The sequence below is a fragment of the Nocardioides humi genome, assembly GCF_006494775.1.
GTDB lineage: Bacteria > Actinomycetota > Actinomycetes > Propionibacteriales > Nocardioidaceae > Nocardioides > Nocardioides humi.
The window spans coordinates 5,568,963-5,799,648 of sequence record NZ_CP041146.1 but is presented as its reverse complement, the minus strand read 5'-3'; the positions used below and the strand labels follow the sequence as shown (position 1 = coordinate 5,799,648).

Annotated in this window: 185 protein-coding genes, 1 other RNA gene, 11 pseudogenes and 4 riboswitches (2 of these 201 only partly in view); of the genes and pseudogenes, 101 read left to right on the top strand and 96 right to left on the bottom strand. The window is 72.7% G+C overall.

Annotated features, from left to right (window positions below; genetic code table 11):
• Both hutU and hutH read right to left on the bottom strand, forming a co-directional pair.
• Nucleotides 1-1,429, bottom strand: the 5' portion of a protein-coding gene (gene hutU / locus FIV44_RS27880; protein ID WP_141007288.1) for a urocanate hydratase. The gene continues 236 nt to the left of window position 1, outside the view; 1,429 of the gene's 1,665 nt are visible here — the first part of the coding sequence; it begins with the start codon at nt 1,427-1,429; the stop codon falls past the left edge of the window.
• Nucleotides 1,426-2,970: a histidine ammonia-lyase gene (gene hutH / locus FIV44_RS27875; protein WP_141007287.1), complete on the bottom strand. Its 1,545-nt coding sequence runs from the start codon at nt 2,968-2,970 to the stop codon at nt 1,426-1,428. Before hutH ends, hutU begins: the two co-directional genes overlap by 4 nt.
• Nucleotides 2,971-3,053: 83 nt before the next feature.
• Between hutH and FIV44_RS27870 the strand changes: the two genes are divergently transcribed.
• Both FIV44_RS27870 and FIV44_RS27865 read left to right on the top strand, forming a co-directional pair.
• Nucleotides 3,054-3,812, top strand: coding sequence for an IclR family transcriptional regulator (locus FIV44_RS27870; RefSeq protein ID WP_141007286.1), 759 nt, complete (start codon nt 3,054-3,056; stop codon nt 3,810-3,812).
• Between the two features lie 108 nt (nt 3,813-3,920).
• Nucleotides 3,921-4,727, top strand: a complete 807-nt coding sequence (locus tag FIV44_RS27865; protein ID WP_141007285.1) for a hypothetical protein — start codon at nt 3,921-3,923, stop codon at nt 4,725-4,727.
• A gap of 4 nt (nt 4,728-4,731) precedes the next feature.
• Here FIV44_RS27865 and FIV44_RS27860 read toward each other — a convergent pair whose 3' ends face one another.
• Together FIV44_RS27860 and FIV44_RS27855 are read right to left on the bottom strand one after the other, a co-directional pair.
• Complete coding sequence (locus FIV44_RS27860; RefSeq protein WP_141007284.1) at nt 4,732-5,109, bottom strand: VOC family protein; 378 nt, start codon at nt 5,107-5,109, stop codon at nt 4,732-4,734.
• Entirely contained in the window at nt 5,106-6,596 is a 1,491-nt protein-coding gene (locus FIV44_RS27855; RefSeq protein ID WP_141007283.1) for an N-6 DNA methylase, read from the bottom strand. Before FIV44_RS27855 ends, FIV44_RS27860 begins: the two co-directional genes overlap by 4 nt.
• Before the next feature lie 60 nt (nt 6,597-6,656).
• Here FIV44_RS27855 and FIV44_RS27850 point away from each other — a divergent pair.
• From FIV44_RS27850 to FIV44_RS27825, 8 genes and pseudogenes are all read left to right on the top strand, one after another.
• Nucleotides 6,657-7,961, top strand: a pseudogene (locus FIV44_RS27850) (nicotinate phosphoribosyltransferase); the annotation flags it as partial.
• 6 nt (nt 7,962-7,967) lie between these two features.
• Nucleotides 7,968-8,558 (top strand): isochorismatase family protein, encoded by a 591-nt coding sequence (locus FIV44_RS34250; protein ID WP_181411263.1) that lies wholly within the window; start codon nt 7,968-7,970, stop codon nt 8,556-8,558.
• Nucleotides 8,555-9,343 carry an NUDIX hydrolase gene (locus tag FIV44_RS27845; RefSeq protein WP_141007281.1) on the top strand — a complete coding sequence of 263 codons (789 nt, stop codon included), beginning with the start codon at nt 8,555-8,557 and terminating at the stop codon, nt 9,341-9,343. The genes FIV44_RS34250 and FIV44_RS27845 overlap by 4 nt, the downstream gene beginning before the upstream one ends.
• Before the next feature lie 56 nt (nt 9,344-9,399).
• On the top strand, nt 9,400-9,774 hold the full coding sequence (locus FIV44_RS27840) for an ArsR/SmtB family transcription factor (RefSeq protein ID WP_141007280.1): 375 nt from the start codon (nt 9,400-9,402) through the stop codon (nt 9,772-9,774).
• Entirely contained in the window at nt 9,771-10,283 is a 513-nt protein-coding gene (locus FIV44_RS27835; RefSeq protein ID WP_141007279.1) for an SRPBCC family protein, read from the top strand. Before FIV44_RS27840 ends, FIV44_RS27835 begins: the two co-directional genes overlap by 4 nt.
• Before the next feature lie 253 nt (nt 10,284-10,536).
• Nucleotides 10,537-10,761, top strand: coding sequence for a TfoX/Sxy family protein (locus FIV44_RS31600; protein ID WP_219996203.1), 225 nt, complete (start codon nt 10,537-10,539; stop codon nt 10,759-10,761).
• A complete protein-coding gene (locus FIV44_RS33420) occupies nt 10,761-10,883 on the top strand; it encodes a hypothetical protein (protein ID WP_281285777.1) in 123 nt (40 codons plus the stop codon). Before FIV44_RS31600 ends, FIV44_RS33420 begins: the two co-directional genes overlap by 1 nt.
• Nucleotides 10,880-12,148 (top strand): MFS transporter, encoded by a 1,269-nt coding sequence (locus tag FIV44_RS27825; RefSeq protein ID WP_219996202.1) that lies wholly within the window; start codon nt 10,880-10,882, stop codon nt 12,146-12,148. The genes FIV44_RS33420 and FIV44_RS27825 overlap by 4 nt, the downstream gene beginning before the upstream one ends.
• A gap of 6 nt (nt 12,149-12,154) precedes the next feature.
• Here the strand turns inward: FIV44_RS27825 and FIV44_RS27820 are convergent, their stop codons facing one another.
• A complete protein-coding gene (locus tag FIV44_RS27820) occupies nt 12,155-12,835 on the bottom strand; it encodes a class F sortase (RefSeq protein WP_141007277.1) in 681 nt (226 codons plus the stop codon).
• Nucleotides 12,836-12,882: 47 nt separating this feature from the next.
• Here FIV44_RS27820 and FIV44_RS27815 point away from each other — a divergent pair.
• The 3 genes and pseudogenes from FIV44_RS27815 to htpX all read left to right on the top strand — a co-directional run bounded on the left by FIV44_RS27815 (nt 12,883) and on the right by htpX (nt 19,269).
• A pseudogene (locus tag FIV44_RS27815) lies at nt 12,883-17,450 on the top strand (ATP-dependent helicase).
• Nucleotides 17,443-18,243 (top strand): DNA-formamidopyrimidine glycosylase family protein, encoded by an 801-nt coding sequence (locus FIV44_RS27810; RefSeq protein ID WP_141007276.1) that lies wholly within the window; start codon nt 17,443-17,445, stop codon nt 18,241-18,243. Before FIV44_RS27815 ends, FIV44_RS27810 begins: the two are co-directional and overlap by 8 nt.
• Nucleotides 18,244-18,396: 153 nt before the next feature.
• Nucleotides 18,397-19,269 (top strand): zinc metalloprotease HtpX, encoded by an 873-nt coding sequence (htpX, locus tag FIV44_RS27805; protein WP_141007275.1) that lies wholly within the window; start codon nt 18,397-18,399, stop codon nt 19,267-19,269.
• Nucleotides 19,270-19,281: 12 nt separating this feature from the next.
• Here htpX and FIV44_RS27800 read toward each other — a convergent pair whose 3' ends face one another.
• From FIV44_RS27800 to FIV44_RS27765, 8 genes and pseudogenes are all read right to left on the bottom strand, one after another.
• Nucleotides 19,282-19,599 (bottom strand): helix-turn-helix domain-containing protein, encoded by a 318-nt coding sequence (locus tag FIV44_RS27800; protein WP_425465184.1) that lies wholly within the window; start codon nt 19,597-19,599, stop codon nt 19,282-19,284.
• Nucleotides 19,600-19,641: 42 nt separating this feature from the next.
• Nucleotides 19,642-20,151 (bottom strand): CinA family protein, encoded by a 510-nt coding sequence (locus FIV44_RS27795; protein WP_141007273.1) that lies wholly within the window; start codon nt 20,149-20,151, stop codon nt 19,642-19,644.
• A 59-nt stretch (nt 20,152-20,210) separates the two neighbouring features.
• Nucleotides 20,211-22,613 (bottom strand): bifunctional metallophosphatase/5'-nucleotidase, encoded by a 2,403-nt coding sequence (locus FIV44_RS27790; protein WP_141007272.1) that lies wholly within the window; start codon nt 22,611-22,613, stop codon nt 20,211-20,213.
• Between the two features lie 83 nt (nt 22,614-22,696).
• Nucleotides 22,697-28,096, bottom strand: coding sequence for an ExeM/NucH family extracellular endonuclease (locus FIV44_RS27785; protein WP_141007271.1), 5,400 nt, complete (start codon nt 28,094-28,096; stop codon nt 22,697-22,699).
• Between the two features lie 202 nt (nt 28,097-28,298).
• Nucleotides 28,299-28,949, bottom strand: a complete 651-nt coding sequence (pgsA, locus tag FIV44_RS27780) for a CDP-diacylglycerol--glycerol-3-phosphate 3-phosphatidyltransferase (RefSeq protein WP_141007270.1) — start codon at nt 28,947-28,949, stop codon at nt 28,299-28,301.
• Nucleotides 28,946-30,385, bottom strand: a complete 1,440-nt coding sequence (gene rimO / locus FIV44_RS27775) for a 30S ribosomal protein S12 methylthiotransferase RimO (RefSeq protein ID WP_141007269.1) — start codon at nt 30,383-30,385, stop codon at nt 28,946-28,948. Before rimO ends, pgsA begins: the two co-directional genes overlap by 4 nt.
• A gap of 43 nt (nt 30,386-30,428) precedes the next feature.
• Complete coding sequence (locus tag FIV44_RS27770) at nt 30,429-32,027, bottom strand: helix-turn-helix domain-containing protein (protein WP_141007268.1); 1,599 nt, start codon at nt 32,025-32,027, stop codon at nt 30,429-30,431.
• Nucleotides 32,024-34,641, bottom strand: a pseudogene (locus FIV44_RS27765) (FtsK/SpoIIIE family DNA translocase). The gene FIV44_RS27770 and the pseudogene FIV44_RS27765 overlap by 4 nt, the downstream one beginning before the upstream one ends.
• 316 nt (nt 34,642-34,957) lie before the next feature.
• Here FIV44_RS27765 and FIV44_RS27760 point away from each other — a divergent pair.
• Nucleotides 34,958-37,444 carry a M4 family metallopeptidase gene (locus tag FIV44_RS27760; protein ID WP_141007267.1) on the top strand — a complete coding sequence of 829 codons (2,487 nt, stop codon included), beginning with the start codon at nt 34,958-34,960 and terminating at the stop codon, nt 37,442-37,444.
• 44 nt (nt 37,445-37,488) lie between these two features.
• Nucleotides 37,489-38,142, top strand: coding sequence for a hypothetical protein (locus FIV44_RS30930; RefSeq protein ID WP_181410872.1), 654 nt, complete (start codon nt 37,489-37,491; stop codon nt 38,140-38,142).
• A gap of 119 nt (nt 38,143-38,261) precedes the next feature.
• On the opposite strand, the pseudogene FIV44_RS27755 reads toward FIV44_RS30930, so the two are convergent.
• Both FIV44_RS27755 and dapA read right to left on the bottom strand, forming a co-directional pair.
• Nucleotides 38,262-39,946: pseudogene (locus FIV44_RS27755) on the bottom strand (ribonuclease J).
• The gene (gene dapA / locus FIV44_RS27750; RefSeq protein WP_141007266.1) at nt 39,946-40,833 is read right to left on the bottom strand and encodes a 4-hydroxy-tetrahydrodipicolinate synthase; all 888 of its coding nucleotides are present in this window, start codon (nt 40,831-40,833) and stop codon (nt 39,946-39,948) included. The pseudogene FIV44_RS27755 and the gene dapA overlap by 1 nt, the downstream one beginning before the upstream one ends.
• A gap of 87 nt (nt 40,834-40,920) precedes the next feature.
• Here dapA and FIV44_RS27745 point away from each other — a divergent pair, with 87 nt between their 5' ends.
• The gene (locus FIV44_RS27745; RefSeq protein ID WP_141007265.1) at nt 40,921-41,601 is read left to right on the top strand and encodes an alpha/beta fold hydrolase; all 681 of its coding nucleotides are present in this window, start codon (nt 40,921-40,923) and stop codon (nt 41,599-41,601) included.
• Here the strand turns inward: FIV44_RS27745 and FIV44_RS27740 are convergent.
• From FIV44_RS27740 to gcvT (FIV44_RS27715), 6 genes are read right to left on the bottom strand one after another with little or no spacing between them, the layout of a single operon-like run.
• Nucleotides 41,585-42,523: an LLM class F420-dependent oxidoreductase gene (locus tag FIV44_RS27740; RefSeq protein WP_141007264.1), complete on the bottom strand. Its 939-nt coding sequence runs from the start codon at nt 42,521-42,523 to the stop codon at nt 41,585-41,587. The two genes, FIV44_RS27745 and FIV44_RS27740, sit on opposite strands and share 17 nt — an antisense overlap.
• A gap of 25 nt (nt 42,524-42,548) precedes the next feature.
• The gene (locus FIV44_RS27735; RefSeq protein WP_141007263.1) at nt 42,549-43,070 is read right to left on the bottom strand and encodes a dihydrofolate reductase; all 522 of its coding nucleotides are present in this window, start codon (nt 43,068-43,070) and stop codon (nt 42,549-42,551) included.
• Complete coding sequence (locus FIV44_RS27730; protein WP_141007262.1) at nt 43,067-43,861, bottom strand: thymidylate synthase; 795 nt, start codon at nt 43,859-43,861, stop codon at nt 43,067-43,069. Before FIV44_RS27730 ends, FIV44_RS27735 begins: the two co-directional genes overlap by 4 nt.
• 9 nt (nt 43,862-43,870) lie before the next feature.
• Entirely contained in the window at nt 43,871-44,722 is an 852-nt protein-coding gene (locus tag FIV44_RS27725) for a PhzF family phenazine biosynthesis protein (RefSeq protein WP_141007261.1), read from the bottom strand.
• Nucleotides 44,723-44,741: 19 nt separating this feature from the next.
• On the bottom strand, nt 44,742-45,011 hold the full coding sequence (locus FIV44_RS27720; protein ID WP_141007260.1) for a hypothetical protein: 270 nt from the start codon (nt 45,009-45,011) through the stop codon (nt 44,742-44,744).
• Nucleotides 45,012-45,013: 2 nt separating this feature from the next.
• The gene (gene gcvT, locus FIV44_RS27715; protein WP_141007259.1) at nt 45,014-46,123 is read right to left on the bottom strand and encodes a glycine cleavage system aminomethyltransferase GcvT; all 1,110 of its coding nucleotides are present in this window, start codon (nt 46,121-46,123) and stop codon (nt 45,014-45,016) included.
• A 43-nt stretch (nt 46,124-46,166) separates the two neighbouring features.
• Between gcvT (FIV44_RS27715) and FIV44_RS27710 the strand changes: the two genes are divergently transcribed.
• On the top strand, nt 46,167-47,666 hold the full coding sequence (locus FIV44_RS27710; RefSeq protein ID WP_246086658.1) for a leucyl aminopeptidase: 1,500 nt from the start codon (nt 46,167-46,169) through the stop codon (nt 47,664-47,666).
• A 140-nt stretch (nt 47,667-47,806) separates the two neighbouring features.
• Here FIV44_RS27710 and FIV44_RS27705 read toward each other — a convergent pair whose 3' ends face one another.
• Complete coding sequence (locus tag FIV44_RS27705) at nt 47,807-48,157, bottom strand: hypothetical protein (protein WP_181410871.1); 351 nt, start codon at nt 48,155-48,157, stop codon at nt 47,807-47,809.
• Between the two features lie 112 nt (nt 48,158-48,269).
• Between FIV44_RS27705 and sucB the strand changes: the two genes are divergently transcribed.
• Together sucB and FIV44_RS27695 are read left to right on the top strand one after the other, a co-directional pair.
• Nucleotides 48,270-50,081, top strand: a complete 1,812-nt coding sequence (sucB, locus tag FIV44_RS27700) for a 2-oxoglutarate dehydrogenase, E2 component, dihydrolipoamide succinyltransferase (protein ID WP_141007256.1) — start codon at nt 48,270-48,272, stop codon at nt 50,079-50,081.
• Between the two features lie 11 nt (nt 50,082-50,092).
• Nucleotides 50,093-50,992, top strand: a complete 900-nt coding sequence (locus FIV44_RS27695) for a TIGR01777 family oxidoreductase (protein WP_141007255.1) — start codon at nt 50,093-50,095, stop codon at nt 50,990-50,992.
• Here the strand turns inward: FIV44_RS27695 and FIV44_RS27690 are convergent.
• On the bottom strand, nt 50,926-51,549 hold the full coding sequence (locus tag FIV44_RS27690; RefSeq protein WP_141007254.1) for a hypothetical protein: 624 nt from the start codon (nt 51,547-51,549) through the stop codon (nt 50,926-50,928). The genes FIV44_RS27695 and FIV44_RS27690 overlap by 67 nt on opposite strands.
• Before the next feature lie 72 nt (nt 51,550-51,621).
• On the opposite strand from FIV44_RS27690, the gene lipB reads away from it, so the two are divergent.
• The 6 genes from lipB (at nt 51,622) to FIV44_RS27660 (ending at nt 56,810) form a co-directional block, all read left to right on the top strand.
• Nucleotides 51,622-52,362: a lipoyl(octanoyl) transferase LipB gene (lipB, locus tag FIV44_RS27685; protein ID WP_246086657.1), complete on the top strand. Its 741-nt coding sequence runs from the start codon at nt 51,622-51,624 to the stop codon at nt 52,360-52,362.
• 61 nt (nt 52,363-52,423) lie between these two features.
• Nucleotides 52,424-53,368 (top strand): lipoyl synthase, encoded by a 945-nt coding sequence (gene lipA / locus FIV44_RS27680; RefSeq protein ID WP_141007252.1) that lies wholly within the window; start codon nt 52,424-52,426, stop codon nt 53,366-53,368.
• Between the two features lie 40 nt (nt 53,369-53,408).
• Entirely contained in the window at nt 53,409-54,125 is a 717-nt protein-coding gene (locus FIV44_RS27675) for a DUF4191 domain-containing protein (RefSeq protein ID WP_141007251.1), read from the top strand.
• Between the two features lie 120 nt (nt 54,126-54,245).
• Nucleotides 54,246-54,821 (top strand): DUF6318 family protein, encoded by a 576-nt coding sequence (locus FIV44_RS27670; RefSeq protein WP_141007250.1) that lies wholly within the window; start codon nt 54,246-54,248, stop codon nt 54,819-54,821.
• Complete coding sequence (locus tag FIV44_RS27665; protein WP_141007249.1) at nt 54,818-55,384, top strand: hypothetical protein; 567 nt, start codon at nt 54,818-54,820, stop codon at nt 55,382-55,384. Before FIV44_RS27670 ends, FIV44_RS27665 begins: the two co-directional genes overlap by 4 nt.
• A 94-nt stretch (nt 55,385-55,478) precedes the next feature.
• Nucleotides 55,479-56,810 carry an ISL3 family transposase gene (locus FIV44_RS27660; RefSeq protein ID WP_141002875.1) on the top strand — a complete coding sequence of 444 codons (1,332 nt, stop codon included), beginning with the start codon at nt 55,479-55,481 and terminating at the stop codon, nt 56,808-56,810.
• A gap of 169 nt (nt 56,811-56,979) precedes the next feature.
• Here FIV44_RS27660 and FIV44_RS27655 read toward each other — a convergent pair whose 3' ends face one another.
• Nucleotides 56,980-57,381 (bottom strand): RDD family protein, encoded by a 402-nt coding sequence (locus tag FIV44_RS27655; RefSeq protein WP_246086656.1) that lies wholly within the window; start codon nt 57,379-57,381, stop codon nt 56,980-56,982.
• Nucleotides 57,382-57,622: 241 nt separating this feature from the next.
• Here FIV44_RS27655 and glnA point away from each other — a divergent pair, with 241 nt between their 5' ends.
• Entirely contained in the window at nt 57,623-59,044 is a 1,422-nt protein-coding gene (gene glnA / locus FIV44_RS27650; RefSeq protein ID WP_141007247.1) for a type I glutamate--ammonia ligase, read from the top strand.
• A gap of 214 nt (nt 59,045-59,258) precedes the next feature.
• Here the strand turns inward: glnA and FIV44_RS27645 are convergent.
• A protein-coding gene (locus FIV44_RS27645) for an IS3 family transposase (RefSeq protein WP_141003217.1) occupies nt 59,259-60,538 on the bottom strand; the annotation gives its coding sequence in 2 pieces (ribosomal slippage) (nt 59,259-60,235 and nt 60,235-60,538; 1,281 coding nt in all).
• Nucleotides 60,539-60,614: 76 nt separating this feature from the next.
• Here FIV44_RS27645 and FIV44_RS27640 point away from each other — a divergent pair.
• Together FIV44_RS27640 and FIV44_RS27635 are read left to right on the top strand one after the other, a co-directional pair.
• Entirely contained in the window at nt 60,615-63,740 is a 3,126-nt protein-coding gene (locus FIV44_RS27640) for an NACHT domain-containing protein (protein ID WP_141007246.1), read from the top strand.
• Nucleotides 63,737-64,939, top strand: a complete 1,203-nt coding sequence (locus tag FIV44_RS27635) for an ADP-ribosylglycohydrolase family protein (RefSeq protein ID WP_141007245.1) — start codon at nt 63,737-63,739, stop codon at nt 64,937-64,939. The genes FIV44_RS27640 and FIV44_RS27635 overlap by 4 nt, the downstream gene beginning before the upstream one ends.
• A 107-nt stretch (nt 64,940-65,046) precedes the next feature.
• On the opposite strand, the gene FIV44_RS27630 is transcribed toward FIV44_RS27635, so the two are convergent.
• On the bottom strand, nt 65,047-66,471 hold the full coding sequence (locus FIV44_RS27630) for a hypothetical protein (protein WP_141007244.1): 1,425 nt from the start codon (nt 66,469-66,471) through the stop codon (nt 65,047-65,049).
• A gap of 502 nt (nt 66,472-66,973) precedes the next feature.
• Here FIV44_RS27630 and FIV44_RS27625 point away from each other — a divergent pair.
• Both FIV44_RS27625 and FIV44_RS27620 read left to right on the top strand, forming a co-directional pair.
• Nucleotides 66,974-67,201 carry a hypothetical protein gene (locus FIV44_RS27625; protein ID WP_141007243.1) on the top strand — a complete coding sequence of 76 codons (228 nt, stop codon included), beginning with the start codon at nt 66,974-66,976 and terminating at the stop codon, nt 67,199-67,201.
• Nucleotides 67,198-67,626 carry a type II toxin-antitoxin system VapC family toxin gene (locus FIV44_RS27620; protein WP_141007242.1) on the top strand — a complete coding sequence of 143 codons (429 nt, stop codon included), beginning with the start codon at nt 67,198-67,200 and terminating at the stop codon, nt 67,624-67,626. Before FIV44_RS27625 ends, FIV44_RS27620 begins: the two co-directional genes overlap by 4 nt.
• Nucleotides 67,627-68,550: 924 nt before the next feature.
• Here FIV44_RS27620 and soxR read toward each other — a convergent pair.
• Nucleotides 68,551-69,018 (bottom strand): redox-sensitive transcriptional activator SoxR, encoded by a 468-nt coding sequence (gene soxR / locus FIV44_RS27610; protein WP_141007241.1) that lies wholly within the window; start codon nt 69,016-69,018, stop codon nt 68,551-68,553.
• A gap of 39 nt (nt 69,019-69,057) precedes the next feature.
• On the opposite strand from soxR, the gene FIV44_RS27605 reads away from it, so the two are divergent.
• Nucleotides 69,058-70,485 (top strand): MFS transporter, encoded by a 1,428-nt coding sequence (locus FIV44_RS27605; RefSeq protein WP_141007240.1) that lies wholly within the window; start codon nt 69,058-69,060, stop codon nt 70,483-70,485.
• Between the two features lie 122 nt (nt 70,486-70,607).
• Here FIV44_RS27605 and FIV44_RS27600 read toward each other — a convergent pair whose 3' ends face one another.
• Together FIV44_RS27600 and FIV44_RS27595 are read right to left on the bottom strand one after the other, a co-directional pair.
• The gene (locus tag FIV44_RS27600; RefSeq protein WP_141007239.1) at nt 70,608-75,695 is read right to left on the bottom strand and encodes an AAA domain-containing protein; all 5,088 of its coding nucleotides are present in this window, start codon (nt 75,693-75,695) and stop codon (nt 70,608-70,610) included.
• Nucleotides 75,695-76,876: a M48 family metalloprotease gene (locus FIV44_RS27595; protein ID WP_141007238.1), complete on the bottom strand. Its 1,182-nt coding sequence runs from the start codon at nt 76,874-76,876 to the stop codon at nt 75,695-75,697. The genes FIV44_RS27600 and FIV44_RS27595 overlap by 1 nt, the downstream gene beginning before the upstream one ends.
• A 70-nt stretch (nt 76,877-76,946) precedes the next feature.
• On the opposite strand from FIV44_RS27595, the gene FIV44_RS27590 reads away from it, so the two are divergent.
• The 3 genes from FIV44_RS27590 to FIV44_RS27580 are packed head-to-tail and all read left to right on the top strand — an operon-like array spanning nt 76,947 to nt 78,265.
• Nucleotides 76,947-77,207: a hypothetical protein gene (locus FIV44_RS27590; RefSeq protein ID WP_141007237.1), complete on the top strand. Its 261-nt coding sequence runs from the start codon at nt 76,947-76,949 to the stop codon at nt 77,205-77,207.
• 9 nt (nt 77,208-77,216) lie between these two features.
• Nucleotides 77,217-77,885: a lysophospholipid acyltransferase family protein gene (locus FIV44_RS27585; protein ID WP_141007236.1), complete on the top strand. Its 669-nt coding sequence runs from the start codon at nt 77,217-77,219 to the stop codon at nt 77,883-77,885.
• 17 nt (nt 77,886-77,902) lie between these two features.
• Nucleotides 77,903-78,265 (top strand): DUF488 domain-containing protein, encoded by a 363-nt coding sequence (locus FIV44_RS27580; protein WP_141007235.1) that lies wholly within the window; start codon nt 77,903-77,905, stop codon nt 78,263-78,265.
• A 6-nt stretch (nt 78,266-78,271) separates the two neighbouring features.
• Here FIV44_RS27580 and FIV44_RS27575 read toward each other — a convergent pair whose 3' ends face one another.
• Nucleotides 78,272-80,053, bottom strand: coding sequence for a DUF429 domain-containing protein (locus tag FIV44_RS27575; RefSeq protein WP_141007234.1), 1,782 nt, complete (start codon nt 80,051-80,053; stop codon nt 78,272-78,274).
• A 10-nt stretch (nt 80,054-80,063) separates the two neighbouring features.
• A complete protein-coding gene (locus tag FIV44_RS27570; protein ID WP_141007233.1) occupies nt 80,064-80,405 on the bottom strand; it encodes a DUF1801 domain-containing protein in 342 nt (113 codons plus the stop codon).
• A gap of 73 nt (nt 80,406-80,478) precedes the next feature.
• Between FIV44_RS27570 and FIV44_RS27565 the strand changes: the two genes are divergently transcribed.
• Nucleotides 80,479-81,021 carry a hypothetical protein gene (locus FIV44_RS27565; RefSeq protein ID WP_141007232.1) on the top strand — a complete coding sequence of 181 codons (543 nt, stop codon included), beginning with the start codon at nt 80,479-80,481 and terminating at the stop codon, nt 81,019-81,021.
• Here FIV44_RS27565 and FIV44_RS27560 read toward each other — a convergent pair.
• The gene (locus tag FIV44_RS27560; RefSeq protein WP_246086655.1) at nt 81,000-81,464 is read right to left on the bottom strand and encodes an Lrp/AsnC family transcriptional regulator; all 465 of its coding nucleotides are present in this window, start codon (nt 81,462-81,464) and stop codon (nt 81,000-81,002) included. The genes FIV44_RS27565 and FIV44_RS27560 overlap by 22 nt on opposite strands.
• Before the next feature lie 148 nt (nt 81,465-81,612).
• Here FIV44_RS27560 and FIV44_RS27555 point away from each other — a divergent pair, with 148 nt between their 5' ends.
• The 4 genes from FIV44_RS27555 (at nt 81,613) to FIV44_RS27540 (ending at nt 85,657) form a co-directional block, all read left to right on the top strand.
• Nucleotides 81,613-82,779, top strand: a complete 1,167-nt coding sequence (locus FIV44_RS27555; protein WP_141007230.1) for a polyamine ABC transporter substrate-binding protein — start codon at nt 81,613-81,615, stop codon at nt 82,777-82,779.
• A 94-nt stretch (nt 82,780-82,873) separates the two neighbouring features.
• Nucleotides 82,874-83,926: an ABC transporter ATP-binding protein gene (locus FIV44_RS27550; protein ID WP_246086654.1), complete on the top strand. Its 1,053-nt coding sequence runs from the start codon at nt 82,874-82,876 to the stop codon at nt 83,924-83,926.
• Between the two features lie 5 nt (nt 83,927-83,931).
• On the top strand, nt 83,932-84,780 hold the full coding sequence (locus FIV44_RS27545; protein ID WP_141007228.1) for an ABC transporter permease: 849 nt from the start codon (nt 83,932-83,934) through the stop codon (nt 84,778-84,780).
• Nucleotides 84,781-84,841: 61 nt separating this feature from the next.
• Nucleotides 84,842-85,657: an ABC transporter permease gene (locus FIV44_RS27540; protein ID WP_141007227.1), complete on the top strand. Its 816-nt coding sequence runs from the start codon at nt 84,842-84,844 to the stop codon at nt 85,655-85,657.
• 132 nt (nt 85,658-85,789) lie between these two features.
• On the opposite strand, the gene FIV44_RS27535 is transcribed toward FIV44_RS27540, so the two are convergent.
• Nucleotides 85,790-87,184 carry an aspartate aminotransferase family protein gene (locus FIV44_RS27535; RefSeq protein ID WP_281285776.1) on the bottom strand — a complete coding sequence of 465 codons (1,395 nt, stop codon included), beginning with the start codon at nt 87,182-87,184 and terminating at the stop codon, nt 85,790-85,792.
• A gap of 124 nt (nt 87,185-87,308) precedes the next feature.
• Between FIV44_RS27535 and FIV44_RS27530 the strand changes: the two genes are divergently transcribed.
• Genes FIV44_RS27530 through FIV44_RS27510 form a run of 5 tightly spaced genes read left to right on the top strand, consistent with a single transcriptional unit; the run spans nt 87,309 to nt 92,214 of the window.
• Complete coding sequence (locus FIV44_RS27530; protein ID WP_141007225.1) at nt 87,309-88,748, top strand: aminobutyraldehyde dehydrogenase; 1,440 nt, start codon at nt 87,309-87,311, stop codon at nt 88,746-88,748.
• 5 nt (nt 88,749-88,753) lie between these two features.
• Entirely contained in the window at nt 88,754-89,965 is a 1,212-nt protein-coding gene (locus FIV44_RS27525) for a saccharopine dehydrogenase family protein (RefSeq protein ID WP_141007224.1), read from the top strand.
• Nucleotides 89,962-91,338 (top strand): NAD(P)/FAD-dependent oxidoreductase, encoded by a 1,377-nt coding sequence (locus FIV44_RS27520; protein WP_141007223.1) that lies wholly within the window; start codon nt 89,962-89,964, stop codon nt 91,336-91,338. The genes FIV44_RS27525 and FIV44_RS27520 overlap by 4 nt, the downstream gene beginning before the upstream one ends.
• A 30-nt stretch (nt 91,339-91,368) precedes the next feature.
• The gene (locus tag FIV44_RS27515; protein ID WP_141007222.1) at nt 91,369-91,578 is read left to right on the top strand and encodes a TOBE domain-containing protein; all 210 of its coding nucleotides are present in this window, start codon (nt 91,369-91,371) and stop codon (nt 91,576-91,578) included.
• Nucleotides 91,579-91,584: 6 nt separating this feature from the next.
• Nucleotides 91,585-92,214 (top strand): hypothetical protein, encoded by a 630-nt coding sequence (locus tag FIV44_RS27510; RefSeq protein WP_141007221.1) that lies wholly within the window; start codon nt 91,585-91,587, stop codon nt 92,212-92,214.
• Between the two features lie 64 nt (nt 92,215-92,278).
• Here FIV44_RS27510 and FIV44_RS27505 read toward each other — a convergent pair whose 3' ends face one another.
• From FIV44_RS27505 to FIV44_RS27490, 4 genes are all read right to left on the bottom strand, one after another.
• Nucleotides 92,279-95,779, bottom strand: a complete 3,501-nt coding sequence (locus FIV44_RS27505; RefSeq protein ID WP_141007220.1) for an ATP-binding protein — start codon at nt 95,777-95,779, stop codon at nt 92,279-92,281.
• On the bottom strand, nt 95,776-96,489 hold the full coding sequence (locus FIV44_RS27500; RefSeq protein ID WP_141007219.1) for a DUF4194 domain-containing protein: 714 nt from the start codon (nt 96,487-96,489) through the stop codon (nt 95,776-95,778). Before FIV44_RS27500 ends, FIV44_RS27505 begins: the two co-directional genes overlap by 4 nt.
• The gene (locus tag FIV44_RS27495) at nt 96,486-97,985 is read right to left on the bottom strand and encodes a DUF3375 domain-containing protein (protein WP_141007218.1); all 1,500 of its coding nucleotides are present in this window, start codon (nt 97,983-97,985) and stop codon (nt 96,486-96,488) included. The genes FIV44_RS27500 and FIV44_RS27495 overlap by 4 nt, the downstream gene beginning before the upstream one ends.
• Before the next feature lie 105 nt (nt 97,986-98,090).
• Entirely contained in the window at nt 98,091-99,782 is a 1,692-nt protein-coding gene (locus tag FIV44_RS27490) for a 3-keto-alpha-glucoside-1,2-lyase-like domain-containing protein (RefSeq protein WP_141007217.1), read from the bottom strand.
• A gap of 199 nt (nt 99,783-99,981) precedes the next feature.
• Between FIV44_RS27490 and FIV44_RS27485 the strand changes: the two genes are divergently transcribed.
• Complete coding sequence (locus tag FIV44_RS27485) at nt 99,982-100,917, top strand: glutathione S-transferase family protein (RefSeq protein ID WP_141008104.1); 936 nt, start codon at nt 99,982-99,984, stop codon at nt 100,915-100,917.
• Nucleotides 100,918-101,365: 448 nt separating this feature from the next.
• On the opposite strand, the gene FIV44_RS27475 is transcribed toward FIV44_RS27485, so the two are convergent.
• Genes FIV44_RS27475 through FIV44_RS27460 form a run of 4 tightly spaced genes read right to left on the bottom strand, consistent with a single transcriptional unit; the run spans nt 101,366 to nt 105,638 of the window.
• On the bottom strand, nt 101,366-103,168 hold the full coding sequence (locus tag FIV44_RS27475) for an acyl-CoA dehydrogenase (RefSeq protein WP_141007215.1): 1,803 nt from the start codon (nt 103,166-103,168) through the stop codon (nt 101,366-101,368).
• Nucleotides 103,169-103,182: 14 nt separating this feature from the next.
• Nucleotides 103,183-103,614: a hypothetical protein gene (locus tag FIV44_RS27470; RefSeq protein ID WP_141007214.1), complete on the bottom strand. Its 432-nt coding sequence runs from the start codon at nt 103,612-103,614 to the stop codon at nt 103,183-103,185.
• Between the two features lie 24 nt (nt 103,615-103,638).
• Nucleotides 103,639-104,694: a GtrA family protein gene (locus FIV44_RS27465; RefSeq protein WP_181410869.1), complete on the bottom strand. Its 1,056-nt coding sequence runs from the start codon at nt 104,692-104,694 to the stop codon at nt 103,639-103,641.
• 11 nt (nt 104,695-104,705) lie between these two features.
• A complete protein-coding gene (locus FIV44_RS27460; protein WP_141007212.1) occupies nt 104,706-105,638 on the bottom strand; it encodes a phosphodiester glycosidase family protein in 933 nt (310 codons plus the stop codon).
• Nucleotides 105,639-105,744: 106 nt separating this feature from the next.
• Here FIV44_RS27460 and FIV44_RS27455 point away from each other — a divergent pair, with 106 nt between their 5' ends.
• From FIV44_RS27455 to FIV44_RS27445, 3 genes are read left to right on the top strand one after another with little or no spacing between them, the layout of a single operon-like run.
• The gene (locus FIV44_RS27455) at nt 105,745-106,104 is read left to right on the top strand and encodes an ArsR/SmtB family transcription factor (protein WP_141007211.1); all 360 of its coding nucleotides are present in this window, start codon (nt 105,745-105,747) and stop codon (nt 106,102-106,104) included.
• A complete protein-coding gene (locus tag FIV44_RS27450) occupies nt 106,101-106,625 on the top strand; it encodes an SRPBCC family protein (RefSeq protein ID WP_141007210.1) in 525 nt (174 codons plus the stop codon). The genes FIV44_RS27455 and FIV44_RS27450 overlap by 4 nt, the downstream gene beginning before the upstream one ends.
• 23 nt (nt 106,626-106,648) lie before the next feature.
• Nucleotides 106,649-107,653 (top strand): 5'-3' exonuclease, encoded by a 1,005-nt coding sequence (locus FIV44_RS27445; RefSeq protein WP_141007209.1) that lies wholly within the window; start codon nt 106,649-106,651, stop codon nt 107,651-107,653.
• Here FIV44_RS27445 and FIV44_RS27440 read toward each other — a convergent pair.
• From FIV44_RS27440 to ppdK, 3 genes are read right to left on the bottom strand one after another with little or no spacing between them, the layout of a single operon-like run.
• A complete protein-coding gene (locus tag FIV44_RS27440) occupies nt 107,619-108,086 on the bottom strand; it encodes a pyridoxamine 5'-phosphate oxidase family protein (protein ID WP_141007208.1) in 468 nt (155 codons plus the stop codon). The genes FIV44_RS27445 and FIV44_RS27440 overlap by 35 nt on opposite strands.
• A 6-nt stretch (nt 108,087-108,092) precedes the next feature.
• On the bottom strand, nt 108,093-108,620 hold the full coding sequence (locus FIV44_RS27435; RefSeq protein ID WP_141007207.1) for a CBS domain-containing protein: 528 nt from the start codon (nt 108,618-108,620) through the stop codon (nt 108,093-108,095).
• A 23-nt stretch (nt 108,621-108,643) separates the two neighbouring features.
• A complete protein-coding gene (gene ppdK / locus FIV44_RS27430) occupies nt 108,644-111,361 on the bottom strand; it encodes a pyruvate, phosphate dikinase (RefSeq protein WP_246086652.1) in 2,718 nt (905 codons plus the stop codon).
• A 133-nt stretch (nt 111,362-111,494) separates the two neighbouring features.
• Between ppdK and adhP the strand changes: the two genes are divergently transcribed.
• Both adhP and FIV44_RS27420 read left to right on the top strand, forming a co-directional pair.
• Nucleotides 111,495-112,511, top strand: coding sequence for an alcohol dehydrogenase AdhP (gene adhP, locus FIV44_RS27425; RefSeq protein WP_141007205.1), 1,017 nt, complete (start codon nt 111,495-111,497; stop codon nt 112,509-112,511).
• 20 nt (nt 112,512-112,531) lie between these two features.
• Entirely contained in the window at nt 112,532-114,031 is a 1,500-nt protein-coding gene (locus FIV44_RS27420) for an acyl-CoA carboxylase subunit beta (protein ID WP_141007204.1), read from the top strand.
• Between the two features lies 1 nt (nt 114,032).
• On the opposite strand, the gene FIV44_RS27415 is transcribed toward FIV44_RS27420, so the two are convergent.
• The gene (locus FIV44_RS27415) at nt 114,033-115,556 is read right to left on the bottom strand and encodes a GAF domain-containing sensor histidine kinase (protein WP_246086651.1); all 1,524 of its coding nucleotides are present in this window, start codon (nt 115,554-115,556) and stop codon (nt 114,033-114,035) included.
• Nucleotides 115,557-115,682: 126 nt separating this feature from the next.
• Here FIV44_RS27415 and FIV44_RS30925 point away from each other — a divergent pair, with 126 nt between their 5' ends.
• Nucleotides 115,683-116,096: a pyridoxamine 5'-phosphate oxidase family protein gene (locus FIV44_RS30925; protein WP_181410868.1), complete on the top strand. Its 414-nt coding sequence runs from the start codon at nt 115,683-115,685 to the stop codon at nt 116,094-116,096.
• On the opposite strand, the gene FIV44_RS27405 is transcribed toward FIV44_RS30925, so the two are convergent.
• Nucleotides 116,071-116,751, bottom strand: coding sequence for a response regulator (locus tag FIV44_RS27405; RefSeq protein WP_141007201.1), 681 nt, complete (start codon nt 116,749-116,751; stop codon nt 116,071-116,073). The two genes, FIV44_RS30925 and FIV44_RS27405, sit on opposite strands and share 26 nt — an antisense overlap.
• A 131-nt stretch (nt 116,752-116,882) precedes the next feature.
• Here FIV44_RS27405 and FIV44_RS27400 point away from each other — a divergent pair, with 131 nt between their 5' ends.
• The 4 genes and pseudogenes from FIV44_RS27400 (at nt 116,883) to cydD (ending at nt 123,850) form a co-directional block, all read left to right on the top strand.
• On the top strand, nt 116,883-117,881 hold the full coding sequence (locus FIV44_RS27400; protein WP_141007200.1) for an Acg family FMN-binding oxidoreductase: 999 nt from the start codon (nt 116,883-116,885) through the stop codon (nt 117,879-117,881).
• A 123-nt stretch (nt 117,882-118,004) separates the two neighbouring features.
• Nucleotides 118,005-119,446, top strand: a pseudogene (locus tag FIV44_RS27395) (cytochrome ubiquinol oxidase subunit I).
• Between the two features lie 16 nt (nt 119,447-119,462).
• Entirely contained in the window at nt 119,463-120,491 is a 1,029-nt protein-coding gene (cydB, locus tag FIV44_RS27390) for a cytochrome d ubiquinol oxidase subunit II (RefSeq protein WP_141007199.1), read from the top strand.
• 5 nt (nt 120,492-120,496) lie between these two features.
• Complete coding sequence (gene cydD, locus FIV44_RS27385) at nt 120,497-123,850, top strand: thiol reductant ABC exporter subunit CydD (protein ID WP_141007198.1); 3,354 nt, start codon at nt 120,497-120,499, stop codon at nt 123,848-123,850.
• 701 nt (nt 123,851-124,551) lie between these two features.
• On the opposite strand, the gene FIV44_RS27380 is transcribed toward cydD, so the two are convergent.
• Nucleotides 124,552-125,343 (bottom strand): hypothetical protein, encoded by a 792-nt coding sequence (locus tag FIV44_RS27380; RefSeq protein ID WP_141007197.1) that lies wholly within the window; start codon nt 125,341-125,343, stop codon nt 124,552-124,554.
• Between the two features lie 281 nt (nt 125,344-125,624).
• Here FIV44_RS27380 and FIV44_RS27375 point away from each other — a divergent pair, with 281 nt between their 5' ends.
• From FIV44_RS27375 to FIV44_RS27365, 3 genes are read left to right on the top strand one after another with little or no spacing between them, the layout of a single operon-like run.
• A complete protein-coding gene (locus tag FIV44_RS27375) occupies nt 125,625-126,572 on the top strand; it encodes a universal stress protein (protein ID WP_141007196.1) in 948 nt (315 codons plus the stop codon).
• Nucleotides 126,573-126,584: 12 nt separating this feature from the next.
• Nucleotides 126,585-127,427, top strand: a complete 843-nt coding sequence (locus FIV44_RS27370) for a universal stress protein (protein ID WP_141007195.1) — start codon at nt 126,585-126,587, stop codon at nt 127,425-127,427.
• Between the two features lie 53 nt (nt 127,428-127,480).
• On the top strand, nt 127,481-128,614 hold the full coding sequence (locus FIV44_RS27365; RefSeq protein ID WP_141007194.1) for an acetate/propionate family kinase: 1,134 nt from the start codon (nt 127,481-127,483) through the stop codon (nt 128,612-128,614).
• A 75-nt stretch (nt 128,615-128,689) separates the two neighbouring features.
• On the opposite strand, the gene FIV44_RS27360 is transcribed toward FIV44_RS27365, so the two are convergent.
• The 7 genes from FIV44_RS27360 to FIV44_RS27330 form a co-directional block, all read right to left on the bottom strand.
• Nucleotides 128,690-131,044 (bottom strand): phosphoketolase family protein, encoded by a 2,355-nt coding sequence (locus FIV44_RS27360; protein WP_141007193.1) that lies wholly within the window; start codon nt 131,042-131,044, stop codon nt 128,690-128,692.
• Nucleotides 131,045-131,081: 37 nt separating this feature from the next.
• Nucleotides 131,082-131,834, bottom strand: coding sequence for an endo alpha-1,4 polygalactosaminidase (locus tag FIV44_RS27355; protein WP_141007192.1), 753 nt, complete (start codon nt 131,832-131,834; stop codon nt 131,082-131,084).
• Complete coding sequence (locus tag FIV44_RS27350) at nt 131,834-132,184, bottom strand: UBP-type zinc finger domain-containing protein (RefSeq protein ID WP_141007191.1); 351 nt, start codon at nt 132,182-132,184, stop codon at nt 131,834-131,836. Before FIV44_RS27350 ends, FIV44_RS27355 begins: the two co-directional genes overlap by 1 nt.
• 21 nt (nt 132,185-132,205) lie before the next feature.
• Nucleotides 132,206-133,456 (bottom strand): endonuclease/exonuclease/phosphatase family protein, encoded by a 1,251-nt coding sequence (locus tag FIV44_RS27345; RefSeq protein ID WP_141007190.1) that lies wholly within the window; start codon nt 133,454-133,456, stop codon nt 132,206-132,208.
• An 83-nt stretch (nt 133,457-133,539) separates the two neighbouring features.
• Nucleotides 133,540-135,069 (bottom strand): SDR family NAD(P)-dependent oxidoreductase, encoded by a 1,530-nt coding sequence (locus tag FIV44_RS27340; protein WP_141007189.1) that lies wholly within the window; start codon nt 135,067-135,069, stop codon nt 133,540-133,542.
• Between the two features lie 160 nt (nt 135,070-135,229).
• On the bottom strand, nt 135,230-135,601 hold the full coding sequence (locus FIV44_RS27335) for a hypothetical protein (protein WP_141007188.1): 372 nt from the start codon (nt 135,599-135,601) through the stop codon (nt 135,230-135,232).
• Nucleotides 135,598-135,954: a helix-turn-helix transcriptional regulator gene (locus FIV44_RS27330; protein WP_141007187.1), complete on the bottom strand. Its 357-nt coding sequence runs from the start codon at nt 135,952-135,954 to the stop codon at nt 135,598-135,600. The genes FIV44_RS27335 and FIV44_RS27330 overlap by 4 nt, the downstream gene beginning before the upstream one ends.
• A 75-nt stretch (nt 135,955-136,029) precedes the next feature.
• Nucleotides 136,030-136,127: riboswitch (glycine riboswitch) on the top strand.
• A riboswitch (glycine riboswitch) is annotated at nt 136,128-136,230 on the top strand.
• Between the two features lie 54 nt (nt 136,231-136,284).
• Between FIV44_RS27330 and gcvT (FIV44_RS27325) the strand changes: the two genes are divergently transcribed.
• The 5 genes from gcvT (FIV44_RS27325) to FIV44_RS33415 all read left to right on the top strand — a co-directional run bounded on the left by gcvT (FIV44_RS27325) (nt 136,285) and on the right by FIV44_RS33415 (nt 142,055).
• Nucleotides 136,285-137,418: a glycine cleavage system aminomethyltransferase GcvT gene (gcvT, locus tag FIV44_RS27325; RefSeq protein WP_141007186.1), complete on the top strand. Its 1,134-nt coding sequence runs from the start codon at nt 136,285-136,287 to the stop codon at nt 137,416-137,418.
• A 26-nt stretch (nt 137,419-137,444) separates the two neighbouring features.
• On the top strand, nt 137,445-137,816 hold the full coding sequence (gcvH, locus tag FIV44_RS27320; RefSeq protein ID WP_141007185.1) for a glycine cleavage system protein GcvH: 372 nt from the start codon (nt 137,445-137,447) through the stop codon (nt 137,814-137,816).
• A 1-nt stretch (nt 137,817) separates the two neighbouring features.
• The gene (locus FIV44_RS27315) at nt 137,818-139,095 is read left to right on the top strand and encodes a serine hydroxymethyltransferase (RefSeq protein WP_181410867.1); all 1,278 of its coding nucleotides are present in this window, start codon (nt 137,818-137,820) and stop codon (nt 139,093-139,095) included.
• Nucleotides 139,096-139,144: 49 nt separating this feature from the next.
• Nucleotides 139,145-140,533: an L-serine ammonia-lyase gene (locus FIV44_RS27310; protein ID WP_141007184.1), complete on the top strand. Its 1,389-nt coding sequence runs from the start codon at nt 139,145-139,147 to the stop codon at nt 140,531-140,533.
• A 94-nt stretch (nt 140,534-140,627) separates the two neighbouring features.
• On the top strand, nt 140,628-142,055 hold the full coding sequence (locus FIV44_RS33415; RefSeq protein WP_141007183.1) for a diguanylate cyclase domain-containing protein: 1,428 nt from the start codon (nt 140,628-140,630) through the stop codon (nt 142,053-142,055).
• On the opposite strand, the gene FIV44_RS27300 is transcribed toward FIV44_RS33415, so the two are convergent.
• A complete protein-coding gene (locus FIV44_RS27300) occupies nt 141,979-142,575 on the bottom strand; it encodes a TetR/AcrR family transcriptional regulator (protein ID WP_219996200.1) in 597 nt (198 codons plus the stop codon). The genes FIV44_RS33415 and FIV44_RS27300 overlap by 77 nt on opposite strands.
• A gap of 52 nt (nt 142,576-142,627) precedes the next feature.
• Here FIV44_RS27300 and FIV44_RS27295 point away from each other — a divergent pair, with 52 nt between their 5' ends.
• Together FIV44_RS27295 and FIV44_RS27290 are read left to right on the top strand one after the other, a co-directional pair.
• Nucleotides 142,628-143,497, top strand: a complete 870-nt coding sequence (locus FIV44_RS27295; RefSeq protein ID WP_219996199.1) for an oxygenase MpaB family protein — start codon at nt 142,628-142,630, stop codon at nt 143,495-143,497.
• Between the two features lie 19 nt (nt 143,498-143,516).
• Nucleotides 143,517-144,707 carry an acyl-CoA dehydrogenase family protein gene (locus FIV44_RS27290; protein ID WP_141007181.1) on the top strand — a complete coding sequence of 397 codons (1,191 nt, stop codon included), beginning with the start codon at nt 143,517-143,519 and terminating at the stop codon, nt 144,705-144,707.
• Here the strand turns inward: FIV44_RS27290 and FIV44_RS27285 are convergent.
• The 9 genes from FIV44_RS27285 to FIV44_RS27245 form a co-directional block, all read right to left on the bottom strand.
• The gene (locus FIV44_RS27285; protein WP_181410866.1) at nt 144,701-146,794 is read right to left on the bottom strand and encodes a putative bifunctional diguanylate cyclase/phosphodiesterase; all 2,094 of its coding nucleotides are present in this window, start codon (nt 146,792-146,794) and stop codon (nt 144,701-144,703) included. The genes FIV44_RS27290 and FIV44_RS27285 overlap by 7 nt on opposite strands.
• 157 nt (nt 146,795-146,951) lie before the next feature.
• The gene (locus FIV44_RS27280) at nt 146,952-147,986 is read right to left on the bottom strand and encodes an iron-siderophore ABC transporter substrate-binding protein (protein ID WP_246087075.1); all 1,035 of its coding nucleotides are present in this window, start codon (nt 147,984-147,986) and stop codon (nt 146,952-146,954) included.
• Nucleotides 147,987-148,032: 46 nt separating this feature from the next.
• Complete coding sequence (locus tag FIV44_RS27275) at nt 148,033-148,845, bottom strand: ABC transporter ATP-binding protein (RefSeq protein WP_141007178.1); 813 nt, start codon at nt 148,843-148,845, stop codon at nt 148,033-148,035.
• Nucleotides 148,842-149,873, bottom strand: coding sequence for a FecCD family ABC transporter permease (locus FIV44_RS27270; RefSeq protein ID WP_219996198.1), 1,032 nt, complete (start codon nt 149,871-149,873; stop codon nt 148,842-148,844). The genes FIV44_RS27275 and FIV44_RS27270 overlap by 4 nt, the downstream gene beginning before the upstream one ends.
• On the bottom strand, nt 149,870-150,907 hold the full coding sequence (locus tag FIV44_RS27265) for a FecCD family ABC transporter permease (RefSeq protein WP_141007177.1): 1,038 nt from the start codon (nt 150,905-150,907) through the stop codon (nt 149,870-149,872). The genes FIV44_RS27270 and FIV44_RS27265 overlap by 4 nt, the downstream gene beginning before the upstream one ends.
• A gap of 119 nt (nt 150,908-151,026) precedes the next feature.
• Nucleotides 151,027-153,060 (bottom strand): ABC transporter permease, encoded by a 2,034-nt coding sequence (locus FIV44_RS27260; protein ID WP_141007176.1) that lies wholly within the window; start codon nt 153,058-153,060, stop codon nt 151,027-151,029.
• A 490-nt stretch (nt 153,061-153,550) separates the two neighbouring features.
• The gene (locus FIV44_RS27255) at nt 153,551-156,514 is read right to left on the bottom strand and encodes a bifunctional [glutamine synthetase] adenylyltransferase/[glutamine synthetase]-adenylyl-L-tyrosine phosphorylase (protein WP_141007175.1); all 2,964 of its coding nucleotides are present in this window, start codon (nt 156,512-156,514) and stop codon (nt 153,551-153,553) included.
• 13 nt (nt 156,515-156,527) lie between these two features.
• Complete coding sequence (locus FIV44_RS27250; protein WP_141007174.1) at nt 156,528-157,868, bottom strand: glutamine synthetase family protein; 1,341 nt, start codon at nt 157,866-157,868, stop codon at nt 156,528-156,530.
• Nucleotides 157,869-157,878: 10 nt separating this feature from the next.
• On the bottom strand, nt 157,879-158,544 hold the full coding sequence (locus FIV44_RS27245) for a helix-turn-helix transcriptional regulator (protein ID WP_141007173.1): 666 nt from the start codon (nt 158,542-158,544) through the stop codon (nt 157,879-157,881).
• Between the two features lie 153 nt (nt 158,545-158,697).
• Here FIV44_RS27245 and FIV44_RS27240 point away from each other — a divergent pair, with 153 nt between their 5' ends.
• Both FIV44_RS27240 and FIV44_RS27235 read left to right on the top strand, forming a co-directional pair.
• Nucleotides 158,698-158,952 (top strand): hypothetical protein, encoded by a 255-nt coding sequence (locus tag FIV44_RS27240; protein ID WP_141007172.1) that lies wholly within the window; start codon nt 158,698-158,700, stop codon nt 158,950-158,952.
• 18 nt (nt 158,953-158,970) lie between these two features.
• The gene (locus tag FIV44_RS27235) at nt 158,971-159,162 is read left to right on the top strand and encodes a hypothetical protein (protein WP_141007171.1); all 192 of its coding nucleotides are present in this window, start codon (nt 158,971-158,973) and stop codon (nt 159,160-159,162) included.
• A 15-nt stretch (nt 159,163-159,177) separates the two neighbouring features.
• On the opposite strand, the gene FIV44_RS27230 is transcribed toward FIV44_RS27235, so the two are convergent.
• The gene (locus FIV44_RS27230; RefSeq protein ID WP_141007170.1) at nt 159,178-161,235 is read right to left on the bottom strand and encodes an NAD(+) synthase; all 2,058 of its coding nucleotides are present in this window, start codon (nt 161,233-161,235) and stop codon (nt 159,178-159,180) included.
• A 54-nt stretch (nt 161,236-161,289) separates the two neighbouring features.
• On the opposite strand from FIV44_RS27230, the gene FIV44_RS27225 reads away from it, so the two are divergent.
• Entirely contained in the window at nt 161,290-161,772 is a 483-nt protein-coding gene (locus tag FIV44_RS27225; RefSeq protein ID WP_141007169.1) for a VOC family protein, read from the top strand.
• A 108-nt stretch (nt 161,773-161,880) separates the two neighbouring features.
• Nucleotides 161,881-162,749: pseudogene (gene panB, locus FIV44_RS27220) on the top strand (3-methyl-2-oxobutanoate hydroxymethyltransferase).
• A 70-nt stretch (nt 162,750-162,819) separates the two neighbouring features.
• Here panB and FIV44_RS27215 read toward each other — a convergent pair.
• Nucleotides 162,820-164,847, bottom strand: coding sequence for a M3 family metallopeptidase (locus FIV44_RS27215; RefSeq protein WP_219996197.1), 2,028 nt, complete (start codon nt 164,845-164,847; stop codon nt 162,820-162,822).
• A 10-nt stretch (nt 164,848-164,857) separates the two neighbouring features.
• Complete coding sequence (locus FIV44_RS27210) at nt 164,858-165,910, bottom strand: lysozyme family protein (RefSeq protein ID WP_141007168.1); 1,053 nt, start codon at nt 165,908-165,910, stop codon at nt 164,858-164,860.
• A gap of 159 nt (nt 165,911-166,069) precedes the next feature.
• On the opposite strand from FIV44_RS27210, the gene FIV44_RS27205 reads away from it, so the two are divergent.
• Nucleotides 166,070-166,738: a thymidine kinase gene (locus FIV44_RS27205; protein ID WP_141007167.1), complete on the top strand. Its 669-nt coding sequence runs from the start codon at nt 166,070-166,072 to the stop codon at nt 166,736-166,738.
• Between the two features lie 14 nt (nt 166,739-166,752).
• Here FIV44_RS27205 and FIV44_RS27200 read toward each other — a convergent pair whose 3' ends face one another.
• From FIV44_RS27200 to FIV44_RS27190, 3 genes and pseudogenes are all read right to left on the bottom strand, one after another.
• Nucleotides 166,753-167,901 (bottom strand): alkaline phosphatase family protein, encoded by a 1,149-nt coding sequence (locus tag FIV44_RS27200; RefSeq protein WP_141007166.1) that lies wholly within the window; start codon nt 167,899-167,901, stop codon nt 166,753-166,755.
• Nucleotides 167,902-167,916: 15 nt separating this feature from the next.
• Nucleotides 167,917-168,486, bottom strand: a complete 570-nt coding sequence (locus tag FIV44_RS27195) for a DUF5998 family protein (protein WP_141007165.1) — start codon at nt 168,484-168,486, stop codon at nt 167,917-167,919.
• Nucleotides 168,487-168,550: 64 nt separating this feature from the next.
• Nucleotides 168,551-171,084 (bottom strand): annotated as a pseudogene (locus FIV44_RS27190) (bifunctional acetate--CoA ligase family protein/GNAT family N-acetyltransferase).
• A 499-nt stretch (nt 171,085-171,583) separates the two neighbouring features.
• Here FIV44_RS27190 and FIV44_RS27185 point away from each other — a divergent pair.
• Genes FIV44_RS27185 through FIV44_RS27170 form a run of 4 tightly spaced genes read left to right on the top strand, consistent with a single transcriptional unit; the run spans nt 171,584 to nt 177,837 of the window.
• On the top strand, nt 171,584-174,106 hold the full coding sequence (locus tag FIV44_RS27185; protein ID WP_141007164.1) for a DNA gyrase/topoisomerase IV subunit A: 2,523 nt from the start codon (nt 171,584-171,586) through the stop codon (nt 174,104-174,106).
• Nucleotides 174,107-174,110: 4 nt separating this feature from the next.
• Nucleotides 174,111-176,567, top strand: a complete 2,457-nt coding sequence (locus tag FIV44_RS27180) for an MFS transporter (protein ID WP_181410865.1) — start codon at nt 174,111-174,113, stop codon at nt 176,565-176,567.
• A gap of 10 nt (nt 176,568-176,577) precedes the next feature.
• On the top strand, nt 176,578-177,072 hold the full coding sequence (locus tag FIV44_RS27175; protein WP_141007162.1) for a beta-class carbonic anhydrase: 495 nt from the start codon (nt 176,578-176,580) through the stop codon (nt 177,070-177,072).
• Between the two features lie 30 nt (nt 177,073-177,102).
• On the top strand, nt 177,103-177,837 hold the full coding sequence (locus tag FIV44_RS27170; protein ID WP_141007161.1) for a DJ-1/PfpI family protein: 735 nt from the start codon (nt 177,103-177,105) through the stop codon (nt 177,835-177,837).
• Here the strand turns inward: FIV44_RS27170 and FIV44_RS27165 are convergent.
• From FIV44_RS27165 to FIV44_RS27155, 3 genes and pseudogenes are all read right to left on the bottom strand, one after another.
• Nucleotides 177,823-178,200: a hypothetical protein gene (locus FIV44_RS27165; protein ID WP_141007160.1), complete on the bottom strand. Its 378-nt coding sequence runs from the start codon at nt 178,198-178,200 to the stop codon at nt 177,823-177,825. The two genes, FIV44_RS27170 and FIV44_RS27165, sit on opposite strands and share 15 nt — an antisense overlap.
• Nucleotides 178,197-179,018, bottom strand: coding sequence for a GNAT family N-acetyltransferase (locus FIV44_RS27160; RefSeq protein WP_219996196.1), 822 nt, complete (start codon nt 179,016-179,018; stop codon nt 178,197-178,199). Before FIV44_RS27160 ends, FIV44_RS27165 begins: the two co-directional genes overlap by 4 nt.
• A pseudogene (locus FIV44_RS27155) lies at nt 179,015-181,086 on the bottom strand (DNA gyrase/topoisomerase IV subunit B). Before FIV44_RS27155 ends, FIV44_RS27160 begins: the two are co-directional and overlap by 4 nt.
• A gap of 283 nt (nt 181,087-181,369) precedes the next feature.
• On the opposite strand from FIV44_RS27155, the gene FIV44_RS27150 reads away from it, so the two are divergent.
• The 6 genes from FIV44_RS27150 (at nt 181,370) to FIV44_RS27125 (ending at nt 186,959) form a co-directional block, all read left to right on the top strand.
• Complete coding sequence (locus tag FIV44_RS27150) at nt 181,370-181,591, top strand: DUF7455 domain-containing protein (protein WP_141007159.1); 222 nt, start codon at nt 181,370-181,372, stop codon at nt 181,589-181,591.
• A gap of 98 nt (nt 181,592-181,689) precedes the next feature.
• Entirely contained in the window at nt 181,690-182,712 is a 1,023-nt protein-coding gene (locus tag FIV44_RS27145; protein ID WP_141007158.1) for an ABC transporter substrate-binding protein, read from the top strand.
• The gene (locus tag FIV44_RS27140; RefSeq protein WP_141007157.1) at nt 182,705-183,697 is read left to right on the top strand and encodes a FecCD family ABC transporter permease; all 993 of its coding nucleotides are present in this window, start codon (nt 182,705-182,707) and stop codon (nt 183,695-183,697) included. The genes FIV44_RS27145 and FIV44_RS27140 overlap by 8 nt, the downstream gene beginning before the upstream one ends.
• The gene (locus FIV44_RS27135; RefSeq protein ID WP_141007156.1) at nt 183,694-184,746 is read left to right on the top strand and encodes a FecCD family ABC transporter permease; all 1,053 of its coding nucleotides are present in this window, start codon (nt 183,694-183,696) and stop codon (nt 184,744-184,746) included. The genes FIV44_RS27140 and FIV44_RS27135 overlap by 4 nt, the downstream gene beginning before the upstream one ends.
• Entirely contained in the window at nt 184,743-185,540 is a 798-nt protein-coding gene (locus FIV44_RS27130) for an ABC transporter ATP-binding protein (protein ID WP_141007155.1), read from the top strand. Before FIV44_RS27135 ends, FIV44_RS27130 begins: the two co-directional genes overlap by 4 nt.
• Before the next feature lie 33 nt (nt 185,541-185,573).
• The gene (locus FIV44_RS27125) at nt 185,574-186,959 is read left to right on the top strand and encodes a CapA family protein (RefSeq protein ID WP_141007154.1); all 1,386 of its coding nucleotides are present in this window, start codon (nt 185,574-185,576) and stop codon (nt 186,957-186,959) included.
• Here FIV44_RS27125 and FIV44_RS27120 read toward each other — a convergent pair.
• The 6 genes from FIV44_RS27120 to FIV44_RS27095 all read right to left on the bottom strand — a co-directional run bounded on the left by FIV44_RS27120 (nt 186,949) and on the right by FIV44_RS27095 (nt 191,217).
• On the bottom strand, nt 186,949-187,890 hold the full coding sequence (locus FIV44_RS27120; RefSeq protein ID WP_141007153.1) for a M28 family metallopeptidase: 942 nt from the start codon (nt 187,888-187,890) through the stop codon (nt 186,949-186,951). The genes FIV44_RS27125 and FIV44_RS27120 overlap by 11 nt on opposite strands.
• Nucleotides 187,891-187,894: 4 nt before the next feature.
• A complete protein-coding gene (locus tag FIV44_RS27115) occupies nt 187,895-189,193 on the bottom strand; it encodes an RNA polymerase sigma factor (RefSeq protein ID WP_425465183.1) in 1,299 nt (432 codons plus the stop codon).
• Between the two features lie 373 nt (nt 189,194-189,566).
• Entirely contained in the window at nt 189,567-190,160 is a 594-nt protein-coding gene (locus FIV44_RS27110) for an HhH-GPD-type base excision DNA repair protein (RefSeq protein WP_141007151.1), read from the bottom strand.
• 99 nt (nt 190,161-190,259) lie between these two features.
• The gene (locus tag FIV44_RS27105) at nt 190,260-190,538 is read right to left on the bottom strand and encodes a hypothetical protein (RefSeq protein ID WP_141007150.1); all 279 of its coding nucleotides are present in this window, start codon (nt 190,536-190,538) and stop codon (nt 190,260-190,262) included.
• Nucleotides 190,539-190,575: 37 nt separating this feature from the next.
• A complete protein-coding gene (locus FIV44_RS27100) occupies nt 190,576-190,776 on the bottom strand; it encodes a hypothetical protein (RefSeq protein ID WP_141007149.1) in 201 nt (66 codons plus the stop codon).
• 9 nt (nt 190,777-190,785) lie between these two features.
• Nucleotides 190,786-191,217 (bottom strand): tetratricopeptide repeat protein, encoded by a 432-nt coding sequence (locus tag FIV44_RS27095; protein ID WP_141007148.1) that lies wholly within the window; start codon nt 191,215-191,217, stop codon nt 190,786-190,788.
• Between the two features lie 52 nt (nt 191,218-191,269).
• On the opposite strand from FIV44_RS27095, the gene rnpB reads away from it, so the two are divergent.
• Nucleotides 191,270-191,667: RNase P RNA component class A (rnpB, locus tag FIV44_RS27090), an RNA gene on the top strand.
• Nucleotides 191,668-191,693: 26 nt separating this feature from the next.
• Here the strand turns inward: rnpB and FIV44_RS27085 are convergent.
• The 6 genes from FIV44_RS27085 to FIV44_RS27065 are packed head-to-tail and all read right to left on the bottom strand — an operon-like array spanning nt 191,694 to nt 197,248.
• Complete coding sequence (locus tag FIV44_RS27085; RefSeq protein WP_141007147.1) at nt 191,694-192,431, bottom strand: 1-acyl-sn-glycerol-3-phosphate acyltransferase; 738 nt, start codon at nt 192,429-192,431, stop codon at nt 191,694-191,696.
• On the bottom strand, nt 192,428-192,598 hold the full coding sequence (locus FIV44_RS30920; RefSeq protein WP_181410864.1) for a hypothetical protein: 171 nt from the start codon (nt 192,596-192,598) through the stop codon (nt 192,428-192,430). Before FIV44_RS30920 ends, FIV44_RS27085 begins: the two co-directional genes overlap by 4 nt.
• A gap of 48 nt (nt 192,599-192,646) precedes the next feature.
• Entirely contained in the window at nt 192,647-193,630 is a 984-nt protein-coding gene (locus tag FIV44_RS27080; RefSeq protein ID WP_141007146.1) for an amidohydrolase family protein, read from the bottom strand.
• Nucleotides 193,630-195,348: a bifunctional 3-(3-hydroxy-phenyl)propionate/3-hydroxycinnamic acid hydroxylase MhpA gene (gene mhpA, locus FIV44_RS27075; RefSeq protein ID WP_141007145.1), complete on the bottom strand. Its 1,719-nt coding sequence runs from the start codon at nt 195,346-195,348 to the stop codon at nt 193,630-193,632. Before mhpA ends, FIV44_RS27080 begins: the two co-directional genes overlap by 1 nt.
• Nucleotides 195,345-196,382, bottom strand: coding sequence for a VOC family protein (locus FIV44_RS27070; RefSeq protein ID WP_219996195.1), 1,038 nt, complete (start codon nt 196,380-196,382; stop codon nt 195,345-195,347). Before FIV44_RS27070 ends, mhpA begins: the two co-directional genes overlap by 4 nt.
• Nucleotides 196,379-197,248, bottom strand: a complete 870-nt coding sequence (locus FIV44_RS27065) for an alpha/beta fold hydrolase (protein WP_246086650.1) — start codon at nt 197,246-197,248, stop codon at nt 196,379-196,381. Before FIV44_RS27065 ends, FIV44_RS27070 begins: the two co-directional genes overlap by 4 nt.
• On the opposite strand from FIV44_RS27065, the gene FIV44_RS27060 reads away from it, so the two are divergent.
• Nucleotides 197,247-198,005 (top strand): TetR/AcrR family transcriptional regulator, encoded by a 759-nt coding sequence (locus tag FIV44_RS27060; RefSeq protein ID WP_246086649.1) that lies wholly within the window; start codon nt 197,247-197,249, stop codon nt 198,003-198,005. The two genes, FIV44_RS27065 and FIV44_RS27060, sit on opposite strands and share 2 nt — an antisense overlap.
• Nucleotides 198,006-198,284: 279 nt before the next feature.
• Here the strand turns inward: FIV44_RS27060 and arr are convergent, their stop codons facing one another.
• Nucleotides 198,285-198,695 carry an NAD(+)--rifampin ADP-ribosyltransferase gene (gene arr, locus FIV44_RS27055; RefSeq protein WP_141007144.1) on the bottom strand — a complete coding sequence of 137 codons (411 nt, stop codon included), beginning with the start codon at nt 198,693-198,695 and terminating at the stop codon, nt 198,285-198,287.
• Nucleotides 198,696-198,843: 148 nt separating this feature from the next.
• Here arr and FIV44_RS27050 point away from each other — a divergent pair, with 148 nt between their 5' ends.
• Together FIV44_RS27050 and FIV44_RS27045 are read left to right on the top strand one after the other, a co-directional pair.
• On the top strand, nt 198,844-199,731 hold the full coding sequence (locus tag FIV44_RS27050) for a PASTA domain-containing protein (RefSeq protein WP_141007143.1): 888 nt from the start codon (nt 198,844-198,846) through the stop codon (nt 199,729-199,731).
• Between the two features lie 62 nt (nt 199,732-199,793).
• On the top strand, nt 199,794-200,870 hold the full coding sequence (locus tag FIV44_RS27045) for a class I SAM-dependent methyltransferase (RefSeq protein ID WP_141007142.1): 1,077 nt from the start codon (nt 199,794-199,796) through the stop codon (nt 200,868-200,870).
• Between the two features lie 13 nt (nt 200,871-200,883).
• Here FIV44_RS27045 and FIV44_RS27040 read toward each other — a convergent pair whose 3' ends face one another.
• Both FIV44_RS27040 and FIV44_RS27035 read right to left on the bottom strand, forming a co-directional pair.
• Complete coding sequence (locus FIV44_RS27040) at nt 200,884-201,252, bottom strand: hypothetical protein (protein ID WP_141007141.1); 369 nt, start codon at nt 201,250-201,252, stop codon at nt 200,884-200,886.
• A gap of 81 nt (nt 201,253-201,333) precedes the next feature.
• Complete coding sequence (locus FIV44_RS27035; RefSeq protein WP_141007140.1) at nt 201,334-201,537, bottom strand: cold-shock protein; 204 nt, start codon at nt 201,535-201,537, stop codon at nt 201,334-201,336.
• A 203-nt stretch (nt 201,538-201,740) separates the two neighbouring features.
• Nucleotides 201,741-201,803: riboswitch (guanidine-III (ykkC-III) riboswitch) on the top strand.
• Nucleotides 201,804-201,817: 14 nt separating this feature from the next.
• On the opposite strand from FIV44_RS27035, the gene FIV44_RS27030 reads away from it, so the two are divergent.
• Together FIV44_RS27030 and FIV44_RS27025 are read left to right on the top strand one after the other, a co-directional pair.
• Nucleotides 201,818-202,132, top strand: a complete 315-nt coding sequence (locus tag FIV44_RS27030) for a DMT family transporter (protein ID WP_141007139.1) — start codon at nt 201,818-201,820, stop codon at nt 202,130-202,132.
• Between the two features lie 52 nt (nt 202,133-202,184).
• A complete protein-coding gene (locus FIV44_RS27025) occupies nt 202,185-202,448 on the top strand; it encodes a hypothetical protein (protein ID WP_141007138.1) in 264 nt (87 codons plus the stop codon).
• Here the strand turns inward: FIV44_RS27025 and FIV44_RS27020 are convergent.
• Nucleotides 202,384-202,986 carry a 2'-5' RNA ligase family protein gene (locus FIV44_RS27020; RefSeq protein ID WP_141007137.1) on the bottom strand — a complete coding sequence of 201 codons (603 nt, stop codon included), beginning with the start codon at nt 202,984-202,986 and terminating at the stop codon, nt 202,384-202,386. The two genes, FIV44_RS27025 and FIV44_RS27020, sit on opposite strands and share 65 nt — an antisense overlap.
• 23 nt (nt 202,987-203,009) lie before the next feature.
• Between FIV44_RS27020 and cobT the strand changes: the two are divergent.
• The 3 genes and pseudogenes from cobT (at nt 203,010) to FIV44_RS30915 (ending at nt 205,743) form a co-directional block, all read left to right on the top strand.
• Nucleotides 203,010-204,058 (top strand): annotated as a pseudogene (gene cobT, locus FIV44_RS27015) (nicotinate-nucleotide--dimethylbenzimidazole phosphoribosyltransferase).
• 61 nt (nt 204,059-204,119) lie between these two features.
• The gene (locus FIV44_RS27010) at nt 204,120-204,887 is read left to right on the top strand and encodes an adenosylcobinamide-GDP ribazoletransferase (RefSeq protein ID WP_141007136.1); all 768 of its coding nucleotides are present in this window, start codon (nt 204,120-204,122) and stop codon (nt 204,885-204,887) included.
• On the top strand, nt 204,880-205,743 hold the full coding sequence (locus FIV44_RS30915; RefSeq protein WP_181410863.1) for a DUF1707 domain-containing protein: 864 nt from the start codon (nt 204,880-204,882) through the stop codon (nt 205,741-205,743). Before FIV44_RS27010 ends, FIV44_RS30915 begins: the two co-directional genes overlap by 8 nt.
• Before the next feature lie 16 nt (nt 205,744-205,759).
• Here the strand turns inward: FIV44_RS30915 and cobU are convergent, their stop codons facing one another.
• On the bottom strand, nt 205,760-206,281 hold the full coding sequence (gene cobU / locus FIV44_RS27000; protein ID WP_141007135.1) for a bifunctional adenosylcobinamide kinase/adenosylcobinamide-phosphate guanylyltransferase: 522 nt from the start codon (nt 206,279-206,281) through the stop codon (nt 205,760-205,762).
• The gene (locus FIV44_RS26995) at nt 206,278-207,720 is read right to left on the bottom strand and encodes an RNB domain-containing ribonuclease (RefSeq protein ID WP_141007134.1); all 1,443 of its coding nucleotides are present in this window, start codon (nt 207,718-207,720) and stop codon (nt 206,278-206,280) included. The genes cobU and FIV44_RS26995 overlap by 4 nt, the downstream gene beginning before the upstream one ends.
• Nucleotides 207,721-207,744: 24 nt before the next feature.
• Between FIV44_RS26995 and yaaA the strand changes: the two genes are divergently transcribed.
• Nucleotides 207,745-208,524, top strand: coding sequence for a peroxide stress protein YaaA (yaaA, locus tag FIV44_RS26990; RefSeq protein WP_141007133.1), 780 nt, complete (start codon nt 207,745-207,747; stop codon nt 208,522-208,524).
• 4 nt (nt 208,525-208,528) lie between these two features.
• Here yaaA and FIV44_RS26985 read toward each other — a convergent pair whose 3' ends face one another.
• From FIV44_RS26985 to FIV44_RS26975, 3 genes are read right to left on the bottom strand one after another with little or no spacing between them, the layout of a single operon-like run.
• Nucleotides 208,529-209,695, bottom strand: a complete 1,167-nt coding sequence (locus FIV44_RS26985; protein WP_141007132.1) for a bifunctional RNase H/acid phosphatase — start codon at nt 209,693-209,695, stop codon at nt 208,529-208,531.
• Nucleotides 209,692-210,435: a zinc ribbon domain-containing protein gene (locus tag FIV44_RS26980; protein WP_246086647.1), complete on the bottom strand. Its 744-nt coding sequence runs from the start codon at nt 210,433-210,435 to the stop codon at nt 209,692-209,694. The genes FIV44_RS26985 and FIV44_RS26980 overlap by 4 nt, the downstream gene beginning before the upstream one ends.
• 10 nt (nt 210,436-210,445) lie before the next feature.
• Complete coding sequence (locus FIV44_RS26975; protein WP_141007131.1) at nt 210,446-211,567, bottom strand: Nif3-like dinuclear metal center hexameric protein; 1,122 nt, start codon at nt 211,565-211,567, stop codon at nt 210,446-210,448.
• 37 nt (nt 211,568-211,604) lie between these two features.
• Nucleotides 211,605-211,777: riboswitch (cobalamin riboswitch) on the top strand.
• 55 nt (nt 211,778-211,832) lie between these two features.
• Between FIV44_RS26975 and FIV44_RS26970 the strand changes: the two genes are divergently transcribed.
• The 11 genes and pseudogenes from FIV44_RS26970 to cobBC all read left to right on the top strand — a co-directional run bounded on the left by FIV44_RS26970 (nt 211,833) and on the right by cobBC (nt 222,444).
• Nucleotides 211,833-212,675, top strand: coding sequence for a nitrite reductase (locus FIV44_RS26970; protein WP_141007130.1), 843 nt, complete (start codon nt 211,833-211,835; stop codon nt 212,673-212,675).
• Nucleotides 212,668-213,333 (top strand): precorrin-8X methylmutase, encoded by a 666-nt coding sequence (locus FIV44_RS26965; RefSeq protein ID WP_141007129.1) that lies wholly within the window; start codon nt 212,668-212,670, stop codon nt 213,331-213,333. Before FIV44_RS26970 ends, FIV44_RS26965 begins: the two co-directional genes overlap by 8 nt.
• 2 nt (nt 213,334-213,335) lie before the next feature.
• Nucleotides 213,336-214,898 carry a precorrin-3B C(17)-methyltransferase gene (gene cobJ, locus FIV44_RS26960; protein ID WP_141007128.1) on the top strand — a complete coding sequence of 521 codons (1,563 nt, stop codon included), beginning with the start codon at nt 213,336-213,338 and terminating at the stop codon, nt 214,896-214,898.
• On the top strand, nt 214,895-215,149 hold the full coding sequence (locus FIV44_RS32800) for a hypothetical protein (protein ID WP_246086646.1): 255 nt from the start codon (nt 214,895-214,897) through the stop codon (nt 215,147-215,149). Before cobJ ends, FIV44_RS32800 begins: the two co-directional genes overlap by 4 nt.
• Complete coding sequence (locus FIV44_RS32795; protein ID WP_246086645.1) at nt 215,125-215,694, top strand: SAM-dependent methyltransferase; 570 nt, start codon at nt 215,125-215,127, stop codon at nt 215,692-215,694. The genes FIV44_RS32800 and FIV44_RS32795 overlap by 25 nt, the downstream gene beginning before the upstream one ends.
• Entirely contained in the window at nt 215,667-216,092 is a 426-nt protein-coding gene (locus FIV44_RS32790; protein WP_246087074.1) for a bifunctional cobalt-precorrin-7 (C(5))-methyltransferase/cobalt-precorrin-6B (C(15))-methyltransferase, read from the top strand. The genes FIV44_RS32795 and FIV44_RS32790 overlap by 28 nt, the downstream gene beginning before the upstream one ends.
• On the top strand, nt 216,089-216,847 hold the full coding sequence (cobM, locus tag FIV44_RS26950) for a precorrin-4 C(11)-methyltransferase (RefSeq protein WP_141007127.1): 759 nt from the start codon (nt 216,089-216,091) through the stop codon (nt 216,845-216,847). The genes FIV44_RS32790 and cobM overlap by 4 nt, the downstream gene beginning before the upstream one ends.
• Entirely contained in the window at nt 216,844-218,808 is a 1,965-nt protein-coding gene (locus FIV44_RS26945; RefSeq protein ID WP_246086644.1) for a VWA domain-containing protein, read from the top strand. Before cobM ends, FIV44_RS26945 begins: the two co-directional genes overlap by 4 nt.
• Before the next feature lie 10 nt (nt 218,809-218,818).
• Nucleotides 218,819-219,472: a 5,6-dimethylbenzimidazole synthase gene (gene bluB, locus FIV44_RS26940; protein WP_141007126.1), complete on the top strand. Its 654-nt coding sequence runs from the start codon at nt 218,819-218,821 to the stop codon at nt 219,470-219,472.
• Nucleotides 219,465-220,060: pseudogene (cobO, locus tag FIV44_RS26935) on the top strand (cob(I)yrinic acid a,c-diamide adenosyltransferase). Before bluB ends, cobO begins: the two are co-directional and overlap by 8 nt.
• Nucleotides 220,061-220,067: 7 nt before the next feature.
• A pseudogene (cobBC, locus tag FIV44_RS34245) lies at nt 220,068-222,444 on the top strand (bifunctional hydrogenobyrinic acid a,c-diamide synthase/histidinol phosphate aminotransferase CobBC).
• On the opposite strand, the gene FIV44_RS26925 reads toward cobBC, so the two are convergent.
• Both FIV44_RS26925 and FIV44_RS26920 read right to left on the bottom strand, forming a co-directional pair.
• Entirely contained in the window at nt 222,437-227,413 is a 4,977-nt protein-coding gene (locus FIV44_RS26925; protein ID WP_181410862.1) for a PKD domain-containing protein, read from the bottom strand. The pseudogene cobBC and the gene FIV44_RS26925 sit on opposite strands and share 8 nt — an antisense overlap.
• Nucleotides 227,410-230,686, bottom strand: partial view of a carboxypeptidase regulatory-like domain-containing protein gene (locus tag FIV44_RS26920; protein WP_141007124.1) — the 3' portion only. The gene runs 2,921 nt beyond the window's last position; 3,277 of the gene's 6,198 nt are visible here — the last part of the coding sequence; its start codon lies beyond the right edge, outside the window; its stop codon occupies nt 227,410-227,412. The genes FIV44_RS26925 and FIV44_RS26920 overlap by 4 nt, the downstream gene beginning before the upstream one ends.

Here is a 230,686-nt window from a genome sequence, read left to right as displayed (position 1 = left end):
TGTTGACCAGCGCGTTGAGCAGCGCCCAGTCGGCGATCGCGTCGGAGCCGTCGAGCATCGCCTCCGTCTCGCGGTACGGCGACGCGACCGAGCCGCAGTCGAGATGGTCGCGCCCGATCACGATCGGCGCCTTGAGCTCACCGGTGCGCACCATCTCGTTGAACTTGAGGCCCGCGAGGTGGCGCTCGCCGTACCCGAGCCAGCAGATCCGGGCCGGCAGGCCCTGGTAGTGCACCCGCTCCTGAGCCATGGTGATCCACTTGCGGAGCCGCTCGTTCTCGGGGAACAGCTCGAGGATCGCCTTGTCGGTGGCGGCGATGTCGGCCGGGTCGCCGCTCAGCGCCGCCCACCGGAACGGCCCGCGACCCTCGCAGAACAGCGGCCGGATGTACGCGGGCACGAAGCCCGGGAACGCGAACGCCCGGTCGTAGCCGCCCTTGCGGGCCTCGTCGCGGATCGAGTTGCCGTAGTCGAACACCTCGGCGCCGCCGTCCTGGAACTCCACCATCGCCCGCACGTGTGCCGCCATCGAGGCCTGCGCCTCCTTGGTGAACGCCTCCGGGTCGCGAGCAGCGCGGTCGTGCCACTCGGAGAAGGGGATGCCGAGCGGCAGGTACGACAGCGGGTCGTGCGCGGATGTCTGGTCGGTGACGACGTCGATCGGCGCCTTCAGCTCCAGCAGCCGCGGGAACACCTCGGCGGCGTTGCCGAGCAGGCCGATGGAGAGGGCGCGGCGCTCGTCGCGGGCGGCGACCGCCAGCTCCAGCGCGTGCTCGAGCGAGTCGGCCCGTACGTCGAGGTAGCGGTGCTCGATCCGGCGCTGGATGCGGGACTCGTCGACGTCGACGCAGATCGCGACGCCGTCGTTCATGGTGACGGCCAGCGGCTGGGCGCCGCCCATGCCGCCGAGGCCCGCGGTGAGCGTGATCGTGCCGGCCAGCGTGCCGCCGAAGCGCTTGTCGGCGACCGCGGCGAAGGTCTCGAAGGTGCCCTGGAGGATGCCCTGGGTGCCGATGTAGATCCACGACCCGGCCGTCATCTGGCCGTACATGGTCAGCCCGAGCTCCTCGAGGCGCCGGAACTCCTCCCAGTTCGCCCAGTCGCCCACGAGGTTGGAGTTGGCGATGAGCACGCGCGGCGCCCACTCGTGGGTGCGCATGACGCCGACCGGCTTGCCGCTCTGGACCAGCATGGTCTCGTCGGGCTCGAGGTCGCGCAGGGTGCGCACCAGCGCGTCGTACGCCTCCCAGCTGCGCGCGGCCCGGCCGGTGCCGCCGTACACGACGAGGTCCTCGGGGCGCTCGGCGTTCTCGGGGTCGAGGTTGTTCATCAGCATCCGCAGCGGCGCCTCGGTCTGCCAGCACTTCGCGGTCAGCTCGGTGCCGGTGGCGGCGTGGATGGGCAGGCGCGGGTTGGTGGAGTCGGTCATGCGAGTTCTCCGATCACGTTCGCGACGGCCGCGGTCACGGAGCGGTCGGCGACGAGCTGGTAGGCGATGTCGATCTCGGGGGCGAGGAAGCGGTCGGTGCCGGGTCCGCCGACACCGCTGTCGCGGAGCAGGCGGACGACGGCGCCGGTGGCGGGGCTGGGCTCCAGCGGCGCGCGCAGGTCGAGGGCGCGGGCGGCGGTCATCAGCTCGACGGCGAGCACCCGGGTGAGGCCGTCGACGGAGCGGCGCAGCTTGCGAGCGGCGGACCAGCCCATCGAGACGTGGTCCTCCTGCATCGCGCTGGAGGGGATCGAGTCGACCGACGCCGGCGCCGCGAGCCGCTTGAGCTCGGAGACGATCGCGGCCTGGGTGTACTGCGCGATCATCAGCCCCGAGTCGACGCCCGGGTCGTCGGCGAGGAAGGGCGGCAGGCCGTGGTTGCGGGCCTTGTCGAGGAAGCGGTCGGTACGGCGCTCCGCGATCGAGGCGACGTCGGCGGCGACGATCGCGAGGAAGTCGAGCACATAGGCGACCGGCGCGCCGTGGAAGTTGCCGTTGGACTCCACCCGCCCCTCATCGGCCAGGACGACCGGGTTGTCGACGGCGGCCGCCAGCTCGCGCGCGGCCACGCTCGCCGCGTGCGCGACGGTGTCGCGCGCGGCGCCGTGCACCTGCGGCGAGCAGCGCAGCGAGTAGGCGTCCTGGACCCGGTTGCAGTCGGGGCCGCGGTGGGAGGCGACGACACCGGAGTCGCGCAGCAGCGCGGTGAGGTTGGCGGCGGACGCGGCCTGGCCGGGATGCGGGCGGATCGCCTGCAGCTCGGGGGCGAACACGCGGTCGGTGCCGAGCTGGCCCTCGACCGACATCGCGGCGGAGATGTCCGCGACGCGCAGCAGGTCGGTGAGGTCGTGGATCGCCAGCACCAGCATGCCGAGCATGCCGTCGGTGCCGTTGATCAGCGCCAGGCCCTCCTTCTCCTGCAGCTCGACCGGCGTCAGTCCGGCCGCGGCGAGCGCGGTCGCGGCGTCGGTGAGCTCGCCGTCGGCGGTGCGGACCGGTCCCTCCCCCATCAGCGCCAGCGCGCAGTGTGCGAGCGGCGCGAGGTCGCCGGAGCAGCCGAGCGAGCCGTACTCGTGGACGACCGGCGTGATCTCGTGCGTGAGGAGCGCGGCGAGCAGCTCGGCCGTCTCGCGTCGTACGCCGGTGTGGCCGGTCGCGAGCGTCGAGAGCCGCAGCAGCATCAGGCCGCGGACGACCTCGCGCTCGACCTCGGGGCCGCTGCCGGCGGCGTGCGAGCGGACCAGCGATCGCTGCAGCTGGGCCCGGAGCTCGGGTGCGATATGCCGGTTGGCCAGGGCGCCGAACCCGGTCGAGACGCCGTAGTGGGGGGTCGGGGACGCGGCGAGGTCGTCGACGACCGCTCGCGCCTTGTCGATGGCTGCCAGGGCCTCGTCGCCGATCACCACTCCGGCACCGTTGCGCGCGACCGCCACCACGTCGTCGAACGAGACCGGCCCCGTTCCCACCGTCACTGTCTCCATACTCCGATTCCAGCGCCTCCGGGGTGGCGGACACCAGAGCGGAGCGGCATGATGAGTCTCGGATCCGAGACATGGAGGCGGCGATGACGCAGGTTCCGGCGGCGACCCGGGCGCTGCGGGTGCTGCGCTTCCTCGCCGGCCAGCCCGAGCCGGTCGCCGTCGAGCGGATCGCCCGCGAGCTGGGGATCCCGCGGTCCACGACGTACCACCTGCTCCAGGCGATGGCGGACGAGGGCTTCGTCGTCCACCTGGCCGACGAGCGGCGCTACGGCCTGGGTGTGGCGGCCTTCGAGGTGGGCTCGGGGTACGCCCGCCAGGCACCCCTGCAGCGCCTCGCCCGCCGGCCGCTGGCGGCCCTGGTCGACCGGACCGGCCACAGCGCCCACCTCGCCGTCCCGCACGGGCGCGACGTCCTCTACGTCGTCGAGGAGCGCGCACCCGGCCGCCCCCCGCTGGTGACCGATGTCGGGGTCCGGCTGCCGTCGCACCTCACCGCGAGCGGCCGGGCGATCCTGGCCCACCTGCCGGCCAGCCAGGTCCGCGCGCTCTACCCCGACCGAGCGGCGTTCGTCGACCGCACCGGCATCGGCCCCGGCTCTCCCACGGCACTGCGATCGGTGCTGTCCGAGACCCGGCAGCGCGGCTACGCCGTCGAGGACAGCGAGGTCACCGCCGGGATGGCCAGCGTCGCGGCCGCGGTGCTCGACCACAACGGGATGCCGGTCGCGGGCGTCGCCCTCACCTATCCGACCGAGGAGGCCGATCCACGCCGGCGGGAGCGGCTGGCCGGCGCGGTCGTCTCGACCGCGGCCGCGCTCGGTCGCCGGCTGCGGGGACGGTAGGGCCGAGGCGCCGGCCGTGGTTTCAGTCACAGTCCCGCGGGGCATCGGTCGTTGTCAGCGACGACGTCCATCGCCGCGCCCGGCACCGACGAACTGACTGGAGACCCCATGCGGCTGCTCACCTCGGGCCCCTCGGCCCTGCTGCTCATCGCATCACTCACCCTCGCCACCCCCGCGCACGCCGCCTCTCCGGAGCCTGCGACCAGGGCGGCGGCCGCGCAGGCGATCACCATCGCCGTCAAGAGCGACGTCGTCCTGCGCGGCAAGAAGGTCGTCATCACCGGTGCGGTGAAGGGCAAGAAGATCAGCCGGGTCTCGCTGCAGCAGAAGCGGCCCGGGTCGAAGTGGAAGACCCAGGCCACCGCCAAGGTGAAGGCCAACGGCACGTACAAGCTCAAGGACAAGACCACCAAGGCCGTCACCCGCAAGTACCGCGTCGTCAGTGTGACCGGGCCGAAGACGAAGTCGGCCAAGGTCAAGGTCGGGGTCTACGAGTGGCGCGATCTCACCAAGCAGGGCGTTCGCCACCGCGACGGCTGGGGAACGTCGAAGAGCGCCACCATCAACGGTGTCCCGTACTCGCCGGCGTTCATCGGGTACCAGTGGAACGGAACCACCACGGGCCTGATCGACTTCAATGTCGCCCGCGAGTGCATCCAGCTGCGAGCGCGCTTCGGCATCGGCGACAACTCGGACCTGGCCGGCCGGGCGACCATCTCCGTCCTCAGCGACGACGCGCCGGTCTACTCGGGCTCGTTCGGCCTGACGCAGTCGGAGTACACGACGATCGCCCTGGGCAGCCCCTTCCGGGTCGGCATCTCCTACACCGTGGAGAACACCGGGGGCAGCGAGACGCCGCCGGGCGCCATCGCCGTGGCGGCCCAGCCCGAGATCCTCTGCACCTCGGCCAAGTAGGGCGTCACTCGGCAGGGGGATCGGCGAGCGGGTTGCCCCCGAAGCCGATCTCGTTGCCGTCGGCGTCGCGGTAGACCACCTTGCGGACGCCGTCGCCGTACGTCTCGCGGTCGGCCGGGTCGACACCGCGTGCCGAGGCGGCGGCGACCCGGGCGTCGAGGTCGTCGACGAACACGGTCTGCGCGGCGTACCCGGCCCGCTCCGGGCGTTGCTCGACGACCAGCCAGCGGTGCGGCGCCAGCTCCCAGACCGCCTCGGTGTCGTGGGCGAGGAAGGACGGCGGGCCGCCCAGCAGCGCCTCGTACCACGGCCGGGCCTGCGCGTAGTCGCGCACGCAGACTCCCGCGAACAGCTCGACCCCGTCGGCAAGGAACTCGCTCATGCCGGGGTGGACCAGCCGGGGTCGCCGGACTCATCGGGCCGTCGCCGGACCCGCCCCCACCACCAGTCGTACGACGCCGGGTCGGCCCGGTAGGCGTCGGTCATGATCCGCCCGGTGGCCGCCAGCAGCGCGGCGCGCTCGTCGCCGGAGGCGGCGGCCTGGGCGACCCGGGCCAGCCGGGCGCCCTCGGCCCAGGCGTGCTCGTCGGCGGGAAGGGGCAGCGCGGCGACCTGGCGCGCGCTGACCTTGACCGAGCCGGGCGTCAGGCCGGTGCCGAGGTAGCGGGCGGCGGCGTGGGCGACGACGGGCGGGGCGAGCAGGACGGCCAGCAGCCGCCACAGGTCCGCACGGACGCCGGGGACGACGCTGACGACAGGCACCGACGGCAGCCAGGCGCCGTGCTCGTCGGCGACGGCCTCGATCACCCGGCCCTGCCCGGCCACCAGCAGCTTGGGCACCAGCCGGGCGTCGGCCCACCGGGCCAGTCCCCCGCCGGCGCGGAGGGCGGCGAGATCGACCGACGGGGCGTCGTACCGCCGGCGGGCGAAGCGGGTCGGCGCCCGGCCCCAGCGCGACTCGGCGGGATCGATCAGGCCGGTGGTGACGAGCGGGACGCCGCCGGGCAGGCGGTCGTGGACGAACGGCGCGAGGCCGTAGTACTGGTCGCGGAAGTCGGCGGTGCAGTCCGCCAGATCGCCGACCGTCCCGGTCCCCGGCGGCAGCGTGACGGCGGGGATCCCGAACGCCGGGGCCGCCAGCGCGCCCCACCCGTCCGGGTCGGTGGACGGGGCCGCGCCGACCCGGACGACCGGCACGCAGGTCAGCACCGGCGTGCCGGCGAAGACCGGCCCGTCGGCGCACCAGAAGTCCGTCACCGCCCCGCGCGACGCCACCGCCGCCCGGACGGCGCCCGCGTCGCGGGCGGCCAGCACGGACAGCGGCTGCACCAGGGCGACGACGCCGCCCTGACCGACGAGGTCGAGCGATCGGCGCAGGAACACCGCACTGGTGTCGGTGTAGGCGCCGAGGCCGCGCCGGTGCTCCTCGCTCCGTCCGGCGGAGTGGCGTCGGAGCTGACCGAGGAAGGGCGGGTTGCCGACAACGGCGGCGAAGGTCCGGCCCGCCCAGGCGGTCAGCCCGTCGGCGACCACCACCTGACGCTCGATCTCCTCCGCCGGGACGGTGGGGTCCTCCGCGTGCAGCCGCTCGCGGGCGATCCGGATCGCCTCCGGGTCGAGGTCGGAGCCGTGCACCGCGCGTACGCCGAGCCGCCGGGCCGCGGCGACCAGGAAGTGCCCGGTGCCGCACGCGGGATCGAGGACCGTCACGGCCGTGCCGTCGGCCGGCAGCGCGTGGTCGAGCACCCACGCCACCAGCTCGGGCGGGGTGTAGAACGCCCCCTGGGCACGGCGCCGGTCGCGGTCGTGCTCGGCGAGATGCCGCTCGTAGGCGTCGGCGGCCTCGTCCGCCCCTGTCCGCCGCGCCATGCTGGGGACACTAGAGCACGCCTGTTATAGTCAACTTGACTACAACATCGAGGAGCCGCGATGGACCGCCCCGGACGCACCGGACTGCTCACCGACCGCTACGAGCTCACCATGCTCGACTCCTTCGTGCGCGACGGCAGCGCCGGCCGGCCGGCGGTCTTCGAGGCCTTCGCGCGCCGCCTGCCGGAGGGCCGGCGCTACGGCATGCTCGCCGGGCTCGGCCGGCTGCTGGAGGCGATCGAGCGGTTCACCTACGACGCCGACGAGCTCGCCTGGCTGCAGGAGGAGGGCGTGATCGGGGCCGAGACCGCGCAGTGGCTCACGGACTTCCGGTTCTCCGGCGACGTCGACGGCTACCGCGAGGGCGACCTGTACTTCCCCGGCAGCCCGGTCCTCACCGTCAGCGGGAGCCTCGGGGAGTGCCTGCTGCTGGAGACGCTGGTGCTGAGCGTCCTCAACCACGACACGGCCATCGCGAGCGCGGCGGCCCGGATGGTCGACGCCGCACGGGACCGGCCGATCATCGAGATGGGCGGCCGACGTACCCACGAGGAGGCGGCGGTCGCGACCGCGCGGGCGGCCTACCTCGCCGGCTTCGCGACGACGAGCAATCTCGCCGCCGGGCGGAGGTACGACGTCCCGACCGCCGGCACCGCCGCGCACGCGTTCACGCTGGCCCACGACACCGAGGCCGACGCCTTCCGCAGCCAGGTCGAGGCGCTCGGCGTCGGGACCACGCTGCTGGTCGACACCTACGACATCGCCGAGGGCATCCGCACCGCGGTCGAGGTCGCGGGGACCGACCTGGGTGCGGTCCGGATCGACTCCGGCGATCTCGCCGAGGAGTCGCACAGGGCGCGGGTGCTGCTCGACTCGCTCGGTGCCACGAGGACGCGGATCGTGGTGACCAGCGACCTCGACGAGTTCGTGATCACCGCGCTCGCCGACGCTCCCATCGACGGGTACGGCGTCGGCACCCGCGTCGCCACGGGCTCCGGCCACCCGACCGCGAGCATGGTCTACAAGCTGGTCGCCATCGCCGACGCACCCGGCGATCCGCTGCGGTCGGTGGCGAAGAAGTCCCAGGACAAGGCGTCGGTGGGCGGGCGCAAGCAGACCTTCCGGGAGTACGACGACGCCGGGATCCTGCGCGCCGAGTGGTTCACCGGCCAAGACGCCCCGGTGCCCGAGGACCGGCCTGCGCGGACGGTCCAGGTCCCCCTCATCCGGGTCGGCGAGGTCGTGCACCGCCCGAGCCTCGCCGAGGTCCGCGACTTCGCCGCCGCGAGCCTCGCCACCCTCCCGGCCGACGCACGCACCGTGGCCGCCGGGCCGCCGTACCTGACCACCACCCTTCGAGAGGAGAGCACGATGAACGAGGAGAGCAAGCGGGCCCTGATCGTCGTCGACGTCCAGAACGACTTCGTCGAGGGCGGCTCGCTCGGCGTCGCCGGCGGCCGCGAGGTCGCCGGCCGGATCAGCGCGCACCTCGGCGCCCACGCGGGCGACTACGCGCTCGTGGCCGCGTCCCGCGACTGGCACCGCGCGGGCGAGACCAACGGCGGGCACTTCCACGAGCCCGGCGAGGATCCGGACTTCGTGACCACCTGGCCGGTGCACTGCGTGCAGGGCGAGGCGGGATCGGAGTACGCCCCCGAGCTGGCGACCGACGCCGTGACGCACCACGTCGTGAAGGGCATGGGCGAGCCGGCGTACTCCGCCTTCGAGGGCGTCACCGACGCCGGCGAGCGGCTGCTCGACGTCCTGCGGGCGGCGGGCGTGAGCGACGTCGACGTCACCGGCATCGCGACCGACTACTGCGTCCGCGCGACCGCCCTCGACGCGGTGAAGGCGGGCTTCCGGGTACGCCTGCTCGACGGCCTGCACGCCGGCGTCGCTCCCGAGTCGTCGCAGGCGGCGCTTACGGAGATGGCCGCGGCCGGCGTGGAGGTGGCCCGATGACCTCGGCATCGGAGCGCGGCAGCGCGGCGGGAGGCGCGCGACGGCAGCTTGCTGCCCCTCATCAACGCGCCGGAGACGCGCTCGCGCCATGGGAACGGTCGCCGTTCGCCGTCGCGGTCGACCTGGCGGTCTTCACCATCCGCGACGGCGCCCTCGCCGTGCTGCTGGTCGAGCGCGGCGAGGAGCCCTTCGCGGGATCCTGGGCGCTGCCCGGCGGGTTCGTCGAGCCGGACGAGGACGCCGAGCAGGCGGCCTGGCGCGAGCTGCGCGAGGAGACGGGCGTCGACCGCTTCCCCGGCCACCTCGAACAACTGAGGACGTACTCCGCCCCCGACCGCGACCCGCGCCAGCGGGTCGTGTCCATCGCGCACGTCGCGCTCGCGCCCGACCTGCCCGAGCCGCGGGCCGGCACCGACGCGGCCGACGCGCGCTGGTGGGTGGTCGACGACCTGCTGGAGGGCCCGGACGCGCCGACGCTCGCCTTCGACCACCGCCAGATCCTGCTCGACGCCCGGGAGCGGGTGCGGGCGAAGCTGGAGTACACCACGCTGGCGACCGAGTTCGTCGCCGAGCCGTTCACGCTCCCCGAGCTGCGCCGGGTCTATGCCGCGGTCTGGGGCACTCCCCCGGACCTCGGCAACTTCCGCCGCAAGGTGCTCGGCACCGACGGCTTCGTCGTCCCCACCGACGCCCGGGGCGAGCCGACCGAGGCCGGCGGCCGCCGGGCCCTGCTCTACCGCCGCGGCCCCGCGACCGCGGTCTCGCCGCCGATGGCGCGCGGCTGACTCTTTCTCAACCAGACGGTTGACAATGGGCCGTGCACGGATGTTTGCTCAACCTCATGGTTGAGTACGACGACCGGCTGTCCCGGGTCTTCGGCGCTCTCGCCGACCCGACCCGGCGGGACATGGTGGCCCGCCTGGCGGCGGGCGACGCGACGGTGAGCGAGCTGGCGGCGCCGTACGACGTCTCGCTCCAGGCCGTCTCCAAGCACCTCAAGGTGCTCGAGGAGGCGGGCCTGGTCCGGCGCAGCCGCGACGCGCAGCGCCGGCCGGTCCACCTGGACGCGGAGGTGTTCGACCTGATGACGAAGTGGATCGAGAGATACCGGCAGCAGGCCGAGGAGCGCTACCAGCGCCTCGACCGGGTCCTGGCCCGGATGCAGGGCGAGGACGCGTCCACCGAGCACGACCGAGCAGAAGGAGCAGCAGGATGACCACCACCGACGCCCACCCCACCACCACGATCGAGGCGGATCCCGACGTCCCCACCGTGCGGATGGTCCGCGAGTTCGATGCCCCGCGCGAGCTCGTCTACCGCGCCCACGTCGACCCCGAGCTGGTCCGGCAGTGGATGGGTCCCCACTCGATCGCGATGGACATCGAGGTCTGGGACATGCGCACCGGCGGCGAGTACCGCTACACCGCCACCCGCGACGGCGAGGAGATCGCCCACTTCTACGGCGCGGTCCACCGCGTGGACGAGAACGAGAGGATCGTGCAGACCTTCGGGTTCGAGGAGATGCCCGACGCGGTCAGCCTCGACACGCTGACCTTCCACGAGCTGCCCGGCGGCCGCACCCGGCTCGAGGCGCTCTCGGTGGTCTACGACTTCGAGGCCCGCGCCGGCATGCTCGCCAGCGGCATGGAGGTCGGCGTCGACGAGGGGTACGCCGCCCTCGACGACGTCCTCGCGCGGCTGGGCGGAGCCGCGGAGCGAGCGTGAGCCAGCCGGGAACCTCTTGGAGGTTCCGCGTAAGAGGTTCCGCCAGTAGGTGGGGTCGTCGCGAGCGTCGCGAGGCGCGTGCGATGGCAAAGGCCACTTCGTTCAGACCTGGACGCGAAGGCAGGCTGGATCGCCTTTCGAGCGGCCGCAACGCCGCCAGCGTGCGTGCGTCGCGGCGCGCAGCAGGCGTCACCTACTGGCGGAACCTCTAAACCGGTCGATCACTGTCGGTGACGCGTCCTAGCCTCGTCCCATGGCGTACGACGAAGAGCTGGCCGGGCGGCTCCGTGACCTCCTCGCGGAGGAGCCGGGTGCGGCCGGGCACGAGCTGAGCGAGAAGAGGATGTTCGGCGGGCTGGCGTTCCTGGTCGGCGGCCACATGGCCGTCGCCGTCAGCGGCCAGGGCGGGCTGATGGTCCGGATCGACCCGGCGGAGGGGCGCAGCTGCTGGCGAGCACGCCCGCCTTCCCCATGGTGATGCGCGGGCGGGAGCTCGGCGGCTGGCTGCGCGTCGACGCGGCGGACCTCGCCACCGACGAGGCCCTGGGCGCCTGGGTGCACCGCGGGGCCTCGTACGCCGCGACCCTGCCCGCCAGGTGAGGAGCTTCTGGGCCGCCCTGCCCACCGAGGGGCGGTGGCTGCTGTCGACGGTCGCGATCCAGACCCTGGGGCGCGGCCTGACCCTGCCGTTCACGCTGATCTACCTCCACGAGGTGCGCGGCTTCGAGCTCGGCCTGTCCGGGACCCTGATGGCGCTGATCGCCATCGTCGGGCTGCTGGTGACCGGTCCCGGCGGCACGATGACCGACCGGCACGGCGCCCGCGCGGTGCTGCTCGTCGGGATCTCCGCGATGGCCGTCGGCAACGTGGTGCTGGCCTTCGCCACCACCCCGCTCGTCGCCGCGCTGGCGCTGGTCCTGATCGGCTTCAACTTCGGGGCGTCCTGGCCGGCGTTCAACGCGCTGATCGCGGCGGTGGTCACCGGCGAGCTGCGCCAGCAGTACTTCGGCATCAACTTCGCGCTGGTCAACCTCGGCATCGGCGTCGGCGGCATCGTCGGCGGCGTGTTCGCCGACGTCCACCGGCCCGGCACCTTCACGGCCATCTTCGTCGCGAACGCGCTGACCGGCCTGGTCCCGCTCGTCCTGCTCCTCGGCCCGCTGCGCCACGTCCACGGCCGGGCCACCGCCCCGGAGGACGGTACGACGCCGGCCACGGTCGGCTATCTCGCGATCCTGCGACAGCCCGCCGTGCGCTGGCTGACGCTGCTCACCTTCGTCGGCACGTTCATCGGCTACGGCCAGCACGAGGCCGGCTTCCCCGGGTTCGCCCGGCAGGCCGCGGAGGTCTCCACCCGCACGATCGGGCTGGCGTTCGCGGTCAACACCGTGGTCATCGTCGTCCTCCAGTTCTCGGTGCTCAACCGGATCAAGCGCCACCTCCGCACCCGCGTGATGATCGCGATGGCCGGGATCTGGGCGGCCGCCTGGGGCCTGCTCGGCCTGGCCGGCGTCGTCCCCGGCGGCGGCGTCGCGATCGCGGGGGTGCTCGCCTACATGGGCGTGTTCGCGCTCGGCGAGACCCTGCTGCAGCCGACCGTGCCGGCGATGGCCAACGACCTCGCGAGCGACCACAACCGGGGCCGCTACAACGCGATCACCGCCGCGGCCTTCCAGGGCGGCGCGATCGCCGGGCCGGTCGTGGCCGGCTTCCTGCTCCAGCACCACCTCGCGGCGGCGTACATCGCCGTGATGGTCGCGGGGTGCGCGGCGATCGCGGCGATGGCCCTGGTGCTCGAGCGACACGTGCCGGCGAGCGCCAACGGCGGCGCCGCGGTGGCGTCCACCACCTCGGGCGCCGTCTGACCCCGGTCAGGCCGCCGCCGGCACCGGCGTGGCGACCCACAGCGTCCGATGGGTCCAGCTCCCCGGGCCGAGCCGCTTGCCGGAGCAGACGACGATGACGACGGCCGGCGGGCCGTCGACCGCGTCCCAGCGGGCCGGACGGGCGGTGGCGGGCACCTCGGTCCGCTCCGCCACGGTGTAGCAGGCCACCTGCCTCCCTGCCCGCAGCACGATCCGGCCGCCCACCTCGAGGCCGTCGAGCAGCCGGTTGCCGGTCGCGGTGCCGTCGGGCCAGGTGTGGGCGTTGAGGAGGACGTGGCCCTCCGTCGAGCCGGGCTCGACGCCGCCGCGGTCCCACGCGAAGGACGCCTTGTCGGAGACGGGAGGCACGCCGGGCACGCCGGCCGCGTCGCGGGGCAGGGCCAGGACGCGCGTCCTGCGCACCACGCCGTCGATACTGATCGAGGTGGGCGCGAACCCGGTCCTCGCCGGCCGCGCGCACGGGTCGGTCGGGACGGGCTCCGGCGCCGGCGCGGGTGCCGGCGTGGGCGTCGGCGTCGCCGTGCGGGCCGGTACGACGGCGGGCGCGGCCGGCTCCGGCCCGTCGCGCAGCAGCAGCCAGGCGAGCACGACGGCGAGGACGAGCGCGCCCACGCCCGTCGCCAGCGCGAGATCGCGCCGCCGGCTCCTCCGCTCGTCCACAGCCACCCCGCCATTGTGGCGGCGCTGTCGGTGGCATGCGGGAGGATGGCGGAATGGTGGACGTGGATCCGCCGGCCGACCCCCTGGCCGGATTCAGCGAGGCGACCCGCACGTGGTTCCGTGCGGCCTTCGCCGAGCCCACCGCCGCCCAGGCCGGCGCGTGGGACGCGATCGGTCGGGGCCACCACACCCTCGTCGTGGCCCCGACCGGGTCCGGCAAGACGTTGAGCGCCTTCCTCGCCGGGCTCGACCGGCTGCTGACCACCCCGGCCCCCGACGACCGGCTGCACCGCACCCGGGTCCTCTACGTCTCGCCGCTCAAGGCGCTGGCCGTCGACGTCGAGCGCAACCTGCGGGCTCCCCTGACCGGGATCCGCCAGACCGCGGAGCGGCTCGGAGCGGGCCACACGCTGCCCGACGTCACCGTCGGCATCCGCTCCGGCGACACGCCCGCCAACGAGCGCCGCCGGCTCGCGACCCGGCCGCCCGACGTGCTCATCACGACGCCGGAGTCGCTCTTCCTGATCCTCACCAGCCAGGCCCGCGAGACCCTGCGCGGCGTCGAGACCGTCATCGTCGACGAGGTGCACGCCGTCGCCGGCACCAAGCGCGGCGCCCACCTCGCGCTCAGCCTCGAGCGCCTCGACGCCCTGCTCCCCGGCCGGCCCAGCGGGTCGGGCTCTCCGCCACCGTCCGGCCCACCGAGGAGGTCGCCCGCTTCCTCGGCGGCACCGCGCCGGTCGAGATCGTCGCCCCGCCGGCCCACAAGGAGTGGGACCTGCGCGTCGAGGTGCCGGTCGAGGACATGACCGAGCTCGGGCAGGTGATCGAGGACGACGACCCCACCGCCCCACCCGCGCGGGCGAGCATCTGGCCCCATGTCGAGCAGCGGGTCGCCGACCTGATCGGCGCGCACCACTCGACGATCGTGTTCACCAACGGCCGGCGCACGGCCGAGCGGCTCACCGCCCGCCTCAACGAGATCGCGGCCGGGGTGAGCGCCGACGGCGTCGAGCCGCCCGCGCAGATCATGGCCCAGTCCGGCGCCGCGGCCGGCGCCACGCCCGTGCTGGCGCGCACCCACCACGGCTCGGTGTCCAAGGAGCAGCGCGCGCTGGTCGAGGACGACCTCAAGTCCGGCCGGCTGCCCGCCGTGGTCGCCACGAGCAGCCTCGAGCTCGGCATCGACATGGGCGCGGTGGACCTGGTGCTCCAGATCGCCTCCCCGCCGAGCGTCGCCAGCGCGCTGCAGCGCGTGGGGCGCGCGGGTCACCAGGTCGGCGAGACGTCCGCCGGCGTCTTCTTCCCGCAGCACCGCGGCGACCTCGCGCCCGCCGCCGTCGCCGTCGCCCGGATGCGGACGGGCGGGATCGAGGCGCTCCGGGTGCCCGCCAACCCGCTCGACGTGCTCGCCCAGCAGGTCGTCGCGGCCACCGCTGCCGACGAGTGGGACGTCGACGAGCTGTTCGCCCTGGTCCGCCGGAGCGCCCCCTACGCCCAGCTCCCGCGCTCGGCGTACGACGCCGTGCTCGACCTGCTGGCGGGCCGGTACCCCTCCGACGAGTTCGCCGAGCTGCGCCCGCGGATCACCTGGGACCGGGTCACCGGTGTCGTCAGCGGGCGCCCCGGCGCGCAGCGGCTGGCGGTGACCAGCGGCGGCACCATCCCCGACCGTGGGCTGTACGGCGTGTTCCTCGCCGGAGAAGGCACCAACCGCCGAGTCGGCGAGCTCGACGAGGAGATGGTCTACGAGAGCCGGGTCGGCGACGTCTTCGCCCTCGGCGCGACCAGCTGGCGGATCGAGGACATCACCCACGACCGGGTGATCGTCACCCCGGCGCCGGGCGTGCCCGGCCGGCTGCCGTTCTGGAAGGGCGACACCGCCGGGCGCCCTACCGAGCTCGGCGAGGCGATCGGCGTGTTCACCCGCGAGCTGGCCGCGCTGCCCGGCGCCGACGCCGAGGCCCGGGCGCGAGAGGTCGGCCTCGACGACAACGCCGCCGCCAACCTGGTCGCCTACCTCCGCGAGCAGGTCGAGGCGACGCGGGTGCTGCCCAGCGACACGACGGTGCTGGTGGAGCGCTTCCGCGACGAGCTCGGCGACTGGCGGCTGGCCGTCCACTCCCCCTACGGCACGGCCGTGCACGCGCCGTGGGCGCTCGCGATCAACGCGCGGCTGCGCGAGCGGTTCGGCGTCGACGGGCAGGCACTGGCCTCCGACGACGGCATCGTGATCCGGATCCCCGACACCGACGCGGAGCCCCCGGGGGCGGAGCTGATCGCGTTCGAGCCCGACGAGATCGAGGAGATCGTCACCCGCGAGGTCGGCGGCTCGGCGCTCTTCGCCGCCCGGTTCCGCGAGTGCGCCGCCCGTGCGCTGCTGCTCCCCCGCCGCGACCCCGGCCGCCGCTCGCCGCTGTGGCAGCAGCGGCAGCGGGCCGCGGCGCTGCTCGAGGTGGCGGCGCGCTACCCGTCGTTCCCGATCGTGCTCGAGACCGTGCGCGAGGTGCTCAACGACGTCTACGACCTCCCCGGCCTGACCACGCTCCTGCGCCGCGTCGAGCAGCGCGAGGTCACGGTCACCGAGGTCGAGACGACCCAGCCGTCGCCGTACTCCCGGACGCTGATGTTCGGCTACGTCGCCCAGTTCGTCTACGAGGGCGACTCTCCCCTCGCCGAGCGCCGGGCCGCGGCGCTCACCCTCGACCAGGGACTGCTCGCCGAGCTGCTGGGCCGCGCCGAGCTGCGCGAGCTGCTCGACCCCGACGTGCTCGCCGAGGTCGAGGCCGAGCTCCAGCGCACCGTCCCCGAGCGGCGGGCCCGCGATGCCGAGGGCGTGGTCGACCTGCTCCGCCTCCTCGGGCCGCTGACCACCGCCGAGGTGGCGGCCCGCGCCCGCGACGACGCGCCCGTCGCCGAATGGCTCGGCGACCTGGTGGCCGGGCGGCGGGTGGTCGAGGTCCGGATGCCGTACGGCGACGCGTGGGCCGTGGTCGAGGACGTCGCCCGGCTGCGCGACGGTCTCGGCGTGCCCGCGCCGCCGGGGACGCCCGCCGCGTTCACCGAGCCGGTCGAGGACCCCCTGGCCGACCTGGTCGGCCGCTACGCCCGCACCCACGGGCCGTTCACGCCTGCGCAGGTCGCGACCCGGCTCGGGCTGGGCGTCGCGGTCGTGCGGCACACCCTGCAGCGGCTGGAGGCGCAGGGCCGCGTGCTGTCCGGCGAGTTCCGGCCCGTCGGGGCGGGTGAGGAGTGGTGCGACGTCGAGGTGCTGCGCCGGCTGCGGCGGCGCTCGCTGGCCCGGCTGCGCCACGAGATCGAGCCGGTCGAGCCGACCACGCTGGCGCGGTTCTCGACCGCCTGGCACCAGATCACACCGAGTTCGACGAGAGGGGCGAAGGGACCGCGCGGCGCCGACGGACTGCTGCGCACCATCGAGCAGCTCGCGGGTGCGCCGATGCCGGCCAGCGCGCTGGAGTCGCTGGTGCTGCCCGCGCGGGTCCGCGACTACGAGCCGGCCCTGCTCGACGAGCTCACCGCCACCGGCGAGGTCGTCTGGTCCGGGCACGGCGCGCTGCCCGGCAGCGACGGCTGGGTGTCGCTCCACCTCGCCGAGCGTGCCCCGCTCACGCTGCCCGAGCCCGGGCCGGTCGAGGACCCGCTCCATCAGCGGGTGCTCGACGTGCTGGCGCCGGGCGGGGCGTGGTTCTTCCGCCAAGTGGCCGACCAGGTGGCTCGTGCGTGCCTCGACGCCGGCGAGGACCCGCCCCTCGACGACGCGGTCAGCGCCGCCCTGTGGGCGCTGGTCTGGAGCGGGCACCTCACCAACGACACGCTCACCCCGCTGCGGGCGCTGACCCGCTCCGGCCGCGCCGCCCATCGCACCCGCCGGGCCCCCGCCCGCCCCGGACGGGTCGCCCGCACCGGACCGCCCGAGACGGCCGGCCGCTGGGCCCTGCTCCCCGCGGTCGACCGCGACCCGACCCGGCGCGCCCACGCCGCGGCCGAGCAGCTGCTCGAGCGACACGGCGTCGTCACCCGCGGCGCCGTGGTCAACGAGCGGGTGCCCGGTGGGTTCGCGGCGGTCTACAAGGTGCTCAGCGCCTTCGAGGAGGCCGGCCGCTGCCGGCGCGGGTACTTCGTCGAGGGCCTCGGCGCCGCGCAGTTCGGCACCGCCGGCGCCGTCGACCGGCTCCGCTCGTTCGCCTCGCCGGCCGGCGGGGACGCGCCCGACGCCAAGCCGGTCGCCGTGGCGCTCGCCGCGACCGACCCGGCCAACCCCTACGGCGCCGCCCTGCCGTGGCCGAGTGCCGAGCGGGAGCAGGAGGGCGGGCACCGGCCCGGGCGCAAGGCGGGCGCGCTCGTCGTCCTCGTCGACGGGGCGCTGGTGCTCTACGTCGAGCGCGGCGGCCGCACCCTGCTCACCTGGACCGAGGACCCCGAGCTGCTCACGCCCGCGGCCGAGGCGCTGTCGACAGCCGTACGCCGCGGCACGCTCGGCCAGCTCACCGTCGAGAAGGCCGACGGCGCCGCCCTGCTCGGCAGCGGCGGACCGCTGCGCGACGCGCTCGCGGCGGCCGGGTTCGTCGCCACACCACGAGGGCTGAGGGTCCGTGCCTGAGGGCGACGCGGTCCGTCGTACGGCCGACCGGCTGGACCGGGCGCTCGCCGGGCAGCTGCTGACCGGATCCGACCTGCGGGTGCCCCAGCTCGCCACCACCGACCTCGCCGGCGGCACCGTGGAGCGCACCGCCACCCACGGCAAGCACCTGCTCACCCGCCTGGTCATGCCCGACGGCGCCCCGCTGACCCTGCACACCCACCTCAAGATGGAGGGCAGCTGGCGGGTGGTGGCGCCCGGCGCCCGCTGGCCCGGCCCCGCGCAGGACGCCCGGGTGGTGCTCCGGACCGAGCGGGCCGACGCGATCGGGTTCCTGCTCGGCCTGGTCGAGCTGCTGCCGACCGCCGAGGAGCACACCATCGTCGGCCACCTCGGGCCCGACCTGCTCGGCGCCTGGACGCCCGACGACGAGGCGACCGCCCTCGCCCGGCTCACCGCGACGCCCGACCGGATGCTCGGCACCGCCCTGCTCGACCAGACCGTGGTCGCCGGGATCGGGACCATCTGGCTGTCCGAGGTCTGCTTCGTGCAGGGCGTCCACCCGCAGGCTCCGGTGGCCGCGGTCGGCGACCCGCTCCGGCTGCTGCGCCGGGCGCGCCAGATGCTGCGTGCCGCGCTCGAGCACGGCCAGCCGCTGACGACCGGCGACCGGCGCAACCCGGTCTGGGTCTACCGCCGTCAGCGCCAGCCCTGCCTGCGCTGCCGCACCACCGTCGAGGCGGGGCTGGTCGGCGAGCCGGGCCGGCGGCGGACGACCTACAGGTGCCCCCGCTGCCAGCCGGCTTCCGCCTGACAGCCCGGCCGACCGCTCAGTCGCCGTCGGCGCCTCGCGCCGAGAACGGTACGGATCGCACCGGCCGAGCGCACCCGGCTTTCGCGGCGCCGCGTGATCCGGGTCTCCTTCCGAGCGCGGAACGCGGCACCCACCGCCGTTCGTTGACCAGGCATGCACCGCCACTTCAACGGCCTCAAGACCGCCGGCCTGTTCGGCGCCATCTTCGCGCTGCTGCTCGTGGTCGGCGGCCTGATCGCGGCCGCGACCGGGAACTCGGCGTTCATCTGGATCTTCGCGCTGATCGGCGTCGGCACGACGGCGTACGGCTACTGGAACTCCGACAAGCTCGCGATCAAGGCGATGCACGCCTATCCGGTCTCGGAGTCGCAGCAGCCGGCGATGTACCGGATCGTGCGGGACCTCTCCCAGAAGGCCGGCCAGCCGATGCCGGCGCTGTACCTCTCCCCCACCCAGGCGCCGAACGCGTTCGCGACCGGCCGCAACCCGCAGCACGCGGCGGTGTGCTGCACCGAGGGCATCCTCGGCCTGCTCGACGAGCGCGAGCTGCGCGGCGTCCTGGGCCACGAGCTGATGCACGTCTACAACCGCGACATCCTGACCAGCTCGGTCGCCGCTGCGGTGGCCGGCGTGATCAGCTCGGTCGCGCAGTTCCTGGCGTTCTCCTCGATCTTCGGCGGCGGCAACAACGGCAACCGGGCCAACCCGCTGGTCATGATCGGCACCGCGCTGCTCGCGCCCTTCGCGGCCGGCATCATCCAGATGGCGATCAGCCGGACCCGGGAGTACGACGCCGACGAGGACGGCGCCCGGCTCACCGACGACCCGCTCGCGCTCGCCTCCGCGCTGCGCAAGCTGGAGTCCGGCACCGCCCGTGCGCCCCTGGCTCCCACGCCGCAGCTGCAGAACGCCAGCCACATGATGATCGCCAACCCGTTCCGGGCGGCGGACGTCCAGCGGATGTTCTCGACCCACCCGCCGATGGCCGACCGGATCGCCCGGCTGGAGGCGATGGCCGGCCGCTGAGCCTCGCGCGGATCAGGCGGCGGAGGCGACGACCTCGCCCGCGCGACGCGGCGTGATCGGCGTGGGGGCGGCGGCCACCAGGGCGGCGGCCTCCTCGAGCGCGACCGCGTCGGCGACCTCGCGGAGCACGTCGGACAGCGGCATCTCGAGCGCGTCGCACAGCGACGCGAGCAGCTCGGAGGACGCCTCCTTCTGGCCACGCTCGATCTCGGAGATGTAGCCCAGGCTCACCCGCGCGGCACCGGAGACCTCGCGGAGGGTCAGACCGAGGTCGGTACGGCGACTCCGCAGGATGTCACCGAGCGATCGGCGAAAGAGCACCATCGCGATCTCCTCTCCGTGGGTGGGTGGACGGGGGTCCTGGGCACAACGCTACCCGAGCGCCGAATCTTCCGCTGGCTGCCCGCCTGTTGAGCGCGCCAGCGCCTCCGCCAGCGCGGCCACCGCGGCGTCCACGGTCGCGTCCTGGATCGTGGAGCGGTCCCCCGACAGCCCGAGGGCGAGCGTCCGGGTCCCGGCGGGGCCGGCCAGGCCCACGAACACGGTGCCGGCCGGCTTGCCCTCCTGCTCGTCGGGCCCGGCGACGCCGGTCGTGCTGAGCGCGTACGTCGTCCCGAGCAGCCGCCGCGCACCCTCGGCCATCTCCCGCGCGCACTCCGCGGACACCACGCCGTGCCGGTCGACGACGGCCCGGGGGACGCCGAGCACCTCGATCTTGATGTGGGTCTGGTAGCTCACCACGCCCCCGGCGTACACCGCCGACGAGCCCGGCACGTCGGTCAGCCGCGCCGCGAGCCGCCCACCGGTGAGGGACTCGGCCGTCGCGACCCCGGCATCGGCGTCGCGCAGGGCATGGACGAGGGCCTCGGCCGGTGACTCCATGAGCGCATCGTGCCATGGGGTACCGACCGAGGCCCTCGGTCAGGTCAGGGTGTCCCGCGTCAGCGGCGGACCACCTTGATCTTCTTCTTCGCCTTCGCGGGCAGCGTCGTGTCGCTGCCCTGGTAGGTGACGGTGACCTTCTTCTTGCCCGCCTTGGCGAACTTCTTGGCCTTCAGCTTGGCCTTGCCGTCGACGACCGTCACCGTCTTGGCCTTCTGGCCCTTGACCTTGATCTTGACGGTGCCGTTGACCGGCGCGCCTGCCGCGTCGCGGACCTGGACGACGACCTTGGCCCGCGTCTTGCCGGCCACGACCCGCTTCGGCTTGATCTTGATCTTCATCGTCACCGCGGACGCCACCGTGATCGGCACCTGGACCTGGGTGCCGGTCTGCGCGCCGACCAGGGTCAGCGCCTGGGCTCCGCCCGGCGTGCCGGCCGGCAGCGTCACGCTCACGCCGGCCTTGCCGTACTGGTCGTAGACGTCGGTCCCGATCGTGTTGTCGAGCGGGAACGAGCCCAGCACCGTGGCGCCGAGCCTGACCTGGACCTCGGTGTCCTTGGTGTCGTCGGCGGTCGCCATGGTCCACGAGCTCACGTCGAAGGCCACCGTCGCGCCCGGCGCGTAGGCGCTCGGCGCACCGGCCGGGAAGCTCACGCCGACGGCGCGCTGGCTGTAGTCGACCGGCAGCGGGTCCGTGGCGGCCTTCTCCGCGAGGTAGTCGACCATCGCCTGCAGGTCGACCTTGCCCGTGTCGGCCTTGCTCGCGCCGTTGGCCAGCTCGAAGAAGTTGTCGCCACCGGAGGCCAGGAACGAGTTCACCGTCACCGAGTACGTCGCCGTGGGGCTGATCGGCACGCCGTTGAGCCACATCCCGGTGACCTCGCCCGCGAACGTCGGTGTGCCCTCGACCGTCACCGGCTTCTCGGAGTAGGTGTAGGTGAAGCCCTTCGACACGCCGAGCCGCAGGAACGGCCGCGAGGGCACCGTCCCGTTGGCCGCACGCTGCCACTGCTGCTCGAGCACCTTCTTGATCTGGGCGCCCGTGAGCCTCATGTTGACCAGCGTGTTGGCGAACGGCTGGACCACCGCGGCCTGCTTGTACGTCAGGATGCGGTCACCGATCTGGGCCGTCGAGTCGGGGTGCTCATCGAGATAGTCCTGATCGACGACCGTACCGACCATGTCCTGCCTGAGACCGCCCGGGTTCATGAACGCGATCTGTGCGCTGCCCGACTCCGACCTCTCCGTCGCCCAGCGCTGTACCTCCGCGACCAGGTTGCCCAGCGTCGACTCGCCACCGCGGTTCTCGGTGGTGCCGTTCTCGAGCTTAGCGCGGTTGAGGGGCGCCGCGATCTGCCCGAGCTCCTCTGCGCCGAGCACCTCGGCCTGGTCCTCCGCGTCCTGCACGATGTCAGTGACCGCCGGGTCGGCGGGGTAGAGCGGCTCCGGCAGGAGGGGGCCGGAGGGGCCGTCCGGGTCCTCGGTCATCAGCGGCACGAGCGCCGTGTCGACGCCGGTCACGCCGTCGTCGTCGATCGTGAACACCAGTCGGTTGAGGTTCATGCCGTACTGGCCCGCGGACACCACCGGACGCTCCGTGACCGGGCGGTCGGCCCACTCGGCGACCGGGAAGGAGCAGTCGTAGGCGAGGTGCGTGTGACCGGAGATGATCGCGTCCACGGCGGCGGAGGTGTTCTGGACGATATTGCCCCAGGTCGTCGTCGGATCGGTGAACTGCGGAGAGTCGCAGTCCACCGACGCCGAGCCCTCGTGGACGAGCATGACGACGAGGTCCACGCCGTCCTCGTCCTTCAGCTCGGCCGCCGCGGCGTTCACGGAGTCGACGATGTCGTCGACCCGGATGTCGGCGATCCCGGCGGGCGACACTAGGGAGGGGAGATCCTCGGTGACCGCTCCGACGAAGCCGATCTCCTTGCCGCCGACCGTCTGGATGTAGGTCGCGTCGACCGCGGGGTCATCGGAGTCCTTCATCCTCAGGTTGGCTGCGATGTACTGCCACTCGGCGCCGCCCTCGGGATTCGTGGTGGGGTCGTAGGGCGCCGTCACCCGGTTGATCAGGTCGTCGTAGCCCTGGTCGAGTTCGTGGTTGCCCACCGCGGAGACATCGAGGCCCGCCGCGTTGAGCGCGTCGATGGTCGGCTTGTCCCTCTGGATGAAGGACTCGAACGTCGATGCACCGATCAGGTCTCCGGCCGCCGCGAAGACCGTGTTCGGGTTCTCCGTCCGAAACTGGTTCACCGCGCCGGCAAGCACGGCGGCACCGGCCTCCCTGCTGCCAGCGTTCTGCAGCAGCCGACCGTGGAAGTCGTTGGTGCCGAGGATCTGAACCTCGACTTCAGGACCGGCTGCCTGGACCGGCGCCGGACTCAGGGAGGCCAGGCCCGAGAGCGCGAGCGTCGCGCCGAGGGATCCGGCGAGGATCTGTTTCAGTGAACGCATGTACTTCCTCCGAGGGGTCGTCGAGAAGGTTGGCGGGAAGGGAACACACGTGACCGCAACGGCCCGCGGGTTCGGACGAGCGGTCAGCGGCGCACCACCCAGACCGTCGTCTTGGTCTTGACCGGCGAGAGCGCGTCGCTGCCGAGGTAGGTGACCTTGAGCTTCTTGGCACCGGTGGAGGTGAACCTCTTCAGCCTCACCTTCGCCTTGCCGTCGACCACGGTGACCTTCTTGGCCTTCTGGCCCTTCACCTTGATCTTGACCCGACCGGTCACCGGCACTCCGTCGACGTTGACGAGGGTCACCTTCACCTTCGTCCTGGTCTTGCGGAGCTTGATCTTGCCCGGCTTGGTCTTGACGCTCATCTGCACCGCGCCCTTGACGACCGGCCCGACCTGCGCCGAGACCGCGGTGGCGTCGACGAAGCCCGCCGCGTGAGCGGTCACCGCGACCGTGATGGCGGCGCCGGACTGGGCTCCGGTCAGCCGCAGCGTGGCGCTGGTCCCTCCCGTGATCGGCACGCCGTTCGCGTACCACTGGAAGCCGACCGAGTCGGGCGTGGGGGTCCAGGTTCCCGCCGTCGCGGTCAGGGTCTGTCCCACCCGCGGGTCGCCGGAGACCGTGGGGACGGAGTTGCTGACGACCGGCGTCTCCGGGGCTTCAGGAACCTCGATCCGCACCGGAACCGCGGTCTCGGTGACCGGGCCATAGAGCGTCAACTCGTGGGCACCGCCCGGAACGTCCTGCGGCAGGGTCACTGACACCGATGCGCTGCCGATGTTGTCGTAGGCGGTGGTGCTGGCGTCGTTGTTGACCGTGAAGGTACCCAGCACCTCCTCGCCCAGCTTCACCTGGACCTCACCGTCCTGCCGGTCGCCGGTCGCCGACATCGACCACGAGGCGATGTCGAAGTCGACCGTGTCGCCTGCCTCGTACGAGGTCGGAGCATCGCTCGGGAAGGTGACCTTCACGGCGCGCTGACCGTAGTCGACCGCCAGCGGAGCGTGCTGGTCGTACTGCGCCATGTAGTCGACGACGCCTTCCAGATCGACCTTGCCGGTGTCGACCTTGTCCCCGCCGTCGGCGAAGGTCCAGAAGTTGTCGCCGCCCCCGCCAAGGAAGGAGTTGACGGTGACCGAGTAGACCTGCTCGGCGTCGACGGGCTCGCCGTCGAGCCACATTGCGGTGACCTCGCCCTGGAAGGTGTTCACCGGAGCCGAGTTCGGCGCCGACACCGTCACCGGGGTCTCGGTGTAGGTGTAGGTGAAGCCCGACGAGACGCCCAGCCGCAGGAACGGTCGCGAGGGAACGCCGCCCTGGGCGTTGCGCTGCCACTGTTCCTCGAGGACCTCCTCTATCTGCGCACCGGTCAGCTTCATGTTGACCAGCGTGTTCGCGAAGGGCTGGACGTCGGCCGCCTGCCGGTAGCTCACGTCGCGCAGCGCAGCGTCATCCGGGTTCGCCGTGCCCTCCATGTCCTTGCGGAGGCCACCGGGGTTCATGAACGCGATGTCGGTCTCGATGCCTGCCTGCTCGGTGGTCCAGCGCTGCATCTCGGCGACCTGGTTGTTCAGCGTCGACTCGCCGCCACGGTTCTCCGTGGCTCCCGCGGAGGAGGTGTAGGTCGCCCGCCTGAACGGACCGTCCATCGTGCCGAGCACCACGCTGCCGGCGTCCTCGGCGTGGTCGACCGCGTCGTCGACGATCTGCTGCACGTCCGGGTCGGCCTCGTAGCCGACGCCGGCGGTGGCGATCACCTCCTGCGAGAGCGCCTTCAGCTCGCCGGTGTCCTCGTCGAACTTGAAGACGAGCTGGTTGAGGTTCGTGCCGTACTGGCCGGCCGAGACGACCGGTCGCTTGGTGACGTCACGTCCCTGGGTGACCCAGTCCGCCACGGTGTACTTGCAGTTGTACGCCAGGTGGGTGTGGCCGGAGATGATCGCGTCCACGTCGGCGGAGGTGTTCTGGACGATATTGCCGAAGGTCGTGTCCCCGTCGGTGAAGGTCGGGGACGAGCAGTCGGTCGAGGACGCGCCCTCGTGCACCAGCAGGATCACCAGCTCGGCGCCGGCCTGCTTCAGGCCCTCCGCGGCGGCGTTGGTCGCATCGACGATGTCGGTGACCGTGATGCCGTCGATGCCTTGCGGGTTGACCAGGGTCGGCAGGTCCTCGGTGACCGCGCCGACGAAGCCGACCTGGACCCCGTCGAGGGTGGTGGTCCAGGTCTTCGCGAGCTGGTCCTCGGTCGCGATGGAGTCGTCGTAGGCGAGGTTGGCGGCGATGTACTCCCAGTCGGCGAGCTCCTGGACCCGCCCCACCAGATCCGCGTAGCTGCGGTCGAACTCGTGGTTGCCCGCCGCGGAGACCTCGAGCCCCATGGCGTTGAGCGCCTCGATCGTCGGCTCGTCCTGCTGGATGAACGACTCGAAGGTCGACGCGCCGATCAGGTCGCCGGCGGCCACGAAGACCGTGCCGGCCGGGTTCTGGCTCCGCAACTCCTCCACCGCGGTGGCGAACGGCGCCGCGCCGGCGGCGTTGCCGCCGTCGGGCAGGAGTCTCCCGTGGAAGTCGTTGGTGCCGAGAATCTGGACCTCCTTGTACGTCACGGGGGTGAAGGCGGGCACGTCGAGGCCGACGACCTCCGGGTTGTGGTCGGAGGTCGCCCACGGCCGGTTCGGCAGCCAGAAGTCGGTGACGTTGTAGTTGTGGCGGCTGTACTGGAAGGACGCCGCCTCGTTGGCGTTGATCTGCCAGATGTCGGCCCCGGTCACCATCTCCATCGCCGCCTCGTTGGCAAGGACATGGTCCAACGAACCCGAGAGGCCGTCGTAGGAATAGGTCTCCTCACCCGGCGTGTCGGACTCGACAATCTCGTAGTCGGCGTCGGTGAGGACGCCGATCGGCTCCTCCATCGTGTAGGAGTTGAAGTCACCGACGAGGAACACCGGCTCCACACCGCGTGCGGCGGCGAAGTCGTCGGCGTACTGCACGAGACGCGTGGCCTGGCGGATCCGGTCGCCGTTGAACGCCCCGACCTCCGCGTGGTTGGCGTTGTCCCCGGTGGCAGGAGGCGCCGGACTGCGGTTGTCGCCCTTGGACTTGAAGTGGTTGGCGATCACCGCGAAGCCGTGGCTGTCGGGTGCGCCCTTCGCCTTGAAGACCTGTGCCAGTGGCTCACGGGCGTTGGCGAACTCGGTGGTGCCGAAGAGCATGTCGGACTGGCCGACGGGCTCGGCGACCGCGGCGCGGTAGATGAAGGCGGAGCGGATGGTGTCCTGCTCGGCAACCGCGGTCGCGTTGAGGGCACTGCCCGGGCTCTTCACGTAGGCCCACGTGCCGGCACCGGCGGCGTCGTTGAGGATCCTGACCAGGTTGGCGAGGGCGTCGTCCCGGTTGCTCTCGCCCGGCAGCTTGATGGAATTCTCGATCTCCTCCAGGGCGATGATGTCGGCCCCGAGCGCGTTGATCGTGTGGACCAGCTTCGCCTCCTGTCGCGCCAGGCTGACCGCGGTGGCGGCGCCACGGGGACCGCGGCCGTCGTTGGTGCCGGACTCGTCGGTCGGAGTGTCCGGGTCGTCGAGCAGTCGCACGCCGCAGGAGTTGTTGCCGATCCGATTGCTCTGCCGGTCGGTGTAGTAGGTGCAGAAGGTGTCCAGGGGCGGGTCCTGCGCCGGCCCCGCCGCAGCGTAGGCCTCACCTGTGGTGTTGAAGTAGTTGAGGACGTTGAACGTCGCGAGCTTGAGGTCGCCGCCCACGTCCTGCGGTGTCCCGTCGCCGGCGCGGGCGTCCTCGAAGGTCGCCACGGCGGCGCCGTCGGTCGTGACCGGCAACTGCGGCTGGAACTTCCAGGTGTCGTTGCGGTAGTCGAGGACGACCGGCGCTTGGAAGGTCACGTCGGCACCCACGCGCGGCGGCGCCGGGTTGGCTCCCGCTCCCTGGGTCAGCCACGGCACCGGCTGCGCCTTGGTGGTCTGGTTCTGCAGGTAGTTGACCCCGGTACCGTCATCGAGGGTCACAGCACGCTCCGCGTTCTCGTCCCGGATCGCCTGCACCGCGGCCTCGTCGGTGGCGTCGGCGAACTCGGTGGGCTGCTTCAGCGGCTCGTCGCCCGCCGCGAGCCCCACCTCGGCGTACTGGTTGGTGGCGTAGGCGTTGGTGACCGTGAAGTCGCCAAGCGGCTCGATCAGCATGCTCTCCAGCGCCTCGCGCTCCGCGTCGGTCGTCGGGAACGTCGTCGCGAGCGGCGTGACCGCTGGGAGCGGCGTGCCGAGCTCGACCACGCCCGCGCTGGTCACGTTGATCTCGGTGAGTCCGTAGAACTCGCTGATCCGGCCGGTGACCTGGACGGAGTCCCCGATCTCGATGCCGGCCGGGATGGTGTTGTTCCCGTAGTAGACGAAGATGCCGTTCGAGCCGCCGCTCGGGACCTCGCCGCCGGTGCCACCGGTCTGGATGGTGAATCCGTCGAAGCCGCTGTTGACGAACGCCGGGTCCTGGTACATGCCGGTGACCACACCGGTCGTGGTCACCGTGTCCGGCCCCTGCCCGATCCCCGTCTCCGGGGCGTACGGCGACCGGCCCTCGGTGCCCTGCAGCTCGGCGATCGGCTTGATCTCCGGAGCGTCGTCGACGGTGACGGTGAAGGTCGTACTCGCCGTGGCGGCCTCGTCATCGGTCACCGTCACCGTGATCTCGGCCGGTGAGCTGGTCGCGGCCGTCGGCGTACCGGAGATCTGGGCGCCGGAGAGGCTGAGGCCATCGGGCAGCGTGCCGGCGGTGATCTCCCAGGTGTAGGGCGGCGTCCCGCCGGTCGCTGCGAGGGCGATCGGCGTGATGAGCGTGTCGACGAAGAAGCTCTTGTTGCCGGGGTTGGTGGCCGCGAGCGGCTGAGAGGTCACATCCCCGTAGCCGTTCGGCACCCCGCGTGTATGCGCCGCAGGTCCAGCCCAGGTGCCGTCGACCAGTCGCTGAAGAGAGTCGGTCCCTGGGGTGGAGTTGGTCTCGCTCACCAAGGTGTCGACCGACGACACGCTCACGGCCGGCGTGCCCAGCATCGCTGTCATCTCGCCCTCATAGGAGATGAACTCCACGACGCTGCCGCCGGCGTCGATCAGGGCGATGCCGTCGGGCGAGCCGTTCTGGACCGTTCCGCTCGTGGTCGGGGGGTACCCCACCACGACGGTCCCCCAACCGTCCGCCTGGTCCGCGATGGTGGCGGAAAACCCGTCGGTGCGATAGACGCTGTTGTTGCTCCCGTTGACCAGTTGAACAGTCCAGCCCGTAAGGTCGGTCCCCGCCGGCGCGGTGACCTCGACAAACTCGCCCACCCCACCGCTGTCCCCCGGAGTGCTGTCGTCGTAGTGGAACTCGGAGATGAAGACACCGGCCACCGCGTGGGCCGGCGCCGCGCTGAGAGCGGTCAGGCCCGAGACGGCGAGGGCCACGCCGAGGGAACCGAACAGGAACTGCTTCGCTGAACGCATCGAACTTCTTCCGGGGTCGACAAAGCGGCGTAGCGCCCTGCACCCCGAGAAAGTGCGTGCGCGAAGGACAAAACGCGGGGAAGAGCCCCGACCCTAGGCTGATCGACCACCCGACTGGCAAGAGGCCGGAGAAAATCAAGTGACGAAAAGGTGACGTCGTACCGTCAGGTGTTGCCCTTGCGGCCGGTAGCGAAGGAGGTCGTCAGGCGGCCGGCGTGCTGCGGATGCTGTGCCGCTGGCGCCACACGTCGCGGAAGAACTCGTAGCCGGACCAGATCGTCAGCACGAAGGCGACCAGCAGCAGCACGATCGCGACGCCCCAGGTGATCTGGCCGGGGACGTCGAGCCAGCCGACCTCGTCCCCGACCTCGAGCAGCGGCAGGCTGAGCAGGCCGAGGGCGAGGGCCTGGGCGACGGTCTTCCACTTGCCGCTCTGGGCGGCGGCGATCACCACGGACTTGAGCACCGAGAGCCGGAGCAGGGTGACCGCCCACTCGCGGACCAGCACCACGACCGTGATCGTCCACATCCACCAGGTGTCCATGATGATCGACAGCCCGATGAAGGCCATGCCGGTGATCGCCTTGTCCGCGATCGGGTCGGCGATCTTGCCGAAGTCGGTGATCAGGTTGCGGGCGCGGGCGATGTCGCCGTCGACCTTGTCGGTGACCATGGCGACGAAGAAGATGCCCCAGGCGACGGTGCGCCAGGTGATCGAGTCGCCGCCGTCGTACAGCAGCGCCCAGCCGTAGAAGGGGACCAGGACGATCCGCAGGGTCGTCAGCGCGTTGGGGAGGTTCCAGTTGCTCGGCGTGGCCGCCGCCGGGGTCTCCCCCGTGCTGGTCTCGCTCATGACCGTCCTCCTGCCGGTTCGGCGATCAGGTCGACGCCGTCGGACGCGACGACGACGGCGCGCACCAGGTCGCCGACGCGCACATCGGGTACGCCGAGCACCCGGGTGGTGCCGTCGACCTCAGGCCCCTGCTGGGCGGCGCGGCCCTCGACCGTGCCGTCGCCGGTGCCGTCGGGGTCGAGCTCCTCGACCAGCACCTCGACCACGGAGCCGATCCGCTCCTCGGCGCGCTCGGAGGTCAGCTCGGAGACCAGGTCGTCGAGGTGCTGCACCCGGGCGTGGATCTCGTCCTCGTCGAGCTTGCCGTCGAGCCTGGCGGCCTCGGTGCCGTCCTCGTCGGAGTACCCGAACACGCCGGTGACGTCCATCCGCGCGGCGACGAGGAAGTCGCACAGCGTCTGGAACTCCTCCTCGGTCTCCCCCGGGAACCCGACGATGACATTGGAGCGCACACCCGCCTCGGGCGCGAGCGCACGCACCTGCGACAGCAGGCCGAGGAAGCTCTCCGGGTCGCCGAAGCGGCGCATCCGGCGCAGCACGGTCGCGCTGGCGTGCTGGAACGACAGGTCGAAGTACGGCGCCACGCCGGGCGTGGTCGCGATCGCCCGGACCAGTCCGGGGCGGGTCTCGGCGGGCTGCAGGTAGGAGACCCGGACCCGCTCGATGCCCTCGACCGCGGTGAGCTCGGGCAGCAGGGTCTCGAGCAGGCCGAGGTCGCCGAGGTCCTTGCCGTAGGAGGTGGAGTTCTCCGAGACGAGGAAGAGCTCCTTCACGCCCTGCCCGGCCAGCCAGGCCGCCTCCTGCAGCACGTCGGAGGGCCGGCGGCTGACGAACGAGCCGCGGAACATCGGGATCGCGCAGAACGTGCAGCGCCGATCGCAGCCGCTGGCCAGCTTGAGCGGCGCCATCGGCCCGCCGTCGAGCCGGCGCCGGACGGCGGAGCGGCCGGGGATCGCGACGTCCACGTCGGCGGGCGCCTCGACGACCGCCTGCCGCTCGGCGGGGCTGATCGGGAGCAGCAGGCGCCGGTCCCGCGGCGTGTGCGGGTGCGGCCGCTCGCCGGCGAGGATCGAGCGCAGCCGACCGGAGATGTCCTGGTAGTCGTCGAAGCCCAGCACCGCGTCGGCCTCGGGCAGCGAGTCGGCCAGCTCCTCGCCGTACCGCTCGGCCAGGCAGCCCACGGCCACGACGGCCTGCGGCCGGCCGGACTCCTTGAGGTCGGCGGCCGCGAGCAGCGTGTCGATCGAGTCCTTCTTGGCGGCGTCGACGAAGCCACAGGTGTTGACCACGACCGTGTCGGCGCTCTCGGGGTCGTCGACGAGGGTGAAGCCGTCGGCGGCGAGCCGGCCGGCCAGCTCCTCGGAGTCGACGTCGTTGCGGGCGCACCCGAGGGTGAGCAGCGCGACCGAGACGGGGTTCGTGGGTGTGCTGGTCATGTCCGGTCGAGGATACCGGCGCGAGGGCCCGCGCCGGGATTCGTCAGCGAGCGACCAGGGTCTTGGAGACCTCGGCGCCGGTCTCGCCCAGCGCCTGGGCCTTCTTGCCGCCGATGGCGTAGGTCACCGAGCCGTCCGAGCTCCAGATCCGCACCGGGGGCACGACCTTCAGCTCCGAGGTCTGGCCGAAGGCCAGGTCGCCGTCGAACACGATCTCGCCGGCGGCGTCGCGGATCACCAGCTGCGCGCCACCGCCCGCCGCGGTCAGGGTGAGCTCGACCGGGTCGCCCTTGGCCGCGGCGGCCTTCGAGATCCCGCCGCTCTGGTTGAGCACCGGGGTGTCGCCGACGGGAGCGGGCCCGCCCATCACCAGGCGTGCGACCGACCACACCAGCACCGCGCCCATCACGGCCGCGATGAGCACCGACCAGTTCCGGCCGCCGCGGGTGCTGCGGATCGAGCCCCCCGCTCCGGTCGCCAGCTCGGACTCGAACACGCGGCGGGGGTCGACCGGCGCGTCGGCGTACGTCTCGTCGTACGACGCCACGAGCGGTCCCGCGTCGATGCCGAGCACCCGCGCGAGGGTGCGCAGGTGCCCGCGGGCGTAGAAGTCGCCGCCGCACGGTGCGAAGTCGTCGACCTCGATCGCCTCGATGACGTGGGGGCGGATCCGGGTGCGCTCGGAGAGCTGGTCGATCGTGAGGCGGAGCCGGTCGCGCGCGGCGGTCAGCTCGGGGCCGATCACCGGCTGCGCGGCGGGCTGCACGGCCAGGTCGTCGAGTACGACGGTGACGGACGCGGCATCGTCGGCGACCGGCGCGCGCACCAGGGTCGGCCGGTCCAGCTCGACCCGCGCGGCGAGCACGGTCGGGCGCTCCGGCGCGGGCGACTCGTCGGCGACGTCGGGGTCCTCCGTCACCGCGGCGATCTCGTCGGTGCTCTCGTCGTCGGTGGCGAGCACGACCTCGCCGGTGTCCTCGAAGTCGGACGCGTCATGGCCGTCGCCCGCCGGCCCGTCGCCCGACAGCCCGGCGGCCACGCGGGCCGCGATCCCCCGGCGCTCCTCGGGCTCGGCGGGGGTCTCGTCGGCGTACAGGTCGCTGAGCTGCGGCACCGACTCCTCGCGCTCCGCGGCGTCCTCGGCCATGTCCGGCACCACCTCGACCACGTCGGCGCGGCCGTCGGCGAGCTCGGCCAGGACGTCGCTGAGCGAGCCCGACTCGACCCCGACGACCCGGGTGGCGAGGGTCAGGGGCACGACGAGCTGCTGGTCGTCGTACCCGTCGACGAGGATGTGGCCGTCGCGGACGAGGCCGCGGCGGGGCAGGTGCTCCAGGCAGTCGATCTCCGGCCAGGCGATCCCCCGCCAGAGCGCGCCCTGGCGCAGCCGGACGCCCTGGTCGTCGGCGACGAGCAGCGGCGCCCGCCCGTCGACCAGTGCCGCGGCGTGCGCGATCGTGATCAGCGCCAGCACCCCGAAGGACACCCAGTCGAGGGTGGTGCCGCCACCGAACGCGCGCACCGCGAAGGCGACGGTGAGCAGGGCCGAGAACCCGCCCACCGATGCGGACAGGGCGACATGGCGGCGTACCTCGATCCGCCGCTCGGTGGGCTCGGTACGCTCCGCCGGGCTCTCGGTCATGCCTCCCCCTGGATGGTCGCGATCACGGAGTCGATCTCGTCGGGCTTGACCAGGACGTCGCGCGCCTTGGACCCCTCGCTGGGGCCGACGACGCCCCGGCTCTCGAGGATGTCCATCAGCCGGCCGGCCTTCGCGAAGCCGACCCGGAGCTTGCGCTGCAGCATCGACGTGGAGCCGAACTGGGTGGAGACCACGAGCTCGATCGCCTGGACGACCAGGTCCATGTCGTCGCCGATGTCGTCGTCGAGGACCTTGTTGGACGCCGCCGGCGCGGTGACGTCCTCGCGGTAGACCGGCTCGAGCTGGGTCTTGCAGTGCTTGACGACCTGGTGGATCTCCGGCTCGCTGACCCAGGAGCCCTGGACCCGGATCGGCTTCGAGGCGCCCATCGGCAGGAACAGGCCGTCGCCCTGGCCGACCAGCTTCTCCGCGCCGGGGGTGTCGAGGATGACCCGGCTGTCGGCGAGGCTGGACGTGGCGAACGCCAGCCGCGACGGGACGTTGGCCTTGATCAGGCCGGTCACGACGTCGACGGACGGCCGCTGCGTGGCGAGCACCAGGTGGATACCGGCGGCCCGGGCGAGCTGCGTGATCCGCACGATCGAGCTCTCGACGTCGCGGGGGCGACCATCATCAGGTCGGCGAGCTCGTCGACGATCACCAGCAGGTACGGGTACGGCGACAGCGTGCGCTCGCTGCCCGGCGGGACCTCGACCCTCCCCTCGCGGACGGCCTTGTTGAAGTCGTTGATGTGCCGGAAGCCGAAGTTGGCGAGGTCGTCGTACCGCATGTCCATCTCGCGGCAGACCCACTCGAGCGCCTCGGCGGCCTTCTTCGGGCTGGTGATGATCGGCGTGATCAGGTGCGGGACGCCCTCGTAGGCGTTCAGCTCCACCCGCTTGGGGTCGACCATGATCATCCGGACCTCGTCGGGCGTGGAGCGCATCAGAACCGAGGTGATCATCGAGTTGATGAAGCTCGACTTCCCGGAGCCGGTCGCGCCCGCGACCAGCAGGTGCGGCATCTTGGCGAGGTTCGCGACCACGAAGCCGCCCTCGACGTCCTTGCCGAGGCCGGTCACCAGCGGGTGGTGGTCGCCGCGCGCGACGCCCGAGCGCAGCACGTCGCCGAGGGTGACGATCTCCTTGTCGGTGTTGGGGATCTCCACGCCGACGGCGGACTTGCCCGGGATCGGGCTGAGGATCATCACGTCCGAGGTGGCCACCGCGTAGGCGATGTTCTTCTGGATGTTGGTGATCTTCTCGACCTTGACGCCGGTGCCGAGCTCGATCTCGTACCGGGTGACCGTCGGGCCCCGCGTGTAGCCGGTGACCTGGGCGTCGACGTTGAACTCGTCGAGCACGGTCTGCAGCCGGCTCACGACCTCGTCGCTGGCCTTGGACCGGGCCCGGTGCGGGTCGCCCGGCTTGAGCGCGGAGGCGTCGGGCAGCGAGTAGACGATGTCGCCGGACAGGGCGAGCTGCTCGACGCGCTGCGGCAGGTCGGCGTGCGGCGGCGGCTCGAGCTCGCCGGTCTCGTCGTCGGCGCCGGACTGCGCCAGCCGCCGGGCGATCAGCGCGTTGGAGCCCGCCTCCGGGTCGACCGGCTCGGCCGGCTCGTCGTCGGTGAGCGGGACGTCGATGGGCTCGAGCAGCTCCATCGACTCCTCGGACGGGTTCGGCTCCTCGGCCTTCTTGCGCCGGCGCCTCTTGGGCTCGGCGAGCACCGGGCTGTCGTACGCCGGGTCGCCCATCCGCTCGAAGGTGTCGTCCAGGCCGATCGCCTGGGTCGCCTCGTCGTCGTCCGCGTGGTGGCGACCCAGCAGCAGGTCGCCGATCTCGCGCAGGCGGTCGGGCACGCGGTACAGCGGCGTCGCGGTGATGACCAGGACGCCGAAGAAGGCGAGCAGCGCCAGGAGCGGTACGACGACCGCCGGCGCGCGGAGCAGGTCGAGCAGCAGGGCCGAGACGACGTACCCGACGGCTCCGCCGCCGTCGCGCAGCGGCATCGTGTCGCCCTGCACGGGCTCCGGGCTGCCGTTGGCGATGTGGACGATGCCGAGCAGGCCGAAGGAGAACGCGGTCCAGCCGATCACCTGGCGCCCGACCGGGCCGTTGCCGGCCGGGTCGCGCATGACCCGCCAGCCGGCGAGCAGCACCAGCAGCGGCACGAACCAGCCGATCTTGCCGACCGTGCCGGACACGGCCGCCCGGGTGAAGTCCATGACGCCGCCGGGCACCTCGAACCAGACGGCGGCGGCGACGATCAGCGACACCGCCACGAGGAGCAGGCCGAAGCCGTCGCGGCGCTGCTCGGGCGCGATGTCCCGGGCACCGTGGCCGACGCCGCGGGTGACCGCGCCGATGCCGTGGGCGAACGCGAGCCACAGGGCGACCACTCCCCTGCCGAGGGCGGCGAAGACGCGCAGCACCGGCCCGGGGCCGTTGCGCACGGCGCGCGGGGCCGGTCGCCGGGCCGCGGACTTCTTGGCCGCGGGGCGCTTCTTGGTGGTCGTACTCCGGGAGCGCGAGCTGGCTGTCTTCTTCACGCCCGAGCGTGAGGAAGAGCTGGTCCTGCTGCGCGACCCCGGCGGGGAAGACGTACGGGTCGCCATGACACCAAACCTAGGCGATCGTCACTCCAGTCACACGCACCACACGCGGGTGTGTCGGCAGCGCGGCGGGAGGCGACCTCCGGCAGCTTGCTGCCTTTCGCGTCGCCGGAGACGCGCTCGACCTGCCGTCGACCCGTCGGCAGCGCGGCGGCTGGGACCCGGATGTTCTCCGGCCCGGCGACGAAGGTAAAGGACACTTTCCGCCGCACCTCTGGACCCGCCGCATTCCTGCGCTCTAGGGTGCCGAGAACGTGCCTGGAGCGAGCGACACTCGGCCCTCACCGACGGCACTTCACATCTCGGAGGAGTACATCTCGTGAGACTCAACCTTCCCGGCACCCTGCGGAAGGGTGTCGGCCTCTCGCTGGTCGGCGCGGCGCTGGTCGTGATCCCGTCCGCGCCGATCGAGGCGGCACCGAAGGATCCCTCGGTCGTCCAGCAGATGCGCAACGAGGCGGACGGGAGCGTCGCGGTGACGACGTCCCCGGCCACCGACACGGTCGCCTTCATCAGCGCGACCGATGACCTGTTCCCGTCGGGCAAGGCCGCGAAGTCGGCGAACGCGGCCGCGGCCAAGGCGAGCGGGTACGTCGACAAGTACGCCCGTGCGTTCGGCGCCACCGCCGCCGAGCTGGAGCAGTCGGCGGTCACCCGGACGCCGGCCGGCTACACCGTCGACTTCACCCAGTCGCACCAGGGCGTGCCGGTCTTCGGCGCGAAGCTGCGCGCCCACGTCGACAACCAGGGCGACCTCACCTCGGTCTCGGGCTACGTCGCCCCGGAGATCGACGTGGACGTCAGCCCGCGGATCGGCCAGGACGCGGCCACCGCCAAGGCGATCGAGCTCGCCAGCGAGGCGCCCGCCGGCGCCGGCGAGGACGCGGCCGACAAGCCGAAGGCGAGCAGCCTGACGGCGACCAAGGCCGACCTGATGATCTACCGGATGGGCGCGATCCAGGGCGTCGAGGGACGCAACCTGCTCGCCTGGGTCGTCGAGGTGACCGACGGCAGGCAGGTGCGCGAGACCACCGTCCTCGACGCGATCACCGGCAAGCCCGTCAACCGCTACTCGATGATCGCCCACGCGCTCGACCGCGAGCTGCACGAGGAGTCCATCGGAGAGGACCCGGTGTGGGTCGAGGGCGACGACTTCCCGGGCGACCTCGACGAGGACCAGCAGAGCGAGGTCCAGGGCACCGGCGAGGCGTACTGGCTCTTCATGAACACCTTCGGCCGCGACTCCTACGACGGTGAGGGCGCGACGATGATCACGGTCAACAACGACCCGAACATCGCCTGCCCGAACGCCAACTGGAACGGCACCTCGACGAACTACTGCTCCGGCGTCTCCTCCGACGACACCGTCGCCCACGAGTGGGGACACGCCTACACCGAGTACACCTCGGGCCTGCTCTACCAGTGGCAGCCGGGCGCGATGAACGAGGCGTACTCCGACATCTGGGGCGAGACCGTCGACATGCTCAACGACCGGTACAACGACCCCGACGAGGAGACGCACCGCACCGACGGGCAGTGCTCGAAGGGCACCCGCGGCGACATCGCCGTCGTGATCAGCGACCCGGTCGGCACCTGCACCGCCGCGCCCGCGTCGTTCGGCCCGATCATCGACCACGTCGAGGGCGACCTGGTCATCGGCACGGACGCGGCCGACGAGGCCGGCCCGAGCACGACCGACGGCTGCTCCCCGTTCGACAACGCCGCCGAGATCGACGGCAACTTCGTGTTCGTCGACCGCGGCACCTGCCCGTTCGCCGACAAGATGGCCAACGCCGAGGACGCCGGTGCCGTGGGCATCATCTTCGGCAACAACGCCGCCGGGCTGGTCTCGGTGGCCGGTGACTCGGAGCTGTACGGCGCCATGGTCACCCAGGCGGACGGGACCCGGATCAAGGAGGCGGCCGGCACCCCGCTGACCGTCACCCTGGACGACGCGGCGACCGACCCGCGGGACGACAGCTACCGCTGGCTCTCCGGCGAGGACGACTCGGCGTTCGGCGGCGCGATCCGCGACATGTGGAACCCGAACTGCTACGGCGACCCGGCCAAGGTCAGCGACGAGGAGTACTACTGCGACACCGGCGACAACGGCGGCGTCCACACCAACTCCGGCGTGGTCAACCACACCTACGCGCTGCTCGTCGACGGCGGCGCCTACAACGACGTGACCGTCGAGGGCATCGGCCTCGACAAGGCGGCGAACATCTTCTGGCACACCCAGACGAACTACCTCACCCCCACGTCGGGATTCGCCGAGCTGGCCGACGGCCTGGAGCAGTCCTGCACGGACCTCACGGGTGTCACGACGCTGAAGAATCTCACCGTCGGCTCCAGCCCCACCGGGGTGGCGAGGACGACGCCGGCGCGATGGACGCGATCACCGAGGACGACTGCGCCGCGGTGGCCGCTGCCGCCGAGGCGACCGAGCTGCGGGTCGACCCGGTGCAGTGCAACTTCCAGCTCATGTTCGCCGCCGGCACGATCGGCTGCGGCCAGGGCACGACCACCACGACGCTGTGGTCGGAGGGCTTCGAGTCCGGGCTGCCCGACGGGTGGACCCAGGACGTCGAGTACGCCGACTTCGGCGAGGACGGCGGCGGGTCGCAGCACTTCGACGCCTCCGTCACCGCCGAGCTGCCGATCGTCTCCGAGGGCGGCGCCGATCACGCGGGCGGGCCGAACGTCCTGTACTTCAACGACAAGGGCGACGCCGGCCGGTTCGGCGACTGCGCGCTCGGCGACGACGACTACTCCTCGCGGGTCGGCCTCGCCACACCCGAGCTGACCGTCCCGAACGGCCAGCTGCCGCGCCTCTCCTTCGACCACTACGTGGCGTCCGAGGTCGGCTGGGACGGCGGCAACGTCAAGGTCAGCGTCAACGGCGGCGACTTCGAGCTGGTGCCCGAGGACGCCTGGCTGTACAACGCCCCCGGCAGCGAGCTGACCTCCCTCGGCGGCGGCAACACCAACCCGATGGCGGGCGAGGCCGCGTTCACGGGCACCGACGGCGGCGTACCGACCGGCTCGTGGGGCTCCTCGGTGATCGACCTCCAGAAGGTCGCCGCCGCCGGCGACACCGTCCAGTTCCGGTTCGACTTCGGCATGGACGGCTGCAACGGCATCGACGGCTGGTACATCGACAACGTGGCGCTCAGCGTCTGCACCGCGTCCGTCGTGACCCCGCCCGCCCCGGGCACCGCCACCGTCTCCCCCGCGGCCAAGGCCAAGAAGGGCAAGGTCACGATCAAGATCACGACGGCCGACGGCGTGATGCCGTCCGGTCCGGTCACGGTCAAGATCAAGGGCAAGACCTACACCGGCACCGCTGTCAACGGGGTGGTGAAGATCAAGGCCAAGAAGCAGCTCAAGAAGCTGTGGAAGAAGGGCAAGCGCAAGGTCAAGGCGACCGTGAGCTACCCCGGTGACGCCCAGGTCGCGCCGTTCACCGCCAAGGTCAAGATCAAGTTGAAGGGCAAGCAGTAGCGGCTATCCACAGGCGTATGGATCCCCGGATATCCGGGGATCCATACGCTTGTCAGGGGTTGCAACCCCCACTAAGTGCATGAATCCCCGGATATCCGGGGATTCATGCAGCCGCCGGATCAGGCCTCGACGACCACCGGAATGATCATCGGCCGGCGCTTGTGGGTGTTGCTGACCCAGCGGCCGATGGTGCGGCGGACGGTCTGCTGGAGCTGGTAGGTGTCGGTGCTGCCCTCGTCGATCGAGCGGTTGACGGCGTCGACGATGGGCTGCTTGATCGACTCGAAGTCGGAGTCGGCCCAGGCGTGGCCGCGGGCGTGGATCTCGGGGCCGGCGGAGACCTTGCCGGCGACGGAGTCGACGACGACGATGACCGAGATGAAGCCCTCCTCGCCGAGGATCCGGCGGTCCTTGAGCTCGGACTCGGTGACGTCGCCGACGGACTGGCCGTCGACGAAGACGTAGCCGCAGTCGACCTTGCCGACCACGGAGGCGACGCCGTCGACCAGGTCGACCACGACGCCGTCCTCGGCGTACACGACGTTCTCGACGCCGGTGGCCTTGGCGAGGTCGCCGTTGGCGAGCATGTGCCGCACCTCGCCGTGGACGGGCAGCACGTTGCGCGGCTTGACGATGTTGTAGCAGTAGAGCAGCTCGCCGGCGCTGGCGTGCCCGCTGACATGGACCAGCGCGTTGCCCTTGTGGACGACGTGGGCGCCGAGCCGGGCCAGGCCGTTGATGACGCGGTAGACGGCGTTCTCGTTGCCCGGGATCAGGCTCGAGGCGAGGATGACGGTGTCGCCCTCCTCGAGGTGCACGAAGTTGTGGTTGCGCTGCGCGATCCGGGCGAGAGCGCTGAGCGGCTCGCCCTGCGAGCCGGTGGAGATCAGCACCTGCCGCTCGGGGCGAGGTCGGCGAGCTCCTTGGCCTCGACCATGACGCCCGGCGGCACCTTGAGGTAGCCCAGGTCGCGGGCGATGGCCATGTTGCGCACCATCGAGCGGCCGACGTACGCCACCTTGCGGTCGTGCTTGACGGCGGCGTCGAGGACCTGCTGGACGCGGTGCACGTGGGAGGCGAAGCAGGCGACGATGATCCGCTGCTTCGACTCGGCGAAGGCCTGTTCGAGCACGGGGGTGATCTTGCGCTCGGCGGTGGTGAAGCCGGGCACCTCGGCGTTGGTGGAGTCGGTGAGGAAGAGGTCGACGCCCTCCTCCCCCAGCCGCGCGAAGGCGCGCAGGTCGGTGATCCGGCCGTCGAGCGGCAGCTGGTCCATCTTGAAGTCGCCGGTGTGCAGGACCATCCCGGCGCCGGTGCGGATCGCGACCGCGAGCGCGTCGGGGATGGAGTGGTTGACCGCGACGAACTCCAGGTCGAAGGGCCCGAACGAGATCCGGTCGCCCTCCTTGACGGTGTAGAACGGCGTCTGGCGCAGCCGGTGCTCGCGCAGCTTGGAGTTGAGCAGCGCGAGGGTCAGCTCGGAGCCGACGAGCGGGATGTCCTGCCGCTCGCGCAGGAGGTACGGCGTCGCGCCGATGTGGTCCTCGTGCCCGTGGGTGAGCACCAGCGCCTCGACGTCGTCGAGCCGGTCCCGGATCGGTCCGAAGTCGGGGAGGATCAGGTCGACGCCGGGCTGGTGGTCGTCGGGGAAGAGGACGCCGCAGTCGACGATGAGCAGCCGGCCGTCGTACTCGAAGACGGTCATGTTGCGGCCGACCTCGCCGAGGCCGCCGAGGGGGGTGACCCGCAGGCCGCCCCGGGGCAGCTTCGGGGGCGCGGACAGCTCGGGGTGCGGGTGCGACATCAGAGGAGGCCCGCCGCGGCGAGACCGGCGCGGAGCTCCGCGACCTCGTCGTCGTCGAGCGCCAGGAGCGGGGCTCGGACCGCCCGGTTGGGGAGTACGCCGAGCAGCTCGAGCGCGGCCTTCGCGGTCGTGGCACCGTAGTTGGGCACGCCCATGATCGCCTCGAACGCCGGGATCAGGCCGGTGTGGATCCGCAGCGCCTCCGCGTGGTCGCCGGCGAGGAACGCCTCGATCATCGCCCGGAGCTGGCTGCCGGCGACATGGCCCACGACGGAGACCAGGCCGGTCGCGCCGTAGGCGAGGTAGCCGAGGGTGTTGACGTCGTCGCCGGAGTAGACGGCGTAGCCGAGGTCGACCAGCCGGGCGGTGCGGGACAGGTCGCCGGTGGCCTCCTTGACCGCGACGACGGTGTCCCACTCCTTGGCGGCGGTGTAGGTGTCGAGCGCGATCTTGGTGCCGGTGCGGCCGGGCACGTCGTAGAGCATGACGGGGACGCCGGTGGCCTCGACGACCTGGCGGAAGTGGTTGAGCACGCCCGGCTGGCTCGGCTTGTTGTAGTACGGCGTCACCAGCAGCAGCCCGTCGGCGCCGACCTTCTCGGCCTGCTGGGCGAGCTCGACGGAGTGGCGGGTGTCGTTGGTGCCGACCCCGGCGACCACCTTCGCGCGGTCGCCGACGGCGTCCTTGACCGCAGCCAGCGTCTCGCCGTCCTCGGCGCCGGTGGTGGTCGGGGACTCGCCGGTGGTGCCGGAGACGACGATGCCGTCGTTGCCGTGGTCGACGAGGTGCTTGGCGACCTTCTGCACCCCGTCCAGGTCGACCGAGCCGTTCTCGAGGAACGGCGTGACCATCGCGGTCAGCATGGTGCCGAAGGGTGCAGAACTCATGGGCCCAAGGCTATCGCCCCCGGCCCGAATCCCTCACTCCGCCACGGGTGCCCGGCGGTGTCGGTGGCGGCTGGCAGGGTCGGGCGCGTGATCGAACCCGTGATGTTCCTGAGTGGCTCGGGCCTGCCGGCATGGATCTGGGACGACGTGCGCGCCGGTCTCGGCGAGTCCGTCGTGGCGCCTCGTCCGGACTCGTCCGACGCCGGACCGGAGGAGTACGCCGCCGCGGCGCTCGCCGCCGTGGACTGGCCGCGGTTCACGGTGGTCGCCCACTCCGTGGGCGGCGTCGTGGCCCAGGCGATGCTCGCCGCCGCACCCGACCGGGTCGCGGGCGTGCTCGGCGTGGCCGCCGTGTGGCCGCGGCCGGGACGCTCGTTCGCGGGCGCCCTGCCGGTGCCCCAGCGGTGGGTGCTGCCGCTGATCCTGCGGATCGCGGGGACCAGGCCGCCGGAGAAGCAGCTCCGCGCCGGGCTCGGCGTGGGGCTGCCGGCGGAGACGGTGGACCGGCTGGTCGCCGACTTCACGCCCGAGGCGCGCCGGCTCTTCGTGACGGCGGCACCCTCCGTCTCCGCGTCGGCCCCCGCGTCGGCGCGGGCGGGCTACGTGTTCGCCACCGAGGACCCCGACATGCCCACGGCGCTCCAGCGCGGCTATGCCACGGCGCTCGGCGGCGACTTCAGCCGGGAGCTGGCGACCGGCCACCTGCCGATGCTCGCCGATCCCGCGGGCCTGTCCGCCGCGGTCGCCGACTTCACACGTGCGGCATGACCTCGGCCGCGACCAGGCGCAGGTGGTCGAGGTCGGCCAGGTCGAGGACCTGCAGGTAGATCCGCTCGGCCCCCAGCTCGCCGTACCGCCGGATCTTGTCGACCACCTCGGCCGGCGTGCCGGCCAGTCCGTTCTCCCGCAGCTCGTCGACCTCGCGGCCGATGGCGGCGGCGCGCCGGGCGAGCTCGGCCTCGTCGGCGCCGGCGCAGAGGACGAGGGCGTTGGACCAGGTGATCGCGTCCGGGTCCCGCCCGATCTCCTCGGCCGCCCGCCGGACCCGGCCGAACTGGAGCGCGGTGAACTCCTCGTCGACGAAGGGCAGGTTGAACTCGTCGGCGTACGCCGCCGCGAGGGCCGGCGTGCGCCGGGCGCCCTTGCCGCCGATCAGGATCGGCACGCCGCCGCGGTGGCCGCCGGCCTGGACCGGCTTCGGCAGTGCCGGGCTGTCGGCGAGCCGGTAGTGGGCGCCGTCGAACGCGTAGCGCTCCCCGACCGGCGTGGTCCACAGGCCGGTGATCAGCTCCAGCTGCTCGGCGTACCTCTCGAAGCGCTCGGCGGTGTCGGGGAACGGGATGCCGTAGGCGGTGTGCTCCTGGGTGAACCAGCCGGCACCGAGGCCGAGCTCGACCCGCCCGCCGCTCATCTGGTCGACCTGCGCGACCTGGATGGCGAGCACGCCGGGGTACCGGAAGGTCGCGCTGGTCATCAGCGTGCCGAGCCGGATCGTGGTCGTGTCGCGGGCCAGGCCGGCGAGGGTCGTCCACGCGTCGGTCGAGCCGGGCAGGCCGTCGCCGCTCATGTGGAGGTAGTGGTCGCTGCGGAAGAAGGCACCGAAGCCCAGCCGCTCGGCCTCGAGGGCGACGGCCAGCAGGTCGTCGTACGTCGCGCCCTGCTGGGGTTCGGTGAAGACACGGAGCTCCATGGCCCCTACCCTGCCAGCCGCCCGGTCAGGACCCGCCGCAGGCGAAGGCCCGCTCCCACCACACGATGGTGAACCCGTCGCGGGGCTCGCGGCGCACCTCGCGCCACCGCTTGGGGCTGATCTCCGGGTAGTGGGTGTCGCCCTCCGGCGCGAGCGGGATCTCCGAGACGACCTGCTCGTCGGCGTACGGCAGCGCGGCGGCGTAGACGGCCGCTCCCCCGCCGATCATCACCTGCCGGTCGTCCGGCTGTCCGTCGAGCAGCCGGTCGGCGAGGGCGAGCGCGTCGGTGATGGAGTGGGCGATCTCGACCCCGTCGGCGGTGTACGACGGGTCGCGGGTGAGCACGATCGTGGTCCGGCCGGGCAGCGGGCGGCCGATGCCCTCGTGAGTCGTGCGGCCCAGGACCAGGACATGGCCCATGGTGGTGGCCTTGAAGTGCGCGAAGTCCTCGGGGAGCTTCCACGGGATGTTCGCGTCGGCGCCGATCACGCCGTTCTCGGCGACGGCGGCCACCAGGGTGACCCGCCGGCCTGCGGGAGTCGTCATACGGCGATCGGGGCCTTGATGACGGGGTGCGGGTCGTAGCCCTCGACCGTGACGTCCTCGAGCTCGAAGGCGTCGATCTCGGTCACCGCGGGGTTCAGCAGCAGCTTCGGCAGCGGCCGCGGCTCGCGGGTGAGCTGGAGGCGGGCCTGCTCGAGGTGGTTGGAGTAGAGGTGGGCGTCGCCGAGCGTGTGCACGAACTCCCCGACGCGGAGGCCGGTGACCTGGGCGACCATGTGGGTGAGCAGGGCGTAGGACGCGATATTGAACGGCACGCCGAGGAAGACGTCGGCCGAGCGCTGGTAGAGCTGGCAGCTGAGCCGCCCGTCGGCGACGTAGAACTGGAACAGGCTGTGGCACGGCGGCAGTGCCATCTCGTCGACCTGGCTGGGATTCCAGGCGGAGACGATGTGGCGCCGGCTGTCGGGGTTGGCACGGATCTGGGCGATCACCTGGGCGAGCTGGTCGATGTGCCCGCCGTCGGGGGTGGGCCAGGAGCGCCACTGGGCGCCGTAGACGGGGCCGAGGTCGCCGTTCTCGTCGGCCCACTCGTCCCAGATGGTGATGCCGCGCTCCTGCAGCCAGCGCACGTTGGTGTCGCCGCGCAGGAACCACAGCAGCTCGCCGAAGACCGAGCGGGTGTGGATCTTCTTGGTCGTCACCAGCGGGAAGCCCGCGGTGAGGTCGAAGCGCATCTGGTGCCCGAACACGCTCAGCGTGCCGGTGCCGGTGCGGTCGCCCTTCTCGGCGCCCTCGTCGAGGATGCGTTGGACGAGATCGAGGTACGCGCGCACGACCTCAGGCTAGTCGGCGGACGGTGGTCCGAGGGTGACCGTCCCGTGAATGGTCGTGCACGTGTCTCCGCCGACCCAGATCGTGCCGTCCGCGGCGGTCTCGACGTGGACCCGGCCGCGCCGGCCGAGCACGGTCCCCTGCGCGGCGACGTACGACGCCGGCAGCACGTCGCCCGCCAGCCACTGCGCGAGCGAGGCGTTGAGCGAGCCGGTGACCGGGTCCTCGGTGATCCCGGCGGCGTGCGGGCAGAACGCGCGCACCTCGACCGCGCACTCCGAGCCCTCCGGGTGGGGGCCGATCACGCCGACGTCGACCGGCAGGTCGGCGTACGACGGGGCGAGGGCGAGCACCTCGGCGGCCGAGCCGAGCCGGACGCCCACCCAGCCCGGGCCGTTGTCAGCCCAGGCCATGCCGAGCACGGCCGCGCGATCGAGGCCGAGCGCGGCGACGATCCGGTCGGCCAGCGCGTCGTCGACCGGTCCGGAGCGCAGCAGGTCCGGCGCGGCGAACGCCAGCCGCCCGCCGGCGCGCCGCAGCTCGACCAGGCCGATGCCGCACTGCTGGACCACGCGCTCGCCGGCGGGCGCGCCCCCGGCCTCGAGCCACGCGTGGGCCGAGCCGAGGGTGGGGTGCCCGGCGAACGGCAGCTCGGTCGACGGAGTGAAGATCCGCAGCCGGTAGTCCGCGGCGGGGTCGGTCGGCGCGAGCAGGAAGGTGGTCTCGCTCAGGTTGGTCCAGCGCGCGATGCGCTGCATCTCGTCGTCGCTCATCGCGTCGGCGTCGTGGACGACGGCGACCGGGTTGCCGAGCAGCGGCTCGTCCGTGAAGACGTCGACCTGGCGGAAGTCTCGCGACGTCATGCCGACACGCAGCACGGCGTCATGCGCTGAGGGACATCGGGCCGTATACCTCGCGGTCGACCTCGAACAGGGTCACCTGCGCGACCCCGAGGTCGGCGAGCTCGGACCAGATCTCGCCGATCCACGACTCGGCGTCCCCCTGGCTCGGGAACGCCTGGTCGGCGTACTCCTCCGCGTCGGGGCCGGACAGCGCGACCTCGGCGCCGGACGCGTCCTCGAGGCGCCAGTGCCAGGGGTTGTCGGCCGGGGCGGAGGGGCGGTACGGCGCGGGCTGCTCGGGCAACGTCATGGCTATGACTCTCGCACGGACGGCTGCACGAACGGCGGCTTGGTGATCTGGAAGACCTCGGGCCGGCCGCGGACGTCGACCATCACCTCGGCCCCGTCGTCGACCACGGTCGAGACCAGTGCCAGGCCGATCCCCTTGCGCATGGTCGGCGAGAAGGTGCCGGAGGTGACCTCGCCGAGGGGGACGTCGCGCAGCAGCCGCACGCTCATGTGGGGACGCGGGATCGCCCGGCCGGTGGAGACGATCCCCACCAGCTTGCGGCGCGGTCCCGCCTCGCGCTCGGCGAGCAGCCGCTCGCGGCCCCAGAACGCGGGCTTCTTCCAGCCGACCGCCCAGCCGAGGCGGGCCTCGTTGGGGGTGATGTCCGGGGAGATGTCCTGGCCGTGGAGCGGGTAGCCCATCTCGGTGCGCAGCGTGTCGCGGGCGCCGAGGCCGGCCGGCACCAGGCCGTACGGCTCGCCCGCCGCCATCAGCGCGTCCCACAGCGCGGGCGCGACCTCGGAGGGCGCGATCAGCTCGTAGCCGCGCTCGCCGGTGTAGCCCGTGCGGCAGACCACGACCTGCGCACCCTCGAAGGGCGCCTCCACGAAGGTGAGGTAGTCGTGGCCGACCGGCAGGCCGATGCCGGCCACGACCTCGTCCGACCTCGTGCCCTGGACCGCCAGGACGACGTAGTCGCGGTGGTGGTCGAGCACCTCGACGCCGTCCGGGGCGGCCGCCGCCAGGCGGCGGCGTACCTCGTCGTTGTTGCTGGCGTTGGGCACGACGAGCACGTGGTCGTCGTCGCGGTAGTAGGTGAAGACGTCGTCGACGATCCCGCCGGTCGCGTCGTCGACGACGAGGCTGTACTGCGCCCTGCCGGGCCCGATCCGGTGCAGGTCGTTGGTGAGCGTGGCGTTGAGGAACTCCACCGCGCCCGGGCCGCGCACGACGAGCTTGCCGAGGTGGCTGACGTCGAAGATGCCGACGCCGTCGCGGACCGCGGCGTGCTCCCTGACGACGCCGGTCGGGTACTCCAGCGGCATCAGCCAGCCGCCGAACTCGGAGAACTTGGCGCCCAGCGCCTCGTGCCGGTCGTGCAGGGGTGAGTGGAGGGGGGTCGGGTCCGCCATGATCCGGAATCTATTGCATAGCGCGGCCGATATCCTGCGGGGCGTGACGACCTTCGCCCTCCGTACGGCCAGCCCCGCCAAGACCCGCGCCGAGGCGGTCGTCGTGGGGGTGCTGCCCGACGGGGTGCTGGCGCCGGGCGCGGAGGACGTCGCGGCGGCGTACGGCCGCAAGCTCAAGGGCCTGCTCGCCACCGTCGGCGCCAAGGGCGCGCCCGGCGAGGTCGCGAAGGTGCCGACCGGCGGGACCATCGCCTCCCCCCTGCTCGTGCTCGTCGGGCTGGGCGCGGACCCCGATGCCGCGGCGGTACGACGCGCCGCCGGCAACGCCGCGCGCGCGGTCACCAACGCCGCGTCGGTCGCGCTGGCCCTGCCGGCCGACGGCCCGGAGCTGGTCCGGGCCGTGGTGGAGGGCTACCGGCTCGGCGGCTACGCCTTCACCTCCTACAAGAGCAAGCCCGCGACGCCGACCACGCCGGCCGAGGTCGTGGTGCTCACGCCGGTCGCGCGCCGGGCCGAGGTGGCCGCGGCGGTCGAGTCCGCGCAGGTCGTGGTCGACGCCGTCGTCGCCACCCGGGACTGGGTGAACACGCCGCCGGCCGACCTGACCCCGCCGGCGTTCGCCGACGCCATCGCCGCGGCCGTCAAGGACGTCAACAAGGGGCTGCCGAAGGGCGGCGCCAAGGTGAAGGTGGACGTGCTCGACGAGACCCGCCTGGCCGAGCTGGGCTGCGGCGGACTCCTCGGCGTGGGCGCCGGCTCGGCCGCGCCCCCGCGCCTGGTCGAGCTCACCTACGCCCCCGCCGACGCGGTCGCCCACGTCGCGCTCGTCGGCAAGGGCATCACCTTCGACTCCGGCGGGCTGTGGATCAAGCCGGCGGCGAGCATGGCCACGATGAAGGAGGACATGGCCGGCGCCGCCGCCGTCGTCCAGGCCACCCTCGCCGCCGCCCGGCTCGGCCTCCCGGTGCGGATCTCCGCCTTCGCCGCCCTCGCCGAGAACATGATCGGCGACGCCGCCATGCGCCCCGGCGACGTGCTGACGACGTACGACGGCACGACCGTCGAGGTCAGCAACACCGACGCCGAGGGCCGGCTGGTGCTGGCCGACGCGCTGGGCCGTGCCGTGGAGGCCGAGCCCGACACGATCGTGGACATCGCCACCCTGACCGGTCACATGGTGCTGGCGCTGGGCGACCGGCTGGCCGGCGTGATGGGCGACGACGACGTGGTCGCCCAGGTGATCGCGGCCGGCGCCGCGGCCGGCGAGGACGCGTGGCCGATGCCGATCCCGGAGTACATGGACGACCGGATCCACAGCTCCGCCATCGCCGACCTCGCCCAGTACGACGGCATCCGCTGGGGCGGCGGGCTGTTCGCCGCGGCGTTCCTCCGCGCGTTCACCGGCGCCCTGCCGTGGGCGCACCTCGACATCGCCGGGCCGACCTTCAACAAGGGCGGTCCGAACGGGCACCTCACGGCCGGCGCGACCGGCTACGGCGTGGCGACGCTCATCGAGTACGTCAGGGCTCGCGGCGACGCCTGACGGCGTCGCGAGCGTCGCGAGACGCGCGCGATGGCCAGGCGCCGGAGCGACGGCAGGCTGGGTTGCCTGTCGAGCTTCGGCAACGCCGCCAGCGTGCGCGTATCGCGGCGCGCAGCAGGCGTCAGGCGTCGCCGCGAGTCCTATTGCTCGCGGCGCTGCTGGTCCCGCTGCTTCTGCGCCTGCCTGACCCGGGAGTTGTAGTCGCGCATCCGCTGCGGGACGCCGACCACCGCCGCGTCGTACGACGGGACCTGGTGGCGGTTGCAGAAGTCGTGGGCCCAGTTGATGGACGGCACCCGGCGGCGGGTCCACTCGCCGTCGTGGGCGACCAGCAGCAGGGTGATCTCGCTGACGGCGGTGCGCGGCTCGACGAAGCCTTCGACGCCGCGGCGCTCCTGCACCCAGTTGTGGAGGTGCTCCTCGTCCGCCCGGTCGGCCGCGCGGACACGCGTCGACCCCGTGCGCGCAGCGTCCCTCGCGGGGTTACTCATGCGTACCTTCGAGCGCCCGCGGAACCGGTCGAACAAGCCCATGATCCCAGTGTGCCCGAACCGTGGGTGGCCCGTTGCCGGTTGCGTTGCCGATGGTGCAAGGATGAGACCCATGGCGACCGAAGTCACTCTCCCCGCGCTCGGTGAGTCCGTCACCGAAGGCACCGTCACTCGCTGGCTCAAGCAGGTCGGCGACCAGATCGCGATCGACGAGCCCCTGCTCGAGGTCAGCACCGACAAGGTGGACACGGAGATCCCGTCTCCCGTCGCCGGCACGCTGGTCGAGATCCGCGCGAACGAGGACGACACGGTCGAGGTCGGCGCCGTCCTGGCGGTCGTCGGCGAGGCCGGCGAGGCGCCGGCCGAGTCCCCCGCTCCCGCTGCCGAGACTCCCGCCGAGCCGGCCGAGGCCGCCGCCCCCGCCGCCCCCGCCGAGCCCGAGCAGCCGGCTCAGCCCGCCGCGGAGGCTCCCCCGACCCCCGCCGCCCCGGAGACCCCGTCGGCCCCCGAGGCTCCCGCACCCGCGGCCTCGGGCGGAGCCGAGGGCACCGCGGTCACCCTGCCTGCCCTGGGCGAGTCGGTCACCGAGGGCACCGTCACCCGCTGGCTCAAGCAGGTCGGTGACGCCGTCGCCGTCGACGAGCCGCTGCTCGAGGTCTCCACCGACAAGGTCGACACCGAGATCCCGTCGCCGGTCGCCGGCACGCTGCTCGAGATCAAGGCCGCCGAGGACGAGACCGTCGAGGTCGGCGCCGAGCTCGCCATCATCGGCTCCGGTACGCCGGCCGCCGCTCCCGCTCCCGCTCCCGCTCCCGAGGCCGCCCCGGCGCCCGCCGAGTCCGCCGCGCCGGCGCCCGAGGCCGCGCCCGAGCCCGCGGCCGCACCGGCACCCGCACCGGAGGCGCCCGCCGCGGCGCCGGCTCCCACCCCGGCTCCGGCCGCTCCCGCTGCGCCCGCTCCGGCTCCCCCCGCGCCCGCGGGCCCGGCAGCCCCTGCCGCGGAGGCGACCGACGGTTCGGGCTACGTCACCCCGCTGGTCCGCAAGCTCGCCGCCCAGCACGGCGTCGACCTCGCCCAGGTCACCGGCTCGGGTGTCGGCGGCCGGATCCGCAAGCAGGACGTCCTCGACGCCGCCGCGCCGAAGGCCGCGCCCGCCGCGGCCGCTCCTGCCGCCGCCCCGGCCGCGGCCGCCGCACCGGTCGCGCCGTCGCCGCTGCGCGGCCAGACCGTCAAGGTCAGCCGGCTGCGCAAGATCATCGCCGAGCGGATGGTGGAGTCGCTGCACGTCTCCGCCCAGCTCACCCAGGTGGTCGAGGTCGACGTCACCAATATCGCCCGACTGCGCGAGAGCGTGAAGGCGGAGTTCCAGGCACGCGAGGGCGTCAAGCTGACGTACCTGCCGTTCTTCACCAAGGCGGCGATCGACACCCTCAAGCAGCACCCGGCGCTCAACGCGAACCTCGACCTCGAGAAGGGCGAGATCACCTACTACGACCGCGAGAACGTCGCGTTCGCCGTCGACACCGAGAAGGGCCTGCTGACCCCGGTCGTCAAGGACGCCGGCGACCTGTCGATCTCCGGCCTGGCCAAGAAGATCGCCGACGTCGCGGAGCGGACCCGGACCAACAAGATCGGTCCGGACGAGCTCTCCGGCGGCACCTTCACGATCACCAACCTCGGCAGCTTCGGCGCCCTGTGGGACACCCCGATCATCAACCAGCCGCAGGTCGCCATCCTCGGCCCCGGCGCGGTGGTCAAGCGTCCCGTGGTCATCGACGACGAGGACCTCGGCGAGACCATCGCGGTGCGCCACATGGTCTACTTCGCGCTGACCTACGACCACCGCGTGGTCGACGGCGCCGACGCCGGCCGGTTCCTGCGGGACCTGAAGAAGCGCCTCGAGGCCGGTCAGTTCGAGGTCTGAGGCACGCCTCCATGCACGTCGTGGTCGCCGGAGCCTCCGGTTTCCTCGGTCAGCGTCTCGTCCGCGAGCTGCTCGACCGGGGTCACCGGGCGACCCGGCTGGTCCGGCGCGACCCGGGGCCGGACGAGTCCCGCTGGGACCCGCAGGGCGGGACCGTCGACAGCGACCTCGTCCACTCCGCCGACGTCGTGGTCAACCTCGGCGGCGCACCGCTGATCGGCAACCCCCACTCCAAGAGGTGGGCCCGTGACGTGCTGACCAGCCGGGTCGCCACCACCGACCTGCTAGCCACCACGATCGCCGCCGCGCCCACGCCGCCGGCGCTGGTGAACGCCTCCGGCATCAGCTGGTACGGCGACCACGGCCCCGCCGAGCTCACCGAGGCCTCCGACACCCGCGGTCACGCCCTGCTCACCCGGGTGTGCCGGGAGTGGGAGGCCGCGACCCGGCCGGCCGCGGAGGCCGGCGCCCGGGTGGTGCTGCTCCGCACCGCCCCGGTCCAGGACCGCCGCAACCCGCCGCTGCAGCAGCAGCGACTGCAGTTCCTCGCCGGCCTCGGCGGCCGGCTGGGCAACGGCCGGCAGCACTATCCGGTGATCTCGCTGCGCGACTGGGTCGGCGCGGCCTCCTTCCTCGTCGAGCACCCGAGCGCCGCGGGCCCGGCCAACCTGTGCGCGCCGAGCACCCCGACCAACGCCGAGTTCACCCGGGCCCTCGCCCGTCTCGTACGACGGCCGGCGGTCCTCGCCGTACCGTCGCCCGCGATCCGGCTGGCTGCCGGGCCGATGGCCGACGAGGTGCTGGGCTCGCTCAACCTCCGCCCGGCCACCCTGCTCGACCTCGGCTACGGCTTCGCGGACCCCGACGTCGACGCGGTGCTGGCGACCGGGCTGGGCCGCTCGACCTCCTGAGCCGCGGCGAGCAGCCATCGGCCGCCGGCCCGGTCCGGGTGCCGCACGAACACCAGGCGCCGCGTCGTCGGCCCGTCCCGGGGCAGGGCCGTGTGCTCCCCTGTCGCGGACCGGACCGCCACCCCCGCGGCCAGCCGGTCGGTGACCACCAGCACGATGCGGCGGTCGGTGCGCTTGCGCAGCTCCACCGCGAGCACCTGCATCGCCATCCCCTCCACCCGGAGACCCCGTCGCAGCCAGGCCCGCAGCATCGCGACGTCCCGGTCCCCCGCGGCCGAGCCGGCGACGTACAGCCGGCGCAGGGCCGCGGTGTCGCCGTCCGCCCAGGCCCGCGAGCGGGACCGGTCCCAGTCGCGGAGCACGGCCAGCGAGCCCACGGCCCGGGCCACGTCGACCCGCCCGGCGGCGGGTGCGAGAACGGCGGCGGGGCCGGCGGGCGTCGTACCGGAGGGCGGGGCGGGGCCGTGGCGCAGCAGGACGCCGGCGACCACCGCGGCGACCGTGACGACGACCGCGGCGGTCCCGGCGACGACGGCACGAGCACCCGAGATCTGCATGGGATGAATCCTGTCCCGCACCTCCGACAGGCGCATCCGGTCATCCACAGGCCCCGGAGTACCGTGGCTCCTGTGACGCTGACCTTCCGCGAGGACGGACTCGGGCCCGACTTCATCGACTACGTCACGGCGTGGGACCTGCAGCGCGAGCTGCACGCGCAGGTCGTCGCCGGCGAGCTGACCGACACCGTGCTCCTCCTCGAGCACCCGCCGGTGTTCACCGCGAGCCGCCGTACCGAGGCCCATGAGCGGCCCGCCGACCCCGGCGGCGCACCGGTCATCGAGGTCGACCGCGGCGGGAAGATCACCTTCCACGGCCCCGGGCAGCTCGTGGGCTACCCGATCGTCCGGCTGCCCGATCACGTCAAGGTCGTCGACTACGTCCGGCGGCTCGAGGAGGCGATCATCGCGGTGTGCGCCGAGTTCGGCGTCACCACCGCGCGGATCCCCGGCCGTACCGGTGTCTGGCTCAAGGCCGACGAGAGGGGCGGCGAGCGCAAGATCGCCGCCATCGGCATCCGGGTCCGCAAGGGCGTCGCGATGCACGGCTTCGCGCTCAACTGCGACGTCGACCTGAGCTGGTACGACCGGTTCGTCCCGTGCGGCATCGCCGACGCGGGCGTGACCTCCCTCAGCGCCGAGCTCGGCCGGGACGTCCCGGTGAGCGAGGTGCTGGACGCCGTACGACGACACCTGGGCGAGCTGCTCGCCTGGAGGCCCTACGTGCCCACGCCCGACTACGAGCCGCGGCCGGACCCGGCGAAAGCCTCGGTCGCGGTCGGCGTGCCGGTGCTGAGCTACCCGGCGCGCTGAGGCTACTCGCGGGTCGCTCCGCGATGCGGACGACCATCGGCCCGGGAGTAGGCTGGTTGACGTGACTGCAGCACCCGAGGGGCGCAAGCTCCTGCGTCTGGAGGTCCGCAACGCGCAGACCCCGATCGAGCGCAAACCCTCCTGGATCAAGACCCGAGCGAAGATGGGGCCGGAATACACCGCCCTGCAGAAACTGGTGAAGTCCGAAGGACTCCACACCGTGTGCCAAGAAGCCGGCTGTCCCAACATCTTCGAATGCTGGGAAGACCGCGAGGCCACCTTCCTCATCGGCGGCGACCAATGCACCCGACGCTGCGACTTCTGCCAGATCGACACCGGCAAGCCCCAGCCCCTCGACAAGGACGAGCCCCGCCGCGTCGCCGAGTCCGTGGCCGCGATGGAGTTGAAGTACGCCACCATCACCGGCGTCGCCCGCGACGACCTGCCCGACGGCGGCGCCTGGCTCTACGCCGAGACCGTGCGCGCGATCCACGCGTTGAACCCCGACACCGGGGTGGAGAACCTGATCCCCGACTTCAACGGGCGGCCCGACCTGTTGGCCGAGGTCTTCGACTCCCGCCCCGAGGTGCTGGCCCACAACGTGGAGACCGTGCCGCGGATCTTCAAGCGGATCCGCCCGGCGTTCCGCTACGAACGCTCCCTGGACGTGCTCACCCAGGCACGGGCGTTCGGACTGGTCACGAAGTCGAACCTGATCCTGGGCATGGGCGAGACCCGCGAGGAGGTCTCCCAAGCCCTGCAGGACCTGTACGAGGCCGGGTGTGAGCTGGTCACCATCACCCAGTACCTGCGACCCTCGGTGCGCCACCACCCCGTAGAACGGTGGGTCAAGCCCCAGGAGTTCGTCGAGCTCGCCACCGAGGCCGAACAGATCGGGTTCGCCGGAGTGCTGTCCGGACCCCTCGTCCGTTCGTCGTACCGGGCCGGGCGTCTGTATCGTCAGGCGATGGACGCACGCTCGGCGCGCGCCGAAGCGACCGCCTGACGTCCACCCGACGTACCGCCTGAGGAGACCGCAGCACCCCATGTCGAACACGCCGATCGACCCGTCCACGATGAGCCGCCGCCGGCAGATCATCGAGACCTACAAGATGTCGCGGGAGGTCGACCCGGCGATCCGGTGGTGGATGCTCGGCGCGTTCCTCGTCTTCGGCGGGCTCGGCCTGGCTCTGTTCCGCTTCGTGCTGCCGCACAACGACTCCGTCTTCAGCTGGATCCTCGCCGGCATCGCGACCTTCCTCATCGGGCTGCTCGCGGTGATGATCGTCTTCGGCCGGCGTGCCCAGAAGGCGGCCTTCGCCCGCCTCGACGGCCAGCTCGGCGCCGCCGCGCGTGCGCTGTCCATGCTCCGCCGCGGCTGGGTGGTCGAGGAGGTCGTCGGCTTCACCAAGCAGCAGGACATGGTGCACCGCGTGGTCGGCCCGCCGGGCATCGTGCTCGTCGGCGAGGGCAACCCCAGCCGGCTCAAGGCGCTGATGGTCAGCGAGCACAAGAAGCACGAGCGGGTCGCCGGCGACTACCCGGTCCACGACGTCCTCGTCGGCAAGGAGGAGGGGCAGGTCCCGCTGAACAAGCTGGTCCGTCACGTCCAGAAGCTCGGCCGCCAGGTGAAGCCCGCCGAGATCACCGAGATCCGGCAGCGGCTGCGCGCCCTGGACTCCCAGCGGCCGAAGGTCCCGCTCCCCCGGGGCCCGGTCCCCACCTCGATGAAGGGCATGCGCGGCAACCTCCGCGGCCGCTGATCCGGCCTCGCAACACCGTCTCTCCACAGCCCGCCGGCTCCTGGTGGCGTCCTCCGCCCGGATCGGGATAGCGTCCCCCACGCGTCCCCGGTCCGGGCGCAGCACATCTCGGGAGGACCCATGCGCCTGCTCCGCACGCTGGCCGCTCTGGCCGTGCTACTGGCTTTGGCCGCCTGCACCGACGACGAGCCGGGTCCGCGCGACCCGTCGTCGACCTGGAGCCCCAGCGGCACCATGGAGACCCCGTCACCGAGCGCCGGGCAGACGCCCACCGAGCCGGCGTTGCCCGACGCCGCCACGCAGGCCAGCGAGGACGGCGCCCGGGCGTTCATCACGTACTACTGGGACCTGATCAACTACGCCCAGGTCACCGGGGATGTGAAGGCGCTCAAGGCAGCGTCGGGACCGAACTGCGAGGGCTGCAAGGCAGGTATCGACGGCATCCGACAGCTCTACAAGGGTGGCGGCCACGCCGAGGGCGGCGAATACACCGTCACGTTCGACAAGGTCAACCAGCTGAAGGGCGACTCGACCCTCGTCGCGTTCGAAGCGTTGCTGACGGTCGCGAACGCCGAACAGCTCCGTGTGCAGGGCGACGGCTCCGAGCACCGGTCCGCCGAGGGCTCGAGCCAGATGGCCGTCGCTGCTCAGTGGGCCGCGGACTCGTGGCGCATGGAGGTGATGAACCCCCAATGAAGCTCGCCGCCGTTGCCGTTCTCGCCGTCCTGGCGGCCACGGATCCCAAGCCAGCACCCACCACGGATGCCGGCGTTGCCGACAACGGCCTGTGGGTCCAGAGCACCCGGAACGGTGACCGGCCGCCTCGCCACGGCTCAGGAGAGCATGCAGGCGGCACGGACACACAGCCGGCCGCCGGCGGAGCCGCCTGCCAGGGCGCCGATCACGTCACCGGCGAGTTCGTCGACTTCTGCACCGAGGCCGACGTTCCCGTGCTCACCGTCGCCGACATCCAACGTGCCTTCGCCGAGCTCCCCCTCCCCGCCAGCACCCTCATCATCCAACCACCCGACGGCCTCACGCTGGTCAACTTCGCCACGAACTTCTACACCACCAGCACCCACCCCATCACCACCACCGTGACCCTCCTCGACCAACACGTCACCCTCGAAGCAACCCCCGCCACCTACCACTGGAGCTTCGGCGACGGCGAGTCGACCAGCACCCGCAAGCCCGGCGCGCCCTACCCCGACCTCACCATCACCCACCACTACCAACACAAAGGGGCTCTTCGCAGATGAGGGTGTAGGTCGGGTCGGCGCGTCGGTCCTGGGATAGGTGTCGAGGTCTCCCGAGGATGGAGGTTCCTACGCCGCCCATCCAGAAGACCTCGACATGCCTGACGCTACCCCGCCGGCCGGGTTCGGCCACCCCGATCTGACTACCTTCGCCCGGCTCGACGGCCTCGGCCTGGCTGTGATCGGGCAGCGGCTCGAACCTGATCGTGCTGTCCTCGCCTGCCGGGTCGTCGATGACGACCGGTGGTGCCGCGGTTGCGGTGGGGAGGGACTGGCACGCGACACCGTGGTCCGTCGACTCGCGCACGAGCCGCTCGGTTGGCGCCCGACCACCCTCGAAGTCGCGGTCCGTCGCTACCGGTGCCGCGAGTGCGGCCAGGTGTGGCGCCAGGACACCAGCTTGGCGGCCGAGCCGCGGGCGAAGCTGTCGCGTCGGGGGCTGCGGTGGGCGCTGGAAGGGATCGTGGTGCAGCACCTGACCGTCGCACGTGTCGCCGAGGGTCTCGGGGTCGCGTGGAACACCGCGAACGATGCGGTCCTGGCCGAAGGCAGACGGGTGCTGATCAACGACGAGCACCGCCTCGACGGCGTCCGTGTGCTCGGCATCGACGAGCACGTGTGGAGACACACCCGGCCAGGTGATCGCGGCGACAAGTACGTGACCGTGATCATCGATCTCACCCCGGTGCGCGACGGCACCGGCCCGGCACGGCTGTTGGACATGGTCGAGGGCCGCTCGAAGTCGGTGTTCAAGACCTGGCTCGCTGAGCAGACCGAGGCGTTCCGTGCCGGTGTCGAGGTGGTCGCGATGGACGGGTTCACCGGCTTCAAGACCGCCGCCGCGGAGGAGGTCCCTGCCGCGGTCGCGGTGATGGACCCGTTCCACGTGGTCCGTCTGGCCGGTGATGCTCTCGATGAGTGCCGGCGCCGGATCCAGCAAGCGATCCACGGTCACCGCGGTAGGAAGGGCGACCCGCTGTACGCTGCGCGACGGACCCTGTCCACCGGTGCCGACCTGCTCACCGACAAGCAGATCGCCAGGCTCAACGCGCTGTTCGCCGAGGATGCCCATGTCGAGGTCGAGGCGACGTGGGGGATCTACCAGCGGATGATCGCGGCCTACCGGCACGAGGACCCCCGCCGTGGCCGGGACCTGATGGTGAAGCTGATCGAGTCGGTCAGCACCGGTGTGCCGAAGACGCTGGTCGAGGTCACCAGGCTGGGGCGGACGTTGAAGAAGCGCGCCGCTGACGTGCTGGCCTACTTCGACCGGCCCGGCACGTCCAACGGGCCGACCGAGGCACTCAACGGCCGCCTCGAACACCTCCGCGGCTCAGCGCTCGGGTTCCGCAACCTGACCAACTACATCGCCCGATCCCTGCTAGAGACCGGCGGCTTCAGACCCCAACTACACCCTCGATTGCGATGAGCCCACAAAGGCGACTACCAACCAACCCTCGCCACCACCTACACTGGCCGCTACAAGATCGCCAACGGCCCCTGGCACACCATCCCCGGCACCGTCACCATCGACGGCACCACCCAACCCCTCCGCGCCATCGAGGCCCAGCCCAAACTGGTGGGCTACTGAGGTGGCGCTACTCGACCAGGGTGCGCAGGGTGGCGAAGGTGACGGTCGAGGTGCCGGCGACGATGTCGTGGAGTCCGCGGCCGTCGGCGCGGAAGACGAGCGGCGGGATGACGAGCGCGATCATGACCTGCCGGACCAGGACCTTGAGCGGGTTGAGGCGGTGCAGGTGCCCGTCGGCGGGTACGACGCACAGACCGGTCAGCAGCTTGCCCGCCGAGCCGCCGGCCAGCCAGGTCAGCAGGGTCGACTCCACGACGTACACGGGCAGGACCATCAGCGAGGCGTTGGAGCCGGTCTCGGTGTACGCGTCGAGGCCGAACACGACGATGACGACCACGGTGCACAGGGTCCAGTCGAGGAGCAGCGCGACGATGCGGCGTCCCCACGAGGCCGTGGGGACGGGATTCACACGGTCGACACCTGGCACGCGATCAAGGGTAGGCGGGCCTGTCGTTCGGGCGCTCGTCGCCCCTCGTCCGGCATCTTGTTACATTCCGGAAACAAAGCGGTCATGGGTGGGAAACTGCCCAACCGGTAGGTTGCGTTCAGCGGCGCTCCGCACAGGCGCGGACGTCTGCCGCAACCGACCACACCCATCGTCGGGTACTGCCTGAGGGCCCGCTCACAGGGAGCGAGCCGAGGAGGAACGAATGTTCAACAACAGCGAAGAGCTGCTCAAGTACATCAAGGACGAGGGCGTCGAGATGATCGACGTCCGCTTCTGCGACCTGCCCGGCATCATGCAGCACTTCACCGTGCCGGTCTCGTCCTTCGACCAGTCCGTCTTCGACGACGGCCTGGGCTTCGACGGCTCCTCGATCCGTGGCTTCCAGGCGATCAACGAGTCGGACATGTCGCTCTTCCCCGACCCGACGACGGCGTACATCGACCCCTTCCGTACGTCGAAGACGCTGAACCTGAACTTCTTCATCCACGACCCGATCACGGGCGAGGCGTACTCCCGCGACCCGCGCAATATCGCGAAGAAGGCGCTGGCGTACCTCTCCAGCACCGGCATCGCGGACACCGCGTTCTTCGCGCCCGAGGCCGAGTTCTACATCTTCGACAACGTCCGCTACTCCACCGGCGTCAACGAGGGCTACTACCACATCGACTCCGTCGAGGGCTGGTGGAACTCCGGCAAGGAGGAGGAGAACAACAAGGGGTACAAGACCCGCCTCAAGGGCGGCTACTTCCCCGTCGAGCCGTACGACCACTACAGCGACCTGCGCGCCGACATGGTCAAGAACCTCGAGGCGTGCGGCCTCCAGGTCGAGCGGGCCCACCACGAGGTCGGCACCGCCGGCCAGGCCGAGATCAACTACAAGTTCGACACGCTGCTGCGCGCCGCGGACGACGTGATGAAGTTCAAGTACCTCATCAAGAACACCGCCTGGCAGCAGGGCAAGTCGGTCACCTTCATGCCGAAGCCGATCTTCGGCGACAACGGCTCGGGCATGCACGTCCACCAGTCCCTGTGGAAGGACGGCGCGCCGCTGTTCTACGACGAGACCGGGTACGGCGGCCTGTCGGACCTCGCCCGCTGGTACATCGGCGGCATCCTCGAGCACGCGCCCGCGCTGCTCGCGTTCACCAACCCGACGGTGAACTCCTACCACCGCCTGGTCCCCGGCTACGAGGCCCCGATCTCGCTGGTCTACTCCTCGCGCAACCGCTCCGCCTCGGTCCGCATCCCGATCACCGGCAGCAACCCGAAGGCCAAGCGCATCGAGACCCGGTTCCCCGACCCGTCGGCGAACCCCTACCTCGCCTTCTCCGCGCTCATGCTCGCCGGCCTCGACGGCATCCAGAACAAGACCGAGCCGGCCGCCCCGATCGACAAGGACATCTACGAGCTCCCGCCGGACGAGATGGCCGAGATCGCCCAGGTCCCCACGTCCCTCGGTGCCGTGCTCGACGCCCTCGAGGCCGACCACGACTTCCTCACCGTCGGCAACGTGTTCACCCCGGACCTGATCGACACCTGGGTGTCCTACAAGCGCGAGAACGAGATCGCGCCGGTGCAGCTGCGGCCGCACCCGCACGAGTTCGAGCTCTACTACGACATCTAAAACAGGCGGTTTCCTGACCTGCGCGGAAGCGCCGAAAAGGGCCTCTGACCTGCGGAAACGTCCCTCAACGTCTTTGGACGTTGAGGGACGTTTTTCGTTGGTCTGGTACATCAGTGGTACATCGGCGACCCCATGGCACCCTGGGCGCGTAGAGGCTCCCAACCCGATGGAGAAACCGGTGGCTGAACCGCACTGGGTCTGATGGAGGCTCTGGTCATTTGATTTCAACCAGGGCCTGGGTTCCCTGCTGGGTAGCGTAGAACCTTTCTTCGAACTCGGTCGGCGGGAGGTCGCTGAGGTAGCCGTGTAGCCGCTGGTGGTTGTGCCAGTGCACCCAGCCGAGGGTGGCGAGCTCGACGTCGTCGATGGCGCGCCACGGCCCCGGACGCGCCGGACCGCGGATGAGCTCGGCCTTGTAGTAGCCGTTCACGGTCTCGGCCAAGGCGTTGTCGTAGCTGTCCCCGACGGTCCCGATCGATGGGACGGCGCCGATCTCGGCGAGCCGCTCGCCGTAGCGCAGACTCGTGAATTGACTGCCGGCGTCGCTGTGACACCGCAGGCCCTCGAGCTGCGTGCCGCGGGACCAGCGGGCCATCTCGATCGCGTCGAGCACCATCTCGGTGCGCATGTGGCTGGCGACTCGCCACCCCACGATCATCCGACTGAAGGCGTCGACGATGAAGCACACGTAGGCGATCCCGGCGAACGTCGGCACGAACGTCAGGTCGGTGACCCACAGTTCATTCGGCCTTGTCGCGGTGAAGTTCCGCTTCACCAGGTCCGGGTGCCGTGCAGCCTTGTCATCCGGCCTGGTCGTCCGCACCCGTTTCGTGCGGACGACGCCTTCGATGCCTTCGGCGCGCATCAGCCGGGCGACCTGGTCACGGCCGACGTCGTGTCCGGCACGCCTGGCGGCCTTCCACAGTTTCCTCGCGCCGTAGACCCGGTAGTTCGCCTCCCACAGCTCGCGCAGCGCCGGTCTGAGCTCAGCATCACGTTGCGCGCGTGCGGATGGCTCGCGGGACCGGGCGGCGTAGTAGGTGCTCGGAGCCACCTGCAGCCCCGCCTTGGACAGCGTGGTGCAGATGGACTCGACTCCGAGCTTCTTGCCCTCGACGACCTCGTCGCGGTTGGCGTCGATGAAAGCGACTACTACTTGTGTTGGCGGTCGAGCTCCGCCCCGAAGAAAGAGGCCGCTCGCTTGAGAATCTCGTTGGCTCGCTTGAGCTCGCGGTTCTCCTGCTCCAGCTCGCGGATTCGCTTGGCCTCCGCTGTGGTCACGCCCGGCACGTGGCCGTCGTCGATGTCGGCCTGCTTGACCCACTGACGCACCGATTCCACGCCGTAACCCAACTGGGTCGCGACCCGCTGGACCGTCCCGTGCTCGGTTCCCAACTCTGCTCGCAGCGTGCGGACCATCCGGACCGCCGCTGCCTTCTCCTCCGGGGAGTAGCGCCGCGTCTGCGGCTTCCCGGGCACCTGCTCCTTGGGCATGTGCTCATCCTCGTTTCCAAGGTCACGAGCCTCCAAGAAACCCAGTGCGGTTCAGAAGTTCCTAAAGTGCCTACATGTGTTGAGTCTCGACCTAGGCGACGGCGGCAAGGACCAACAAGCGGCGATCAGCGTTCTGCATCGCGGGCTCGAAACACCCGCGGACGGAATCAACGCTTGGAAGGCGCTCGTAGACGCCGGCCAGGTCGCCTCCGAGAACCGTGAGTGGCGGGATCGCGCAGCGTTGACTTTGACGATGGCGCAGCAAGGCGTGACGACGACCGTCAGCGCGAAGTACGCGTCTGACATCGCAGTCATTCGTGAGCGGTCCGCATCCAATCTCACGGCTATGCAGAGCGAGGCGTTGCTGCCAGTCGATGGCGGCCTCTTCATCGCTCGTTCGGTGGCCAAGACTCTCAGGGATCTGAAGTCCCGCGACCCGATTCTGGTGGTCGGCGAGGCAGGCTCGGGCAAGTCCGGTGTTCTCCAGGACCTCGCGACTGCACGTCGAGAGACCGAGGAAGTCGTGGTACTCCTGGCCACTGACGTAGCAGGCTCCAACCGTCTCGTTACCGGGACACCACTTCGGGAGGTGCTTCGGGGCTGGACGGGTCCGCCAGGGCTTGTGGTCATCGACGGTGTCGATGCGCTTCGAGGGTCCGGTGACCGGGAAACGCTCAGCAACACCGTTGCTGCGTTGGCGGGAACACGTTGGCAGGTAGTGGCGTCGGCACGTTCGTTCGACACGAAGAACAGTCGTCCCTTGCAGAAGGCCTTCGCGGGCCTCCCTGTCTCGAGCGCGGCGGACCAGCTCGATACCCGCCTGACCTCGGTTCGACATCTTTTCGTAGGAGACCTCAGCGATGAAGACCTGGACAGAGAGATCGTGGCGCCCATGCCTTTGGCGACCTTGCTCGCCGAAGCGCCGCCCGATCTGCGGGCACTCCTGCGCAACCCGTTCAACCTGCGTCTAGCGGCGGAACTAGCGGCGTCGTTGACGACGAGCCAGCACGATGAACTGCTCCGGGTCCGGAGCCGGGTCGAGTTGCTGGGCCGCTACTGGGACTGGCGCATACGAAGCGAGAGTGCCCAGGCGAGGGAGGCCCTCCTGCAGCGGTTGGTGACGAGGATGGTCGCAGATCGTCGCCTGCACGTCGAGCAGAAGGAGCCGACCATCCTCGGCACTGACAGCTCTGCCCTCGAGGACATGCTGAGCCATGGCGTCTTGACCTCAGTCGAAGGTCCGGTCCCCGGCCTGAGCCGGGTCGTCGGGTTCTCGCACAACATCTTGTTCGACTACGCGGCTGCAATCTATGTGCTATACCACCAGCTTGGCCCAAGCGGTCTGGTGAAGACACTCGATGCAGACCCGACGCTCCCTCTCGTCGCACGTCCGAGCTTCGACCTCCTGGTAGACATGCTTTGGCAGGCCCGGTCTTCCGGCGCGTTCTGGCCGACCGCCCTCGTCGTCGCAGGCAGCGGCCACGTCCTCGCTTCGCTCGCTGTGGCCGCCAGGGTCGCCAATCTCGCAAAAGACGCCGACGACCTACTTGAACTGGCGACGGCCGGCACGGAGGTCACAGACGGGTCAATGTCTGGGCGTCAGCACTTGGCCAGCCAACTTACTGGGGCGGTTCGAGCGCGCGCAGTTGTTCCCGACGCGGAACGCGTTGCCGTTCCACTGGCGCATCTTGCAAGGCACCTCGCCGACAATGCTGGCTTCTCTTACACCGACGGCGCACTGGCAGCGGAGCTCATCCTCGCGCTGCAGAGGCGCGTCCCGATCGGCTCTGTCGATGGAGACATCGGCGAAGGGGAACGAGCACAGGCCATCGCGCTCCTCCTTGACGCCTGTCGGTCGGATCCTCCTGCTAGGGAGCGGCTGGCTGGTGCTCTGATCAGGCAGGTTGAGTACAACGTTGCCGGAAGCGAGGAGGTCCGTGACGCAGTGCGTCGGGTCCTCGACGATTTCGACGCGCTCGCTCAGTGGGGCGGAACGGTGACGACGTGGTTTCCAGATATCGCCGTGAAGGCGCTGCAAGCCGACCCCGATCTTGCTCACCGACTCGCAGTCACCTCGATGACCTTCGAAGAGACGCGCAAGGAGGATGTCGGGTTGGGAGGCAGTTCTGTTCTGCCGTTGCGCGAGTCTCGTCAACAGCAGGCTAAGCACGCTGCATATCGGCTCGGCGAGGTATATCCCGAACTGGCATCGACGGACGTGAGCGTCGCCACCGCCATCATCTGCACCATCGTCGAACACATCGAGCCGACCGGGCTCGAACGAGCAGCGCGGCAACGTGAAAACGCTCCGAAGTGGCCGATGGCAACGACGAAATCGAGTGGGTGGATCGAGCCGGACTATGGGTTCGGGCTGAGCACCCACTGGCACGACGACGAGCAGAAGATGCTCAACGCGGTCGCCGGCGCTCTGGTCGATGCAAGCGACCAAATGATCGCAAGATCACTCGACCTGCTCGTTGATAACCTGCACGTGGGGTGGGCCTGGGCAGCCCTGATGAGCCGCCCATCAGACCCGGCGCGCCTGTTCTGCGTCATCCAACCGGTGTTCTCAACCGGCACGTTGCTCGCACACCCGAACACGTACGTCCAGGCAGCGAGCCTCTTGAAGGCGGCCGCCGATGAGAGGGCGGTTCCTCACAAGGATCTGGAGCTGGCCGTAAGCAAAGCCATCGAACTGCTCGAAACCTACGACCGCGGCGACCACATCAAGGACGTCCTCGTCGCCTGCCTGGACAGGACTGCGGTCACCGACGTTGGTCTCGCTTCCCGCATCGATGCGCTTGGCGACGAGGTCCCGGAGATTCCGTCCGCCCCGTCCATGGAGGCGGAAGTACGGGCATGGTCGACCGTCGATCACATCCGTGAGGAGGAGGGTTCCAGCCTCAGCCCTGAAGTCGAGGCGGCCGCCCGCGCGCTCGAGCAGGCTCTGAACGACGTCAGAGAGGACAAGACGAGCAGTGCCGAACTCGTCGCGGGACTCGTCAGCACCTTCGTCGACGCTCATGCGGTGTTCTCGTCGGATGAACCGATCCACCTGCGCGTCGACCACATGCTCCTTGAGGGAGCAGTCCAACTCGCTTACCTCCCAGCGATCACACCCGCGCACCCCGTGGGCTCACTGGTTTTCCAGGTCCTTGAAGCGAAAGCAGATGACGCTGATGTCGGCAGGTTCTTCTCATGATGGCTTGGACCCCCGGCATGCGTGACAGGGCTATCGAAGGCCTAAGTGTGCTGGCTCGTCGCGAGAAGTGGCGCACGTCTGACTATGGAGACCGGATCATCTCCCGTGTTCAGGCCGCTCTTACCGATGAAAACCCGGTGGTTCGAATGCATGCCGCCGAAGCGTTCACCGGACTGCATGCAGACGCAACCTCGGAGGCACGCGTTGCGGGTCTGCGGGAACTCCTCATCACCGAACCCGACGTCATGGTCAGTACCGTGCTTCTCAACCTTCTGGGTCGCGAAGCTCATGCATCACCTGGCGCTGTCGACGCGACCCTTGAAGCCTTGGCTGGCCTCAGGTCCGGTGCAGATCAGTCTTCCGAGCCTCAAGAGCTCACAGACGAGGCGGAGAAGCGATCAGCCGTCGACCGCGTCGAAGACGAGCGCAACAATCGGAAGGTCGACATCGTGACGTTTCTTGCGCTTACACACGAGACGCCATACGCACTTTCGACCTTGAACCAATGGGCAAGCGAGCCAGCGAAGCACAACGAGCTCAGCCACGCCATCCCGTTCATTCGCGACTACCTCGCGCCGGGCGCCGAGCCTAGACTCCAGCAGCGAACATTCGAGTTCGTCACGACCGCGTCCACGTCCGCGCTCGAGTACTGGACTGCGACAGGCGGGGCCATGGTCGATACTTCCGAACTAACCCCCCTCGAGCTGTCCGAACTCGAGAACGTTCTCCGTGTCCTCGACGCCACCGCGGATCAGATCTACTTCGCGAGCGGTGCCTTCGAAAGCAAGCGCGGCAACTTCAGCGAGGATGACGTTCAGCAAGGCCGAGCCACTGCAGCAGACATCGCGCGATTCGCCGGCCTCGCCACTCCGACCCTGCTGATCTGCGCCGCGAGCAAGGCCGCCCCAGTCATTCATCATGTCGTCGAGGCCCTCGTCTACCTCGCGCAGGTCGACGAGAAGCGCAGCCTCAAAGCACTCGCCGAGGCTGTCACCGCTCACAGCAACTATGCTTATGACTCGCTTGCCAGCGGAGTTGTCGTCCCGTATCTCACCCGCCTCGTTGCTGAACAACGCGACCTCGTGCTCTTCGACGCGGAAGGCGTCGATGCCTTCAAGACATTGCTAGCGGCATTCGCAGGGGCAGGCAACGAGGACGCACTTGAACTCGCGTTCACGTTCGCCGACGTTTTCCGATAAGAGAAGGCACCAGCGTTCGCGTCACCGCCCGCTGGCTCCACTGCGGCATACCGCCGCTTGCGGACCGATATCTCGGCCAACAACCAGCGCTTCAACCGGACAGCACGCTAGTCGGGCGTGCCACGACGCCACAGGGCAAGCGCCCCCGGCTCCTGTCGGCAGGGGACCGTGACCTCCCCCTGAAACACGTGGTCCACCGCCCGGGCCGTCACCGCCCACGCGCCGCCGATCTCGGAGCGCATCGGCTGGTGGTCGTGCTCCGTCGCATCGTGGTTGTGGATGTGCAGGTTCTCGTCCGTGAACACCGCGAACTCCTCGTCGGCGTTGACCGTCGCACGGGGAGGCAGGTCGCCCACGTACCACGACACCACGCAGCCCGCCGAGGTCATCTCCACGTCCATGTTCGGGGCGGGAAGGTTTGAGACGACAGGCGACTTGATGCCCGGCAGGAGGCCTGCGTAATCGAGGCCGTAGGGCTTCAGGTCGCCGTACTTCGCCGGAGCGTCCGGCAGCATCTGGAACGGTCTGAACTGGCCCCCATGATCGCAGTAGTCGGTGTCCGATGCCATCAGCACCGAGACGTCGGGCGGGAAGGACACCTGCACACGGACATTCTCGAGGTAGCGGTCCGACTCGTTGCGGATCACGAACGTGCCGTGCCGGAGCGTGTGGCGTAGGAACTCCGTCGCGACGTCGTCTGCCGCCTCCCGGCACTCGTGCTGCCATTGCTCCACGTCCGCCCGGAACTGCTTGGTGCTGCGCCGGTCAGGGCGACCGGAGGTCTGCTCCAATATCGCCTGGATACCGCTGCTGTAGGGACTCCGCGGCAACGGAGCGGGGATACCGTCGATGAGTTCGTCCGCCTTCGATCCCACCATCCCCTCGATGAGGTCGCGGACGTTGGCACGGCTGGTCCTATCGAAGGCCCCGGCGTACGACACGCTCACCTGCGCGCCTGTGTGGGGAGCCTTGGCACGCCGACGCTCCAGATTGGCAAGATCGTGGCTAGTCGCGGGACGGGTCTGACCTGGCACCCGGACAAGCACCTCCCCGTCGCGCACGGCCAGCCGGGACGAGTCGTCGGAGTAGTCCTTTCGGCAGGCGTGGATGCGATCGCCCCACTTCGGAGCATCAACGATCACCGCGAGCACGAGTCCGTCAGCATGGTTGATGAACTGGTGGTCCCACGTGGGGCCGTTCTCACCGACGTACTGCTCGACCAAGTCCCGCAACACCGCCGCATCCACGGACTCCGCACCAACGAGAGTTTGCGACTGGTCGATCCCCACGAACACCACGCCCGCCCCACCCAGGTGCTTCTCTGCGAGATCGGGCATGCGGTTAGCCATGCCGAGGATGGCCCGGCTCACGACGACAGCAGACCGCTTCCGGTCCTGCCGCTCGGTGAAGGACAGCGCGCCCTTCAACTCCAAGTAGTCGACCTCCGACAGGTCACCCAGCGCCAATGCGTGGTTGACGAGCGCGACCCAGCCGCCGGTCCCGGCGGGCAAGCGAGAGAGGTCGGCGTCCATACAAGCCATTCTCCTCTACACCACCGACACCTACAGGAGCCACACTGTGGCCTGCGGATGAGGCCGAGGCGGAGCGACGATTCGCGGAGCACCTGTGCGCCGAGGGCTGACGTTCAGGCTCGGCGACCACAGCCACGTGGACGTGATCACCAGCACCCCGAGAACGGGCGACTGGTCGCCGAGGTCAAGAGCCACACCCAGAGCCCCGGCACGGACGCGGACACGCTCTACAGTCAACTGCTCCGCCACATGACCGATCGGACGACACGCGACGCCGTCGTCGTGCCTGAGTCGCTGTGAGCGACGGTGGAGCGCGTACCTGCCGAGGTGTGTCGTCGTCTCGGAGTCGAGGTGCGGCTCCTTCCCGACGCACGGCGAGTGCCGCATCAGCGCGTGCAAGTCTGCACCGGCCAAGGCGCGTCACACCGCCGCAAGTGACGTGTACTCGCCAGCCACATCGTGATCCAGCTTCTTGTCGGTCACCTTCTCCTACACTGGACACATGAGCATGGACCGCAACGAGTTGCACGAACTCGTCGATGCACTGCCAGACGACCAGTTGCCGGCAGCGGGAGATGAGTTGCGCCGTCGTCTGCGTAAGCCAGCCTTGGATCGCCCCTGGCCGCCGGAGTGGTTCGGCGCGATCGACAACCCCGACGTGCCGAAGGATCTGGCTCAGAACGTCGATAAGTACCTCGCCGCTGAAGGCTTCGGTAGCTACCGCTCGTGATCCTCTGCGACACCGGGCCACTCGTGGCAGCGGCCGTTCGGCACGATCCGGACCACCACGCCTGCGTCGAGTTGCTCACCGGTCTGCGCTTGGCCAGACGGCAGCTCCTCGTCCCGGCAACCGTTGTCGCCGAGGTCGGGTACATGCTGGACAGCTTCGGCTCCAGCAGGCTTGAGGCACGGTTTCTTGCCAGCCTCGCTGCTGGCGACTTCGACCCGGTGGATGTGACAACCGACGACTACGCGCGCATGGCCGAGTTGGTCGAGCAATACGACGATCTCCGGATCGGCACGACAGACGCCTCCGTGATCGCGCTCGCCGAGCGACTGGACATCACCGAGGTCGCGACACTGGATCGCCGGCACTTTACCGCCGTACGACCACAGCACGTAGAGGCGCTGACCCTCCTGCCAGAACGCCTCTGAGATCACATCAGCCTCAGCGGCAACTCCAGTTTGTGCCATGACAGTGCCATCGTCTCTAGCGCGAGGAGTCGAATCAGGCGCCTGACCTGCACAGACACAGAATCACTTGCCGGACTTACGACATCTGAGGTCGGCCGTCGCTGACCTGCATCAAACGCAGCGAAAGCGGCGCTGACCTGCGAAACGCCTTCGTTCAACTTCGGTTGTTCGGGGGCGTTTCGCTTGTCCAGTCAGACATCGCATCAGAAACTCTGACGGCCTCGACCGCACGATCCTCGTCGCCATCGTGCGGGCGTCAACGCCACCGTCGCGACCCCGACGTCGCACTCGTCACGGGCGCGGTGACCGACACCGGGCTGGCCGGGCTGCTCCCGAGCGCCGCACGAGCGCGCGTCGCTCCTCGTCCTGGTGCTCCGGCGGGCTGGTCAACGCCTCGCACGTCTCAGAGGCATGTCGCCGCTGCGCGGGCGGCGGCGGCGTGAAGGTCGCTGCATTGCGTGGGACGGTTCGCGGATCCTGTGCAGCGGAGGCGACGACATGAAGGCAACGCAGCACAAGCCCTGCGGCAAGAACCGCTACGCGAGCCAGCGAGAAGCGATCCGCAACGCGCTCGCAGCCAGTCGGAAGAGCGGCTACGCTCTGCGGGTCTACCGGTGTTCGAAGTGCAAGGGATGGCACCTGACGAAGAAGCCGTTCAGGACGACCGAGGGAAACGGATCTCGGCGGACCGGGGCGAAGCCGGCCTTGTCGCCTCCCGGTCGCAGCGACGACGGGCAGCAGACGGGCTGCTCGTGCGGCCGATGCGCCTGGCTCGACCACGAGCCGTCGGCCTGAGGGATCTCGTCCTCCACGTCTGCTCCCGTGGCTGGTGACTCTCCACCCCGCCTGACGTCCAGACAGCAGACCGTCAATGTCGTAGGTCCGTCAGTCCGCGCTGATCTCGGGCAACAGCCGGGGGCCTGTTCCGTTCGACCCGAGCTCGTCGTCGGGATTGAGCACCCGGCAGCTGCGCAGCGAGACGCAGCCGCAGCCGATGCACTCGATCAGCTCGTGCTCCATCCGCTCGATCTCCTTGCGACGGGCCTCGAGGCGTCCGTGCCAGCGCTCGCTGATACGCCGCCAGTCGACCTTGCTGGGCATGCGGTCCTGGGGCAGGTCGGCGAAGACCTCGGCGACCTCGGCGAGCGGGATGCCCATGCGCTTCGCCACTTGGATCACCGAGACCCGGCGGATCACGTGGCGGGCGTACCGGCGTTGGCCTCCGGCTGTGCGGGTGGCGGAGATGAGTCCCAGGCGCTCGTAGAAGTGCAGCGCGGAGACGGCGACTCCGGTACGTCGCGCGACCTCGCCGATGGCCAGCAGATCGGTGGGGGTCGGCTTGTGATCGCTCATCTTGACCTCAACATATGTTGAGATTCTAGCGTAGTCGGCATGTCCGCAGAAGACACCGATACGGCAGGGAATTCGACAACAACCACCTCGACCGCAGCGCCATCCGGCAGCTGGCGAGAACTGTTCAGCAGTGAGCACATCACCGCCTCGCTCGTCCTTGCGGGCGGCATCGCCGTCTACGCCATGAACACCTTCGTCACGGCCGCCCTGCTGCCCACGACGGTCGCCGACATCGGCGGCGGGCAGTACTTCGCCTGGGTGACGACGTCCTTCATGGTGGCCTCGGTGCTGACCTCGATGCTGGTCGCCCGCACCCTCGCGTCGTGGGGTGCGGCACATGCCTACCTGCTGGCGTTCCTGCTGTTCGCGGCCGGCTCCCTCGGCGCGGCGCTGTCGCCGACGATGGAGCTGCTGCTGGTCGCTCGGGTCCTGCAGGGCCTCGGCGGTGGACTGCTCGCGGGTCTCGGGTACGCCGTGATCCGCGACGCGCTCCCCGAGCACCTGTGGACGCGGGCGACCGGGCTCGTGTCGGCGATGTGGGGCTTCGGCACGCTGGTCGGTCCCGCCATCGGTGGGGTGTTCGCGCAGCTGGAGTTCTGGCGCGGTGCGTTCTGGCTCCTCACCGTCGTGGCGGTGGTGCTCGGCGTGATGTCGCTGCGCGGCCTGCCGCGGGGCAGCACGGAGCCCGAGGACTTCGGGCGACTGCCTGTGACGTCGCTCGGCGTACTCGTCCTCGCCGCGGCGGCGTTCAGCATCGCCGCGATCGTGCCGGTCGGCTGGCCGACCACGGTCGCGCTCACGCTCGGCGTCGTGCTCGTGGCCGGGTTCGTGCTGGTGGACCGAGCAGCGCCCTCGCCCGTGCTGCCGCACATCACCTACCAGCGCGGGAATCCCCTCAAGTGGATCTACATCCTGCTCGGCATCCTCAGCGCCGCGGCGATGGCGGAGATCTTCCTGCCGAAGTTCGGCCAGGAGCTCGGCGGGATGACCCCGCTCGTCGCCGGGGTGTTCGGAGCGACGGTTTCGATCGGGTGGAGCTTCGTGCAGCTCTTCAGCGCGAGCGTCGACGACGAGCGCACCAGCCGCCGGCTGATGTTCCTCGGTCCCGTGCTCATGACCGTCGGGCTCGCCGTGTACGCCGCCTCCCAGCATCTCGACACCGACGGGGCCGCCTGGGTGTGGGTCGGTGGGCTGCTGCTGGCCGGCGCGGGCGTGGGTCTGGCGTTCCCGCACCTGAGCGTCGCGGCGATGCGCAGCAGCGACGACCCCGTCGAGGGCTCCAAGGCCGCGGCCGGCGTCGGGACGGCCGAGCTCATCGCGAACGCGATCTCGTCGGCCCTCGTGGGCGTGCTGGTCGTCGTCGGCGGCGCGGGTGCAGCGGGTGCGGCGACGATGGGTGCGGGACTCGCGGTCATGGGCGCTCTCGGCGTCTTCCTCGTCGTGCTCGCCCTGCGTGGCGGACGATGAGGCGAGCGACGAGGCGAGCAGCCGCGCTGACGCCGGGGCGGAGGTGCCCGAGACCGCGGTGCTGAGCGCTGCACGGCCATCTGGTGCGGCTCGGCGGGTTTCCCTCCCACCGCCTGAGGGGGTCAGCCCAGGCTCGCGACGAGCCGCTCCGTCACCCCGTCCGGGTCCTCGAGCCAGTCGGTGGCGAGCACCTGCTCGACCGTCCAGCCGGCGGAGCGCAGCACGGCCGGCTGGACGGTACGGCGCTGCTCGCCGGTGGCGCCGTCGACGCGGTCGGCGTGGTCGACGAGGACGGCGGTGCGCCACGCCGGGTCTCCGGCACGACGCAGGGCGAGGTCGCAGCGGAAGCCGGACTGGCCCACGGCGAGGGCCACGTCGACACCCCGCTTCCCCAACGCAGCGCTCAGCTGCTCGACGATGGCCGGCGTCGCCGACCATCCCGCGCCCGAGCGAGCCCACGACCCGAGGGCGGACTCCATCGCAGCCCGGTCGCCCTCGGAGACGGCGTCGGCGTACTGGAGGAAGCCGCGCAGCGCGGAGGCGCCGTCGTTGTAGGTGTTGGTGATCATCGTGGGCTCGATGCTGCTGACCAGCACCATGTGGCGGCGGGCGCGGCTGAAGATGACGTTGAGCCGCTTCTCGCCGCCACTGTTGTTGATCGGGCCGAAGTTCATCCGCATCCGGCCGTCGGGGCCGGGCGCGTAGCAGACGCTCATGACGATCACGTCGCGCTCGTCGCCCTGGACGTTCTCCAGGTTCTTCACGAAGAGGCCGAGCGCCTGGCCGTCCTCCTCCCGGTCGACCTCGGTCTCGTACGCCGTCGCGAACTCCCGGTCGTCGGCGGCCAGCGCGGCGAGGGCGCTCTCGATCTCGGTCTGCTGCGCCTCCGAGAACGCCACGACGCCGATCGACAGGCCGGTGCCGCGCAGCAGCAGGTCGCGCACCACCTCGGCGACCCACCGCGCCTCGGCGGGATTGGTGCGACGCGTGTAGATGCCGTCGCTCACGCGTACGACGCTGATGCTGCGGTCGAGGATCGCGTCCGTGGTCGCGCGCACCTGCTCGGGATCGGGCGACTCGCTGGCGCCCACGACCAGCCGCGTGCGCCCCTCGGGCAGCGGCTCACGGTCCGGCACGGTCGCCAGCCGACCGTCGTAGAAGGCGGCGTTGCTGAACTGGATCAGCGCCTCGTGGCGGCTGCGGTAGTGCCAGAGCAGCATCGTCGACGGCAGCCGCGTCGATGCGACGGCGAGGAAGCTGTCGGCGTCGAGCACCACGCCGACCTGCGTGCCGGACTCGTCGTCCGGGGCGCCGTCGTCGACCTCCGTGTCGGGAGCGGGCCCGCCCGCACGGAAGTAGCGGGTGGGCGGCAGCTGCATCCGGTCCCCGACCACGACGACCTGACCGGCCCGGTGCAGCGCCGGCACCGCCTCCTCGACCGGCACCTGGCTCGCCTCGTCGAAGACGACCACGTCGAAGGACGAGGCCAGCTCGAGGATGTCGCTCAGCGAGGCCGGGCTCATCAGCCACACCGGGCGCAGCGCGGCGACCACCTCGCCGGACTCGCCGCCGGCGAGCTGACGGATCGACTTGTACGCACGCACCTTGCCGAACTCGTGCTCCAGCTCGCGGCGTCCCGTGCTCCACGTCCTCTTGAGCGCACGCTGGGCGTCGTCCATGCCGGTGACGCTGCGGGTGCTGTGCTCCACCCGCTCCCGGAACCGGTGGCGCAGCCGGCCCACGATCACCGCGGCATTGGCCCTGTGCAGGTCGGGCTCCAGCGTCGCCACCCGCTCGACCAGGTCGCCGAGCCGGCGCCCGTCCAGCCGGTCCAGCTGCGGATGACTCGCCCGCGCGGTGCGGAGCGCGGCGGCGACCACGGCGTACTCGAGCTGGTCTGGCTCCGCGTCGAGCCTGCGGACCGCCTCGAGGACGGCCGGCTGCGCGGCGAGCTCCCGCAGGCTCGGGGCGGCAGCGCGGACGGCGTCGCGCCCGGCCGGCGCCGCCAGCGCCGCGGCGACGCCGGCCGCCGCGTCGAGCGACAGGTGCTCGACGGCGAGGACCCCGGCGGCCGCCGCCTCCACGCCGGGCAGCACCGCCGGCAGGGCGTCGAGCGCCTCGCGGGCGCGGTCGTCGGAGGTCGCCAGCAGGTCGCGCCAGGCGGCCAGCGGCCACTCCAGGCGGCGTGCCACTTCGAGCGCCGTCGCCAGGGCCGACAGGTCGGCGTGGCCGTAGACCCGCTCTGCCTCGGCGTCGTCGGCCGTCGCGGCGCCGGCGGCGTCGTAGTGGGCCACCAGCAGCCCGAGCGCCCGACTGGCCGGCAGCGCCGGCCCGCGCCACCCCCGCCCGACCAGTCCGCGGACTCGGCGCCACTCGCCGTTGAAGAACCGGAACGCCGCTCCCTCCTTGTGTCGTGCGACCTCCAGCGCCGCGCGCGCCTCCTCGGGCCCGGGAGCCTCCGCCCAGCCGGCGGCCGCCTGCGCGGCCGCCTCCGCCGCCTCGCGGGCGGCCCGCTGCCGGTCCGCCGCGGCGGTCAGCTCGGTCGCGGCGACCGACCGTCCGGAGAGGACGCCGAGCGCGCCACGGCGGGCGAGCGGGTCGAGGAGCGCATGCAGCTCGGCCACCTGCCAGACCTGGGACAGGCTCAGCGCGCCGGGATCCGGTCCGCCTGCCGCCACGAGCAGCGCGCGCGGACGCGCCAGCGCTCCGGCCAGCGCCTCGGCCGCGGCACCGACGGTCAGCTCGGCCCGGGGGTCGCCGAGCACACTCGGCTCGACCGCCGACAGTGGCGAGCGCGCCAGTATCCGGCCGTGGCCCGCCCGTGCGAGCGCCTCGCCCAGCCGGTCGACCGCACCACGGGCGGCCTGCCAGGCCTCCGGGGCCGGCACCAGAAGCTGCCGGTCGGCGCTCAGCTCCTCGCCCCAGCGCGCGTGGCGCAGCGCGACCAGCCGGTCGAGGTGGTCGATCACGCGGGCACCGCGCTGTCCGGGCCCGCCCAGCGCGGCGTCGTACCCCTCGACCTCGGCGCGGATGCCGGTCAGCTCGCTCACGAGCGCGTCGCGCGCCGCCTCGAGGTCGGCGAGGTCGTCCTCGGCGGCGGACCACGCCTCGTAGGTGTCGCGCAGGCCGTGGACGAAGGCCTTCTTGTCGGCCTGGCTGTCGTGGACGAGCGTGCAGATCTCGTCGAGGCCGCGGGAGCGCAGCCGGGCGTGGACGACGTCGAGCGCGGCGCGCTTCTGGCAGATGAACAGCACCCGCTTGCCGCGCGCGAGGTAGTCGGCGACGAGGTTCGTGATCGTCTGCGACTTGCCGGTGCCGGGCGGGCCCTGGATGACGAAGTTGTCGTCGGCGCGGGCCTGGGCGATGGCGGCCAGCTGGGAGTCGTCGGCGCTCACCACCAGATGACGCTCGGGCAGCGGCATCGCCGCGGCGGCCGCCGGGGCCTCGCGCGGCTCGGCGGAGAACAGCTCGTCGAACACCGGCTGCGACCGAGTCTCGGCGAGCAGGGCGTCGTAGTCGCGGACCAGGCTGAGCGTGCGGTAGTTGAAGTTGGCGAGGCTGACCGCGCAGAGGTCGACCTCCCAGCGGTAGGGGTTCGTCTCGCCCTCGGTCAGGGTGTAGAGCTCGCGCTCGACCGCACCGGCGGTACCGACCGCCTGCGCGCGGGGCGCCGGCTCGTCGCCGAGCTCGACGGCGAACGGCAGTGGGGAGCGCACCAGGCGGTCCTCGAAGATCTGCACACCGAGCGGCTGCCACGACGGCCGGGTGTAGGAGTAGGCGTAGTGGCGGCGGCCGATGCTCGGCCGGCTGCCGCTCCGGCGGCGCCGGTAGGCCTGCAGCGCCGTCTGGGCGCGCGAGCGGATCAGCTCGATCCGGGGCTGGTCGACGAGCACGACCGAGACGCCGCGCTCGGTGGCCCGCGCCTGGCGCTCGATCTCCGCGCGCAGCGCGTCGACGGCGCCCGGGTCGGTGAGGTCGACGGTGGCCGGCAGCTCGAACCCGTAGCGGTCGCGCAGCTGGTGGCGCAGGACCGGGTTCACCTCGGCCTGGCCGGGCTCGACCAGCTGGAGCCGGTAGGAATGCCGCACTCCGCGCTTCTTCGTCAGCTGCGCGGCCGCCAGCACCAGCGGCGACAGGATCGGCGCATCCGGATCCTCGTGGACGTCGTGCCAGCGCAAGAAGGCGACCACGATCCGCAGCTGGTCCTGGCCGTACTCGGCGCGGTCGCGGCGCGCCTGCGACATGACGGCGTCGATGGCCTGCTCGGCGTACGGCGCGTCGTCCCACCGGACCACGGCGCCGAGGTCGACCGGCTTGCCGGCGACCAGGCGCGCGGACACCGGCCCGCCCCAGGTGAACAGCTGCTCCGCACGCACCGAGCGGACGTCGAGCACCAGCGGCACCGACGCCTGGGTCAGGTTGAGGGTGCGTCCGGTGCTGCGGAAGTGCAGCAGGGGGTTGCGCCTGCTGACGTCGAAGAGACGGTCGCGCAGGTGCTCCAGGACGACGGTACGACGGTCCGCCGTGCCGCCGGCGACGAGCACGCGGTCGAGGTCGAAGTCCTCCGGGTGGTCGCGGTAGGTGCGCAGCCGCTCGGTGACGTCGAGCAGGTCCTGGGTGCGCCGCCGCCGGTCGGGCTCGACCATCGAGGTGACCACGCCGGCAACCACCGGGTGCAGCCCCGGGGCCAGCGCGAACAGGTTGCCGCGGTGCCGCTCCAGTCGCTGCAGGTCGTCGGCGTCGGCGAGGTCGAGCCCGCAGAGCAGCGCCGCCAGCAGCTCCCCCAGGCTGCCGATGTCGGTGAGCTGGTCGTGGTGCTCGATCTCGTGCTCCCACCGCTGCCAGCCCGGCACCAGGCGCACCCGGGGGTGCGCGGCGGTCTCGCCCTGGTCGGTCGTGGTGGTGCGCAGGCCGGAGGCCAGGTCGACCACCTGGCCGGCGCCACGTCGTACCTCGAACGAGCGCGAGGCCAGCTCGCGCTCCACCTGCTCGAGCGCGGCCCGGTTGTGCTGCGCCGGCAGCGCGGCCCGCTCGTCGAACTCGATCCGGTGCTCCTCGGCCACGGACAGGTCACCGAGCCCGCGCAGCGGCGCGACCCGGCCCACCTCGTGGGCGCGGGCCACCTGCTCGAGCAGGGGCACGACGAGGGCGAGCGCGTCGTCGACCGGAAGCCCGCCCAGGTCGACCGCCCGGCGTACCAGGTCCCGCATCAGGCGGCCCCTCCCGGGGAGGCCAGCAGCCGGCCCGCGGCGGACACCACGGCCGACCGCTCGCGGTCGCCGAGGCCCAGCTCGGCGGAGAGGAACCTCACGAGGTCCTTGTCGAGTCGCTTCACGGTCGCCACCGCGACGGCGGCGGCCAGGGCATCGCGGGACGCGTCGGGGTCGCAGGTCGCGAGGTCGGCGAGGACGGCGCAGAGGTAGCGGCGGGTGTCGGCCGGGAGTGCGCTCAGGTCCTCGGCGGACAGCTCCGAGAGGGGCGAGGGCGCCGGCGGCACCGTGGCGCCGTACCGCTCCGCGAGCTCGGTCGACTCGGGTGTTCTCAGCGCCTCGACCAGCACCGCCTGGCGGACGAGCTCGCGGGTCAGGTCCCGCAGGGCGTCCTGGCCGAGAACGTCGAGCGCGGCGAGGTCCAGCGGCGGCCCGATCGCCGCCGCCACCCGCTCCTCGGCCGCGTCGCCGTCGAGCTGCCACTGCTGCAGGGCCCAGGCGCGCAGCACGTTCTCGGGATGGGTCTGCCCGCTGCTGCCGGAGGTCAGGTCGACCTCCGCGGCCTGCCGCAGGTAGGCGGCGGGATCGACCTGGCGCAGGCCCGTGGCGAGCTTGATCAGGCCGCCGACCGACGGCTCGACCGAGCCGGTCGCGACGAGGGCGCCGCGGTCGGCGTACAGCTCGGTGGCGAGCCGGAACCGGCGTGCGGTCTCGAGGTGCTCCCCGCTCGTCCGCGCATCGGTCTCCCCCGCATCGAGCAGCCGCGCCGCGACCAGGTAGCGCCCGCCCTCCGCGGTCCACAGCAGGTGGTGGGCCAGCTCGTGCCCCAGCACGGCGCACAGCTCGTCACCGCTGAGGAGGTCCGAGAGCCCGCCGGTGAGCACCACGATCGCCCGGTCGGCCACGTGCACCAGCTCGGCGTTCGGCCGCCCGCCGGACTCGCCGGCGTACAGCTCGACGGGCACCGTCACCCCCAGCGCCTCGGCGGCGCGCGCCAGCTGCGCGTGCGCCTCGGGATGGCTCGCCGGGTCCAGCCGGTACGTCGAGCGCAGCAGCGCCTGGTCGAGCTCGACTCCGCCGGCGGGCGCCGAGCCGAGGGCCGCGAACGCCTTCGGTGTCTCGCGCTCGAGGATCGACGTCACCGCGACGTGGTACGGCAGCGGCCGGAGCGGGTGGAGCACGGGCTCAGCCTAGTGTCGCCCTTGTGGAGTCTCTGGATACCGTCGAAGCGACGGGGAGGCGAGGTCGGGCATGGACGACTGGCTGGTGATCTTGGCGATCACCGTGGGGCTGTCACTGCTGGCGATCGTCGACATGCTCCGGTTCCGGCCGGGGACCCGGGCCCGCGCGGGACAGAGCCGCCCGCTGTGGATCCCGCTGTCGGTGGTCCTGGGGCCTCTCGGCGCCCTCCTGTACGCGACCGGCCCGCGGCTGGTCCTCCGGCGCACCGTTCGACAGACGCGGGCCGACGCGAGGAGAGGCGGGGCGGCGGCCGCGCACGGTCGAGCCTAGGCTGGGGCCGTGCTCTACGAGGTCCTTCACACCACGGTTCCTCCGCTCGCACGCGCGGTGTGGCGTCCGACCATCGAGGGCGTCGCGAACGTGCCCCCGACCGGGCCCGTGCTGCTCGCGAGCAACCACCTCAGCTTCGCCGACAGCGTGGTGATCCCGATCGTGGCGCCGCGCAAGGTGGTGTTCCTGGCGAAGGCGGAGTACTTCACCGGCTCCGGCGTCAAGGGCCGGCTCAGCAAGGCGTGGTTCGAGGGGCTCGGGATGGTGCCGGTCGACCGCACGGACACGCGTGCGGCGCTCAACTCGCTGGACGTGGCCCTGGAGGTGCTGGGGCGCGGGGAGGCATTCGGCATCTATCCCGAGGGCACCCGCTCGCGGGACGGGCGGCTGTACCGGGGGCGGACGGGGGTCGCGCAGCTGGCGCTGACGGCGGGCGTCCCGGTCGTCCCGGTCGGCCTGACCGGCACCGAGCAGCTGCAGCCGGTCGACGCGAGGTGGCCGCGGCTGGCCAAGGTGACGGTGCGGTTCGGCGAGCCGATCGACTTCACCGGGCGCTTCGCGGGCCTGGCGCCGGGGCGGGCGCGCCGGGAGGCGACCGACGAGATCATGGCCGCGATCCACGCCCTGACCGGGCAGGAGCTCGCCGGCGCCTACAACGACCGGCCCGTCGAGACCTGAGCCGCGGCGTCGACACCATGACCACCGCTCACCCCGTCACCGTCGCCCACGTGCGCGACGGCCGGCCGGCGAGCGGGACCGCGGTGCTGGTCGACCGGCTGTGGCCGCGCGGGCAGCGCAAGGCGGACGCGCCGTGGGACGAGTGGCTCAAGGCGGTGGCGCCCTCGACCGACCTGCGCCAGTGGTACGGGCACGACCCGGCGCGCCACGAGGAGTTCGTACGCCGCTACCGCGCCGAGCTCTCCGGTGCCGAGCAGGCCGCGGCGCTCGACCACCTGCACGCGCTGCACGACGCCGGGCCGCTCACCCTGATGACCGCGTCCCACGACGTCGCACTGAGCCAGGCGGCGGTGCTCGCGGACCTGCTGACCGGCGACTGACCCGCCTCAGGCTCTGTCGTCGCCGCGCATCCGCGCCAGCCGGGCGCGCAGCGCGGGGATGCGGTGGGCGTTGCCGCGCAGCTCGACGTACCGGTCGCCGTACGCCCACAGGAGGGCGTCGTCGAGGCGGCGTACGGCGCCGGGCGGGTAGCGGTAGCCCATCCGCTCGCGGAGCGCGTCGGCGTCGACCGAGCGCAGCGTGTCGCCGAGCGCGGCGAGGGAGGTGATGCCGAGCTCGAGGACGAGGGTGGAGATCCAGGCGTAGTGGTCGGTGCGCGACCAGCCGGCGTCGGCGTACTGCCCGGCGAGGAAGGCCGCCAGCTCGCGCGGGCTGATCCGCGGGTCGGCATCCTCGGGGGTGTCGGCGGCCGCGTCCTCCGCGGCCTCGACGGGGGCGTCGCGCAGCAGGTCGCGGATGGTGGAGAACTCGCGGTCGGCCAGTTCGAGGAGGCCGGCGGCGAGGGTGAAGCGGCGGTCGAGCTCGCGGACGTGCTCGGGCGGGACGGTGCCCTTGTAGCGGACGTCGTGCTCGAACTCGGCCCACGCGTGCTGCAGGACGGTGCGGATCTGGATCGCCGCCCGGTGCCCGCGGAGCAGGTCGTCGTCGGCGCCGCCTCGCGCGTCGCCGAGGCCGACGAGGAGGTGGCGGCTGGCGTACCCGAACCGGCCCTCGCTGGCGATCTCCTGGCCCAGGTCGCGGTCGTCGTGGACCACGGCCTGGTCCTCGAGCAGGTCGACGACGGCCTGGACGTCGCTGTGGACGTAGGTGATCACGCGGACGCCGACCTGGTCGGTGATCTCCCGGAGCGGGTCGGCGTAGAGCGGGCGGCCGCCGTCGGTGCGGGCGGCCTTGGCGGCGAAGGACGACACCGACTTCGCCCGGCCGGTCACGGTCAGGTAGTTGATGCCGGCCTCGTCGAGGATCGAGGTCACCAGGCGCACGAAGCCGTCGGTGACCTGCCGCAGGCCGGGCTGCAGCTCGGCGTACCGGCGGACCGCGGAGCCGACGTCGAGCGGCGCCGGGGTCCCGCGCCGCGGCCGCGGGGTGGGGACCAGGTCGGCCGGCAGCGTGGGCGTCACGATGTAGCCGGTGTCGAGGTCGCCGTACGTCGTGACCTGCTCCGGCCGGCGCTCGGCGAACAGAGCGATGTAGGCGCACACGACAGCGTCGACCTGGTCCTCGACCACGCGCAGGTCGCTCTTGCGGGTCGCGGTCTCGGCGGCGGCCCGCAGGTCGTGCCACGCCGGCAGCGCGTCGACCCGCAGCGGCGGCTCGGCGACGGCGAGCCCCTCGACCAGGCCGAGCAGGACGACCAGCTCGCCGCGCAGCTGCTCGAGGTCGCGGCCGGGCTTGTTCTTGTACTTCAGCGTCCGGCCCAGGCGGAACAGCGCGACGGTCGCGGGGTGCGGATAGACCTCGATCGCCCGGCGCGGGCGTCGCGAGCGCGGGTTGACGTCCAGGCCGAGCCGGGCCGCGATCCGGGCGGCCCGCGGCTGGTCGCGGAACTCCGGCTTGCCGGTGTTGGACGGGTGGGCGCCGGCGTCGAAGCGCGCGAAGTCCTTGTTGAGCTCCGCCTCGGCGGGCCGGTTGCCGGTCGGGTTGACGACCACGATCGGGGCGTCGATCGCGACCAGGCACTCCCCCTCGACGTACGACGCCAGCGCGGTCACGATCTCGTCGTCGGTCCGCACCGCCGACACCGCGAGCAGGTGCCCGTCGGCGTCGACGACCGCCAGGCCGGTCGGCCGGCGCTCGCCCCACGCGAGGTCGACCCCGACGAAGTGCATGCGCGGCCGCTCAGGTGCGGTTGAGCGCGACGGCCTCGCGCACCAGCGCGACGAACGCGTCGTCGTCCAGCGTCTCGCCCTCGCGGAGGTCGACGGCGCGGCGGGTGCCGGCGTCGAGGCTGGCGTTGAAGATCCCGGTCGGGTCGTCGAGCGAGGCGCCCTTGGCGAAGGTCAGCTTGACCTTGTCCTTGTAGGTCTCGACCGTGCAGATCAGGCCGTCGGCGGAGAAGGTCGGCACGCCCGCGGGGTTGGAGGCCTTCTTCCACTTGGCCTCCTCCACGACGCCCGGCTCCGCGGCGACGATCAGGGACCGGACCTTCTCGACGGTGTCAGCCCGCCAGTCAGCGCTCATGACGAGGACCCTACCCACCCCGGGCCTCCGCGTTCGCTGGGTGAACCCGAGATGAACGTGACACCATGCCGCGGTGAACACGGTCCCCGTCGCGCTCTGGCGCCTCGTCGTCGCGGCCGGCGCCGCGACCGGGGTGGTCCTCGCCGCGCGGGAGTACGACGTGTGGTGGACCGCGCTCTCCCAGCTCTCCAACCTGGCGGTCGCCGTGTGCTTCGTCGGCCTGGCGCTCCGCGAGCCCCGCTCCCCCTGGCTGCGCGGCGCGCTGACCACGCTCATGGTGCTCGTCGGCCTCGCTTACGTGCCGATGCAGAACGGCAACCTGTGGCAGGCCTGGTCGCTGCTCGAGCACGTCGTGACGCCGACCCTGGTCGTGCTCGACTTCGTCCTCGTCGGCCGCAACCACCACGCGGTGCGGTGGTGGCATCCGCTGACCTGGCTGGTGCCGCCGACGGCGTACCTGCTCTGGTACGTCGGCGGCGACCTCGCCGTCTACGCCGCCCTCGACGCGGCGCACCCGGTGGAGTTCGGGCAGCGGATCGCGGTGCTGCTCGGCCTGCTGCTCGCCACCGGGTACGGGCTCTACCGCTTCGGCGCTCAGCGCACGCCCCAGGAGTAGGTCTGCTTGCGGAGCTTGAGGTAGACCAGCGCCTCGGTCGAGACCACGCCGGGGATGGTGCGGATCCGGCGGGAGATGATCTCCAGCAGGTGGGCGTCGCTCTCGCAGACGACCTCGGCGAGCAGGTCGAAGGACCCGGCGGTGATGACGACGTAGTCGACCTCGTCGACCTCGGCGAGCGCGTCGGCGATCGGCTCCAGCTCGCCGGTGGCGCGGATGCCGATCATGGCCTGGCGGGCGAAGCCGATCTCGGTCGGGTCGGTGACGGCGACGACCTGCATCACGCCGCTGTCGACGAGGCGCTGGACGCGCTGGCGCACGGCCGCCTCGGAGAGGCCGACCGCCTTGCCGATGGCGGCGTACGAGCGCCGGCCGTCCTCCTGGAGCTCGGCGATGATCGCCTTCGAGACGTCGTCGAGGGGAGCCGGCTTTGCCCTGGTCACAGGGCCGATCCTCACAGTCCGGAGCCTGTCGTGCAACAGATGGGTACGGATTCCGTTGCAATCTTGTGAATCGGCTTCGGAATCGCTTGTCATGTGACCTAGGTCATGCCACGATCGGCTGGTTCCATCCATAGGAAGGTGGCGATCGGTGGTCTCTGCCCGTCTGAGTCGCAGGGCGGCGCTCCGCGGGGGTGCCGGGCTCCTGGTCGGTGGAGCCAGCCTCGGCGTGCTCCCCCTGTTCGGCACGCCGGACCGTAAGCAGGACCCCGCGTCGTGCCGGGTGGCCGACGTCTCGGACACCGACCACCGCCTGGTCGTCTCGAACTGGCCGGCCTACATCGACGAGGACGACGGCGACTACGTCTCCACGCTGACGGCCTTCCGGGAGCGCACCGGGATCGACGTGAGCTACACCGCCGACGTCAACGACAACCTGGAGTTCTTCGCGAAGGTCGTCAACCAGCTCGGCTCCTGCCAGTCCTCCAAGCGCGACCTGTTCATGCTCACCGACTGGATGGCGGCGCGGATGATCCAGGTCGGCTGGATCCAGCCGCTGGACGCCGCGAAGGTGCCCAACCTGCACGCCAACCTGATCGACTCCCTCACCGGCGTCGGCTGGGACCCGGACCGCACCTACTCCGCGCCCTGGCAGAGCGGCCTGACCGGGATCGCCTACAACCGGTCGAAGGTCAAGGAGGTGCGCTCCTTCGAGGAGTTGCTCTCCCGCCCGGACCTGCGCGGGCGGATCTCGCTGCTGACGGAGATGCGCGACACGATGGGCCTGGTCCTGCTGTCCCAGGGAGCCGACCCGGCGGACTTCGACCAGGACGACTGGGACAACGCCATCGACCGGCTGCGCAAGGCCCGCAACGACGGCCAGGTCCGCGCCTTCACCGGCAACGACTACATCCAGGACCTCTCCGCCGGCAACATCCTCGCCTGCGAGGCGTGGTCGGGCGACGTCGCGGCGGCGGAGAACGAGGACCTGGTCTTCGTCTCCCCCGAGGAGGGGCAGATGATCTGGTCCGACAACATGCTCGTGCCCAACCTCGCCACCCACCAGGGCAACGCCGAGGAGTGGATCAACTACTACTACGAGCCCGAGGTGGCCGCGAAGCTCGCCGCGTACGTCTGGTACATCTGCCCGGTCAAGGGCGCCCAGGAGGCGATGGAGGAGGTCGACCCCGACCTCGTCGAGAACCAGCTCATCTTCCCGTCCGCCGAGTCGCTGAAGACGATGCACTCGTTCATGGCACTCGAGGAGTTCCAGATCCGCGCCTACGAAGGAGATTTCGCCGATGTCATTGGCGGCTGACAGCGCGTCCGACCGCGCATCCGACCGGTCCTCCGGAGGAGGCCGGAGTCTCCGGCTCACGGCGCTCACCAAGGAGTTCGCCACGTTCACGGCCGTGCGCTCTCTCGACCTCGAGGTCCCCGCCGGCACCTTCTTCGCCCTGCTCGGCCCGTCCGGCTGCGGCAAGACGACGACGCTACGGATGGTCGCGGGCCTGGAGGTGCCGACCTCCGGCACCATCCACCTCGGCGACGACGAGATCACCTACCAGAAGCCGTACCGGCGGCCGGTCAACACCGTCTTCCAGAACTACGCGCTCTTCCCCCACCTCGACATCCACGAGAACGTCGCCTTCGGGCTGCGCCGCCGCAAGGCCAAGGACGTCGACAAGCAGGTCCAGGAGATGCTCGCGCTGGTCGAGCTCGAGGCCCAGGCGCGGAAGAAGCCCCCGCAGCTCTCCGGCGGCCAGCAGCAGCGCGTCGCCCTCGCGCGGGCGCTGATCAACAGCCCCGAGGTGCTCCTGCTCGACGAGCCGCTCGGCGCCCTCGACCTCAAGCTGCGCCGGTCGATGCAGATCGAGATCAAGCGGATCCAGACCGAGGTGGGCCTCACCTTCGTGCACGTCACGCACGACCAGGAGGAGGCGATGACGATGGCCGACACGATCGCGGTCATGAACGGCGGCGTCATCGAGCAGATGGGCTCCCCCGCCGAGCTCTACGAGAACCCGCGGACCACCTTCGTCGCCAACTTCCTCGGCCAGTCCAACCTGATCCCCGGCACCGTCACCAGCGCCGAGAGCGACGTCGTCCGGGTCGACATGCACGGCACCCAGGTCTCCATCCCCGCCGACCGCGCCCATGCGCGCGCCGGGGACGGCTGGGTCGGCATCCGGCCCGAGAAGGTCCTCGTCGCCCCGGCCGGCGAGCCGATCGACGCCCCCGGCAACCACATGACCGGTGGCGTCATCACCGACGTCAGCTTCGTCGGCGTCAGCACGCAGTACCTCGTGATGATGCCGTGGGGCCAGGAGCTGATGTCCTTCGAGCAGAACACCGGCCGCCGCGCCGTACTGGAGACGGGGACGAAGGTCGACGTGTCCTGGCGCCCGGAGTTCGCGTTCCTGCTGCCCGCCAGCCAGGACGTCAACGCCGGCGTGGAGGCGTGACGGCCATGCGCCGCGGACGGTTCACCGGCTACTGGCTGATGCTGCCGGCGGGCCTGTGGCTCGCGCTCTTCTTCGTGATCCCGTTCTACTCGCTGCTGGCGACCAGCCTGTTCGACCCGGAGGGCTCGGTCCTGACCGGGTACGACGTCAGCTACCGGTTCGCGAACTTCACCGACGCGCTCGACCAGTTCTGGGAGCCGCTCGTCCGCTCGCTGTGGTACGCCGCGGTGGCGACCGCGATCTGCCTCGTGCTCGGCTACATCCTCGCCTACGCCATCGCCTTCAAGGCCGGCCGCTGGCGCACCCTGCTGCTGGTGCTGGTGATCGCCCCCTTCTTCACCAGCTTCCTGGTCCGGACCCTGTCGTGGAAGCTGATCCTCGCCGACGACGGCTTCGTGGTCGACACCCTGCAGTTCCTGCACGTCCTCGGCGAGGACGGCCGGCTGCTGGCGACCCCCGTCGCGGTGATCGCCGGCCTGGTCTACAACTTCCTGCCGTTCATGGTGCTGCCGCTCTACGCCAGCCTGGAGAAGATCGACGGCCGGCTGATCGAGGCCGCGGGCGACCTGTACGCCTCGCCGTCCCGCGGGTTCCTCAAAGTGACCCTCCCCCTGTCGAAGCCCGGCGTCGTGGCGGGCACGCTGCTGACGTTCATCCCGGCCGCCGGCGACTACATCAACGCCTCGCTGCTGGGCAGTCCCAACCAGCGCATGGTCGGCAATGTCATCCAGAACCTGTTCACCAGCACCGGCGACTACGCCACGGCGGGCGCGCTGTCGGTGATCCTGATGGTCATCATCGTCGCGATGGTCATGGTCTACATCCGCACCGCCGGGACGGAGGACCTCGTATGAGCACCCCACGACCTTCTTCTCCTCCGCTCCGCTCCCCCGAACAACGTCGCGGGGACCCCGCATGACCGGGTTGCAGCGCGCCGGGCGGTGGATCGGCGAGCACCTGGTCCTCGCGGCCGGGCTGCTCGTGCTGGTCTACATGTTCGTGCCGATCGCCGTCGTGATGCTGATGAGCTTCAACGACAACAGCAAGTCCCGCAACGTCTACGCGTTCCGCGACTTCACCTGGAACAACTGGGCCAACCCCTGCCGGCCCGACGGGATGTGCGAGGCCGTCGTCCGCAGCATCGAGATCGGCCTGCTCGCCACCCTGGTCGCCACCCTGCTCGGCAGCCTCGCCGCCTTCGGGCTGGTGCGCCACAACTTCGCGGGCCGGTCGATCGCCAACACCGTGATCTTCCTGCCGATGGCCTCCCCCGAGATCGTGATGGGCTCCTCGCTGCTCGCCCTCTTCGTGGCGGGCGGCTTCGGCGGGCGGCTGGGCTTCGTGACGATCTTCATCGCCCACGTGATGTTCTGCCTGTCCTTCGTCATCGTGACCGTGAAGGCACGCCTGGCCGGGCTCGACGAGAACCTCGAGCAGGCCGCGATGGACCTCTACGCCAGCGAGTGGACGACGTTCTGGCGGGTCACCTTCCCGCTCGTCTTCCCCGGCATCGCCGCCGCGGCGCTGCTGAGCTTCTCGCTCTCCTTCGACGACTTCATCATCACCAACCTCAATGCGGGCCAGACCGTCACCTTCCCGATGTTCGTGTGGGGCGTCGCGCAGCGTGGCATTCCGATGCAGGTCAACGTGGTCGGGACCGTCATGTTCCTGATCTCGCTGTTCCTGGTGCTCGGCAACATGCTGGTCACCCGGAAGCGGGCCGCCGCCTGATGCGGGCCGCCGCCTGACGCGGGCCGCCGCCCGATCCACGGATCCGGGCCGAGGCACCACGCAACGGCGGCCCGAGACCCCCACCGTCCCGGTCCGCCGTTGCGTGGTGGCGGTACCGCTGAAGGTCCCCGGCTACAGGAGCGCCGCCGCCTCGGTGAGGACCGTGCGGAGCTTCTGCTCCATCTCGTCGAAGTGCTCCTGGCCGCAGATCAGCGGCGGGGAGAGCTGGATGACCGGGTCGCCCCGGTCGTCGGCGCGGCAGTAGAGGCCGGCGTCGAAGAGCGCCTTGGAGAGGAACCCGCGCAGCAGCCGCTCGGACTCGTCCTCGTCGAAGGTCTCCTTGGTGGTCCTGTCCTTGACCAGCTCGATGCCGTAGAAGAACCCGTCGCCGCGGACGTCGCCGACGAGCGGCAGGTCGAGCAGCCTCTCGAGGGTGCCGCGGAAGGCGCCCTCGCGCTCGCGGACGCCCTCGTTGATCTTCTCGTTCTCGAAGATCTCGAAGTTCTTCAGCGCGACCGCGGTGGAGACGGGGTGACCGCCGAAGGTGTAGCCGTGCAGGAAGGTCTCGGTGCCGTGGGCGAAGGGCTCGTAGATCCGGTCGCTGGCGATCATCGCGCCCAGCGGGGCGTAGCCGGAGGTGATCCCCTTGGCGGAGGTGATGATGTCGGGCTGGTAGCCGTAGCGCTCGGCGCCGAACATGTGCCCCAGCCGCCCGTAGGCGCAGATGACCTCGTCGGAGACCAGCAGGACGTCGTACTGGTCGCAGATCTCGCGCACCCGCTGGAAGTAGCCCGGGGGCGGCGGGAAGCAGCCGCCGGCGTTCTGGACGGGCTCGAGGAAGACGGCGGCGACGGTGTCGGGGCCCTCGTTCTCGATCGCGACGGCGATCTGGTCGGCGGCCCAGCGGCCGAACGTCTCGGGGTCGACCACGCCGCTCGTGTCCTCCAGGAACGCGGGCGCGCGGTAGATGTTGGTGTTGGGCACCCGGAAGGTCGAGGGCACCAGCGGCTCGAACTGCTGCTTGAGGCCGGGCAGGCCGGTGATCGACAGCGCGCCCTGGGTGGTGCCGTGGTAGGCGATCGCGCGGCTGATCACCTTGTGCTTCATCGGCTTGCCGACGAGCTTGAAGTAGTTCTTGGCGAGCTTCCAGGCGGACTCGACGGCCTCGCCGCCGCCGGAGGTGAAGAAGACCCGGTTGAGGTCGCCGGGCGCCTGGCTCGCGATCTTCGCGGCGAGCTCGATCGCGCTCGGGTGGGCGTAGGACCACAGCGGGAAGAACGCGAGCTCGGAGGCCTGCTTCGCCGCGGCCTCGGCGAGCTCGGTGCGGCCGTGGCCCAGCTGGCTGACGAAGAGCCCGCCGAGGGCGTCGAGGTACTTGCGGCCGTGGGAGTCCCAGACGTACGCCCCGTCGCCCCGCACGATGACCGGCACCTCCGCGGTGTCGTAGGACGACATGCGGGTGAAGTGCATCCACAGGTGATCGCGCGCGGACTGCTGGAGGGCGTCGTGTGCCTTGTCGTCTACCACCCCTCCATCTTGACGCCCCGAGCGGGAAACAGCAAGTGAATCAGTCGCCTCTGCGCAGATGTGCAACGGATTTCGTTGCGAAGTCACTTCCGCGCCACCGACATGCTGACTACGCTCGCCAGGCATGAGTCCTCTGCGCAACCTCATCGACGGCGCGTCCGCGGACGCCGCCTCCGGAGCGACGTACGACGTCGTCGACCCGGCCACCGGCCGCACCTACACGACCGCCCCCGCCAGCGGGCCCGAGGACGTCGACCGCGCCATGCGCGCGGCCGAGCGGGCCTTCGGCACCTGGGGCGAGACCACGCCGAAGGAGCGGCAGGAGGCGCTGCTGCGGATCGCCCAGGCGCTCGAGGACCGCGCCGACGAGTTCGTGCGCGTCGAGTGCGAGAACACCGGCAAGCCGATCGGCCTGACCGCCGACGAGGAGCTGCCGCCGAGCGTCGACGAGCTGCGGTTCTTCGCCGGCGCCGCGCGAGTGCTCGAGGGCCGCGGCGCGGGCGAGTACCTCAAGGACCACACCTCCTGGGTACGCCGCGAGCCGATCGGCGTCGTCGCCCAGGTGACCCCCTGGAACTACCCCCTGATGATGGCGATCTGGAAGATCGCGCCCGCCCTGGCCGCGGGCAACACGATCGTGCTCAAGCCCAGCGACACCACGCCTGCCAGCACCGTCCTGCTGGCCGAGCTGGCGGCCGAGCACCTGCCGCCCGGCGTGCTCAACGTCGTGTGCGGCGACCGCGACACCGGCCGGGCGCTGGTCGAGCACCCGACGCCGCAGCTGGTCGCGATCACCGGCTCGGTGCGCGCCGGCATGGAGGTCGCCGGGTCCGCGGCCACCGACCTCAAGCGGGTGCACCTCGAGCTGGGCGGCAAGGCACCGGTCGTGGTCTTCGACGACGCCGACGTCGCGGCGGCCGCGGAGGCGATCGCGACCGCGGGCTACTTCAACGCCGGCCAGGACTGCACGGCCGCGACCCGGGTGCTCGCCGCCGACGGCGTCCACGACGACCTCGTCGCCGCGCTGGCCGAGCAGGCGCGGGGCACGCGCACCGGCCTGCCCGACGACCCCGACATCCTGTACGGCGCCCTCAACAACCCCGACCAGCTCGCCCGGGTCACCGGCATGGTCGACCGGCTGCCCGACCACGCGCGGATCGACGCCGGCGGCACCCGGCCCACCGTCGCCGGCGGCGAGGGCGGGTACTACTTCGACGCGACCGTCGTCTCCGGGCTGCGCCAGGACGACGAGGCGGTCCAGGACGAGATCTTCGGCCCGGTCATCACCGTGCAGCGGTTCGCCGACGAGGCCGAGGCGCTCCGCCTCGCCAACGGCGTGCGCTACGGCCTCTCCTCCAGCGTGTGGACCACGGACCACGCCCGCGCGCTGCGGATGTCCAAACGGCTCGACTTCGGCGTGGTCTGGATCAACACCCACATCCCGTTCGTCTCCGAGATGCCGCACGGCGGCTTCAAGCACTCCGGCTACGGCAAGGACCTGTCCATGTACGGCCTCGAGGACTACACGCGCATCAAGCACGTCATGTCCTTCACGGGAGAGTGACTCCGGTGCGCATCCTCCTCATCGGCGCCGGCGGCGTGGGCGGCGCCTTCGCCGCCATCGCCGCGCGTCGCGACTTCTTCGAGGCGCTCGTGGTCGCCGACTACGACCTCGCCCGGGCCGAGCGGGCCGCCGCGACCGACAGCCGGTACGCCGCCGCCCGGGTCGACGCCTCCTCGGCGGAGTCCGTCGCCGCGCTCTGCCGGGAGCACCGGATCACGCACGTGATGAACGCCGTCGACCCGGTCTTCGACATGCCGGTCTTCGACGGCGCCTTCGCGGCCGGCGCGGACTACCTCGACATGGCGATGTCGCTGTCGAAGCCGCATCCCGAGGCGCCGTACGAGAGGACGGGGGTGAAGCTCGGCGACGAGCAGTTCGCCGCCGCCGAGGAGTGGGAGGAGGCCGGCCGGCTGGCGCTGGTCGGGATCGGCGTCGAGCCGGGGCTCTCCGACGTGTTCGCGCGCTACGCCGCCGACCACCTGTTCTCCGAGATCGACGAGCTCGGCACCCGCGACGGTGCCAACCTGGTGGTGACCGACGACGACGGCAACGAGATCTTCGCGCCGTCGTTCTCGATGTGGACCACGATCGAGGAGTGCCTCAACCCGCCGGTGATCTGGGAGCGCGAGCGCGGCTGGTTCACGACTCCCCCGTTCAGCGAGCCGGAGGTCTTCGACTTCCCCGAGGGGATCGGCCCGGTCGAGTGCGTCAACGTCGAGCACGAGGAGGTGCTCCTCATGCCGCGCTGGGTGGACTGCCGGCGGGTGACCTTCAAGTACGGCCTGGGCTCGGAGTTCATCACCATCCTCCAGGTGCTGCACACGCTCGGGCTCGACCGCACCGAGAAGGTGCGGGTCAAGGGCGTCGAGGTGTCGCCGCGCGACGTCGTGGCGGCGGTGCTGCCCGATCCCGCGACGGTGGGGCCGCGGATGACCGGCAAGACCTGTGCCGGGCTGTGGGTGACGGGCACCGGCAAGGACGGGCAGCCGCGGTCGACGTACCTCTACCACGTGGTCGACAACTCCTGGTCGATGGCGGAGTACGGCCACCAGTGCGTGGTCTGGCAGACCGCGGTCAACCCGGTGATCGCGCTGGAACTGCTCGCGACCGGCGCCTGGCAGGGCGCCGGCGTGCTGGGTCCGGAGGCGTTCGACGCGGTGCCGTTCCTGGACCTGCTGACGGCGTACGGCGCACCGTGGGGCCGGCGCGAGCAATGACCCTCACCTCCCGTGAGGCCCACGAACGCGCCGACGCCGCCGCCCCGCGCGTGCTGTGGCTCGACACCCCGGCGCGGCCCGCCCGGCGGCCCCCGGTGGGCGACGCCGACGTCGACCTGCTCGTCGTCGGCGGCGGGTTCACCGGCCTGTGGACGGCGCTGCGGGCGCTCGAGCGGGAGCCCGGCCGGTCGGTGCTGGTCGTCGAGCGGGACCGGATCGCCGAGCACGCCACCGGCCGCAACGGCGGGTTCTGCGAGGCGAGCCTGACCCACGGCGAGGCCAACGGGCGCGACCGCTGGCCCGAGGAGTACGACGAGCTGGAGCGGATGGGGCTGGCGAACCTCGACGCGATCGAGGCGACCGTGCGCCGCTACGGGATCGCGTGCGGCTTCGAGCGCACCGGCCAGCTCTCGGTCGCGACCCGGCCGCACGAGACGGCCCTGCTGGAGCCGTCGGCGCCCGGGTTCCTCGACGCCGCCGCCGTCCGCGGCCTGGTCGACTCGCCGACGTACCTCGCCGGCCGGCTCGACGCCGAGGGCTGCGCGATGGTCGATCCCGCGCGACTGGCCTGGGGGCTCGCGGCGGCCGCGGAGTCGCTGGGGGCGCGGATCGCCGACGAGACGGAGGTCCTGGGCATGCGCCGGCGCGACGGCGTGGTCGAGGTGACGACGTCGTACGGCGTGGTGTGCGCCCGGCAGGTGGTCCTCGCGACGAACGTGTTCACCTCGCTGCTGCGGCGGATGCGGACGCGCGTCGTACCCGTCTACGACCACGTGCTCGCCACCGAGCCGCTCACCCGCGAGCAGCTCGCGGCGGTCGGCTGGACCGCACGGTGCGGGGTCGCCGACAGCGGGAACCTCTTCCACTACTACCGGCTGACCGGCGACAACCGGATCCTGTGGGGCGGGTACGACGCGGTCTACCACTTCGGGCGCGCGATCGCGCCCGAGCACGAGCAGCGCGCCGCGACCCACCGGCTGCTCGCCGAGCACTTCTACGCGACCTTCCCGCAGCTGGCGGACGTGCGGTTCACGCACCGGTGGGGCGGCGTGATCGACACCTGCACCCGGTTCTGCGCATTCTACGGCCTCGCCCACGGCGGCCGCGTCGCCTACGCCACCGGCTTCACCGGCCTCGGCGTCGGCGCCTCCCGGTTCGCCGCCGACGTCATGCTCGACCTGCTCTCCGGCGCCCCGACCGAGCGGACCGAGCTCGCGATGGTGCGGGAGCGGCCGCTGCCCTTCCCGCCCGAGCCGTTCGCGTGGATCGGCGTCCAGCTCACCCGGTGGGCGTCGGCGCGCGCCGACGAGACCGGCCGGCGCAACCTGTGGCTGCGCACGCTCGACCGGCTCGGTCTGGGCTTCGACTCCTGAGGCGCCGCTGCAGCCTGCGATACTCGGACCATGAGGCTCAGCGCACGCAACCAGATCCGCGGCACCGTCACCCACGTCGAGGTCGGCGCGGTCACCACCACCGTCAAGGTCCAGCTCGGCGGCGGCGACACGGTCACGTCCTCGATCACCCGCGAGGCGGCCGAGGAGCTCGGTGTCGAGGTCGGCTCGGAGGTCACCGTGGTGGTCAAGGCCAGCGACGTCCTGCTCGCCGTCGACTGAGGCGCCGTGGCCGAGGAGTGGCGTCGGTACGACGCGCCGCAGGGGGCGCCGTACGACGGCGCCACCTACCCGGCGTACGACGCCGGCACCGAGCGCCGCCGGGTACGACGCCGGATCGGCGTCCTGGTGGCCGGGGCCGTGGTGGTGCTCGGCGGGGCCGGCGCCGGGATCACCGCGCTCGTGATGAGCGCCATGGGCGGTGACGACGACCACACGTCGACCACGACGTCGCACACCCTGATCCAGATCGGGGGCTCCGGTGACGCGGACCTGTTCACGACCGACGGCACCGCTGCGATGGCCGCGGCGCTGCGCGCGGAGACCGGGTCGACCGACGTGCACGAGGTCGTGCTCTACCAGGGCAACGCGGTGCTCATGGTTCCCGGCGAGGACGACGCGGAGGTCCTCCTGTGGGACGGCGAGGCGATGACCTCCGGCGGCACGGTGCGCTCGCCCCGCAAGCCCTTCGACCTCACCGACCTCGACGGCGCGGTGCTGGCGGCCCTGTGCGGCACCGAGCCGCAGAGCTGCACCGTCGTCGCCGGCCGCCCGCTGCCGGGCAGCGGCGGCGCCTGGCTCACCGTCGCCGCTCGCGACGGCGTGCACCTGACCGACCTGGCGGGCAAGGCGGTCTGACGAGCCGTCACCCGGCGCGGACGACGGCGACCCCTGACGGCTCGCTGTGCATCCCCAGGCGTCGTCACCCCTGCTCCGCGTCGTCCTCCTCCACCGCGTCGGTGATCGGCGTGATCCACGACTGGTGGGTCGTGGTGTTCTTGGTGATCGCGAGGAGCTCGTCCATGTGCGGCTCCAGGCCGGTCACCTTGTCGAGGGGGACGCCGATGATCAGCTGGAAGCCGAGGCCCTTCCACGCCTCGACGGCGCGGCCGGCGAACTCGGAGTCGGCCTTCACGAAGCCCTCGTCGAGGAAGACCGGCGCGAACCGCGGCCGGGACCGCATCTCGTCGCCGAGCCGGAACCGGAGCGCGGAGCCGACGATGAACGCCACCAGCTCCTGGCTCTCGCCGCCGGACTTCTCGCCCAGCGTCCGGTACGTCGCGCGCAGCTCGCCGGTGAGGGGGTCGTAGCGCTCGGCGCTGATCTCGACGTGGCGGCGTACGTCGAGCAGGCGGTCGCGGTCGCCGGAGCCGGCCGCGCTGTCGCCCACGGCCTGGTCGGGCTTGCGGAGCTGGCGCATGAACCGGCTGAGCTCGGCGAACCTGCGCTCGAGGTCCTCCTCCCGCAGCTCGGTCGTGGCGCCGGAGGACAGGGCACGCAGGTCCTTCATGAACGCCTGGACGTGGGCGGGGGCGAGGCGGCGCAGCCGGATCCGCAGCCGGTCGCCGGAGGCGCCGAACTCCAGTCGCCGCAGGATCGCGTTGATCGGCTCGAGCCGGTCCTCGATCTCCTCCACCGACGCCGACATGGCGCCGAGCAGCGGCACGAGGTCCTGGCCGCTCCACTCGGTGAGCCGCCGGCGCCACTCCGAGCGCCGCGCGGCGAGACCCTTGCCGCGGATCTCGTCGAGGATCCGGGCGTAGTCGGGGTACGACTCGGCGGTCGCGCCGAGGTTGGGCGAGTCCCAGGTGAACTTGTAGCTGCGGAAGATGGTGCCGAGGTCGTCGTCGCAGCGCCGGATCTCCGCCTCGGCGTCGGCGAGCGCGGTGCGCAGCCGCTCGCCGAGACGCTGGGAGTTCTCCAGGAACCGGTCGAGGTCGTCGGGGTCGGCGGGTGCGGCGGCCGCGGCGAAGTCGGCGGTCAGCGCGGCGTCCTGCTCCTCGCTGAGCACCACGGCGCCGGCGTCCTCGACGGCGATCACCCGGTCCTTGATGACGTCCTCGGCGTCGGCGAGCTCGCCGTGGTCGGCGTTGAGCCGGTCCTTGCGCTGCTCCAGGGAGAAGCGCTCCTTGCGCGCCTGGCCCAGCCCGTCCTCGAGCTCGTCGATCTGGGCCTGCAGCACCTGGAGCCGGTCGTCGGAGGCCAGGATGGCGGCCCGCCGGTCCTCCAGGTCGGCGATGCGGCGGTCGCTGCCCGCGACGTCGACGTCGTCGAAGCGCACCATGACGATCGCCTCGTACGCCTTGCGCTGGAGGTCGAGCAGCCCGGAGCGCCGGCCCAGCTCGGCGAGCCGGCCGTCGATCTCGCCGAGCCGCTGCTCGACGCCGGCGAGCTGGGCGTCGATCTCGGCGATCGCCTCCTCGCTGGAGAAGCCGATGATGTTGCGGGTGTCGTTGCGGCCGTGCGCGCCGCGCCGCCCGTTGCGGGTCTGGCCGGCGACGGTGACCCGGAAGCCGGGGCCGTCCAGCTCGGCCGCGCTGTCCACGCACAGGGCGTTGCGGGCCGGCTCCTCGACGTGCTGCTGGACCCAGCCGGCGAACGGGGAGTCCTTGAAGAGCAGCTTGCCGGCGATCCGCTCCGGGTCGGACGGCCCGGTGCCGGGCAGGTCGAGCTCGACCCCCTGGAAGGTCAGCCGCGCGGGCAGCCGCAGGTCGTCGATCGCCGCGGAGAACTCCGAGAGCCGGTCGAGCGGGACCAGCATCATCCGGGCGCTGCCGCCGAGGACGGTCTCGACGGCGGTGCGCCAGCGCGCCTCCTCGGGCGCGACGTCGACCAGCTCGGCGACGAACGGCAGCTCGTCGACGGCGAGCCCGCTGGCGCGGGCCACGGCGGTGCGCAGGTCGTGGAGGTACGACGGCACCCGCCCGGCGCGGCTCTCGAGCGAGGCCCGCTCCTGCTTGAGGACGGACTGCTCCTGGGTGAGCGGGAACTGCTGCTCGCGCAGCACCGTCTCCCGCTCGGCGCGCAGCCGGGCCTGCTCCCGCTCCCCCGTGGCCAGACGCTCGCGGGCCTGCTCCTGCAGGACGGTGAACGCGCCGACATTGTCCAATGCCGACTCCAGGTCCGGGGCGCCTGAGTCGATCGGGTCGGTGAGCCCGACCAGCGGGTAGACCCGCTCCTCGAGCTCGGCGAGGCGGTTGCCGCGCTCCTCGCGCAGGATCCGCTCGGCGTCGGCGAGCGAGGCGAGCGCCTGGAGGTCGCCGCCGCCCGCGGCCCGGTGGGCCTCCTTGGCCGCGTCGAGATCGCCGGTCAGCTGGAGCTCGGCCGCCTGCGCCGCGGCCAGCGCCTGCACGGTCGCCGCGCGGGCGTCGCGGTTGGCGGCGACCGCGGTCTCGATCAGCCGCAGGTGGGTGCGCAGCAGCCAGTACCGCAGCGGCGTCTCGTCGCCGCTCAGGGTGATGCCGTAGGAGTCGAGCTCGGCGAGGCGCCGGGCGGCGGCCGTACGCCGCTCGTGCATCTCGGTGATCGGCTCGAGGAGCTCGAGCTTCTGCTGCTCGGTGCGCATCGCGGCGTGGGCGGCGTCGAGGTCGTCGAAGTGCTCGATCGCGCGGTCGGCGGCGGCGTACGTGGCGGGGCGCTCCAGGACCATGTCCTTGTAGAGCTCGTCGACGCTGCGGACCTGGTTGCCGGCCTGGATCCGGGCCAGCAGCCGCAGCGCCTTGGCGCCGTCGCCGTTGGCGCCGATGCCGAGCCGGGCGTGGAGCACGGCCGAGAACTCGGCGTACGTGCGGTGCACCCGGACGCCGGGGAACAGCTTCTTGATCGTGTTGGCGTGGAACTTCTCGGGGACGGCGGCCTCGAGCTTGTCGAGCGGCAGGGTGCCCTCGTGGGTCCACATCTGCATGAGGACGTCGCCGGAGCGGGAGGCGCGGCGGGGCACGTAGTAGGTGCGCAGCGCGGTGAACCGGCCGCCCTGGTCGCTGACGAAGGTCATCGCGACCGCGCCCCAGGTGTCGGCGTTCCTGCCGCGCAGCAGCTGCTCGACGGGACGACCGGTCCTGGGGTCGTCGACGACGTCGACGGCACCGCGGAGGTAGGACAGCAGGTTGCGCTGGCCGGCGCTGCGGGCGCGGCCGGCGACGGCGTCGTTGGAGGCGCCGTTGAACTTGGTGTCGGAGGGCATCATCAGCGCCGTGTAGGCGTCGAGGATGGTGCTCTTCCCGACGCCGGAGGCGCCGGAGATCATCGTCGCGTCGCCCGACAGCGGCACCGTCGTGAGGCCGCCGAAGCCGCCCCAGTTGACCAGCTGCAGCAGGGAGGCTCGCCACTGCACGGTGTCGTCGACCGGCGCGGCGACGGCCTGCTCCGCGAACAGCCCGTCGGCGGTCGACTCGTCGATCTGCTCGGCCTCGTCGATGCTCATCCGGCGTCCTCCTCGAACAGGTCGGCCTCGCCCGCCTCGGCCTCGGGCGCGGTGGCCGTGCCGTTGGCCTGCTGCAGGGCCTCGAGGAGCTCCTGCAGCAGCTCGAGGGGCAGCAGCGGCTCGACGGCCTCGCTGATCTCGAAGCGCTCCTCCGAGGCGGTGGCGATGAGGAGCCCGGCCTTGACGATGCTGGTGACCGCGTTGCGGGCGCGCTTCTCGTCGCCGGACTCGTCGGTGGCGTGCGCGGGGCGGTAGCTGGCGACGTAGTCGAGGATGTCGTCGCGGTCGACGAAGACGCGCGCGTCGCCGCCGGCGAGCCCGGCGCGCAGCCGGTCGCGGAGGTGGACCAGCACCAGCGTCTCCTCCCGCGACCACGCCGTGTCGTGGAGCAGGGTCGGGAACCGCCCACCGCCCTCCGCGCTGGCCTGGCGCTTCCAGGCCACCTCGCGCTCGCGGTCGACCTGGAGGTCGAGGAAGAGGTCGTTGAGGCGGGAGCGGAGCACGCGCTCGTCGTCGACGAGCACCTGCCAGTCGCGCGGGTGGGTGCGGGCGCTGATGAACCGCTGCTTGAGGAGCGCGACCAGCGCCTGCCGCTGGGCGTACTCCAGGCCGCCCTCGTCGCCCTCGAAGAGGGACACGGAGTGCTCGTCGACGACCTCGAAGTCCTCGACCTCGTCGTACCCCGACTCGATCTCGGTGTCGACACTCATGCGTTGGACTCCTCACGGTCGAGGTCGAGGTCGGGGTCGGGCAGCGGCGTCCGCGGCACCGCGAAGGTGCGCTCTGTCCCGTCCGGTCGTACGGCGGCGAAGGACTCCAGCTCGTCGTCCTCGGTCCGCAGGTCGCGGTTGGCCGCCAGGTGGAGCAGGCCGAAGATCTCCACCGGCCGGCGCAGGGACGGCTCAAGCGTCTCGAACAGCTCGCCGAGCGAGCCGGCGGGGAGCAGGTCGCGCAGCGCGTCGTCGAGGCGCCGGCGCAGCGAGCCCAGCTGGGGGCCGCCCTGCGCCATCAGCGCGGCGAGCGAGAGCCCGGGCGCGTCGGCGGGGTCGGCGGCGCTGATCCGGTCGGACAGGACGTCGTCGGCCGGGTCGTGGAAGCGCTCGCGGAGATGGTCGATGCCGACCCGGCTCGGCAGCAGGGAGACGTCGTGGGTGGCCCGCGGGCCGGTCTCGGCCATCCAGGTCATCAGCTCGGACTCGACCTGGCGCAGGGTCTGCTCGAGCTCGCGGTCGCGGGCGGCGTCGTGGGAGACGATGTACTCCTTGAGCGTCGCGGTCACCCGACTGCGCTGCGCCAGCACCCGGTCGAGCCCGTCGCGCACCAGCCGCACCGTGCCGCGCAGCTCGGCCCGGTCGGCCTCGCCGAGGATGCCGTCGGACAGCGGGTGCTCGAGCAGCGCCGTCAGGTCCTCCCGCAGCTGGGTCACCAGCGCGTCGTCGCGCAGCAGCGCGAACGCCCCCTCGAAGGCCCGGCCCTCGTGGGTCGCGGTCATCAGGGAGTCGGCCCGCGCGAGGTACTCGTCGATCACCTCGCCGGCCGGCCGGTCCTCGGCCCGGAAGGCCGCGAGGATCTCGCCGCGGATCGTCGCGAACCTCTCCTCCACGCGCGCGAAGTCGCTCGGCAGCGCGCTGATCAGGGAGAGCAGCTCGGTGAAGCCCTCGACCATGTAGTCCTCGGTCGCGCTCACCATCTCCGCGCCGTCGACCAGGCGGTCGCGCTCGGCCTTGAGCCGCGCGATCTCCTCGTTGAGGAGGCTCACCCGGGCGCCGCGGTCGGGGTTCGCCTCGGAGTTGAAGCGTCGTACCGTGCCCAGGATCGTCGCGATCCGGTGCTCGCTGAGCGTGGCCCGGTCGCGGGCGAGGTTCTTGACCAGCTCCAGCGCCTGCTGGGCGTGCGAGGTCAGCGAGTAGACCTCGTTGCCCTGCTCGTCGAGCGAGCGCACCAGCCACTGCCCGCGCATCCAGCGCTGGCAGGTCTCCTTGCCGGTGCCGCTCGGGACCTCGGTCTCCCCCGCCAGCCTGATCTCGGCGAGGTGCTCCTCGACCTGCGTGTGCAGCCGCGCCGTCGGGATCGGCTTGTTGTTGCGCCCGAAGGCCGCCCGGAAGATGGTGATCACGACCGGCGCCTGCCGCTGGTGGAGCAGGGTCAGGGTCGGCTGCGCGAAGGCGCCCTTGACCCGCGCCAGCTCGCCGGCGATCTCGCTCACGTCGTCCCCACCTTCCTCCGTGTCTCGGGGGAGGGGTCAGCATTCCAGAGGGGTACGACGCGACCGGGGGCCACCCCCGCCGCGCGGGGCCGACCGCGGCTCCCCCTACCTCCTCGCCCGCTTCACCTTGACCGTCGCCGTGCCCGCAGCGGGCCCGGCGACCGGGTCGCCGGCGTAGGTCACGGCGGCCCGGACCTTGCCCGTCTTCTTGATCTTCTTGAGCTTGACGACGGCCCGGCCCTCCTGGAGCACGGCGGTGGAGGTCGCCTTGCCGACGGTCACGGTGACCGTGCCGGTCGGGAGCACGCCCGGGGCGGTGACGGCGACGACCACCTTGGCCCTGGTCCGCTTCGCGACGACCTTCTTCGGCTTGACCGAGACGGTCAGCACGGACGGGGCCCTCTGGACCACGACGCCGGCGACCGGGCTGCTGCTGGGCCGGGTCGCGGCGTCGCCGAGGTAGCGCGCCTCGACGGTCGTCGTACCGGCGGTGTCGAAGGGGCCGACGTTGGCGGTCACCGTGCCGTCGACGAGCGGGAGGGTGGACTGCCTGACGCCGCCGACGTAGAACTCGACCTGACCGGTCGGGGTCGCGCCGGGCGAGGACACCGTCGCCGTCACCGCCACGGTGTCGCGCCGGACCTGGGCCGTGCCCGGGGACACGGCGACCGCGGTGGTCGAGTCGACGACCTCCGGCGGGTCGGGGTCGACGCCGGGCCTGATCCGGATGCTCCGGAAGTCGACCGTGTCGCCGGTGCTGCGGTTTTCGAGGCCGATGAAGCCGTGGGGCGAGGTGGGGCTCGCGGGACGGTGGGTGTTGACCAGGACGCCGTTGAGGTGGACCGAGACCTCGTCGCTCGCGACCCGGATCGTGAAGGTGTTCCACTCGCCGACCGGGCGCAGTGCGCTCGCCAGCGCGGCGGGCTCGGCGACCTGGGTCTCGCCGCCGGTGGGCCGGATGCCGCCGGTCTCGGCGCCGATCCGGACCTGGTAGCCGCCCGTGGGGGTCGCGCCGCGGGCGCTCGAGGCGACGTAGACGCTCGAGTCGTCGTTCGAGTCGTTGCGCCGCCAGTCGACCTGGAGGGTGTACGGCCCGGTCTGCTGCTGCGTGAGCCAGGTGGCGCCGGCGCCGCGGATGCTGCGGATGGTGCAGTCGGTCTGCCGGCCGAAGCCGCCGCCGCCCGCCTTGCGCCAGCCGTCGAAGGACGCGAACGTGCCGTCGAACAGGCTCGTGTAGCCCGGGCCCGGCTCCGTCGCCACGCACGGGTCCGGAGCAGCGCCGCCGACCTGGATCGCGTCGAAGTTGAGGCGGCAGAAGTCGATCCCGCGGTCGCACTGGATCGCCACCGTGTTCGGGCCCTCGGCGAGGGTCACCGTGGAGCTCACGAAGTCCCACGCCTCCCAGTCCGCGAAGCTGGTCATCGGGAACTGCAGCTGCTGGCGGGCGCCGCCGTTGGTGAGCAGGCCCATCGAGCGGGTGATGTTCTCGTCGGCGCCGAGCGGCCCGGCGGCGTACCGGATGTGGATCGGGTAGACGCCGGCGACCGGGGCGTTCACGGTCATCGTGGACGTCATCCCGGTCTCGCGGAAGGTGTAGGAGCCGGTGCCGGAGAAGTTGCCGTGGTCGCCGGAGTTGAAGACCGGGCCACCGGTGATCACGCCGTCCTCGACCTCGGCCCAGGCGATCACCTCGTCGCCCACCGCGGCCGCCGCGGGCGAGGAGGTCGCCGCGCCCAGCACGGTCAGGGACAGGGCCGTCGCGGCCGCCGTGGCGACCAACCTGCACAGCGTGTTCATGGACCGGAACGTAGGGCGCAGGTCACACAGAGTCAAGAACCAGATCCTGATTCGTGAATTTTATGGGACTTGAGTTCATGTCCATGAACAAAGTGAGCGTGGGAGCGTCGCGGCACTAACCTCGGCGGGAGAGCCGAACTGCGACGAGGAGGAGCGGGTGCCGACGTACGCCACGAAGGGCAAGGCCTTCGACCGGGACATGAACTACATCCCCGACCGGATCACGAAGGTCGAGGGCCACAGCCAGGACCCGTACGACGGCGGCGAGCTCGACGTGCCGACCTGGCCCGTGGAGCCCGGCCGGTACCGGCTGGTCGCGGCCCGGGCCTGCCCCTGGGCGAACCGGGCGATCATCGTGCGGACCCTGCTCGGCCTCGAGGATGTCGTCTCGCTGGGGCTGACCGGGCCGACCCACGACGTACGGAGCTGGACCTTCGACCTCGACCCCGGCGGCGTGGACCCGGTGCTCGGCTACGAGCGTCTCCAGCAGGCCTACTTCGCGCGCTTCCCCGACTATCCGCGCGGGATCACCGTGCCCGCGATGGTCGACGTGCCGACCAGGGCGGTGGTGACCAACGACTTCCCGTGGATCACCCACGACCTCTTCTTCGAGTGGCGCGACCACCACCGGCCCGACGCACCGGACCTGTGGCCCGACGACTGCCGCGAGGAGATGGAGGAGGTGATGAGGCGGGTCTTCACCGAGGTCAACAACGGCGTGTACCGGTGCGGGTTCGCCGGCTCGCAGGAGGCCTACGACGCGGCGTACGACCGGCTCTGGACCGCGCTGGACTGGCTCGAGGAGCGACTCGCCGACCGGCGCTACCTGATGGGCGAGGCGATCACCGAGGCCGATGTGCGGCTGTTCACGACCCTGGTGCGCTTCGACCCCGTCTACCACGGGCACTTCAAGTGCAATCGCAACAAGCTGAGCGAGATGCCGGTGCTGTGGGCCTACGCGCGCGACCTGTTCCAGACGCCCGGGTTCGGCGAGACGATCGACTTCGAGCAGATCAAGCGGCACTACTACGTCGTGCACGAGGACATCAACCCGACCGGGATCGTGCCGAAGGGGCCCGACCTCGCCGGCTGGCACGCGCCCCACGGACGGGAGCGGCTGGCGCGGTCGCGTTGAGCCGCGACGTCCCGGAGAGGATCGCGGTCTCCTGATCGATCGATGTCGAGGACCGCAAACCGGCTCGTGGTGGGGCCTCCGACGGGTTCGCGACCACGGTCGACCGGATCGAGCTGCGTCCGGGCGGCGCTCTGGGCCACACGATGACCGCGACCGGGGTTGCCGGGGTCACCGGGGTTGCCGGGGTCACCGGGGTTGCCGGGGTTGCCGGGGTCACCGGGGTTGCCGGGGTCACCGGGGTCACCGGGGTCACCGGGTCGCCGAGCCGGACCGGCCGGGCCACGTCTCGTGGGTCGACTTCGTACCCGGCGTCGACCCGTACGACCACCTGCGTCCCACCTGTCACAGGGGATGGGCATCTCATGCGCTTGTCAGGCGTTGCAACCCCTGACAAGCGCATGAATCCCCGGACATCCGGGGATTCATGCAACAGCCGCGCGCGCCTCAGCTAGAGGCCTCTCGGGTCGACCTCGTTGAAGAGCTGGTCGCCGCCGCCGAGCAGGTCGAGCATCGGCTCGACCTTGGGCAGCTCGTGGGTGAGGAAGTAGCGTCCGGCGGCGCGCTTGCCGTCGTGGAACGAGCCCTCGCGGCCGTGGGCGGCGACGAGCTGGTCGAGCCAGAGCCAGGCGACGACGATGTGGCCGGCGGCCTCGAGGCCGGTGGTGGCGTTGACGAGCGCGATCTCGGGGTCGCCGGACTCCCAAGCTGCGGCGACGGCCGTGGCGAGCCGGCCGGCGGCGGCGTCCACCCGGTCGGCGTACGACGCGAGCACGGTGTCACCCGTCGCCCGGGCCCGCTCGGCGGTCTCCCGGACGGTGTCGAGCAGGACCTGCAGGCCGGTGCCCCGGGCCTGGACCAGCTTGCGGCCGAGCAGGTCGAGGGCCTGGATGCCGTGGGTGCCCTCGTGGATCGGGTTGAGCCGGTTGTCGCGGTAGAGCTGCTCGACGCCGTACTCGCGGGTGTAGCCGTAGCCGCCGTGCACCTGGATCGCGAGGTCGTTCGCGGCCAGGCACCACTGGGAGGGCCAGCTCTTCACGATCGGGGTGAGGACGTCGAGCAGTGCGCCGGCGCGCTCCCGGGCCGCCTCGTCGGGGTGGGTGTGCTGGTCGTCGAGCAGCAGCGCGGCCCGCAGCACGAGGGCGAGCCCGCCCTCGACGTACGACTTCGCGGCGAGCAGCATGCGGCGGACGTCGGCGTGCTCGACGATCGGGACCGGCGGCGCGGCCGGGTCCTTGGCGCCGAGCGGGCGGCCCTGCACCCGCTCGCGCGCGTAGGACAGCGCGCGCAGGTAGCCGGTGTAGCCCAGCGCGGCCGCGCCGGCACCGACCCCGATCCGCGCCTCGTTCATCATGTGGAACATCACGGCCAGGCCCCGGCCCTCCTCGCCGACCAGCTCCCCCACCGCGCCCGGCACACCGCCGGGGCGGTGGGCGCCCTCGCCGAAGTTGAGGACCGTGTTGACCGTGCCGCGGAAGCCCATCTTGTGGTTGAGGCCGGCCAGGACGACGTCGTTCCGCTCGCCGCGGGCGCCGGAGGCGTCCACGACGTACTTCGGGGTCGCGAACAGCGACAGCCCCTTCACCCCGGCCGGCCCGCCCTCCACCCGCGCCAGGACGAGGTGGACGATGTTCTCCCCCAGCTCGTGGTCGCCGCCCGAGATCCACATCTTGTTGCCGAACAGCCGGAAGCTGCCGTCCTCCTGGCGCACCGCCCGGGTCGCGACGTCGGCCAGCGACGACCCGGCCTGCGGCTCGGAGAGGCACATCGTGCCGAACCAGCGGCCCTCCAGCATCGGCGGCACGAGCCGGCCGACCTGCTCGGGCGTGGCGTGCGCGAGCAGCAGGTTGGCGTTGGCCATGGTGAGCATCGGGTAGCCCGACGTGGCGACGTTGGCCGCCTGGAACCAGGCGAAGCAGGCCTGCTGCACCACGCGCGGCAGCTGCCCGCCGCCGATCGACTCGTCCATGGCCGCGGACACCAGCCCCGCCTCGGCGAACGCGCGCACCGCCGCGCCCACCTCCGGGATGATCGTGACCGTCTCCCCGTCGAACCGCGGCTCCCGGGCGTCGCTGAGCGCGTTGTGCGGCGCGAAGTGGGCGGCGGCGAGCTCGGCCGAGAGGTCGAGGACGGCGTCGAAGGTGTCCCGGCTGTGCTCGGCGTACCGCTCCCGCGCGGTCAGCGCCTCGACGCCGAGCCACTCGTAGAGCAGGAACTCCAGGTCACGGCGCGCCAGCAGCAGGTCGGGGCTCATGACCCCAGCGTGCCTCACCCCGCAGGTGGTACGACGGCGGGCATCCCCGCCAGCGGAGCGCCGGCCACGGCCACCACACCCACCATCCGGGCCGACGAGCCGAGCAGGGTCGCGCCGTGGTCGGTGCGCAGGGCCGAACGCCCGAACCGGACCTCGAGGACGCCGATCCTCAGCCGGCCTCCCTCCCGCACCAGCGCCACTTCCCCGCGGCGCGGGCGGCGGTCGGTCGCCACCAGCAGCTCGGTGCCGGCCGGCCAGCCGTGGGAGCCGAGAGCGTCGTTGCGGAGCCGGATCCGCAGCCGCTCCGGCTCCCCCACCGGCCGGTCCCCCGGGGACCGGTCCCGCGCCGGGCGCTCACGGGCCTCCGGCGGCCGGTCGGGCGGGGGTGGGGGCAGGTCGAGCGGCAGGCACTCCTGGCCCTCGACCGCCCGCCGCACCGAACGCATGTTCGAAAGGGTAGCGCCTCGAGGTCACGCATGGACACCCGGCGACCGGCCCGAGCGGTCGTGTCGCCGGGCGAAGACGAATCTCGCCTGCACGACATAGCTGGTCGCCACCAGCAGCACCTCGGTGACCAGCTTGGCGGCGAGCAGGGGCAGGCCGAGCCCGTACAGCCCGGCCAGCACCAGGTAGTTCGCCGCCAGCAGGAGCACGGCCAGCGCCGCATAGCGCCGGGCGGCCCGGTGCCACGGCGTGGCCGCTCCGCCGAAGACCAGGCGCCGGTTGACCGCGAAGTTCACGCTCGCGCTGAGCAGCCGGGCGCCGACCACCGCGACGAGGAGCGAGCCGAGCAGGGAGTGCAGCACGAGCAGCGCGACGGTGTCGATCGCGAAGGCCGACAGCGAGCTCGCCACGAACAGCAGCAGCGGCGCGTAGATCCGCACCGAGTCCGCGACCGGCCGGAAGTGCGAGGACTCGTTGCCGTCGAGGTAGATCGTGGCGATCGGCACGGTCCGCAGTACGACGCCGTGGCGGGCGGCGTGCAGCAGCATCACGAGCTCGTACTCGTAGCGGTCGCCGCGCAGCGTCAGCAGCCAGGGCAGCAGGGTCGCCGGGAACGCGCGCAGCCCGGTCTGGGTGTCGTGCAGCCGGCGGCCGCTGGCGGCGCGGAAGAGCAGCCGGGTCGCGGTGTTGCCGATCCGGCTGCGCAGCGGCACGCCCTCGTCGAGCGCCCGCACCCCCAGCACCAGGTGCGGCGGCGCGTCCACCCGGGTGTCCACCGCGTCCAGCACCCGCAGGATGTCGGCCACGGCGTGCTGGCCGTCGGCGTCCGCGGTGACGACCGGCCCGGCCGCGCGGACGTCGTCCAGGTGGCGGATACCGGCGCGCAGCGCGAAGCCCTTGCCGTGGTTGGCGTCCAGGTGGAGCACGTGGGCGCCGGCGGTCCGCGCGGCGGAGAAGACCGGGGCGTACGACGGGCCGCTGCCGTCGTCGACGACGAGCACCTCGACGGCGGGGCGGGCCCGGAGCAGGCCGGTCACGACGCCGATCAGCTCGGCGGAGGGCTGGTAGGCGGGGATCAGCACGTGCACCGCGATCAGCCCCGGATGTAGAGGATGTCGGAGACACCCCGCTCGCCGCCGTTGCCGGGCTCGTTGACGACCTCGCCCTGGAACCACATCGTCGAGGAGCCGCCGCCGTCGAGGTTGTACGCCGTCCGCGCGCCGAGGCCGACCATGATCGCGGCGAGCCCGGGGAGGGTGACGCCGCGGCTGTAGCCGGTCTCGCGCCCGTCGACGACCACGACGACCAGGTGGTTGGTGTCGACGACGCCGATCGCGGTCCGGGGCTGGTCGCCCTGGATGGAGTGGTTGCCGAAGTTGGTGTCGACCTCCACCTCGTCGATGCCCTCGACCACCTGCCCGCCGGCGACCAGCGCGGGCCCGAAGGACAAGGTGTTCCACACGCCGTCGGCGAGCAGCTCCTCGGCGGTGGTGGCGGTCTCGTCGTACAGCTCGACCCGGCCGTCGGCGTAGAGCGCGAGGCCCTCGCGGGCGCCGTCGGAGCGGTAGACGGTGCCGTTGCGGATCTCGATGCCGGAGTCGCGGAAGCCGTAGTAGTCGCCGTTGACGGCGAACACCGCGCCGTTGTCGGCGGCGATGTCGGAGGTCTTCTCGATGATGTTCTCCCCGAACTGGTTGTTGGCGAACGCCGAGCGGAGCACCGTCGCATCGGTCAGCACGAGGTCGGCGACGAAGTAGGTCACCGTGCCGCGCCCGCTGCCCGTGCTGACCTTCGTGACGGTGACCGTGGTGCCGTCCGCACTCCACGACGTGCCGGTCGCGACCGCGTCCGCCGTGTCGAGCGTCGTGCCGCTGCTGCCGGACGCCGCCTCGTAGGCGGCCGCGTCGCTCACCTCGACGTGGTCGAGGACGTACTCGTCGAGCGCCCAGGCGCCCGCGCTGCCCGCGACGGCGGCGGCCAGGCCGCCGATGAGGAAGGAGCGCCGGGCGATCGTGCGTGTGTCCATGCCCCGACGGTGACCGGCGGCGCTGTCCGGTCCCTGTGCCCGCGATGCGGGCCGGATGTGAGACGCGCGCCTTCCTTATTGGTAACCAATGTGTTACTAATAAGCCATGGACCCGTTCGAGGCGATCGCCGACCCGGTGCGCCGGAGCCTGCTGCGGCGGCTCGCGGACGGGCCGGCGCGCGTGGTCGACCTCGCGGCCGAGCACCCGATCAGCCGGCCGGCCGTCAGCAAGCACCTGCGCGTGCTCGCCGAGGCCGGCCTCGTCACGGCCGAGGACCACGGCCGGGAGCGGCACTACCGGCTGCTCCACGCCGGCCTCGCCCCGGTCCGGTCCTGGGTCGACGGTCTCGCCGCGTCCGGGCCGCCGATCCCGGCGTCCGCCCTCGACGGCCTCGACCTCGAGGTCCGCCGTACCGGCCGTGAGCGCCGCGCCACCCACATCCCACCCACCGAGGAGACCGCATGAACACGCCCACCCCCACGCCCACCGGCCGCCGCCGCGACCACGACGGCGAGACCTATGTCGAGCTGGTCCGCACCTTCCACGCCCCGATCGAGGACGTGTGGGCCGCGGTGACCGAGTCCGACCGGCTGGCCCGCTGGATCGGCACCTGGACCGGCGATCCCGCCGAGGGCCGGGTCCGCTTCCAGATGACCTTCGAGGGCGATGAGATGCCGGGCGAGGCGTTCCAGATCGACGAGTGCGTGCCGCCGCACCTGCTCCGGATCACGACCTCGATGCCGTACGACGGCGAGAAACCCGAGCACTGGCTGCTGCGGATCGACCTCAGCGAGACCGACGGGGTCACGACGCTGACCTTCGCGCAGAACGTCCCCGACCCGGCGATGGCCGAGGGCGTCGGGCCGGGCTGGGACTACTACCTCGACCGGATGGTCGCCGCCGAGACCGGCGCGGACCCGGCGGCGATCGACTTCGACGACTACCACCCGGCCTTCGCGGACCACTACCGGAAGGCCTTCGGCTGACCATTAGGGTCGAGGGGATCGCCATGCATCCCGTCCCGGACCGCCCCCGCAGGCTGCTGCTCGCCGTCGACGCGCCGTCGCTGCTGCACCGCAACCACCACGCGCGCGCCCACACCCGGCACCGCGACCGGGGCGGCCGGCCGGCGTGGGCGCTGCACGGGATGCTGCGCCAGATCATCGAGTCGATCGACTCCTTCGCGCCGGACGCGGTGATCTTCGGGCTCGACGACCGGACCGCCTCGGTACGACGCGACGCCTATCCCGACTACAAGGCCGGCCGGGCCGAGAAGGACCCGGAGCTGGTCGACCAGCTGGACCGGGCCGGCGCCCTCCTCGACGCGCTCGGCCTGGCGACGCTGACCCCGCCCGGACTGGAGGCCGACGACGTCAACGCGTCCGCGGCCACCTGGGCCGGGGCGAACGGCTGGGACTGCGTGATCATCACCTCCGACCGCGACTCCTTCGCCCACATCAGCGAGCACACCCGGGTGCTGCGGCTGATCGACGGCGGCATCAACGGCTCGCCGCTGCTGACGCCCGCCCGGCTCCGCTCGATGTACGGCGTCCCGGCCGAGCGCTATCTCGAGTTCGCCGCCGTGCGGGGCGACGCCAGCGACAACCTGCCCGGCGTGCCGGGGATCGGTGAGAAGACCGCCGCCTACCTGCTCTCCCACATCGGCTCGATGCGGGAGATCTGGGCCGACATCGAGTACGACGAGGGCCGCTCGGTCGTCGCCGCGCTGGACGCCTGGGCGGCGGAGACCGGCGCTCGCCGTACCGGCGCCACGGTGCTCAGGCGGCTCTCTGCGCCGGGCGCCCGCGAGACCTACGAGTTCAACCTGCGGCTGATGTCGGGCCGCACCGACCTCGACCTCGGGCTGACCCCCGACGTGCCGGGCACGCCCGGCCTGCTGCCGCTCGACATCGAGCGCGTCGCGCGGGTGGTGGGCCACCTCGACATGGAGGCGACCACCGCGCTGGCGCTGCGGGTGCTCACCGGCGACCCGGCGTCGGTCCCCCGGGCCTGATGCTCCACACGGGCAGGCCGGCGGTGACGTCCCAGCCGCCCCCGACCCGGCGCCCGGTCAGCTCCTCCCACCGGAGCTGGACCCACACCTCGTCCTCGCGGCGCACCCAGCGCGGCGGCCCGGCGGTGCGGTGCTCGGCCGTGGTGCGCTCCTCGTCCGGCACCAGCTCGCCGTGCCCGCGCGCGACGACCGACCAGCCGTGGCCGCGCTCGTGGTCGACGTGGTCGATCTCCAGGACCAGCTGCGCCCCGTCGGCGTACCGGTCGAGGAGCGTGCCGGGCGAGGTGCGCACCCACACGGCGTCGTCGTGGGCGGTGTAGTTGACCGGCAGGACCTCGATCCGGCCGTCGGCGACCAGGGCCAGGCGGCCGAACACCGCGGCCCGGAGCAGGCGCTCGCACTCGGTGACGTCGAGCTCGACGAGGATGGACACGGCCGCTCACCCCGCCCGGACGGCGGTCACGCCCGGCGTGGCCACGACGGCATCGAGGACGGCCTCGCGCGAGGTCCCGTCGGGGACCGCGAGCCCGGTGAGCTGGACGACCCCGTTGCGGACCTGCACCCGGCAGGCGGACACCCGGGCCCGGGCGAGGACGTCGGCGACGTCCTGCTCCAGGGTCTCGTCGTCGCGGGCGAGCGCCCGCACGACGTCGCTGCGGCTGACGACGCCGACCACATGGTCGGCCGCGTCGACCACGGGCAGGCTCTTCACGACCGTCCGAGCGAAGATCCGCCGCAGGTCGGCGAGACCGGCCTCGGGGTGCACCAGGGCGACCACGCCGCCCATCGCGTCCGCGACCGGACCGGTCAGGTCCTCCCGGGCGATCACGTCGGCCTCGCTGATCACCCCCACCACCCGGGACCGGTCGTCCACGACCGGCAGCGCCGTGACGCCGTGCTCGGCCAGCAGCCGGGCGGCGGCCGCGAGCGGTACGCCTGCCCGCACCGTGACCGGCCGACGGCTCATGATCTCCTTCACCAGCACCGCACTCACCCCACTCCCACCGCGGCGGAGGGCTCCGCCGCGTCGAACCGCTCCGCCGGGCACCCCTCCGCCAGCAGCGCCGCACGGCCCGCCTCGAGCCGGGCGATCGGGACCCGGAAGGGCGAGCACGACAGATAGTCCACGCCCAGCCGGGCGAGGAACCCGATCGACGCCGGGTCGCCGGCGTGCTCGCCGCAGACCCCGATGGGCACGGCGTCGCGAGCCCCGCGGGCCCCGTCGACCGCGACCGCGAGCAGACGGCCCACGCCGTCCTCGTCGATCGAGGCGAACGGCGAGGTCCGCAGCAGGCCGGTCTCGAGGTAGCGCGGCAGGAACGAGCGCTCGGCGTCGTCCCGCGACAGGCCCCAGGTCAGCTGGGTCAGGTCGTTGGTGCCGAAGGACAGGAAGTCGGCGTGGGTGACGATCCGGGCCGCGGTGACGGCGGCGCGCGGCGTCTCGACCATGGCGCCGAGGCGGTACGGCACCCGTCCGCGGCGGGCCGCGACCTGGTCGGCCGCCTCCCCCACCGACCGGGCCACCTCGGCGATCTCCTCCGCCGAGCTCACCATCGGCACCATCAGCTCCAGGTCGAACGGGCGTCCCCTCTCCCGGAGGTCCGCGGCGGCCTCGAAGGCGGCCACCGCCTGCGCCACGACCAGCTCGGGCCGCACGATCGACAGGCGCACGCCGCGCAGGCCGGTCATCGGGTTCTGCTCGTGATGCCGGCGCACGGCCGCCGTCCGCTCCTCGAGCGCCCGGTCCGGCCGGCCCCGCTCGCGGGCGAGCGCGGAGCAGACGGACAGCTCGGTCAGGTCGGGCAGGAACTCGTGCAGCGGCGCGTCCAGCAGCCGGATCGTCACCGGCCGCCCCCCGGCGGCGTCGAGCACCCCGGCGAAGCTCTCCCGCTGGAGCCGGGTGAGCCCGCGCAGCGCCTCGGCCCGCTCGGCGTCGCTGCCGAGCAGGACGCGCTCGACGTAGGTCCGCCGCTCGCCGAGGAACATGTGCTCGGTACGGCACAGCCCGACGCCCTCGGCGCCGAAGCGCACCGCCCGCGCCACGTCGGGTGCGGTCTCGGCGTTGGCCCGTACGCCGAGCCGGCGGGTCCGGTCGGCGTGGGCGAGCAGCCGGGCGACGGCGGCGACGAGCGGAGAGGCGACCACCTCCCCCTCGAGCCAGCGGGTCACCTCGGAGGGCACCGTGCGATGGCGCCCGCGGTAGACCCGCCCGGTGCCGCCGTCCACCGAGACGACGTCGCCCTCCGCGAACAGCCGCTCGCCGGCCAGGGCGACCTGCCGGGTCGCGAGGTCGATCTCGAGACCGTCCACGCCGCACACCGCCGGCAGGCCCATGCCGCGAGCCACGACGGCGGCGTGCGACGTGCGGCCGCCCCGAGCGGTGACGACGGCGCACGCCGCCACCATGCCCGGGAGGTCGTCGGCGCGGGTCTCGGGCCGCACCAGCACGACGTCCTCGCCGCGCGCGGCCAGCGCGACGGCCGTCGCGGAGTCCAGGACGACCCGGCCGACGGCGGCGCCCGGCGAGGCGGCGAGCCCCGCCGCGATCTCGGATCCCGCCGAGCCCGCGTCGAGCTGCGGGAACATCAGCTGCGTGAGCTGCTCGCCGGTGACGCGGACGAGCGCCTCGTCCTCGGTGATCATCCCCTCCTCGACGAGGTCGGCCGCGATCCGGAAGGCCGCGGCGGGGCTGCGCTTGCCGACCCGGACCTGGAGGATCCAGAGCCGGCCGTCCTCGACCGTGAACTCGATGTCGCACAGGTCGCGGTAGTGCCGCTCGAGGGTGCCCATGACCGACCGCAGCCTCCGGTACGACGCCAGGTCGAGCTCCCGCAGGCGCGCGAGCGGCACGGCGGTGCGGGCACCGGAGACCACGTCCTCGCCCTGGGCGTCCGAGAGGTACTCCCCGTAGTCGCCGAGGTCGCCGGTCGCCGGGTCGCGGGTGAACGCGACGCCGGTGCCCGATCGCGGGCCGCGGTTGCCGAACACCATGGCCTGGACGTTGACCGCGGTGCCGAGGTCGTCGGCGATGCCGAACCGGCGGCGGTAGAGGCGGGCACGATCGCCGTTCCAGGACGCGAAGACGGCGTCGATCGCGAGATCGAGCTGCTCGCGCGGGTCCTGCGGCAGCGTCCGCCCGGCGATTTCCTCGCAGAGCGCGTTGCCGCGCTCCACGACGACGCGGAGCCCGGCCGCGTCCAGTGCCGCGGCATCGGCGGCGCCGTGCTCGGCGACGACGTCGGCCAGCACCCCGGCGAAGCGCTCGGCGGGGACGCCGAGCACGGTCTCGCCGAACATCTGCACGAGCCGCCGGTAGCAGTCCCAGGCGAACCGCTCGTTCCCGGTCGACCGGGCCAGCCCGGCCACGGTCTCGTCGTTCAGCCCGACGTCCAGGACGGTGTCCATCATCCCCGGCATCGAGATCGCCGCCCCGGAGCGCACCGCCAGCAGCAGCGGCCGCTCGGGGTCGCCGAGCCGGCGCCCGGTCTCGTCCTCGACCAGCGCCAGGTGGCGGTCGATGTCACCGGCCAGGCCCGCCGGCCGCACGCCCTGCGCGAGCACCTGGCGGCACGCGGCCGTCGTGACGGTGAAGCCCGGCGGGACCGGCAGGCCGAGCTGCACCATCCGGGCGAGCTCGGCGCCCTTGCCGCCGAGCCGGTCGCGGTCCGGCGTACCCGGCGTGCCGAAGGAGTACACGTAGCTGGTCACACCTCGATCGTCGTCCGGCCCGGAGCCGCCCTGCAGGGCCGAAGGTCCCGACACACCGGGGCCCTCGCCCCTCCGCCGCCGGCCGCTCCGCGGAGCACGCTGGTGAGGAGACCCACCACACGGGGAGGAAACCATGAGGGCAGCCGTCGTCCACGACTTCACCGAGGCGCTGAGCATCGAGGATCGCGCCGTGCCCGATCCCGGTCCCGGGCAGGTCCTGGTCCGGATCGAGGCCAGCGGCCTGTGCCACACCGACATCCACGCCGCCCACGGCGACTGGCCGGTGAAGCCGGCGCCACCGTTCGTGCCGGGTCACGAGGGCGTGGGCACCGTCGAGGCGCTGGGGCCCGGCGTCGCCGGCCGGTCGGTCGGCGAGCGGGTCGCGCTGCCCTGGCTCGGACACGCCTGCGGCCGCTGCGACCACTGCGTCAGCGGCTGGGAGACCCTCTGCGAGCAGCAGCGGAACACCGGCTACTCGATCGACGGCTGCTTCGCGGAGTACGCCGTCGCGGACGCGGCCTATGTCGTGCCCGTGCCCGACGCCGTGAGCAGCCTCGACGCGGCGCCGCTCACCTGCGCCGGGGTCACCACCTACAAGGCCGTCAAGGTCGCCCGCGTGACGCCGGGCGAGCGCGTCGCCGTCTTCGGGATCGGCGGCCTCGGGCACCTGGCGGTGCAGTACGCCCGCCTGGTCGGCGGGGTGGTCATCGCCGTGGACGTCGAGGAGGCCAAGCTCGACCTCGCCCGCGAGCTGGGCGCCGACCACGTCGTCGACGCGAGCCGGCAGGACCCGGTCGCGGCGATCGAGGCGCTGGGCGGCGCCGACGTCGCGGTCGTGCTGGCCGTGATCCCGCGGGTCTTCGAGCAGGCGCTGGCGGCGCTGCGCCGCGGCGGCCGGCTGGTCTGCGTGGGCCTCCCGCCCGAGCAGGACGGGCCGATGGCGCTGCCGATCTTCCCCACCGTCCTCAAGGGCATCTCGGTGATCGGCTCGATCGTCGGGACCCGCCAGGACCTCGCCGAGGTCTTCGACCTGCACGCCCGCGGACGCACCCGCGTCGTCGCGGAGACCCGCAAGCTGGACGACGTCAACGCCGCGATCGACGACGTCCTCGCCGGCCGGACCACCGCCCGCATCGTCCTCGAGCCCTGAGCCTGCGCCATGATGGCTCGGTGACCGAAGACGCCCCAGCCACCGGCCTGACCGAGCTGCTCGCGCGGCGCTTCCTCACCACCGACGAGGCCCGCGCCGAGAAGGTCGCCCGCTGGCACGAGCGCGGCCGTCGTACCGCACGGGAGAACATCGCGGACCTGGTCGACGCGGGCTCCTTCGTGGAGTACGGCCGGTTCGTCACCGCCGCGCAGGAGCAGCGCCGGCCGCTGGCGGAGCTGGTCGTCGAGGCGCCGGCGGACGGGATCGTCGGCGGCACCGCGACCATCGACGGCCGGCCGTGCGCGGTGCTGTCGTACGACTACCTGGTCATGGCCGGGACGCAGGGCATGCGCGGGCACCGCAAGTCCGACCGGCTGATCGAGCTGGTCCGGCGGATGGGGCTGCCGACCGTCTTCTTCACCGAGGGCGGGGGCGGACGGCCCGGCGACACCGACCTGCCGCTCGTCTCCGCGCTCGACGTCGGCTCGTTCGCCCTGTGGGGCGAGCTGGAGGGCGTGGTGCCGCGGATCGCGGTGGTGTCGGGTCGCTGCTTCGCCGGCAACGCCGTGCTGGCCGGGTGCGCCGACCTGCGGGTGGCGACACCGGACGCGAACCTCGGGATGGCCGGCCCCGCGATGATCGCCGGCGGCGGGCTCGGGCAGTTCGCCGCCGAGGAGATCGGCCCGGTCGCCGAGCAGGCCGCCAACGGGGTGATCGACGTCGTGGTCGAGGACGAGGAGGAGGCCGTCGCCGTCGTACGACGGCTGCTGGGCTACCTGGCCGGACCGGTCCCCGGCGGCGCGGCGGCGGACCCCGCCGCGCTGCGCACCCTGCTGCCCGCCAACGACCGCGAGGCGTTCGACGTGCGCCCGGTCGTGGAGGCGCTCGCCGACGCCGACAGCGTCACCTGGCTGCGCGAGGCGTGGGCGCCCGAGCTCGTGACGGCCTTCGCCCGGATCGAGGGCCTGCCTCTCGGCGTCGTCGCCAACCAGTCCACCCACCTGGCCGGCGCGCTGACGGCGGACGCCTCGGCCAAGGCCGCCGACTTCCTCGGGCTGTGCGAGCGGTGGGGGCTGCCGGTGGTCTCCCTCGTGGACACGCCGGGCTTCATGGTCGGCCCCGACGCCGAGCGGACCGGCCTGGTCCGGCAGGCCGCGCGGATGGTCAACGCCGGCGCCCGACTCAGCGTGCCGCTCGTCGGCGTCGTGCTGCGCCGCGGCTACGGCCTGGGCGCGCAGGCCATGCTCGGCGGCAGCACCCACCGCCCGCTGCTCACCGTCGCCTGGCCGGACGCGCACCTCGGGCCGATGGGCCTGGAGGGCGCGGTGCGGCTGGCGATGGCCCGCGAGCTGGCCGCGCTGCCCGAGGACGAGCGCGAGGACACGGTCGCCCGGCACACCGCGGAGCTCCGCACCCACGCGAGCGCGCTCAACGCCGCCCGGGTCTTCGAGATCGACGATGTCGTCGACCCGGCCGAGACCCGCGGCGTGGTCGCGGCCACGCTGCGGGCCGCCGGCTGAGTCAGCGCGGGACGGACCAGATCAGGGTGGTGCCGCCGTCGGGGACGGACACGACGGCCAGGCTGCCGCCGCGCTGCTCGGCGCGGACCCGGATGTTGGCCAGGCCGCTCTCGGTCACCGCGCCGGCCATGCCGCGACCGTTGTCGCGGACCGTCAGCACGATGTCGTCGCCGGCCTCGACCACGACCTCGACGGCGCTCGCCCCCGCGTGGCGGCTGGCGTTGGAGAGCCCCTCGGCCAGCACGGCGAGGAGGTCGGGGGCGAGGTCGTCGGGGATCAGGGTCCGGACCGGTCCCTCGAAGCGCAGCGAGGGGCGGAACTTGAGCGTCGCGGCGGCCCGGTCGACGAGCCGGGTGACCTCGGCCTGGACGTCGCCGGCGGTGTCCAGCGAGCTGAGCCCGAAGATCGCGCGGCGGATGTCCTTGATGGTGGCGTCGAGGTCGTCGACGGCCTGCTCGATGCGGGCGGCGACCTCCGGGCGGTCGATCTGCCGGGTCGCGCCCTGCAGGCCGAGCCCGACGGCGAAGAGGCGCTGGATGACCAGGTCGTGGAGGTCGCGGCCGATCCGGTCGCGGTCCTCGAAGACCGCGAGCCGGCGCTGGTCCTCCCGGGCCTCCGCCAGCTGCAGCGACAGGGTGGCCTGCTCGGCGTACGCCTTGACCAGACTGTCGTCGAGGGCGTGGTAGCTGTCCTCGTGCTCCGGCGACCAGGCCAGACAGAGCATGCCGTCGACGCCTGCCGACGGCGCGAAGGGCACCCGGAGGACCGGGCCGTCCTCGCCGGCCGTCTCCGGTCCGGCGGCGGGGCCGATCTGGACCCACGCAGTGTCGGCCGCGGCGAGCTCCCGGGCCTGGTCCGCCAGCCGGGCCACCACGTCGTCGGCCGGGTCGGGGTCGGCCAGCAGCTGCGCCAGCGCGGCGGTGGCGCGGGCCCACGTCTCCCGGGCGGCGGTCTGCTCGTAGAGACGGGCGTTCTCGATGGCCACGCCCGCCGCGGCGGCGAGCGCGACCACGATCTCCTCGTCGTCGGCCGTGAAGTCGACGCCGCCGGCCTTCTCGGTCAGATAGAGGTTGCCGAACACCTGGTCGCGGATCCGCACGGGCACGCCGAGGAACGAGCTCATCGGCGGGTGGTGCGGCGGGAAGCCGTACGACTCGGGGTGCTCCGCGATCTCGTGGAGCCGCAGCGGCTCGGGCCGGTCGATGATCAGCCCCAGCAGGCCGTGGCCGGTCGGCAGGTCGCCGATCTCGGCGGCGACCTCGTCGGAGATCCCGTGGTGGACGAAGGTCCGCAGGCGGCGCCGGCGACCGGCGCTCAGCACGCCGAGCGCGGCGTACCGGGCGTCGACCAGGCGGCTGGCGATCGCGACGATCCGCGAGAGCACGCCGTCGAGGCTGAGGTCGGCCGAGATGGTGACGACGGCGTCCAGCAGCAGCTGCAGGCGCGCCTGCTGGTCGAGGGCGCCGTGCATCCGGTCGCGGACGGCGCGGACCAGCTCCTCGAACTCCACCTCGTCGAGGTTCACGCGCGTCACGCTAGTGGTGCGGAGGGGCGGGCACAAAGACCCCGGGCGCTCAGGACTTCCCGCACCTCCCGCGACGGGCCCTCCGGCGGAGGATGGGAGCGTCCCCGAAGCAAGGAGGTGGTCCCGGTGGCGCAGCCCGAGATCCAGCCCGGGAGGCTGGTCGTGCTCTCCGACGAGGAGTGCTGGGACCTCCTCCGCTCCCGTCCGGTCGGCCGGCTCGCGTGGTCCGGTGGCGAGGGCGTGTCCGTCGTGCCGGTCAACTTCGCCGTCGAGGGCGACGCCGTGCTGCTGCGCACGACGCCGTACTCCGCGATGGCGCGCGACTGCGCCGACCGCGAGGTCGCCTTCGAGGTCGACCAGATCGACGAGGAGGGGCACGGCGGCTGGAGCGTCCTGGTCCGCGGCCGCTGCGAGCGCGAGCGCCGCGCCTCCGACGGCCCGACGCCCTGGGCGACCGGCCCACGCGTCCTCGGCCTGCGGATCGCGGTGGAGTCGCTGACCGGGCGGCGCGTCGTCAGCCGCCCGGACGCGGAGCGTTGACGTTCTTGACCGCGTAGATCGCGGCCTGGGTGCGGCTGGACATGCCGAGCTTGGCCAGCAGCGAGGAGACGTAGTTCTTGACGGTCTTCTCGGCGAGGTGGAGCTCGCGGGCGATCTGCCGGTTGGTCAGGCCCTGCCCGATCAGGTCGAGGATCCGGCCCTCCTGCTCGGTCAGCGACTCCAGCTCCTTGTTGACCGGCGGGCCGGAGCGGATCCGGTCCAGCACCTGCGCGGTCACGGACGGGTCGAGGGTCGACTGCCCGGCGGCCACCCGGCGCACGATGTCGAGCAGGTCGTTGCCCCGCACCTGCTTGAGGACGTAGCCGGCGGCGCCGGCCATGATCGCGGAGAAGAGGGCGTCGTCATCGTCGTACGACGTGAGGATCAGCGCCTTGATGGTGGGGTCCTGCGACCGCACGTCGCGGCACACGTCGATGCCGGACCCGTCGGGCAGCCGCCCGTCGAGGATCGCCACGTCGGGACGCAGCGCCGGGATCCGCCGGGTCGCCTCGGCCGCCGACTCCGACTCGCCGACCACGACGATGTCGCCCTCGCTCTCGAGCAGGTCGCGGATCCCGCGCCGGATCATCTCGTGGTCGTCGAGGAGGTAGACGCGGATCTGCTGGCCGGCCTCGGCCGTCGCTTCGTCGCTCACCCGGACCACGGTAGCCGGGATCGCGGGCGCGCAGGAGGGGTCCACGCGTCCTATCGACTCGGGACCTTCGACCCTCGCACCGGGCAGGCCGGGCGTGGACCGTGGTGAGGAAGGCCGAGGGAGGACCCGTCATGAGCAGTCGCACCACGCAGAGGAGCAGGACGTACGCCGAGCCGGCGCCGCCCGCGGTCCTCGAGCGCCTGGTGTCCCTGGCCTGCCTGGCGCCGAGCGTGCACAACACCCAGCCCTGGCTGTGGCGGCACGCCGACGGCGCGCTCGAGCTCAGCGCCGACCTGCGCCGGCAGCTGCCCGCCGAGGACCCGCGCGGGCGCAATCTCACCCTCAGCTGCGGCGCGGCGCTGCACCACCTGCAGTTCGCGGCGCGGGCGCTGGGCTGGGACACCACCGTGGAGCGCCTGCCCCTGGGCGCGCCGGAGACGGTGCTCGCCCGGGTCCTGGTGCACCGCACCGCCCGGCAGGCCGTCGCCCGCGGTGACATCGACCTGCTCCGGACCCGGTGCACCGACCGGCGCCGGTTCACGGCATGGCCGGTCCCCGCGGACCGCCTGACCGAGCTGTGCCACGGCGCCGTCCGTTGGGGGGCGCGCGCCGAGGCGGTGACCAGCGACGCCGGCCGGTTCCGCCTGGAGCTGCTCGCGAACCAGGCCCTGACCTCCCTCGAGATCGACGGCCGGCGGCTGCTGGAGCAGGACCGGTGGATCGACCGGGACGGCCCGGACGGGATCCCGCTGGAGCTGCTGCCCGACGACCCCGACCCGCTGCAGGCCCGCTCCCGGTTCCGGCCCGGGCTGCTCGAGGACACCCGGCTGGTCATCCACGGCGGCGACCGGGTGATCGCCCTCGGCGGCGGGTACGACGACGTCGCGGGCTGGCTGCGCACCGGCGAGGCGATGAGCGACCTGTGGCTCGAGGCCACCCGGGCCGGGATGTCGGTCGTGCCGATGAGCCAGCCGGTCGAGGTGGAGAGCACCCGCCAGGAGATCACCCGCAGCGTCCTCGGCGGCCGGTTCGAGCTCCATCTGCTGCTGCGGGTGGGCTGGCAGGCGATCGGCCGGAGCGGCCTGCCGCGCACGCCGCGCCGCCCCCTCGCCGAGGTCTTCCGGCGCTGACGTCCCGCTGGCGCGGCGGGGGCCGAAGGTCCCGTCGCGGCGGGCAATCCGGCCGTGGGACGCGGCCCGGGGCGCTCCCTAGCGTGGACGCGTCAGCACCCCCGCCGTCTGCCAGGAGCACCCGTGGACCCGACCGACATCGCGCGGTGGCAGTTCGCCATCACGACCGTCTACCACTTCCTGTTCGTCCCCATCACGATCGGCCTCTCGGCGATCATCGCCGGCTACGAGATCACCTGGCTGCGCACCCGGGACGAGCGCTGGCTGCGGCTGACCCGGTTCTTCGGCAAGCTCTTCCTCATCAACTTCGCCATCGGCGTCGTCACCGGGATCGTGCAGGAGTTCCAGTTCGGCATGAACTGGAGCGACTACTCCCGCTTCGTCGGCGACGTCTTCGGAGCGCCGCTCGCCGTGGAGGGCCTGCTCGCGTTCTTCCTCGAGTCGACCTTCCTGGGCCTGTGGATCTTCGGCTGGGACCGGCTGAGTCCGCGGCTGCACGCGGCGTGCATGGTGCTCGTCCACGTCGGGACGCTGTTCTCGGCGTACTTCATCCTCGCCGCGAACTCCTGGATGCAGCACCCCGTCGGCTACGCCTTCAACCCCGACACCGGTCGGGCGGAGATGAACGACTTCGCCGCGGTGCTGTTCAACAAGGTGCAGCTGGTGACCTTCCCGCACGTCGTGCTGTCGGCGTACATGACCGGCGCGGCCTTCGTCGTCGGCGTCGCGCTGTGGCACCTGCACCGCGCCCGGAGGAGCGAGGACCGCGACCTGTACCGCCCCGCCGTGCGCACCGGCGCCTGGATCGTCCTGGTCGCGGCGCTCGGCGTCGTCGTCAGCGGCGACGTGCAGGGCAAGATCATGACCGAGGTCCAGCCGATGAAGATGGCCGCGGCCGAGGGCCTCTACGAGACCGAGTCGCCCGCCGACTTCTCGGTCTTCCAGCTCGGCACCCTCGACGGGCAGCACGAGACGTTCTCGATCAAGATCCCCGGCCTGCTCTCCTTCCTCGCCACCGGGACGACGGACGGCGAGGTGCAGGGCATCGACGACCTGCGCGAGAAGTACCGCGAGACCTACGGCAGCGACCCCGGCGCGGCGTACTACTCCCCCGGCGACTACACGCCGGTGATCCCGCTGACCTACTGGACGTTCCGGCTGATGATGGGCCTCGGCATGGTCGCCGCGGCCATCGCGGCGTGGGTGCTGTGGGCCACCCGGCGCGGCCGCGCCCCACGGGCCGGGCGGTGCTCGCCGCCGCGGTGGTGCTGCCCTTCCTGCCGCTGCTCGCCAACTCGTTCGGCTGGATCTTCACCGAGATGGGCCGCCAGCCGTGGGCCGTGTTCGGCCTGATGACCACCCACCACTCGGTCTCCCCCGGGCTCACGACCGGCGAGGCCTGGACCTCGCTGATCGCGCTCACGGCCGTCTACGGCGTGCTCGCCGTCGTCGAGGTGCGGCTGCTGCTGACCTGGATCCGCAAGGGCGCCGAGGAGCTGCCACCCGACGCACCGACCGACCCGGACCGAACGGGCGAGGACCGTCCCCTCGCCTTCGCCTACTGAGACCGGAGACCGCGTCATGGAGCTCACCACCGTCTGGTTCGTCCTCATCGCCGTCCTGTGGATCGGCTACTTCACCCTCGAGGGCTTCGACTTCGGCGTCGGCATGCTGCTGCCCGTCCTGGCCCGCGACGACACCGAGCGCCGGGTCATGATCAACACGATCGGCCCGGTCTGGGACGGCAACGAGGTCTGGCTGCTGGTCGCCGGCGGCGCGACCTTCGCCGCCTTCCCGGAGTGGTACGCCACGTTGTTCAGCGGGTTCTACCTGCCGTTGCTGCTCATCCTGCTGGCGCTGATCGTCCGGGGGCTCGCCTTCGAGTACCGCGCCAAGCGGGACGACCAACGCTGGAAGGGACGCTGGGACCTGGCGATCATCGTGGGATCGTTCGTCCCGTCGCTGCTGTGGGGAGTGGCGTTCGCGAACATCCTGCGCGGGGTGCCGATCGACGCCGACCTGGAGTACGTCGGCGGCTTCGTCGACCTGCTCAACCCCTACGCCCTGCTCGGCGGCCTCACCACGCTGGCGCTGTTCGTCACCCACGGCGCGCTGTTCGTGGCGCTCAAGACCGACGGGGAGATCCGGCACCGGGCGCGGCGGCTGGCCGTCCCGTCGGTGGCGGTGACCGCCGTGCTGGCGGTGGCCTTCCTCGGCTGGACCCAGCAGCAGACGGGGACGGCCGCGTCCGCCGTGGCCTTCGTGGTCGCCGCGGCCAGCCTGGTCGGCGCGGGTCTCGCGGCCCGCGCCGGCCGGGAGGGCTGGGCCTTCCTCGGCACCTTCGTCACGATCGCGCTGGCCGTGGCGGGGCTGTTCCTGGCCCTGTTCCCGGACGTCATGCCGAGCACCCTGGCCGGCGGGGAGAGCCTGACGACGACGAACGCCGCCGCGACGGCGTACACGCTGCGGATCATGACGGTCACCGCGGTGATCTTCACGCCCCTCGTGCTGGCCTACCAGGGCTGGACCTACTGGGTGTTCCGCAAGCGGATCGCCACCCACCACATCCCGCCGGCCGCGGCGCCCGCGGAGACGGCCGGCGCGGCATGAGGAGCATGAGGCCCTCGGACCCGCGGCTGCGGGCCCTGCTCGCGCCGGCCCGGACGGGCCTGGCCGGCGTCGTCGCCGCGGGCGTCGCCGGGGGCCTCGTGGTCATCGCCCAGGCGTGGGTGGTGACCGGCCTCGTCGTCGCGGTGCTGCGCGGTCACGACCTGACCGGCTGGGCGCTGGCCGTCGTGGCCGTGCTGGCGCTGCGCGGGCTCACCGGCGCCGCCGCCGACCTGTGCGCCGCCCGGGCGGCGGCGGTGGTCGGGACGGTGCTGCGCCACCGCCTGGTCCGGGCGTACGTCGACCGGGCGGGCGCCGCGGCCGGGTCGGACGGGTCCGGATCGGGCGAGGAGGCGGTGCTGGCCACCCGGGGCGTGGCCGCCGTCGAGCCCTATGTCACGCGGTACCTCCCCGCACTCGTGGTCGCGGCCGTGCTGCCGCCGCTGACCGTGGTGGCGATCGCCACCCAGGACCTGCTCAGCGCGGTCATCGTGCTCGCGACCCTGCCCCTGATCCCGGTCTTCGGCGCCCTGGTCGGGCTCGCCACCCGGGACCGCGCCGAGGAGCAGTGGCGCGCGATGGCCTCGCTGTCGGGCCACTTCCTCGACGTGGTCCGCGGCCTGCCGACGCTGGTCGCGCACCGGCGCGCCCGGGCGCAGTCCGCGCGCATCGCCGAGGTCACCGACCGCTACCGGCGGGCGTCGCTGCGCACGCTCCGGATCGCGTTCGCCTCCTCGGCCGTGCTGGAGCTGGTCGCGACGCTGTCGGTGGCGCTGGTCGCGGTGACCGTCGGGGTCCGGCTGGCGGGCGGCGGGCTGGGCCTGCACACCGCGCTCGTCGTGCTGCTCCTCGCGCCCGAGGCGTACTGGCCGCTGCGCCGGGTCGGCGCGGAGTTCCACGCCGCCGCCGAGGGGGCGGCGACCTTCGCGGCCGCCCACGACCTGCTCGCCCGCGACGCCGGGCCAGCCGTGGACCGTGCCGCACCGGCCGGTGCGCCGCTCGTGCTGGACGGCGTCACCGTCACCTGGCCCGGCCGGACCGCCGCGGCGGTCCGGGACGTGTCGGCCCTGCTGCCCGCGCACGGTGTCACCGCGCTGACCGGCCCGTCCGGCTGCGGCAAGTCGACCCTGCTCGCCGCCATCGCCGGTCTGGTCCCCCTCGACACGGGGACGATCGCGGCCGGCGGCGAGGCCGTCGGCGGTCCCTCCTGGCAGGCCCAGGTGGCCTGGCTGCCGCAGCAGCCGCGGTTCGTCGCGGGCGACGTCGCGGACAACCTCCGCCTCGCCCGGCCGGACGCGACCGAGGACGAGCTGTGGCGGGCGCTGCGCGAGGTCGCGCTCGAGGAGCGGGTCCGTGCCCTGCCCCAGGGGCTGTCCACCGCGCTCGGCGAGGACGGGGCGACGCTCTCGGCCGGCGAGCGGGCCCGCCTGGCGCTGGCCCGGGTGGTTCTCGCCGACCGCCCGTGGGTGCTCCTCGACGAGCCCACCGCGCACCTCGACGATCTCACCGAGCAGGTCATCGCCGACACCATCGCCGCGCTCGGCCGCCGCGGCGGGGTCGTGGTCGTCGCGCACCGGCCGCGCCTGGTCGACCTGGCGGACCGGCGGGTCGAGCTGCCGGCGCCCGCCGTCGTACCGGTGCCGGCGGGGCGGACCCTCGCCTCCTCCCCCGCGGCGGTGCCGGTGCCGGAGTCCCGGCCCACCGCGCCCGGGTCCGAGCGCCGCGCCCTGGCCGGCGCCGCCGTGCTGGGCGCCCTCGCCTCCGCGTCCGGGGTCGCGCTGACCGCCACCGCCGGCTGGCTGATCGTGCAGGCCTCCACCCGTCCCGCGGTGCTGACGCTCCTCGTGGCGGTCGTGGGCGTGCGCGCCTTCGGCCTGGCGCGGCCGGTGCTGCGGTACGTCGAGCGGCTCCGGTCGCACGACGCCGCGCTGCGGCTGCTGGCCCGCCGCCGGGTCGAGGTGTACGACGCCCTGGTGCCGCTCGTGCCGGCCCGGCTCGGCCGCCGGCGCGGCGATGTGCTCAGCACGGTCGTCGACGACGTCGACAGCGTGGTGGACCGGCAACTGCGGGTGCGGATGCCGCTGGTGCAGCTGGGCGTGGTCACGCTGCTCGTCACCGCCGTCACCGCGGTGCTGCACCCGCCCGTCGTCCCGGTGGTCGTCGCGGCGACCGCGCTCGGCGGGGCCGCGTTCCTGCTCGCCCGGCACGGCGCCCGCGCGGCCGAGGGTCGGCTCGTGGGCCTGCGTGCGGAGCTGTCGGAGACGGTCGTCGAGGCGGTCCAGGTCGCCGAGGAGCTGCGGATGTGGCAGCGCGCCCTGCCCACCGCGGACCGGGTGGCCGCGACCAGCGCCCGGATGGGTGCGGTCTCCCGGACCGCTGCCGGCTGGCTGGCCGCCGCGCGGGCGGTGGTGCTCGTCGGCACCGGCGTCGCGCTGGCCGCGACGGCGGCGCTCACCGCCGGCGCAATGGCCGACGGCCACCTCTCCGGACCGGTGATGGCGCTCGTCGTCCTGCTCCCCCTCGCCCTCGCCGACGTCACGCTCCCCTGCGCCGACGCCGGGATCCTCGCGGCCCGCACCGCCGCGGCGGACGACCGGCTGCGGGCGCTCGAGCGCACCCCGCCGGCGGTCCGTGACTTCCCCAGCCGCACTGCACCTGACGGTCACGACGTGACGCTCGACCGGGTCACGGCCCGCTGGGACCTGCGCGCGCCTCTCATCCAGCCGGTCACTCTCGACCTGGCGCCGGGCGACCGGGTCGCCGTGTTGGGGCCGTCGGGCTCGGGCAAGAGCACCCTCGCCGCCGTCCTGCTCCGCTTCCTCGACCCCACCTCCGGCGACGCCCGGCTCGGTGGCGCGGCGCTGGAGCACCTCGCCCCCGACGACGTACGACGCGGGGTCGGCCTCGTCGACGACCACCCGCACGTCTTCGCCACCACAGTGGTCGAGAACGTCCGCCTGGCCCGCCCCGGCGCGAGCGACGCGGAGGTCGAGGACGCGCTGCGCCGCGCCCACCTCGGCCCCTGGCTGGACGGCCTGCCCCACGGCCTGGGCACCTGGCTCGGCGCGGGCCACGGCGGCGTCTCCGGCGGCGAGCGCGCCCGCCTCGGCGTGGCCCGGGCGCTGCTCGCCGACCAGCGGGTGCTGGTGCTCGACGAGCCCACCGCCCATCTCGACCACGCCACCGCCGTCGCGCTGGCTCATGAGGTGCTCGGCCACGACGTGTCGACGGCCGGCGGGCGCCGGTCCGTCCTGTGGATCACCCACGGCACGGCCGGGCTGGACCTGGTCGACCGAGAGGTGTCCCTGGGCGGGTGGCCCGATCGTCTAAGCCGGCTGCTCCAGGAACCTTCTGGAGGTTGAGGATCGGCCGCTGCCCGGCGCTTCGTGCAACCCCATTGCGGCCGATGGCGACGGTGCTGGTCCTCGAGGCTCAACAGGAGGACAGACTCCCCCGACGTCGTTGCTCGGATCGTCGCGCAGGCCGCGCTGGACACCCCTCCGTCGAAGACCTGGCCGGCACCCCACTGGTCCGTCTTCTGAAAACAACCAGGGCGACGCCACAAGCGGCGGACAAATCCGGTCACCGACGCACCCGAAGACCGGGCCTACGGGGCCACCCCGAACGTCCTTGCTCACCTGGCTCTGTGTGAGCAGAGCGGCGGTGTGGCGCCGACGTATTCGATCCCCGAGCACCTGGCTGGGATACCGCTGGCGCGTCTCTAGACAGTAACGACGGCGATACCACAAGCGGCAGGTAGAGGGGTCGTCACACTACCTGCCATCGCCTAGGATCGATTACTGCCCGGCGGAGCATGTTCAGCTGCCTGACTCTATTTGTGCTCGTTGTTCTGGCGACGATTTCTCCACATCAGGATTCGATCTACGACAGCGAGGACGATACTTGCGACGACCAACGGGAACAGTTTTGGGCCAGGGTCATCCGCCAGAATCAGGATGGCCAAACCCGCAGCCGCCAAGGCCAATTGAGTGATGAGCAAAAGGCGATCTGTCATATCTCGCATTTATAGGACCTCTGTCTCGGGATCTCTTTCCTGCAACTTTCAGCACTTTCGATAGGCCATGAGCAAGTCCGGGCGAGGTTGATCAGCGGGGAACGGAGTCACGTAGTTCGGGTTCGCCGAGGTGTTGACCACGGTCAGGTTCACGAACACCGCCGAAGCATCGGCCGGGATGCCACCCAGACCGGCGATCGGGACCGTCGTGGTCGAACCGGCCGCAAGCTTTGCCAGCGGTGGACCGAGCCTGGTCCGGCTGTCGACGATCCGCGCAGGCTCCAGCAACGGCACGTATCCGCCGCCCGCGGCCTGCCCGGCCGTGAAGTAGCCTTGGACGTCGACCAGCAGGTGCTCGGAGGTCCCGGTCTTCACGTCGAACTGACCGGTGGTACTGAGCGGGATGATCGCGGTGTTACCCGCCGTCCCGCCCGGACCACCGCCGTACACCAACGCCGTGAACGACGACGCCCCGCCGGTCGGACGGAAGTTCACCAACCCAGCCCCAGTCGTCGTCGGGGTGAGCACCGTCAAAGTGACCTGAATCGCAGAGACACCCGACGATGGGATCCCGACCTTGCCCAGCGGGGAGTAGGTACGCCACGCCGTCGACGCCCCCGTGTGCCCGCCCAAGCCGGACCGGGTATCAACCAGACGGCCCGTCGCCGGCACGAACAACCCACCCGTGCCCGCCGGCACCGCCGCGGCCGCGCTCGACGCACCCGCAGGCACCAGAACTGCGAGCACCGGCAGCATCGCCGCCACCAACGCCAACAGCAGCAGACGAACAACCTGCGGGAACAAAGCACGACCACCACTGCCAAGAGACATCACGAGCACCCACTCACGTCCCGGGCTCCCCCAGACGACTCCCGCGCCCGACCCGTGGGACCGGACGCTAGACCCGACACAGTCGGCCTGTCTCAGAATGGTGAAAGTCTCTCAAATCCGACCGAGGTGTCGCTCGGCAGGCGTCTCGATACGCTCGCTGGCGCTCGCTACTCGACGAACAACCGACGCTCGCCACTCGACGAACAGGACGGCCTGGGGGCCGAAGGTCCCGGCGGCTCCGGGGCGTCGGCCCGTGTCGCCCCGGAGCCGCCCGGGCGGAGGGTGGAGCCATGACCACCACCGCGCACACCATCGATCCCAGCAGCGTCGTCGTCGCCGCCGACGGCTCCGACCACGCCGACCGGGCGGTCCAGTGGGCCGCCGGCCAGGCCTTCCGCGAGCGGCGGCCGCTGACCGTCGTGACCGCCATCGGCATCCCGGGCGTGCCCGCCGTCAGCTGGGCGGGCATGGGCGCCGCGTACGCCTACCAGCCCGACGAGCTGCTGCAGCGCGGCCGGGCCATCGCGGACGAGGCGGCGGCCGTCGCGCGCCACCTCCACCCCGGCCTGGACGTGTCCACCGTCCCGCTGATCGGCGACCCGCGCCAGGTCCTCGTCGAGATCTCGCAGCGCGTCCACCTCCTCGTGCTGGGCTCCCGCGGCCGCGGCGCGTTCCGCAGCAAGGTGCTGGGCTCGGTGAGCGCGGCGGTCAGCCGCGACGCCGCCTGCCCCGTCGTCGTGTGCCGTCCCCAGGCCGGCGACGGGCATCCCGACCGGGGCGTCCTCGTCGGTGCCGACGGCACCGCCGAGTCGCTGCCGGTCGTCGAGTTCGCCTTCCAGCAGGCCTCCCTCCTGGACCTGCCGCTGACCGTCGTCCACTGCCTGTGGGACGAGGTGGCCGCCGTCCACGGACCGGTGATGGTGTCGCCGCGCGAGACCGGGCTGGACGAGTACCGGATGCTGCTCTCCGAGAACGTCGCCGGCATGTCGTCGAAGTTCCCCGAGGTCACCGTCGACCTCCGCCTGGCCCGCGGCCTCGCCGAGGAGTGCCTGAGCGACACCAGCGGCTCCTGGAACCTGATCGTCGTCGGCCGGCACCCGGTCGACTCCCTGCTCCGCCTGATCACCGGGGCCGTCGCCACCGCCGTGGTCGAGCGGGCCCACACCACCGTCGCCGTCGTCCCGCAGGCCGAGCCCGCCGCCGAGGGCGCCGAGAGTCCCGAGAGCACCGAGAGCTGAGCAGGAGCCGTCATGAGCACCACCATCCCGGCAGGCAGCATCGTCGTCGCGGCCGACGGCTCCAAGCACGCCGCCCGCGCGCTGGACTGGGCTGCCGAGCAGGCGGCCCTCGAGGACCGCGCCCTGGTCGTGGTCACCGCCGACGAGGGCGACGTCCTGCGGATCAACGCGGCGGCGGTCCGGCAGGCCGAGGAGCTCGCGCCCGCGGTCGACGTCGTCGGCCTGACCGCACCCGGCGATCCACGCGGCGTGCTGATCGAGCTGTCCCGCGACGCCCACCTGCTGGTCCTCGGCTCCCGCGGCCGGGGCGCCATGCGCAGCATCCTGCTGGGCTCGGTCAGCGCCGCCGTCAGCCGGCTGGCCCTGTGCCCCGTCGTCGTGTGCCGGCCCGGCGCCCACGACCAGGGCACCCGCGGCAAGGGCGTCCTCGTCGGCGTCGACGGCACCGAGTCCTCGCTCGCCGTGCTCGAGTTCGCGTTCGGCCAGGCCGCCCTGCGCGGGCAGGAGCTCACCGTCGTCCACGTCGTGTGGGACGTCGTCGCCGCCGTCGCCGGCCTCCGGAACGTCCGGGTCGAGGACGTCGACCTCGGCCCCGAGGACGAGGCGCACCTGCTCCTCGCCGAGTCCGTCGCCGGGTTCGCGGAGAAGTACCCCGACGTCCCGCTCACCCTGCGCGTCACCCACGGCCTGGTCGACGACGTGCTCGGCGGCCGCACCGCCGGCTGGGACCTCGTCGTCGTCGGTCGGCACCCGCTCGACACCGTGGGCCGCCTCGTCACCGGGTCGATCGCCACCGCCGTGGTCGAGCGGGCCCGCACGACCGTCGCCGTCGTCCCCGAGCAGCCGGACAAGTAGCGGACAGCCAGCAGGCGGGCGGCGGGCGGGCGCCGACGTCGTAGCCTCGGAGCGTGGTCCCCGCCGACACCGTCCTCGTGCTCAACGCCGGCTCGTCGTCGCTGCGGTACGCCGTGCTCGACCCCGGCGACGGGCGCCGGCTCGCCGGCGGCCACGTCGAGCAGCTCGAGCTGGACGGCTTCGGCCCGGCCCTGGAGCGGGTCACCGACGAGCTCGCCGGCGCCGGCCTCGCCGGGCGGCTGACGGCCGTGGGGCACCGCGTGGTCCACGGCGGAGCGCGGCACACGTCGCCGACGCTGGTCGACGACGACGTGCTGGCGGACGTCGAGGCGCTGAGCGTGCTCGCTCCCCTGCACAACCCGCCCGCCGTCGCGGGCATCCGGCGCGCTCGCACGGTCTGGCCGGACCTGCCGCACGTCGCCGTGTTCGACACCGGCTGGTTCGCCGGCCTGCCCGCGGCGGCGGCCACCGTGACGATCGACCGGCGGGTCGCGGCCGAGGAGGGGATCCGCCGCTTCGGCATGCACGGCACCAGCCACGCCTGGGTCGCCGGACGCGCCGCCGACCTGCTCGGCCGGCCGCTCGCGGAGCTGGGCCTGGTGACCCTGCACCTCGGCAACGGCGCCTCCGCCGCCGCTGTCCGGGGTGGGCGCCCGGTCGAGACGAGCATGGGCTTCACCCCGCTGGAGGGGCTCGTCATGGGCAGCCGGGGCGGCGACATCGATCCCGGGGTGCTGCTCCACCTGCTGCGCCACCGCGGGTACGACGCCGACCGGCTCGAGGACCTGCTCCACCACCGCAGCGGGCTGGCCGGCCTCGCCGGGACCGGCGACTTCCGCGACCTGCTCCGCGCCGTCGACGACGGCGAGGCCGACGCCCGCCTGGCGTACGACGTCTACTGCCACCGGATCCGCAAGTACGTCGGCGCCTACCTCGCCGTGCTCGACGGCGCCGACGCCGTGGTGTTCACCGGCGGGGTCGGCGAGAACGTGCCCCGCCTGCGGGCCGACGCCCTGCGCGGCCTGGACCGGCTCGGCATCGAGGTCGACGACGACCGCAACGACTCCGCCGGCAGCGGCCCCGCCGTGATCTCCCCGGCCGGCACCCGGGTGAGCGTGCTCGTCGTCCCGACCGACGAGGAGCTGTCGATCGCCCGTCAGGTGGCGGAGCTGCTCGCCGGGTCCTAGATGATTGATTCCAAGGTCTCGCACGCTCCGCGACGCTCATCACGCACGCTGGCACGATCCCTTGGAATCAATCATCTAGCGGTCACCACCGGCCGGCCAGGACCAGTCCCGCACCTCCGGCAGGTCCTCGCCGTGCTCGCGGGTCCAGGCCCGCGCCCGGCGCCGGGAGTCCTCCATCAGCTGGCGCACCTCCGCGGCCCGCGAGCCGAGGCCCGGCACCCGGTCGATCACGTCCATGACCAGGTGGTACCGGTCCAGGTCGTTCATCATCACCATGTCGAACGGCGTCGTGGTGGTGCCCTCCTCGAGGTAGCCCCGGACGTGGAGGTTGTGGTGGTTCGTGCGCCGGTAGGTCAGCCGGTGGATCAGCCAGGGGTAGCCGTGGTAGGCGAAGACGATCGGCCGGTCGGTGGTGAAGACGGCGTCGAAGGCCGCGTCGCCGAGCCCGTGCGGGTGCTCCCGCTCGTCCTGGAGCCGCATCAGGTCGACGACGTTGACGAACCGCACGCCGACCTCGGGCAGGTGCTCGCGCAACAGCGACACCGCGGCCAGCGCCTCGAGCGTCGGCACGTCCCCGGCGCAGGCGAGCACCACGTCCGGGTCCTCGCCGCCGCTCGACGCCCAGTCCCAGATCCCGAGCCCGCGGGCGCAGTGCAGGTCGGCGGCGGCCGGGTCCAGCCAGTCGTACGACGGCTGCTTGCCCGCCACGACGACGTTGACGTAGTGGCTGCTGGCCAGGCAGTGCTCCATGGTCGCGAGCAGGGTGTTGGCGTCGGGCGGGAGGTAGACGCGCACGACCTCCGCCTTCTTGTTGACGACGTGGTCGATGAAGCCGGGGTCCTGGTGGGAGAACCCGTTGTGGTCCTGGCGCCACACGTGGGAGGTGAGCAGGTAGTTCAGCGAGGAGATCGGCGGGCGCCAGTCCAGGGTGCGGGTGGTCTTGAGCCACTTCGCGTGCTGGTTGAGCATCGAGTCGACCAGGTGGATGAACGCCTCGTAGCAGCTGAACAGGCCGTGCCGGCCGGTGAGCAGGTAGCCCTCCAGCCAGCCCTGGCAGGTGTGCTCGGAGAGGATCTCCATCACCCGCCCGTGCGGGGCGAGGTGCTCGTCGACCTCGCGGATCTCCCCCGCGAACACCTTGTCGGTGACCTCGTAGACGGCGTCGAGCCGGTTGGACGCGGTCTCGTCGGGGCCGAACAGCCGGAAGATGTCCGGGTTGCGGCGGATCACCTCGGCCAGGTAGTTCCCCAGGACCCGGGTGGGCTCGTGGGTCGAGGCGCCGGGCGCGGTCACCTCGACCGCCGCGGTCGAGAAGCGCGGCAGGTCGAGCGGCCGGCGCAGCAGGCCGCCGTTGGCGTGCGGGTTGGCGCTGGTCCTCCGGTCGCCGACCGGAGCGAGGTCGAGCAGCTCCGGGACCGGCCGGCCGTCGGCGTCGAAGAGCTCCTCGGGCCGGTAGGACCGCAGCCACTCCTCCAGCTGGGCCCGGTGCGCGGGGTTCTCCCGGGTGCCGGCCAGCGGCACCTGGTGGGCCCGCCAGGTGCCCTCGACGGGCACGCCGTCGACCTCGCGCGGCCCGGTCCATCCCTTGGGGGTGACGAGCAGGATCATCGGCCAGGGCCGTCGTACGACGTCGCCGTGGTCGCGCGCCGCGGCCTGGATCTCGCGGATCCGGTCGTGGGCGGCGTCCATCGCCGCCAGCAGCTGCCGGTGCACGTCCAGCGGGTCGTCGCCCTCGACGGTCAGCGCCTCGTGCCCGTAGCCGCGGAGCAGGGCGAGCAGCTCCTCCCGCGGGATCCGGGCGGGCACGGTCGGGTTGGCGATCTTGTAGCCGTTGAGGTGCAGCACCGGCAGCACCGCGCCGTCGGCGACCGGGTCGAGGAACTTGTCGGCGTGCCAGGAGGCGGCCAGCGGGCCGGTCTCGAACTCCCCGTCGCCGACGACGGCGACCGCGACCAGATCGGGGTTGTCGAGGACGGCGCCGTAGGCGTGGGAGAGCACGTAGCCGAGCTCGCCGCCCTCGTGGATCGAGCCGGGCGTCTCGGGCGCGACGTGGCTCGGGACGCCGCCCGGCGCGGAGAACTGCGCGAAGAGCCGGCGCATCCCGGCCTCGTCGCGGCCGATGTGGCGGTAGACCTCGGAGTAGGTGCCCTCCAGCCAGGCGTTGGCGACGGCGGCAGGACCGCCGTGCCCGGGCCCGGCGAGCAGGATCGCGTCGACGTCGCGCTCCCGGATCAGCCGGTGCAGGTGGGTCCACACCAGGTTCAGCCCGGGCGTGGTGCCCCAGTGGCCGAGCAGCCGGGGCTTGATGTCCTCCGGCTCCAGCGGCCGCCGCAGCAGCGGGTTGTCGCGCAGGTAGATCTGCCCGACGCTCAGGTAGTTGGCCGCTCGCCACCAGGCGTCGAGGCGGCCCAGCTCGTGCTCCTCGGTCATGCGGTCCCTCCTGTCCGCGCCTTCGTCGGCACCTTCGTCAACACCATGCCCGCCGCCCGTCCGGCCGCAGGTCCCGGTCGCGCAGCACCACGCCCAGCAGGTCGCCGTACGACGCGCAGGCACGGCGGAAGTCGCGGCGGCGGTACTCCACGACCAGCACCCGGTCGCCGTACGACGCGACGTAGCGGCCGCACTCGTCGTAGCGGCCGCACTCCTCGGCCACCGCGAAGTCGAAGCCGAGCCGGCGGCCGTCGAGGCCGGCCCAGTTCTTCTGGCCGACGGCCAGGCCGGCGGCGTGGGCGCGGGCGATCAGCAGCCGGGCGAACCGCTTCGCGTGCCGCGGGCGGAGCAGGCCGTGGCTGCGCGAGAAGGAGTCCAGGTTGTCGATCTCGACGGCGTCGTACCCGTCGCGGGCGCAGCGGTCGATCCAGCGCCCGACGATCCGCGCCAGCCGCTCGCGCTTCGCGGCGGTGCGGATGTCGAGCAGCCGCTCGTCCCACGCCTCGTCGACGACCGGGCGGCCGCGGTCGCGCAGCACGAGGCCGGGGTGGCGGCGCCAGATCCGCCGCTCGCCGGGCTGGGTCTGGAAGCCGTTGACGTAGCAGACGTTGTAGCGGCCCGGCTCCGGCGCCGCCCGCCGGTCCCGGACGACGACGCCGACGTTCGGCGCGGGCGCGACGGCTCCCCCGAGCTGGTAGTCCACGTCGACGCCGCCCGGGGGCGGCGTCACCACCGGGCCCGCGCCCAGGGCGAGCACGAGGCCGAGCACGGGCAGCAGCGCCGCCGGCATCAGTGGATGAGCTCGCGCCAGTTCAGCGGCACCCGACCGCGCGGGCCGGGCGCCGGCTGGTCGGCGGGATGGCTGGCCGGCGCGGCCAGGTCCGGCCCGGTGGCGTAGTCCTCGCTCGCGTAGTCCCAGAACCAGTCCTCGCCCGGCTCGAAGGACTGGACGACCGGGTGCCCGGTGTCGCGGAAGTGCGCCGAGGCGTGCTGCGCCGGCGAGCTGTCGCAGCAGCCGACGTGCCCGCAGGCCGCGCACCGCCGCAGGTGCACCCACCAGCCCTCCGCCGCCGTGCACTCCGCACAGCCCGGGCCGCTCGGCGGGACGTCGGTCGCGATCGCAGGAGTCTCCTCGCCCATGCCCCCGACACTAGGAACCGCTCAGGGGATGTACAAGGTCGCCCTCACCGGGTTGTGGTCGGAGGCCATCGGCGTGGCGTACTTGTTGCCGGCGAGCAGGGCGAGGTTCTCCCAGCTCGGCACCGTGATGCCCGGCGAGACGAAGATCCGGTCGACATGGGTCGGCCAGGTCGACGAGCGCGGCGGGTTGACCTTGAACCCCTGCGCTGAGTTCAGGTAGGGCAGGGTCAGCGACGCCGCGATGTCGCTGGAGTCGGCGAAGCCGGCGGCCTCGAGGACCCGTCGCGGCGTGTCGCTCTCGCCGCGACGGTCGCGGCCGCGGTGGGAGTTGTAGTCGCCCATCAGCACGATCGGGTGCCCCGCGAACCTGGCCTGGACCTGGCCCAGCACGTAGGACGTCTCGGCCTGGCGCTTGGCGTCGTCCCTGCCGTCACGCAGGTGCAGGGCGGCGACGGCGATCTGCCGGCCGGTGGCGCGGTGCTGGACGAGGGCGTGGCAGTAGCCGTGGTTGCGGTCCTTGAACATCTTGAACCGGGTGCCCTTGCTGTTCTGCTTGGGGTCGACCACGGCGTAGACGCTGGAGCGCACGTAGACGACCTGGCTGAACAGCTGGCGCTTCTTGCTCATCTGGGTCCGGCAGGCGAGGGCGTAGCCGCGCTTCTTCATCACCTTGCCGAGCAGGCGCTTCTTCTTGCCGTACTTGTGGGCCAGGTGCGCCTCGACGAAGACCATCACGTCGGCGTTCATCCGGTTCACGCTCTTGACGACCTTCTTCTGGCGCTTCTTCCACTTCCAGCCCTTGTTGCAGTTCTTCTTCGAGCCGCAGCCGACGTTGAACGTCGCCACCGTGGTGGCGAGGGCGGTCGCGGTCACCGCGCGGTCCCGCGGCGGGGTGACCTTGCACGAGCGCGGGCCGCCGTTGCCGTTGACCGTCACCGCGAAGCAGTACGTCGTCCCGGGGGCCAGGCCCGCGATGTCGGCGTGCGCCCCGGCGGCGGTCACGGTGAGCCGCTGCGGGTCGTCGCCGGGGTAGACGTCCGGTCCCGCGGTGGACACCAGCACGCCGTATCCCGTCGCGCCGGCGACCGGGTCCCAGTCCAGGCTCACCGTCACGCCCCCTCGCTGCACCTGCTGGCCCGAGACCCACGGGGCGCCGGGCTTCCCGGCGGCCTGCGCCGGGACGGCGGACCCGAGGAGGCCCAGGGAGAGGGCGAGCGCGGTCAGGAGGGCGAGCAGGCAGCGGGCAGCACGGCGGTACACGGAGGGGGGCATGAGCCCACTTTCTCGCAATCCCCCACCAAGCGCAGGTCGATCCCCAAAATTGATGACAGAACCGCTGCAGCGATCGCCCGGGGTCACCAGGGCGAGGGCTGGTAGTCCTTCACGAAGCAGCCGTACAGGTCCTCGCCCGCCTCGCCGCGCACGATCGGGTCGTAGACCCGCGCCGCGCCGTCGACCAGGTCGAGCGGGGCGTGCCAGCCCTCGGCCGCGATCCGCAGCTTCTCGTGGTGCGGCCGCTCGTCGGTGATCCAGCCGGTGTCGACCGCCGTCATCAGGATCCGGTCGGTCTCGAACATCTCCCCCGCGCTGGTGCGGGTCATCATGTTGAGCGCCGCCTTCGCCATGTTGGTGTGCGGGTGGCCCGGGCCCTTGTAGCGGCGCGAGAACTGGCCCTCCATCGCGCTCACGTTGACCACGTAGGCGCGGCGCGCACCCGCCGCCACGGCCGCCCGCATCGCGGGCCGCAGACGCGAGACGAGCAGGAACGGCGCGATGGAGTTGCAGAACTGCACCTCCAGCAGCTCCAGCGGGTCGACCTCGTCGACCACCTGGGTCCAGGAGTTGTTGGCCTGCACGTCCGGGATCAGGCCGCCGGCGTCGACCGCCGTCCCGGCCAGGTGCGCCTCCAGGGAGGCGCTGCCCGCCTTGAGGGCGAGCGCCGTCATCGACGCCGCGTTGTGGGCCGCCAGCGCCGACTCGCGCGACTCGCCCTCGTGGTGGGCCACGGCGGTGGCCTCCAGTGCACCGGCGATCGAGGCGGGGTGCGCCTCCGAGATCCGGTCGAAGGTCACCATCTCGGGCAGGTCGCGGCCGCCGGGCAGCGCCTCCAGCGGGGCCGACTCGCCCTCGATCAGGTGGGAGTAGGCGCCGGGCAGGCGTCGTACCGTCTGGCAGGCGTTGTTGACCAGGATGTCGAGCGGGCCGTCGGCCGCCACGTCGTCGGCCAGCGCGATGACCTGGGTCGGGTCGCGCAGGTCGATGCCGACCACCTTGAGCCGGTGCAGCCAGTCGCCGGAGTCCTCGAGGGCGGAGAAGCGGCGTACGGCGTCCTTCGGGAAGCGCGTGGTGATGGTCAGGTGCGCGCCGTCGCGCAGCAGCCGCAGCGCGATGTACATCCCGATCTTCGCCCGCCCGCCGGTGAGCAGCGCCCGCCTGCCCGTGAGGTCGGTGCGCTGGTCCCGCTTGGCGTGGCTCATCGCGGCGCAGCGCGGGCACAGCCAGTGGTAGAACGCGTCGACGAGGGTGAAGTCCTCCTTGCAGATGTAGCACCCGCGGGCGGTGAGCAGCTCCCCCGCGAAGGCGCCCTGCGCCGTCGAGACCAGCGGGATGCCGGCCGTCTCGTCGTCGATCCGCATCCGGGACCCGGTCGCCGTCCGCTCGATGATGTCCTGGTCGTGGCGCTGCCGCTCCATCCGGATCTCGGCCCGCCGGGACTTCTTGATCAGCTTGTACATGTACGACGCCGCCCGCTTCACCGTGCGGATGTCGTCGTGGTCCGGCGGCAGCAGCGGGAGCTGGCCGAGGACCTTGAGGGTGATCGCCAGCTCGTCGGGGTCGATCCCGGTCAGCTGCTCGGAGGGGTCGACGGAGTACGGGCTGGGCACCGGCAGATCGTACGTGCGCAGGCGTGGTCAGGTCGTCTCGGCCTCGGCGATCGCGATGGCCAGGCGCCGCAATTCGGGAAGGGCCTCGGCGTCCTTGGGCCGGTTCGCGCTCTCCTTGGACCGGATCACGTCGGCGAGACTCGCGATCCGCGGCTCACTTTCACCCACCCGGAATTCGCCGGGCATCACGCACCAGGTCGTCGAAGCCCTCGGTCCCGTTCGGGATCATGGAGATGTCGAGGTCGCCGTACCTCGTGGTCAGGTTGAGCACCGAGATGCCGGCGAGCGCCGTCGCGTCGGTGGAGAACGGCAGGCCCTCCTCGAGACCGTCGACGCGGATCTTGGCCTCGAGCGCACCGAGCGCATCGGCCAGCCGGGCCAGGTTCTCCCCGCTCCGCTCCGGCGTCACGTCGACGTCGGACGTCGGCCGGCTCGCGCCGTGGAGCACCGCCGCATAGCCGCCGATCACGACGAACTCGACACCGTGCTCGTCGAGGACGCCCAGGATGGGCTCGGGACGGAAGGCGCTCATATCGCGGGTCGGTACTTCTCGACGAATGCGTCAAGGCCGGCGTCGATCTCCGCCTGGCGGGCCGGATAGGCGGCCGCCCGACGGTCCAGCACTCGGTCGTGGTCGTCGAAGACCTCCAGCCGCAGGCGCAGCTCCAGGCCGATGGAGATCAGGATCGTGTCCAAGGTGGGAATGGTCGGCTGCATCCTGCCCGTCTCGATCCGGGCGATCGTCGAGCGCGGGACGCCGGCGGCGTCGGCGACCTGCTGCTGGGTGAGACCGGTGCGGATCCGGGCGTCCTTGAGCAGGTTGGCGGCGGTCCGCCGGATGTAGCCCGCGGTGGTGGGGCCGGCCAACTCGTCGAGATCCCTCATGGACCAAGCGTAGCCGATACGCTACACCGTCCCACGCTGCTACCCTCGTGCCCGACAACTGAACATCGCGCTGTTCGAACCCCGGCGGGAGAGTCCCGGGTCCCACGAGGACCGGGCGCCGAAGGAGCAAATCTCCCCACGAATCTCTCAGGCACCCTGACCGCCGGGTCGAGGCGAACTCTGGAAAGTCGGACCGGATCGACCGGCCCGCACCCACGGTGCAAGCCGCCCGACCGGGCGGTGAAGCTCTCAGGTAGCGATGACAGAGCGGGGAGGCAACCCAGCCACGAGCGCGGCGTCCGCCGCGCTCTCCACGAGGAAGCCTCCCGCATGACGACCGACCCCGACGGGTCCCCCGCGGCGTCCCCGCGCCGTACCCTCCTCCACGACGTCCACGCCGCGCTCGGCGCGTCGTTCACCGACTTCGCCGGCTGGCAGATGCCGGTCCGCTACGGCTCGGAGACGGCCGAGCACCGCGCGGTCCGCGCCACCGCCGGCCTCTTCGACCTCACCCACATGGGCGAGATCGAGCTGACCGGGCCGGGTGCCGGCGCGGCGCTCGACCACGCGCTCGTGGGCCGGCCGTCCGCGATCGGCGTCGGCCGCGCCCGCTACTCCATGATCTGTGCCGAGGACGGCGGGATCATCGACGACCTCGTCGTCTACCGGCTCGCCGACGAGCACTACCTGGTCGTCGCCAACGCGAGCAATGTCGCCGTGGTCGCGCCGGAGCTCGCCGCCCGCGCCCGGGGGTACGACGCCACGGTCCGCGACACGTCGGCGGACTGGGCGCTGCTGGCGGTCCAGGGCCCGGCGTCGGCGGCGATCGTCGCGGAGCTGACCGCGCTCGACGTGCCGTCGCTGAAGTACTACGCCATCGACGCCGGCACCGTCGCGGGCATCGACGTGCTGCTCGCGCGGACCGGCTACACCGGCGAGGACGGCTTCGAGGTCTACTGCCGGCCGGCCGAGGCGCCGGCCGTGTGGGCCGCGCTGCAGCGGGCCGGTGACCCGCACGGACTGGTGCCGGCGGGCCTCGCGTGCCGCGACACGCTCCGCCTGGAGGCGGGGATGCCGCTCTACGGCCACGAGCTCACCCGCGCCACCACGCCGTACGAGGCGAACCTCGGCCGGGTCGTCGTCCTCGACAAGCCCGGCGGCTTCGTCGGCCGGGAGGCGCTCGCGAAGCGCGAGGAGGACGGCCCGCAGCGGGTGCTCGTCGGCCTGGCGGCCCGCGGGCGGCGATCGCCCCGCGCCGGCTACCCCGTCGTCGACCCCGCGACCGGCGCCGAGGTCGGCGAGGTCACCAGCGGCTCCCCCTCGCCCACGCTGGAGCGGCCGATCGCGATGGCCTACGTGCCGCCGCGCCTCGCGGCGCCCGGCACCCGCCTCGCCGTCTCGCTGCGCGGCGCCCTCGAGGACGCCGACGTCGTCGACCTGCCCTTCTACACCCGCCCCCGCTGACCTCACCGACCTGCCAGGAGCCCACCATGAGCAACCCCACCCACCTCCAGTACACCGCCGAGCACGAGTGGATCAGCGCCGACGGCGACACCGCCCGGGTCGGCGTCACCGCGTTCGCCGCCGACGCCCTCGGCGACGTCGTGTACGTCGACCTGCCGGCCGTCGGCAGCGCCGTCACGGCCGGCGAGGCCTGCGGCGAGCTGGAGTCCACCAAGTCCGTCAGCGACCTCTACGCCCCCGTGACCGGCGAGGTGGTCGAGGTCAACGACGCCGTCGACGCCGACCCGAGCCTGGTCAACAGCGACCCGTTCGGCGCCGGCTGGCTGTTCGTCGTCCGGGTCACCGATCCCGGCGAGCTGCTCGACGCCGCGGCCTACGACGCGCTGGTGGAGGCCTGAGATGACGCAGCGGATGCTCGACCAGCCGCTCGCGGCGTACGACCCCGACGTCCATGCCGCCATCGCCGCCGAGCTCGCCCGCCAGCAGGGCACGCTCGAGCTGATCGCGTCGGAGAACCTCGCCCCCGTCGCCGTCATGGAGGCCCAGGGCTCGGTGCTGACCAACAAGTACGCCGAGGGCTACCCCGGCCGCCGCTACTACGGCGGTTGCGAGCACGTCGACGTCGTCGAGCAGCTCGCCATCGACCGGGTCAAGGAGCTGTTCGGCGCCGAGGCCGCCAACGTGCAGCCGCACTCGGGCGCGCAGGCCAACGCCGCCGCGATGTTCGCGCTGCTCGAGCCCGGCGACACGATCCTCGGCCTGGACCTCGCGCACGGCGGCCACCTGACCCACGGCATGCGGATCAACTTCTCCGGCCGGCTCTACGACGTCGTCGCCTACCACGTCGACGACACGGACCTCCGGGTCGACATGGCCGAGGTGGAGCGGCTGGCCCTCGAGCACCGGCCGAGGCTGATCGTGGCCGGCTGGTCGGCGTACCCGCGGCAGCTGGACTTCGCGGAGTTCCGCCGGATCGCCGACCTCGTGGGCGCCCACCTCATGGTCGACATGGCGCACTTCGCCGGCCTGGTCGCCGCCGGGCTGCACCCGAGCCCGGTCCCCCACGCGGACATCGTCACCACGACCACCCACAAGACGCTCGGCGGCCCGCGCGGCGGCGTCATCCTGAGCAGGGCCGAGCTCGCGAAGAGGATCAACAGCGCGGTCTTCCCCGGCCAGCAGGGCGGCCCGCTCGAGCACGTCGTCGCCGCCAAGGCGGTCGCGTTCAAGATGGCCGCCTCGCCGGAGTTCCGGGAGCGGCAGGAGCGCACGCTGGAGGGGGCGCGGATCATCGCCGAGCGGCTGACCCGGCCCGATGTCGCCGGCGCCGGCGTCTCCGTGCTGACCGGCGGCACCGACGTGCATCTCGTGCTCGTCGACCTGCGCGACTCCGAGCTCGACGGCCGGCAGGCCGAGGACCGGCTGCACGGGATCGGGCTGACGGTCAACCGCAACGCGGTCCCCTTCGACCCGCGGCCGCCGATGGTCACGTCCGGGCTGCGGATCGGCACGCCGGCGCTCGCCACCCGCGGCTTCGGCGCCGAGGCGTTCGCGGAGGTCGCCGACGTGATCGCCGAGGCCCTCCGGCCGTCGTACGACGACGGCGCGGCCACCCGGCTCCGCGACCGGGTCGCGACGCTGGCCGCCGCCCATCCGCTGTACCCGGGGCTGTCGTGACCGCGCGGCGGTACCGTCGAAGGCATGGAACCCAGGAGCCGGTGATCCCGTGGCGCTGAGCGTCTTCGACCTCTACTCGATCGGCATCGGGCCGTCGTCGTCGCACACGGTCGGCCCGATGCGGGCGGCGCGGACCTTCGCCGAGGCCCTCGCCGCCGACGGCGAGCTCGCCCGGGTCGCCCGGGTGCGGGCCGAGCTGTTCGGCTCGCTCGGCGCGACCGGGCACGGCCACGGCTCCGTGAAGGCCGTGATCCTCGGCCTCGAGGGCGACGACCCGGCGACGACCGACACGACGACGTACGACGCCCGGGTGGCCGCGATCCTCGACCGTCGGGAGCTCCGGCTGGCCGGCGGGCACGTCATCGGGTTCGAGGCCGACGACGTCGTCATGCACCGCCGCCAGTCCCTGCCCGCCCACCCCAACGGAATGGTCTTCACCGCCTACGACGCCGGCGGCGCGGAGCTGCGCGCCCGCACCTACTACTCCGTGGGCGGCGGCTTCGTCGTCGACGACAGCCAGGTCGGCGCCGACCGGGTCGTCGTGGACGACACCGTGCTGCCGTACCCGTTCAGCACCGGCGGCGAGCTGCTCGCGGTCTGCGAGCGCGAGCGGATGAGCGTCTCCGACGTGATGCTCGCCAACGAGCTGACCTGGCGCACCGAGGCGGAGGTCCGCGCCGGACTGCTGGAGATCTGGCGCGTCATGGCGGCGTGCGTGGAGGAGGGCTGCCACCGCGAGGGCGCGCTGCCGGGCGGGCTCAAGGTCCCGCGGCGCGCACCCGAGCTCCACGCGCGGCTCACCGCCGCTGACGGCACCGGCGCCGACCCGCTCGACGTGATCGACTGGGTCAACCTGTTCGCGCTCGCGGTCAACGAGCAGAACGCCTCCGGCGGCCGGGTCGTGACCGCCCCCACCAACGGCGCGGCCGGGATCGTCCCCGCCGTCCTGCACTACTGGGTGCGCTTCGCCGCGACCGGGCTGTCCCCGAAGCAGGTCGAGGACGGCATCGTCCGGTTCCTGCTCACCGGCGCCGCGATCGGCATCCTGGCCAAGACGAACGCCTCGATCTCGGGCGCCGAGGTCGGCTGCCAGGGCGAGGTCGGCTCGGCCTGCGCGATGGCGGCCGGCGCCCTCTGCGAGGTGCTCGGCGGCACGCCCGAGCAGGTCGAGAACGCCGCCGAGGTCGGCATCGAGCACAACCTCGGCCTCACCTGCGACCCGGTCGGCGGCCTGGTGCAGATCCCCTGCATCGAGCGCAACGCGATCGCGTCGGTGAAGGCCATCAACGCCGCCCGCCTGGCCATCCACGGCAACGGCTCGCACAAGGTCAGCCTGGACAAGGCGCTCAAGACCATGCGCGAGACCGGCCGCGACATGAAGACCAAGTACAAGGAGACCTCCCGCGGCGGGCTCGCCGTCAACGTGATCGAGTGCTGAACCCTCGGGTCGCCCTCCACCCTGCCGATGTGATCCCCTGAGCCTGGGTCCACGGATCCAGGCTGAGGAGCCGTCGACGAGGGCGTGACGAGCGATGGCACGACAGGTCGCGCGCGCGGCGCTGCCGGGAGCGGGGTTCGCGCTCGCCTACGCCGCGGCGATCCTGGTGGGCCGGGCCACCCGGGTCGAGGGCAGCGACGTGGCCCTGGCCTGGCCGGCGGCGGCGGTCGCGGTCCTCTGGGGCCTGCACGCCAGCCGCCTGCCGCGCGCGCAGGCGGCGGCGCACTGGGCCGCGCTCGCGCTGCTGACCGTCGGCGTGAACCTGACGACCGGCGCCGCGCTCCCCCTCGCCGCCTGGTTCGTGCTCGTCAACGTCGCGCTGGCCGCGGTCACCGCGATCGTCCTCCGGTACGGCGGCCGGCCGGTCGCGCTCCGCGAGCCGGTCGACCTCCGGCGGCTGGTCGTGGCGATCACCGCCGGCACCCTCGCCTCGGCGGTCCTCGCCACCGCCTGGTTCGCGTACGAGGGGCAGCCGGACCTGGTCCGCACCTTCGCCCTGTTCGCGGTGCGCAACGGCGTGACCGCGCTGACCGGCGTCGCGGTGGTGCTGCGCATCCGGGACGCCCGGTGGCGGCGCCCGACGCTGTCGGTGGCCCGGGTCGCGGAGGCGCTCGCCTGCGCCGCGCTGACCGGGGTCGTGTTCGTCGAGATCTTCTGGCTCAATCCCGGCCACCCGAACGCCTTCAACGTGGTGCTGCCGGCGATGTGGGTCTCGCTGCGGTTCTCCACCACCACGAGCACGCTCTTCCTGACCGCCTCCGGCATCTCGATCATGGGCGCGACCCTGCTCGACCGCGGCGCCTTCCAGGACGTCGCCCCGCAGGAGCAGGCGCTCCTGGCACAGGGCATGGTCGGCGCGCTGACCGTCGTGGTGCTGACGCTCGCGCTGTTCCGCGACTCCCGCAACGAGCTGATCGCCGAGCTGCGCCACCTGGCCGGGCACGACCCGCTGACCGGCCTCGCGAACCGCGCCCTGCTCAACGACGAGCTGGAGCGGGCCCTCGCCGCGCACCCGCCGGGAGCGGTCGGCGTGCTCGTGCTCGACCTGGACGGGTTCAAGCTGGTCAACGACGCCTGGGGCCACGACGAGGGCGACCTGCTGCTCACGGAGATCGCCCGGCGGCTGACCGGCGTCATCCGCCCCGGCGACACGGTGGCCCGGCTCGGGGGCGACGAGTTCGTCGTGCTGTGCCGGGCGACCGGGCACGAGGAGCTGGCCGGGCTCGCCGACCGGGTCCGCGCGGCGGTGGCGCACCCCTACGGGCAGGCGTCCGACGCGCCGTACGACCGGATCACCGCCAGCGTCGGCGCCGCGGTGTCGGACCACACGAGCACGCCGCGCTCGCTGCTGGCGACCGCCGACCGGGCGATGTACGCCGCCAAGCTCACAGCCGCGGCAGCACCTGCCGCACGACCGCCAGCAGACTCTCCCGCAGCAGCAGGTGCGCCTGCTCGCGGGTGAGCGTGGCCTCGCGGGACCACTCGCGGATGGCGCCCCGGGCGAGCTCGCCGAAGGAGCGCACGACGGCCCGGGCGGCCGGGTCCTCGGGATCGCCGCCGACCATCTCCAGCACGCGTCCGGCCGCCAGGTCGTGGGCCTGGTCGAGGATCGAGCGGACCTCGACGTCCTCCCCCACGCCCTCGGCCGCGCGCACGGTCAGGTAGGTCGCCCGCTCGGGGGTGATGGACCCGAGGAACCAGTGCACGGCCGCGTCGACCCGCTCGGTCAGCGAGCCGGAGGGCAGCGGGACGTCCTCGATCGTCGGCAGCAGCGACGCGCGCCGGACGACCTCCAGGTAGAGCGCGCGCTTGTCGCCGAAGTAGTGGTTGAGCAGGCCCCGCGCGACGCCGGCCTCGCGCGCGATCCCGGTCGTCGACACCGCGGCGTAGGGCCGCTCGGCGAACAGCCGCTCGGCGACGACCAGGATCTCCTCCCGGCGCTGGTCCGGGGGCAGGCGCTGGCGGCGGGCGGCTTCGGTCATGACCGCCACCCTACTATTGGCAGAGTGCCAACAACAGGCTAGCGTGGTCGTCATGGCGACCACCGGCTCCCCGGCCGCCGCGTCCGGCCGACGGGCGCGCGACCTCCCCGTCCCCGCGGGCTTCGACATGCGCGACCACGTCTCGGGCATCGGCGCCCACCTCGCCGGCCCGGCCAACGTGATCATGCAGCTGAGCTGGCCCGGCGTCGGGTACGGCGTGATGAACAGCCGGGTCCACGACGGCGCGGCCATGAGGCGGCCGTTCAAGCGCGGCCGGACCACCTTCACCTACCTCGCCGTCGCCCTGCTCGGCACCGACGAGGACCGGGCCGCCTTCCGCAGGGAGGTCAACCGGCAGCACGCGCAGGTCGTGTCGCAGCCCGGCGAGGAGGTCGAGTACCGCGCCATGGACCCGCGCCTGCAGACCTGGGTCGCGGCCTGCCTCTACTACGGCACCGTCGACATGATCGAGCGGATGCACGGCCCGCTCCCCGGCGCCGAGGCCGACGCGCTCTACGCCCACTGCGCCCGGTTCGGCACCACGCTGCAGATGCCGGCGGAGGCCTGGCCGGCCGACCGCGCGGCCTTCCGGCGCTACTGGGCGGACGCGGAGGCCGAGGTCGACATCGACCCCGCGGTCGCGTCGTACCTCATGGAGCTGACCCGGCTGCGCAACTTCCCCCCGCCGTTCCGCCTGCTCGGCCCGTTCGTGGTGTTCGTGACGACCGGCTTCCTGCCGCCGCTGTTCCGCGAGGCGATGGGCCTGCCCTGGACCGCGCGCCAGCAGCGCCGCTTCGACCGCCTGCTGCGGGCCGCCGGCGCGGTCGAGCGCCGGCTCCCCCGGTTCCTGCGCACCTTCCCGTTCAACCTGTGGCTCGCCGACATGCGGCTGCGCCGCCGGCTCGGCCGCCGGCTCGTCTGACCCGCCGAGGAGCGACCCGATGGACTTCGACCTGCCCGAGAGCGCCCTGGCCGTCCGCGAGGGCGTCGCCGCCGTCGCCGCCAAGTACGACCACGCCTACTGGTCGCGCTGCGAGGAGGAGCACCGCTTCCCCCAGGAGGTCTTCGACGACCTCGGCAACGGCGGCTGGTTCGGCCTGTGCATCCCCGAGGAGTACGGCGGCGGTGGGCAGGGGCTGCTCGAGCTGGCCGTCGCCAACATGACCCTGTGCGCCTCCGGCGGCGTCGCCGGCACCTTCTTCTACGTCACCACGCCGGGCTTCGGCGCGATGACGCTGACCCGCCACGGCACGCCCGCACAGCGGGAGCGGATCCTCCCCGGGCTGGCCGACGGGACGCTGCAGTTCTGCCTCGCGCTCACCGAGCCGGACGCCGGCAGCAACGCCATCGAGATCACGACCGCCGCCCGCCGCGACGGCGACGAGTTCGTCCTGAAGGGCCAGAAGGTCTGGATCTCCAATGTCGAGAACGCCGACTGGATGGTCGCCGTCACCCGCACCATCCCGGCCGCGGAGACGAAGCAGCGCGGGCTCCCCCGCACGGCCGGCTTCACCCTGTTCCTCGTCGACGTGAAGGAGGCGCTGGCCGCCGGCACGCTGTCGTACACGCCGATCCCCAAGATGGGCAGCAACATCCTGCACTCCAGCCAGGTCTTCCTCGACGACGTCCGGGTCCCCGCGGCCAACGTCCTCGGCGAGGTCGACGCCGGCTTCGCCGTGCTCTGGGACGTCCTCAACCCCGAGCGGATCCTCGCCGCCTCCGGCGGCATCGGCACCGCCGACGCGGCGCTGCGGATCGCCTGCGACTACGCCCGCTCACGGGAGGTGTTCGGGCGGCCGATCGGCGCCCACCAGGGCCTGCAGTTCCCGCTCGCCCAGCTCAAGGCCAAGACCGAGCTCGGCCGGCTGATGACCTACCAGGCCGCCTGGCTCTTCGACCGGGGCCGGCCGTGCGGCAACGAGGCCAATGTCGCCAAGCTCACCGGCGCCCAGGTCGGCTGGGAGGCCGCCGACCAGGCCTTCCAGACCCTCGGCGGGATGGCCTACTCCAAGGAGTACCCCGTCGAGCGGATCTTCCGCGACGCCCGGATCGCCAAGAACATCCCGGTCGCCGAGGAGCTGGTCCTCGCCCATATCGGCACCCAGATGCTGGGTCTGCCGAAGAGCTACTGACGCGACAGGGCGCGGGTCACCATCTCCAGCGAGCCGGCGGGGACGCCGGGGCTGTAGAGGTAGCCCTGCACCTCGTCGCACCCACGGTCCAGCAGGTAGCGCTCCTGCGCCGCGGTCTCGACGCCCTCGGCGACCACCGTCATGTCGAGGGCGTGGGCCATCACGATGATGGCGTCGACGATGGCGGCGTTCTCGGCGGTGCTGATCTCCTGCACGAACGAGCGGTCGATCTTGATCTTGTCGATGGGGAACCGGGTCAGGTACGCGAGGCTGCTGTAGCCGCGGCCGAAGTCGTCCACGACGATGGTGACGCCGAGCGAGCGCAGCGACTCGAGCATGGCGACGACGTCCCCGTGGTCCTCGATCAGCAGGCCCTCGGTGATCTCGACCTCGAGCTGGGACGGCTCGATGCCGGCGGTCTCGATCGCGGCGGCGATCTCCTCCAGCCAGGCCCGCCCGCGCAGCTGGCGCGGCGAGACGTTGACCGCGAGCCGCAGCGGCCGGCCGAGCTGCTCCTGGACGCGGGCGAGCGCCGTACACGCCGTCGAGAGCACCCAGTCGCCGAGCTGGGCGATCATGCCGCCGTCCTCGGCGACCGGGATGAACCGGTCGGGCGGCACCGACCCGAGGCTCGGGCTGGTCCAGCGGGCGAGCGCCTCGACGCCGACGACCTCGCCGGTCGCGAGGTCGACCTGGGGCTGGTAGACCAGCGACAGCTCGTCCTGGTCCAGCGCCTGGCGCAGGGCGGCCGAGAGGGCGAGCCGGTCGTTGTTCTCGGCGAGCATCCGCGGCGCGAACCAGCGGATCGCGTTCCGCCCGGACGCCTTGGCCCGGTACATCGCGATGTCGACGTTCTTGAGCAGCGTCCCCGGGTCGCGGCCGTCGGCGGGGAAGCGTGTCCCGCCGACGCTGGCCGTGACGGCGAGCTCGTAGCCGTGTACCACCACCGGGGCGAGCACGACGTCCATGAGCTCCTCGAGCCGCTGGTCGAGATCGGTGCCCGGGACCAGCTCCTCGAGCACGATGACGAACTCGTCGCCCCCCAGCCGGGCGACGAGGTCCTCGGTGCGGGTCCAGGCCAGCAGCCGCTCGGCGACCACGATGAGCAGCTCGTCGCCGATGTGGTGTCCCAGCGAGTCGTTGATCCGCTTGAACTGGTCGAGGTCCAGCAGCACCAGCGCGAGCTCCAGCGCGTCCTGCTCGGCCCGCTCGAGCGCCTGGTCGAGGTGGCGGACCAGCAGCGACCGGTTGGGCAGGTTGGTGAGGCTGTCGTGGGTGGCGATGTGCTCGATCCGCTCCCGCGCGTCGATCCGCTGCGTGATGTCGTAGGCGACGACCAGGAAGCCCTCCGGGGCGCCGTCCTCGGGCACCAGCGGCACGATCGCCTCGTGGACCGGCACCAGGCTGCCGTCCTTGCGACGGTAGGTCCACTCGGTCTCGTCCCCCACCGCGTGCGCGAGGACCGGCGACCCGTTCGGGTCGAGCCGGCGCTCGGCGCCGTCGATCTCGACGAGCGAGCGGCCGATCAGCTCGGCCTGGTCGCGCCCCACCAGCGCGGCCGCGGCGGGATTGGCGGTGCGGATCCGGCCGGCCGCGTCGGTGGCGACGATGCTGAACGGCATCGCGTCGAGGATGCTGCGCTGCAGTGCGTCCTGGCGCTCCGCCACCACCGTCTCCTGGCAGCGCAGGCGCTCGGTGATGTCGATGATCGAGGCGAGGACGTAGCGCTCGTCGCCGACGGTGATCGGGTTGAGGCCGATCTCGACCGGCATCTCGGTGCCGTCGCGCCGCAGCGCGAACAGCTCGCGGCCCACGCCCATGGCGCGGCGGTCCGGCCGGGCGGCGTACGACGCGCGCTCGCGGCCGTGGCGGCTGCGGAAGCGGGCCGGCATCAGGTCCTCGACGCCGAGGGCGAGCAGCTCCTCGCGGGAGTAGCCGAAGGAGCGCTCGGCCTCGGCGTTCACCAGCGCGATGCGCCCGTCCGCGTCGACGAGCACCATGGCGCTCGGGACGGCCTCGATGAGCATGCGCAGCGATGCGTCGTCGGCCGTCCAGCCGCCCGGGGCAGGCTCCGCTCGCGACCCCATCCGCCCTCCGTCTCCCGAGAGTCCCGCGTCGGCACGGGCTGAGCTGCCCATCGGCAGGTGTCGCCCCGATCGGAGGAGTCCGCCGACGCCTGTCGCGGGGAGCGTACAGCGGCCCGGGGCGGACCCGCTCGTCCGCCCCGGGCCGCTGCCGAGCCGGTCAGTCGCCGACGGCCGCCGCGAGCTTCTCGATCAGCTCGGGCATGCCGCCGGACCACTCGAAGCTGAGCGCGGTCGGGGGCGAGACGGCGGAGATCCGCTCCCGGCCGACGACCTGGGCGACGTGACCGTCCCTGACCGCCGGGATCGCCAGCGCCTTCTGGTCCTCCAGGAAGGCGGCCGCCTGGGTGTCGTCGTCGAAGTAGGTGATCACGACGTCGGCGTCGATGGCGTCGACCTTCTCGTAGCTCATGTCGAAGTAGAAGCCCCCGTCGGAGGTGTCCAGCTTCGCGACGCTCGGCGCGATGTCGAACCCGAGCTTGGTCATGATCGCCAGGCGCGGGTCGAGCTCGGTGTAGAGCGAGATGTTGCTGGGCGCCGGGTAGAGCGCGGCGATGGTCTTGCCGGCGAACTCGGGGTGCTTCTCGGCCTCGCCGGCGAGGAAGGTGTCGATGTCCTCGAGGATCTGGTCGCCGTGGGCACTGCGGCCGAGCGCGGTCGCGGTGATCTTGATGGTGTCCTGCCACGTGGTGGTCCAGGGCGCCTCCGGGTAGGCCACCGTGGGCGCGATGTCGTTGAGCTTCTTGTACTGCTCCTCGGTGATGCCGGAGTACGGCGCCAGGATCAGGTCGGGCTTGGCCGCGATGAAGTCGTCGTAGGGCACGGTCGTGCCGGAGCCGTCGTCGGGCAGCAGCGTCGGGTGGTCGACGCCCTCGGCGTCGTACGCCTCCTCGACCCAGGGCAGCAGGTTGCCCTTGCCGACGGTCCAGAGCTGCTCGGCGATCGCCACGGGGAACACGCCGGAGGCGATCGCCGCCTCGGTGGAGCCCCAGCCCCAGGTCGCGACCCGTTGCGGCTCCTCCTCGATCACGGTCTCGCCGAAGGCGTGCTCCACGGTGATCGGGAACTCGTCGGTGACCTCGAGGGTGGTCGTGCCGGCGTCCTTGTCGTCGTTCTCCTGACCGCAGGCCGCCAGGGCCAGCACGGCCGCCAGGCCTGCGACGAGCGCAGTGCTGCGGCGGAAGGCGCGCGTCATTCGCACGGGGTTCTCCTCAAAGATCTCGGAAACGGGTAAGGACAACCTAACTCAATGGCACGGGACCGCCGCGCCTGGTCCTCCCCTTCGGCACGACCAGCGGCCCGCCGGTGACCGGATCGGCGATCACCTCGGCCTCCAGGCCGAAGGCCTCGCGCACCGCGTCGACGGTGAGCACCTCCCCCGGGGCGCCCTGCGCGGCGATCCGGCCGCCGGACATCACCACCATGTGGTCGGCGTACCGGGCGGCGTAGTTGAGCTCGTGGAGCACCATGACGACGGTGGTGCCGCGCTCGGCGTTGAGGTCGGTCAGCAGGTCGAGGAGCTCGAGCTGGTGGGTCACGTCGAGGTACGTCGTCGGCTCGTCGAGCAGCACCGCGTCGGTCTCCTGGGCGAGCACCATCGCGATCCAGACCCGCTGCCGCTGGCCGCCGGAGAGCTCCTCGAGCCGCCGGTCGGCGAGGTCGGCCACGCCGGTCGCCTCCAGCGACCGCATGACCACGGCGTCGTCGTTGCTGGTGTGGCGGCCGAACCAGCCCTGGTGGGGGAACCGGCCGCGACCGACGAGCTCGGCGACCCGCACCCCGTCGGGGGCGATCGAGGACTGCGGGAGGACACCGAGCAGGCGGGCGAGCTCGCGGCGCGAGAGGGAGCCGACGTCCTGGCCGTCGACGGTCACCCGGCCGCCGCTGAGCGGGTGCAGGCGCGCCAGGCCGCGCAGCAGGGTCGACTTGCCGCAGGCGTTGGGCCCGACGATGGCGGTCACCCGGCCCGGGGGCAGCTCCAGGTCGAGGTTCTCGATGACCGGGTGGCCCCGGTAGCCGAGGCAGACGCCCTCGGCGGTGATGGCGGTGCTCATGCAGTCGCCCTCCTTTCGCTCCGGGCCAGCAGCCACAGCAGGTACGGCGCCCCGACGAGGCCGGTCACGATGCCGACCGGCGCGGTGAGGCCGGGCAGGGCGTACTGGCCGACGACGTCGGAGAGGATGGTCAAGGTGGCGCCCACGACGGCGGAGGCCACCAGGGCCGGGCCGCCGTCGTCGACGAGCCGGCGGGCGATCGCCGGCGAGACGAGGGCGACGAACGCGACCGGTCCCGCGACGGCGGTGGCGAGCGCGACCAGCGCGACGCCGATCAGCAGCGCCATCGCCCGCGCGCGGGTCGGCCCGAGGCCGAGGCCGTGGGCGTGCTCGTCGCCGAGGGCCAGCGCGCGCTGCTCCCGGGCGATCGGCACGGTGAGCAGGACGAGCAGCGCGACGCCGACGGCGAGGATGCCGAGCGTGCCGTCGCGGACGTCGGCCACGCTGCCCACGGTCCACAGCAGCACGGTCCCGGCCTCGCGGAGCTCGGCCTCGGAGAGCCGCCACGCGATCAGGGAGCCGCACAGGTAGGCGATGCCGACGCCGACCAGCACGAACCGGATGCCGTGCAGCCCGTTGCGCCAGGCCAGCAGCCAGATCGCCACGGCCGCGGCGAGCGCGCCCGCGAAGGCGGCGAGGTTGACGGTGCTGCCCGACGCGCCGTACCCGACGACGGCGGTGACGGCGCCGAGCGAGGCGCCGCCGGAGATGCCGAGGATGTCGGGGCTGGCGAGGTTGTTGCGCAACGTGGACTGGAAGAGCGCGCCGGCCAGCCCGAACGCGACGCCGGCGACGATCGCGGCGGCGGCGCGCGGCAGCCGGAGGTCGCGCACGACGAGCAGGTCGAACCGGTCGCCCACCCCGAGCAGGGCGGGGAAGGAGCGGGACGGCGGCACGCCCGCCTTGCCGAGCCCGAAGGTCATCAGCAGCAGTCCGAGGCACAGGGCGACGCCGACGACCACGACGGTCAGGGTGCGCAGCCGGTGGCGGCGGCGGATCCGGGTGACGGGGAGCATCGCGGCGCTCACAGGCCGGCCACCCGTCGTCCGCGCGCGACGGCGATCAGCACGGGCGCGCCGATGATGGCCGCCACCACGCCCGCCTCGAGCTCGTCGGCCTTGACCAGGCGCCCGACGATGTCGGCGGTCAGCAGCATGACCGGCCCGAGCAGCGCGCACAGCGGCACGACCCAGCGGTAGTCGGTGCCGACCAGGCGGCGGGCGGCGTGCGGGACGGCGAGCCCGACCAGGGCGATCGGGCCGGCGAGGGCCGTGGCCGCGCCGGCGAGCATGATGATCCCGACGCCCCCGATCGCCCGGGTGGTGCCGACGCTCTGGCCCAGCGCGGCCGCCACGTCGTCGCCGAGGGCGAGCCCGTTGAGCCGGTGGGCGACGAAGAGCGCGATGCCGGCGCCGACCGCGATGAACGGCCAGAGCACCGCCACCGCGTCCAGGTCGCGCCCGTTGAGCGCGCCGACCGCCCAGAAGCGGAGCTGGTTGAGGGCGTCGACGTCGCGGAACAGCACCAGGTTGGAGATCGGCGTCAGCAGCGCGGTCAGCGTCGCCCCCGCCAGGGCGAGCTGCACCGGCCGGCCGTGGCCGATCGCGAAGACGGTGACGGCTGCGACGGCGGCGCCCGCGAAGGCGAACCACACCGCGCCCAGCGGCGTGACCACACCGAAGGCGGTGGCGGCGAGGACGATGCCGAGCGCGGCGCCGGAGTTGAGGCCGAGCAGGCCGGGGTCGGCGAGGGGGTTGCGGGTGATGCCCTGGGCGAGCACCCCGGCCAGGCCGAGAGCGGCGCCGGCCAGGAGCGCGATCACGGTGCGCGGCACCCGCTGGCCGCGGATGACCGCGTGGTCGACGTTGCCCGCGACCGGGTCGGTCAGCGCCCGCCAGGACTCGCCGATCGCCACCTCGCGCACGCCCAGCGCCAGGCTCAGCACGACACCGGCCAGGACCAGCACGAGCGCGCCGACGAGGATCAGCACGCGCGGCGACCGCCCGGTGGTGACCACGACACCCTCCGGAGCGAGCGCCGCGGCATCACCCAAGGTTTGCATTACCTAATCGTCCCACGCGCCGGCCGCGCGGCGACACGCGGCCGACGCGGCGCCGGTCACCCTCCTGCGAGCTCCCGCCAGCTCTCGACAGCTCCCGGTCAGCTCCCGACAGCTCCCGGTCAGCTCCCGGTGGTGGCGGGGACGTCCCCGCGCTCGCGCCCGGCGGCGGCGTACAGCCAGCCGTAGAACGCGAGCAGACCCAGCCACGAGGCGATCACGACGCCGTACATCACGCTCCACAGCCAGACCGGGACCTCCGGCTTGCGCTCGCGCTGCAGCAGGAACGGCTCGTGCACGAACGCCACGTCGGTGCCGTCGTCGACCTGCACCAGGCCGGCGGCCGGGCCCTCGATCGCGGCGTCCTCGGGCATGTGCAGGGGGATCGAGACCATCGTCGTCGGGGCCCGGTGCAGGCGCACCAGCGTCTTCCAGCTGCCGTAGAGCGGCAGCGGGTCGGTGCTGCGGTACTCCCCCGCACGACCGGTGGGCGCCATGGCGATGCTGAGCACGCCGTCGCCGGGGATCGCGGGGTCGTTCTCGTGCTTGCCCTGGTAGGCCAGCGCGGCGATCCACACCGCGTCGTCCGCGGCGTCGACCGGGTCGAGCCGGACGGTCACGACCGAGGCGCAGCGCTCCTCGCCGATGCAGTCCTCGGCGTAGGAGACATGGCCCATGATCACGTCGGTCCCGGCGACGGGCTCGTACGTCGTGCGGCAGACGTCGTCCTCGCAGTCCCGGACGACCTCCACCTCGCCGGCGCTGGCCGGTGGCGCGAAGATCCCCATGAGCACGACGAACACCAGGGTCCCGGTGGTGCCGAGCCAGCGGCCCGCGGCGGCCTCCGCGCGCGTCGGCGCGGCGGCGCGGGGCAGGTCCGCGATCCGCTCGAGGTTGCGCGCGAACGACCAGGCGAGCAGGCCGCCACCGATCGCGGCGAGACCACCGACCGCCAGCAGGAACGGCATCTGCTGCCGCTCCGGCGGCAGCGGGTAGGGCAGGAACAGCTCCATCCACCACCACTCGGTGGCCAGCCCGACGGTCCCGGCGAGCAGGCCGGCCAGCGCGGCGAAGACCGGGCCGCGGCTGCTCACCACCAGCGCGAGCAGCTCGATGCAGACCGCGGCGCCGAGGAACAGCAGCCAGTGCGCCCGGTGGATGTCGGGGATCGGCAGCGTGACGAGGAAGATCACGCCGCGGATGCCGGTGTAGGTCAGCCAGCCGACGAGTGCCCCGCCGGGGCCGAAGAACAGCCGGCAGGTGAGGAAGATCCACGCGGTCAGGAACCCGGAGATGACGAACAGGGTGGCCGCCGGGAACTGCGGCACGCCGAGGTCGAACTCCATGAGGAAGGCGACCGGGATGATGCAGCCGCCCACCGCGATGGTGAGGAAGGTCCGGGTCGCCCACGCGCCACGATCGGCCAGCGCGTCCGGCGGCACCTCGCGTCGTACCGGCGGCAGGATCCGGCCGAACGCCCGCAGGCCGCCCGTCGCCAGCGCGCCGAGCCAGGCCCAGCGGGCCGCGGGCGGACGACCGACCTGCGCGGCCTCGGCGTACAGCAGCGGGACGGCGAAGACGCAGGTCACCGCGCCGCCGATCATCATCACGTGCGTCGGGCCCCACTCGGTGACGTCCTGGCCGAACAGCCGGTGCCACACGTCGTCGGCCGGGAACCCGGCGGCCGCGATCAGGCCCGCCCCGAGCAGCACCATGCTGCCCATCGGGACGCGCCATCTCGGCGTCAGCCGGACCGTACGACGCGGCAGCGGGTCCTTCGCCAGCCCCGCCGAGATCACGCCCGCGGCGAGGAAGCCGAAGATGCCGAGCATGATCGGGTAGTGCGACGGGTTGGCCAGCGGCCCCTCGTCGCGGCCGTTCTGCATGTGGATCGGCACGTCCCAGTAGACGCCGAAGCCCGCGGTCACCAGCGCGATCACGGCGAGATAGCTCGGCAGCCCCGCCCACCGCGGCATCCCGTCGACCGCCGCCACCCGGTCCGCCAGCCGCCCGATGACGGTCGGCCTCCCCTCCCGCTCGCGCAGCAGGAAGATCCCGAGCGGGACGTAGATGACGGCGAACGCCGCCGCGGCGATGAGGACCTGGTCGAGCGCCGCGCCTCCGGCGGGCGGCGGCTGTTCAACGACGGGGAGCATGGCATACCTCCGGTATCTCTCCGGAAGACGCTACTCGCCGTCACAGGTACTTGGGTAGCGTGACGGCGGCCACTGTGGTGCGTGGTCGCTGACTCCGGGGCGATCGGCGGCCGTCACGCCGAAGCAGGGTGGAACACGTTGCAATTGGGCAGAGACTGCACGATCCGGGCCCGAATTGTTGCGGTTTGGGACCAAACCGCAACAGTTCCGGCCGCCGGCCGACCTCGCCCTGGGCGAACCTCGACCGCGGCTCGGCAGGGTGTCGGACGGCGGCGAAGGCACCGAGTGAAGCCCGCGGTCCGAGCGGAGCGAGGACCGTGCGGCGAGCTCGGTATCCGACACGCTCGAGCAAAATTGGGCGTCGGGCCGCGACCTCTGGGGGGGTCGGTCGCGGCCCGACATCGCACATCATGACATACGGATGCGTCGTTTGGGTTACACGGGCCGGATCGCCTGACAGGCGTGCGGATTCTCGCCCGGCGGCGGGCCGCTACTCCCAGAAGACGCGATCGACGACGGCGTGGGCGTGGCGGGTGACGCGCAGGTAGTCGTCGAGGAGGCGGTCGGTCTCGGTGAGCTGGTAGCCGAGGATGCCGGCGACGGCGCGGCGCTCGAGGACGGCGCGGGGGAACTCGTCGCCGGCGCGGCCGCGGGCGAGCAGGACGGCGTTGCGGACCCGGGTGGCGAGCCGCCAGGAGGCGCCGAGGGTGAGCGCGTCGTCGTGGGTGATCAGGTCGGCCTCGGCGGCGGCGGTGAGGGCGGCGAGGGTCTGGGTGGTGCGCAGGCCGGGGATCTCGGCGCCGTGGCGCAGCTGCAGGAGCTGGACGGTCCACTCGATGTCGGCCAGTCCCCCGCGGCCGAGCTTGAGGTGGAGCGCGGGGTCGGCGCCGCGCGGGAGGCGCTCCTTGTCGACGCGGCCCTTGATCCGGCGCACCTCGATGACGTCGTCCTCGGTGAGCCCGCCGACCGGGTAGCGCAGCGGGTCGATGAGGGCGGTGAACCGCTCGCGCAGGTCGGCGTCGCCGACGACGGCGTCGGCGCGCAGGAGGGCCTGGGCCTCCCAGACGTGCGACCACTTGGCGTAGTAGGCGGCGTACGCGTCGAGGGTGCGGACCAGCGGCCCCTGCCGGCCCTCGGGACGCAGGTCGGCGTCGACGACGAGCGCCGGGTCGGGACCGGGTACGGCGAGCACCCGGCGCACCTCCTCGGCGACGATCCGCGCGAAGGTCGCGGCCTCGTGGGCCTCGGCGCCCTCGACGGGCTCGTGCACGAAGAGCACGTCGGCGTCGCTGCCGTAGGACAGCTCGAAGCCGCCGTACCGGCCCATCGCGACGATCGCCATCCGGGTCGGGGCGGCATCGAGGCCGCGGGCGCGGCAGGTGGACTCGATCGCGCCCTGCAGGGTGGCCTCGAGCGTGGCGTCGGTGAGCCGGGTGAGCGCGAAGCCGACGTCGGCGACGTCGATCAGGCCGAGGACGTCGCCCGCGGCGATCCGCAGCAGCTCGCGACGGCGTACGGCGCGCACCGCGCGCACGCCCTTCTCGAAGCCCGCCTGGCGGCGGCCGGTCGCGAGCATCTCCTCGGTCATCGCGGCGGAGCCGAGCGGGTGGAGGTCGCCGCCGAGGAGGCGCACGCCCGCGGGCTCGCGCTCGAGCAGGTCGGTGCAGTACCGGGAGGTGGCGAGCAGGTGGGCCATCCGCTCGGCGGCCTCGCCCTCGTCGCGGAGCGTGGAGAGGTACCACGGGGTGCGGCCGAGGGCCTCGCTGATCCGGCGGAAGCCGAACAGGCCGCCGTCGGGGTCGGGGCACTCGGCGAACCACTGCAGCATCGCGGGCAGCAGCGTGCGCTGGATGGCGGCGGTCCGGCTGACGCCGGCGGTCAGTGCCTCGAGGTTGCGCAGGGCGGCCTGCGGGTCGGCGTACCCCAGCGCGGCGAGGCGCGCGCCCGCGGCCTCCGAGGAGAGCCGCACCTCGTCGGAGGCGATCCGCGCGACGGCGGAGAGCAGCGGGCGGTAGAAGATCTTCTGGTGCAGTCGGCTGACCTCGCGCCGGTGGTCCTGCCAGGTCTCCTCGAGCCGCTTCTCCGACTCCTTGTGGAAGCCGAGGCTGCGGCCCAGGCGCCTCAAGGACGCCTCGTCGGAGGGGACGACGTGGGTGCGCTGCAGCCGGTGGAGCTGGATCCGGTGCTCGAGCTGGCGCAGGAACGCGTAGGCGCGGTGGAGGGCCTCGCCGTCCTCGCGGCCGACGTACCCGCCCTCGGTGAGGCGGGCGAGCGCGCTGAGCGTGGTGGGCGGGCGGATCGACTCGTCGGCGCGGCCGTGCACCAGCTGCAGCAGCTGCACGGCGAACTCGACGTCGCGCAGGCCGCCGGCGCCGAGCTTGAGCTGGCGGTCGGCCTCCTTGGCGGGGATGTGGTCCAGGACGCGGCGGCGCATCGCGCGGGCCGCGTCGACGAAGCCCTCGCGGTCGGCGACCGACCACACCATCGGCGCGACCATGGTCACGAACGCGCGGCCGAGCGCGAGGTCGCCGGCGACCGGGCGGGCCTTGAGCAGGGCCTGGAACTCCCACGGCTCCGCCCAGCGCTCGTAGTAGCTCTGGTGGCTGGCCAGGGTCCGGCTGAGCGGTCCCGCCTTGCCCTCCGGCCGCAGCGCCGCGTCCACCGGCCAGATCGTGCCCTCCCCGGTGTGGTCGGCGCAGACCTGCATCATCTGCGCGGCGAGCCGGGCGGCGATCCTGCCGACCGCGGCCGCGGTGCTGTCGTCGGCGTCGGGGTCGGCGGGCTCGTGGACGAAGACGACGTCGACGTCGGAGACGTAGTTGAGCTCGTGCCCGCCGCACTTGCCCATCGCGATCACCGCCAGGCGTACGGCGTCCGCGTCCTCGCCCACCCGCTCGCGGGCGACGGCGAGCGCGGCGTCCAGCGTCCCGGCCGCGAGATCGGACAGCTCCGCCGCGGCGTCGTCGACGCCGAGATGGTGGGTGAGATCGCGGGCGGCGAGCCGGAGCAGGTGGCGGCGGTACTCCACCCGCAGCGCGTCGACGGCCTCGCGGTCCGGCCTCCCCGCCACCGCGTCGAGCAGCGCGGCTCGCACCGCCCAGGCGGCGGGGCGGGTGGAGCCCAGCGCCGGGTCGGCGAGCTCGCGCCACTGCTCGGGATGGGTGGCCAGGTGGTCGGCCAGGGCCGCGCTCGCGCCGAGCACGCACAGCAGCCGCATCGCCGTGCCCTCGTCGTCGCGGACGGCCCGGAGCAGCTCCGCGCGGTCATCCGCCTCGTCGGCGGCGTCGGCGAGGCGGCACAGTCCGCGCAACGCGGCATCCGGGTCGGCGGTCCGGCCCAGGAACGCCAGCAGGTCGGTCGCGCCCGCGCCGAGCTGGTCGAGGTCGGCCAGCGCCCGGTCGAGGTCGACGAAGCCGAGCCGGAGCAGCTCGGTGCGCTGCGTCGCGCGGTTCATGCCCGCCCCGGCCTCACAACACGGGCAGCATGCGGTCGCGCTCGAAGGCCGAGACCTGGCCGCGGTACTCGTCCCACTCGGCGCGCTTGTTGCGCAGGAAGAAGTCGAAGACCTGCTCCCCCAGCGTCTCGGCGAGCAGCTCGGAGTGCTCGGCGATGGTGATCGCGTCGTTGAGGTTCTTCGGCAGCGGCTCGATGCCGAGGCTGCGGCGCTCGCGCTCGGTCAGCGCCCACACGTCGTCCTCGGCCTCGCGCGGCAGCTCGTAGTCGTTCTCGATGCCCTTCATGCCCGCGGCCAGCACGGCGGCGTACGCGAGGTAGGGGTTGCACGCGGAGTCGATGGTGCGCAGCTCGACCCGGGTCGACTGACCCTTCATCGGCTTGTACATCGGCACCCGCACCATCGCGGAGCGGTTGTTGTGCCCCCAGCAGATGTACGACGGCGCCTCGCCACCCCACATCATCCGCTTGTAGGAGTTGACCCACTGGTTGGTGACCACGCTGATCTCGCCGGCGTGGCGCAGGATGCCGGCGATGAACTGCCGCCCGGTCTTGGAGAGCTGGTACTCCGCGCCGGCCTCGTAGAAGGCGTTCTGGTCGCCCTCGAAGAGGGAGAGGTGGGTGTGCATGCCGGAGCCGGGGTGCGTCGTGAACGGCTTCGGCATGAACGTCGCCCAGATGCCCTGGCTGAGCGCGACCTCCCGGATGACCGTCCGGAAGGTCATGATGTTGTCGGCGGTGGTCAGCGCGTCGGCGTACCGCAGGTCGATCTCCTGCTGCCCCGGGCCGCCCTCGTGGTGGCTGAACTCGACCGAGATCCCCATCGCCTCCAGCATGGTGATCGCCTCGCGGCGGAAGTTCGAGCCGTGTGCGTGCGCAGCATGGTCGAAGTAGCCGCTGCGGTCGATGGGAACGGGCTCGTCGCCGTGTCCGGGCTCGTCCTTGAACAGGTAGAACTCGATCTCGGGGTGGGTGTAGAAGGTGAAGCCCTGGTCGGCCGCCCTGCTCAGGGTGCGCTTGAGCACGTTGCGGGGATCGGCGTACGACGCCGACCCGTCGGGCATCACGATGTCGCAGAACATCCGGGCCGTCGACGGGCCCTCTTCGCTGCGCCAGGGCAGGATCTGGAAGGTCGTCGGGTCCGGCAGCGCCAGCATGTCGGCCTCGTAGACGCGGGCGAAGCCCTCGATCGCGGAGCCGTCGAAGCCGATGCCCTCCGAGAAGGCGCCCTCGAGCTCGGCCGGCGCGACCGCGACCGACTTCAAGAACCCGAGCACGTCGGTGAACCACAGCCGCACGAACCGGACGTCGCGCTCCTCGAGCGCGCGAAGGACGAAGTCCTCTTGCTTACCCATGGGGCACACCCTAGGGCGTGGGTGTTTCGGCCAGGAGTCGGACACAGCAGCCGGGACCGGGCGGGACCGCCTCGGCCGCGCATCCCGGGCCGCCGCGCCGCCGGGCGAGGCTCGCGACGAAGGCGTGGTTGAGCCCGCAGACGAGGTCCCGATGGTCGGCCGCGAGCCGGTCGAAGGGGCAGTTGGCGAGCACCGTCGCGCCGCCGCCCGTGCGGGGCTCGTAGCCCAGCGCGGCCAGCAGCTCGCCCAGCGGGCGGTCCTCGGCGGCGACCCGGTCGGCGGCGTCCTCGACCGCGGCGGCGAGCGCGTCGGGCATCGGCGCGCCGTCGAGGGTCCGCTCCACGGCGTCGGCGAGCACCTGCCCGGCCAGGTCGTAGCGCCGGCTCGGGACGCTCACCGTCAGCTCCCGCCGCGACCGGCGGTAGAGCTTCGCCGGGCGTCCCGCGCCGGGGCCGGTGCGTCCGGTGAGCCGCCGGAACTCGGTCACCAGCAGCCCCTCGTCGACCAGGCGCTCGAGGTGGAACTTCGCCGTGTGCCGGGGTACGTCGACGCCGCTGGCCGCCTGGTCCCGGCTCACCGCGCCGGGCTGCTCGGCGACGAAGCGGTACAGCGCCCGTCGTACCGGATCGGCGAGGGAGCCGACCCGGGCGACCCGCTGCCCGAACGCCTCGTCCATGCCTCCCCCTCCCGGCCGGTCGCCGCCCGGCTCCGGCCGCCTCCCGCGGCCCGCGGATCTCTAGCGGACATGAGTCTTGCCGAAAGACGCCCGCCAGGTCTACCGTCGAATCAGATGTCCCTTACAAGGGACCGCTCGAGAAAGGGGCCAGCCATGGCCAGCACCCACGCGTGGGACCACCTCACCCACGACATGCGCGAGGAGTTCGGCGACCTCGCGCACTTCGCCACCATCGATGCCGCTCGCCAGGGTCGCGTGGCCCTGTGGGCGACCTGCACCGTGCTCCCGATCCTCTGGGGGCTCGACATGATGACCGGTCTGGTCACCAAGAGCGCCACCTGGGAGGGCCACCTCGCGGTCTGGGCGAACAACCTGCTGCCCGGCGACGCGGGCGACGCCGTCATGTGAGTCGGCGCGATCACGCTCGTGATCGGCCTCCTCGTCGCGGCCGCACCCCACTTCGGCGGCGACGTGCTCGGCATCTGGTTCGTGCTGCTCGCGGTCAACCTGTTCGGCGTCGACCAGATGGCCTACCTCGCGCTCGGCATGCTCGCGCTCGCGGTGTGCTGCTTCGCGATGGCGCGGATGATGCGGGGCGACCACCGCCGAGAGGCCTGAGCGACCGGCTCCGCCCTACTCCGCGGGGACGTTGGACTCCAGCTCGGCCAGCCACGCGGCCGGGCCGGCGTCCGACGGCATCCGCCAGTCTCCACGCGGCGACATGGTGCCGCCGGGGGTGACCTTCGGGCCGTTGGGCAGGGCGGAGCGCTTGAACTGGCTGCTGAAGAAGCGCCGGACGAAGACCTCGAGCCACCTCCGGACGTCGCCGAGGTCGTACGACGCCCGCCGCTCCTCCGGGAAGCCGGCCGGCCAGTCGCCCCTGCTCGCGTCGTGCCACGCGTGCCAGGCGAGGAAGGCGATCTTGCTGGGCCGGTAGCCGCGGCGCAGCACGTGGTAGAGCGTGAAGTCCTGCAGGGCGTACGGGCCGACCGAGTCCTCGGTCCTCTGCTCGCCGCCGGGGATCAGCTCGGGGGTGATCTCCTGGTCGAGGATCTCCTGGAGCACCCCGATGACGCTGGCCGCGTCGTCGTCGTAGTCCGTGTCACTCCGGTCGTGGAGCTGGTCGGTGTCGATGACCCAGCGGATCAGGTGCTGGATCAGGGTCTTCGGGACGCCGGCGTTGACGTTGTAGTGCGACATCTGGTCGCCGACGCCGTAGGTGCACCAGCCCAGCGCCAGCTCGGAGAGGTCGCCGGTGCCGAGCACGATCCCGCCGCGGTGGTTGGCCAGCCGGAAGAGGTAGTCGGTGCGCAGCCCCGCCTGGACGTTCTCGAAGGTGATGTCGTAGACGGGCTCGCCGCCGGCGAACGGGTGGCCGAGGCCCTCGAGCATGGTCCGGGCGGCCGGCTTGATGTCGAGCTCCTCGAAGGTGCAGCCCAGCGCCTGCGAGAGCCGGGTGGCGTACGACTTGGTCGTCTCCCCCGTCGCGAACCCCGGCATCGTGAAGGCGTGGATGTCGCTGCGCGGGCGGCCCAGCCGGTCCATCGCCTTGGCCGCGACGATCAGCGCGTGCGTGGAGTCGAGGCCGCCGCTGACGCCGATGACGACCTTCGGCTGCCCGATGGCGGCGAGCCGCTGCTCGAGCCCGGAGACCTGGATGTTGTAGGCCTCGTAGCAGTCGAGCGCGAGGCGGGCCGGGTCGTCGGGGACGAACGGGTACCGGTCGACCTTGCGGCGCAGCCCGATGTCACCGGCGGGCGGGTCGAGCTCGAAGGTGATCGTGGTGAACTCCTCGACGCCGGCGCCGACCCGGTTGTCGTCGAAGGTGCCCTGCCGCATCCGCTCCTGCCGGATCCGGTCGAGGTCCACGTCGACCACCGTGGCGCGCGGGCCGTCCGGGAACCGCTCGGACTCCCCCAGCAGGTCGCCCAGCTCGTAGGCCATGGTCTGGCCGTCCCAGGACAGGTCGGTCGTCGACTCGCCCTGCCCCGCGGCGGCGTAGAGGTAGGCGGCGCTGCAGCGCGCGCTGGCGCTGCGGGCCAGCAGGTGGCGGTCCTCGGCGCGCGCGATGGTGATCGGGCTGCCGGAGAGGTTGGCGAGCACGGTCGCGCCGGCGAGCGCGGCCTCGGCGCTCGGCGGGATCGGCACCCACATGTCCTCGCAGACCTCGACGTGGAGGACCAGGCCGCGCACGTCGCTGGCCCGGAACAGCAGGTCGCTGCCGAACGGCACCTCCGCGCCGTCGAGCTCGATCGTGCCGCCCCGCTCGGTCGAGCCGGCCGCGAACCAGCGGGCCTCGTAGAACTCGCGGTACGTCGGCAGGTACGACTTCGGCGCCACGCCGAGCACTCGGCCGCCCTGGATCACGACCGCGCAGTTGTAGACCCGGTTGCGCACCCGCAGCGGCGCCCCGACCACGAGCACCGGCCGCAGCTCGGCGGACGCGACCGTCAGGTCGAGCAGCGCCTCACCGACCGCGTCGAGCAGCGTGTCCTGGAGGAAGAGGTCGTCGACGGCGTACCCGGTCAGGCCGAGCTCGGGGAACACGGCGACCGCCACCCCGTCGTCGTGCAGCGCCCGCGCCTGCTCGAGCGTGCGGGCGGCGTTGGCCGCCGGATCGGCGATGGCGACGGGCAGCGTCACCGCGGCGACCCGGGCGAACCCGTGGGCGTAGGCCGAGTAGAAGTCCACGGGGCGAGTCTAGGAGTGCGATGAGTCGGCGCACCGGCACCGGTCTCCACCCGCATGAGCATCACGAGCAGCCACATCCAGCCGTGCCTGTGGTTCGACGACACGCTGGAGGAGGCCGCGCGCTTCTACACGGCGATCTTCCCGAACTCCTCGATCACCCGGCTGGGTCCGGTCGCGGGCGAGTTCACCCTGGACGGGCTGACCTTCCGCGGCGTCAACGGCGGCCCGGACCTGCGGTTCTCCGAGGCGGTGTCGTTCTCGATCACCTGCCGGGACCAGTCGGAGGTCGACTACTACTGGGACTCGCTCGCCGACGGCGGGGAGGAGTCGGTGTGCGGCTGGCTCCGGGATCGGTTCGGCCTGTCGTGGCAGGTCGTCCCGCGGCGCCTCGACGAGCTGGTCGCGGACCCGGACCCGCGGCGTGCCGAGGCGGCCAGCCGGGCGCTGCTCGGCATGCGCCGGATCGTCGTCGCCGAGCTCGAGGCGGCCGCCGACGCGGCCGCTCCTCCGGCCGCTCCTCGGGGCCCTCAGGGGTGACCGAGCACACAGCGCGCAGGGGCGTCGTACGCGACTAGCCTCGTCAGTGCCCGTCACCGAACGTGGACCCCGCCCAGGGCCGCGAGTCACCCAGAACGGAGCTCGACGATGAGCAGCAGCACCCCCGAAGAGACCGCCCCGTACGGCGGCCCCGCCACCCCGGCGACTCCCGCGGCCGCGCCGATCAGGCGGATCCGCACCCACCACCTGCGCGAGATGAAGCAGCGCGGAGAGCGCTTCTCCATGCTCACCAGCTACGACCAGCTGACCGCGCAGATCTTCGACGAGGCCGGGATCGAGGTCCTCCTCGTCGGAGACAGCGCGTCCAACAACGTCCTCGGCAACGCGACCTCCCTGCCGGTCACCGTCGACGAGCTGATCCCCCTCACCCGGGCCGTGAGCCGCTCGGTGTCGCGGGCCCTCGTGGTCGGGGACCTGCCCTTCGGCTCCTACCAGGCCTCCCCCGAGCAGGGCTACCTGACCGCCGCCCGGTTCATGAAGGAGGGCGGCGCGCACTGCGTGAAGCTCGAGGGCGGCGTCGAGATGGCCCCCAGATCGAGCGGATGACGCGCGGCGGCATCCCGGTCATGGCCCACATCGGCTTCACCCCCCAGTCCGAGCACGCCCTCGGCGGCTACCGGGTCCAGGGCCGCGGCGACGCCGCCGACCGCATCCTGCGCGACGCCCTCGCCGTCCAGGAGGCCGGCGCGTTCTCGGTCGTCATGGAGATGGTCCCCGGCGACGTCGCCGCCGAGGTCACCGCCGAGCTCGACATCCCCACCATCGGCATCGGCGCCGGCAACCGGTGCGACGGCCAGGTCCTCGTCTGGCAGGACGCCTTCGGCCTGCGCACGGGCAAGCTGCCCCGCTTCGTCAAGCAGTACGCCGACCTGCGCTCGACGCTGCTCGACGCCGCCCGGGCCTACGACGCCGAGGTCAAGGACGGCAGCTTCCCGGCGGCCGAGCACACCTTCTGACCCCGCCGCGCCCCATGCGGATTTGTCGGGAACCCGGTGAAATCCCGACGAATTCGCATGGGGTGCGCTGTCAGGCCAGTCCGCGGCGGTCGAGCAGCGGCTCGATCGGCGCGGGCCGGCCGCGCCACTCCTCGTAGGACTCCAGCGGGTCGCGGGTGCCGCCGATGCCGATGACGTGCCGGAGGTACTGCTCGCCGTTCTCCCGGGTCAGCCCGCCGTGGTCGCGGAACCAGGCGACGGTGTCGGCGTCGAGGACCTCGCTCCAGATGTAGGAGTAGTACGCCGAGGCGTAGCCGGAGCTGAAGCTGTGGGCGAAGTACGGCGTGGAGTAGCGCGGCGGCACGGCCGGGTTGTCGAGGCCGGCGGCCGCGAGCGCCCGCTGCTCGAAGGCGGCCACCTCGGCGACGTCGGTGGGGACGTCGTCGGGGCCGAGCTCGTGCCAGGCGAGGTCGAGCAGCGCGGCGGCGAGGTACTCGCTCGTCGCGAAGCCCTCGTTGAAGGTCTCCGCCGCGCGCAGCCGCTCCACGACGTCGGCGGGGATCGGCTCGCCGGTCTCGTGGTGGACGGCGTAGCTGGCGAGCACCTCCGGCCACAGCACCCACATCTCGTTGACCTGGGAGGGGTACTCCACGAAGTCGCGGAAGACCGCCGTGCCGCCGAACTTGGGGTACGTCGCCCGCGCGAGCAGCCCGTGCAGGGCGTGGCCGAACTCGTGGAACAGGGTGCGCGTCTCGTCCCAGGTCAGCAGGGTCGCCTCGCCCGCGGCCGGCTTGGGCACGTTGAGGTTGTTGACGACGACGGCGGAGTCGACGCCGAGCAGGCCGGACTGCGTGACGAAGCTGCTCATCCACGCGCCGCCGCGCTTGGTGTCGCGGGTGTAGAGGTCGAGCAGGTAGAGGCCGATCGGGGTGCCGTCGCGGCTGACCTCGAAGACCCGGACGTCGGGGTGGTAGCCCGGCAGGTCGGGGCGCTCCTCGAAGGTGAGGCCGTAGAGCCGGCCGGCGGCGAAGAAGACACCGTCGCGCAGCACCCGCTCCGCCTCGAACCACGGGCGCAGCGCGGCCAGGTCGACGTCGTACCGGGCGCTGCGGACGCGCTCGGCGTAGAACGGCCAGTCCCACGGCTCCACCGGGAAGCCGGCGAGCTCCGACATGGCGTCCTGCTCGGCGCGGGCGTTGCGGGCCGCGGGGACGGCGAGCCGCTCGAGCAGGGAGCGGACCGCCTTCGGCGTACCCGCGGTGTTGTCGGCGGTGACCGCGGCCGCGTGGTTGTCGAACCCGAGCAGCCGGGCGCGCTCGGCGCGCAGCCGCAGGATGTCGAGCGCGATGGCGCGGGTGTCGTGCTCGCCGCCGCGGCTGCCCCGGCTGCGCTGCGCCTCGGACAGCCGGCGGCGCAGGTCGCGGTCGGTGAGCGCGGCGAGGTGGGGGTGCGCGGTCGGCAGCACGAGGGTGAGCAGGTGGCTGCCGGCGAGGCCGCGCGCCTCCGCCGCCGCGGCGGCGGCCGAGATCTCCCCCGGCGTCAGACCGTCCAGCTCGGCCGCGTCGTCGACGACGACCGCGAGGTCGTTGCTGTCGGCCTGCAGCGCGAGCTCGAAGGCCGTCTCCTGGCTGGAGATCCGCTCGTTGAGCGCACGCAGCCGCGCCTTGTCGTCCTCGCCGAGCGCGGCGCCGGCGAGCCGGAACTCGGTGACATAGCGCTCGACGAGGTACGCCGCCTCCGGCTCCAGGCCCGCACGGTCGGCGTACACCGCCTGGAGGCGCGCCCACAGCGCCGGGTCGAGCAGGATCGCGTCGCTGTGGGCGGCCAGGCGCGGTGCGAAGTCGGCGCGGACCGCGTCGATCGCCGGGTTGGCGTCGGCGCTGGCCTTGTTGCCGAAGACCCGCAGCACCCGCGCCAGGCGGGTGCCGCTGAGCTCGAGCGGCACGAGCGTGTTGTCGAAGGTCGGCGGGGACGGGTCGGCGCTCACGGCCGCCACGGCGGCGAGCTGCTCGGCCATGGCCGTCTCGATCGCCGGGGCGTAGTCGTGGTCGTCGATGTCCGCGAACCGCGGCAGCTGGTGCGGAAGGTCGCTGGTCCCGAGAAGTGCGTCCGTCGTCACCCGGCCCACCCTAGGCCGTCGGCACGGTCTCCGGGTCCGGCTTCGGGTCGCCGGCCGGCTCGCCGGCGGCTCCGCCCTCGGGCTCCTCGGTCTCCTCGGGCTCCTCGGGCTCCTCGGGCTCCTCGTCCGCAGGTGCAGCCGCCGGCGCCGGCTGCTCCTGCCGCACCGGTGCCCGGACCAGGGCCTCGAGGACCGCGATGTCGTGCGGCCGTGCGAGGGTCGCGATGTCGTCGGGGCAGTCGCACAGCTCGGGCAGGTCGACCGGTACGACCGGCACGACGACCGGCGCGGTCCCCGGCACGCCGACCGGCTCGGCGCCGTACTCCGCGACCAGTCGCAGCACCGTGCGGGCCAGCCCGGGCGTCGCGTCGTAGAGGTGGAGCGCCCGGCGCAGCGCCGGGCGGCGGGAGAGATCCTCGCCGTCGGAGCACAGCAGCACCGCCACACCGAGCGCCGCGTCGTCGAGGTCCCGGACGTCGCGCACCGCGTCCCCGTCGGCGTCGACCGCGACCCGTGCCCAGGTCTCGGGCAGCAGCCCCATCGGCCCGACGGGCGCGTCCCAGCGCGGGTCGCCGTCGAGGCGGCCGGCGTCGGTGTCGGACACCCGGTCGCGGCCGGCCCTGCCGTTGAGAGGACGGCCGACGGGTGCTCCCCGGCCGTGGTTCGACGCGAGCCGGCCCACGGCGGCCAGCACCAGCCAGTCGAGGTTGCACGGCGCCGCGGCGTTGATGACCGTCGCCGCCCGCTGGTAGGCCGCCACGGCCTCGGCGGGCGCGTCGACCAGCCGGTCGTCGTACCGATCGCGGGCGAGGGTGCCTCGTACGGCGACCGCCAGGCCCACCTCCGGTGTCGCGACGGCCGGCGGCGGCTCGGCGGCCGGCTCCGCCCTCGGTGCCCTCGGTACGCTCGGCGCGGTCGGCGCCGACGACGCGGGGACCGGGACTCCGGGGCGGTCCTGGGAGGCGCTCGCGGTCACGGCCGTCGCCACGGCGAGCGCGACCGCCGCCGGCACGGCGACACGCCGGACGCCTGGCCGTCGCCAGGTGCGGTGAGCTCCTCCCATGCGCGGGCCTCCTCGGTGCGGGGCCCCAGTCCACCGCCGCCGCGGCGGCGCGGGCACCCTCCGCCGGGCAGGAGCGAGCGCACCCCGGACGACCCGATCGGGCAGCCCGTCCGGGCGACTCGTCGTACGTCCGCGGAGGCCGGGTGAGAGGATGCCCCGGTGGCCGAGCTGATCTTCCGAACCGGGACGATGGACGCCGGGAAGTCGACACTGGCTCTGCAGACCAACCACAACCACGCGGCGCGGGGGCGGATCGGCCGGCTGTTCACCTCCCACGACCGCGCGGGCGCCGCGATGGTCTCCTCCCGGCTGGGCCTGGTCGCCGACGCCCACGAGGTCCTGCCCGACCTGGACTTCTGGCGCCTCACCGTCGACGCGCTGACCCGCGGCGCTCGGATCGACTACCTCATCTGCGACGAGGCGCAGTTCTACACCGCCGAGCAGGTCGACCAGCTGGCCAAGATCGTCGACGAGCTGCAGATCGACGTCTTCTGCTTCGGCATCCTCACCGACTTCCGGACCCGGCTGTTCCCCGGCTCCGCGCGGCTGGTCGAGCTCGCCGACCGCACCGAGGTGCTCCAGGTCGAGGCCCTGTGCTGGTGCGGCAAGCGCGCCACCCACAACGCCCGCACCGAGAACGGCGTGATGGTCACCGAGGGCGAGGTGATCGTGGTCGGCGACGTCGACCCCACCGCGCCCCAGCCCGACGAGGTCGACGACGTCGACGTGGCCTACGAGGTCCTGTGCCGGCAGCACCACCGGCGCGGCATGACCGCGGCCCGGGCGCGGGCCGTCAGCCTGTCGCCCGAGCCGCTGCCGTTCACCTGAGGCCCACGCTCGGATCAGTCGACCAGCACCGGGATCAGCATCTCGTCCGGCGTGAGCGAGCCGTGCATGCCGATCAGCCTGGTCTCGTACGGGAAGCCCTCGGTCGAGAGGACCGCGAAGTCGCCCCGGCAGGCCACGACGACGTCGCCGATGCGCGGCAGCACCGACGGGTCGACCGGGCCGAACCAGCCCTTGCCGATCGCCTCGGCGCGGGTCAGCACCTCGGCCCGCTCGCCGAGCCGCTCGCGCCAGGTGGCGAGGACGTCGGGTACGGCGCCGCCGGTGCAGTAGAGGTGGCGGAACCGCGCCTCGCCGCCGATCAGCGCGATGCCGGCACGCAGGTCGTCGTCGGCGGAGACGTCCACCCGCGCCTCGACCGGTACGTCGACCATGCCGTGGTCCGCGATGACGACCAGGCGCCGGTCGGCCGGCAGCGCCTCGCGCAGCTGCTCGGCCTCGTGGTCGATCATGGCGAGCTGCTGGAGCCACTGGCTGGACGCGACGCCCCAGCGGTGGCCGGTCCAGTCGAGGTCGCCGTCGTAGACGTAGGTCAGCGTGGGCTGCCGCGGCCCCGGCGCGGAGGCGGCCACCACGGCGGCGATCCGTTCGCCGACGCGGTCGACGCCGACGTACTCCGCGCCCCGGTGGGCGGCGACGGTGAGGCCGCTGCCGTTGAACTCGCGCTTGTTGACGACCGTCACCCGCACGCCCGCGGCCTGCAGCGAGGTGAAGGTGGTCTGGTGCGGCTGCCACTGGACGGGATCGACGTCGCCGTCCCAGAGCAGGGCGTTGAGCAGGTCGCCGGTGCCGGGGATCCGGGTGGTGAACCCGACCAGCCCGTGCGCCCCCGGCGTGAGCCCCGTGCCGAGCGTGGTCAGCGATGTCGAGGTGGTCGACGGGACGCTGGCCGTCGCGGGCGCGGAGGTCGCCAGCAGCGAGGAGAGGTACGGCGCCGCGTGGGCGTACCGCTCGAGCAGCCGGGCGCCGAGCCCGTCGATGAGGAAGATGACATACGACGACGCGCCGGGCAGCACCAGCCCCGACGGTGCCGGCCCGAGGGGGCTGCCCAGGGCGTGGGCAGCGGCGGGGACGACGTCCCCGAGCGAGCGGACGCCGTACGCCGGCTCGCAGAAGGCGGCGACCGCCTCGACCCCGTCTGCCATCGCGTCCGCCACCCGTCAGCCCCTCGTCAGCCCAGACAGCGACGCGGCGAACGAGAGCAGTCCGCCGACCGCGTCGGTGCCGTCGGCGGCGGCGGAGACCCGCAGCGAGAAGTCGTCGGAGGACAGGGTGCCGGTGTAGCCGTGGTCGGCCTCGCACTCGGGGTCGTTGCAGCCGGCCGGCTCGAGGTCGACCCGGTTGACGGCGCCCCAGCCGATGGTCAGCACCGCCTCGGCGGGCGGGCGCGGGCCGGCGGTGGGGTTGGTCGTCATCCGGGTGACGACGACGGACGCGACCGCGCTCAGGCTGACCGCCTCGGTCGACGTCGAGGTGTACGGCTCGGGCAGCAGGTCGTCGCCCGCGTGCTCGTCGGTGTGGGCCAGGATCAGCCGGGAGGGCGTCAGCACGATCACGGTCTGGTGCCGGCGTACCTCGTCGCGCTCGAAGGTCGGCTCGTGGTGGACGTAGAACGACACCACGGCCTCGCCCGCGACCGCGCCCGCGACCGCATCGGCGACGACCTCCGGGTAGTAGCCGGTGCGGTTGATCGCGGCACCCAGCTCGGCGGTCCGGTCGCGGTCGGTCATGCGCGCATCCTCGCACGCCCGGTGCCCGCCTCAGCGGGCAGCGTGGCGCGCGGCCCCGGACGGCTCAATCCGGGATCGTCGTGATCAGGTCGGGCATCCGGCGCACCAGCGAGTCCGGCCGCGGGTCCTTGACGGCGGCGACCCGGGCGGAGGCGGTGAGCACGGACGCCGAGTCGACCCCGGCCAGCACCAGCGACAGCTCCAGCGAGCTGACCTGCGGCAGGTCGTTCTGCAGGACGGCGACGCGGGTGATCAGGTCCTCGATCGCGGCGACGTCGACGGGGTCGGCGCCGCGGTAGCCGAAGAGCAGTGGAGAGCTCTTCACCTCGCGCACCATCGCCGCGACCTCGTGCGCGCCCAGCGGCGGGATCCGGTAGGACCAGTCCCCAGCAGCTCGATGACGGGGCCGGAGATGCCGAACGACACGACCGGCCCGAAGAGGGGGTCCTCGAAGGACCGCACGGCGATGGGTACGCCGGTGGGCGCGTTGCGCTGCACGACGAACCGGCCGACGGTCGGGTCGATCAGCCCCGCCAGGTGGTCCCACGCCTCCCGCATCTCGTCCGCGTCGGGGATGTTGCGCCACACGTGGATCTGGTCGGGCCGCTCCCGCACCGACGCCAGGGTGGACTTGAGCACGACGTCCCAGCCCAGCCGCTGGCCGGCGGCCACCGCCGCCTCGACGTCGGTCACCGACTCCGAGGGCCACAGCTCGATGCCGTAGGCGTGCAGCAGCGCCGTGACCTGGTCCTGGTCGAGCTCGACCTCGCGGTCCGCGGCGACCACCTCGGGGTCGGCGAGCACGCGCTCGACGAGGCGCCGGGCGCTGCGACCGTCGACCTCGCCGGCCTCGGCAGCCGGGCCGTCGGGGGCGTGCAGCCACACGGCGTACTCCACGACGCGGGCCAGCGCCCGGACCGCCGCCTCCACCGCCGGGTACGACGGCACGGAGCCGCGTCCCGCCGAGGACCCGGTCACGTCGGGGACTCGCAGCAGCTCCGGGATGCCCTCGGCGCCGAGGAACGACGAGACGAGCGGCTTGTCCGACTGCTCCCCCACGGCCGCGAGCACGTTGGCGACCTCCTCGCCCGAGACGTCGAGCGGCGGGATGTAGACCGCGATCACCGAGTCGACGTCGGGATCGTCGATCGCGTCGTCGAGGGCGTCCTCGAAGTCCTCGGCGGTGGCGTCCGCGCCGAGCGCGACCGAGCGGTTGACCACCAGGCCGACCGCGGACGCGGCGTCGGCGGCGAGCAGGCCGAGAGCGTCGGAGTTGCCGACGATCGCGACCCGGCGCCCGCGCGGCAGCGGCTGGTGGGCGAGCAGCTGGGCCACGTCGAACATGTCGTCGAGGGTGTCGACCTGGATCACCCCGGCCTGGCGGAACATGGCGTCGACGGCGGCCTGCGGCGCGCCGATGCGTCGTACCGTGTGGCCCATCGGCACGCCCTGCGTCGTGCGCCCGGACCGGACGGCGACGATCGGCTTGCGGTGGGAGACCCGGCGGGCGATGCGGGAGAATTTGCGCGGGTTTCCGATCGACTCGAGGTACATCATCACGACCTCGGTCGCGTCGTCCTCCTCCCAGTACTGCAGGAGGTCGTTGCCGGAGACGTCGGCCCGGTTGCCCGCGCTGACGAAGGTCGAGATGCCGAGGCCGCGGTTCTTGACCTTCTCCAGGATCGCCGAGCCGAGCGCGCCGGACTGGCAGAAGAAGCCCGCACGACCGCGGGCCGGCATCACCGACGACAGCGACGCGTTGACCTGCACCACCGGGTCGGTGTTGAGCACGCCGAGGCAGTTGGGGCCGATCAGCCGCAGGCCGTACGAACGGCACAGCCCGGCCAGGTGGCGCTGCCGCTTGCGGCCCTCCTCGCCGGTCTCGGCGAAGCCGGAGGAGATCACGATCAGCCCGTGCACGCCCTTGTTGGCGCAGTCGAGCACGACGTCGGTGACCGCGTCGGCGGGGACCGCCACGATCGCGACGTCGACGTCGTCGGGGATCTCGTTGACGTTCTTGTACGCCGGGATGCCCGACACCGCGGGGGCGCTCGGGTTGACGACGTACACCCGGCCGGTGAAGTCGCCGTTGACCAGGTTGCGCACCAGCACCTGGCCGATGGTGTCCTGCCGGCGGCTGGCGCCGATGATCGCGACCGAGCGCGGGTGGAAGAAGCGGTGGATCGAGGCGGCCTCGGCGGCGTGCTCGCGGTCGCGCATGACGCCGATCGCGGTGTCGGTCGGGTCGATCGGGAACTCCAGGGTGATGACCCCGTCGTGGTAGCCGCTGACCACCCGGTAGCCGGCGTCGCGGAAGGTCTGGATCATCCGGGAGTTGTCGGGCAGCACCTCGGCGGTGAACCGCTCGACGCCGCGCTCGCGCCCGGCCTGGGCGAGGTGCTCGAGCAGGAGCTGGGCGATGCCGCGGCCCTGGTGCTCGTCCTCCACGAGGAAGGCGACCTCGGCCTCGTTGTCCGCCACGACGTCGTACCGGCCGACGGCGATCATCCGCTCCTGCAGGATGAGCACCAGCGCCACCCGGTCGCGGTGGTCGACGTGGGTGAACCGGCGCACGTCGCGCTCGGACAGGACCGGCATCGGCGAGAAGAACCGGTAGTACTTCGACTCGTCGGAGACCCGGGCGTAGAACTCCACGAGGAGCTCGTCGTCCTCGGGCGGATCGGCCGGATGTGCGCCGTACGACCGTCGCGGAGCAGGACGTCGCCCTCCCAGTGGGCGGGCGGCGCCTCGATCTCGTCGGTGGGGGTCGGGTCGCCGGGGCTCACAGGGAGAAATCTATCGGGCCTGCCAGCATGCGCCAGCGTGCGGGAGCCCGCTGAGAGACCGGGCGCGGAGCCGGACGCGGCGGGGCTTGCAAGGCCTGTAACACGTCGTTCGCCGCTCTCCCAGCCGCAAGACCTCGCCGGAGCGGGTCTGTACGAGGCTCGAACAGCAGGCACGCGGCGGGTAGAGCGGCGAACGACGTGTTACAGCGCGGTCCGGACCAGCCTCGCAGACGACCAGCATGCCGAGGACCGTCACCGTCCCCGGCGTGCCCCTGCACGCATCGCCGGACGCACCCGGAAGAATGGCCCCCATGGCACGGCGCACGAAGCAGGATCCCCTTCCGGAGGACTTCGAGGAGCACATCCTCGACACCGACATCCGCGACGAGATGCAGTCGTCGTTCCTGGAGTACGCCTACTCCGTCATCTACTCCCGCGCGCTCCCCGACGCGCGCGACGGGCTGAAGCCGGTGCAGCGGCGGATCCTCTACACGATGAACGACATGGGCCTGCGGCCCGACCGCGGGCACTCCAAGTGCGCCCGCATCGTCGGTGAGGTCATGGGCCGGCTGCACCCCCACGGCGACGGGGCGATCTACGACGCCCTGGTGCGCACCGCGCAGCCGTGGGCGCTGCGGCTGCCGATGGTCGACGGGCACGGCAACTTCGGCTCCCCCGGCGGCGAGGACCCGCCGGCGGCGATGCGGTACACCGAGGCCCGGATGGCGCCGCCGGCGGTGGCGATGACGGAGTCGATCGACGAGGACACCGTCGACTTCAAGCCCAACTACGACAGCCGCGAGTACGAGCCGACCGTGCTCCCCTCGGCCATCCCCAACCTGGTCGTCAACGGCACGACCGGCATCGCGGTCGGCATGGCGACCAACATGGCGCCGCACAACCTGGTCGAGGTGGTCCAGGCGCTGCGCCACCTCATCCAGCACCCGAAGACCGACACCGACGGCCTGATGAGGTTCATCCCGGGCCCCGACCTGCCCACGGGCGGCAAGATCGTCGGCCTCGACGGCATCCGCGACGCCTACGAGACCGGTCGCGGCATCTTCAAGATGCGCGCCACCGCCCGCATCGAGACCGTCGGGCGCCGCAAGGGCATCGTGGTCACCGAGCTGCCCTACAACATCGGCACCGAGAAGGTCGTCGAGCGGATCAAGGTGCTCGTGCAGTCGAAGAAGCTGCAGGGCATCGCCGACATCAAGGACCTCACCGACCGCGAGAACGGCCTGCGGCTGGTGATCGAGGTCAAGAACGGGTTCGTGCCCGAGGCGCTGCTCGAGCAGCTCTACAAGCTGACCCCGCTCGAGGACTCCTTCGGCATCAACAACGTCGCGCTGGTCGACGGTCAGCCCCGCACGATGGGGCTCAAGGAGATGCTCGAGGTCTTCCTCGAGCATCGGTACGACGTCGTCCGGCGCCGCTCGGCGTTCCGGCGCGGCAAGAAGGCCGACCGGCTCCACCTCGTCGACGGCCTGCTGATCGCCCTGCTCGACATCGACGAGGTGATCCAGGTCATCCGCACCAGCGACGACTCCGCAGCGGCCAAGGAGCGGCTGATGAGCGTCTTCGACCTCTCGGTGGCCCAGGCCGAGTACATCCTCGAGATGCAGCTGCGGCGGCTCACGCGGTTCTCCCGGATCGAGCTGGAGAAGGAGCAGGAGCAGCTGCGCCGCGAGATCGAGGAGCTCGACGCCATCCTCGGCGACGAGGCGCTGCTGAAGAAGCTGGTCTCCTCCGAGCTCGCCGACGTCGCGAAGACGTTCGGCACGCCGCGTCGTACCGTCCTGCTCGAGTCCGCCGGCACCACCGCCGTCGCCGCCGCGGCCGCGCCGCTGGAGGTCGCCGACGACCCGTGCTTCGCGCTGCTGTCCTCGACCGGCCTGCTCGCCCGCACGAGCAACGCCGACGAGATCGGCACCGGCGGCGGCCGCGCCAACCACGACGTCGTGATCTCGGCGGTCCGTACGACCGCCCGCGCCGACATCGGCGTGCTGACCTCCGCCGGGCGGCTGCTGCGGCTGGCCGTGCTCGACCTCCCCGCGATCCCGCCGTCGGCCAACGAGCCCAACCTGCAGGGCGGCCTCCCGCTCACCGAGGTGCTCGAGCTCGCCGCCGGCGAGCGCGCGCTCGCGCTGACCACGCTCACCACCGAGGGCGCCGGGCTGGCGCTCGGCACCCGGCAGGGCGTCGTCAAGCGGGTCAACCCCGAGGTGATCAACAAGGACGAGTGGGACGTGATCGGCCTCAAGGACGGCGACGAGGTGGTCGGCGCGGTCGAGCTCCGCACCGGCCAGGAGGAGCTCTGCTTCGTCACCTCCGACGCCCAGCTGCTCCACTACCCCGCCGACGGCGTGCGCCCGCAGGGCCGCTCGGGCGGCGGCATGGCCGGCGTCCGGGTGGCCGACGGCGAGCGGGTGGTCTGGTTCGGCGTCCTCGACCTCAACTCCCCCGGCGGCGTGGTGCTGGTGACCGCCTCCGGGTCCGCCACCGCCCTGCCCGGCACCGAGCCCGGCTCGGTCAAGGTGACCGACTTCTGGGAGTACCCCGCCAAGGGGCGGGCCACCGGCGGCGTCCGCTGCCACCGCTTCCTCAAGGGCGAGGACGCGCTCGTCTTCGCCTGGGCCGGACCCGCGCCGGCCCGGGCCGCGGCCGCGAGCGGCGCCCCCGTCGACCTGCCCGACGCCACCGGCCGCCGCGACGGCTCGGGCACCCCCGGCAGCCAGGCGCTGGCCGCGGCGGCGGGCCCGCTCACCGCCGCGCTGGGCGCGCCCCTCGCCGCGGATGCGGCCCCGGCGCCCACCGGCGATGTGTCAGGGTGAGCGCATGACGAGCCTGCTCCGCCGCCGTACGACGCGCCTCGCCGCCGCCACCCTGACCGCCCTCGTGGCCGCCGGATCCCTCACCGCCTGCTCGGGCGACGACGACTCCCCGGGCGGCGCCTCCTGGTCGGACGCCGGGAAGAAGGCCAAGGAGCTGCTCGACGGCACCAGCGGCATCGAGGTCACCCTCTCCACCGGCGACGACCCCGGCGTCGACTACCTGTCGGCAGCGAGCGGCACGATCGTCGCCGACCCGCCGGCCTTCGAGGGCGACGTCAACGGCAAGGTGGCCGGCTTCTCCGTCAGCGGCGTCCCCGTGATCTCCGTCGACGGGACGCTGTGGATCAACCACATCGCGCTCGGCGGCTGGAGCGACCGGTTCCAGCCCGAGGACCTGTGCGCCCCCGACCCGGCCAAGCTGCTCGACCCGTCGGTCGGCGTGTCGTCGGTGCTGACCAGCAGCACCGACGTCGAGGCCGGCAAGTCCGAGCGCGGCGGCAAGGACAACAAGGAGGTCTTCCACACCTGGTCCGGCACCGCCACGGGCGACTCGATCCGCAAGATCCTGCCCTGCGCCGAGGGCGACGACTTCGACGCGACGTACCGCCTCGACGACGACGGCTACCTGCGCACCGCCCGGCTGACCGGCACCTTCTTCCCCGACTCCGAGCCGGTGACCTACACCATCGACGTCACCGAGTACGACGTCGAGAAGGACATCTCGGCCCCGAATGAGCCGCCAGCGATGAGCACGGCGAACCGGCTGCTGCTGACCTTCTGCGCGGCGGCCGTCGCGTTCGCGGCCGTCGACACCTATGTGGTCGTGCTCGCGCTGCCCGACATGATGGCGGGCGCCGGCATCCCGGTCGAGGAGCTCCAGCGCGCGGCGCCGATCGTCTCCGGCTTCCTGCTGGGGTACGTCGCGATGCTGCCGCTGATCGGCCGGATCGCTGACCTGCGCGGGCAGATCCCCGTGCTCGCGATGTCGCTGGTGGTGTTCTCGATCGGCTCGCTCGTCACGGCGATCTCCTACGACCTGCCCACCATGGTCGCCGGCCGGTTCCTCCAGGGCGTCGGCGGCGGCGGGCTCGTCCCGGCGACCATGTCGCTGGTGGCCGCGCTCTACCCCGTCGAGCGCCGCGGCCTCCCCCTCGGCATCGTCTCGGCGGTGCAGGAGTTCGGCAGCGTCCTCGGCCCGCTGTTCGGCGCCTTCGTGCTGTCCTTCACCTCCTGGCGCGGCATCTTCGCGATCAACCTCGCCGTCGGCGCGCTGCTGGTCGTCGCGGTCGGCCTGGTCGCCCGCGTCGGCCGGCCGGTCCCGACCGCCGCCGGCTCGCCCCGGCGACTCCCCGACCTGGTCGGCCTCGTCCTGCTCGCCGTGACGCTGGCCGCCGGGTTCCTCACCTTCGTCCAGCCCGGCAGCGTGCAGCGCGACCTCACCTGGGGCCGGCTGTTCATCCCGTACGTCGACGGCGGCAGCCGCTGGGTGACGCCGGTCGGCCTGGTCACCGTCGCCGCGCTGGTCCTGCTCCTGGCCTGGTGCTGGTTCCGGGCCGGGGCGCTCGTCGACCTCCGCGGCTGGCTCGGCCACCTGCTGGCGGCCGACCTGCCGGGCGCCGGGCTGCTCGCCGTCGTCCTGGGCGGGATCGTGCTCGCCTTCGCGACCGCGGACCCGGAGGTGGCGGTGTTCTCCCCGCAGGGGCCGTGGCTCCTCGCGGGCTCGGCCGTCGCCGTCGTACTCCTGGTCGTGCACCTGCGCCGTGCCGAGGCGCCGATCGTGCCGCGGGGCGCCCTGCGGCCCGTGCCGGCGTGGGGCGCGCTGGTCGTCAGCTTCCTGGTCGGCTGGGCGCTGATCGCGGCGCTGGTCGACATCCCGCTGTTCGCGCGCACCACGACCGAGAAGGATTCCCAGCTCGGCGCGGCGCTGGTGCTGCTCCGCTTCCTCGCGGCCCTGCCCGTCGGCGCCGTCCTCGGCGGCTGGCTGCTGCGCCGGGTCAACGCCGGCGCCCTGACCGCCGTCGGCATGGCCGCCGCCGGCGGCGCCTTCCTCGTGATGGGCCAGTGGGACGCCGACAGCCTGGCCGGGTTCGCCTCCAACGTCCCGCTGGTCGTCGGCGGCCTCGGCTTCGGGCTCGCGCTGGCCCCGGTCAACGCCGCCATCCTCGCCACCACCGACGACGACACCCACGGCCTGGCGAGCGCCCTCGTCGTGGTGGCCCGGATGGTCGGCATGCTGGTCGGCATCTCCGCCCTGACCACCATCGGCCTGCGGCGCCTGTACGCCGCCCAGGCCGCCGACCCCGACCTCGGGATCACCGAGCTGGGCATCCTCCAGGAGCAGGCGGTCTTCCGGGGCGCCGCCGTCGCCGCGTTCGCCGCCGCCGTCCTCGCCCTGGCCGTGTTCGCACGAGTGCGCACCCAGGACGTGGACACCGCCGAGGCGCTCCGCGCAGGGGGCTAATCTGCGAAGCATGGGTGATTTCGACGATCTGCTGAAGGCCAACCGCGACTACGCCGAGACCTTCGACCACGGCGGCTTCGACGGCAAGGCCCATGCGGGCGTCGCGATCGTGACCTGCATGGACTCCCGGATCGACCCGCTGCGGATGCTCGGCCTCGACTACGGCGACGCCAAGATCTTCCGCAACCCGGGCGGCCGCATCACCGAGGCCGCCCTCGAGGCGCTCGTGCTCGGCGTCCACCTGCTCAACGTCGACCGGATCCTGGTGATCCCGCACACCCGGTGCGCGATGGCCTCCAGCACCGAGGCCGAGATCCACGACCGGATCGGCGCCGCGGTCGGCCAGGACATCACCTGGCACGCCTTCCACGTGATCGCCGACCAGAAGGCCGCCCTCGCCGAGGACGTGCGCAAGGTCACCTCGCACCCGCTCATCCCCGACTCCGTGAAGGTCGGCGGGTTCATCTACGACGTCGACACGGGGCTGCTCAACCCGGAGGTCTGAGCGCCCACCGCCACACCGAGGAGCAGGCCCTTGCAGATCGCGATCGTGCTCTACCCGGGCTTCACCGCGCTCGACCTCATCGGCCCCTACGAGGTCCTCCGCGCCCTGCCGGACACCGAGGTGCGGTTCGTGTGGCACCAGACGGGCCCGGTGGCCGCCGACTCGGGCGTCCTCGTGGTGGGGGCGACGCACACGTTCGCCGAGACGCCCGCCCCGGACGTGGTCCTGGTCCCCGGCGGCTTCAGCACCATGGAGCACGGGCGGGACGAGGAGCTGCTGGCCTGGATCCGGGCCGCCGACCGTACGTCGACCTGGACCACGTCGGTCTGCACCGGATCGTTGCTGCTCGGCGCCGCGGGCGTCCTCGACGGGCTCAGGGCGACCACCCACTGGGCGTGCGTCCCCCTGCTCCGCGCGTTCGGCGCGGTCCCGGTGGGTGACGAGCGGATCGTGCACGAGGGCAGGGTGGTGACGGCCGCCGGCGTGTCGGCGGGCCTCGACATGGCGCTGTGGCTCGCCGGCGAGATCGGCGGCGAGGGGCGGGCGCGGGCGATCCAGCTGTCCATCGAGTACGACCCGCAGCCGCCGTTCGACTCGGGCCACCTGTCCAAGGCATCGGCCGCGACCAAGGCCGCCGCGACGGCGCTCCTCGCGCGCGACATGGCCGCGACCGGCCAGCTCACCGCCCCGGCGCGACTGCTGTGGAGCCGGGCCGTCGAGCGCGCCCGGCGCGGGCGGAGGCGTCCCTCCTCACGCTCCGAGTAGGTCGCGCAGCCGCTGGTCGACCAGCGCCCCGGGCAGGTCGCCCAGGCGGGCGCCGAGCGTGGCGAGGTCCCCGATCGCCGCGACCCGGTCGACCAGCGCCGTGGTGGCGCCGACGGCGTCGTCGCCGAGCGGGACGTCCATCAGCAGGGGGCAGTCGACGGCGCCGCCGTCCGGCTCCGGCGGCAGGGCAGTGGTCCAGCAGCCGACCTCGAGTCGCAGCGGCGCGGCCGGCCCGACGCCGTCGGCCAGCACGTCGACGTACCAGAAGAGGTCGCCGACGGGGATCCGCAGGTGGCCGCGGCGGGCCTTGGCGCCGCGCGCCTTGAGCAGCTTCACGACGGCGGGGCGGTCGGCGGCGCTCATCGGTCCATGGTGGTGGCCGAGCGCGTCTCCACCGCGACGGGGGCAGCAAGCTGCCGGGCACGCGCCTCCCGCCACGCTGCCGGCGGCACCCGGAACCCGCGGAAGGCGACCGACCGGCGGACCCGGAAGCCCAGGGCGTCGTACAGCCGGATCGCGGCGGTGTTGTCGGCCGCGACGTGCAGGAAGGGCTGCTCGCCGCGTGCCCGGATCCGGGCGGCGACCTCCGCGACCAGCGCCCCGGCGAGCCCGCGGCCGCGGGCCTCGGGCGCGGTGCACACGGCGCTGACCTCGGCCCAGCCCGGCGGGTGCAGCCGCTCCCCCGCCATCGCCACGAGGACCCCGCCGTCCCGCACGCCCAGATAGGTGCCCATCTCCGGGGTACGCCGCCAGAACGGTCCCGGGCGGGTGCGGGCCACCAGGTCGAGCATGGCGGGTACGTCGGCGGGCCCGAGCTCCACGACCTCGGCTCCCCCCGCGCCGGGCACCCGCAGGTCGTCGCCGACCAGCTGCAGGCCCTCCAGCGTGAAGACCGGCGCCCAGCCCTCCGGCGGCGCCACGGGCGAGCTGAACAGGTCGGCGAGGCCGCCCGGGCCGACCAGCGTCGCGAGGCCGGCCCAGTCCTCCGGCCCGGCGTCGGCCGGCATCGCGGCGAAGGTGGCCACCTCGTCGTCGTACAGCCGGACGCGGCCGGCCCGCCGCGCCAGGTGGGCGTGCGGCCCGCCCAAGGACGCGCCGACGGGGTCGTCGAGGACACCGGCGGCGAGGACCAGGTCCCGTGTCTGCCGCGCGCGCGATGCAGCCGCCCCGCCGGTGCTCACGCGTCCAACGTCTCCATGTCGACCTCGTAGGCCCCCTGGATGATGAACTCCTTGCGCGGCGCGACGTCGCTGCCCATGAGCAGCTCGAACACCTCGGAGGCCATCTCGAGCTCGTCGACCGTCAGCCGGCGCAGGGTGCGGCGGCGCGGGTCCATGGTGGTCTCGGCCAGCTGGTCGGCGTCCATCTCGCCGAGGCCCTTGTAGCGCTGGACCGGGTCCTTCCAGCGGACGTTGCGCTTCTTCAGCTCCGCGAGCTTCCGCTGGAGCTCGTCGTCGGAGTAGGTGTAGACGTACTTCTCCTGGCCCTTCCTCGGGTTGGAGATCTCGATCCGGTGCAGCGGCGGGACGGCGGAGTAGACGCGGCCGGCCTTGACCAGGTCGGGCATGTACTTGAAGAAGAGGGTGGCCAGCAGGGTGCGGATGTGGGCGCCGTCGGAGTCGGCGTCGGCCATGAAGATGACCCGGCCGTAGCGGCGGGCGTCGAGGTCGAAGGTCCGCCCGGAGCCGGCGCCGACGACCTGGATGATCGAGGCGCACTCGGCGTTCTTGAGCATGTCGCCCACCGACGCCTTCTGGACGTTGAGGATCTTGCCGCGGATCGGCAGCAGCGCCTGGAACTCGGCGTTGCGCGCGAGCTTGGCGGTGCCGAGCGCCGAGTCGCCCTCGACGATGAACAGCTCGGTGCGCTCGTTGTCGCCGGAGCGGCAGTCGGCGAGCTTGGCCGGCAGCGTGGAGGACTCCAGCGCGTTCTTGCGGCGCTGGGTCTCCTTGTGCTGGCGGGCGGCGATCCGGGTCTTGGACGCGGCGACGACCTTCTCCATGAGGAGCTTGGCCTGCGCCTTCTCGGCCCGCTTGGTCGAGGTGAGGAAGCCCTTGAGCTCCGCCGCGACGACCTTGCGTACGACGGTGCGCGCGGCCGGGGTGCCGAGGATCTCCTTGGTCTGCCCCTCGAACTGCGGCTCGGCGAGCCGGACCGTGACGACCGCCGTCATGCCCTCGAGGATGTCGTCCTTGATCACGTCGTCGTCGTTGACCTTGAGCGCCTTGGAGGCGCGCATGGCGTCGTTGAACGTCTTGGTGAGGGCGGCCTCGAAGCCGGAGACGTGGGTGCCGCCCTTGGGGGTGGCGATGACGTTGACGAAGGAGCGCAGCTCGGTGTCGTAGCCGCTGCCCCAGCGCACCGCGACGTCGACGGTCAGCTCGCGCTCGACGTCCTGGGGGTCATGTGGCCCTGGTCGTCGAGCAGCGGCACGGTCTCGGTGAAGGTGTCGCTGCCCTGCAGCCGCAGCACCTCGGTGACCGGCTCGTCGTGGGCCAGGAAGTCGCAGAACTCCGCGATGCCCCCGTCGTGGCGGAACTTCTCCTCGGTCCACTCCGCCCGGTCGGCCGCCCGCTGGTCGCTGATGACCAGCTCGAGGCCGGGCACGATGAACGAGGTCTGCCGGGCGCGCCCGACCAGCCCGTCGAGGACGAACTCGGCGTCCTTGGTGAAGATCTGGCGGTCCGGCCAGAACCGGATCCGGGTGCCGGACCTCCCCTTCGCGACCCGCCCGCCCTTGCGGGTCAGCCCCGACTTGGGGGTGAAGGAGCCCGACGGGCCGTCGCCGTCGAACACCCCGGGTACGCCGCGCTGGAAGCTCATCCCCTGGCTCGCGGGCGAGCGGTCGACGTCGATGTCCATCCGGCTGGAGAGCGCGTTGACCACGGAGAGGCCGACGCCGTGGAGGCCGCCGGTGGCGACGTACGAGCCGCCGCCGAACTTGCCGCCGGCGTGGAGCTTGGTCGCCACGACCTCCACGCCGGGCAGGCCGGTCTTGGGCTCCTTGTCGGTCGGGATGCCGCGGCCGTCGTCGTACACCTCGACGGAGTCGTCGGCGTGGAGGATCACCTCGACCCGGCGGGCGAAGCCGCCGAGGGCCTCGTCGACGCCGTTGTCGATGATCTCCCAGAGGCAGTGCATCAGCCCCCGGGTGTCGGTGGAGCCGATGTACATCCCGGGACGCTTCCGCACGGCCTCGAGGCCCTCGAGGACCAGGAGGTGGGCTGCGTTGTAGGTGTTGTCGGCGATGACCGGCTCCTCACGGGTGGATCACGGTGGATCGGGGGTACTTCCAAGGACATGAATCTACCCGCGACACGCCGGGCGAGTGCGCAGGGACACGGGGCCCGGATGGTCACAGTGCTGTTTCGGGCCGTGGGAAATCACCGAAAGGACGGCTCCCAGGTGCTTGGATGAACCTGACGCAGAAGTGGAATGGACCACACGGGGACGGGAATCTTTGATCCAGTCGCTACGTTGATCCGGACAACGCCCGATGAGGGTGTTATCGAGAATGATTGAGAGGCCCGAGATGACAACTGCTGTTGCTCCCAGCGCCCCGCTGACCGCGGAGGACCGCTGTGACCGTTGTGGTGCCCAGGCCTACCTCCGCGTAGAGCTCGCCACCGGCGGCGAGCTCCTCTTCTGCGCCCACCACGCCCGTGAGCACGGTGACGCGCTCAAGGAGATCGCGGTCACCGTCCACGACGAGACCCACAGGCTCACCGACAAGCCGGCGCCCGTCGCCGACTGACCTCCGACAGCTCGCCCGCGGCCCCGAGTCCTCTCGGGGCCGCGGCGCTTTTCGGGACGCCTCTCAGCGAGCGGATCGCCTCAGGTTAGCCTTTCCTCATGAGAACCCGCCTGGCCGTGGTCGCGGCCGCCAGCCTGGCGCTGGCACTGACCGCCTGCTCCTCCGACATCCCGGAGAAGGACGCCGGCGACGACCCGGCGTCGGGCGCGTCGGCGACGCCGGAGGGCCCGTGGGAGTTCACCGACGGCTCGGGCGAGGTGGTCACGCTCGACGAGGTCCCGACCCGGATCATCGCGCACGCCGCGGAGGCCGCCGCGCTGATGTCGTACGGCATCCGCCCGGTCGGCATCTACGGCGACGAGTCGGTCGACACCGACCCCAACCTGCAGGGTCTGGACCTGACCGGCATCGAGATCCTCGGCGAGGAGTGGGGCTCGATCGACGTCGCCAAGGCGTCCACGCTCTCCCCCGACCTGATCGTGGCCGACTGGTGGCCCGCCGAGAAGGCCCACTCCGGCTTCGAGGACGGCGTCAAGGCCAAGAGCAAGAAGCTCGCCGACCTCGCCCCCGTCGTCGGCGCCACCCAGGGCGACTCGATCCTCGACCTCGCCGAGGGCTACGAGGAGCTCGCCGCGAGCCTCGGCGCCGACGTCGAGAACTCCCAGGGCGCGAAGGACAAGGCGGCCTTCGAGGAGGCGCGCGACGCCTTCATCGCGGCCATGGAGGAGAAGGACTTCACGGCGCTGGCGGTCTCGCCCGCCAGCGACCTGCTCTACGTCGCCAACCCGGAGTACGCCCCCGAGCTGCTCGACTTCGACCGGTGGGGCCTCGACATCATCGAGCCCGACTCCCCCGACCCGGGCTTCCCCTACTGGGAGAACCTGAGCTGGGAGAACGCCGACAAGTACCAGCCCGACGTGCTGATGTTCGACAACCGCAGCTTCGCCGCGGACCAGAAGACGGTGGAGACCCAGCCGACCTGGACCTCGATCCGGGCCGCCGCGGCCGGCCAGATCGTGGAGTGGCCGGGCTTCTGGCTGCACACCTACGGCCACTACGCCACGGCGCTGACGAAGCTCACGGAGGAGCTGTCCGGCCTCGACGACTCCATCGGTGACTAGGGCAGCCGGGCTCCTCGGACTCGCCGCCCTGCTCCTGCTCGTCGGCTTCCTGAGCATCACCCAGGGCTCCCGCCACATCGGGCTCGGCGACGTCGTCGACGCGCTGCGGCACCTCAGCGCCGTGACGACCGACGACACCGTGACGGTCCGGCTGCGGGTGCCGCGCACCCTCCTCGGCATCCTGGTCGGCGCCGCCCTCGGCGTGTCCGGCGCGATCCTGCAGGGGCTGACCCGCAACCCGCTGGCCGACCCCTCGATCATGGGGATCGAGGCGGGCGCCGCGCTGGCGGTGGTGCTCGGCATCGTGGTCCTCGGCGTGACCGGGATCGGGCCGCATGTGGTCTTCGCGTTCATCGGCGCACTCGCCGCCACCGCCCTCGTGTACGCCGTGGGCTCGCTCGGTCGCGAGGGCGCGACCCCGGTGAAGATGGCCCTGGCCGGGGCGGCGATCACGGCCGGGTTCGGCGCCGTCACGATCGGGCTGCTGCTGACCGACCTGCAGGCCCAGAACGCGTTCCGGTTCTGGCAGGTCGGCTCGCTGGCGGGGCGGTACGCGCCGATCGTCACCGGCGTCGCGCCGGTGCTGCTGGTGGCGCTGGCCGCCGGGATGCTGTGCGGACGCTCGCTCAACGCGCTCGCCCTGGGCGAGGACGCGGCCCGCGGTCTCGGGGTGTCGCTGACCCGGACCCGGATCGGGCTGTTCACGGTCGTCGCGGTGCTCTGCGGCGCCGCGACCGCCGCCTGCGGGCCGATCGTCTTCGTCGGGCTCGTCGTGCCGCACGTCGCCCGGGCGATCTGCGGCCCGGACTACTGCTGGATCCTGCCGTACTCCCTGCTCCTCGGCCCGCTGCTGCTCCTCGGCGCCGACATCCTCGGCCGGATCCTGGGCTCCCCCGGCGAGCTCCAGGTCGGCATCGTGCTCGGCGTCCTGGGGGCGCCCTTCTTCATCGCCCTCGTCCGCTACCGCCGGCTGGCCGAGCTATGAGCACCCTGGACCAGGCGATCCCCGCCCGGGTCGCCCTGCGCCGGACCCGCCGCCGGCGCGCGCAGCGAGCGGTCGTCGTACCGGCGCTGCTGGCGGCGACCGTGGTCGTGCTGGGCCTGGCCACGCTGTGCTTCGGCTCGGTCCGGCTCAGCCTCGACCAGGTCCTCGGCTCCCTCCTCGGGACCCGCGACAGCCCGGCCGTCGACTTCATCGTGCGCGACCTCGCCTTCCCGCAGGTCAAGGCGGCGATCGGCGTCGGCCTGGCCCTCGGCGCGGCGGGCACGATCTTCCAGCAGCTGCTGCGCAACCCGCTCGCCTCGCCGGACTTCGTCGGCATCTCCGCCGGCGCCAGCGTCTTCGCGGTCGCCGGGATCGCGGTGCCGGCCCTGGCCGCGCTGAGCATCCCGGTACTGGCACTGGCCGGCGCGGTGCTGTTCTCGATCGCGATGTACCTGCTGGCCTGGCGCGACGGGATCACCGGCTACCGGTTCATCCTGATCGGCATCGGCATGGCGGCCTTCGCGACCGGCATCACCGGCTACCTGCTGACCCGCACCTCGCTGACCGAGGCGCGGGAGGCGCTGCACTGGCTCACCGGCTCCATCGGGCAGGCCGGCGACGCCGAGAACGAGGTGCTGCTGTGGTGCCTGCTGGCACTGGCGCCGCTGGTGCCGGTGCTCCAGCGGATGCTGCGTACCGTCGAGCTCGGCGACGACACCGCCCGCGGGCTCGGCACCCGGCTCGAGCCGACCCGGCTGGCGCTGATCGGCGTGGCGGTGCTGCTCACCGCCCTCGCCACCGCCGTCGCCGGGCCGATCACCTTCGTCGCCCTCGTCGCCGGACCGGTCGCGGACCGGCTGCTGGGCCGTGCCCGCGGCGGTATCGTCGCGGCCGCGGCGACCGGCGCCGTGCTCTGCCTGATCGCCGACTACATCGCGGTCAACGTGCTGCCGGTCGAGATGCCGACCGGCGTCGTCACCGGCGCCGTGGGCGCGCCGTACCTGCTGTGGCTGATCGCCACCACCAACCGGAGGGGGATGGGCGGATGACCCAGGCACCGACGACGCCGCGACTGGCGGCCCGCGACCTGTCGCTGGGGTACGACGACCGGGCGGTCGTCGAGGGACTGGACCTGGACGTCCTGGACGGCCGGGTCACGGCCATCGTCGGCGCCAACGCGTGCGGGAAGTCGACCCTGCTGCGCGGTCTCGCACGGCTGCTGCGTCCCTCGACCGGCGAGGTGCTGCTCGACGGGACCCCGATCCTGGACCGCGGCTCGCGGGAGGTCGCCCGGATCCTGGGGCTGCTCCCCCAGACGCCGGTGGCGCCCGACGGGATCACCGTCGCCGACCTGGTCTCCCGGGGCCGGCACCCGCACCAGGGCTGGTTCCGCCACTGGAGCGCCCGTGACGAGGCGGCCGTCGCGGCCGCGCTCGAGGCCACCGACACCGTCGAGCTCGTGGACCGGCCGCTGCACGCCCTGTCCGGCGGCCAGCGGCAGCGGGTCTGGATCGCGATGGCGCTCGCCCAGGAGACCGACCTCCTGCTGCTCGACGAGCCGACGACCTACCTCGACATCAGCCACCAGGTCGAGCTGCTCCGGCTGCTCCGGACGCTGAACCGGGGCACCGGGCGCACCATCGTGACGGTGCTCCACGACCTCAACCTCGCCTGCCGCTACAGCGACCACCTCGTCGTCATGGCCGCCGGCCGGATCCTCGCCGAGGGCCCGCCGGCCGAGGTGGTCACCGCGGACGTGGTCGAGAAGGCGTTCGGCCTGCCCTGCGTCGTCGTACCGGACCCGGTGGCGGGGACCCCGATGGTCGTGCCGGCCGGCGACTGAGCACGGATCCGAGCTGAGTGCGACGATGCCGGGGTGACCCGGCGCGGCGGCGCTCTCGGGCTCGGCATCCTCGCTGCCGGGCTGGTGCTCGGCTGCACGGGGCCCTCGTCCCGGGAGCCGGGACCGACGACCGCACCGACGACCGCACCGACGACGGCGTCCCCGCCCGTCGCCCGGGACCCGCTGGTCGTCGCGGTGCACGCCACCCGGGCGGCGCCCCGCCTGAGCCTCGCCGAGGCGGAGGCCGTCGCGGCCCGACAGGTCGACACCTGGCGGCCGCTGGACGGGACCGACCGGCCGCTCCGCCTGGTCGCGACCACGCAGGAGGTACGCCGCGACCGGGACGCCGTGGCCGTGCTGCCCGCCTCCGAGGTCGACGCCACGGTGCGGGCGGCACGCGTCGGGGGCATCGATCCGCTGCGGCGGCCGGCGGCGTACCCGCTGCTCGTCGCGGGCCCACCGCCGCCGGAGGTGACCACGCTGACCGTCGTGGGCGACGTGATGCTGGGCCGCCGGGTGGGGGCCCGGGCGGCCGCGGCCGGCGACCCGAGCCTGCCGCTGCGCCCGCTCCAGGACCGGCTGCGCTCCGCGGACCTGACCATCGGGACGCTGGAGAGCACCCTGTCCGACGACGGGCCGCCGCAGCAGGGCGGCGACTCCTTCGCCGCGCCGCCGGAGGTGCTCGACGGACTCGCGGACGCCGGCTTCGACGCGGTGTCGCTGGCCAACAACCACGCCGGCGACTTCGGCGAGCGGGCGCTGCTGCAGACCCTCGACCTGCTGGCCGACGGGCCGGTGCGGGCGTTCGGCGCGGGCCGGAACCGCGCGGAGGCCGGCACGGCGTACGTCGCCGAGCGCAACGGCGTGCGCTTCGGCGTGCTCGGCTTCAACGCGATCGGTGAGACGCCACGGGCGACCGCGGACCGGCCCGGCGCGCTGTCGGTGCGGATGCCGCCGCGCACCGGCCCGCTCGTGGAGGCGGACCTGCGTCACGTCGAAGGGCTGGTCCGGCGCCTGGACTCCGAGGTGGACGTGGTCGTCGTGCTGCCGCACTGGGGCACGCAGTACACCCACGTCGCCGAGCCGATCCAGTCCCGCGTCGCGCGGCGGCTGGTCGACGCGGGCGCCGACCTGGTGGTCGGCGGGCACCCGCACTGGGTGCAGGGCCTGGAGTGGTACGACGGCGCGCTGGTCGCGCACTCCCTGGGCAACTTCGTGTTCGACATGGACTTCATGACCCAGACCCAGCAGGGCGTCGTGCTGGAGGCGGTGTTCTGGGGCGGCGACCTCAAGGGGTTCCGGCTGGTGCCGTACGCGATGGACGGCGACTTCGCGCCGCGGGTCGTGCGCGGCGCCCTGGCCACCGACATCCTGGGGGACGTGTGGCGGCACGGCCGCGGGCCGTTCCTCAGCCCCTGAGCCAGGCCAGCACCACCCGGCCGACCCGGTCGAGCTGCTCGGGGTCCACGAGGCCCGGCAGGTCGCGCGCGTTGTGGTAGCCGGCGTACGGCGTGCTGCCGATCCGCAGGCCCGGCAGCCCGGCGCGGACGAACGACCAGTGGTCGCTCGAGCGCTGCCCGGTCTCCGCGACGTGCTCCACCCCGGCCCGGCGGGCCGCCCGCACCAGGGCCGTGGGCGGCTCGGCGGTCGCGCTGCCCACCGGCACCACCGTCCCGACCCCGACCCGGTCCAGCGCGAGCATCCCGCGCACCGCCCGGCGCGCCTTCTCGTCGAGCCGGGCGACATAGTGCCGCGACCCGTAGTGGTGGTCGTCGTCGCCGGGTCCGCGCGGCTCCTCGGCGCCGAAGAGCACGAGCACGACCGGCAGCCGCGCCTGCAGGTCGGTGCCGGCGAGCGCGAGCACGACGCCGACGCCGGAGGCGTTGTCCTCCGCGCCGGGTGAGACCGCCACCGTGTCCAGGTGGGCGCCGACGACCAGGTGCGGCCGGGCGGGGTCGAACCCGGGCGGCTCCGCGATCACGTTCTGGCTGCGCCCGGCGTCCACGGAGACGCCCCACGACTCGCCGGCGGGCACGGCGAAGCGCTGCCGTCGTACGTCATAGCCGGCGTCGGCCAGCCGTCCCGCCGCCCAGTCGGCGGCGCGCCGGAAGGATCGGTCGGTGGCCAGGCGGGGGCCGATCCGGCCGGCGAGGTGCTCGACCGCGGCGTACGCCGTCGTGGCGTCGAAGGTGGCGGGCCGCGGGGCCGGACTCGGCACGGATGGCGCGGGCGCCGACGAGGAGGCGGGCGAGGAGGTGGGGGCCGCCGGACGCGGCGGGCCGGGCTCGTCGCTGCAGCCGGCGGCGAGGGCAGCGAGGACGACCAGGCTCGTGGTCGCCCTCGCCGCCAACGGCTCAATCCAGGTAGTCGCGCAGGACCTGCGAGCGGCTCGGGTGCCGCAGCTTCGACATGGTCTTCGACTCGATCTGGCGGATCCGCTCGCGGGTCACACCGTAGACCTTGCCGATCTCGTCGAGGGTCTTGGGCTGGCCGTCGGTGAGGCCGAAGCGCATGCTGACCACGCCCGCCTCGCGCTCCGACAGCGTGTCGAGGACGGCGTGCAGCTGCTCCTGCAGCAGCGTGAAGCTGACCGCGTCGGCCGGGACGATCGCCTCGGAGTCCTCGATCAGGTCGCCGAACTCGGAGTCGCCGTCCTCACCCAGGGGGGTGTGCAGCGAGATCGGCTCGCGGCCGTACTTCTGGACCTCGACGACCTTCTCCGGGGTCATGTCGAGCTCCTTGGCGAGCTCCTCCGGGGTGGGCTCACGGCCGAGGTCCTGCAGCATCTGGCGCTGGACCCGGGCGAGCTTGTTGATGACCTCGACCATGTGGACCGGGATCCGGATGGTGCGGGCCTGGTCGGCCATGGCGCGGGTGATCGCCTGACGGATCCACCAGGTGGCGTACGTCGAGAACTTGTAGCCCTTGGTGTAGTCGAACTTCTCGACGGCACGGATCAGGCCGAGGTTGCCCTCCTGGATCAGGTCCAGGAAGAGCATGCCGCGGCCGGTGTAGCGCTTGGCGAGGCTCACCACGAGGCGCAGGTTGGCCTCGAGCAGGTGGTTCTTGGCGCGGCGGCCGTCCTCGGCGATCCACTCCAGCTCCTCGAGGAGCTTGGGGGTGATCTTGCCGCCCTTGCCGAGCTTCTCCTCCGCGAACAGGCCGGCCTCGATCCGCTTGGCGAGCTCGACCTCCATCTCGGCGTTGAGGAGCGGGACCTTGCCGATCTGCTTGAGGTAGTCCTTGACCGGGTCGGCCGTAGCGCCGGCCACCATGACCTGCTGGGCCGGCTCGTCGGTGTCGTCGGCGGCCGAGATCACGAACGAGGACGTGGCGCTGGCCTCCTCCTCGTCCTCCTTGATGGTGGGGTCGGCGGCGACGTCCTTCTCGAACTGGTCGTCGGAGATGTCCGGCAGGACCTTCTTGCCGTCCGGACCCACCGCCGGCGCCTCGGCGCTCGCGGCCTTCTTCGCCGGGGTCTTCGCGGGCGGAGCGGCCGGAACGGGCGCGGGCGGCGCCGGCTTCTTCGCGGCCGGCTTCTTGGCGGTCGTCGCGGTCGCCGACCCCGTCTTGCGCGCGGCCGCGGCCACGGCGCGGTGCTCGACGGGCGCGCCGAGCTCGACGGAGATGCCGAGGCCCGACAGGTGGGCCATCAGGGCCTTGAGCTGGGCCGGAGCGACGTCAGCGGCAGCGAATGCCTGGCGGAGGTCCTCCGCTGCGACCCGGCCGACCGGCGTGGCGTGCTCGATGAGCGCGGCGATCGACGGGTGGCTGAGCAGGGCGGGCGGGACCGAACGATGGTTCGAGGACACGAACACCTCTCGATGCTGATGGATCTAGGGCGCGGCAAAGACCGGAGGTGTCAAGACCGCTTCCGCCATTCTGCCACGGTACCCCCAGCCCTTCGTGCATCGGGGCTCAGCACCGGCTCAGCGTCGGCTCAGGGTCCGCTCAGGAAGCCGGGGCTCAGTCCGCCTTGGCCTCAGCCTGGGCTCGCTTCGCTCGTCTGGCTCCCTCGCTCGCGGCTCATCGCCTCGAGCTCGTTCCTCGCTCAGCGCTGACCGCTCGCTCAGTCACCTTCTTCGCCTTCTTGTAGTCGCGCACCTTCTGCAGCGACACCGGGTCGACGACGTCGGCCACCGACCGGTACCCGTCGAGCGCGTAGTCGCCCGCCGCCTTCTCCCAGCCGTCCGGCCGTACGCCGAGCTGCTTGGCCACGAGCGCCACGAAGATCTTCACCTTCTGCGCCCCGAACCCGGGCAGCGCCTGCAGCCGCTTCGCGAGGTCCTTGCCGTCGGCGGCCTCGGTCCAGATCCGCTCCGCGTGGCCGTCGTACTGCTCGACGACGATGCGCGCGAGCTCCTGCAGCCGCGCCGCCATCGACCCCGGGAAGCGGTGGATCGCGGGCGTCGTCGAGCACAGCGCCGCGAACTCCTCCGGATCGGCCGCCGCGATCGCCGCCGGCTCGAAGCTGCCGAACCGGCCGATCACCTTCTGCGGGCCCATGAAGGCGTGCTCCATCGGGTACTGCTGGTCGAGCATCATCCCCACCAGCAGCGCGAAGGGGTTGGAGCTCAGCAGCTCGTCGGCCGCGGGGTCGTCGGTGATGTGGATGGCCATGGGGACATCCTGCCCCACGAGCGGCTCCCCGCGCCCGTGGTCGCAGCTGCCCGACGGGCCAGGGCCTTTCGGGCCAAGCGGGGCTGACGCCCGGCAGCCTCAGGCCGTCCAGTCCAGGAGGATGCCGCCGGCGGTGATGGCGACCCACCACCACACGAACGAGAGGACCCCGAGCAGGACCGTGCGCTTCGGGTGGGAGGTCCACCAGACGAAGCAGAGCACGAGCATGACCAGCCAGGTCAGCAGCAGGACGACGACCGCCCACGCCGGCGCGAGCAGGCCCGAGGCGGCGTACAGGAAGAACGACGAGACCAGCAGCACCAGGCCGACGAACGGCCACGGCGAGATCCGCCGTCCGGTGGCAGGGTCGATCGCCACCGGACGGATCCGGCGGCGGCGCGCGAAGACCAAGGGGCTACTTGTCCTCGGCGTCGTCGACGTCGTCGTTCCAGGCCGGGTCGTGGTCCCAGGCCTCGGTGCGCTCCGCCGCCTTCTCCAGCGCGCGGGCGGCCTCGGCCTCGGTGGGGTACGGACCGAGCCGGTCCTTGTTGGGGCAGCCGTCGACGCCCTCGACCTGGTGGTGGATCAGGCAGAACCAGTACTCGTCCGCAGCCATGACCCGAACCTACTCCAGGCGACCCGCCAGCCGCTCGACCCGCAGGACGTCGTACTCGTGCTCGGGGTCGCCGGTCATCGCCGCCGCCAGCCGCAGGTGCGGCAGCGCGTCGCCGTACCTCGACTGGCGCTCCAGCGCCCGGCCCAGCGCGTGCCGGCTCCACGCGTCCGCCGGGTCCTCGGCCACGAGCGCGGCCAGCTCGTCGGCGGCCTTCTGCAGCTGCGCGCGCATGAGGTACGCCCATGCCCGCAGCGACCGCAGCCCCCGGTTCCCCGGCTCCTCCTCGAGCGCGGGCTCGAGGACCTGCAGCGCCTCGCGCGGCGCCCGCCGGGAGAGGAGGTCGTGGGCGGTCCGGTACGCCGCCTCGTGCCGTGCCGTCGTACCCGGGAACACGATCGGCGCCATCGGCGGGAGGATCCGGATCTCGGGCGTCTCGCTCATGTGCCCTTCAACTGTCGTCGCGGTCCGGTTGTTCCCTAGAGTGAGCCGTGGACGGGCTGGCCGGGCGACCGCGTGACCCATCGCCGCGAGGCGTCGGGTCCCGAGGAAAGTCCGGGCTCCACAGAGCAGGGTGGTGGGTAACACCCACCCGGGGTGACCCGCGGGAAAGTGCCACAGAGAACAGACCGCCGCGCTCCTCCCGAGGCGCGCGGCAAGGGTGAAACGGTGGGGCAAGAGCCCACCAGTGCGCCGGGCGACCGGCGCAGCTCGGCAAACCCCACCCGGAGCAAGACCAGACAGCACACGCCGGCTTCGCGTGCGGAGCCAGGAGGGCGGCTCGCCCGAGTGTGCGGGTAGGTCGCTCGAGGCTGTCGGCAACGGCAGCCCTAGATGGATGGTCGCCCCCTTGGTGACAGGGGACAGAACCCGGCTTACAGGCCAGCCCGTCCCCACCCGACGTCGGGCCAGGTTGGCGCTCAGCCGTTCTGACGGCTGAGCTCGTCGAGCGTTGCCTGCATGACAGTCTCGATCCGGCTGGCGAAGGCACGCGCGTCCTCCCCGTCGTACGCCGTGCTCGCCGGGAGGACACGGGTCCGCAGCTGGACGGGGATCCCCAGGTACGGCAGGAAGCCGGCGAGCCCGACGTTCAGCCCCCAGGGGAACGTGACGGACACGGGCAGGGCCTTGAGCCGGAGGAGCTGGTCGAGCTTGAGCCGGCGGGCCAGGCCCTGGCCGTCGTCCAGGACCAGCAGCGTGTCTCCGGCTCCTGCGGTCACCAGCGGGACGATCGGGACGTCCTGCTCGATCGCCATCCGGGCGAAGCCGGACCGGCCGCCGAAGACGATGCGGTCCTTGTCCTTGCGGGCCTTGAAGGCGTCGAGGTCGCCTCCGGGGAAGACCAGGACGTGGCGACCCCCGGCTAGGGACTCCTGCGCGGCGGTCCTGCTGGCGGGCCGGCAGTCGAGCTGCTCGAGGAGCGGGCCGAGGCCGACGGTCCAGGCGATCTGGTGGACCAGCGTGGTGACCGGCCGCTCGAGCTCGAGGTCGTCGAGGGCTGCGAGCGTCGCGAGCACGTTGAGATCGAACAGGCTGCCGAAGCCGTGGTTCGCGACGAAGAGAATCGGGCCGTCGGGGATCTCGTCCGGCAGCTCGATCTCCAGGCGGTGGTAGCGCCGCACGGCCTCGATCGCCAGGCTCCGCGTGCCCTCGATCATGGCGTCGACAACCGCGCCTTCAGCTTCGGGAACTGGGCGAGGGCGTTGGTCCGCGGGACCGTGGGCAGCTCGGTGCTGTTGAAGGAGCGCAAGGCCCTGCCCAGCGCGACGACCGGTCCGGTGGTCGCAGCACCGAGGATGCTCCGGCGGCTGATCGGTGCAGTCATGTGGTTCCCCCATGGATTCTTTCGGTCGTACAGGTGGCGTCGGGTGGTTCAGGCGCTCTTCTCGCTGAGTCGCGGGAACAGTGCCAGCGCGTTGGTCCGGTCGACGGCCGAGCGCTGGCCCGGCTCGAGCGCGACGTCCTCGTACTCCTGGCGCATGAAGCGCACGGCCGGCGCGGGCGCGAACGGGTAGTCGCTGCCGTAGAGGACGTGGGCCGGGTCGGCGAACGAGAGCAGGCTGGGCAGGGCGTGCAGGCCCGAGGACAGTGCCACGTCGAAGTAGAAGCGGCGCAGTACGTCGAGGCGGCGCTCGCGTTCGCGCCTGCGGGCGACCATCGCCTTGGCCTGCGCCATCTTGGGCTCGTCGCGGATCATCGTGAGCAGGACCCGGTGGGCGATGTAGGGCAGGAAGCCGCCGGCGTGGGAGAGGATCCAGCGGATGCCGTCGTACTTCTCCAACGCACCCGAGAGCACCAGACCGGTCGCCGCACGGACGGTGTCGAGCAGGAAGTCGGCGGTGAACGACGGGATCCCGGGCGCCGGCTCGGCAGGCAGCTCGCCCGGGTGGAGGAACACCACGGCGCGGCGCTCGTGCAGGTAGGCCAGGAGTGGCTCGAGACCCTTCTCGTACGGGTAGCAGCCGGCCGCGTTGCTCAGCAGCACGATGCCGTCGGCACCCAGGTCGTCGAGGGCGTACGCGGCCTCGGCGAGCGAGCCGGCCAGGTCGGGCACCGTCAGGGTCGCGAAGAACCCGAACCTTCCCGGGTGGTCGCGCACGATGTCGGCGGCGTACTCGTTGACCTCGCGGGCGATGCGACGCGCCTGGTCGTCGTCGCCGAACCACGCGCCGGGCGTGGACAGCGACAGGATGCTGGTCGCGATGCCGTTGCGGTCCATGAGGCGCATCGCCCGCTCGGCCGTCCATGACGGCACGTCGACTCCGCCGGGCCGGATGGCCCTGGCCCGGAGGAGGTCGGCATAGGTCGGCGGTACGACGTGGTGGTGGACGTCGATCCGCGCCGGGCTCCTGCCCATCAGGCCGGCTGCGCGATCGTGTCCGCGGCGTGCGTGCCCGCCGGGGCGAGGCCCAGCTGGGCGACGAGGGCGCGGGTCAGCTCGCCGGTGTTGCCTCGGGCGGTCCCGAACACGAACTTGTCCGGCCGGAGCACCACGACAGAACCCTCGCGCACGCCGTGGCGGCGCAGCCAGCCGACGAAGGCGCCCGAGGTGTCCTCGAGGTCCACGAGGCCCGCGCGGCGTCGTCCGTCGCCGACCGCTCCCTGCGGCCGGGTGCCGAAGTCGTAGATCGTGACGTACGACGGCTCGACCCGGGCCCACGTGTCGAGGTCCGCGCCGAGAGCCTCGCGGGGGTCGACGCCGATGCCGATGACCGACCAGCCGATGCCGATGGCGTCGTCGAGCCGGACCGGCCGGCCGTCGTACCGGCGGACCATCGGCTGCGGCGACAGGGTGCCCTCGACGCCTCGCACGTTGCGCGGCAGGCCGAGGTAGGCGCCCTTCCGGTAGCGGGGCTTGGGCTTCATGCCGGCACGTCGGACCCAGCCCGCGATTCCCGGGGTGCGCAGGGCGGTCCACAGCGCGGCGTCACGAGCCCGTGCCTTCGCCGGGCTCTTCACCGAGACCAGGGACTTGTTGAAGACCGACAGGTCGATCATCGCCTTGGCATGCGGGCGGCGCTCGGACTCGTAGGAGTCGAGAATGGCGAGGTCGGCGCCGTGCTTGACGATCGCCTCGAGCTTCCAGGACAAGTTGTCGGAGTCGCGGACGCCGGCGTTCATGCCCTGGCCGATGAACTGCGGGGTCATGTGGGCCGCGTCGCCGGCGAGCAGGACCCGGCCCTCGCGCCACCGGTCGGCGACGACGGCGTTGAAGGTGTAGACGAGCTGGCGGATCACGACGACCTCGTCGGGGTCGACGTAGCGCGCCATCAGGCGGCGGACCGTCTCGTCGGACTCGAACTCGTCCTTGTCGTCCTCGTCCTTGAGCGCGAACTCGAAGCGGTGGTGGCCGCCCGGCTGAGGGCAGCTGACCGTCGGCAGGTCGGGGTCGCAGACGAAGTCGAAGTAGGGCAGGTGGCGGAAGGCATCACTGTGCCCACCGTCAGGAGCGTCCTTGGCCTCGAGGTCGATCACGAGCCAGCGCTCGGGGTAGCTCTTGCCGGTCATGTCGGTGCCGAGCTGAGTCCGTACGACGCTGCGGCCACCGTCGGCGCCGATCAGGAAGGACGCCCGCACGGACTCGGTCGCCTCGTCGAGGACGGCCTCGCGCTTGCCGTACCCGGACCCGGTGGAACCGGCGTGGACGACCGTGACGCCGTCGTCGTCCTGCTCGAAGGAGACGACCTCACGACCGCGGCGGACCTCGACGTGCGGGTAGCGGGCGAGCAGCTCCTCGAGGCGGTTCTCCAGAGAGGGCTGGTAGAGGAAGTTGGTCACCGGCCACGACAGGGGGCGCTGCGACTCCCGGAACTGCACGAGCAGCGTGCCGTCGGCCTTGACCCACTGCACGGCGCTGTCGACGTTCATGTCGGCGTGGATCTCATCAGCGACGCCGGCGGTCTGGAAGACCCGCAAGGCCTCGTCGTCGGTGTAGACCGCGCGGGCCATGCCGTAGAACTCGGGCTCGCGCTCGAGGACGAGGACGCTCAGACCGCGGCGGCCGAGCAGGGTGGCCATGGTCAGGCCGGTCGGGCCGAGGCCGACCACGACGACGTCGTACTGGTTCGTGCTCATGATGCTGCTCCTGCGGGGGTGCTGAGGCCGGGCACGGCGATCTCGGGACGGCGCGCGTTGAGGGCGGCGCCGCGGATCTGGCCGAGCTTGTCGAGGATGCCGGGGTCGACCGGCTGGTGGCCCCAGACGCTGATGCCCTGGTGGGTGGCGACCTGCCAGGCGTTCTCGAGCTCGGGGGTGAACACGATCGGGTTCCAGCCGACCTCGAGCTCGAAGCCCGACGGCGTGACGCAGTAGAAGGACAGCTCGCGGTCGTTGGTGTGCTGACCGACCGACCAGGCCATCGTGAACCCGAGGGCCCGGACCCGCTCGTACGCACCGAGCATGTCCTCCAGCGACGCCGCCTCGATGTTGACGTGCTGGGCGCGCGTGCGGATCGGGTCGACCTTGAGGCCGTGCACGTTGGCGACGGCGATCGAGTGGTGCCGCTCGTTGACCCGCAGGAAGCGGATCTTGAGCGTCAGGCCGCTGATGTTCTCGTCGATGTAGTCCGAGAGCCGCGAGTCGAAGAGCGTGTCGTAGTAGCGGTGGATGCCGAGCGGGTCGCGGGAGGTGATCGCGACGTGGCCCATGCCCGACTCACCGGTCACGAAGCCGGAGCTGATCATGCGCAGCGGCTCAGCCGTGGTCAGCGGCGTCGTGAAGATCTCCTGAACGATGCCCTTCGGGCCGGCGAAGCGCCAGAGCCGCTCGACTCCACGCAGCGCAGCCTCCTGGACAGTGCCCTCCTTGATCGGTACGCCGCGCTCAGCCACCCGGGCGATGATCCGGTCGAAGGTCGCGTGGTCGTCGACCTGCCAGCCGATGGCCATCAGGTCCTCGGCCGGGCCGCGCTGGACCAGGAACCGGCAGGCGTGGTCGTCGAGCCGGAAGCGGAGCGTGTCACCGTCAAGCTCGTCGACGTGCAGCCCGATCGCGTCCGCGCCGAACCGGTGCCACTCGGTCATCCGCCGCGACTCCACGACGAGATAGCCCAGGTGGACCGCACCGAAGACGGACAGGTCCGTCGTCGGCTGGAGGAAGTCGACGCTCACCGCTCGCCCCGGAGATGGGTCACGGCCAGGTCGTTGAACTGCTCGGCCCGCTCCCACTGCGCCCAGTGCCCGGTGTTGGCCATCAGGAACAGGTCACAGTCCCGCATCGTGCTCGCCAGCCGCGGACCGCCGGCAGGACGGTTGACCTTGTCGTCGGCACCCCAGACCACGAGTGTCGGCACCTCGCAGCGCGCCAGACGAGGATCACGCGTCAGGTCCATCCGCCACAGGGTGCGCAGAGCGGTCGGGCCCGACGGCCGGCGCAGTGGCGGGGAGGCCACGACCTCGGGCTGGATGCTGGCCTCGTAGCGCAGGTCGATCAGCTCGTCGGGCACCGACCCGGCGTCGTACACGAGGTAGTCGCGGATGAAGGTCTCGAGCTTGTCCCGGCTCGGGCCGTCGCCGCCGTAGTAGCCCAGCAGGCTGGTGAGGCCCGGCGTCGGGAGCCCGCGGGTGGTGCCGATGCCGCCGGGACCCATCAGGATCATCCGGTCGACGCGGTCGGGACGGTCCAGCGCCATCCGCAGCGCCGCCGCTCCTCCGTAGGAGTTGCCGACGAGGTGCGCCTTCTCGATGTCCAGCGCGTCCAGCAGTCCGCGGACCGCGAGCGCGAGGTCACCGAACGGATCCGCGTGGTCGAGGTCCTTCGATGACGCACCGTAGCCCGGCATGTCCGGCACGATCACCCGGAAGTGCTCGGCAAGAGCATCGATGTTGCGGGTGTAGTTCGAAGCACCGGTCGCGCCCGGTCCCCCGCCGTGCAGCAGCACGACCGGCGCACCCTCACCCGCCTCGGTGACGAACAGATCGCGTCGTCCGACCCGGACCGTGCTCTCGGTGCGCTGGGCAGCTGTGGTGTTCATCATGACGCCCCCTCTCAGCAACATTGATGAAATCATCAGTTCCGATGAAACGATCTGTCAAGTGTTTTTGATGAGATCATCAGTTATGATCAGGGGCATGCCAGACACCGCCCCGGCCGCGCCGACCAGGATCGACCGGCGCAAGGAGCGCACCCGGGCTGCCCTGCTCGCCGCAGCCACCGGGTTCCTCGCCGAGGGCAGCACGACGGTGAGCATCCAGCAGATCACCGACGCGGCCGACGTCGGCTTCGGCAGCTTCTACAACCACTTCGAGAGCAAGGAAGCGCTCTTCGAAGCCGCTGTCGCCGACGTGCTCGACACCTACGCAGCACTGCGCGACGAGCTCGTGGCCGGGTACGACGATCCGGCCGAGGTCTTCGCCGTCAGCTTCCGCATGACAGGTCGCCTGCAGCGCCAAGTGCCGGCCATGGTGAAGGTGCTGCTCAACGAGGGCGTGGGAATCCTCCTCCACGACCGCGGACTGGCACCACGCGCCATCCACGACATCCGGGAGAGCATGACGGCCGGTCGCTTCGACATCGACAACCCGCAACTGGCCCTCATGGCTGCAGGCGGTGCGCTGCTCGGGCTCCTGCAGCTTCTCGACAGCGACCCGAGCGCAGATGCGGACCTGCTGTCCGACCAGATGACGTCGCGACTGCTGCGCGCCTTCGGCATGGACCGCGACGAAGCCGAGCGACTGTGCGCCCGCCCGCTCCCCGCCGTCCCCGACCTCGAGGTCGACCCGACAGGACACTAGGGAACCATTGATCAATACCGCCCTGCTGCGCGCAGCGACGCGGCACGCTGGCGGCGCCAGGAACGCTCGAAAGGCGTCCGGCCTGCCTTCGCGTCCCTCGCTTGCCAGCGCACTCGCCCTCGCGACGGCGCTATCGATCAGCGTTTCCCTAGATTCCCAAAGCCGCTGAAAAACACGTGCACGGACCTCGCCGAACAACGTCTCCGACCGATTGCGCCAAGCGCTGCGGAGCGCGTCCGATCGCCGCGATCCGAACACACAGTCGCCGGCACGCTCCCCTCAGTTGATGATCTCGCCGCGCTCGTCCGCCCGGAGCGCCGCGAGGCGATCCCGCCAGGCCTGGAGGGCCTCCGGCGCCAGGCGCGTCCAGTCGGTGACCTCGCCGAGGATCCTGAGCGGCTCCCGGCTGCGGTAGGACCGCGTCGGGTTGCCGGGGAACTTCTTGTCGGTCACGTTCGGGTCGTTCTCGAACTGGCCTGTCGGCTCCACGGCGTACACCCGGGGCTCGCCCGGGCCCGGCGCGAGCTCGGCGGCGAGCCCGGCGCCGTCGACGAGCGCGGTGAAGTAGATGTGGTTCATCACCACCTCCGGGCGGTAGTTCGACCGGAAGCCCGCGGTGAGCTGGTCGCCCTCCCGCAGATCCGCCTTCGTGCCATGGAAGAACGGCCCCTCGTCCAGCACCTCGCTCACCGGCCCAGCCTAGGGCCCTACCGCGAGCCCGCAGCAGCGCTGGCGGGCGGCGCGCGTTTCGCCGTTTCCACCACCCGAGCCCGCGGGCCGATCTACCGTGGCCACCCGGCCGGAGGCTCCGGCCGGGTCGAGGGCCGCAGGAGCGCCGATGTCCATGCTGTCGCGACCACCGTCGCGCCTGCCGCTGTGGCAGACGTGGTGGGTGATCGTGCCCGCCCTGCTCCTCTGCTTCCCGCTCGGCCTCGTCGGGGTCTGGCTGCGCCCCGGCCTGACCACGAACCTGAGGTGGGTCCTCACCGGCGCCACGGCCGCCTTCCTGGTGCTCGTCCTCGCGCTTCCCGACGAGCCGTCGCCGACCGGGCGAGACGAGGCGCCGGCCGCCTCGGCGCCCGAGGTGGACGCCGTCGTCGACCAGAAGCCCACCGGTACGCCGACGGCGGCGGTCCCGGTGGCGGTGCCGGACCTCGTGGGGCAGGACCGGGAGGAGGCGCGGGCGGCGCTGGAGGGCGTCGGCCTGGTGCTCGGGGAGATCGCGACGGAGCCCTCGCGGCGGGCTGCGGACTCGGTGCTCCGGCAGAGCACGGCCGCCGGTACGGAGGCGGCGCCGGGGTCGTCGGTCGACGTGGTGCTCGCGGCGCCCCTGCCGGAGGTGCCGGACGTGCTCGGGCTGCGGGAGGGCAAGGCGGTGAAGCGGCTCGAGAGGGCGGGCTTCGTCGTCGACGTCTCGACGAGGGTGACCCGGACGGGTGCGGACGGCGTCGTCCTGGAGCAGCGGCCCGGCGCCGCCACCGGGAAGCGGCCGGGGGCGACGATCAGGATCGTGGTCTCCGACGTGCAGATCGCGCCACTGGCACAGAGCCCGCCGGCAGACAGGAACTGCACGCCGGGCTACTCCCCCTGCCTGGCGCCGGCCAGCGACTACGACTGCGCGGGCGGCTCGGGCGACGGCCCCGAGTACGTGTACGGGACGGTGCGGGTCACGGGCAGCGACCCGTACGACCTCGATCGCGACGGCAACGGCATCGGCTGCGACTGACGCCACCGCCTGACTCCCCACCACCTATCGTGAGGCCTCCGACGACGAGGAGGACGAGCACGATGACGGCGATCGACCGGGACGCGGCGAAGGCGTTCCAGAAGCGCATGGTCCGGGTCATGAACGACTCCGCGCTGGGCCTGCTCCTCGGCATCGGCGACGAGCTCGGGCTGCTCGACGTCCTCGCGCGCACCGGCCCGGCCGACAGCGGCACGCTGGCCGAGGCGGCCGGCGTGGACGAGCGGTACCTGCGGGAGTGGCTCGACGGGATCGTGGCCGGCGGCGTGGCGACGTACGACGCCGCCACCGGCCGCTACGCGCTGCCGCCGGAGCACGCGGCCTGCCTGACCCCCGCCGACGGTCCGGTCAACCTGGCCCGGAGCCTGAAGATGCTGACCATGCTGGCCGGGGTGGAGCCGGAGCTGCGCGAGCGGTTCCGGTACGGCGGCGGGCTGGGGTACGAGCACTACCCGCGGTTCCACGCCCTCATGGCCGAGGACGCCGCCGCGACCCACGACGCGGGCCTGCTCGACGTCGTGGTCCCGGCGGTGCCCGGGCTCCACGAGCGGCTGACGCAGGGCGCGCGGCTGGCCGACATCGGCTGCGGGTCCGGGCACGCCGTCAACCTGCTGGCCCGGGCCTACCCGGCCGGCGAGTTCGTCGGGTACGACCTCGGCGCCGAGGCGATCGAGGCGGCCCGGGCGGAGGCGGCCGACTGGGGCCTGGCCAACGCCCGGTTCGAGGTCCGCGACGTCGCCGAGCTGGGCGAGGAGGCGGCGTACGACGTCGTGACGGCCTTCGACGCCATCCACGACCAGGCGTTCCCCGACCGGGTGCTCGCCGGCATCGCGGCCGCGCTGCGTCCCGGCGGCACGCTGCTGATGGTCGACATCAAGGCCGAGTCCGGGGTCGAGAACAACCTGACCCTGCCGTGGGCGAGCTATCTCTACACGCTGAGCCTGATGCACTGCATGACGGTGTCCCTCGCCCAGGGCGGCGCCGGGCTCGGCACCGTGTGGGGCCGGCGGACGGCGGTGCGGATGCTGGAGGAGGCGGGCCTGGTCGACGTGGAGGTCCAGGAGATCCGGACCGACCCGTTCAACTACTTCTACGTCGCGCGCAGGCCTGCGGGCTCTTAGAGGTTGTGCCGGCTCAGCCGAGCCACGTGCCGAGCGAGACGCTGCCGCGCACCTGTTTGCCCTGGATCCGGTACTCGACGCAGAGCGGCCGCCAGTCGAAGAGCGAGTGCCGGGAGCAGCCCTCGCCGGAGCGGAGGCGAGCGTGGATCGAGGACGCCGACTCCCCGGGAGCGCCGACCACGGTGAACTCGCGGTAGCAGCTGCCGGAGCCGCAGCCGTCGTCCTCGTCGGTCAGGCTGAGTCCGGGAGGCAGGTCCGGCAGGTCGGAGCGGGGCGGGACCGAGGCCGCGAGGTAGAAGGTGACGTTCATGACCAGGACGACCAGCGCCACGGCCAGCAGGGTCCCGGCGAGACCGACGACGAGCAGGATCCGGCGCCCCATGCCCACACCCTCCCATGACCCGGGCGTGCGAGGGCCCCCGGCACCACGGTGCCAGGGCCCTCGCGAAGCGTCAGACGGACGTCAGACGGCGCGGACGTTCTCCGCCTGCGGGCCCTTCGGGCCCTGGGTGACGTCGAACTCGACCTGCTGGTTCTCGTCCAGGGACTTGTAGCCGGTGCCCTGGATGGCCGAGAAGTGGACGAAGACGTCCGGGGTGCCGTCGGCCGGGGCGATGAAGCCGAAGCCCTTCTCGCTGTTGAACCACTTGACGGTGCCCTGAGCCATGTTTCTCTCCTTGGTGTTCGCGGCGCCGACGTCGTGCCGGTGCCTGGTGCTGAAGACATCCGTCTTGCCTGATGCCCAGCTGAAACCGAAGACCAAGAGCACAAGATGAACCACACCCACCGTGGGCGCGGAAGGCTCCCTTGCGGGGAGCCACTTCAACAACGGCAACCCTAGCACCGCTGGGCCTCACGTCTAGGATCACCGCACAGCCGTCTCTCGGCTGCCGGACGAGGGAGCCGTACCCGGAGCGCGACAAGACGGCCACGAGGAGTGGCTGGTCATGGCGTGGTTGGTGCTGGTGGTGTCCGGCGGGCTCGAGGCGGTGTGGGCGACGGCCCTGTCACGGTCCGAGGGTTTCAGCAGGCTCGCGCCGTCGCTGGTGTTCCTCGTCGCGGTGGTGGCGAGCATGCTGGGGCTGGGCTACGCGATGCGCTCGCTGCCCATCGGGACGGCGTACGCCGTGTGGGTCGGGATCGGCGCGGCGCTCACGGTGGTGATCGCGATGGCGAGCGGCGAGGAGCCGGTCAGCGTGGTGCGGATCCTGCTGCTGCTCGGCCTGGTCGGGTGCGTCATCGGGCTCAAGCTGGCGCACTGAGCCTCCAGCGGGCCGGCGGTTCCCGGCGCCCGGGACGGGTACCACGAACGTCATGGCCGTCTTCCTCGCCTGGTCCTCCGCCGCCGTCCCCGAGGACGCGCACGGCCCCTGGACGGAGCTGCGCCGGCTCGCCGAGGGCCTGGTCGTGGTCGAGAGCACCGAGAGCCTGTCCCGGGTCTACCACGAGCTGAAGTGGTCGCTGCCCGAGGGCACGGCGCTGCTCGTCGCGCCCCTGGCGGAGCGGCCGAAGCTCAAGGGCCTGCCGCCCGGGACGACGACGTGGCTGCGCGACCGGCTCCCCGGGCCGGACCACTGACGACCGGATCCCCGACCGCCGGGGCGCCGAGCGGCCAGGCGGCGAGGACGCGGCAGTCCCCCTCGTCGTACCACTGCAGCTCCAGACGCTCCGCCCGCGTGCGCGCCGGCAGCAGGCCGCCGACCTCCGCCGCTACCGAGCCGATGGAGACGGCGGGGCCGAGGCGGTCCAGCGTCAGGTGGGGGACGACGTCCGCGAACTCACCGGCGTAGGGAGGACAGTCCGGGAACGCCCGCCACAGCCGCGCGGTCAGCTCGGCGAAGGGGGCGGCGGGCGTGGGCACGGCGTGGACGATGCCGTCCGGGAACGCGGCGACCTCGTCGAGCACGAAGTCGAAGGCCGGCGTGGTGCGGGCGATCTCCGCCACCCGGGCCAGGTCGGCGGCCGAGGGCGCGGGCAGGAAGGGCGCCAACGCGGTGATGTGGGCGTGGGTGAAGGCCGGGTCCCGGGAGACCCAGGCGGCGTCGTAGTGCTCCCAGCGCGCGCGGACGTACGGCTCGAGGGCCGGGACGGGGACCGCGAGGACGGAATGGGCCACGCCGGGAGGATAGGTTGCGGGGCATGAGCGCCGTCGTACCGCCGCCCGCACCCGCCGTCCGCGCGCAGGCCGCCGAGCGCCTCGCCGGCCTCGCGACGCCCGCCGGGGCGCTGGGCCGCCTCGGCGACCTCGGCGTCTGGCTGAGCGCCGCGCAGGGCGTCTGCCCGCCCGCGCCGCTCGACCAGGTGCGGCTGGTGATCTTCGCCGGCGACCACGGCGTCGCCCGGCACGGCGTGTCGGCCTATCCCCGGCTATCACGCCCGCGATGGTGCGCACCTTCGTGCTCGGCAAGGCGGGCGTCTCGGCGCTCGCGGCGGCGCACGGCGTCCACGTGCGGGTGCTCGACCTCGGCGTCGACGACGACCTCGACGGCGTGCCGGCCGACGTCACCGCCCACAAGGTACGACGCGGCAGCGGCGCCATCCACGTGGAGGACGCGCTGAGCGCCGACGAGGCCGCGCGGGCCTACGACGCGGGCCGCACCGTCGCACGCGAGGAGATCGCCGCCGGGGCGCAGCTCCTGCTCTCCGGCGACATGGGCATCGGCAACACCACGCCCGCCGCCGCGCTGGTGGCCGCCGCGCTCGGCCTGCCCGCCGCCGAGGTCACCGGCCGCGGGACCGGCGTCGACGACGCCGCGCTCGCGCACAAGCAGGCCCTCGTCCAGCAGGCCCTCGACCGCGCGGGCGACCGCGTGGCCGACCCGCTCGACGCGCTCGCCGCGCTCGGCAGCGCCGACCTGGTCGCGACCACCGGCTACCTCGTGCAGGCGGCCGAGGGCGGCGTACCCGTCCTCCTCGACGGCCTGATGTCCGTCGCCTGCGCGCTGTACGCCGAGCGGATCGCCCCCGGCGCCGCCGCCTGGTTCGCCGCCGGGCACCGCTCGACCGAGCCGGCGCAGGCGCTGGCCCTGGAGAAGCTCGGCCTGGAGCCGGCCCTCGACCTCGGGCTGCGGCTGGGCGAGGGGTCCGGCGCGGTGGCGGCGGTCCCGGTGCTGCGCTCGGCGGTGGCGCTGCTGCGCGACGTCGCGCTGCTCGCCGACCTGATGCCCCCGGCCCCCGAGCAGCCATGACCACCCCACGACGTTCTTCTCCGCCGCTTCGCTCCCCCGAACAACTGCGCGGGGACCCCGGATGAGCGTCGCCGTCGCCGGCCGCAGCCTGCGGCTGTCGATCGGGATGCTGACCGCGCTGCGCGTCCCCGCGGTGCTGCGGGTCACGCCCGGCGTCGCGACCGGTGCGCTCCTGCTCGCGCCGCTCGCCGTCCTCCCTCTCGGTGCGCTCGTGGGCGTGGTCGTGTGGGGCGGCGGCCGGCTCGACCTGCCCGCGCTCGCGGTCGCCTTCGTCGCCCTCGCCGCGCTCGCCGCCGGCAGCCGCGCCCTCCACCTCGACGGCCTCTCCGACGTCGCCGACGGCCTCACCTCCTCCCATGACCGGGAGCGTTCGCTGGCCGTCATGAAGAGCGGTACGGCGGGCCCCGCGGGCGTCGCGGCCCTGGTGCTGGTGCTGGGGGCGCAGGCCGCCGGGCTGACCTGGTTCGTCTCCTACGGCGGCGAGGTCCGCACCGCCGTCGTGGCGGGCGCGGCGGTGTGCGCCTCGCGCGCCGCGCTCTGGATCACGGCGTGCCGGCTCGCTCCGCCGGCGCGCGCGGACGGGCTGGGCGTGACCTTCACCCGACGGGTCCCGGTGCCGGTCGCCGTGGTCGGCTGGGCCGGCCTCGCCGCGCTGGCGATGCTGGTCGACCCGGTCCGCGGACCGGTCACCGTGGGCGTGGCGGCGCTCGTCGTCGTCGTGCTGACGGCCCACGCCGTGCGCCGCCTCGGCGGGGTCACCGGCGACGTGTTCGGCGCGGGCATCGAGCTGGCGCTCGCCGTGCTCCTGATAGGACTGGCGGGTGCCTGACGACCTGCCCGGGCGGCCGCCGAGGAGCACCGAGCGGCTCGCGGTCGTCCGCGCGCTGGCCGAGGCGCGGCAGCGCGGCGAGCTCGGCCGGGACGACCAGCTCGAGCGCACCGACGTGGCGGTCCGGGTCGAGACGCTGGCCGAGCTGGCCGCGCTGGTCGAGGACCTGAGCGAGCCGCCGCTGCTCCCCGAGGCGCAGCCGAGCCGCCGCGGCCTCCTGCTCGCCGTCGGCGGGCTGGTGGCCGCGGGAGCCGCCGGTGCCGCCGCGCTCGCCGCCCGCGGCGGGGAGCCGGAGACGGCGCCGCGCGCGACGCCACGACCCACCCCGACCCCCACGCCGAGCCCCACGCCCGTGCCGACACCCACGCCGACCCCGACCCCGACTCCCGAGCCGGTCCCCAGCCTGCTCACCGTGGCCGGCCTGGAGGTGCTCTTCGCCGACTACCACGAGAAGCACGGCACCTGGTGGGCCTACGAGCTGTCGGTCAACGGCACCGATCGGGCCAACGCCCACGTCCCCGTCGGGCCGCTGCGGAAGCGGCGGCTGCGGTGGTGGAACTGGGATCCCGACCGGCGCTGGAGCACGATCTTCGACCCGATGCCGATCACGAATCCCGACGAGCGGGCCATCGACCTGCGCAGGATCGACAAGGCCGCGGCGATCCGCAACGTGCCCGAGGCCGAGCGCTCGCTGAACGTCGAGAACCCCACCGGCGTGCAGTTCGAGTTCACCCACGACCGGCGGTACGGGCCGGTCGTGGTGTTCTACGTGACCAACGGGTACCGCGAGAGCGGCGCGATGTACACGGATCTCGCCGGCGACGTCCTCGCCCGCTCGCCGTTCGTCCGCTCCTGACGGGTCGGGCTCAGCCTCATAGGCGCAGGACCCGCCCGGCGACCACGAGGTGCACCTCGTCGCAGGCCTCGGCGACCCGTTGGTTGATCGTGCCGAGCAGGTCGCGGAACAGGCGCGCCGACCGGTGCTCCGGTACGACGCCCAGGCCGACCTCGTTGGTCACGACCACCACCTGCTCCGCCGTCCCGGCCAGCGCGGCGACCAGCGCGTCCAGGTGCCCGCCGACCTGGGACTCGACCCGCTCGACCGGCGCCTCCCACAGCGCGGCGTCGTCGATCACGCCGGTGAGCCAGGTGCCGAGGCAGTCGACGAGCACGGGCGCCGCGGCAGCGCCGATCGCCCCGGCGACGTCCCGGGTCTCCACGGTGGCCCACCCGGCCGGCCGGCGGGCGCGGTGGGCCGCGATCCGGGCGGCCCAGTCGGCGTCGTCGTCCATCGGGCCGGCGGCGACGTAGGTGACCGCGGGCGCGTCGGCGAGCAGCGCCTCGGCGTGGCGGGACTTGCCGGACCGGACGCCGCCGGTGACCAGGATCCTCACGCCTCTCGGCCCCGGGTGAAGGCGACCTTGCGGGACGCGAGGTCGGCGGTGGCCAGGGTGACCCGGACGTCCTCGCCCAGCGGCAGGGGGTCCGCGGAGGTCACCGGGGCCTCGACGCCGACGTCGGCGAGCACGACGACGCCGGCGGTCGGGTCGTTCTCGCGGACGCTGGTGACCACGCCGTCGAACTCCTCGCCCACCCGGCCGGTGAGGACGGCGGCCTCGAGCAGGTCGAGCACGGCCCGCTCGTAGGCCCCGGCACGGCGGGCGGAGTCCTGGAGGGTCTTGGGCAGGCCGGGCAGCGCCGCCGTCACCCAGTCGGGGACGGGGGTGCCGGCGCAGATCGCGAGACACACCTCGCCGGCGTACCGGTCGCCGAGGCGGCGCAGCGGCGCGGTGACGTGGGCGTACTCGCCGGCGATCGCGGAGTGGCGGGTCTGCTCGGGCAGCTCGCCGTCGAACGCGGCGTACCCGCTGCCCCGCAGCAGCCGGGTGCACGCGACGGCCATCGCCTGGTGCTGGGACACCGCGGGATCCAGGGAGCGCACGAAGTCGGGGTAGTCCCGGTCCTGGGGCCAGGAGATCCGCAGGCCCTTGGCCACCCGCCGCAGATGGGCGACATCGCGCGGGTCCGGCGGCGGGACGGTGCGCAGCAGGCCGACCTTCGCCTCGACCATGAGGGAGGCCGCGCCCATGCCGGTCAGCAGCGAGATCTGGGCGTTCCAGAGCTCGACCGGCAGCTGCTCGCGGAACACGAGGTGGAAGCCGTCGTCGGTCTCGTCGATCTCCTGCTCGGGCAGTGGCAGCGAGACGCCGCCGCGGGCGATCTCCTGCTGCTCGCGGAGCCGGCCGACCTCGCGCAGCAGCGCGAGCACCTCGCCGGCGGTGCCGGCGTCGAGGGCGGCCTGCGCCTCGGCGTACGACCAGCGGGCCGTCGAGCGCACCCGGGCCCGCTCGACCCGGACGTCGGTCGTCGCGCCCTCGGCGTCGAGCCGGATCGTCCAGAGCAGCGCGGGCCGGACCTGGTCGGGCAGCAGCGACGCGGCGCCCTCGGAGAGCACCGGCGGGTGCAGCGGGATCCGGGTGCCGGCGCCGTACAGCGTCTCGCCGCGCCGGTTGGCCTCGACGTCGACCGGGTCGTCGGGCCGCACGAACGCGGCGACGTCGGCGATGGCGTAGTGGACCGTGAAGCCGTCGCTGGCGCGCTCGATGTGGACCGCCTGGTCGAGGTCCATCGAGCCGGGCGGGTCGATGGTGAGGAAGGGCAGGTCGGTGCGGTCCAAGTCGGGGAGTACGACGGCGGCGGCCGCCTGCTCGGCGGCCGCGGTCACCTCGGCGGGGAACTCGCCGGGAAGGTCCAGCTCCGCGGCGATCGCCGCCAGCCCCTCCCGGATCGCCGGAGAGCTCGCCCTGACCCGGACCACGAGGTTGCTCGGCATGACGCCGACCCTATCCTTGCGCCCGTGCTGATCCTGCTGCCGCCGAGCGAGGGCAAGGCCGTTCCCCGGCGGGGCCAGCCGCTCGACCTCGCCGCCCTGTCCTCCCCCGCGCTGACCGGCGCGCGCCGTACCGTGCTCGACGCGCTCGTCGAGCTGTGCCGCGACGACCCGGCCAAGGCGGCCGAGGTGCTCGGCCTCTCCGCCGGCCAGGCCGACCTGGTCGACCGCAACGCCGAGCTGCCGGACGCGCCGACCGCGCGAGCGGACCGGATCTACACCGGCGTCCTGTACGACGCCCTCGACGTCGCCACGCTGTCGACGGCGGCCAAGCGCCGGGCGACCAGCCGGGTCGCGGTGGCCTCCAGCCTGTTCGGGATGGTCCGCCTCGGCGACCGGATCCCGTCGTACCGGCTCTCCGGCGACGTCTCCCTCCCCGGCCTCGGCCCGGTCGCCGCGGTCTGGCGGGAGGCCCTGTCGGCGGTGATGGCCGACGCGCTGGGCCGCGGGCTGCTGGTCGACCTGCGCTCGGGGATGTACGCGAGCTTCTGGCGCCCCGGCCCGGAGCTGGCGCGGCGGGTGGCGACGGTGCGGGTGCTCCACGAGCACGACGGGACCCGCAAGGTCGTGAGCCACTTCAACAAGGCCACCAAGGGCCGGATCGTCCGCGCCCTGCTCGAGGACGGCGCCGACCCGCGCACGCCCGCCGCGCTCGCCGCCGCGCTGGAGCGGCTGGGCTGGCGGGTCGAGGTCGGCCCGCCCGGCAGGAGCGGCACCCAGCTCGACGTGGTCGTCGGCGAGCTCTGATCCGTCACCAGCGGCCGGTGTCGCGCAGGGTCCGCCGGCCGGGGGCGAGCGCGTTGAAGAAGCGCATCGAGCCCTTCTGCTCGCCGGTGCGCGGGTCCGGGTAGAACGCGAGCACCGAGACCGCGGCGGGAGCGAGCTCCATCCGGAACAGCGTCTCCAGCGGGGCGTCGAGCGCGTGGGCGACCAGGGTCTTGATCGGGGTCACGTGGCTGACCAGGACCACGGTCCGGCCGGCGTGGGACTCCAGCAGCCGGGCCAGCCCGGCGAGCACCCGCTCCTGCACGGCCACGAAGGACTCGCCGCCCGGAGGAGCGGCGGCCATGTCGGCGAACCAGGCGTCCAGCCGGGCGCGGTCCCGCTCGGCGACCTCGGTGAAGCTCAGCCCGTCCCACTCGCCGAACTCCATCTCGGCGAAGGCGGCCTCCTCCTCGACAGGCAGCCCGAGGGCGCCCGCCACGATGTCGGCCGTCTCCCGGGTACGCCGGACGGGCGAGGCCACGACGACGTCGACGCTCTCCTTCAGCTCGGTGAGCCATGCGGCGACCTCGGCGGCCTGTGCGCGTCCCTCCTCGGACAGCGCGGGGTTGTCGCCGCCGAGCCCGCCGGAGAACCGGCGGCCGGTGGTGTGCGGCGTGACGCCGTGGCGCACCAGCACGATCGTGGTCGGCTGGCCGGGCCCGGTCGCCGGCGAGGACGCCTCCTCGGCCGCGGACTCGGGCTCGTCGGGGATCCCGTCGCCGGGGACGCTGACCCCGACGCGCGTCCCGTCGAGCGCCTCGTTGGCGAGCCGGTCCGCGTGGGCGTTCTCGGCGCGCGGCACCCAGGTGTAGGTCGTGCCGTCGGGGGCCAGCGCGCCGGCCTCGGCGGCGAGCGCGCGCATGTCGGCGTGCTTGATCTTCCAGCGCCCGGACATCTGCTCGACGACGAGCTTCGAGTCCATCCGCACCTCGATCTGCGCACCGGGGGCGTGGTCGAGGGCGAGCTTGAGGCCGGCGACCAGTCCGGAGTACTCCGCCACGTTGTTGGTCGCGATGCCGAGCGTGCGGGCGTCCTCCGCGAGCACGGCTCCGGTCGCGGCATCGCGCAGCACGGCGCCGTACGCCGCGGGGCCGGGGTTGCCGCGCGAGCCGCCGTCGGCCTCGACGACGACCCGGTCCGGCGCAGGGCTCACAGGCCGCTCTCGGGCGTGCGGACCAGGATCCGCTGGCACTCCTCGTGCCGGAGCACCGTCTCGGCCGGGGTGGCGCGGATCGCCGCGAGCTCGCCGGCGTCGAGGGTGAGCTGGCAGCCGCCGCACTGGCGGGCGCGCAAGGCGCCGACGCCGACGCCGCCCTTGCTGGCGCGGAGCTTCTCGTAGAGGGCGAGGAGGTCGTCGGGGATCTCCGCGACGACCGCGGCGCGGTCGCCGGAGACCGCGCCGATCTCGGTGTCGAGCGCGGCGACCTTCTCGTCGCGGGCGGTGGTCAGCGCGCCGAGCCGGGCGTCGAGGTCCTCGAGGGCGGAGGTCAGCTCGGTGAGCGCGGACTGCGCCTCCTCGAGCTGCTCCATCACCTCGAGCTCCTCGTCCTCCAGCGTGGAGATCCGCCGCTCCAGGGACTCCAGCTCGTGCTGCATCCGCTCGAGGGCCTTGGGGTCGGCGATGGCGCCGGAGTCCATCCGGTCCCGGTCGCGGGCACGACGCGCCTTGACCTGCTCCACGTCGGCGTCGGCCTTGGCCTGCGCGGCGGTGAGGTCGTCGACGACGATGCGCTGGTCGCGCAGCCGGCCGTCGACGTCGACGCGCTTGCCGAGCAGGTCCTTGATCTCGGCGGCCTCGGCCGGGTGGGCGCGCTGATGGCGCAGCTGGTCGACCTGCGCATCGAGGGCCTGCAGGTCGAGCAGGCGGAGCTGGGCGGCGGGATCGGCGTTCACGGGTGCATCCTCACAGGCGCATTGTCCAAGGATCGGTGACGACCGCGCTCACCCGGGTCTCGACGGCGTCGCCGAGAACCTCGTGCAGCCGCTGGGCGAGCACGGGCAGCCAGGTCCACTCGGCCGCCCAGTGGGCGACGTCGACCAGCGCCGGGCCGCCCTTCTCGAGGAACTCCGCGGCCGGGTGGTGGCGCAGGTCGCTGGTGACGTAGACGTCGGCGTCGGAGCCGGCCAGCCGGTCGAGCAGGAAGTCGCCGGCGCCGCCGCAGACCGCGACCCGCTTGACCGCGCGGTCCGGGTCGCCGGCGACCCGGACGCCGTGGTGGGTCGGGGGCAGCGCCGCGGCCACCGACTCGGCGAAGCCGGCGAGCGTGGTCGGCTCGACCGTCCCGACGCGGCCGGTCCCGGTCGTGGTGAGCCCGGGGTCGGCGAGCTCGACGACGTCGTACGCCGGCTCCTCGTAGGGATGGGCGGCGAGCATCGCGCGGACCACGGCCGCCCGGCGCCAGCGCGGCAGCACGACCTCGATCCGGACCTCCTCGACGGTCTCCAGGGACCCGACGGTGCCGATCATCGGCGAGGCCCCGTCGAGGGGGCGGAACCGGCCCTCGCCCGGCGCGCTGGTGAAGGAGGCGAAGTCGTAGTCGCCGATCCGGCCCGCGCCGGCCTCGGCGACGGCGGCCCGGACCGGCGCGGCCGCGTCCGCGGGGACGAAGACGGTCAGCTTGTCGAACGGCTCGGTGGCCGCCGGGACGATCGGCGCGAGGTCGGTCAGCCCGAGCGCCAGCGCGAACGCCTCCGACACCCCGCCGGCGGCCTGGTCGGCGTTGGTGTGGGCGGTGAGCAGCCCGCAGCCGGCCTTCGCCAGCGTGTGCAGGGTGCGGCCCTTGGGGGTGGTCGCGGCGAAGCCGTGCACCGCCTTGAGGAAGAGCGGGTGGTGGACGAGCAGCAGGTCGGCCTTACAGTCGGCCGCCTCCGCCGCCACCTCCGGGGTGGGGTCCACCGCCAGGAGCACCTTCTTCACCTGTTGGCCCGGGTCGCCGTACACGAGGCCGACAGCGTCCCAGCTGTCGGCGGTCGCGGGCGGGTACCAGCCGTGGACCAGGTCGACGACGTCCTCGAGGGTGGGCATGGCGGTCAGGCTACCGATGAGGCCCGAGCGCCGCGGTTGCTATGGTGCCGGTGCCAGTCGACGGGAACCCGGTGAGAGTCCGGGACTGACGCGCAGCGGTGTGGGTGACGGCCGGAGCACGAGGTCACTGGGCCCCTCCAGGGGGTCTGGGAAGGCGCTCCGAGCCGGGTGAGCCCGAGTCCGAAGACCTGCTGGCCCTTGCGGCAATCCGTCGTGAGGTCGATGAGGGGCGATCGCGAGAAGCCCCGGCCTCGAAGGACCCACCATGGCTCGCAGCCGCCCGGACCGGTGCCCCGGCATCGTGCGTCCCTGGCCGGCCGACGACGGTGGGCTGGTGCGGATCCGGGTGCCGGGCGGCCGGCTCCCGCTCGCCGCGCTGACGGCGCTGGCCGCGGTCGCCGAGGAGTACGGCGACGGCCGGGTCCGGGTGACGGGACGCGCCAACCTGCAGGTCAGGGCGATGCCGCTGTCCGGCGACGGGCGGCTCGCGGAAGACGCCCTCGCCGCGCTGGAGGCGACCGGGCTGCTGCCCTCCCGCACCCACGACCGGGTCCGCAACATCCTGGCTTCGCCGCAGACCGGCCTGGCCGGCGGCCAGGCCGACCTGCGGCCCGTCGTCGCGGCGCTCGACGCGCTGCTCCTCGGCGACGAGCTGCTGGCCGGGCTGCCCGGCCGGTTCCTGTTCACCCTCGACGACGGCCGCGGCGACCTCGCCGACCGCCACAAGGACCTCGGGCTCGTCGCGCTCGACGCACGGACCGCCCAGCTCGTCGTCGGCGAGGGGTACGGCGCGGTGCTCGCTCTCGACGAGGCCGCCGCGCGCCTGGCCGGGCTCGCCCGAGCCTTCCTGGCCGCGCGCGGCACCGGGCCGGGCGCCGCCTGGCACGTCCCCGAGCTGGCCACGCCGCTCACGGCTCCCGTCACCCCCGTGCCGGGCGCCGCCATCACGTCCGGGCCGCTTCCCTTCGGCCCGGTCCCCGGCGGCGAGCACGTGCCGGTCGGCGACGACGGCCTCGACGCCGCGACCATCGCCACGTGGTCGGCCCCCACTGTGATCGCGACGCCCTGGCACGGCGTACTGGTGCCCTCCGAGGAGACCCATGGCTGACCCGACCGCTCCCCCGCGCCGGTACGACTACATCGCCGACGGGCCGGCGATCTACGTCGACTCGTTCGCGACGATCCGCCGCGAGTCGGACCTGTCCCGGGTGCCGGCCGAGGCAGAGAAAGTCGCTGTCCGGATGATCCACGGCAGCGGCCAGACCGACCTGGTCGAGGACCTGGTGATCCACCCGCGGCTGGTCCCGGCCGCCCGTGGCGCGCTGGCCGCCGGCGCGCCGATCCTGTGCGACGCCCGGATGGTCGCCATGGGCATCACCGCCGGCCGGCTGCCCGCCGACAACCCGGTGCACTGCTTCCTCACCGACGCGCGGGTGCCGGCGCTGGCGAGCGCGTGGTCGACGACGCGGACAGCCGCCGCGGTCTCGCTGTGGGAGCCGCTGCTCGACGGCGCGGTCGTCGCGATCGGCAACGCCCCCACCGCGCTCTTCCACCTGCTCGAGACGATCCTCGACGGCGGGCCCCGGCCGGCCGCGATCGTCGGCTGCCCGGTCGGGTTCATCGGCGCGGCCGAGTCGAAGGACGCCCTGGCGTCGTTCGCCGACGACCACGGCATCGACATCCCGTTCGTCACCGTCCGCGGCCGCCGGGGCGGCTCCGCGATGGCGTCGTCGGCGGTCAACGCGCTGGCGCAGGAGGAGGAGTGACGGTGGCCGGGCGCTTCCACGTCGTCGGGATCGGCCCCGGCGACCCCGAGCTGATCACCCGCAAGGCGGAGCGGCTGATCGGCGCCGCCGCCGTCGTCGCCTTCCACGCCGGCGTCCGCAAGGAGTCGCACGCCCGCCGGATCGCCGCCCACCTGATCCCGGCCGGCGCGGTCGAGGAGGAGCTGCGCTACCCGGTCACCACCGGCACGACCGACCACCCCGGCGGGTACGTCGGCGCGCTGGCCGACTTCTACGACGACTGCGAGGCCCGGCTCGCCGCGCACCTCGACGCCGGCCGCGACGTCGTACTCCTGGCCGAGGGCGACCCGCTGTTCTACGGCTCCTCGATGTACCTCGTCGACCGCTTCCGCGACCGCTTCGCCGTCGACGTGGTGCCCGGCGTGCCCGCCTTCGCCGCCGCGACCGCGACCGTCCCGGCGCCGCTGGTGCGGCAGACCGACGTACTGACGGTGCTGCCGGGCACCCTCCCGGAGCCGGAGCTCGCCCGGCGTCTCGCCGACACCGACGGCGCGGTGATCATGAAGCTCGGCCGGACCTTCCCCGCCGTGCGGTCGGCGCTCGCGTCCGCCGGCCGCCTGGAGGGGGCGCTGTACGTCGAGCGCGCGTCCCAGCCGGAGGAGCGCTGGCTGCCCGTGGCGGAGGTGGACGCCGACGCGGTGCCGTACTTCTCGCTGATCGTGGTGCCCGGCGACACCGCCCGGCCCGCCTCGGCGGACCGGATGCGGGCGGTCACTACGCGCGTCGATTGGGCAGAAACTGCACGTTCGGAGCCGGAATTGTTGCGGTTTGGGACCAAACCGCAACCCTCGGAGCTGCTGGTGATCGGCCTCGGACCGGGCCCTGACGGCTGGCTGACCCCGGAGGCGACGGCGGCGCTGGCCGAGGTCGAGCACGTGGTCGGCTACGCGCCGTACGTCAACCGGGTGCCGCAGCGCGCCGGCCTGACCCGGCACGCGTCGGGCAACACCGTCGAGATGGACCGGGCCCGACTCGCGCTCGACCTGGCGCTGCGCGGCGAGCGGGTGGCGGTCGTCTCCGGCGGCGACGCCGGGGTGTTCGGCATGGCCGCGGCGGTCTTCGAGGCCGCCGCCGACCCGGAGCACCCTGAGCACGCGACCGTGCCGGTGCGGGTGCTGCCGGGGGTGAGCGCGGTGCAGGCGGTGGCCGCCCGCGCGGGCGCGCCGATCGGCGCGGACTTCGCGGTCGTCAGCCTCTCCGACCGGCTCAAGCCGTGGCCGGTCGTCGAGAAGCGCCTGCGCGCGATCGCGGAGGCCGACCTGGTGCTGGCGGTCTACAACCCGGCCTCCCGCTCGCGGCGCGAGCAGGTCGTGGAGCTGCAGAAGATCCTGCTGGAGCACCGCTCCCCCGACACCGTGGTCGTCGTCGGCCGCGACGTCGGCCGGGCCGAGGAGTCGCTCGTCGTGACCACGCTCGGCGCGCTCGACACCGACAGCATCGACATGAAGTGCCTGCTCATCGTCGGCGCCTCGTCGACCCGGGTGGAGCCCGATGGCACGGTCTGGACGCCGCGATGGGTGGAGTGAGCGTCACCGTCGTCGGCATCGGCGCCGACGGCCACCTGCCGCCCGCCTCGGCCGCGCTGGTCGCCGAGGCGGAGGTGCTGCTCGGCGGCGAGCGCCACCTCGCGCTCCTCCCGGACGTCGCCGGCCAGGTCCGGGCGCCCTGGCCGCGCCCGATGTCCTCGCTCCCCACCTTGCTCGGCGAGCACGAGGGCCGTCGCGTCGTCGCCCTGGCGTCCGGCGACCCCTCGTGTCCGGGATCGGTACGACGCTGATCCGGCTCCTCGGCCCCGACGCGGTGACCGTCGTCCCCGCGGTGTCGTCCGTGGCGCTGGCCCGCGCCCGGATGGGCTGGCCGGCCGAGGAGACGACGGTGGTCTCACTCGTGGGTCGCGACCCGGACGCCGTGCGCCGGGAGCTGGCGCACGGCCGTCGGCTGCTGGTGCTGTCCTCCGACGAGACCACGCCCGCGAGCGTGGCCGCGCTGCTGGCCGACGCCGGGTTCGGCGCGACCGCGATGACGGTGCTCGGCGACCTCGGCGGCGCCTCCGAGTCGCGGATCGACCTCGCACCCGGCGTTCCGGTCCCCCGCGACCTCCCGCGGCTGCACGTCCTCGCGCTCGAGGTCGCCGGCGCCGGCCCCGCCTCCTGGGCCCCGGGACTCCCCGACGACGCCTTCGAGCACGACGGCCAGCTCACCAAGCGCGACCTCCGCGCCAGCGCCCTCGCCCGCCTGGCCCCCCGCCCGGGGACCACCTCTGGGACGTCGGCGCCGGCGCCGGCTCGGTCGCGATCGAGTGGCTGCGCGCGCACCCGCTGACCACCGCGACCGCCGTCGAGGCCGACCCCGAGCGGGCGGCCCGCATCCGCCGCAACGCCGGCCGGCTCGGCGTACCCCGCCTGGAGGTGGTCGAGGGCCGCGCTCCCGAGGCACTGGCCGGCCTGCCCGCCCCCGACGCGGTCTTCGTCGGCGGCGGCGCCACCGCGGACGGGCTGCTCGACCTGTGCCGCGAGCGCCTCGCGCCCGGCGGCCGGCTGGTCGCGCACGGCGTGACCCTGGAGACCGAGCGGCTGCTCGTCGACGCCTGCCACGCCCACGGCGGCGAGCTGAGCCGCCTGTCCGTCGAGCACGTCACCCCCCTGGGCGGCCGGTTCACGGGCTGGACGCCGGCCCGCGCGGTCGTGCAGTGGGCCTGGACCGAGGAGACCCCCCGATGACCGTGCACTTCGTCGGCGCCGGCCCCGGCGCTGCCGACCTGATCACCCTGCGCGCCGCCTCGCTGCTGGGCGCGGCCGACGTGGTCCTCTACCCCGGCACCTACCTCGACGCCGAGATGCTCTCCCACTGCCGCGCCGACGCCCGGAAGGTCGACACCCAGGACCTCGACCTCGACCGGATCACCGCCGCGATGGTCGAGGCGCACGCGGCCGGGCGCGACGTCGTACGGCTCACGTCGGGCGACCCGTCCCTCTACTCCGCCCTGCACGAGCAGACCCGCCGCCTCGACGCGGCGGGCGTGCCCTGGGACGTCACCCCCGGCGTGCCGGCGTACGCCGCGGCGGCCGCGATCGTGGGCCGCGAGCTCACCGTGCCGCTCGTCGCGCAGTCGGTCGTGCTCACCCGCACCCGGGCCCGCTCGACCGCGATGCCGGAGCGCGAGTCACTGACGGCGTACGCCGCGACCGGGGCGACCCTCGTCCTCCACCTGGCGATCACCCGGAGCCGCGCGCTGATGGCCGAGCTGGTGCCCCACTACGGCGACACCTGTCCCGTGGTGGTCGTCTCCCGCGCCACCCAGCCCGAGGAGCGGGTGCTGCGCGGCACCGTCGGCACCATCGCCGACCTCGTCGAGGACGCCGGGCTGCGACAGGCCGCGGTGATCCTGGTCGGCCCGGCCCTGGCGTCGTCCTCCGCCGCCGAGTCGTACCTCTACTCCACCGAACGTGTCGCCCGGAAGGAGCGCCTGCGATGACGCAACCCCCACCGAACCAGCACTTCCCGTTCAGTGCCGTGGTCGGGGCCGACGGCCCCGACGGGCCGGACCCGATGCCCCTCGCGCTGATCCTCACCACCATCGCCCCGGACGTCGGCGGCGTGCTCGTGCGCGGCGAGAAGGGCACCGCCAAGTCGACCATCGTGCGGGCCCTGGCCGCCGTCCTGCCGCCCGTCGACGACCGCCCCGTGCCGCTCGTCGAGCTGCCGATCGGCGCCACCGAGGACCGGGTCACCGGGTCGATCAACATCGAGAGCGCGCTGGCGGAGGGCAGGGCCGAGTACGAGCCCGGCCTGCTGGCGAAGGCGCACCGCGGGATCCTGTACGTCGACGAGGTCAACCTGCTGCACGACCACCTGGTCGACCTGCTGCTCGACGCCGCCGCGATGGGACGCGCGAGCGTCGAGCGCGACGGCGTGTCGATGACCCACGACGCACGGTTCGTGCTGGTCGGCACGATGAACCCCGAGGAGGGCGAGCTGCGCCCGCAGCTGCTCGACCGGTTCGGCCTGACCGTCGAGGTCGCCGCGCCGCGCGATCCGGCGCTGCGGGCGGAGGTGGTCCGCCGGCGGCTGGCGTACGACGTCGACCCGGCCGCCTTCGTCGCCCGCTACGCCGGGGCCGAGGCGGCGCTGCGCTCGCGGATCGCGGCCGCGCAGGCCCTGGTCGGCGCGGTCCGGCTCACCGACGCCGGGCTGCTCAAGATCGCCGAGGTCTGCGCGGCCTTCGACGTCGACGGCCTGCGCGCCGACATCGTCACCGCCCGCACCGCCGTGGCGCACGCCGCCTGGTCCGGCCGCGACCAGGTGACGCTGGACGACATCCGGGTCGCCGCCCGGCTCGCGCTGCCGCACCGGCGCCGCCGCAAGCCGTTCGACGCGCCCGGGCTGGACGAGGACCTGCTGGACCAGGTGCTCGGCGACGAGGAGCTGCCGCCGGAGCCGGAGCCCGAGGGTCCCGACGACGACCCCGAGCCCCCCGGCCCCGCACCCGAGGGCGACGGCGCCGCGGACGACACCGACGACACCGACGACACCGACGGCGAGCCCGTCGACGTGCCCGCCCCGGAGCCCGACCCCGCTCCGCCCGCGGGCGGTGACGGCGCGGGCAGCACGCCGAGCAATGTCGCGCCGACCGGGGCGACGTACCGCACCCGGCTGCTGACCGTCCGTGGCGTCGGCGCCGGGACCGCGGGACGCCGCAGCCGGGCCCGCACCAGCAACGGACGGCGGATCGGCGCGACTGCGCCGACGCCGGGCGCGGGCGGCGCGATCCACCTCACCGAGACGATCCGGGCGGCGGCGCGGCACCAGTTCGCGCGCGGGCGCACCGAGGGCCGGCTGCTGCTGCGGCCCGCGGACCTGCGCGTCGCCGTCCGCGAGGGGCGCGAGTCCAACCTGGTCCTCTTCTGCGTGGACGCCTCCGGGTCGATGGCCGCGCGTCGCCGGATGGAGCAGGTGAAGGCCGCGGTGCTGAGCCTGCTGCTGGATGCCTACCAGCGGCGCGACAAGGTCGGGCTGGTGACCTTCCGCGGCGGCGCGGCCGAGGTGGCACTGCCGCCGACGCACTCCGTCGACGCGGCGGCCCAGCGCCTGGAGGAGCTGCCCTCGGGCGGCCGGACCCCGCTCGCCGAGGGCCTGCTGGAGGCCGCGCACCTGCTCGCCGTCGAGCACACCCGCGACCCGCAGCGGCGCCCCCTGCTGGTCGTGGTCACCGACGGCCGCGCCACCTCCGGCGCCGACGCCGTGGCCCGGTCCCGGATGGCCGCGGGCCTGCTCGCCGAGTCCGGCGTCGCGAGCGTGGTCGTCGACTGCGAGTCCGGCCCGATGCGGATGGGCCTGGCCGCGACCCTGGCCGAGCACCTCGGCGCCGAGCACGTCCCCGTCGGCGAGGTGAGCGCCGAGGCCCTGGTCGACGCCACCCGGGGCCGCGCGGCATGAGCACCCCGACATGACCGCCCCGATCCCGGGCCTGTACGACGTCATCGAGCGCCGCCGCGACGTCCGCGCCGAGTTCACCGGCTCGCCCGTGCCCGACGACGTCCTGCGCCGCGTCCTCACCGCCGCGCACCGCGCCCCGAGCGTCGGGATGAGCCAGCCGTGGGACTTCGTGGTCGTGCGAGACCCGGCCACCCGGCGCGCCTTCCGCGACCACGTCGCCCGGGAGCGGGACGCCTTCGCCGCCTCCCTGCCGCCCGAGCGCCGCAGCACCTTCGACAGGATCAAGGTCGAGGGCGTCTGCGAGTCCTCGCTGGGCGTCGTGGTGACGCACAGCCAGGGCCGAGGCGGGCCGCACGTGCTCGGGCGGCACGCGATCGCCGACGCCGGGCTGTACTCGACCGTGCTCGCGATCCAGAACCTCTGGCTCGCCGCGACCGCGGAGGGCCTCGGCCTGGGCTGGGTCTCCTTCTACCGCGAGGACTTCCTGCGCGACCTGCTCGGCATCCCCGGCGACGTCCGGCCGGTCGCCTGGCTCTGCCTCGGCACCGTCAGCCACCTGGAGACCGTGCCCGACCTCGAGCGCCACGGCTGGCGCGCGCGGCGGCCGCTCGCCGACGCCATCCACCACGACACCTGGCAGACGAAGGAGAGCATCGATGCCTGAGGGCAAGCCGCTCGTCGTACCCGACGACGGGCTGACCACCCGCCAGCGCCGCAACCGCCCGCTGGTGATCGTGCACACCGGCGACGGCAAGGGGAAGTCGACGGCCGCCTTCGGGCTGGCGCTGCGCGGCTGGAACCAGGGCTGGGACATCGGGGTGTTCCAGTTCGTGAAGTCCGCCAAGTGGCGCCTCGGCGAGCAGACCGCCTTCGAGAGGCTCCCCCTGGAAACGGCGCAGTCGAGTGGCACAAGATGGGCTCCGGCTGGTCCTGGTCGCGCAAGGCCGGGTCCGAGGAGGACCACGCCGCCGACGCCGCCGAGGGCTGGGCCGAGATCAAGCGCCGGATCGCGGCCGAGCAGCACGACCTCTACCTGCTCGACGAGTTCACCTACCCGATCAACTGGGGCTGGGTCGACATCGACGACGTCGTGGAGACCCTCGCCCACCGGCCGGGCCACCAGCACGTGGTGATCACCGGCCGCCGTGCCGACCCGAAGCTGATCGAGCTCGCCGACCTGGTCACCGAGATGACCAAGGTCAAGCACCCGATGGACGCCGGCCAGAAGGGCCAGAAGGGCATCGAGTGGTGACATGCCGATGACCGAGCTGCCCCGCCTCGTCGTCGCCGCCCCCGCCACCGGCCAGGGCAAGACGACCGTCGCCACCGGCCTGATGGCCGCGCTGGCGGCCGCAGGGCACGCCGTCAGCGGCCACAAGGTCGGCCCGGACTACATCGACCCCGGCTACCACGCGCTGGCCTGCGGCCGCCCCGGCCGCAACCTCGACCCCCACCTCGTCGGCGAGGACCTGGTCGCCCCGCTGCTGCTGCACGGCGCGCGGACCCCGGAGCCCGCCGACGTCGCCGTCGTCGAGGGCGTGATGGGCCTGTACGACGGCCGGATCGGCGGTGACGGCTTCTCCTCCACCGCCCACGTGGCGGCGCTGACCGGCACGCCCGTCGTCCTGGTGGTCGACATCTCCCGCTCCTCCCGCTCGATCGGCGCGGTCGTGCACGGGATGGCGACCTGGGACCCGTCGGTCGAGGTGGCCGGCGTCATCCTCAACCAGGCCGGGTCGCCGCGCCACGTCGAGGAGGTCCGCTCCTCGATCGCGTTGCCCGTGCTCGGCGCGATCCCGCGCGACGCCTCGATCGCGACCCCCTCGCGCCACCTCGGGCTGGTCACCGCCGCCGAGCGCGGCGAGTCGGAGACGGTCGTCGCCCGGCTGGCCGAGGTGGCCGCCGAACACGTCGACCTCGACGCGGTGCTCGATCTGGCCCGCACGGCTCCCCCGCTCGTGGCGACTCCCTGGACCGCCGACCCGGCGCAAACTGACCCAGAATTCGCGCTGACCCGGCACGAACTGACCCGTCGCACCGTCGCGGTAGCCGCCGGCCGCGCCTTCACCTTCCGGTACGCCGAGACCGCCGAGCTGCTGGAGGCGCACGGCTGCGAGGTCGTTCCGTTCGACCCGGCCCACGACGCCGCGCTGCCGGACGGCACCGCCGGGCTCTACCTGGGCGGCGGGTTCCCCGAGGTGCACGCCGCCGACCTGGCGGCCAACACGGCGCTGCGCGCCGAGATCCGGGCGGCCGTGCTCGACGGGATGCCGACGGTGGCGGAGTGCGCCGGGCTCCTCTACCTCTGCCGCACCCTCGACGGCGCCCCGATGGCCGGCGTCCTGGACGCCGACGCGGCGATGAGCGAGCGGCTGACGCTGCGCTATCCCGTCGCCACCGCCCCGGCCGACAGCCTGCTGACCCGGGCCGGCGAGCAGGTGACCGGGCACGAGTTCCACCGCACGACGGTCGCGCCCACCGCCGGCCCGACGCCCGCGTGGCAGGTCGACGGCGAGGCGGTCGGCTTCGCCTCGGCGACCCTGCACGCGTCGTACCTCCACACGCACTGGGCCGGCCACCCCCGCCTCGCGGCGCGCTTCGCCGAGGGGGTGCACCGTGGCTGACCCGCTGCGGCACCACGGCGACGTCGAGGCCCGCGGCCTGCTCGACCTCGCCGTCAACGTGTACGACGGCCCGCGACCCCGCTGGCTCGACGAGGCCCTGCTCGGCTCGCTGGACGCGGTCGGCGCCTACCCGGACCCGACCGCCGCCCGGGCCGCTGCGGCCGCCCGCCACGGGCGCCCGCCGGCCGAGGCGCTGGTCACGGCCGGCGCCGCGGAGGCCTTCACCCTGGTCGCACGGCTGCGGCCGTGGCACAGGCCGGTCGTCGTGCACCCGCAGTTCACCGAGCCGCACGCCGCGCTGGAGCAGGCGGGCCACGCCGTGACCTCGGTGCTGCTCCACGAGCCCTTCACGCTCGACCCGGCGCTCGTGCCGGAGGACGCCGACCTGGTCGTCGTCGGCAACCCGACCAACCCGACCGGCGTCCTGCACCCGGCCGAGGCCCTGACGGGCCTGGCCAGGCCCGGGCGGCTCCTCGTCGTGGACGAGGCGTTCATGGACTGCGTCCCGGGCGAGCCGGAGTCCCTGGCCGGCCTGCGCCTGCCCGGGCTGGTCGTGATCCGCTCGCTCACCAAGCACTGGGGCATCCCCGGCGTCCGGGCCGGCTACGTCGTCGGCGACCCGGACGCGGTCGCCGGCCTGGAGCGCGCCCAGACGCCGTGGTCGGTCGGCACCACCGCCGCTGCCGCGGTCGTCGCCTGCACCTCGGCCCGGGCCGCCCGGGAGGCCCGCCACCGGGCCGAGCGGATCCGGGAGTGGCGCGAGCACCTCGAGAAGGGGCTCGCCGGTCTCGGGATCCACCACCTCCCGTCGGCCGCGTCGTTCGTGCTGGCGCAGGTGGGCGACGGCGTGCACGCCCGGCTGCGCGAGGCCGGCATCGCGGTCCGGCGCGCCGACACCTTCCCCGGTCTCGACGGGCGCTGGGTGCGGATCGCCGTCCGGCCGCCGGAGACGACGGATCAGATGCTGGTCGAGCTCGAGAATCTGCGCACCATCGGGCGGCGCGCTATCTGACCTTCTTCGACTTTGCGGTCCTCACCGTCCACGGCGTGTAGGACGGAGCCGCGTAGGTGATCCGCACCGACAGGCGCTTGCCTCGGTCGGCGCGCGAGACCTTGTACTTCGCCTTCGTAGCGCGCTTGATGACCTTCCCGTTGCGTAGCCAGACATAGCTCGCCGTCCATCCGGCCGGAAGACCCTGCGGATGGCGCACCCGGACCTTCACCCCGATCCTGGCCTTGCCCTTGAGCCGCGGTTTCGTCACGGTCGGGAACGCCGTCGGACCGGGGTCCGCCGTGGGCGTGGAGACGATGATCGTGTAGCCGGGCGAGTCGACGGACCCGCCGGCGTTCGCCGCACGGATGGTGAAGGCGAAGGCCCCGGCGACGGTCGGAGTGCCGCTGAGCAGGCCGTCCGCAGCCAGCGTCAGTCCCGGCGGCAGACTCCCCTGGACCGAGTACGTCGGGTCACCGGTCCCCGTCACCTGGAACGAGTACGGCGCACCGACCTGCGCTGCGCCCGGCGGCGGTCCCGAGGTGATCGTGGGCGCGGGAACGCCCGTGCCCGGCGACGCCGACACGGTGATGGTGTAGGTGGGCGAGTCGACGACGCCGCCGGCGTTCGTCGCACGGATCTTGAACTCGAAGACGCCGTCGGTCGTGGGAGTCCCGCCCAGGATCCCCGCGCTCGACAGGGTCAACCCGGGCGGCAGGCTGCCGACGACGGAGAGGGTCGGCGAGCCGGTGACCGTGACCTGGAACGAGTACGCCGTCCCGACCGTCGCCGTGGCAGGCGGCGCCGTCGAGGTCAGTGCCGGCGGCAGCGGCGCGCCGACCTGATAGGTGATCTCGCCCGCGTCCGGATTGCCGATCTCGGGCGTCACCGGGAGTGCCCCCGGGCTCAGCTCGTCGTCCTCCTCGGCGTCGAAGTAGCGCAGCCCGTAACTGCCGGACGGGACGACGAACACGGCGCGGCCGTTCTCGTCGGTGACGGTGGCGGCCAGGAGGGTGTCGCCGTCGTACAGGGCGGCAATGGCGTTGGCCTTCGCGGCGCCGGCGCTGCCCTTGAGGACCGAGGTGATCACCGCCCCCTCGGCGAGGCTCACCGTGACGTCGCCGTTCGCCCCCTCGGTGAGGGCGACCTGCTGCTCCCTGCCCTGGTGCCCGTCCGCGGCGGTGACCAGGGAGTAGTCGCCGGGCTCGGCGGCCAGGTCCAGCCACCCGGCGTCGTCGGACACGGCGATGCTGCGCACGTTCCCGAGGCCGTCGACGAGCGCCGCCTGGGCGTGCGGCAGCTCTCGGCCGGCGTCGTCGCGGATCAGCACCCGGATGCTCGCTCCGCCCTGGGCGGCGGCCGCGGCGGTCCCGGTGCGGGCGCTCGCGCCCTTGCGTCCGGCGCTCGCCGGGGCCGTGGCCGGCGTACGTCCGTCGGGCCCGAGGAGATCCGGCCCCTGATGGAGGATCCGCGGGAGCGGTGCCGGGGAGACGCCGCCGATCACCTCGACCAGCGGGTATCCGGCATCCGGCCCGGCCGGATCCACCCGCTGCTTGTTGAGGGCGCCGTGGGCGTTCGTGCCGGCCCAGCCGCCGCCCCAGACCTCGTAGATGTGACTGTCGCTGGCGGCGGCGCTGATCGTGGCCTGCGACTTCAGGCAGCCGTCGTACGCATTGGTCACGTTCATGACGTAGGTGCCGTTGGCCCGGATGGTCGCGATGTCGGCTGCCGCTGCGAGCTGCTCCACGGCCATGAGCTGCAGTGTCTGTCCACGACTCGCGATCGCCGCCACGGCCGGGACGGTGACGCTGTTGACCGCCATCGATGCCTTGATGACCTCCCGTGGGATCCCGATGAGCGGCAGCGCGCAGTCCTGGAGCGCGAGCTGGGTGAGGATGGTCGCCCCGTGGACGGCGCCGTCGACGGTCAGGACGCCGGACACCCGGACGTCGTCCTTCGGGTCGTCGTTCAGCGCCTTGCCCGCTGCGATCCTGGCCATGGCCAGGGACTCGTAGCCGCCCTCCGAGTGTCCGATGAAGGCGAAGTCGAGGATCTCTCCGCGCTGCTCCCGCCAGCAGTTGCTGTACTTGACCAGCTCGTCGTAGAACTCGTTGGCGGCCTCGGTCATGCGGGTGCCCACCTCGGCGAGCTCGACGACCGTGTTCCACGCCGCGTAGTCCTGGGGAATGAACCAGCACTGCCCGTTCTGCCCGTCGCTGATGGCTCCGGTGTAGGAGAACTCCAGCACGTCGCGGAAGAAGGAGCCTCGCGACTGGCCCGGGTCGTAGCCGGCCTCCTCCAGCTGAGCCAGGACGTTGCCCTTCACACCGGCGCCGGGCCCGTATCCCTTGCTGCCGGGCTGGTCGCAGGCGTTGGCCGCCCACGTCTTGTTCCAGGCGTCGCGCTCGTCGTCGTCACGAGCGCAGTCGGAGTCGGTGACCACCGAGGAGTTGTCGTCGAGGGACGAGGTGAGGCCGGCGGCGAGGACGACGGCTCGGTGCACCGGGCACGACTGGTCCAGGGTGATCGGCCCCGTCCACTCGCCGACGTCACCGGCGAGGTTCTTCGCCCGCACCCTGATCGAGACGGTGGAGCCGTCGACCAGCTCGACGGAGATCTCCTTCGCGAACTCGGTGTCGTCGGCATCTTCCGGAACGACCACCCGCTGGACGGCATGGGTGCCGGTCGCGTCGGTGATCTCGTACTCGACCCACTCCAGTCCGAAGTCGTCCGAGGCACTGACCGTGGCGGCGAAGGGCCCGGTCTCGCCACAGGAGTGGGGCTTCCCGCTCTTCGTCGAGTAGCTCGCGCCGGCGATGACGGAGGACGGGAGCGAGTTCGAGCGCGCGAGCACCATGGGGTGGCTCATCTCCGGCTTGCCGGCGATGACGGGGCTGACCGCGAAGTGCCTCTCCTCGGCGGGATCGACGTCGGACACGAATCCGCGCTTGCGCCCGTCGGCCGTGTCCCGCACCCAGGTCACGCCCTCCGGCTCCGCGGGGAATTCGGTGTCCTCGTCGGACGTGCTGAACACCTGGAGGTCCGACGATCCCGGCACGTTCTCGAAGATCAACCCGACCTTGTGATTCAGCGACGCCGGCTCGATGTCGGGGCGATCGCGCTCGAGGTCGTTCTGTGTGATCACGGCGCTGTCGAACTCGAGTCCGGTCGTGTAGGCGACGAAGGCCTGGTCGAGCACGAGGGTTCCGGTGATCCGCGGGACCAGGATGTAGTCGTACTCCAGGGTCTCGCCCGCCGCTAGCACCGGCCGGGTGTGCGCGAGCTGCTCTCGTGGCTGGTAGATGTAGTTGAGCTGCGCGCCACCGGTCAGCAGCTCCAGCGTGACGTTGTACATCGCGACGTCGGCGACGTTCTCGATGCCGACCCTGACGTGGTACGGGTGGTCCTTGGTCGCGTACTTGTCGGCGTGGACCTTCAGCTTGAAGGCCGATCCTCCCCAGACCTTGATCGGGTCCTCAGCGCGGGCCGTGATGTTGACGGGCATGTCGAAGGGCTGGAGGAACCCGGCGTACGACGCCTCGATCGGGTACTCGCCCTCGACGTCGCCACGCACGTACCAGTGGATCGTGCGGCTCTCCCCCGCCGGTATGTCGGCGAAGTCGACCTTCGGCGACTGTGGGAAGGACGTCGGCGCGAGCGCGAGGCCGCTCGGCAGCGCGAGTCTCGCGACGCCATCGGTGAGCACGAAGTCCTCGCCCTCGCTGAGGTTGGTCACCATGAGGGAGACGTCGAAGAACTCCTTCAGCCACGACGCGCGCCCCGGGATGACCAGCCAGACGAGGTAGTCGCTGGTGCCCCAGAACTCGTAGGTGTAGCCACCAGTGGAGAAGGACCCGGTACAGCTGCACGCGCCTCCGCCGCCACCGCCGCCGCCCCAGCCGCCGCCGCAGGTGACCTGGACGCCGTCGATGGAGGGGCAGCCGATGAAGCCGGAGGAGTTGGCGACACCGGTGACGGGTGGCGGCGTTCCTCCGGTCGAGATGAAGGGCAGGTGGATCTCGAACTCCACGACGTTCTGGTTGGCCGGGTCGTCAGGGTCGATGCCGACGGCCTCGATCTCCTCGGGGGTCATCCGCTCGGTGGCCACCTCGGCGGTGGCCACCGGACCTTCCTCCAGGGTGATCGAGACCTCCGCGTTGCCGTTCGCGACCTCGGCGATCGCCTGACCGGGTCGGAAGCCGTCCGCGACGGCGAACACCGTGTACTGGGCGTCGCCCAGACCCCGGAGTCGAGCCTCACCCGCGGCGTCGGTCCGCGCCGTGATGCGGGATCCGTCGCCTTGGATCACGAGCACCGAGGCGTCGGGCAGTGCGGTGCCAGTGGAGTCGGTGACGGTCGCGAGGATGCCCTCGAACGGCGGCTCGGGGGTGACCGTCACGCTCGCCTCGTCGGTACTGGTCTCGCCGGCCGCGCCGGCGCTCAGGGTCACCGTGTAGCGCCCCGGCTCGGCGTAGGTGTGGCTGGGGCTCGGCCCGGTTCCGGTGGTGCCGTCGCCGAAGTCCCACTGGTACGACGAGACCATGCCGACGGGCCGCGACCCGGATCCGTCGAAGCGGACCGTCTCCCCTTCGACGACGACCAGGTCGTCTCCAGCGTCGGCTGCCACGGGCTCGGGAAGCACGGCGGAGATGGTGGTCGTCCTGGCGACGGTGCGGATGCCGTCGGTGGCCGACACCTTCAGCTGGTAGATGCCGGGCTGGTCGTAGACGTGGGCCAGCGGCGTCACGGGCGGCTCTGACCCGGTCATGGCGGGAGAGCCGTCGCCGAACTCCACCTTGTAGGACAGCAGGTCCCCATCCTCGTCGGTCGCACCGAACAGCAGGCCCACCTCGAAGGGCGCGACACCGGTGGCGCTGGGCGAGATGTCGACCATCAGCACGGGAGCGTGGTTGGCCGTGCCGACCGCGGCGGTGGCAGGTGAGGTCGCCTGGGCTGACATATAGCCCTCACGGACGGCGGTGACCGTCACGGAGAGGTGGGCACCGAGATCGCCCTCGGCCGGCGTGTACGTCGACGACGTCGCCCCGTCGATCTGTGCCCCGTCGCGCAGCCACTGGTAGCCGTAGTCGGTCGGCTCGGAGGCCCAGCCCCGTGCGTCGCGGTCAACGTTTCGCCGACCCGGACGACCCCCGAGACGGACGGCAGGGTCTCGTTGGCGAGATCGCCCGCGACGACCACGTCGGTCGGGTCCGAGTCGGCGCTGCCGGCGTCGTAGGTCGGCCTGGCAGCGGTGGCGCGCACGCTGATCCGCTTCCCGAGGTCGCCGGCGCTCAGGACACGCGACTGGCCGGTGGCACCGGCGATGGGCTCGCCGTCGCGGAGCCACTGCCAGGTCACCGTGACCTCGGCCTGGTCCCATTCGCCCTCGGTGGCTACGAGGGTCTCCCCCACCTTCGCGGTTCCGCTGACGACGGGCGGGCTGAGGTTGTGGATGACGTCGTAGGCGACGGGACCGATGGCCGCGGAGGCCCGGGAGGTGGGCGCGTAGCCGGCCTTGCCCGCCGTCACCACCACGGAGATCGCGGCCTGCGCGTCGGCCGGGACGAGGAGGTACGTCGAGCCGGTGGCACCGGCGATCTCTTCGCCGTCGCGCTGCCACTGGTAGCCGAGGTCGACGTCGTCGAGGTCCCAGGTGCCGTCGTCGGTCGTCAGGGTCTCTCCGACCCGCGGGGCGCCCGTGACGACGGGCCGCTGCTCGTTGACGATCACGCCCGGCGCCACGGGTGCCGACGGGACCGTCGTGACGGTCGAGGACGCGTAGCCGGCGCGCGAGACGGTCACCTCGACCGAGATCGACGCATCGACGTCGTCGGGGCCCGGGGTGAGCCGACTGGTCGTCGCGTCGGGGATCGGACTCCCGTCGCGCAGCCACTGGTAGGTGGTGCCCGTCGGGCTCGGCTCCCAGTCTCCGGACGAGACCGCGAGCTCGACCCCGACCCGCGGCGTGCCCGAGACGACCGGGGCGACGGGGTTGGCGAACTGCCCGATGGCTACCGGTCCGACCTCCGCGGTCGTCGTCTCGCCCGGCTCCCAGTCGGCCTTCGTGCCCTGCACCCGCACCGAGATCCGGTGATCGATGTCGTCGGGGCCTGGCGTGTAGCCGGCACCCGAGCCCAGCGTGACCCCGTCCTCGCGCAGCCAGGTGTAGCCGAAGTCGACCCCGGTGGTGTTCCAATCGCCCAGCTCGACGCTCAGCTGTCTGCCGACCTGCGGGGTTCCGGCCACCGCGGCCGCCTCGGTGTTGGCGATCACACCGTAGGTGACCTTCTCGGTCTGCCCGGATGTGGCCTCGGCCGGAGCGTATGCGGCCTTCGTCGCGGTGGCCGTCACCGAGATCCGGTGGGTGGCGTCGTCGACGGTGAGCGGGTAGGTCGGCTCGGTCGCGCCGGCGATGGGCGTCCCGTCACGCAGCCACTGGTAGGCCACGTCGACCTGGGTCTGCTGCTCGGTGAAGCCGGCAGCCCGCCAGCGGTCCCCGCCGGCGGTGAGCGTCTCGCCCGCGCGGGGCGTGCCGTCGATGCTCGGTCCCTCCAGGCTGTCGATGACGCCGAGCCCGACCTGCTCGGTCGGCGTCGTCGTGACGGTGGTCGGGTGGTAGGCGCTCTGGGATGCCTCGACACGGACCGAGATGCGCGCCTCCAGGTCTGCCGCGCCGAGCTGGTAGCTGCTCGTGGTGGCGCCCTCGATCGGCTCGCCGTCGCGCAGCCACTGGTAGGCGCGCGCCGGGTTCGACGGCTTCCAGGTGCCGGCGCTGACGCTGAGCTGCTCGCCGACCCTCGCCGTCCCCGAGGTCGCCGGCTCGGTCAGGCTGGTGATGAGGCCGTAGTCGATGGGTCCCACCGCCGCTGACTGAGCGACGCTGTCGTTGTGTCGCGGCCTCGATGCCGTGACCTCGACGCGGAGCTGCTGGCCCAGGTCGGCGGCGACGGTCGTGTACGTCGAGGAGGTGGCCCCGGAGATATAGCTGGAGCCGCGGATCCACCGGTAGCCGAAGGTCGCGTCGGGATAGGTCCAGGTCCCGGGGTCGGCGGTCAGCACCTCGCCGACACGCAGCTCGCCGGCGAGCGTCGGAGCTGCGGTGTTGGCGAGCTGGAGGTCGAGCTCGGCGTCCGCGGTCGCCGACTGGCCCAGGGTCAGCTCGAAGCGGTGGGCATCCTCCTGCGTCGTGACGTCGTCGAAGTACTCGCCGACGTACGTCGACGACGAGACGAACTGCACGACGTACGTGCCCTCGACGAGACCGCCGATGCGGTAGGAGCCCTGGGCGTCGGTGTAGGCGCCGCCCGCGAATGTGGCGGCCCCGGTCTGGGGATCGATCCGGTCGACGTAGGCGTAGACGTTCGCCGCGGGTGCGCCGTCGGTGCCGGTCAGCGACCCGTGGACGGACGCGCCGACCGGCACCGTCACGTCCGCCGTGGTGACGTGGCCGACGGTGACCGCGATGTCGGCCGCGTCGGCGAGGGTGTCACTCGCCGGGTAGTAGCGCGCGACGTGGCTGCCGTCGCCGGGGACGACCTGCAGCCGGTAGCTGCCCGGCTCGACGTGACGGAAGCGGTAGGACGCGGTGCTCTGACCCTCCGATCGATAGAACGACGTCGCATAGGCCTGGCTCCACTGCCCGTCGCCCGTGGCCCGGTAGAGGTAGGCGTACCCGTAGGAGTAGCTCGTGCCGGATGATCCGGGCAGGGTGATGGTGCCGGCGACGGCACCGCCGGTCGCGGCGAGGGCGGCGTCGGCGGTGGCCGAGTCACCGATGCCGACGATGATCGGGGAGGCGCTGCCCCAGTCCTGGGTGTCGTCGAAGTACTCCCCGGCGTGGAAGTCCTCGTTGCTGGTCTCGAAGCTGACCCGGTAGGTGCCGGCCGTCAGCTTGCCGAGGAGATACCTCCCACTGCTGTCCGTGCCGGCCGACGTCGTGTAGGACCAGTCGTCCGGGCCGGTCTGGCGATAGGCGTACACCCAGACGTCGGCGACCGGCCCGTCGTCGAGACCCGTGAGCGTGCCGGTGATCCGGCCGTACTGCAGGCTCAGCGTGCTGTCGACGGTGACGTTGTCGCCGGCGGTCACGGCCACCTCGTCGGCGGTCCCGTCCTCGTAGCGCCCGTCTGTCGACTCGAAGGTCAGCCAGTAGGTGCCGGGCGGAAGCTGGACGGCGTAGCCGCCGTCGGCGCCGGTCGTGGCCAAGACCGAGCGATAGTCGTCCGAGGAGCCCGAGCCCACATGTACTCGCACGCCCTCCAGA

Coding starts and splice junctions, on each gene's coding strand:
- hutH (WP_141007287.1), bottom strand. CDS start 2,970: ATGGAGACAGTGACGGTGGGAACGGGGCCGGTCTCGTTCGACGACGTG.
- FIV44_RS27870 (WP_141007286.1), top strand. CDS start 3,054: ATGACGCAGGTTCCGGCGGCGACCCGGGCGCTGCGGGTGCTGCGCTTC.
- FIV44_RS27865 (WP_141007285.1), top strand. CDS start 3,921: ATGCGGCTGCTCACCTCGGGCCCCTCGGCCCTGCTGCTCATCGCATCA.
- FIV44_RS27860 (WP_141007284.1), bottom strand. CDS start 5,109: ATGAGCGAGTTCCTTGCCGACGGGGTCGAGCTGTTCGCGGGAGTCTGC.
- FIV44_RS27855 (WP_141007283.1), bottom strand. CDS start 6,596: ATGGCGCGGCGGACAGGGGCGGACGAGGCCGCCGACGCCTACGAGCGG.
- FIV44_RS34250 (WP_181411263.1), top strand. CDS start 7,968: ATGAACGAGGAGAGCAAGCGGGCCCTGATCGTCGTCGACGTCCAGAAC.
- FIV44_RS27845 (WP_141007281.1), top strand. CDS start 8,555: ATGACCTCGGCATCGGAGCGCGGCAGCGCGGCGGGAGGCGCGCGACGG.
- FIV44_RS27840 (WP_141007280.1), top strand. CDS start 9,400: ATGGTTGAGTACGACGACCGGCTGTCCCGGGTCTTCGGCGCTCTCGCC.
- FIV44_RS27835 (WP_141007279.1), top strand. CDS start 9,771: ATGACCACCACCGACGCCCACCCCACCACCACGATCGAGGCGGATCCC.
- FIV44_RS31600 (WP_219996203.1), top strand. CDS start 10,537: ATGGCGTACGACGAAGAGCTGGCCGGGCGGCTCCGTGACCTCCTCGCG.
- FIV44_RS33420 (WP_281285777.1), top strand. CDS start 10,761: ATGCGCGGGCGGGAGCTCGGCGGCTGGCTGCGCGTCGACGCGGCGGAC.
- htpX (WP_141007275.1), top strand. CDS start 18,397: ATGCACCGCCACTTCAACGGCCTCAAGACCGCCGGCCTGTTCGGCGCC.
- FIV44_RS27795 (WP_141007273.1), bottom strand. CDS start 20,151: ATGGAGTCACCGGCCGAGGCCCTCGTCCATGCCCTGCGCGACGCCGAT.
- FIV44_RS27790 (WP_141007272.1), bottom strand. CDS start 22,613: ATGCGTTCACTGAAACAGATCCTCGCCGGATCCCTCGGCGCGACGCTC.
- FIV44_RS27785 (WP_141007271.1), bottom strand. CDS start 28,096: ATGCGTTCAGCGAAGCAGTTCCTGTTCGGTTCCCTCGGCGTGGCCCTC.
- pgsA (WP_141007270.1), bottom strand. CDS start 28,949: ATGAGCGAGACCAGCACGGGGGAGACCCCGGCGGCGGCCACGCCGAGC.
- rimO (WP_141007269.1), bottom strand. CDS start 30,385: ATGACCAGCACACCCACGAACCCCGTCTCGGTCGCGCTGCTCACCCTC.
- FIV44_RS27770 (WP_141007268.1), bottom strand. CDS start 32,027: ATGACCGAGAGCCCGGCGGAGCGTACCGAGCCCACCGAGCGGCGGATC.
- dapA (WP_141007266.1), bottom strand. CDS start 40,833: ATGAGTTCTGCACCCTTCGGCACCATGCTGACCGCGATGGTCACGCCG.
- FIV44_RS27740 (WP_141007264.1), bottom strand. CDS start 42,523: ATGGAGCTCCGTGTCTTCACCGAACCCCAGCAGGGCGCGACGTACGAC.
- FIV44_RS27735 (WP_141007263.1), bottom strand. CDS start 43,070: ATGACGACTCCCGCAGGCCGGCGGGTCACCCTGGTGGCCGCCGTCGCC.
- FIV44_RS27725 (WP_141007261.1), bottom strand. CDS start 44,722: ATGACGTCGCGAGACTTCCGCCAGGTCGACGTCTTCACGGACGAGCCG.
- FIV44_RS27720 (WP_141007260.1), bottom strand. CDS start 45,011: ATGACGTTGCCCGAGCAGCCCGCGCCGTACCGCCCCTCCGCCCCGGCC.
- gcvT (WP_141007259.1), bottom strand. CDS start 46,123: ATGGCGGACCCGACCCCCCTCCACTCACCCCTGCACGACCGGCACGAG.
- FIV44_RS27705 (WP_181410871.1), bottom strand. CDS start 48,157: ATGAGTAACCCCGCGAGGGACGCTGCGCGCACGGGGTCGACGCGTGTC.
- sucB (WP_141007256.1), top strand. CDS start 48,270: ATGGCGACCGAAGTCACTCTCCCCGCGCTCGGTGAGTCCGTCACCGAA.
- FIV44_RS27695 (WP_141007255.1), top strand. CDS start 50,093: ATGCACGTCGTGGTCGCCGGAGCCTCCGGTTTCCTCGGTCAGCGTCTC.
- FIV44_RS27690 (WP_141007254.1), bottom strand. CDS start 51,549: ATGCAGATCTCGGGTGCTCGTGCCGTCGTCGCCGGGACCGCCGCGGTC.
- FIV44_RS27675 (WP_141007251.1), top strand. CDS start 53,409: ATGTCGAACACGCCGATCGACCCGTCCACGATGAGCCGCCGCCGGCAG.
- FIV44_RS27670 (WP_141007250.1), top strand. CDS start 54,246: ATGCGCCTGCTCCGCACGCTGGCCGCTCTGGCCGTGCTACTGGCTTTG.
- FIV44_RS27665 (WP_141007249.1), top strand. CDS start 54,818: ATGAAGCTCGCCGCCGTTGCCGTTCTCGCCGTCCTGGCGGCCACGGAT.
- FIV44_RS27660 (WP_141002875.1), top strand. CDS start 55,479: ATGCCTGACGCTACCCCGCCGGCCGGGTTCGGCCACCCCGATCTGACT.
- glnA (WP_141007247.1), top strand. CDS start 57,623: ATGTTCAACAACAGCGAAGAGCTGCTCAAGTACATCAAGGACGAGGGC.
- FIV44_RS27635 (WP_141007245.1), top strand. CDS start 63,737: ATGATGGCTTGGACCCCCGGCATGCGTGACAGGGCTATCGAAGGCCTA.
- FIV44_RS27630 (WP_141007244.1), bottom strand. CDS start 66,471: ATGGACGCCGACCTCTCTCGCTTGCCCGCCGGGACCGGCGGCTGGGTC.
- FIV44_RS27625 (WP_141007243.1), top strand. CDS start 66,974: ATGAGCATGGACCGCAACGAGTTGCACGAACTCGTCGATGCACTGCCA.
- soxR (WP_141007241.1), bottom strand. CDS start 69,018: ATGAGCGATCACAAGCCGACCCCCACCGATCTGCTGGCCATCGGCGAG.
- FIV44_RS27605 (WP_141007240.1), top strand. CDS start 69,058: ATGTCCGCAGAAGACACCGATACGGCAGGGAATTCGACAACAACCACC.
- FIV44_RS27600 (WP_141007239.1), bottom strand. CDS start 75,695: ATGCGGGACCTGGTACGCCGGGCGGTCGACCTGGGCGGGCTTCCGGTC.
- FIV44_RS27590 (WP_141007237.1), top strand. CDS start 76,947: ATGGACGACTGGCTGGTGATCTTGGCGATCACCGTGGGGCTGTCACTG.
- FIV44_RS27580 (WP_141007235.1), top strand. CDS start 77,903: ATGACCACCGCTCACCCCGTCACCGTCGCCCACGTGCGCGACGGCCGG.
- FIV44_RS27575 (WP_141007234.1), bottom strand. CDS start 80,053: ATGCACTTCGTCGGGGTCGACCTCGCGTGGGGCGAGCGCCGGCCGACC.
- FIV44_RS27570 (WP_141007233.1), bottom strand. CDS start 80,405: ATGAGCGCTGACTGGCGGGCTGACACCGTCGAGAAGGTCCGGTCCCTG.
- FIV44_RS27545 (WP_141007228.1), top strand. CDS start 83,932: ATGCGCCGCGGACGGTTCACCGGCTACTGGCTGATGCTGCCGGCGGGC.
- FIV44_RS27540 (WP_141007227.1), top strand. CDS start 84,842: ATGACCGGGTTGCAGCGCGCCGGGCGGTGGATCGGCGAGCACCTGGTC.
- FIV44_RS27530 (WP_141007225.1), top strand. CDS start 87,309: ATGAGTCCTCTGCGCAACCTCATCGACGGCGCGTCCGCGGACGCCGCC.
- FIV44_RS27520 (WP_141007223.1), top strand. CDS start 89,962: ATGACCCTCACCTCCCGTGAGGCCCACGAACGCGCCGACGCCGCCGCC.
- FIV44_RS27515 (WP_141007222.1), top strand. CDS start 91,369: ATGAGGCTCAGCGCACGCAACCAGATCCGCGGCACCGTCACCCACGTC.
- FIV44_RS27505 (WP_141007220.1), bottom strand. CDS start 95,779: ATGAGCATCGACGAGGCCGAGCAGATCGACGAGTCGACCGCCGACGGG.
- FIV44_RS27500 (WP_141007219.1), bottom strand. CDS start 96,489: ATGAGTGTCGACACCGAGATCGAGTCGGGGTACGACGAGGTCGAGGAC.
- FIV44_RS27490 (WP_141007217.1), bottom strand. CDS start 99,782: ATGAACACGCTGTGCAGGTTGGTCGCCACGGCGGCCGCGACGGCCCTG.
- FIV44_RS27485 (WP_141008104.1), top strand. CDS start 99,982: ATGAACTACATCCCCGACCGGATCACGAAGGTCGAGGGCCACAGCCAG.
- FIV44_RS27475 (WP_141007215.1), bottom strand. CDS start 103,168: ATGAGCCCCGACCTGCTGCTGGCGCGCCGTGACCTGGAGTTCCTGCTC.
- FIV44_RS27470 (WP_141007214.1), bottom strand. CDS start 103,614: ATGCGTTCGGTGCGGCGGGCGGTCGAGGGCCAGGAGTGCCTGCCGCTC.
- FIV44_RS27460 (WP_141007212.1), bottom strand. CDS start 105,638: ATGGACACACGCACGATCGCCCGGCGCTCCTTCCTCATCGGCGGCCTG.
- FIV44_RS27455 (WP_141007211.1), top strand. CDS start 105,745: ATGGACCCGTTCGAGGCGATCGCCGACCCGGTGCGCCGGAGCCTGCTG.
- FIV44_RS27450 (WP_141007210.1), top strand. CDS start 106,101: ATGAACACGCCCACCCCCACGCCCACCGGCCGCCGCCGCGACCACGAC.
- FIV44_RS27445 (WP_141007209.1), top strand. CDS start 106,649: ATGCATCCCGTCCCGGACCGCCCCCGCAGGCTGCTGCTCGCCGTCGAC.
- FIV44_RS27435 (WP_141007207.1), bottom strand. CDS start 108,620: ATGAGCCGTCGGCCGGTCACGGTGCGGGCAGGCGTACCGCTCGCGGCC.
- adhP (WP_141007205.1), top strand. CDS start 111,495: ATGAGGGCAGCCGTCGTCCACGACTTCACCGAGGCGCTGAGCATCGAG.
- FIV44_RS27400 (WP_141007200.1), top strand. CDS start 116,883: ATGAGCAGTCGCACCACGCAGAGGAGCAGGACGTACGCCGAGCCGGCG.
- cydB (WP_141007199.1), top strand. CDS start 119,463: ATGGAGCTCACCACCGTCTGGTTCGTCCTCATCGCCGTCCTGTGGATC.
- cydD (WP_141007198.1), top strand. CDS start 120,497: ATGAGGCCCTCGGACCCGCGGCTGCGGGCCCTGCTCGCGCCGGCCCGG.
- FIV44_RS27375 (WP_141007196.1), top strand. CDS start 125,625: ATGACCACCACCGCGCACACCATCGATCCCAGCAGCGTCGTCGTCGCC.
- FIV44_RS27370 (WP_141007195.1), top strand. CDS start 126,585: ATGAGCACCACCATCCCGGCAGGCAGCATCGTCGTCGCGGCCGACGGC.
- FIV44_RS27360 (WP_141007193.1), bottom strand. CDS start 131,044: ATGACCGAGGAGCACGAGCTGGGCCGCCTCGACGCCTGGTGGCGAGCG.
- FIV44_RS27355 (WP_141007192.1), bottom strand. CDS start 131,834: ATGCCGGCGGCGCTGCTGCCCGTGCTCGGCCTCGTGCTCGCCCTGGGC.
- FIV44_RS27350 (WP_141007191.1), bottom strand. CDS start 132,184: ATGGGCGAGGAGACTCCTGCGATCGCGACCGACGTCCCGCCGAGCGGC.
- FIV44_RS27345 (WP_141007190.1), bottom strand. CDS start 133,456: ATGCCCCCCTCCGTGTACCGCCGTGCTGCCCGCTGCCTGCTCGCCCTC.
- FIV44_RS27335 (WP_141007188.1), bottom strand. CDS start 135,601: ATGAGCGCCTTCCGTCCCGAGCCCATCCTGGGCGTCCTCGACGAGCAC.
- FIV44_RS27330 (WP_141007187.1), bottom strand. CDS start 135,954: ATGAGGGATCTCGACGAGTTGGCCGGCCCCACCACCGCGGGCTACATC.
- gcvT (WP_141007186.1), top strand. CDS start 136,285: ATGACGACCGACCCCGACGGGTCCCCCGCGGCGTCCCCGCGCCGTACC.
- gcvH (WP_141007185.1), top strand. CDS start 137,445: ATGAGCAACCCCACCCACCTCCAGTACACCGCCGAGCACGAGTGGATC.
- FIV44_RS27315 (WP_181410867.1), top strand. CDS start 137,818: ATGACGCAGCGGATGCTCGACCAGCCGCTCGCGGCGTACGACCCCGAC.
- FIV44_RS33415 (WP_141007183.1), top strand. CDS start 140,628: ATGGCACGACAGGTCGCGCGCGCGGCGCTGCCGGGAGCGGGGTTCGCG.
- FIV44_RS27300 (WP_219996200.1), bottom strand. CDS start 142,575: ATGACCGAAGCCGCCCGCCGCCAGCGCCTGCCCCCGGACCAGCGCCGG.
- FIV44_RS27295 (WP_219996199.1), top strand. CDS start 142,628: ATGGCGACCACCGGCTCCCCGGCCGCCGCGTCCGGCCGACGGGCGCGC.
- FIV44_RS27290 (WP_141007181.1), top strand. CDS start 143,517: ATGGACTTCGACCTGCCCGAGAGCGCCCTGGCCGTCCGCGAGGGCGTC.
- FIV44_RS27285 (WP_181410866.1), bottom strand. CDS start 146,794: ATGGGGTCGCGAGCGGAGCCTGCCCCGGGCGGCTGGACGGCCGACGAC.
- FIV44_RS27280 (WP_246087075.1), bottom strand. CDS start 147,986: ATGACGCGCGCCTTCCGCCGCAGCACTGCGCTCGTCGCAGGCCTGGCG.
- FIV44_RS27275 (WP_141007178.1), bottom strand. CDS start 148,845: ATGAGCACCGCCATCACCGCCGAGGGCGTCTGCCTCGGCTACCGGGGC.
- FIV44_RS27265 (WP_141007177.1), bottom strand. CDS start 150,907: ATGCAAACCTTGGGTGATGCCGCGGCGCTCGCTCCGGAGGGTGTCGTG.
- FIV44_RS27260 (WP_141007176.1), bottom strand. CDS start 153,060: ATGCTCCCCGTCGTTGAACAGCCGCCGCCCGCCGGAGGCGCGGCGCTC.
- FIV44_RS27255 (WP_141007175.1), bottom strand. CDS start 156,514: ATGAACCGCGCGACGCAGCGCACCGAGCTGCTCCGGCTCGGCTTCGTC.
- FIV44_RS27250 (WP_141007174.1), bottom strand. CDS start 157,868: ATGGGTAAGCAAGAGGACTTCGTCCTTCGCGCGCTCGAGGAGCGCGAC.
- FIV44_RS27245 (WP_141007173.1), bottom strand. CDS start 158,544: ATGGACGAGGCGTTCGGGCAGCGGGTCGCCCGGGTCGGCTCCCTCGCC.
- FIV44_RS27240 (WP_141007172.1), top strand. CDS start 158,698: ATGGCCAGCACCCACGCGTGGGACCACCTCACCCACGACATGCGCGAG.
- FIV44_RS27225 (WP_141007169.1), top strand. CDS start 161,290: ATGAGCATCACGAGCAGCCACATCCAGCCGTGCCTGTGGTTCGACGAC.
- FIV44_RS27210 (WP_141007168.1), bottom strand. CDS start 165,910: ATGGGAGGAGCTCACCGCACCTGGCGACGGCCAGGCGTCCGGCGTGTC.
- FIV44_RS27200 (WP_141007166.1), bottom strand. CDS start 167,901: ATGGCAGACGGGGTCGAGGCGGTCGCCGCCTTCTGCGAGCCGGCGTAC.
- FIV44_RS27195 (WP_141007165.1), bottom strand. CDS start 168,486: ATGACCGACCGCGACCGGACCGCCGAGCTGGGTGCCGCGATCAACCGC.
- FIV44_RS27185 (WP_141007164.1), top strand. CDS start 171,584: ATGGCACGGCGCACGAAGCAGGATCCCCTTCCGGAGGACTTCGAGGAG.
- FIV44_RS27180 (WP_181410865.1), top strand. CDS start 174,111: ATGACGAGCCTGCTCCGCCGCCGTACGACGCGCCTCGCCGCCGCCACC.
- FIV44_RS27175 (WP_141007162.1), top strand. CDS start 176,578: ATGGGTGATTTCGACGATCTGCTGAAGGCCAACCGCGACTACGCCGAG.
- FIV44_RS27165 (WP_141007160.1), bottom strand. CDS start 178,200: ATGAGCGCCGCCGACCGCCCCGCCGTCGTGAAGCTGCTCAAGGCGCGC.
- FIV44_RS27150 (WP_141007159.1), top strand. CDS start 181,370: ATGACAACTGCTGTTGCTCCCAGCGCCCCGCTGACCGCGGAGGACCGC.
- FIV44_RS27145 (WP_141007158.1), top strand. CDS start 181,690: ATGAGAACCCGCCTGGCCGTGGTCGCGGCCGCCAGCCTGGCGCTGGCA.
- FIV44_RS27135 (WP_141007156.1), top strand. CDS start 183,694: ATGAGCACCCTGGACCAGGCGATCCCCGCCCGGGTCGCCCTGCGCCGG.
- FIV44_RS27130 (WP_141007155.1), top strand. CDS start 184,743: ATGACCCAGGCACCGACGACGCCGCGACTGGCGGCCCGCGACCTGTCG.
- FIV44_RS27115 (WP_425465183.1), bottom strand. CDS start 189,193: ATGGCCCACCTGTCGGGCCTCGGCATCTCCGTCGAGCTCGGCGCGCCC.
- FIV44_RS27110 (WP_141007151.1), bottom strand. CDS start 190,160: ATGGCCATCCACATCACCGACGACCCCGCGGCCGACGAGCTGCTGAGC.
- FIV44_RS27100 (WP_141007149.1), bottom strand. CDS start 190,776: ATGGCTGCGGACGAGTACTGGTTCTGCCTGATCCACCACCAGGTCGAG.
- FIV44_RS27095 (WP_141007148.1), bottom strand. CDS start 191,217: ATGAGCGAGACGCCCGAGATCCGGATCCTCCCGCCGATGGCGCCGATC.
- FIV44_RS27085 (WP_141007147.1), bottom strand. CDS start 192,431: ATGATCGAGGGCACGCGGAGCCTGGCGATCGAGGCCGTGCGGCGCTAC.
- FIV44_RS30920 (WP_181410864.1), bottom strand. CDS start 192,598: ATGACTGCACCGATCAGCCGCCGGAGCATCCTCGGTGCTGCGACCACC.
- FIV44_RS27080 (WP_141007146.1), bottom strand. CDS start 193,630: ATGGGCAGGAGCCCGGCGCGGATCGACGTCCACCACCACGTCGTACCG.
- mhpA (WP_141007145.1), bottom strand. CDS start 195,348: ATGAGCACGAACCAGTACGACGTCGTCGTGGTCGGCCTCGGCCCGACC.
- FIV44_RS27060 (WP_246086649.1), top strand. CDS start 197,247: ATGACGCCCCCTCTCAGCAACATTGATGAAATCATCAGTTCCGATGAA.
- FIV44_RS27065 (WP_246086650.1), bottom strand. CDS start 197,248: ATGATGAACACCACAGCTGCCCAGCGCACCGAGAGCACGGTCCGGGTC.
- FIV44_RS27050 (WP_141007143.1), top strand. CDS start 198,844: ATGTCCATGCTGTCGCGACCACCGTCGCGCCTGCCGCTGTGGCAGACG.
- FIV44_RS27045 (WP_141007142.1), top strand. CDS start 199,794: ATGACGGCGATCGACCGGGACGCGGCGAAGGCGTTCCAGAAGCGCATG.
- FIV44_RS27040 (WP_141007141.1), bottom strand. CDS start 201,252: ATGGGGCGCCGGATCCTGCTCGTCGTCGGTCTCGCCGGGACCCTGCTG.
- FIV44_RS27035 (WP_141007140.1), bottom strand. CDS start 201,537: ATGGCTCAGGGCACCGTCAAGTGGTTCAACAGCGAGAAGGGCTTCGGC.
- FIV44_RS27030 (WP_141007139.1), top strand. CDS start 201,818: ATGGCGTGGTTGGTGCTGGTGGTGTCCGGCGGGCTCGAGGCGGTGTGG.
- FIV44_RS27025 (WP_141007138.1), top strand. CDS start 202,185: ATGGCCGTCTTCCTCGCCTGGTCCTCCGCCGCCGTCCCCGAGGACGCG.
- FIV44_RS27010 (WP_141007136.1), top strand. CDS start 204,120: ATGAGCGTCGCCGTCGCCGGCCGCAGCCTGCGGCTGTCGATCGGGATG.
- FIV44_RS26995 (WP_141007134.1), bottom strand. CDS start 207,720: ATGCCGAGCAACCTCGTGGTCCGGGTCAGGGCGAGCTCTCCGGCGATC.
- FIV44_RS26975 (WP_141007131.1), bottom strand. CDS start 211,567: ATGCCCACCCTCGAGGACGTCGTCGACCTGGTCCACGGCTGGTACCCG.
- FIV44_RS26970 (WP_141007130.1), top strand. CDS start 211,833: ATGGCTCGCAGCCGCCCGGACCGGTGCCCCGGCATCGTGCGTCCCTGG.
- FIV44_RS26965 (WP_141007129.1), top strand. CDS start 212,668: ATGGCTGACCCGACCGCTCCCCCGCGCCGGTACGACTACATCGCCGAC.
- cobM (WP_141007127.1), top strand. CDS start 216,089: ATGACCGTGCACTTCGTCGGCGCCGGCCCCGGCGCTGCCGACCTGATC.
- FIV44_RS26945 (WP_246086644.1), top strand. CDS start 216,844: ATGACGCAACCCCCACCGAACCAGCACTTCCCGTTCAGTGCCGTGGTC.
- bluB (WP_141007126.1), top strand. CDS start 218,819: ATGACCGCCCCGATCCCGGGCCTGTACGACGTCATCGAGCGCCGCCGC.